Origin of the sequence: Pseudomonas sp. R32 (assembly GCF_009866705.1) — a bacterium.
Taxonomy (GTDB): domain Bacteria; phylum Pseudomonadota; class Gammaproteobacteria; order Pseudomonadales; family Pseudomonadaceae; genus Aquipseudomonas; species Aquipseudomonas donghuensis.
The window spans coordinates 631,138-860,425 of the sequence record NZ_CP019396.1 but is presented as its reverse complement, the minus strand read 5'-3'; the positions used below and the strand labels follow the sequence as shown (position 1 = coordinate 860,425).

At 62.9% G+C, this 229,288-nt stretch carries 200 protein-coding genes, 4 tRNA genes, 3 rRNA genes and 3 pseudogenes (2 of these 210 running past the window's edge); 106 read left to right on the top strand and 104 right to left on the bottom strand.

What is annotated here, in order from left to right:
• Positions 1-46 carry the start of a CPXCG motif-containing cysteine-rich protein gene (locus PspR32_RS03820; protein ID WP_010225771.1) on the bottom strand. The gene continues 137 nt to the left of window position 1, outside the view, so 46 of the gene's 183 nt are visible here — the first part of the coding sequence; it begins with the start codon at positions 44-46; its stop codon lies off the left edge, out of view.
• Positions 47-170: 124 nt separating this feature from the next.
• On the opposite strand from PspR32_RS03820, the gene PspR32_RS03815 reads away from it, so the two are divergent.
• Positions 171-1,334, top strand: coding sequence for a 1-acyl-sn-glycerol-3-phosphate acyltransferase (locus PspR32_RS03815; RefSeq protein ID WP_026001466.1), 1,164 nt, complete (start codon positions 171-173; stop codon positions 1,332-1,334).
• Between the two features lie 96 nt (positions 1,335-1,430).
• Here PspR32_RS03815 and PspR32_RS03810 read toward each other — a convergent pair whose 3' ends face one another.
• Positions 1,431-1,691 (bottom strand): hypothetical protein, encoded by a 261-nt coding sequence (locus PspR32_RS03810; RefSeq protein WP_036993845.1) that lies wholly within the window; start codon positions 1,689-1,691, stop codon positions 1,431-1,433.
• Between the two features lie 170 nt (positions 1,692-1,861).
• Here PspR32_RS03810 and PspR32_RS03805 point away from each other — a divergent pair, with 170 nt between their 5' ends.
• Complete coding sequence (locus tag PspR32_RS03805; protein WP_010225766.1) at positions 1,862-2,068, top strand: hypothetical protein; 207 nt, start codon at positions 1,862-1,864, stop codon at positions 2,066-2,068.
• Between the two features lie 63 nt (positions 2,069-2,131).
• Here PspR32_RS03805 and PspR32_RS03800 read toward each other — a convergent pair whose 3' ends face one another.
• Positions 2,132-2,716, bottom strand: coding sequence for a YajG family lipoprotein (locus PspR32_RS03800; RefSeq protein ID WP_010225764.1), 585 nt, complete (start codon positions 2,714-2,716; stop codon positions 2,132-2,134).
• Between the two features lie 173 nt (positions 2,717-2,889).
• On the opposite strand from PspR32_RS03800, the gene PspR32_RS03795 reads away from it, so the two are divergent.
• Positions 2,890-3,123, top strand: coding sequence for a hypothetical protein (locus PspR32_RS03795; RefSeq protein ID WP_010225763.1), 234 nt, complete (start codon positions 2,890-2,892; stop codon positions 3,121-3,123).
• A gap of 605 nt (positions 3,124-3,728) precedes the next feature.
• Positions 3,729-5,234, top strand: a complete 1,506-nt coding sequence (gene mqo, locus PspR32_RS03790) for a malate dehydrogenase (quinone) (protein WP_010225762.1) — start codon at positions 3,729-3,731, stop codon at positions 5,232-5,234.
• Between the two features lie 272 nt (positions 5,235-5,506).
• Here mqo and PspR32_RS03785 read toward each other — a convergent pair whose 3' ends face one another.
• The 4 genes from PspR32_RS03785 to PspR32_RS03770 all read right to left on the bottom strand — a co-directional run bounded on the left by PspR32_RS03785 (position 5,507) and on the right by PspR32_RS03770 (position 8,149).
• A complete protein-coding gene (locus PspR32_RS03785; protein ID WP_159388107.1) occupies positions 5,507-6,532 on the bottom strand; it encodes an IS110 family transposase in 1,026 nt (341 codons plus the stop codon).
• Between the two features lie 110 nt (positions 6,533-6,642).
• On the bottom strand, positions 6,643-6,933 hold the full coding sequence (locus PspR32_RS03780; protein WP_010225761.1) for a PA4642 family protein: 291 nt from the start codon (positions 6,931-6,933) through the stop codon (positions 6,643-6,645).
• Positions 6,934-7,003: 70 nt separating this feature from the next.
• A complete protein-coding gene (locus PspR32_RS03775) occupies positions 7,004-7,471 on the bottom strand; it encodes a hypothetical protein (protein WP_010225760.1) in 468 nt (155 codons plus the stop codon).
• Between the two features lie 120 nt (positions 7,472-7,591).
• Positions 7,592-8,149: a hypoxanthine-guanine phosphoribosyltransferase gene (locus tag PspR32_RS03770; protein WP_010225758.1), complete on the bottom strand. Its 558-nt coding sequence runs from the start codon at positions 8,147-8,149 to the stop codon at positions 7,592-7,594.
• 164 nt (positions 8,150-8,313) lie between these two features.
• On the opposite strand from PspR32_RS03770, the gene upp reads away from it, so the two are divergent.
• A complete protein-coding gene (upp, locus tag PspR32_RS03765) occupies positions 8,314-8,952 on the top strand; it encodes a uracil phosphoribosyltransferase (RefSeq protein WP_010225757.1) in 639 nt (212 codons plus the stop codon).
• A gap of 2 nt (positions 8,953-8,954) precedes the next feature.
• Positions 8,955-10,229, top strand: a complete 1,275-nt coding sequence (locus PspR32_RS03760) for a uracil-xanthine permease family protein (protein ID WP_010225756.1) — start codon at positions 8,955-8,957, stop codon at positions 10,227-10,229.
• Positions 10,230-10,338: 109 nt separating this feature from the next.
• On the opposite strand, the gene hemH is transcribed toward PspR32_RS03760, so the two are convergent.
• Complete coding sequence (hemH, locus tag PspR32_RS03755; protein ID WP_010225754.1) at positions 10,339-11,352, bottom strand: ferrochelatase; 1,014 nt, start codon at positions 11,350-11,352, stop codon at positions 10,339-10,341.
• Positions 11,353-11,365: 13 nt separating this feature from the next.
• On the bottom strand, positions 11,366-12,271 hold the full coding sequence (locus PspR32_RS03750) for a TIGR01777 family oxidoreductase (protein WP_036993835.1): 906 nt from the start codon (positions 12,269-12,271) through the stop codon (positions 11,366-11,368).
• A gap of 186 nt (positions 12,272-12,457) precedes the next feature.
• On the opposite strand from PspR32_RS03750, the gene PspR32_RS03745 reads away from it, so the two are divergent.
• From PspR32_RS03745 to PspR32_RS03725, 5 genes are all read left to right on the top strand, one after another.
• Entirely contained in the window at positions 12,458-13,444 is a 987-nt protein-coding gene (locus PspR32_RS03745) for an NAD(P)/FAD-dependent oxidoreductase (RefSeq protein WP_010225750.1), read from the top strand.
• 149 nt (positions 13,445-13,593) lie between these two features.
• Complete coding sequence (locus tag PspR32_RS03740) at positions 13,594-14,562, top strand: YbgA family protein (RefSeq protein ID WP_159388106.1); 969 nt, start codon at positions 13,594-13,596, stop codon at positions 14,560-14,562.
• A complete protein-coding gene (locus PspR32_RS03735) occupies positions 14,552-15,475 on the top strand; it encodes a MerR family transcriptional regulator (protein WP_159388105.1) in 924 nt (307 codons plus the stop codon). The genes PspR32_RS03740 and PspR32_RS03735 overlap by 11 nt, the downstream gene beginning before the upstream one ends.
• Positions 15,466-16,908: a deoxyribodipyrimidine photo-lyase gene (phrB, locus tag PspR32_RS03730; protein ID WP_159388104.1), complete on the top strand. Its 1,443-nt coding sequence runs from the start codon at positions 15,466-15,468 to the stop codon at positions 16,906-16,908. Before PspR32_RS03735 ends, phrB begins: the two co-directional genes overlap by 10 nt.
• Positions 16,905-17,627 carry an SDR family NAD(P)-dependent oxidoreductase gene (locus tag PspR32_RS03725; protein ID WP_232531797.1) on the top strand — a complete coding sequence of 241 codons (723 nt, stop codon included), beginning with the start codon at positions 16,905-16,907 and terminating at the stop codon, positions 17,625-17,627. Before phrB ends, PspR32_RS03725 begins: the two co-directional genes overlap by 4 nt.
• 24 nt (positions 17,628-17,651) lie before the next feature.
• On the opposite strand, the gene PspR32_RS03720 is transcribed toward PspR32_RS03725, so the two are convergent.
• The 6 genes from PspR32_RS03720 to hemA all read right to left on the bottom strand — a co-directional run bounded on the left by PspR32_RS03720 (position 17,652) and on the right by hemA (position 23,016).
• The gene (locus PspR32_RS03720; RefSeq protein WP_036993825.1) at positions 17,652-18,170 is read right to left on the bottom strand and encodes an acyloxyacyl hydrolase; all 519 of its coding nucleotides are present in this window, start codon (positions 18,168-18,170) and stop codon (positions 17,652-17,654) included.
• Between the two features lie 116 nt (positions 18,171-18,286).
• A complete protein-coding gene (murI, locus tag PspR32_RS03715; RefSeq protein ID WP_036993824.1) occupies positions 18,287-19,087 on the bottom strand; it encodes a glutamate racemase in 801 nt (266 codons plus the stop codon).
• On the bottom strand, positions 19,080-19,835 hold the full coding sequence (locus PspR32_RS03710) for a molybdopterin-synthase adenylyltransferase MoeB (RefSeq protein ID WP_010225739.1): 756 nt from the start codon (positions 19,833-19,835) through the stop codon (positions 19,080-19,082). The genes murI and PspR32_RS03710 overlap by 8 nt, the downstream gene beginning before the upstream one ends.
• Entirely contained in the window at positions 19,829-20,659 is an 831-nt protein-coding gene (prmC, locus tag PspR32_RS03705) for a peptide chain release factor N(5)-glutamine methyltransferase (RefSeq protein WP_010225738.1), read from the bottom strand. Before prmC ends, PspR32_RS03710 begins: the two co-directional genes overlap by 7 nt.
• Positions 20,660-21,742 (bottom strand): peptide chain release factor 1, encoded by a 1,083-nt coding sequence (prfA, locus tag PspR32_RS03700; protein WP_010225737.1) that lies wholly within the window; start codon positions 21,740-21,742, stop codon positions 20,660-20,662.
• Entirely contained in the window at positions 21,739-23,016 is a 1,278-nt protein-coding gene (gene hemA / locus PspR32_RS03695) for a glutamyl-tRNA reductase (protein WP_036993821.1), read from the bottom strand. Before hemA ends, prfA begins: the two co-directional genes overlap by 4 nt.
• A gap of 176 nt (positions 23,017-23,192) precedes the next feature.
• Here hemA and PspR32_RS03690 point away from each other — a divergent pair, with 176 nt between their 5' ends.
• The 9 genes from PspR32_RS03690 (at position 23,193) to ppk2 (ending at position 30,970) form a co-directional block, all read left to right on the top strand.
• Positions 23,193-24,917, top strand: coding sequence for a tetratricopeptide repeat protein (locus tag PspR32_RS03690; protein WP_100781933.1), 1,725 nt, complete (start codon positions 23,193-23,195; stop codon positions 24,915-24,917).
• Positions 24,918-24,921: 4 nt separating this feature from the next.
• The gene (lolB, locus tag PspR32_RS03685) at positions 24,922-25,539 is read left to right on the top strand and encodes a lipoprotein insertase outer membrane protein LolB (RefSeq protein ID WP_010225732.1); all 618 of its coding nucleotides are present in this window, start codon (positions 24,922-24,924) and stop codon (positions 25,537-25,539) included.
• Positions 25,540-25,542: 3 nt separating this feature from the next.
• Positions 25,543-26,394, top strand: a complete 852-nt coding sequence (ispE, locus tag PspR32_RS03680) for a 4-(cytidine 5'-diphospho)-2-C-methyl-D-erythritol kinase (protein WP_159388103.1) — start codon at positions 25,543-25,545, stop codon at positions 26,392-26,394.
• A gap of 34 nt (positions 26,395-26,428) precedes the next feature.
• Positions 26,429-26,503: transfer RNA gene (locus PspR32_RS03675), tRNA-Gln, on the top strand.
• A gap of 48 nt (positions 26,504-26,551) precedes the next feature.
• Positions 26,552-27,493 (top strand): ribose-phosphate pyrophosphokinase, encoded by a 942-nt coding sequence (locus PspR32_RS03670; protein ID WP_010225730.1) that lies wholly within the window; start codon positions 26,552-26,554, stop codon positions 27,491-27,493.
• A 138-nt stretch (positions 27,494-27,631) separates the two neighbouring features.
• Positions 27,632-28,228: a 50S ribosomal protein L25/general stress protein Ctc gene (locus tag PspR32_RS03665; protein WP_010225729.1), complete on the top strand. Its 597-nt coding sequence runs from the start codon at positions 27,632-27,634 to the stop codon at positions 28,226-28,228.
• Positions 28,229-28,305: 77 nt separating this feature from the next.
• Positions 28,306-28,890, top strand: a complete 585-nt coding sequence (gene pth / locus PspR32_RS03660) for an aminoacyl-tRNA hydrolase (protein WP_010225728.1) — start codon at positions 28,306-28,308, stop codon at positions 28,888-28,890.
• Between the two features lie 21 nt (positions 28,891-28,911).
• Positions 28,912-30,012 carry a redox-regulated ATPase YchF gene (ychF, locus tag PspR32_RS03655; protein ID WP_010225727.1) on the top strand — a complete coding sequence of 367 codons (1,101 nt, stop codon included), beginning with the start codon at positions 28,912-28,914 and terminating at the stop codon, positions 30,010-30,012.
• 148 nt (positions 30,013-30,160) lie between these two features.
• On the top strand, positions 30,161-30,970 hold the full coding sequence (ppk2, locus tag PspR32_RS03650; protein ID WP_010225726.1) for a polyphosphate kinase 2: 810 nt from the start codon (positions 30,161-30,163) through the stop codon (positions 30,968-30,970).
• Between the two features lie 34 nt (positions 30,971-31,004).
• On the opposite strand, the gene PspR32_RS03645 is transcribed toward ppk2, so the two are convergent.
• The gene (locus PspR32_RS03645) at positions 31,005-32,174 is read right to left on the bottom strand and encodes an MFS transporter (RefSeq protein ID WP_036993818.1); all 1,170 of its coding nucleotides are present in this window, start codon (positions 32,172-32,174) and stop codon (positions 31,005-31,007) included.
• 372 nt (positions 32,175-32,546) lie between these two features.
• Here PspR32_RS03645 and PspR32_RS03640 point away from each other — a divergent pair, with 372 nt between their 5' ends.
• Complete coding sequence (locus PspR32_RS03640; RefSeq protein ID WP_036993816.1) at positions 32,547-33,104, top strand: hypothetical protein; 558 nt, start codon at positions 32,547-32,549, stop codon at positions 33,102-33,104.
• A 6-nt stretch (positions 33,105-33,110) separates the two neighbouring features.
• Here PspR32_RS03640 and PspR32_RS03635 read toward each other — a convergent pair whose 3' ends face one another.
• A complete protein-coding gene (locus tag PspR32_RS03635; RefSeq protein ID WP_036993814.1) occupies positions 33,111-34,325 on the bottom strand; it encodes an MFS transporter in 1,215 nt (404 codons plus the stop codon).
• A gap of 190 nt (positions 34,326-34,515) precedes the next feature.
• Between PspR32_RS03635 and PspR32_RS03630 the strand changes: the two genes are divergently transcribed.
• Positions 34,516-35,298 carry a FecR family protein gene (locus PspR32_RS03630; RefSeq protein WP_159388102.1) on the top strand — a complete coding sequence of 261 codons (783 nt, stop codon included), beginning with the start codon at positions 34,516-34,518 and terminating at the stop codon, positions 35,296-35,298.
• A gap of 85 nt (positions 35,299-35,383) precedes the next feature.
• Positions 35,384-35,460, top strand: a tRNA-Met gene (locus PspR32_RS03625).
• Positions 35,461-35,526: 66 nt separating this feature from the next.
• Here PspR32_RS03625 and PspR32_RS03620 read toward each other — a convergent pair.
• A complete protein-coding gene (locus PspR32_RS03620; RefSeq protein WP_159388101.1) occupies positions 35,527-36,141 on the bottom strand; it encodes a LysE family translocator in 615 nt (204 codons plus the stop codon).
• Between the two features lie 123 nt (positions 36,142-36,264).
• On the opposite strand from PspR32_RS03620, the gene PspR32_RS03615 reads away from it, so the two are divergent.
• Positions 36,265-37,143 (top strand): LysR substrate-binding domain-containing protein, encoded by an 879-nt coding sequence (locus PspR32_RS03615; protein WP_100781931.1) that lies wholly within the window; start codon positions 36,265-36,267, stop codon positions 37,141-37,143.
• Here PspR32_RS03615 and PspR32_RS03610 read toward each other — a convergent pair.
• Positions 37,131-37,742 (bottom strand): YcbK family protein, encoded by a 612-nt coding sequence (locus tag PspR32_RS03610; RefSeq protein ID WP_159388100.1) that lies wholly within the window; start codon positions 37,740-37,742, stop codon positions 37,131-37,133. The genes PspR32_RS03615 and PspR32_RS03610 overlap by 13 nt on opposite strands.
• 87 nt (positions 37,743-37,829) lie before the next feature.
• On the opposite strand from PspR32_RS03610, the gene PspR32_RS03605 reads away from it, so the two are divergent.
• Positions 37,830-38,969, top strand: coding sequence for a hypothetical protein (locus PspR32_RS03605; protein ID WP_159388099.1), 1,140 nt, complete (start codon positions 37,830-37,832; stop codon positions 38,967-38,969).
• Positions 38,970-39,067: 98 nt separating this feature from the next.
• Here PspR32_RS03605 and can read toward each other — a convergent pair whose 3' ends face one another.
• Complete coding sequence (gene can / locus PspR32_RS03600) at positions 39,068-39,706, bottom strand: carbonate dehydratase (RefSeq protein ID WP_010225713.1); 639 nt, start codon at positions 39,704-39,706, stop codon at positions 39,068-39,070.
• Positions 39,707-39,826: 120 nt separating this feature from the next.
• Between can and PspR32_RS03595 the strand changes: the two genes are divergently transcribed.
• Positions 39,827-40,150, top strand: coding sequence for a hypothetical protein (locus tag PspR32_RS03595; protein WP_010225712.1), 324 nt, complete (start codon positions 39,827-39,829; stop codon positions 40,148-40,150).
• Positions 40,151-40,154: 4 nt separating this feature from the next.
• Here PspR32_RS03595 and rimI read toward each other — a convergent pair whose 3' ends face one another.
• Positions 40,155-40,607 carry a ribosomal protein S18-alanine N-acetyltransferase gene (gene rimI, locus PspR32_RS03590; protein WP_036993809.1) on the bottom strand — a complete coding sequence of 151 codons (453 nt, stop codon included), beginning with the start codon at positions 40,605-40,607 and terminating at the stop codon, positions 40,155-40,157.
• The gene (locus PspR32_RS03585) at positions 40,600-41,397 is read right to left on the bottom strand and encodes an energy transducer TonB (RefSeq protein WP_100781928.1); all 798 of its coding nucleotides are present in this window, start codon (positions 41,395-41,397) and stop codon (positions 40,600-40,602) included. The genes rimI and PspR32_RS03585 overlap by 8 nt, the downstream gene beginning before the upstream one ends.
• Positions 41,398-41,576: 179 nt before the next feature.
• On the opposite strand from PspR32_RS03585, the gene mksB reads away from it, so the two are divergent.
• Genes mksB through mksF form a run of 3 tightly spaced genes read left to right on the top strand, consistent with a single transcriptional unit; the run spans position 41,577 to position 46,373 of the window.
• Positions 41,577-42,854, top strand: a complete 1,278-nt coding sequence (gene mksB, locus PspR32_RS03580) for an Mks condensin complex protein MksB (RefSeq protein ID WP_036993806.1) — start codon at positions 41,577-41,579, stop codon at positions 42,852-42,854.
• Positions 42,844-43,545: an Mks condensin complex protein MksE gene (gene mksE / locus PspR32_RS03575; protein WP_010225708.1), complete on the top strand. Its 702-nt coding sequence runs from the start codon at positions 42,844-42,846 to the stop codon at positions 43,543-43,545. The genes mksB and mksE overlap by 11 nt, the downstream gene beginning before the upstream one ends.
• Positions 43,542-46,373, top strand: a complete 2,832-nt coding sequence (gene mksF / locus PspR32_RS03570) for an Mks condensin complex protein MksF (RefSeq protein ID WP_159388098.1) — start codon at positions 43,542-43,544, stop codon at positions 46,371-46,373. The genes mksE and mksF overlap by 4 nt, the downstream gene beginning before the upstream one ends.
• Positions 46,374-46,481: 108 nt before the next feature.
• Here mksF and PspR32_RS03565 read toward each other — a convergent pair whose 3' ends face one another.
• The 5 genes from PspR32_RS03565 to rplU all read right to left on the bottom strand — a co-directional run bounded on the left by PspR32_RS03565 (position 46,482) and on the right by rplU (position 50,158).
• Positions 46,482-46,925: a CreA family protein gene (locus tag PspR32_RS03565; protein WP_162471134.1), complete on the bottom strand. Its 444-nt coding sequence runs from the start codon at positions 46,923-46,925 to the stop codon at positions 46,482-46,484.
• A 22-nt stretch (positions 46,926-46,947) separates the two neighbouring features.
• Positions 46,948-48,066, bottom strand: coding sequence for a glutamate 5-kinase (proB, locus tag PspR32_RS03560; protein WP_010225702.1), 1,119 nt, complete (start codon positions 48,064-48,066; stop codon positions 46,948-46,950).
• A 75-nt stretch (positions 48,067-48,141) separates the two neighbouring features.
• Positions 48,142-49,365: an Obg family GTPase CgtA gene (gene cgtA / locus PspR32_RS03555; protein WP_010225700.1), complete on the bottom strand. Its 1,224-nt coding sequence runs from the start codon at positions 49,363-49,365 to the stop codon at positions 48,142-48,144.
• 192 nt (positions 49,366-49,557) lie between these two features.
• Complete coding sequence (rpmA, locus tag PspR32_RS03550) at positions 49,558-49,815, bottom strand: 50S ribosomal protein L27 (protein ID WP_010225698.1); 258 nt, start codon at positions 49,813-49,815, stop codon at positions 49,558-49,560.
• A gap of 31 nt (positions 49,816-49,846) precedes the next feature.
• Positions 49,847-50,158: a 50S ribosomal protein L21 gene (gene rplU, locus PspR32_RS03545; RefSeq protein ID WP_010225695.1), complete on the bottom strand. Its 312-nt coding sequence runs from the start codon at positions 50,156-50,158 to the stop codon at positions 49,847-49,849.
• A 252-nt stretch (positions 50,159-50,410) separates the two neighbouring features.
• On the opposite strand from rplU, the gene PspR32_RS03540 reads away from it, so the two are divergent.
• From PspR32_RS03540 to PspR32_RS03530, 3 genes are all read left to right on the top strand, one after another.
• The gene (locus PspR32_RS03540; RefSeq protein WP_010225693.1) at positions 50,411-51,379 is read left to right on the top strand and encodes a polyprenyl synthetase family protein; all 969 of its coding nucleotides are present in this window, start codon (positions 50,411-50,413) and stop codon (positions 51,377-51,379) included.
• A 136-nt stretch (positions 51,380-51,515) separates the two neighbouring features.
• The gene (locus PspR32_RS03535) at positions 51,516-51,857 is read left to right on the top strand and encodes a zinc ribbon domain-containing protein YjdM (RefSeq protein WP_010226371.1); all 342 of its coding nucleotides are present in this window, start codon (positions 51,516-51,518) and stop codon (positions 51,855-51,857) included.
• Between the two features lie 124 nt (positions 51,858-51,981).
• Positions 51,982-52,230 carry a PA4570 family protein gene (locus PspR32_RS03530; protein ID WP_010226372.1) on the top strand — a complete coding sequence of 83 codons (249 nt, stop codon included), beginning with the start codon at positions 51,982-51,984 and terminating at the stop codon, positions 52,228-52,230.
• Positions 52,231-52,346: 116 nt separating this feature from the next.
• On the opposite strand, the gene PspR32_RS03525 is transcribed toward PspR32_RS03530, so the two are convergent.
• The 5 genes from PspR32_RS03525 to PspR32_RS03505 all read right to left on the bottom strand — a co-directional run bounded on the left by PspR32_RS03525 (position 52,347) and on the right by PspR32_RS03505 (position 57,033).
• Positions 52,347-52,964, bottom strand: a complete 618-nt coding sequence (locus tag PspR32_RS03525) for an FKBP-type peptidyl-prolyl cis-trans isomerase (protein WP_010226378.1) — start codon at positions 52,962-52,964, stop codon at positions 52,347-52,349.
• A gap of 86 nt (positions 52,965-53,050) precedes the next feature.
• Complete coding sequence (locus tag PspR32_RS03520; protein WP_010226380.1) at positions 53,051-53,356, bottom strand: DUF6482 family protein; 306 nt, start codon at positions 53,354-53,356, stop codon at positions 53,051-53,053.
• A 134-nt stretch (positions 53,357-53,490) separates the two neighbouring features.
• A complete protein-coding gene (locus tag PspR32_RS03515) occupies positions 53,491-53,979 on the bottom strand; it encodes a TIGR00645 family protein (protein ID WP_010226381.1) in 489 nt (162 codons plus the stop codon).
• Positions 53,980-54,079: 100 nt separating this feature from the next.
• On the bottom strand, positions 54,080-54,421 hold the full coding sequence (locus PspR32_RS03510; protein ID WP_010226382.1) for a PA4575 family protein: 342 nt from the start codon (positions 54,419-54,421) through the stop codon (positions 54,080-54,082).
• 173 nt (positions 54,422-54,594) lie between these two features.
• The gene (locus tag PspR32_RS03505) at positions 54,595-57,033 is read right to left on the bottom strand and encodes a Lon protease family protein (protein ID WP_036993802.1); all 2,439 of its coding nucleotides are present in this window, start codon (positions 57,031-57,033) and stop codon (positions 54,595-54,597) included.
• 277 nt (positions 57,034-57,310) lie between these two features.
• Here PspR32_RS03505 and PspR32_RS03500 point away from each other — a divergent pair, with 277 nt between their 5' ends.
• From PspR32_RS03500 to PspR32_RS03485, 4 genes are all read left to right on the top strand, one after another.
• Positions 57,311-57,799: a DUF3015 domain-containing protein gene (locus PspR32_RS03500; protein WP_010226385.1), complete on the top strand. Its 489-nt coding sequence runs from the start codon at positions 57,311-57,313 to the stop codon at positions 57,797-57,799.
• 77 nt (positions 57,800-57,876) lie between these two features.
• The gene (locus tag PspR32_RS03495; protein WP_159388097.1) at positions 57,877-59,730 is read left to right on the top strand and encodes a DUF7840 domain-containing protein; all 1,854 of its coding nucleotides are present in this window, start codon (positions 57,877-57,879) and stop codon (positions 59,728-59,730) included.
• A 184-nt stretch (positions 59,731-59,914) separates the two neighbouring features.
• Positions 59,915-60,271: a hypothetical protein gene (locus tag PspR32_RS03490; protein ID WP_010226388.1), complete on the top strand. Its 357-nt coding sequence runs from the start codon at positions 59,915-59,917 to the stop codon at positions 60,269-60,271.
• Between the two features lie 66 nt (positions 60,272-60,337).
• The gene (locus PspR32_RS03485) at positions 60,338-60,835 is read left to right on the top strand and encodes a GreA/GreB family elongation factor (protein ID WP_159388096.1); all 498 of its coding nucleotides are present in this window, start codon (positions 60,338-60,340) and stop codon (positions 60,833-60,835) included.
• Here the strand turns inward: PspR32_RS03485 and gdhA are convergent.
• Both gdhA and ettA read right to left on the bottom strand, forming a co-directional pair.
• The gene (gdhA, locus tag PspR32_RS03480; RefSeq protein WP_010226392.1) at positions 60,832-62,169 is read right to left on the bottom strand and encodes an NADP-specific glutamate dehydrogenase; all 1,338 of its coding nucleotides are present in this window, start codon (positions 62,167-62,169) and stop codon (positions 60,832-60,834) included. The genes PspR32_RS03485 and gdhA overlap by 4 nt on opposite strands.
• 244 nt (positions 62,170-62,413) lie before the next feature.
• On the bottom strand, positions 62,414-64,078 hold the full coding sequence (gene ettA, locus PspR32_RS03475; RefSeq protein WP_100781926.1) for an energy-dependent translational throttle protein EttA: 1,665 nt from the start codon (positions 64,076-64,078) through the stop codon (positions 62,414-62,416).
• A 1,110-nt stretch (positions 64,079-65,188) separates the two neighbouring features.
• On the opposite strand from ettA, the pseudogene PspR32_RS03470 reads away from it, so the two are divergent.
• Positions 65,189-68,176: pseudogene (locus PspR32_RS03470) on the top strand (sensor domain-containing protein); the annotation flags it as partial.
• A 203-nt stretch (positions 68,177-68,379) separates the two neighbouring features.
• Positions 68,380-69,633 carry a serine hydroxymethyltransferase gene (gene glyA, locus PspR32_RS03465; protein ID WP_010226395.1) on the top strand — a complete coding sequence of 418 codons (1,254 nt, stop codon included), beginning with the start codon at positions 68,380-68,382 and terminating at the stop codon, positions 69,631-69,633.
• 121 nt (positions 69,634-69,754) lie between these two features.
• On the opposite strand, the gene yjiA is transcribed toward glyA, so the two are convergent.
• From yjiA to PspR32_RS03450, 3 genes are all read right to left on the bottom strand, one after another.
• A complete protein-coding gene (gene yjiA / locus PspR32_RS03460) occupies positions 69,755-70,723 on the bottom strand; it encodes a GTPase (protein WP_159388094.1) in 969 nt (322 codons plus the stop codon).
• 90 nt (positions 70,724-70,813) lie between these two features.
• A complete protein-coding gene (locus PspR32_RS03455) occupies positions 70,814-71,011 on the bottom strand; it encodes a YbdD/YjiX family protein (protein ID WP_010226397.1) in 198 nt (65 codons plus the stop codon).
• Positions 71,012-71,029: 18 nt separating this feature from the next.
• Positions 71,030-73,096: a carbon starvation CstA family protein gene (locus PspR32_RS03450; RefSeq protein ID WP_010226399.1), complete on the bottom strand. Its 2,067-nt coding sequence runs from the start codon at positions 73,094-73,096 to the stop codon at positions 71,030-71,032.
• Between the two features lie 183 nt (positions 73,097-73,279).
• On the opposite strand from PspR32_RS03450, the gene PspR32_RS03445 reads away from it, so the two are divergent.
• Both PspR32_RS03445 and PspR32_RS03440 read left to right on the top strand, forming a co-directional pair.
• Positions 73,280-73,645, top strand: coding sequence for a PilZ domain-containing protein (locus PspR32_RS03445; protein WP_010226401.1), 366 nt, complete (start codon positions 73,280-73,282; stop codon positions 73,643-73,645).
• A 262-nt stretch (positions 73,646-73,907) separates the two neighbouring features.
• On the top strand, positions 73,908-75,428 hold the full coding sequence (locus PspR32_RS03440) for a nucleobase:cation symporter-2 family protein (RefSeq protein ID WP_010226403.1): 1,521 nt from the start codon (positions 73,908-73,910) through the stop codon (positions 75,426-75,428).
• 60 nt (positions 75,429-75,488) lie between these two features.
• Here the strand turns inward: PspR32_RS03440 and PspR32_RS03435 are convergent, their stop codons facing one another.
• The 10 genes from PspR32_RS03435 to radA form a co-directional block, all read right to left on the bottom strand.
• Complete coding sequence (locus PspR32_RS03435; protein ID WP_159388093.1) at positions 75,489-76,655, bottom strand: Fic family protein; 1,167 nt, start codon at positions 76,653-76,655, stop codon at positions 75,489-75,491.
• A 162-nt stretch (positions 76,656-76,817) separates the two neighbouring features.
• Positions 76,818-78,164, bottom strand: coding sequence for a TolC family outer membrane protein (locus PspR32_RS03430; protein ID WP_159388092.1), 1,347 nt, complete (start codon positions 78,162-78,164; stop codon positions 76,818-76,820).
• A 5-nt stretch (positions 78,165-78,169) separates the two neighbouring features.
• Complete coding sequence (locus PspR32_RS03425; protein ID WP_159388091.1) at positions 78,170-79,504, bottom strand: HlyD family type I secretion periplasmic adaptor subunit; 1,335 nt, start codon at positions 79,502-79,504, stop codon at positions 78,170-78,172.
• Positions 79,505-79,506: 2 nt separating this feature from the next.
• Positions 79,507-81,276 carry a type I secretion system permease/ATPase gene (locus PspR32_RS03420; protein ID WP_036993788.1) on the bottom strand — a complete coding sequence of 590 codons (1,770 nt, stop codon included), beginning with the start codon at positions 81,274-81,276 and terminating at the stop codon, positions 79,507-79,509.
• A 160-nt stretch (positions 81,277-81,436) separates the two neighbouring features.
• On the bottom strand, positions 81,437-82,054 hold the full coding sequence (locus PspR32_RS03415; RefSeq protein WP_010226413.1) for a heme acquisition protein HasA: 618 nt from the start codon (positions 82,052-82,054) through the stop codon (positions 81,437-81,439).
• 81 nt (positions 82,055-82,135) lie between these two features.
• Entirely contained in the window at positions 82,136-84,829 is a 2,694-nt protein-coding gene (locus PspR32_RS03410; RefSeq protein ID WP_159389351.1) for a TonB-dependent receptor, read from the bottom strand.
• Between the two features lie 178 nt (positions 84,830-85,007).
• On the bottom strand, positions 85,008-85,469 hold the full coding sequence (locus PspR32_RS03405; RefSeq protein WP_159388090.1) for a hypothetical protein: 462 nt from the start codon (positions 85,467-85,469) through the stop codon (positions 85,008-85,010).
• Between the two features lie 76 nt (positions 85,470-85,545).
• Positions 85,546-86,544, bottom strand: a complete 999-nt coding sequence (locus tag PspR32_RS03400) for a FecR family protein (protein ID WP_010226416.1) — start codon at positions 86,542-86,544, stop codon at positions 85,546-85,548.
• Positions 86,545-86,612: 68 nt separating this feature from the next.
• Positions 86,613-87,116, bottom strand: a complete 504-nt coding sequence (locus tag PspR32_RS03395) for an RNA polymerase sigma factor (protein WP_010226417.1) — start codon at positions 87,114-87,116, stop codon at positions 86,613-86,615.
• A gap of 104 nt (positions 87,117-87,220) precedes the next feature.
• Positions 87,221-88,588, bottom strand: coding sequence for a DNA repair protein RadA (gene radA / locus PspR32_RS03390; RefSeq protein WP_010226418.1), 1,368 nt, complete (start codon positions 88,586-88,588; stop codon positions 87,221-87,223).
• A gap of 174 nt (positions 88,589-88,762) precedes the next feature.
• On the opposite strand from radA, the gene mscL reads away from it, so the two are divergent.
• Positions 88,763-89,176 carry a large-conductance mechanosensitive channel protein MscL gene (gene mscL, locus PspR32_RS03385; RefSeq protein ID WP_010226419.1) on the top strand — a complete coding sequence of 138 codons (414 nt, stop codon included), beginning with the start codon at positions 88,763-88,765 and terminating at the stop codon, positions 89,174-89,176.
• Positions 89,177-89,224: 48 nt separating this feature from the next.
• Here the strand turns inward: mscL and PspR32_RS03380 are convergent, their stop codons facing one another.
• Positions 89,225-90,001: a ferredoxin--NADP reductase gene (locus tag PspR32_RS03380; protein WP_010226420.1), complete on the bottom strand. Its 777-nt coding sequence runs from the start codon at positions 89,999-90,001 to the stop codon at positions 89,225-89,227.
• A gap of 278 nt (positions 90,002-90,279) precedes the next feature.
• Between PspR32_RS03380 and PspR32_RS03375 the strand changes: the two genes are divergently transcribed.
• Complete coding sequence (locus PspR32_RS03375) at positions 90,280-90,984, top strand: autoinducer binding domain-containing protein (protein ID WP_159388089.1); 705 nt, start codon at positions 90,280-90,282, stop codon at positions 90,982-90,984.
• Between the two features lie 92 nt (positions 90,985-91,076).
• Positions 91,077-92,201 carry a methyltransferase gene (locus tag PspR32_RS03370; protein WP_036993779.1) on the top strand — a complete coding sequence of 375 codons (1,125 nt, stop codon included), beginning with the start codon at positions 91,077-91,079 and terminating at the stop codon, positions 92,199-92,201.
• A 176-nt stretch (positions 92,202-92,377) separates the two neighbouring features.
• Here PspR32_RS03370 and PspR32_RS03365 read toward each other — a convergent pair whose 3' ends face one another.
• From PspR32_RS03365 to PspR32_RS03355, 3 genes are read right to left on the bottom strand one after another with little or no spacing between them, the layout of a single operon-like run.
• Positions 92,378-92,533 carry a DUF2474 domain-containing protein gene (locus PspR32_RS03365; RefSeq protein ID WP_010226425.1) on the bottom strand — a complete coding sequence of 52 codons (156 nt, stop codon included), beginning with the start codon at positions 92,531-92,533 and terminating at the stop codon, positions 92,378-92,380.
• A 12-nt stretch (positions 92,534-92,545) separates the two neighbouring features.
• Positions 92,546-93,553: a cytochrome d ubiquinol oxidase subunit II gene (cydB, locus tag PspR32_RS03360; protein WP_010226427.1), complete on the bottom strand. Its 1,008-nt coding sequence runs from the start codon at positions 93,551-93,553 to the stop codon at positions 92,546-92,548.
• 3 nt (positions 93,554-93,556) lie between these two features.
• A complete protein-coding gene (locus tag PspR32_RS03355; RefSeq protein WP_036993776.1) occupies positions 93,557-94,996 on the bottom strand; it encodes a cytochrome ubiquinol oxidase subunit I in 1,440 nt (479 codons plus the stop codon).
• A 361-nt stretch (positions 94,997-95,357) separates the two neighbouring features.
• Between PspR32_RS03355 and PspR32_RS03350 the strand changes: the two genes are divergently transcribed.
• On the top strand, positions 95,358-96,584 hold the full coding sequence (locus PspR32_RS03350) for an MFS transporter (protein ID WP_010226430.1): 1,227 nt from the start codon (positions 95,358-95,360) through the stop codon (positions 96,582-96,584).
• Positions 96,585-96,678: 94 nt separating this feature from the next.
• Here the strand turns inward: PspR32_RS03350 and PspR32_RS03345 are convergent, their stop codons facing one another.
• Together PspR32_RS03345 and PspR32_RS03340 are read right to left on the bottom strand one after the other, a co-directional pair.
• Positions 96,679-97,227 (bottom strand): DJ-1 family glyoxalase III, encoded by a 549-nt coding sequence (locus tag PspR32_RS03345; RefSeq protein WP_010226432.1) that lies wholly within the window; start codon positions 97,225-97,227, stop codon positions 96,679-96,681.
• Between the two features lie 39 nt (positions 97,228-97,266).
• Complete coding sequence (locus tag PspR32_RS03340) at positions 97,267-97,746, bottom strand: GNAT family N-acetyltransferase (protein ID WP_159388088.1); 480 nt, start codon at positions 97,744-97,746, stop codon at positions 97,267-97,269.
• A gap of 206 nt (positions 97,747-97,952) precedes the next feature.
• Here PspR32_RS03340 and PspR32_RS03335 point away from each other — a divergent pair, with 206 nt between their 5' ends.
• Both PspR32_RS03335 and trmA read left to right on the top strand, forming a co-directional pair.
• Positions 97,953-99,248: an NCS2 family permease gene (locus tag PspR32_RS03335; RefSeq protein ID WP_010226435.1), complete on the top strand. Its 1,296-nt coding sequence runs from the start codon at positions 97,953-97,955 to the stop codon at positions 99,246-99,248.
• A complete protein-coding gene (trmA, locus tag PspR32_RS03330; protein ID WP_036993770.1) occupies positions 99,245-100,330 on the top strand; it encodes a tRNA (uridine(54)-C5)-methyltransferase TrmA in 1,086 nt (361 codons plus the stop codon). Before PspR32_RS03335 ends, trmA begins: the two co-directional genes overlap by 4 nt.
• Before the next feature lie 68 nt (positions 100,331-100,398).
• Here the strand turns inward: trmA and PspR32_RS03325 are convergent, their stop codons facing one another.
• Complete coding sequence (locus tag PspR32_RS03325; RefSeq protein WP_159388087.1) at positions 100,399-101,571, bottom strand: alkaline phosphatase family protein; 1,173 nt, start codon at positions 101,569-101,571, stop codon at positions 100,399-100,401.
• 171 nt (positions 101,572-101,742) lie between these two features.
• Here PspR32_RS03325 and PspR32_RS03320 point away from each other — a divergent pair, with 171 nt between their 5' ends.
• Positions 101,743-102,603 (top strand): shikimate dehydrogenase, encoded by an 861-nt coding sequence (locus PspR32_RS03320; protein WP_159388086.1) that lies wholly within the window; start codon positions 101,743-101,745, stop codon positions 102,601-102,603.
• Positions 102,604-102,703: 100 nt separating this feature from the next.
• Here the strand turns inward: PspR32_RS03320 and PspR32_RS03315 are convergent, their stop codons facing one another.
• A complete protein-coding gene (locus PspR32_RS03315) occupies positions 102,704-103,372 on the bottom strand; it encodes a TetR/AcrR family transcriptional regulator (protein ID WP_010220550.1) in 669 nt (222 codons plus the stop codon).
• Between the two features lie 77 nt (positions 103,373-103,449).
• Positions 103,450-105,360 carry a 3-dehydroshikimate dehydratase QuiC gene (quiC, locus tag PspR32_RS03310; RefSeq protein WP_010220551.1) on the bottom strand — a complete coding sequence of 637 codons (1,911 nt, stop codon included), beginning with the start codon at positions 105,358-105,360 and terminating at the stop codon, positions 103,450-103,452.
• Positions 105,361-105,662: 302 nt separating this feature from the next.
• Here quiC and PspR32_RS03305 point away from each other — a divergent pair, with 302 nt between their 5' ends.
• A complete protein-coding gene (locus PspR32_RS03305) occupies positions 105,663-107,003 on the top strand; it encodes an MFS transporter (protein WP_026001163.1) in 1,341 nt (446 codons plus the stop codon).
• Here PspR32_RS03305 and PspR32_RS03300 read toward each other — a convergent pair.
• From PspR32_RS03300 to PspR32_RS03290, 3 genes are all read right to left on the bottom strand, one after another.
• Entirely contained in the window at positions 107,000-107,878 is an 879-nt protein-coding gene (locus PspR32_RS03300; RefSeq protein WP_010220553.1) for a DMT family transporter, read from the bottom strand. The two genes, PspR32_RS03305 and PspR32_RS03300, sit on opposite strands and share 4 nt — an antisense overlap.
• 18 nt (positions 107,879-107,896) lie before the next feature.
• Positions 107,897-108,703: a sugar phosphate isomerase/epimerase family protein gene (locus tag PspR32_RS03295; protein WP_159388085.1), complete on the bottom strand. Its 807-nt coding sequence runs from the start codon at positions 108,701-108,703 to the stop codon at positions 107,897-107,899.
• 151 nt (positions 108,704-108,854) lie between these two features.
• Entirely contained in the window at positions 108,855-109,631 is a 777-nt protein-coding gene (locus tag PspR32_RS03290) for an IclR family transcriptional regulator (protein ID WP_010220555.1), read from the bottom strand.
• 172 nt (positions 109,632-109,803) lie between these two features.
• Here PspR32_RS03290 and PspR32_RS03285 point away from each other — a divergent pair, with 172 nt between their 5' ends.
• On the top strand, positions 109,804-111,516 hold the full coding sequence (locus PspR32_RS03285) for an FAD-dependent oxidoreductase (RefSeq protein WP_159388084.1): 1,713 nt from the start codon (positions 109,804-109,806) through the stop codon (positions 111,514-111,516).
• Between the two features lie 38 nt (positions 111,517-111,554).
• Here PspR32_RS03285 and pcaG read toward each other — a convergent pair whose 3' ends face one another.
• Together pcaG and pcaH are read right to left on the bottom strand one after the other, a co-directional pair.
• Positions 111,555-112,160, bottom strand: coding sequence for a protocatechuate 3,4-dioxygenase subunit alpha (gene pcaG, locus PspR32_RS03280; RefSeq protein ID WP_010226894.1), 606 nt, complete (start codon positions 112,158-112,160; stop codon positions 111,555-111,557).
• 13 nt (positions 112,161-112,173) lie between these two features.
• A complete protein-coding gene (gene pcaH / locus PspR32_RS03275) occupies positions 112,174-112,893 on the bottom strand; it encodes a protocatechuate 3,4-dioxygenase subunit beta (RefSeq protein WP_036993763.1) in 720 nt (239 codons plus the stop codon).
• Between the two features lie 201 nt (positions 112,894-113,094).
• On the opposite strand from pcaH, the gene ypfJ reads away from it, so the two are divergent.
• The 3 genes and pseudogenes from ypfJ to PspR32_RS26580 all read left to right on the top strand — a co-directional run bounded on the left by ypfJ (position 113,095) and on the right by PspR32_RS26580 (position 116,108).
• Complete coding sequence (gene ypfJ / locus PspR32_RS03270; protein WP_036993761.1) at positions 113,095-113,979, top strand: KPN_02809 family neutral zinc metallopeptidase; 885 nt, start codon at positions 113,095-113,097, stop codon at positions 113,977-113,979.
• 209 nt (positions 113,980-114,188) lie between these two features.
• A pseudogene (locus tag PspR32_RS26585) lies at positions 114,189-115,253 on the top strand (methyl-accepting chemotaxis protein); the annotation flags it as partial.
• Complete coding sequence (locus PspR32_RS26580) at positions 115,245-116,108, top strand: methyl-accepting chemotaxis protein (protein WP_374045265.1); 864 nt, start codon at positions 115,245-115,247, stop codon at positions 116,106-116,108. The pseudogene PspR32_RS26585 and the gene PspR32_RS26580, both read left to right, overlap by 9 nt.
• Before the next feature lie 113 nt (positions 116,109-116,221).
• Here PspR32_RS26580 and ggt read toward each other — a convergent pair whose 3' ends face one another.
• The 3 genes from ggt to PspR32_RS03250 all read right to left on the bottom strand — a co-directional run bounded on the left by ggt (position 116,222) and on the right by PspR32_RS03250 (position 119,561).
• Complete coding sequence (gene ggt, locus PspR32_RS03260) at positions 116,222-117,889, bottom strand: gamma-glutamyltransferase (protein ID WP_036993759.1); 1,668 nt, start codon at positions 117,887-117,889, stop codon at positions 116,222-116,224.
• Between the two features lie 117 nt (positions 117,890-118,006).
• Positions 118,007-118,903, bottom strand: coding sequence for a LysR family transcriptional regulator (locus PspR32_RS03255; protein ID WP_036993756.1), 897 nt, complete (start codon positions 118,901-118,903; stop codon positions 118,007-118,009).
• 67 nt (positions 118,904-118,970) lie between these two features.
• Complete coding sequence (locus PspR32_RS03250) at positions 118,971-119,561, bottom strand: NAD(P)H-dependent oxidoreductase (protein WP_010226902.1); 591 nt, start codon at positions 119,559-119,561, stop codon at positions 118,971-118,973.
• A gap of 190 nt (positions 119,562-119,751) precedes the next feature.
• On the opposite strand from PspR32_RS03250, the gene PspR32_RS03245 reads away from it, so the two are divergent.
• The gene (locus PspR32_RS03245; RefSeq protein WP_010226903.1) at positions 119,752-120,066 is read left to right on the top strand and encodes a putative quinol monooxygenase; all 315 of its coding nucleotides are present in this window, start codon (positions 119,752-119,754) and stop codon (positions 120,064-120,066) included.
• Here PspR32_RS03245 and PspR32_RS03240 read toward each other — a convergent pair.
• On the bottom strand, positions 120,056-120,820 hold the full coding sequence (locus PspR32_RS03240) for a sulfite exporter TauE/SafE family protein (RefSeq protein ID WP_010226904.1): 765 nt from the start codon (positions 120,818-120,820) through the stop codon (positions 120,056-120,058). The two genes, PspR32_RS03245 and PspR32_RS03240, sit on opposite strands and share 11 nt — an antisense overlap.
• A gap of 77 nt (positions 120,821-120,897) precedes the next feature.
• On the opposite strand from PspR32_RS03240, the gene PspR32_RS03235 reads away from it, so the two are divergent.
• From PspR32_RS03235 to PspR32_RS03205, 7 genes are read left to right on the top strand one after another with little or no spacing between them, the layout of a single operon-like run.
• Positions 120,898-121,830, top strand: coding sequence for a LysR substrate-binding domain-containing protein (locus PspR32_RS03235; RefSeq protein WP_159388083.1), 933 nt, complete (start codon positions 120,898-120,900; stop codon positions 121,828-121,830).
• 46 nt (positions 121,831-121,876) lie between these two features.
• Positions 121,877-122,482, top strand: a complete 606-nt coding sequence (locus tag PspR32_RS03230; protein ID WP_010226907.1) for a CDP-alcohol phosphatidyltransferase family protein — start codon at positions 121,877-121,879, stop codon at positions 122,480-122,482.
• 30 nt (positions 122,483-122,512) lie between these two features.
• Positions 122,513-124,267: a bifunctional alpha/beta hydrolase/class I SAM-dependent methyltransferase gene (locus PspR32_RS03225; RefSeq protein ID WP_010226909.1), complete on the top strand. Its 1,755-nt coding sequence runs from the start codon at positions 122,513-122,515 to the stop codon at positions 124,265-124,267.
• Positions 124,267-125,586: a phosphatase PAP2/dual specificity phosphatase family protein gene (locus PspR32_RS03220; protein ID WP_159388082.1), complete on the top strand. Its 1,320-nt coding sequence runs from the start codon at positions 124,267-124,269 to the stop codon at positions 125,584-125,586. Before PspR32_RS03225 ends, PspR32_RS03220 begins: the two co-directional genes overlap by 1 nt.
• Positions 125,583-126,041: a hypothetical protein gene (locus PspR32_RS03215; protein WP_159388081.1), complete on the top strand. Its 459-nt coding sequence runs from the start codon at positions 125,583-125,585 to the stop codon at positions 126,039-126,041. Before PspR32_RS03220 ends, PspR32_RS03215 begins: the two co-directional genes overlap by 4 nt.
• A gap of 11 nt (positions 126,042-126,052) precedes the next feature.
• Positions 126,053-126,676: a lysophospholipid acyltransferase family protein gene (locus PspR32_RS03210; RefSeq protein WP_159388080.1), complete on the top strand. Its 624-nt coding sequence runs from the start codon at positions 126,053-126,055 to the stop codon at positions 126,674-126,676.
• A 1-nt stretch (position 126,677) separates the two neighbouring features.
• Entirely contained in the window at positions 126,678-127,610 is a 933-nt protein-coding gene (locus PspR32_RS03205) for a phosphatidate cytidylyltransferase (protein WP_130263001.1), read from the top strand.
• A gap of 3 nt (positions 127,611-127,613) precedes the next feature.
• Here PspR32_RS03205 and PspR32_RS03200 read toward each other — a convergent pair whose 3' ends face one another.
• Complete coding sequence (locus PspR32_RS03200; RefSeq protein ID WP_010226919.1) at positions 127,614-128,372, bottom strand: sulfite exporter TauE/SafE family protein; 759 nt, start codon at positions 128,370-128,372, stop codon at positions 127,614-127,616.
• A gap of 101 nt (positions 128,373-128,473) precedes the next feature.
• Here PspR32_RS03200 and PspR32_RS03195 point away from each other — a divergent pair, with 101 nt between their 5' ends.
• Both PspR32_RS03195 and PspR32_RS03190 read left to right on the top strand, forming a co-directional pair.
• On the top strand, positions 128,474-129,382 hold the full coding sequence (locus PspR32_RS03195) for a LysR family transcriptional regulator (protein ID WP_159388079.1): 909 nt from the start codon (positions 128,474-128,476) through the stop codon (positions 129,380-129,382).
• A 105-nt stretch (positions 129,383-129,487) separates the two neighbouring features.
• Positions 129,488-129,832: a cupin domain-containing protein gene (locus PspR32_RS03190; protein ID WP_159388078.1), complete on the top strand. Its 345-nt coding sequence runs from the start codon at positions 129,488-129,490 to the stop codon at positions 129,830-129,832.
• A gap of 102 nt (positions 129,833-129,934) precedes the next feature.
• On the opposite strand, the gene mmsB is transcribed toward PspR32_RS03190, so the two are convergent.
• Positions 129,935-130,822: a 3-hydroxyisobutyrate dehydrogenase gene (gene mmsB / locus PspR32_RS03185; RefSeq protein ID WP_010226922.1), complete on the bottom strand. Its 888-nt coding sequence runs from the start codon at positions 130,820-130,822 to the stop codon at positions 129,935-129,937.
• A gap of 10 nt (positions 130,823-130,832) precedes the next feature.
• Positions 130,833-132,359: a CoA-acylating methylmalonate-semialdehyde dehydrogenase gene (locus PspR32_RS03180; protein WP_036993732.1), complete on the bottom strand. Its 1,527-nt coding sequence runs from the start codon at positions 132,357-132,359 to the stop codon at positions 130,833-130,835.
• Between the two features lie 136 nt (positions 132,360-132,495).
• On the opposite strand from PspR32_RS03180, the gene PspR32_RS03175 reads away from it, so the two are divergent.
• Complete coding sequence (locus PspR32_RS03175; protein ID WP_010226925.1) at positions 132,496-133,443, top strand: LysR family transcriptional regulator; 948 nt, start codon at positions 132,496-132,498, stop codon at positions 133,441-133,443.
• Position 133,444: 1 nt separating this feature from the next.
• On the opposite strand, the gene PspR32_RS03170 is transcribed toward PspR32_RS03175, so the two are convergent.
• The 13 genes from PspR32_RS03170 to PspR32_RS03110 form a co-directional block, all read right to left on the bottom strand.
• The gene (locus PspR32_RS03170) at positions 133,445-133,936 is read right to left on the bottom strand and encodes an OmpA family protein (protein ID WP_026001547.1); all 492 of its coding nucleotides are present in this window, start codon (positions 133,934-133,936) and stop codon (positions 133,445-133,447) included.
• Between the two features lie 12 nt (positions 133,937-133,948).
• The gene (locus PspR32_RS03165; protein WP_159388077.1) at positions 133,949-135,220 is read right to left on the bottom strand and encodes a diguanylate cyclase domain-containing protein; all 1,272 of its coding nucleotides are present in this window, start codon (positions 135,218-135,220) and stop codon (positions 133,949-133,951) included.
• Positions 135,217-135,792 carry a YfiR family protein gene (locus PspR32_RS03160; RefSeq protein ID WP_010226930.1) on the bottom strand — a complete coding sequence of 192 codons (576 nt, stop codon included), beginning with the start codon at positions 135,790-135,792 and terminating at the stop codon, positions 135,217-135,219. Before PspR32_RS03160 ends, PspR32_RS03165 begins: the two co-directional genes overlap by 4 nt.
• A gap of 113 nt (positions 135,793-135,905) precedes the next feature.
• Positions 135,906-137,987: an exodeoxyribonuclease V subunit alpha gene (gene recD, locus PspR32_RS03155; protein WP_159388076.1), complete on the bottom strand. Its 2,082-nt coding sequence runs from the start codon at positions 137,985-137,987 to the stop codon at positions 135,906-135,908.
• Entirely contained in the window at positions 137,984-141,673 is a 3,690-nt protein-coding gene (gene recB / locus PspR32_RS03150; RefSeq protein WP_100781909.1) for an exodeoxyribonuclease V subunit beta, read from the bottom strand. Before recB ends, recD begins: the two co-directional genes overlap by 4 nt.
• Complete coding sequence (recC, locus tag PspR32_RS03145) at positions 141,670-145,149, bottom strand: exodeoxyribonuclease V subunit gamma (protein WP_159388075.1); 3,480 nt, start codon at positions 145,147-145,149, stop codon at positions 141,670-141,672. Before recC ends, recB begins: the two co-directional genes overlap by 4 nt.
• A 127-nt stretch (positions 145,150-145,276) precedes the next feature.
• Positions 145,277-145,392: ribosomal RNA gene (gene rrf / locus PspR32_RS03140) — 5S ribosomal RNA — on the bottom strand.
• 137 nt (positions 145,393-145,529) lie between these two features.
• A 23S ribosomal RNA gene (locus PspR32_RS03135) occupies positions 145,530-148,420 on the bottom strand.
• Positions 148,421-148,642: 222 nt separating this feature from the next.
• Positions 148,643-148,718 (bottom strand) — tRNA-Ala (locus PspR32_RS03130).
• A 10-nt stretch (positions 148,719-148,728) separates the two neighbouring features.
• Positions 148,729-148,805, bottom strand: a tRNA-Ile gene (locus PspR32_RS03125).
• An 85-nt stretch (positions 148,806-148,890) separates the two neighbouring features.
• Positions 148,891-150,427: ribosomal RNA gene (locus PspR32_RS03120) — 16S ribosomal RNA — on the bottom strand.
• Together the 16S, 23S and 5S rRNA genes with 2 tRNA genes alongside form the textbook arrangement of a ribosomal RNA operon.
• 602 nt (positions 150,428-151,029) lie before the next feature.
• Positions 151,030-152,523, bottom strand: coding sequence for a CoA-acylating methylmalonate-semialdehyde dehydrogenase (locus PspR32_RS03115; RefSeq protein ID WP_036995578.1), 1,494 nt, complete (start codon positions 152,521-152,523; stop codon positions 151,030-151,032).
• Between the two features lie 74 nt (positions 152,524-152,597).
• Positions 152,598-153,944: an aspartate aminotransferase family protein gene (locus PspR32_RS03110; protein ID WP_010221755.1), complete on the bottom strand. Its 1,347-nt coding sequence runs from the start codon at positions 153,942-153,944 to the stop codon at positions 152,598-152,600.
• A 238-nt stretch (positions 153,945-154,182) separates the two neighbouring features.
• On the opposite strand from PspR32_RS03110, the gene PspR32_RS03105 reads away from it, so the two are divergent.
• The 7 genes from PspR32_RS03105 to PspR32_RS03075 all read left to right on the top strand — a co-directional run bounded on the left by PspR32_RS03105 (position 154,183) and on the right by PspR32_RS03075 (position 161,122).
• Positions 154,183-155,202 (top strand): AbrB family transcriptional regulator, encoded by a 1,020-nt coding sequence (locus tag PspR32_RS03105; protein ID WP_159388074.1) that lies wholly within the window; start codon positions 154,183-154,185, stop codon positions 155,200-155,202.
• 48 nt (positions 155,203-155,250) lie between these two features.
• Entirely contained in the window at positions 155,251-156,165 is a 915-nt protein-coding gene (locus PspR32_RS03100; RefSeq protein WP_010221753.1) for a LysR family transcriptional regulator, read from the top strand.
• Between the two features lie 62 nt (positions 156,166-156,227).
• Entirely contained in the window at positions 156,228-156,890 is a 663-nt protein-coding gene (locus PspR32_RS03095; protein ID WP_010221752.1) for a TetR/AcrR family transcriptional regulator, read from the top strand.
• 9 nt (positions 156,891-156,899) lie between these two features.
• Complete coding sequence (locus PspR32_RS03090) at positions 156,900-157,484, top strand: IMPACT family protein (RefSeq protein ID WP_010221751.1); 585 nt, start codon at positions 156,900-156,902, stop codon at positions 157,482-157,484.
• Between the two features lie 338 nt (positions 157,485-157,822).
• A complete protein-coding gene (locus PspR32_RS03085) occupies positions 157,823-158,509 on the top strand; it encodes an SDR family oxidoreductase (RefSeq protein ID WP_010221750.1) in 687 nt (228 codons plus the stop codon).
• 115 nt (positions 158,510-158,624) lie between these two features.
• On the top strand, positions 158,625-159,980 hold the full coding sequence (locus PspR32_RS03080; RefSeq protein ID WP_036995576.1) for an 8-oxoguanine deaminase: 1,356 nt from the start codon (positions 158,625-158,627) through the stop codon (positions 159,978-159,980).
• A gap of 188 nt (positions 159,981-160,168) precedes the next feature.
• The gene (locus PspR32_RS03075) at positions 160,169-161,122 is read left to right on the top strand and encodes an adenosine deaminase (RefSeq protein ID WP_010221748.1); all 954 of its coding nucleotides are present in this window, start codon (positions 160,169-160,171) and stop codon (positions 161,120-161,122) included.
• Positions 161,123-161,224: 102 nt separating this feature from the next.
• Here PspR32_RS03075 and PspR32_RS03070 read toward each other — a convergent pair whose 3' ends face one another.
• The 3 genes from PspR32_RS03070 to PspR32_RS03060 all read right to left on the bottom strand — a co-directional run bounded on the left by PspR32_RS03070 (position 161,225) and on the right by PspR32_RS03060 (position 164,887).
• Positions 161,225-162,601: an MFS transporter gene (locus PspR32_RS03070; protein ID WP_010221747.1), complete on the bottom strand. Its 1,377-nt coding sequence runs from the start codon at positions 162,599-162,601 to the stop codon at positions 161,225-161,227.
• A 122-nt stretch (positions 162,602-162,723) separates the two neighbouring features.
• The gene (locus PspR32_RS03065) at positions 162,724-163,440 is read right to left on the bottom strand and encodes an ArsR/SmtB family transcription factor (protein ID WP_010221746.1); all 717 of its coding nucleotides are present in this window, start codon (positions 163,438-163,440) and stop codon (positions 162,724-162,726) included.
• A 538-nt stretch (positions 163,441-163,978) separates the two neighbouring features.
• Positions 163,979-164,887 (bottom strand): LysR family transcriptional regulator, encoded by a 909-nt coding sequence (locus PspR32_RS03060; protein ID WP_010221745.1) that lies wholly within the window; start codon positions 164,885-164,887, stop codon positions 163,979-163,981.
• A gap of 116 nt (positions 164,888-165,003) precedes the next feature.
• On the opposite strand from PspR32_RS03060, the gene PspR32_RS03055 reads away from it, so the two are divergent.
• Positions 165,004-166,017: a zinc-binding alcohol dehydrogenase family protein gene (locus tag PspR32_RS03055; protein ID WP_100783461.1), complete on the top strand. Its 1,014-nt coding sequence runs from the start codon at positions 165,004-165,006 to the stop codon at positions 166,015-166,017.
• Between the two features lie 125 nt (positions 166,018-166,142).
• A complete protein-coding gene (locus PspR32_RS26145; RefSeq protein ID WP_010221743.1) occupies positions 166,143-166,307 on the top strand; it encodes a hypothetical protein in 165 nt (54 codons plus the stop codon).
• Here PspR32_RS26145 and PspR32_RS03050 read toward each other — a convergent pair.
• Together PspR32_RS03050 and PspR32_RS03045 are read right to left on the bottom strand one after the other, a co-directional pair.
• Positions 166,291-167,472, bottom strand: coding sequence for a multidrug effflux MFS transporter (locus PspR32_RS03050; RefSeq protein WP_159388073.1), 1,182 nt, complete (start codon positions 167,470-167,472; stop codon positions 166,291-166,293). The genes PspR32_RS26145 and PspR32_RS03050 overlap by 17 nt on opposite strands.
• Positions 167,473-167,586: 114 nt before the next feature.
• Complete coding sequence (locus PspR32_RS03045) at positions 167,587-167,784, bottom strand: heavy-metal-associated domain-containing protein (protein WP_010221741.1); 198 nt, start codon at positions 167,782-167,784, stop codon at positions 167,587-167,589.
• Between the two features lie 147 nt (positions 167,785-167,931).
• Here PspR32_RS03045 and PspR32_RS03040 point away from each other — a divergent pair, with 147 nt between their 5' ends.
• From PspR32_RS03040 to cueR, 3 genes are read left to right on the top strand one after another with little or no spacing between them, the layout of a single operon-like run.
• Positions 167,932-168,318, top strand: a complete 387-nt coding sequence (locus PspR32_RS03040; protein WP_010221740.1) for a hypothetical protein — start codon at positions 167,932-167,934, stop codon at positions 168,316-168,318.
• Between the two features lie 54 nt (positions 168,319-168,372).
• The gene (locus PspR32_RS03035; protein WP_010221739.1) at positions 168,373-170,775 is read left to right on the top strand and encodes a heavy metal translocating P-type ATPase; all 2,403 of its coding nucleotides are present in this window, start codon (positions 168,373-168,375) and stop codon (positions 170,773-170,775) included.
• The gene (gene cueR, locus PspR32_RS03030) at positions 170,772-171,176 is read left to right on the top strand and encodes a Cu(I)-responsive transcriptional regulator (protein ID WP_010221738.1); all 405 of its coding nucleotides are present in this window, start codon (positions 170,772-170,774) and stop codon (positions 171,174-171,176) included. Before PspR32_RS03035 ends, cueR begins: the two co-directional genes overlap by 4 nt.
• A 6-nt stretch (positions 171,177-171,182) precedes the next feature.
• On the opposite strand, the gene PspR32_RS03025 is transcribed toward cueR, so the two are convergent.
• Positions 171,183-172,076: a PA4780 family RIO1-like protein kinase gene (locus PspR32_RS03025; RefSeq protein WP_036995573.1), complete on the bottom strand. Its 894-nt coding sequence runs from the start codon at positions 172,074-172,076 to the stop codon at positions 171,183-171,185.
• 280 nt (positions 172,077-172,356) lie between these two features.
• On the opposite strand from PspR32_RS03025, the pseudogene PspR32_RS26575 reads away from it, so the two are divergent.
• Both PspR32_RS26575 and PspR32_RS26570 read left to right on the top strand, forming a co-directional pair.
• A pseudogene (locus PspR32_RS26575) lies at positions 172,357-173,445 on the top strand (cache domain-containing protein); the annotation flags it as partial.
• A gap of 90 nt (positions 173,446-173,535) precedes the next feature.
• The gene (locus tag PspR32_RS26570) at positions 173,536-174,303 is read left to right on the top strand and encodes a methyl-accepting chemotaxis protein (RefSeq protein WP_374045264.1); all 768 of its coding nucleotides are present in this window, start codon (positions 173,536-173,538) and stop codon (positions 174,301-174,303) included.
• Between the two features lie 114 nt (positions 174,304-174,417).
• On the opposite strand, the gene PspR32_RS03015 is transcribed toward PspR32_RS26570, so the two are convergent.
• Positions 174,418-175,695 (bottom strand): acetyl-CoA C-acetyltransferase, encoded by a 1,278-nt coding sequence (locus tag PspR32_RS03015; RefSeq protein WP_010221734.1) that lies wholly within the window; start codon positions 175,693-175,695, stop codon positions 174,418-174,420.
• Positions 175,696-175,812: 117 nt separating this feature from the next.
• On the opposite strand from PspR32_RS03015, the gene PspR32_RS03010 reads away from it, so the two are divergent.
• The 7 genes from PspR32_RS03010 (at position 175,813) to PspR32_RS02980 (ending at position 182,189) form a co-directional block, all read left to right on the top strand.
• Complete coding sequence (locus PspR32_RS03010; protein WP_100783460.1) at positions 175,813-177,165, top strand: 3-oxoacyl-ACP reductase; 1,353 nt, start codon at positions 175,813-175,815, stop codon at positions 177,163-177,165.
• Between the two features lies 1 nt (position 177,166).
• Positions 177,167-178,021: a MaoC family dehydratase gene (locus PspR32_RS03005; protein WP_159388072.1), complete on the top strand. Its 855-nt coding sequence runs from the start codon at positions 177,167-177,169 to the stop codon at positions 178,019-178,021.
• A 61-nt stretch (positions 178,022-178,082) separates the two neighbouring features.
• The gene (locus tag PspR32_RS03000) at positions 178,083-178,388 is read left to right on the top strand and encodes a MazG-like family protein (RefSeq protein WP_010221731.1); all 306 of its coding nucleotides are present in this window, start codon (positions 178,083-178,085) and stop codon (positions 178,386-178,388) included.
• Positions 178,385-179,134, top strand: coding sequence for a methyltransferase (locus tag PspR32_RS02995; protein ID WP_010221729.1), 750 nt, complete (start codon positions 178,385-178,387; stop codon positions 179,132-179,134). The genes PspR32_RS03000 and PspR32_RS02995 overlap by 4 nt, the downstream gene beginning before the upstream one ends.
• 23 nt (positions 179,135-179,157) lie before the next feature.
• On the top strand, positions 179,158-179,784 hold the full coding sequence (locus PspR32_RS02990) for a DUF4136 domain-containing protein (protein ID WP_036995569.1): 627 nt from the start codon (positions 179,158-179,160) through the stop codon (positions 179,782-179,784).
• A gap of 19 nt (positions 179,785-179,803) precedes the next feature.
• Positions 179,804-180,364 (top strand): DUF4136 domain-containing protein, encoded by a 561-nt coding sequence (locus PspR32_RS02985; RefSeq protein WP_026001226.1) that lies wholly within the window; start codon positions 179,804-179,806, stop codon positions 180,362-180,364.
• A 100-nt stretch (positions 180,365-180,464) separates the two neighbouring features.
• Positions 180,465-182,189 (top strand): pilus assembly protein TadG-related protein, encoded by a 1,725-nt coding sequence (locus tag PspR32_RS02980; RefSeq protein ID WP_145959306.1) that lies wholly within the window; start codon positions 180,465-180,467, stop codon positions 182,187-182,189.
• Here PspR32_RS02980 and PspR32_RS02975 read toward each other — a convergent pair.
• Positions 182,174-184,873 (bottom strand): PAS domain-containing sensor histidine kinase, encoded by a 2,700-nt coding sequence (locus PspR32_RS02975; protein ID WP_159388071.1) that lies wholly within the window; start codon positions 184,871-184,873, stop codon positions 182,174-182,176. The genes PspR32_RS02980 and PspR32_RS02975 overlap by 16 nt on opposite strands.
• Entirely contained in the window at positions 184,870-185,313 is a 444-nt protein-coding gene (locus PspR32_RS02970) for a TadE/TadG family type IV pilus assembly protein (protein WP_010221722.1), read from the bottom strand. The genes PspR32_RS02975 and PspR32_RS02970 overlap by 4 nt, the downstream gene beginning before the upstream one ends.
• Before the next feature lie 75 nt (positions 185,314-185,388).
• On the opposite strand from PspR32_RS02970, the gene PspR32_RS02965 reads away from it, so the two are divergent.
• Positions 185,389-185,859 carry an A24 family peptidase gene (locus PspR32_RS02965; protein ID WP_010221721.1) on the top strand — a complete coding sequence of 157 codons (471 nt, stop codon included), beginning with the start codon at positions 185,389-185,391 and terminating at the stop codon, positions 185,857-185,859.
• A 134-nt stretch (positions 185,860-185,993) separates the two neighbouring features.
• Positions 185,994-186,776 carry a response regulator gene (locus PspR32_RS02960; protein WP_010221720.1) on the top strand — a complete coding sequence of 261 codons (783 nt, stop codon included), beginning with the start codon at positions 185,994-185,996 and terminating at the stop codon, positions 186,774-186,776.
• An 87-nt stretch (positions 186,777-186,863) separates the two neighbouring features.
• On the opposite strand, the gene PspR32_RS02955 is transcribed toward PspR32_RS02960, so the two are convergent.
• From PspR32_RS02955 to cpaB, 6 genes are read right to left on the bottom strand one after another with little or no spacing between them, the layout of a single operon-like run.
• Positions 186,864-187,751, bottom strand: coding sequence for a type II secretion system F family protein (locus PspR32_RS02955; protein WP_159388070.1), 888 nt, complete (start codon positions 187,749-187,751; stop codon positions 186,864-186,866).
• A gap of 1 nt (position 187,752) precedes the next feature.
• A complete protein-coding gene (locus PspR32_RS02950; RefSeq protein ID WP_010221717.1) occupies positions 187,753-188,634 on the bottom strand; it encodes a type II secretion system F family protein in 882 nt (293 codons plus the stop codon).
• Positions 188,631-189,899 (bottom strand): CpaF family protein, encoded by a 1,269-nt coding sequence (locus PspR32_RS02945; protein ID WP_159388069.1) that lies wholly within the window; start codon positions 189,897-189,899, stop codon positions 188,631-188,633. Before PspR32_RS02945 ends, PspR32_RS02950 begins: the two co-directional genes overlap by 4 nt.
• Positions 189,896-191,086 (bottom strand): hypothetical protein, encoded by a 1,191-nt coding sequence (locus tag PspR32_RS02940; RefSeq protein WP_010221715.1) that lies wholly within the window; start codon positions 191,084-191,086, stop codon positions 189,896-189,898. Before PspR32_RS02940 ends, PspR32_RS02945 begins: the two co-directional genes overlap by 4 nt.
• A complete protein-coding gene (locus PspR32_RS02935) occupies positions 191,079-191,216 on the bottom strand; it encodes a hypothetical protein (protein WP_158467527.1) in 138 nt (45 codons plus the stop codon). Before PspR32_RS02935 ends, PspR32_RS02940 begins: the two co-directional genes overlap by 8 nt.
• Positions 191,217-191,236: 20 nt before the next feature.
• A complete protein-coding gene (gene cpaB, locus PspR32_RS02930) occupies positions 191,237-192,166 on the bottom strand; it encodes a Flp pilus assembly protein CpaB (RefSeq protein WP_159388068.1) in 930 nt (309 codons plus the stop codon).
• A 316-nt stretch (positions 192,167-192,482) separates the two neighbouring features.
• Between cpaB and PspR32_RS02925 the strand changes: the two genes are divergently transcribed.
• Positions 192,483-192,689 carry a Flp family type IVb pilin gene (locus PspR32_RS02925; protein WP_010221713.1) on the top strand — a complete coding sequence of 69 codons (207 nt, stop codon included), beginning with the start codon at positions 192,483-192,485 and terminating at the stop codon, positions 192,687-192,689.
• Between the two features lie 62 nt (positions 192,690-192,751).
• Complete coding sequence (locus PspR32_RS02920; RefSeq protein WP_010221712.1) at positions 192,752-193,159, top strand: response regulator; 408 nt, start codon at positions 192,752-192,754, stop codon at positions 193,157-193,159.
• Between the two features lie 80 nt (positions 193,160-193,239).
• Here the strand turns inward: PspR32_RS02920 and PspR32_RS02915 are convergent, their stop codons facing one another.
• Positions 193,240-194,907, bottom strand: coding sequence for a ShlB/FhaC/HecB family hemolysin secretion/activation protein (locus PspR32_RS02915; protein WP_010221711.1), 1,668 nt, complete (start codon positions 194,905-194,907; stop codon positions 193,240-193,242).
• A 98-nt stretch (positions 194,908-195,005) separates the two neighbouring features.
• Positions 195,006-197,360, bottom strand: coding sequence for a peptidoglycan glycosyltransferase PbpC (gene pbpC, locus PspR32_RS02910; protein ID WP_010221710.1), 2,355 nt, complete (start codon positions 197,358-197,360; stop codon positions 195,006-195,008).
• 104 nt (positions 197,361-197,464) lie between these two features.
• Here pbpC and PspR32_RS02905 point away from each other — a divergent pair, with 104 nt between their 5' ends.
• Positions 197,465-197,758 carry a hypothetical protein gene (locus PspR32_RS02905; protein WP_010221709.1) on the top strand — a complete coding sequence of 98 codons (294 nt, stop codon included), beginning with the start codon at positions 197,465-197,467 and terminating at the stop codon, positions 197,756-197,758.
• Between the two features lie 50 nt (positions 197,759-197,808).
• On the opposite strand, the gene PspR32_RS02900 is transcribed toward PspR32_RS02905, so the two are convergent.
• Complete coding sequence (locus tag PspR32_RS02900; protein WP_159388067.1) at positions 197,809-202,764, bottom strand: alpha-2-macroglobulin family protein; 4,956 nt, start codon at positions 202,762-202,764, stop codon at positions 197,809-197,811.
• 146 nt (positions 202,765-202,910) lie between these two features.
• Between PspR32_RS02900 and PspR32_RS02895 the strand changes: the two genes are divergently transcribed.
• Positions 202,911-204,251 (top strand): MATE family efflux transporter, encoded by a 1,341-nt coding sequence (locus PspR32_RS02895; protein ID WP_159388066.1) that lies wholly within the window; start codon positions 202,911-202,913, stop codon positions 204,249-204,251.
• A gap of 136 nt (positions 204,252-204,387) precedes the next feature.
• On the opposite strand, the gene speA is transcribed toward PspR32_RS02895, so the two are convergent.
• The 4 genes from speA to PspR32_RS02875 all read right to left on the bottom strand — a co-directional run bounded on the left by speA (position 204,388) and on the right by PspR32_RS02875 (position 208,635).
• Complete coding sequence (speA, locus tag PspR32_RS02890; RefSeq protein ID WP_100782922.1) at positions 204,388-206,301, bottom strand: arginine decarboxylase; 1,914 nt, start codon at positions 206,299-206,301, stop codon at positions 204,388-204,390.
• Positions 206,302-206,454: 153 nt separating this feature from the next.
• Positions 206,455-206,826, bottom strand: a complete 372-nt coding sequence (locus tag PspR32_RS02885) for a translation initiation factor Sui1 (protein WP_010221702.1) — start codon at positions 206,824-206,826, stop codon at positions 206,455-206,457.
• Positions 206,827-207,020: 194 nt separating this feature from the next.
• A complete protein-coding gene (locus PspR32_RS02880) occupies positions 207,021-207,557 on the bottom strand; it encodes an NUDIX hydrolase (protein WP_010221700.1) in 537 nt (178 codons plus the stop codon).
• Positions 207,558-207,561: 4 nt separating this feature from the next.
• Positions 207,562-208,635: a DUF2333 family protein gene (locus tag PspR32_RS02875; protein ID WP_010221699.1), complete on the bottom strand. Its 1,074-nt coding sequence runs from the start codon at positions 208,633-208,635 to the stop codon at positions 207,562-207,564.
• A gap of 281 nt (positions 208,636-208,916) precedes the next feature.
• On the opposite strand from PspR32_RS02875, the gene PspR32_RS02870 reads away from it, so the two are divergent.
• The 6 genes from PspR32_RS02870 to accC all read left to right on the top strand — a co-directional run bounded on the left by PspR32_RS02870 (position 208,917) and on the right by accC (position 217,111).
• Complete coding sequence (locus tag PspR32_RS02870) at positions 208,917-210,533, top strand: response regulator (RefSeq protein ID WP_010221698.1); 1,617 nt, start codon at positions 208,917-208,919, stop codon at positions 210,531-210,533.
• Positions 210,534-210,640: 107 nt separating this feature from the next.
• Positions 210,641-212,602 carry a methyl-accepting chemotaxis protein gene (locus PspR32_RS02865; RefSeq protein ID WP_159388065.1) on the top strand — a complete coding sequence of 654 codons (1,962 nt, stop codon included), beginning with the start codon at positions 210,641-210,643 and terminating at the stop codon, positions 212,600-212,602.
• Positions 212,603-212,766: 164 nt separating this feature from the next.
• Positions 212,767-214,557, top strand: a complete 1,791-nt coding sequence (locus PspR32_RS02860; protein ID WP_159388064.1) for a protein-disulfide reductase DsbD — start codon at positions 212,767-212,769, stop codon at positions 214,555-214,557.
• A 171-nt stretch (positions 214,558-214,728) separates the two neighbouring features.
• On the top strand, positions 214,729-215,181 hold the full coding sequence (gene aroQ / locus PspR32_RS02855) for a type II 3-dehydroquinate dehydratase (RefSeq protein ID WP_010221695.1): 453 nt from the start codon (positions 214,729-214,731) through the stop codon (positions 215,179-215,181).
• 98 nt (positions 215,182-215,279) lie between these two features.
• Complete coding sequence (gene accB / locus PspR32_RS02850; RefSeq protein WP_036995559.1) at positions 215,280-215,738, top strand: acetyl-CoA carboxylase biotin carboxyl carrier protein; 459 nt, start codon at positions 215,280-215,282, stop codon at positions 215,736-215,738.
• A 17-nt stretch (positions 215,739-215,755) separates the two neighbouring features.
• Positions 215,756-217,111, top strand: coding sequence for an acetyl-CoA carboxylase biotin carboxylase subunit (gene accC, locus PspR32_RS02845; protein WP_010221693.1), 1,356 nt, complete (start codon positions 215,756-215,758; stop codon positions 217,109-217,111).
• Positions 217,112-217,246: 135 nt separating this feature from the next.
• Here the strand turns inward: accC and PspR32_RS02840 are convergent, their stop codons facing one another.
• Positions 217,247-219,121, bottom strand: coding sequence for a sigma-54-dependent Fis family transcriptional regulator (locus PspR32_RS02840; protein ID WP_159388063.1), 1,875 nt, complete (start codon positions 219,119-219,121; stop codon positions 217,247-217,249).
• A gap of 256 nt (positions 219,122-219,377) precedes the next feature.
• On the opposite strand from PspR32_RS02840, the gene PspR32_RS02835 reads away from it, so the two are divergent.
• From PspR32_RS02835 to purH, 10 genes are all read left to right on the top strand, one after another.
• The gene (locus tag PspR32_RS02835) at positions 219,378-220,436 is read left to right on the top strand and encodes an ATP-NAD kinase family protein (RefSeq protein ID WP_159388062.1); all 1,059 of its coding nucleotides are present in this window, start codon (positions 219,378-219,380) and stop codon (positions 220,434-220,436) included.
• A gap of 22 nt (positions 220,437-220,458) precedes the next feature.
• The gene (locus tag PspR32_RS02830) at positions 220,459-221,436 is read left to right on the top strand and encodes a thiamine pyrophosphate-dependent dehydrogenase E1 component subunit alpha (RefSeq protein ID WP_159388061.1); all 978 of its coding nucleotides are present in this window, start codon (positions 220,459-220,461) and stop codon (positions 221,434-221,436) included.
• Positions 221,437-221,471: 35 nt separating this feature from the next.
• Positions 221,472-222,491 (top strand): alpha-ketoacid dehydrogenase subunit beta, encoded by a 1,020-nt coding sequence (locus PspR32_RS02825; RefSeq protein ID WP_010221688.1) that lies wholly within the window; start codon positions 221,472-221,474, stop codon positions 222,489-222,491.
• The gene (locus PspR32_RS02820) at positions 222,488-223,594 is read left to right on the top strand and encodes an acetoin dehydrogenase dihydrolipoyllysine-residue acetyltransferase subunit (RefSeq protein WP_010221687.1); all 1,107 of its coding nucleotides are present in this window, start codon (positions 222,488-222,490) and stop codon (positions 223,592-223,594) included. The genes PspR32_RS02825 and PspR32_RS02820 overlap by 4 nt, the downstream gene beginning before the upstream one ends.
• Positions 223,595-223,684: 90 nt before the next feature.
• On the top strand, positions 223,685-224,749 hold the full coding sequence (locus PspR32_RS02815; RefSeq protein ID WP_232531862.1) for a 2,3-butanediol dehydrogenase: 1,065 nt from the start codon (positions 223,685-223,687) through the stop codon (positions 224,747-224,749).
• Between the two features lie 98 nt (positions 224,750-224,847).
• Entirely contained in the window at positions 224,848-225,726 is an 879-nt protein-coding gene (prmA, locus tag PspR32_RS02810) for a 50S ribosomal protein L11 methyltransferase (protein ID WP_010221685.1), read from the top strand.
• 40 nt (positions 225,727-225,766) lie between these two features.
• Positions 225,767-227,032: a DUF3426 domain-containing protein gene (locus PspR32_RS02805; RefSeq protein WP_036995553.1), complete on the top strand. Its 1,266-nt coding sequence runs from the start codon at positions 225,767-225,769 to the stop codon at positions 227,030-227,032.
• Positions 227,033-227,245: 213 nt separating this feature from the next.
• Complete coding sequence (dusB, locus tag PspR32_RS02800) at positions 227,246-228,259, top strand: tRNA dihydrouridine synthase DusB (protein ID WP_010221683.1); 1,014 nt, start codon at positions 227,246-227,248, stop codon at positions 228,257-228,259.
• Positions 228,256-228,576, top strand: a complete 321-nt coding sequence (fis, locus tag PspR32_RS02795) for a DNA-binding transcriptional regulator Fis (RefSeq protein ID WP_003186237.1) — start codon at positions 228,256-228,258, stop codon at positions 228,574-228,576. The genes dusB and fis overlap by 4 nt, the downstream gene beginning before the upstream one ends.
• A gap of 82 nt (positions 228,577-228,658) precedes the next feature.
• Positions 228,659-229,288, top strand: the beginning of a protein-coding gene (gene purH, locus PspR32_RS02790) for a bifunctional phosphoribosylaminoimidazolecarboxamide formyltransferase/IMP cyclohydrolase (protein WP_010221682.1). It continues 978 nt past the right edge of the window; the window shows 630 of its 1,608 coding nt (coding positions 1-630); it begins with the start codon at positions 228,659-228,661; its stop codon lies beyond the right edge, outside the window.

The window sequence follows — 229,288 nt, the reverse complement described above, 5'->3', positions numbered from 1 at the left end:
CTTCTTCACCACAATAAGGACAATCGTAGATCGCTGTCTCCAGCATCGCGGCCTCCCGAGTGACTTGTGCGTATAATTGCCGGTCTATTTACAGGCCCTGAGTGTGTCTGAGCCGTTTTTCAGACCCCGGCCCTACCTATTACCCTAGCCGTTTCCAACAAGAGAGCATGATGGGCGAATTCGATGCCATCCGACCGTACGACGACGCTGAAGTCCCTGCCGTTCTGGCACGGCTGCTCAGCGACCCGGCATTCCTCGATATCCTCACCCACTTCCGCTTCCCGCGCATGGCCGGGGCCTTCGGCTGGCTGCTCAAGCCGTTGATCGCCCGACGCCTGCGCAAAGAGTTTGCCGGGGTCAGCTGCGTCTCGACGCTGCAGGACAAGGTCGAATACTACGTCGACCACACCATCGAGCGGGCAACCGACGGCGTGACCTATACCGGTGTAGAGCAGCTCAAGGCCGGTACCGCCTACCTGTTCCTGGCCAACCATCGCGATATCGTCATGGATCCGGCGTTCGTCAACTATGCCGTCTACCACGCCGGCCTGCCGACCCCGCGCATTGCCATTGGCGACAACCTGCTGCAAAAGCCGTTCGTCAGCGACATGATGCGCCTGAACAAGAGCTTTATCGTGCACCGCTCGATCACCGGCCGCCGGGAAAAGCTTGCCGCTTACCAGTTGCTGTCGGCCTACATCAACCATTCGATCCGCAATGACTGCCAGTCGATCTGGATCGCCCAGGCCGAAGGCCGGGCCAAGGATGGTGATGACCGGACCGATTCGGCGATCCTGAAAATGTTCCACATGAGCCGCAAGGACGAGCCGTTCGGCGCAGTGATCCAGTCGCTGAACCTGAGCCCGGTGTCGATCAGTTACGAGTACGACCCGTGCGATCAGGCCAAGGCCCGCGAGCTGTACATCCGCGCCACCACCGGCACCTACAGCAAGGCGCCAGGTGAAGATGACGTCAGCATTGCCCAGGGCATCACCGGCTACAAAGGCCGCGTACACATCAACTTTGCCCCGCCGGTGAGCGAGTTCGTCGAGGACACCAAGCAACTGGCAGCCGAGATCGACCGGCAGATTCTGGCCGGTTACCGGTTGTTCCCGGTGCATTATCTGGCGTATGCGCAGTGGACCGATGCCGACCCGACGCTGGCAGTACCGGTGGCGGCCAAGGTGTTTCCGGCCGATGAACTGGCCCGTGCCCAGGCCGAATGGCAGCGCCGCCTGGACGCTTGCCCGGCCGAGCATCGGCCGTTCCTGGTGCAGCAGTATGCGACGCCGGTACGCAATCAGTACCGGGTCAAGGCGGGGTTGGCGCTTTAGGTCGCACCGCGTCGCCTGCATCGCTGGCAAGCCAGCTCCCACAGGAACACTCTGTGGGAGCCGGCTTGCCAGCGATGGGCTGCGAAGCAGCCCCGATCACACCCAGGTACTGAACCAGGACAGCAACAAGGCCAGCGCCAGGAAGGCGAAACCGAGGATGTAGTAAAAACGGTTGATGCGCAGGCTCATGCCATCGACCACCGCCTCATCGGCGGCCATGCCCGCCAGGGTTTGCGCCGCGCGACGCCGGGCGCTGTGCAGCAGCAGGCCGCCCGGGCAGGTCAGCAGCAGGGCCAGCAGATTGATCAGCTTGGCCGGATGGGCGGCAAACAGCCCCCAGATCACTTGCAACGACATCGCAAAACCTCAAAAAGAAGTACATCGATACTTTCGACACGGCGGGCATTCTACCCAAGCGCCGCGCCCGTGCCTGCCCTTTGCGACCAACGACGATTAATTCGCAGCGTCACACGCTCGTCATCTGGACACGCCACTCTATCGGCCGTCGCCACCCACCGGAGCTTGTCATGCTGCACGCCGAAAACCAGGACCGTCTCTACCTGATCGCCCAGAGCGACGAGCAGCAGGCGCTGATCGACGGCCTGGCGTTCAACGTCCAGGACCGCCAATGGCTGGTGTACTGCGCCCTGGGCGGACATGCCCATGATGATCTGCCCGAAGTCGACGGCCCTACCGGTATCAGCGTACTGGATTTCTACGTCGAAGCCGCCTGAGCGTCCAGAAACGCAAAAGCCCGATGCCTACCCTGCAGGCATCGGGCTTTTTACTGTCTGGGCTTACTCGCCGAGGATCTGGCCGACGGCCTGGTCCTTGAACAGACGGGTCAGGGCGTCGCTCAGCACATCACCCACCAGCTTGGTGTTGGTTTCCTGGTTCGGCGCCATGCCGAAACGCTGGTCGAGCGAGGCGCCGTAACGGCCGCTGTAGCGACGGTTGGCGTTGGCCACATCAGCCTTGAAAGTCGCACCGATGGTGGCTTCGGTCACGTACATGCCTTCTTTTGGCGACTGGTACTTGAGCTCGGTCAGGGTCACGGTCAGTTGCGGCGCGTTGTAGGCATTCGGCGTCGGCGTGAAGCCCAGCAGCCGCACAGCCGCTTCGGCCTGGGCCTGCAGTTTTGGCAGGATATCGTTGCTGGTCACCGTGATGGCACTGGTTTCCGGGTACAGGCCGCCACGGGTGCCCAGGGTTTGCGAGGCACGGCCATCGACCACCTTGACCACCACCGGCTGGCCATGACCGACCGGCGCCAGCTGAGCGGTGAGTTTCGGTTGCGGGCTGAGTTGTTGCGGGCTGTGGGCACAACCGGCCAGGGTCAGACTGGTCACCGCGATCAAACCGAACAACAAACGTTGCAACATGCTCATCTCTCCAGAATAGGCAGCAAAGGCCGCCAGTATAACCAGCACAAGGCAGCCCAGCTATCGGCGTGCCATTAGTGAGTAAGACAGGCCGCAGCGGCCACGGTTCGCTGTCACAATCGTTTCATCACTGCCCGGTTATCCTTGTCTCAAATCTTCACAGGGATACCGCCATGCCCTCGCTCCTGGCCCTGCTGTTCAAACGCAATCCACAACGCTGCTTTGCCCGCCTCGACGCCCAGGGCCATTGCCAGGCCTTCAAGCAGTGCGCGCAGGCCCCCGCGACCAGCGGCTGGGTGGAAATCAACGAAATTCGCCTGGCCTGGCTCAACCGTCCACTGCCCGCCAACGCCCGTGTTTCAAAGCGTGTCAGCGGAAACTGGCTGCAACGCACCCTCGCCGCCTGAGTTTTGCCTCAATAAAAGTCGCTAATAAAGAGTTTTTCTGCCCGCGACATCGCTATAATCTCCCCCCGATTATAAGGACGTCTCCTGATCGGGCCTCGCAGTACCGCCAATGCACAGCATTGCGCATCCCCCGCACCGCCCACAGAGAGCCTTCCACACAGGTCTTGCACCAGCCAGTGTGCCTGCGTCATTCGGCCCTCTGCCCTGCCTGAACCTGCCGGGTCTGCCATCGCGCAGTCCATTTTGAGGTTCACGTCTCCAAAAGAGCGTGAAAAAACGGGTTTTCACAACTTCACGAGAGTGTGGCGAGCAATGAACAGTCTGGCATGTGCAAAAGCACCTAAAGTGTCCCGAACAGCCCTGAACAGCTGGCAACAGCGCTCATTTGCAATGGGTGCCTGAAACCGGTCCATAACGCACGACGGATACCTTGACCATAAGTCGAATTGCCGCACCGGCTGTAAAATGCGTTCATAGGCAACGCAAAGCCCGGTTGGTGGTGTCCGCTGAAGTTGCAAGAACTGCGAAGAATCGGACATGGCGATCCTGGCAAGCCAGGGATCCTATGCTGTCAATTTGGTGCTGAAGATTTTGGAGACGCGTTAATGGCGCAGAACGAAGCAGTCGATGTAGTACTGGTAGGGGCAGGCATCATGAGTGCCACCCTGGCCGTACTGCTCAAGGAACTCGACCCGGCGATCAAGCTGGAAGTCGTCGAGTTGATGGATTCGGGTGCCGCGGAAAGTTCCAACCCGTGGAACAACGCCGGGACCGGCCATGCCGGGCTGTGTGAACTGAACTACACGCCACAGGCCGCCGACGGCAGCATCGATATCAAGAAAGCGGTGCATATCAACACCCAGTTCGAGGTTTCCCGGCAGTTCTGGGCTTACCTGAGCAAAAAAGGCGCGTTCAGCTCGCCACGGGCGTTCATCAACCCCGTGCCGCACCTGAGCTACGTCGAAGGCGAAAAGGGCATCAGCTTCCTCAAGAAGCGTTTCGAGCTGCTCAAGCAGCACCATGCCTTCGCCGAGATGGAATACACCGAAGACAAGGCGGTGATGAACGAGTGGATGCCGCTGATGATGCCGGGTCGCCCCGCCGACCAGCAGATCGCCGCCACCCGCGTCATGAAAGGCACCGACGTCAACTTCGGCGCGCTGACCAACAAGCTGCTCAAGCACCTGGCCAACGCGCCCCAGGCGCAGGTCAAGTACTGCAAGAAGGTCACCGGCCTGCGCCGTAACGGCAGCGGCTGGACCGTCAGCATCAAGGACGTCAACAGCGGCAGCAGCCGTGAAGTCGACGCCCGCTTCGTGTTCCTCGGCGCCGGTGGCGCGGCCCTGCCGCTGCTGCAACTGTCGGGTATCGAGGAGAGCAAGGGCTTTGGCGGTTTCCCGGTCAGCGGCCAGTGGCTGCGTTGCGACAACCCTGAAGTGGTCAAGCACCACCAGGCCAAGGTCTACAGCCAAGCCGCGGTCGGTTCGCCACCCATGTCGGTACCGCACCTGGATACCCGCGTAGTTGACGGCAAGACCTCGCTGCTGTTCGGCCCGTATGCCGGCTTCACCACCAAGTTCCTCAAGCACGGCTCGTTCCTCGACCTGCCGCTGTCGGTACGCATGGGCAACATTGGCCCGATGCTGGCCGTGGCCCGCGACAACATGGACCTGACCAAGTACCTGGTCAGCGAAGTGATGCAGTCGATGGAGCAGCGCCTGGAGTCCCTGCGCCGCTTCTACCCCGAAGCCAAAGCCGAGGACTGGCGCCTGGAAGTGGCTGGCCAACGCGTGCAGATCATCAAGAAAGACCCGAAAAAAGGCGGCATCCTGCAGTTCGGTACCGAACTGGTTGCGGCCAAGGACGGCTCCCTGGCCGCCCTGCTCGGTGCTTCGCCAGGTGCTTCGGTGACCGTGTCGATCATGCTGGAACTGATCGAGCGCTGCTTCCCCGAGCAAGCCAAAGGCGCCTGGGCTGCCAAGCTCAAGGAAATTTTCCCGGCCCGGGAAAAGGTCCTGGCCACCGACGCTGCCCTGTACCACAAGATCAGTGCGTACAACGACGAGGCCCTGGGCCTGGTCGAGAACAGCCCGGCGCAGAGCTACGCGTAACTTGCCGGCATAAAAATCTATGGTCACCCCATTTTTTGCAATACTGATTAACGGATGAAATGGTTGGCTTGCTTAAATCTATCCGGCGTCAAATTGGGGCAAGCCCCGCGCCACGATGAGAGTCGCGCCTGACGATCCTTAAAAACCGCTCGGCTTCGAGAGCCGATTTTTATGCCAGGATCTTCGCCAGGCCGGTAGGCCGTTCAGTTCATCTATTGCTCAGCTATCGCAAAACCTGAAAGGTGAGTCGTGGTACAGCAACAACCGCAGGGTCAGGCGCTCAAGGCGCCTGGCCCTGTTTCGTATTGGGTGTGGTGAGCAGAAATCGCCCAAGCTATGCGGGCGAGCTTGTTGGCCAGCGCGCAGGCGACTACGTTTGAGTGCCGCCGCGTCAGAAGTGCTCGCACCCAGTCCGCCAACGGCCCTTTCTGCCGCTCCAGGTGCTGCATGTAGACTCTGGCGCATTGCACCAACAGCCGTCGCAGATTCTTGTCGCCACGCTTGCTGATACCTAGCAAATTAGCTTTGCCGCCTGTGCTGTATTGCCTGGGCACCAAGCCTAGAGATGCCGCAAAATCTCGACTGCAGCCGTATTGCTGGCCGTCGCCCATTTCCACAGCCAGCAGGCTGGCGGTGATCGGCCCGACACAGGGCATGCTCAGCAAACGACGCCCTAGATCATCGTCGGCCAGCTGGCCTGCCAGCTCTTTATCCAGCTCCTTAATTTGCTCGTCCAGATACACAAAATGGCCGTGCAGACGTTGCAGTAGCACCGTCAGCCGAACAGGCAGCTCGTGCTCCGCCAGTACAGCAGACAGACGCTTCATGACCGCCAGCCCCTGCGGCAAGCTAATGCCGAACTCAAGCAAGAACCCATGCATCTGGTTGACGGCCTTGGTGCGGTCGCGGATTAGTGACTCGCGTAGGCGATGCAACACAGAAAGGGTCTGCTGGGCTTCGGTCTTGGGCGAAACGAAACGCATCGAGGGGCGTGAAGCGGCTTCGCAGATTGCTTGCGCATCGACGAAATCGTTTTTATTGCCTTTGACAAAGGGCTTAACGAATTGAGGCGAGATCAGCCTGACCTGATGCCCTAAGGCAGCCAGCTCGCGAGCGACGAAGTGTGCACCGGCACACGCTTCCATAACCACGGTGCACGCTGGCAAATTGGCAAAAAACCGCATCATTTGCTGTCGTGAGAGTTTCTTGCGAAACAGCTCTCGGCCGGACTTATCCTGGCCGTGCAAATGGAAGGTGTGTTTGCCTAGGTCGATACCGACCAGTGCCAAATCGCTCATGGTGATGGCCTCCGGAAATAAAACACCCTGCGAAAGCGTAGCCCTCGCAGGGTGTCGGGGTGACCATCTCATTAAACGCCCTTCGGGGCGTTTTTTTATGGGCGCTGTTTTCAGCTGCGGGCCTTGTCGATGATCTCGATGTAGTCGGCGGCGTTACGCTGATCCTTGATGATCTCGACAAAAGTCTGGCCGTGCTCGTCCTTGCCGTCCAGGTCAAAGCCAGCCTCGACGAAGAAGCCGACATAGCGCTCGAAGTCATCGATGCGCAGGCCGCGGTAGCCCTTGATCAGCTTGTGCAGCGACGGCGAAGTGACGTTATCAGCCGGCTCGTACTGGAGGAACGACTTGACGTAGTCGTCGCTGATCTCATCACCAATCACTTGCTTCTTGTCTTTACGCATTGCCGACTCCAACTGAACCATCACGGACATTTTCACGGGTCGGCAGTTTACCCCCGGGCAGCGCCGGCACTCAACGCGCGCGTACGCTACCGGTGTGCAGATCGGCCCAGATGTGACCATTGGGGTAGCTGAGGAACTGCACATAGACCGTATCGTTGCGCAGCAGATCGAGCATGACCCGGTACTGGGCCAGCGGGTAGTTCAGCGTCAGAGTCTTGCTCTTGTCATCGAACACCGGCTTTTTCAGGCTTTTGCTTTCGGCATCGAAGCTGATCAACACCTGGCTGATGGTCGCGCCCTTGCTCAGCGGCTTGCCTTTGAGGCGCAGGATCAACGGTGAGGTCACCGGGATAGGCTGCTGGTTGGACTGGCGCTGGTTGCCGACCACTACGGAGTAGCTGGTGACCTGCAGCAGCTGCTGTGACTCAGCAGCTTCCTTGCGCAACCCAAGATCATCGGGCGGCAGGAACTGGCTATGCAGGGGCGCTGCGGCCAGCGGCATGCTCAGCAGGAACAACAGGGGGAAGATCGCACGCATGTCAGGCTCCTTGGGGGCAGCCTGGCACTCTAGCATGGGCCGATGATCGCGGGGCAAGCCGCTCTCACAGGTTATGTGAGAGCGGCGCTGCGGCGCCTCGGCTTGCCCCGCGATTGGAAGTCAGAGTCCTTTAACCGCGTAGATACCGTTGGCGTTACGCCAGTAACCTTTGTAGTCCATACCATAACCGAACACGTAGCGGTCGACGCAGCTCAAGCCGCAGAAGTCGGCCTTGAGGTCGGCGCTGGCCTTGCGATCATGGTCCTTGTCGATCAGTACGGCAGTATGCACGGCACGGGCACCGGCGTGCTTGCAGAAGTCGATAATAGCGCTAAGGGTATGACCTTCATCAAGGATGTCGTCGATGATCAGCACATCACGATCAATGAACGAAACTTCCGGCTTGGCCTTCCAGAACAGGTCGCCGCCGCTGGTCTGGTTGCGGTAGCGGGTGGCGTGCAAGTAGGACGATTCCAGCGGGAACTGCAGATGAGTCAGCAGCTTGCCGGCGAAGATCAGGCCGCCGTTCATCACGCAGAACACTACCGGGTTGCTATCGGCCAGCACTTCGGTGATCTGCGCGCCCACGCGGGCGATGGCTGCCTCGACTTCGGCTTCGGTGTGCAGGCAGTCAGCCTCGCGCATGACTTGACGGATGTGCTCGAGATCGGCGGACATGGCGCTCTCCAAGGGGCGGCAATTGAGAAAAGCGGGCAAAGGTACGCATCCCGTCGCATCAGATCAAGCATTTCTGGACTAACGTCCAGTAAGTCTGAGGACATGCATGGCTGAATAGATTAATCTAGCGCGGTTTTTTTGCCCGCCCCCCGGAGCCTTTCCCTATGCCTACCCGTGAGATCCGTCACCCGCTGATCCGCCACAAGCTCGGCCTGATGCGTCGCGCCGACATCAGCACCAAGAATTTTCGCGAGCTCGCCCAGGAAGTCGGTACGCTCCTGACCTACGAAGCCACCAAAGACCTGCCCCTGGAAAGCTATGAAATCGATGGCTGGTGCGGCAAGGTCCAGGTCGAGAAAATCGCTGGCAAGAAAATCACTGTAGTACCGATCCTGCGTGCCGGCATCGGCATGCTCGATGGCGTGCTCAGCCTGATTCCGGGCGCCAAGGTCAGCGCCGTTGGCGTGGCCCGCAACGAGGAAACCCTCGAAGCGCACACCTACCTGGAAAAACTCGCCCCGGAAATCAACGAACGCCTGGCCCTGATTATCGACCCGATGCTGGCCACCGGCGGCTCGATGGTCGCCACCATCGACCTGCTGAAGAAAGCCGGGTGCAAGGACATCCGCGCCATGGTCCTGGTCGCCGCGCCCGAAGGCATCGCCGTGGTGGAAAAAGCCCACCCGGACGTGCAGATCTACACCGCCTCGATCGACCAGCGCCTGAACGAACACGGTTACATCATCCCTGGCCTGGGCGATGCCGGTGACAAGATTTTCGGCACCAAGCAGAAGGACGCCTGAACATGCAGGATGAGTTCAACGACCCGCTCTGGCGCCAGGTCGTCTCTGGCGCGCAGATGCTCTTCGTCGCCTTCGGCGCGCTGGTACTGATGCCGCTGATTACCGGCCTTGACCCCAACGTCGCGCTGTTCACGGCGGGTCTGGGAACTCTGCTGTTTCAGGTGGTTACCGGTCGCCAGGTGCCGGTGTTCCTGGCTTCGAGCTTCGCGTTCATTACCCCGATCATCCTTGCCAAGGGCCAGTTCGGCCTGGCCGAGACCATGGGCGGGGTAATGGCGGCAGGTTTCGTCTACACCTTCCTCGGCCTTGCGGTAAAAATCAAAGGCACCGGCTTTATCGACCGCTTGCTGCCGCCGGTAGTGATTGGCCCGGTGATCATCTCCATCGGCCTGGCAATGGCGCCGATTGCCGCCAACATGGCCATGGGCAAGGCCGGTGACGGCACCGAGCTGCTGCCCTACAGCACCGCGATGATGATCTCCATGCCGGCACTGCTGACCACCCTGATCGTTGCCGTGTTCGGCAAAGGCATCTTCCGCCTGGTGCCGATCATCGCCGGCGTGCTGGTGGGCTTTGGCCTGTCGTTCTACTTTGGCGTGGTCGACACCGCCAAGATCGCCGCCGCGCCATGGCTGGCGCTGCCGCACTTCACCGCACCTGCGTTCAACTGGCAGGCGATCCTGTTCATCGTACCGGTGGCCCTGGCGCCGGCGATCGAGCACATCGGCGGCGTGATTGCCGTTGGCAGCGTGACCGGCCGCGATTACCTGAAAAAGCCCGGCTTGCACCGCACCCTGCTCGGGGACGGCATCGCCACCACCACTGCCGGCCTGTTCGGCGGGCCACCCAACACCACCTATGCCGAAGTGACCGGCGCGGTGATGCTGACCAAGAACTACAACCCGAAGATCATGACCTGGGCGGCAATCTTTGCCATCACCCTGGCCTTCATCGGCAAGTTCGGCGCGCTGCTGCAGAGCATTCCGGTACCGGTAATGGGCGGCATTCTCTGCCTGCTGTTCGGCTCGATCGCGGCGGTAGGCATGAACACCATGATCCGCCACAAGATCGACCTCAGCGAGGCGCGCAACCTGGTGATCGTTTCGGTGACCCTGGTGTTCGGAATCGGTGGCGTGCTGATCGGTAGCGGCACCGGCCCCGATGACTGGGGCCTGAAGGGCATCGCCCTGTGCGCGGTGGTGGCTATTGCCCTGAACCTGCTGCTGCCGGGTAACGACAGCTGGAAGAACAAGGCGCTGGACGATCAGTTGCCTTGATCTGAATGCCAGTCAGGGCCGCTGCGCGGCCCATCGCCGGCAACGCCGGCTCCCACAATGGCAATGCATGCCATTTGTGTGGGAGCTGGCTTTGCCAGCGATGAGGCCCTCAAGCCTCTTCGCACATCCCCTTCAAGGCCTGTACCCACTGCGGGTGATCATTCAGGCACGGCACCAGCACCAGCTCTTCGCCGCCCGCCTCGACAAACTGCTCGCGCCCACGATCACCGATCTCCTCCAGCGTCTCGATGCAGTCGGCGACAAACGCCGGACACATCACCAGCAGCTTTTTCACCCCAGACTTGCCCAGCTCGTCCAGCCGCGTTTCGGTATAGGGCTCGATCCACTTCGCCCGCCCCAGCCGCGACTGAAACGACACCGACCACTTGCCGTCGGCGATACCCATCTTCTGCGCAAAGGCCTGGGCGGTGCGCAGGCACTGGCCGCGGTAACAGACCGCAAGCATCTCGGGCGAAGCATCGCGACAGCAATCAGCGTCCTGGAAACAATGGTTGCCGGTCGGATCGAGTTTTTTCAGGTGCCGCTCGGGCAGCCCATGAAAACTCAACAACAGGTGATCGTAATCCTGCTGCAGATAAGGCTGTGCACTGGCCACCAGGGCATCGATGTACTCGGGCTTGTCGTAGAACGGCTGCAGAATCGCCATCTCGATCGGCAGCTTCTGCTCGGCAATTACCTGTTTAGCCTGCTCGACAACCGTGGTCACGGTGCTGTCGGCAAATTGTGGATAAAGCGGTGCGAGGGTGACGTTCTTCACCCCCTGGGCTGCCAGGCGCGCCAGCACCGTCGGCAGCGAAGGCTCGCCGTAGCGCATGGCGATTTCCACCGGGCCGTGTGTCCATTGCTCGCGCATGGCTGCCTGCAGGCGGCGGGTCAGCACCACCAGTGGCGAACCCTCGTCCCACCAGATCGAGGCATAGGCATGGGCCGACTGCTCCGGGCGCTTGATCAGGATCAGCGACACCAGCAGGCGCCGCACCGGCCACGGCAGGTCGATGACATAAGGGTCCATCAGAAACTGATTGAGGTACCGGCGCACGTCGGCGACAGAAGTGGAGGCCGGTGAACCCAGGTTGACCAGCAGCAAAGCGTGATCGGTCATGCAACGTCCTATTTCAGAGGCGGCTGGACAGTTCGTCCAGGGCCGATTGCAGATCATTGAAGCGGAAGGTAAAACCGGCCGCCAGCAAACGTACCGGCCGCGCCCGTTGCCCACCCAGCAGCAGGGTCGACAGCTCGCCAAGCCCGGCCTTGAGCACCAGCGCCGGCAACGGCATCAACGCCGGGCGGTGCAAGGCCCGGCCCAGACGCTTGGCGAACTCGCGGTTGCGCACCGGCTCCGGGGCGCAGGCATTATAAGGACCGCTGGCATCCTTGTGCTGCAAGAGAAAATCAATCAGGGCGATCTGGTCATGTATATGAATCCACGGCATCCACTGCCGACCATCGCCGATAGGCCCGCCCAGCCCCAGTTTGAACGGCAGGCGCAGGCGCGACAAAAAGCCGCCCTCGCTCGATAGCACCAGACCGGTACGCACCAGTACCACCCGAATACCCAAGGCCTGGGCTGTCATTGCGGTTTCTTCCCAAGCGATGCACAACTGGCTGGCGAAATCCTCCTTGACCGGCTGTGAAGCCTCGGTCAATTCACGCTCGCCGCCATCGCCGTACCAACCGACCGCCGATCCGGAAATCAGCACCTGCGGACGTTGCTGGCGCGCCTCAAGCCAGGCTATCAACTGTTCAGTCAGGGTGATTCTGCTTGCCCACAATAGCGCGCGGCGCCCGGAGCTCCAGGGGCGGTCGGCGATCGGCGCACCGGCCAGATTGATCACCGCATCCAGGGTGTCGTCATTGCTCAGGTCTTCAAGCCGGGCAATGCCGCGCACACTGGCACCACACAGCCTGCCCACCTGTTCAGGGCGGCGACTCCAGACCGTCAACCGATGCCCCTGGGCCAGCCAGTGCTGACACAGCTGTTGGCCGATCAACCCGGTACCGCCGGTCAGCAATATATGCATGGCTGTGTCCTCACATGGCGCGCCAGTGGTCTATTTTTAACAACAAGGCACTTTTTTGACCGATCGCTCTCGGATAAACATAGGCCAACCTGTGGTAACGAGCGGAATCATCTTATACATGATCCATGCATTGTACAGGTTAGCCGGGCAGCATAGTCTGCAACCCTAAGGTTCGAAGAGGCCATCATGACTGTACCTATTGCCATCATCGGGGCCGGTATTGCCGGCCTGTCCGCGGCCCAGGCGTTGCAAAAGGCCGGGCAGACCGTTCATTTGTTCGACAAAGGCCACGGTAGCGGCGGACGCATGGCCAGCAAGCGTAGCGATGCTGGCGCCCTTGATCTCGGCGCCCAGTACTTCACCGCCCGCGACCGGCGCTTTGTCGACCAGCTCCAGCAATGGGTGGCCGCTGGCTGGGCGGCCGAATGGAAGCCGCAGCTCTACCACTATCAGGACGGCGTGCTCAGCCCCTCGCCCGACGAACAGACGCGCTGGGTCGGCGTGCCGCGCATGAGTGCAATCACCCGCGGCCTGCTCAAGGACGTCACGGTGAATTTCAGCTGCCGCATCGCCGAGGTCTATCGCGGCCAGAAATACTGGCATTTGCAGGACACAGACGGCTGCAGCCACGGCCCCTTCAGCCGGGTCGTGGTCGCTGTACCGGCGCCCCAGGCCACCCAGTTGCTCAGTGCTGCCCCCAAGCTCGCCGCCACCGCTGCGGGCGTACAAATGGACCCGACCTGGGCCATCGCCCTGGCCTTCGACACCCCGCTCGACACCCCGATGCAGGGGTGTTTCGTCCAGGACAGCGCCCTCGACTGGCTGGCACGCAACCGCAGCAAACCCGGGCGCGACGAACATATGGATACCTGGGTGCTGCATGCCACCTCCAGTTGGAGCAAGCAACACATCGACCTGCCCAAGGAGGCCGTGATCGAGCAACTGTGGGGCAGCTTTGCCGAACTGGTCGGCTGCGTGGTCCCTGCCCCGAATTTCTCCCTCGCCCATCGCTGGCTGTATGCACGCCCCTCCAGCAACCATGAGTGGGGCGCATTGGCCGACGCCGACCTGGGCCTGTATGCCTGTGGCGACTGGTGCCTGTCCGGCCGCGTCGAAGGGGCCTGGCTCAGTGGCCAGGAAGCGGCTCGGCGCTTGCTGGAACACCTGGAGTAAATCAGCGGAGCTACCCTCGTTCAGCCCCGCCGCCGTTCAAGACCCTGCTGAAAAGCTGTACAAGAAAATTGACTTGCATAGGTTTATCTCTATGATGAGATTTACCTGTACAAGATTTTATTTCTGTACAACTAATACAGGATCTGTTCATGGACGCGTGCGACCTGCCGTGCAAACCTAGAATTGCCGTCAGCGCCTGCCTGGTCGGCCAGGAGGTTCGCTTCAACGGCGGCCACAAGGCATCACGACTGTGCAACGAGGTCCTGAGCAAACATTTCGATTTTGTTCCGATATGCCCGGAAGTGGCCATTGGCCTGGGCGTGCCTCGCCCGGCCATCCGCCTGGTGGGCGACCCCGCCGACCCGCAGGCGGTGTGCAGCCGCGATCCAGGGCTGGACCTGTCCGGCCCGTTGCGCGCCTATGGTCAGCAAATGGCCAATGACCTCAATGACATTTGCGGCTACATCTTCATGCACAAATCACCGTCCTGCGGGTTGCAGCGGGTCAAGGTGTATCAGGCCAATGGCTACCCCGCAGTAGAAGGTGGCCGCGGGCTGTTCGCCGCCGCGTTCTGTCAACAGCGCCCCGACCTGCCGGTGGAAGAAGACGGCAGGCTGTGTGATCCAGTGCTGCGGGAGAACTTCATCACCCGGGTCTACGCCTATGCCGACTGGCAGCAATTGCTCGCCGCAGGGGTCAGCCGCGGGGCCCTGATTGCGTTCCACGCCCGCTACAAGTACCAGTTGATGGCCCACAATCCGCAGCAGTACAAAACCCTGGGCAAGCTGTTGGGCAGCATGACCCGTGACAACGATCCAACAGCACTCGCTGCGCGCTACTTCAGCCAGCTGATGCAGGCCCTGAGCCGCTGCGCCAGCCGTGGTACCCACAGCAATGTGCTGCTGCACCTGAGCGGTTACCTGCGCAACGCCCTGAGCGGCAACGACAGACAGGAAATCCAGCAGCTGATCGCCCAGTACCACGCCGGCGAAGTACCGCTGGTAGTGCCGCTGACGCTGCTCAAGCATCACCTGCGCAATCACCCCGACCCGTACCTGCTGCAGCAGGTCTACCTGCAGCCACACCCGCAAAGCCTGAGCCTGCGTAATGCCATCTGAAGCGCTGCTGCCGATCCGTGAAGTAACGCGCCTGACCGGCGTCAACCCGGTCACCCTGCGCGCCTGGGAGCGGCGCTACGGGTTGATCGTGCCGCAACGCACTGGCAAGGGGCATCGCCTTTACAGTCAGGATGACGTCCAGTGCATCCGGCAGATCCTCACCTGGCTCAATTGTGGCGTTGCAGTGAGCCAGGTCAGATCCTTGCTGGAGGCTGCGCCCAGTGCAGCGCAAGCGCCGCCCGGCAGCGACTGGCAAACCTTGCGTGAGCAACTGACGGAGGCCATCGGCGCACTCGCCGAGCGCCGTCTTGAGCAACATCTGAACCAGGCCATGGCCCTGTACCCGCCAGCAACGCTGTGCCAACAGCTGTTGATGCCGCTGCTTGCCGACCTAGAACTGCGCTGGCAAAGCCAGTTCGCCGCACACCTTGAGCAAGTGTTCTTTCACTCCTGGCTGCGCAGCAAACTGGGCGCGCGGGTGTACCACAACAATCATCAGCTGGGCGGCGCCCCGCTGTTGCTGGTCAACGCCTCTGACCTGGCCTTCGACCCGCGGCTATGGCTGAGCGCCTGGCTGGCGAGCAATGCCGGCTACCCGGTGCAGGTCTTCGATTGGCAACTGCCGGGCAATGAGCTGCCCCTGGCCATTGCCCGCCTGCAACCCTGGGCGCTGCTGCTGAGCGTCGACAAAACGCTCGACCTGGCGCGCCTGCAGCGAAACCTGGCCAACATTGAAATTCCGAAACTCCTGTGTGGCCGCGCAGTCAGCATTCATAACCAAGCGCTGAAAACCTGGAGCGACGAGACGCTGTTTGCCCTCGACTCGCCCCAGGCGGCGCTTAACTGCCTGCAGCAACTCAGCGGACGCGCCCAGAACACCACCGACAACGGCCAAGGATTCCCATGCAACTGATCTGGCTGCGCAGCGACCTGCGCGTACTCGACAACACCGCACTGGCAGCGGCCTGCGAACGGGGCCCGAGCCTGGCAGTGTGGCTGCTGAGCCCCGGGCAGTGGCAAGCCCATGACGATGCCGCGTGCAAGGTCGACTTCTGGCTGCGCAACCTGCAAGGCCTGAGCACAGCATTGGCGCAGTTGAACATTCCGTTACTGATCCGTCGCGCCGATACCTGGCAGCAGGTACCCGAGGCCCTGCTGCAACTGTGTCAGGAACATCGGGTACAGGCCGTGCATTTCAACGACGAATATGGCGTCAACGAAAGCACCCGCGACCAGGCTGTGCGCTGCACCCTGGAACAGCAAGGCATTGCCGCTCACGCCTACCTCGACCAATTGCTGTTCAAGCCCGGTAGCATCCTGACCCGCAGCGGTGGCTACTTCCAGGTCTTCAGTCAGTTCCGCAAAGTCTGTTACGAGCGTTTGCACCTAGGGCTGCCGCACCAGGTCAAAGCGCCCAAGGCGCAAGCACCGACGGGTGTGGCAAGCGACCCGGTGCCGGCTGAAGCTGCCGGCTTCCCTCTCCCCGCACAGCCTTTACGCGAACTTTGGCCTGCGGGTGAAGAAGAAGCCCGGCGCCGCCTGCGACGCTTCACCGACGAATGTGCCGAGGACTATCAGAAGCAGCGCGATTTTCCCGCCGTCGCCGGTACCAGCCAACTGTCGGCTTACCTGGCGGCCGGGGTGATTTCGCCACGCCAATGTCTGCACGCGGCGTTGAGCAACAACTTCGGCGAGTTCGACAGCGGTAACCAGGGCCTGCTGACCTGGATCAACGAGCTGCTCTGGCGCGAGTTCTACAAGCACATTCTGGTGGGCTACCCGCGCGTATCCAAACACCGCGCCTTTCGCGCGGAAACCGAAGCCCTGCCCTGGCGTCACGCGCCGGATGAGCTCAAGGCCTGGCAGCAGGGGCAAACCGGGATCCCGATCATCGACGCCGCCATGCGCCAATTGCTCGCCACTGGCTGGATGCACAACCGCCTGCGCATGGTTGTCGCCATGTTCCTGACCAAGAACCTGCTGATCGACTGGCGCGAAGGCGAACGCTTTTTCATGCGTCACTTGATCGACGGTGACCTGGCCGCCAATAATGGTGGTTGGCAGTGGAGTGCCTCGACCGGCACCGACGCAGCGCCCTATTTTCGCATCTTCAATCCCCTGAGCCAGTCTCTGCGTTTCGACCGCGCCGGCCACTTCATTCGACAGTGGCTCCCTGAACTGGCTAGCCTGGATGAAAAAAATATCCACAATCCCGTGCCTGCTGACGATCTTTTTGCTACTAATCTTTATCCACAACCTATTGTGGACCTCGGTAGCAGTCGCCAACGTGCGTTGAATGCATTCAAGAATTTACCCACGCGGCAGGAAGAGAGGGCAATAACGTGATCGAACCCATCGCGCGCAAGGTGTGGGTCACCGGTGCAGGCTCCGGCCTGGGTCTGGCGTTGGTGCAACAACTGCTTGCACAGGGCTGGAAAGTCGCCGCCAGCGGGCGGGCATCAACCGAACTACAGGGGCTGTCGCAACTGAACCCGCAGCAGTTGTTACTGCTCGATGGCAACTTGACCGATGCCGCCCAGGCGGCGCAGGCCAGCCAGCGACTCCAGGCGCAGTGGGGTGCCCTTGATTGCCTGCTGGTCAATGCCGGAACCTGCGATTATCTCGACGCGAGTATCCCGCCGACGGCAATTTTCGAAGCGATCGCCAGCAGCAACCTGAGCGCTTCGGTCCACTGCCTGCACAATGCGCTGCCACTGCTGGAGAACGGCCAGTCGCCGCAGATCATGGCAGTGCTCAGTCGCTATTCAGCGCTGCAGCTCTACGAACCAAGTCAGCCGGCAACACCGGACAACAGCCTGGCAGAAGTGTTTCGCAGCGAGTGCCAGCACTTGGCAAGCAAAGGTATCGACCTGACCCTGGTCGCGCCCCAGACCCTGAAAGTGCCGCTGGTGGCGACGCAGGTCATGCCGCAAGAGTGGACTGCAGAAAGTGCCGCCGATGTGTTGCTCCAGCGGCTACCTGAGCGGGCCCCGGAGTTGCTGCTCGAAGCCCTGAATCTCAACAGCCTCTGGCCATTGCCCGAACAACCTTCAAGCCCTGTGTAAAACCCAGGGCTGTCGTTGCAGAGGTCAGAGCGGCATACGATAGTGTAGCGAGTAACTTTCCACACCGTCGTTGGGCATCTTCAGCCCGGCATTGGAATAGTGGATCGCGCGTACACCTACTTCATGTCCGCCGGCAAAACGCAGGCCGAAGCCGATACGGTCTTCGAACTGGAAGGAGGAGCCGAGTTCATTACTCTCAAGTTCGGTACTGGAAAACGCTGCCACACCGATGCCGGCTTCGATGTAGGGTTTAACCGACTCACCGGCGAACTCGTAAACGAACACGGGTGAGAACGACAGGCTGTGGTTGCTGGCGGTTTCATCGCCATCCCAATAGGTGTAGGCACCATCCCAATAACCGGTAATGCGCCCTACGCTAGTTTGCCACCAACTGGCATCCCAGTTCGATTGCAGGCCCAGCCGATAGGTCATGGTCGAATCGCCGGTCTGCCCGACCGACAACGATACGTCCGCTGCTTGAGTGGTAAAAGATTGCCCCAGGGTAACGGCTGCAAGCGCAGCCAAACAAAGCAGTTTCTTCATGAGAAACATCCTTTTTCCTAATGCTGTTGTTGGTTTCTCTGTCTCACCAGACAATAAAATAAAAATCGGCGGCGTTGCGTTAGCTCAGTCAATGTTGAGTGCTTTTCACACTCTTTTTACATCGTGAAGCTTCGCACACTGTCAGATTTATTCCACAACATTGGAAGGATCTTTCGCAAATGTTCGGGGCTGGCACTGGTCCAGAATTGCGCGTCCTGTGCCGGTCCCGCGGCTAGCAAGTGACGCTCGCCAAGCAGGCGCTGCAATTGGCGGGCAACCGCAGCGCCGGTATCGATAATTGCCACCGAGGCCGGGACCATTTCCGCCAGCAGAGGCTTGAGGAAGGGGTAATGGGTGCAGCCCAGGATCAGCGTGTCGCAGCCAGCGTCGAGCAAGGGATTTACATAGCCTTGCAGCAGTTCGCGCACCACCGGGCTGTTCAGGTCGCCAGCTTCGATGCACTCCACCAGGCCTGGGCAAGGCTGGGTAACAACCTGCACATCGTTGGCAAAACGATCGAGCAAGGCGACGAACTTGGCGCTTTGCAGGGTGCCGGTGGTGGCCAGCACACCGACCACGCCACTACGGGTAGCGGCAGCCGCAGGCTTTACCGCTGGCTCCATCCCCACCAGTGGCCACTGCGGATACTGTTCGCGCAAATCAGCCACCGCGGCCACCGTCGCCGTGTTACAGGCCAGGACCATGGCCTTGGCACCCTGCTCACGGAAGAACTCAGCGACGATGCGACAGCGCTGGCGAATGAATGCCGGCGACTTCTCACCATAGGGGATGTGCCCGCAATCGCCGACATACAGCAGCGACTCATTGGGCAACAGGCGCTGGATCTCGGCCAGTACCGACAGGCCGCCAACACCGGAATCGAAGACGCCGACCGGCGCCGCCGCGCCGTCAGCCATGATCCTTGCCACAGACGCTGCAGCCCGGGTCGCGCTTGACCCGCAGCTCACGGAAACGGCTGCCCAGGGCATCGATCAGCAACAAGCGCCCTACCAGCGGTTCGCCAAACCCGGCCAGCAGCTTCAGTGCCTCAAGCGCTTGCAGGCTGCCGACCAGACCGACCAACGGGCCGAGTACACCGGCTTCACTGCAGGTCAGCTCGGCTTCGCTGCCATGGCCGTACAGGCAGTGGTAGCACGGGCTTTCAGGGCGGCGTGGGTCGAACACCGACAACTGCCCTTCCAGGCGAATCGCCGCGCCGCTGACCAACGGCTTGCCCAGGGCCACGCAGGCGGCATTGACCGCTTCGCGGGTGGCAAAGTTGTCCGAGCAATCCAGTACCAGGTCCACCGCCTTGACCGCCTCGGCCAAGGAGTCTTCGTCCAGGGCGTGGCGATGGGCGAGCAACGTGATTTCCGGGTTGATCGCCGCGAGGCGTAGCAGTGCCGAATCGACTTTGCTCATGCCCACCGATGCGCTGTCGTGCATGACCTGGCGCTGCAGGTTGGTGACGTCCACCGTGTCGAAATCGGCCAGGTGCAGTTCGCCAACACCGGCAGCCGCCAGGTACAAGGCGACCGGCGAACCCAGGCCGCCCAGGCCGACAACCAGCGCCCGGCTGTTTTTCAGGCGCAGCTGACCGTCGATATCCACCTGCGCCAGGAGGATCTGCCGGCTGTAGCGCAACAGCTCCTGATCGGTCAGCACGACAGCCGGCCCAGGGTGATGCGCTCGTGGCCATTAAGGTCAAGGCGGCTTTCGATCTGTTCGAAATCATGCCGGGCCAGCAGCTCGCGCACGGCGGCGGCCTGATCGTAACCGTGCTCGAGCAGCAGCCAGCCGCCGGGCAGCAGGTGCGCCGGCGCCTGACTGACGATGCTGCGCAGATCGTCCAGGCCATCGTCGCCGGAGACCAGCGCGCTGCTTGGCTCAAAGCGCACGTCACCGGCCACCAGGTGCGGGTCGGCAGCGGCAATGTACGGCGGGTTGCTGATGATCAGGTCATAGCGCTCGCCGCCCAGGGCATCGAACCAGTGGCTGCTGCGCACCGTCACGTTGTTCAGTTGCAGGCGCTGGCGGTTACGCTCGGCCAGGGCCACGGCTTCCAGCACCCGGTCAACCGCAGTGACCTGCCACTGCGGGCGCTCACTGGCCAGGGCCAGGGCAATCGCGCCGGTACCGGTGCCCAGGTCGAGCAGCTTGACCGCACTTGCCGGCAGCAACTGCAGAGCGGTTTCGACCAGCAGCTCGGTTTCCGGCCGTGGGATCAGGGTGTGCGGCGCCACCTCCAGGTCGAGGTTCCAGAACCCCTGCTGACCGAGGATATAGGCGACCGGTTCACCGGCGCGCCGACGCTGCAGGTAATCGGCAAAGGTCAGCGCCGCTTCGCTGCTGACAATCCGCTCCGGCCAGGTGTGCAGGTAGCTGCGCGACTTGCCGATGGCCGCAGCCAACAGCAGTTCGATATCCAGACGCGCCGTCGGCGAATCCGGCAGCTCCGCGCCGCGGAGCAAGCTGGCAATAATCGTCATTTACTCACCCAGTGCAGCCAGTTGGTCAGCCTGATACTCGGCCAGCAATGGCTCGATGACCGCATCCACCCCACCGGCCAGCACATCATCCAGGGAATACAGGGTCAGGTTGATGCGGTGATCGGTTACCCGCCCCTGTGGATAGTTGTAGGTACGAATCCGTTCGGAGCGGTCGCCGGAGCCAACCAGCAGCTTGCGCTCGCTGGCCATGGCATTCTGCGCCGCGCTGGTCTGGATGTCGTTGAGCTTGGCCGACAGCCAGGACATCGCCCGGGCGCGGTTCTTGTGCTGGGAACGTTCTTCCTGGCACTCGACGACGATGCCGGTGGGCAAGTGGGTGATGCGGATCGCCGAGTCGGTCTTGTTGATGTGCTGACCACCGGCACCGGAGGCGCGGTAGGTATCGACGCGCAGGTCCGCCGGGTTGATCTCGATCGCCACCTGCTCGTCCGGCTCGGGCAGCACCGCCACGGTGCAGGCCGAGGTGTGGATACGGCCCTGGGATTCGGTTTCCGGTACGCGCTGGACGCGGTGGGCACCGGACTCGAACTTCAGCTTGCCATAGACGCTGTCGCCTTCGACCCGGGCGATGATCTCCTTGTAACCGCCATGCTCGCCTTCGTTCTCCGAGAGAATTTCCAGGCGCCAGCCGCGCTTTTCAGCGTAGCGCGAGTACATGCGGAACAGGTCGCCGGAGAAGATCGCCGCTTCGTCACCGCCGGTACCGGCGCGGATTTCCAGGAACACATTGCGCCCGTCGTTGGGGTCCTTGGGCAACAGCATGCGCTGCAGCTGGTTTTCCAGGACAGCCAGTTGCTCCTTGGCCTCGCGAACTTCTTCCACCGCCATTTCGCGCAGGTCCGGATCGCTGTCCTTGAGCAGCGCCTGGGCACCGGCCAGGTCATCCTGAACCTTGCGCCACTGGGCGTAGGCAACGGCGACCGGCTCGACTTCGGCGTATTCACGGGAATAGGCGCGAAAGCGAGTCTGGTCGGAAATGACCTCGGCATCGCCCAGCAGGGCGGTCAGTTCCTCGAAGCGGTCCTGGAGCGTGTCCAGTTTATTCAGCAGCGACGCTTTCATTGCGGGGTTTTATCCGTCGAACCCTCGGAGAGGGCAAAGAGTTCCTGGGCCATGGCCAGCGCATCGAGGCGGCCTTCGGCAGAGAGCTTTTTCAGCTGCACGCTGGGCGCATGCAGCAGTTTGTTGGTCAGGCCACGGGCCAGTTGCACCAGCACGTCATCGGCGCTGGCGCCATTGGCCAGCAGGCGCTGGGCCTTTTGCAGCTCCTCGTCGCGCAGGCGTTCGCTCTGCTGACGGTAAGCCTTGAGTACATCCACCGCAGCCAGCTCGCGCAGGCGCAGCATGAAATCTTCGGCGCCCACCGAAACCAGCTCTTCGGCGGCCTGGGCAGCACCCTGGCGGCTCTTGAGGTTTTCGGCGACCACCTCGTGCAGGTCATCGACGGTGTACAGGTACACATCGTCCAGCTCGCCAACCTGCGGTTCGATATCCCGCGGCACGGCGATGTCGACCATGAAGATCGGCTTGTGCCGGCGCTGCTTCAGGGCGCTTTCCACCGCACCCTTGCCGAGGATCGGCAATTGGCTGGCGGTGGAACTGATGACGATATCGCTGTTGACCAGCTCCTGGGGAATGTCGGCCAGCAATACCGCATGGGCGCCGAACTGTTCGGCCAGGGTGCTGGCGCGCTCCAGGGTCCGGTTGGCGACGACAATGCGCCGTACGCCCTGCTCGTGCAGGTGACGGGCCACCAGGGTAATGGTTTCACCGGCGCCGATCAGCAGTGCCTGGCTACGGCCCAGGTCGCTGAAGATCTGCTTGGCCAGGCTGACGGCGGCGAAGGCCACCGACACCGGGTTTTCGCCGATGGCGGTATCGGTACGCACCTGCTTGGCGGCGCTGAAGGTGGCCTGGAACAGGCGCCCGAGCAGCGGGCCGATGGTGCCGGCTTCGCGGGCCACGGCATAGGCCGACTTCATCTGCCCGAGGATCTGCGGCTCGCCCAGCACCAGCGAATCGAGCCCGGAGGCTACCCGCATCATGTGCCGCACAGCATCGTGATCTTCATGGATGTAGGCGCTGGCGCGCAGTTCATCCAGGCTCAGCTGATGATATTCGGCCAGCCAGCGCAGAATACTCTCTGCGCCCAGGTGGTCCTGCTCTATATAAAGCTCGCTGCGGTTGCAGGTCGAAAGGATCGCGGCTTCGCGGCTGGCGGTCAGTCGGCAGAGCTGCTGCAAGGCGTCCACCAGCTGCTCAGGGGTAAACGCCACGCGCTCGCGTACGTCTACCGAGGCAGTCTTATGGTTGATACCGAGGGCAAGAAAGGCCATGCAAGGTCGCTGATTGTGACGAGAAGCCGATAATTGTCCTACTTCGCAAGGCGCAGAACAACCACTGCTCGCTATTGTCTCTATAGTCTACCTCTACCGAGACCTTCGCTTATGGGTTTGCCCCGGCGCTTGTGTCATGATGATCCGACCGCTGGTAAGCCGCCCAAATCCCGATTATGAATAGATCCTACGCGTTGCTCCTTGCCCTTGCCTTGCTCCAGGGCTGCCAGACCCTGGCTCCGCATTCACCGGATGCCAAGTCGCCTGCAGAGGCTGCCCCGGTGCAACCGGCCAAGCCCACCGTCTACGGGTCGTTCAGCCAGGACACCGTCTACAGCCTGCTGGCCGCCGAACTTGCCGGCCAGCGCGACCGCTTCGACATCGCCCTGGACAACTACGTCAGCCAGGCGATCAAGACCCAGGACCCAGGCATCTCCGAGCGCGCCTACCGCATCGCCGAATACCTGGGTGCCGACCAGGCTGCCCTGGACACCGCACTGATCTGGGCAAAGAACGCCCCGGACAGCCTCGACGCCCAGCGTGCCGCCGCCATCCAGCTGGCCCGCGGCGGTCGCTATGACGAGTCCATGGCCCACATGGAAAAAGTCCTTCAGGGCCAGGGCGACACCCACTTCGACTTCCTCGCCCTGTCGGCCCTGGAAACCGACCAGGACACCCGCGAGGGCCTGCAAAAGAGTTTCGACCGCCTGCTGGTGAAATACCCCGACAACAGTCAGTTGGTGTTCGGCAAGGCGTTGCTGCTGCAACAGGACGGCAAGGCCCAGGCCGCCCTCGACCTGCTCGAAGCGCACCCGCCCGAAGACGGCGAGATCGCTCCGGTATTGTTGCGTGCCCGCCTGCTGCAGGGCTTGGACCGCGGCAAAGAGGCCCTGCCGCTGCTGCAAAAAACCATTCGCCAGTACCCGGACGACAAACGCTTGCGCCTGACCTATGCGCGCCTGCTGGTCGAACAGGACCGCCTGGCCGATGCCAAGGCCGAGTTCGTCAGCCTGGTCCAGCAGTATCCGGATGACGACGAGCTGCGCTACTCGCTGGCCCTGATCAGCCTGGAAACCAAGGACTGGGACGAAGGCGCCGGCTACCTCGAAGAGCTGATCGCCCGCGACAGCCATGTCGATGCCGCACACCTGAACCTGGGCCGCATCCATGAAGAACGCAACGACCCCGAAAGCGCGCTGAACGAATACGCCCTGGTCGGCCCCGGCACCGACTACCTGCCGGCACAATTGCGCCAGGCCGATATCCTCATCGCCAACGGCCGTAGCGCCGAAGCTTCGCGGCGCCTGGCCGCAGCCCGGGAAAGCCAGCCCGATTACGCCATCCAGCTGTACCTGATCGAAGCCGAAGCCTTGGGCAACAACGACAAGGACGCCCAGGCCGAGCAGGTTCTGCAGCAGGCGATCAAGCAGTACCCGGACGACCTCAACCTGCTCTACACCCGGGCCATGCTGGCGGAAAAACGAAACGACCTGACCCAGATGGAAAAGGATCTGCGCAACATCATCAGCCGCGAGCCGGAAAATGCCATGGCCCTCAACGCCCTTGGCTACACCCTGGCTGACCGCACCAGCCGTTACGCCGAAGCCAAGGCGCTGATCGACAAGGCACACCAGATCACCCCGGAGGATCCGGCGGTGCTCGACAGCCTCGGCTGGGTCAACTACCGCATGGGCAACCTTGACGAAGCCGAGCGCCTGCTGCGCCAGGCCCTTGAGCGGTTCCCCGATCACGAAGTGGCCGCCCACCTGGGTGAAGTACTCTGGGCCAACGGCAAGCGCCGCGAAGCCCGCCAGGTCTGGGCCAAGGGCTTTGAAGCCCAGCCCGACAGCCCCATCCTGCGCAAGACCGTCCTGCGCCTGACCGGATCCGAGACTCTATAAGCCTATGTTTTTGCGCCACTGCATCACCTTCACCCTGATCGCCCTGCTTGCCGGCTGTGCCGGCTTCGGCTCCCGTGAGGCCCTGCGGGGCGAGGGCAGCCCACAGCTGTGGCGCGAGCACAAGCAACAGCTGAGCACCCTCGATGGCTGGCAGATCAACGGCAAGGTCGGCATCCGCGCGCCGAAAGACTCCGGCAGCGGCACGCTGTTCTGGCTGCAGCGCCAGGATTACTACGATATCCGCCTGTCCGGCCCGCTGGGCCGCGGCGCCGCGCGCCTGACCGGGCGCCCCGGTGGCGTCACCCTGGAAGTCGCCAACCAGGGCCGCTTCGAGGCAAATAGCCCCGAAGCCCTGCTCGAAGAGCAACTGGGCTGGGAGCTGCCGGTCTCGCACCTGGTCTGGTGGATTCGTGGCCTGCCCGCCCCCGACAGCAAGAGCCAGCTGACCCTCGACGGCGACAGTCGCCTGGCCAGCCTCAAGCAGGACGGCTGGGACGTGCAGTACCTGAGCTACGCCGAACAAAACGGCTACTGGCTGCCCGAACGCATCAAGCTGCACGGACAGAACCTCGACGTGACCCTGGTGGTCAAGGACTGGCAACCACGGCAACTGGGCCACTGATCTATGAACACTGCAACCCTGACCCTGCCGGCACCGGCCAAGCTCAACCTGATGCTGCACATTCTTGGCCGCCGCCCCGACGGTTACCATGAGCTGGAAACCCTGTTCCAGTTTCTCGACCATGCCGACGAGCTTTCCTTCGCCCTGCGCGAAGACGGTGAAGTGCGCCTGCACAGCGAGATCGACAATGTCCCCCACGACAGCAACCTGATCGTCAAGGCCGCGCGCAAGCTCAAGGCCTTGAGCGGTTGCAGCCAGGGCGTGGATATCTGGCTGAAGAAAATCCTGCCGATGGGCGGCGGCATTGGTGGCGGCAGCTCCGATGCCGCCACCACCCTGCTCGGCCTCAATCATTTATGGCAACTGGGCTTGAGCGAAGACCAACTGGCCGAGCTGGGCCTGACCCTGGGCGCCGACGTGCCGGTTTTCGTCCGCGGCCATGCGGCATTCGCTGAGGGTGTGGGTGAGAAGCTGACCCCGGTCGACCCCGAAGAGCCCTGGTACGTCGTGCTGGTCCCGCAAGTATTTGTTAGCACAGCAGAAATTTTTTCAGATCCGCTGTTGACACGTGATTCCTTGCCCCTTAAGATGCGCCCCGTTCCCAAGGGAAACAGTCGAAATGACTGCCAACCGGTGGTAGAGCAGCGTTACCCAGAGGTACGCAATTCATTGAATTTGTTAAACGAATTCACTGACGCTCGGCTTACCGGAACTGGAAGTTGTGTGTTTGGGGCCTTCCCAAACAAAGCTGAAGCTGATAAAGTTTTGGCCCTTCTTGCAGAGACCCAAACAGGGTTTGTAGCTAAGGGAAGCAACGTTTCGATGTTGCATCGCACGCTGCAGAGCCTGCTCTAGGAATCGAGCACCAGGTGCTCGCAGCAACAGATACAGGGGCGTCGCCAAGCGGTAAGGCAGCAGGTTTTGATCCTGCCATGCGTTGGTTCGAATCCAGCCGCCCCTGCCATTTTCCTTATACTCATCCAGGTATACCCTCAGCCTTCAGGTACTGCGCGTGTCCAAGATGATGGTCTTTACGGGGAACGCCAACCCCGATCTGGCTCGGCGTGTCGTACGTCAGCTGCATATCCCACTGGGTGATGTTTCTGTCGGAAAATTTTCCGACGGCGAAATCAGCACTGAGATTAATGAAAATGTTCGCGGTAAGGACGTTTTCATCATTCAGCCGACTTGCGCGCCAACCAACGATAACCTGATGGAACTGGTAGTGATGGCCGATGCCTTCCGCCGCTCCTCAGCTTCCCGAATCACTGCCGTGATTCCTTACTTCGGATATGCCCGCCAGGATCGCCGTCCGCGTTCGGCGCGTGTAGCTATCAGCGCCAAAGTCGTCGCTGACATGCTCACCGTCGTAGGTATCGACCGTGTTCTCACCGTCGACCTGCACGCTGACCAGATTCAGGGTTTCTTCGATATTCCGGTAGATAACATCTACGGCTCCCCCGTTCTGGTGGATGACATCGAAGACCAGCGTTTCGAGAACCTCATGATCGTGTCCCCGGACATCGGCGGCGTCGTGCGTGCACGTGCTGTTGCCAAGTCCCTGGGCGTTGATCTGGGCATCATCGACAAACGCCGTGAAAAGGCTAATCACTCCGAAGTGATGCATATCATCGGCGACGTCGAAGGACGTACCTGTATTCTCGTCGACGACATGGTCGACACCGCCGGCACCCTGTGCCACGCGGCCAAGGCCCTGAAAGAACACGGCGCTGCCAAGGTTTACGCCTACTGCACGCACCCTGTCCTGTCGGGTCGGGCGATCGAGAATATCGAGAACTCCGTGCTGGACGCACTGGTGGTGACCAACACCATCCCGCTGTCCGCTGCAGCACAAGCCTGTGACCGTATCCGTCAACTGGATATCGCACCGGTTGTTGCCGAGGCGGTTCGCCGCATCAGCAATGAAGAATCGATCAGCGCGATGTTCCGCTGAGGGTTTTACCCTCGCGAACTCACGTTGACGTAAAGCGCCCCGCCCCAACACTGGTTGTTGGGGCGGGGCTTTTTTGCCCATCCCGCTTTGGCGCTGGTCGCAAACGCCACTCGGGAATGGCTATTTTGGAGATACAACATGACTGATTTCATTCTGAACGCCCAAGCGCGTACTGACCTGGGGAAAGGTGCGAGCCGCCGCCTGCGTCATTCCGCCAACATCCCTGCCGTTGTCTACGGTGGTGGCCAAGCTGCTGAATCCGTGACCATCCTGACCAAGGAAATCACCAAGCTGTTCGACAACGAAGCTGCCTTCAGCCACGTTATCGAACTGAACATCGACGGCAAGAAACAAAACGTCGTTGTTAAAGCCATGCAGCGTCACCCTGCCAAGCAGTTCATCATGCACGCTGACTTCGTCCGCGTTGTTGCTGGCCAGAAACTGACCGCCAAAGTACCTGTGCACTTCATCAACGAAGAAGCTCCGGTCAAGAAAGGTGGCGAGATCTCCCACACCGCCAACGAGATCGAAGTTTCCTGCGAAGCCAAAGACCTGCCTGAGTTCATCGAAGTCGACCTGGCCAACGCCGAAGTCGGCGCGATCATCCACCTGTCGGACCTCAAAGCTCCGAAAGGCGTTGAGTTCGTCGCTCTGGCTCACGGTAACGACCTGGCTATCGCCAACGTTCACGCTCCGCGTGTTGCGCCTGAAGCTGCAGAAGGCGCTGCCGAGTAATCTACTCAGCACGCCGGCGTTGACCGGGTTACAGCGCCCAGCGCTGTAACCCACAACTCCAAGGAAGAGCCCCTGACGTGACCGCCATCCAACTGATCGTCGGCCTGGGAAACCCCGGCCCCGAATACGAACAGACCCGGCATAACGCAGGGGCTCTTTTCGTAGAACGCATTGCCAGCGCCCAGCGCGTCAACCTGACTGCTGATCGCAAGTATTTCGGCCTGACGGCAAAATTCAGCCATCAGGGCAACGACGTTCGTCTTCTGATTCCGACCACCTACATGAACCGCAGCGGCCAGGCCGTTGCTGCACTGGCGAATTTTTTCCGCATCCCGCCAGATGCCATCCTGGTGGCCCACGACGAACTCGACCTGCCTCCCGGCGTCGCCAAGCTCAAGAAGGGCGGCGGCCACGGCGGGCACAACGGGCTGCGCGACATCATCGCCCAGCTCGGCAACCAGAATGACTTTCACCGTCTGCGGCTTGGCATCGGCCACCCGGGTGACAGCAGCAAGGTCTCCAGTTTCGTCCTCGGCAAGGCGCCACGCGCCGAGCAGGAGAAACTGGACGCCAGTATCGATTTTGCCCTCGGCGTGCTGCCGGACATCCTCGCCGGCGACTGGACGCGTGCGATGAGAGAGCTGCACAGCCAAAAGGCCTGACTCCACGAAGAGGGATTCACCATGGGTTTCAATTGCGGCATCGTCGGCCTGCCCAACGTCGGCAAGTCCACCCTGTTCAACGCCCTGACCAAATCCGGCATCGCCGCTGAGAACTTCCCGTTCTGCACCATCGAGCCGAACAGTGGCATCGTGCCGATGCCTGATGCGCGCCTGGACGCCCTGGCGGCCATCGTCAAGCCGAACCGCGTGCTGCCGACCACCATGGAATTCGTCGACATCGCCGGCCTGGTGGCTGGCGCCTCGAAAGGTGAAGGCCTGGGCAACAAGTTCCTGGCCAACATCCGCGAAACCGACGCCATCGCCCACGTGGTGCGCTGCTTCGAAGACGAGAACGTGATTCACGTCTCCAACAGCGTCGACCCCAAGCGCGACATCGAGATCATCGACCTGGAACTGATCTTCGCCGACCTCGACAGCTGCGAGAAGCAACTGCAGAAGGTTGCGCGCAACGCCAAGGGCGGTGACAAGGACGCCCTGGCGCAGAAAGCCATCCTCGAAAAACTCATCCCGCACTTCACCGAAGGCAAGCCTGCGCGCAGCCTGATGAAGGCCATGGGCGCTGACGAGAAGGCGCTGATCCGCGGCTTCCACCTGCTGACCAGCAAACCTGTGATGTACATCGCCAACGTTGCCGAAGACGGCTTCGACAACAACCCGCACCTGGACGTGGTCAAGGCCATCGCCGAAGAAGAAGGCGCGCTCGTGGTGCCGGTGTGCAACAAGATCGAAGCCGAGATTGCCGAGCTCGACGACGGCGAAGAGAAGGACATGTTCCTCGAAGCCCTGGGCCTCGAAGAGCCAGGCCTGAACCGCGTGATCCGCGCCGGTTACTCGCTGCTCAACCTGCAGACCTACTTCACCGCCGGTGTGCAGGAAGTACGCGCCTGGACCGTACGCGTCGGCGCCACCGCTCCACAAGCGGCCGGCGTGATCCACACCGACTTCGAGAAAGGCTTCATCCGTGCCGAAGTGGTCGGCTACGACGACTTCATCCAGTACAAGGGTGAAGGCGGCGCGAAGGAAGCCGGTAAATGGCGCCTGGAAGGCAAGGACTACATCGTCAAAGACGGTGATGTGATGCACTTCCGCTTCAACGTCTGATCCGCTCCCTGATGAGCCCGAAACCCCTTGAGGCTATGCTTCAAGGGGTTTTTCTTTGCCTGCGTTGCGCACAAATGCTGGCCAAAACCCAGGTCTATACTCAAAGCCGCACTCAAACGGCTTTCGTCCACAGACCAGGTATCGGCGCATGGCTAAAAAGAAGGAAAAACAAAGCAACAGCGAACGCCTCCCCCGTAAAGAGTACGAGCAAGCACTCAAGGCCCTGCACGTCGAGCTGGTCAAATTGCAGCAATGGGTGGTAGCCAAGGGCCTGAAAGTCTGCATCGTCTTCGAAGGTCGCGACGGTGCCGGCAAGGGCGGAACGATCAAGGCCATCACCGAACGCGTCAGCCCGAGGGTGTTTCGCGTAGTGGCGCTGCCAGCACCGACCGAACGGGAAAAAAGCCAGATGTACGCCCAGCGCTACATCCAGCACATGCCCTCGGCCGGCGAAGTGGTGATCTTCGACCGCAGTTGGTACAACCGCGCCGGTGTTGAGCGGGTGATGGGGTTCTGTACCGAAGAGCAGTCCCGCAAGTTTCTTTCGGTGGTGCCATCGTTCGAAAAGATGCTGGTCGAGTCCGGCATCGTTCTCATCAAGTACTGGCTGGAAGTCAGCCCCCAGGAGCAGGAACGGCGCCTGAAAGAGCGCATCACCGACGGTCGCAAGATCTGGAAACTGACCCCGATGGACCTCAAGTCCTTCACCCGCTGGGACGACTACACCCGCGCGCGCAATGAGATGTTCGCCGCCTCGGATACCTCATGGGCCCCCTGGTACGTGGCCCCTTCAGAGGACAAACGACGGGTGCGCCTGAATATCATCAGCCACTTGCTCAAGCAGGTGCCCTACGAGGACATCACCCACAAGCAGAAGATCGAACTGCCCAAGCGCGGCAAGATCGGGCGCGACAAAAGCACCAGCTACACATCGCGCATGGTTCCCGAGCGCTTCTGAAAGACACCTGGCGCGCGACACCGCTGCAAGTGTGCTACAGAGTGCCCTGATCGGCGCGCTGGGCCCTGAAGGCCCGCCGCCGGGCACTGCGGGCGAACACCACGAACAGCGCCGCCATGGCCGTCAGGGCCATTGGCAGGCCATGGGGCGCAACGTCCATGGCCGCGCCGCTGATCAGCGGCCCGAGCAGGCTGCCGACGCCCCAGAGCAAGCCGACGCTGGCATTGGCGGTGACCAGGTCCTGGCCCTTGAACTGCTGGCCGATCAGCACCAGCGCCAGGGTATAGACCCCGCCCGCCACCGCACCGAGCAGCACCAGTGCTGGCCATAGCAACCATTGCATGCCGATCAGCCACGGCAGCGCCAGGCCGATCAACATCGCCACCACGCCGCACACCAGGTGTACCGTCGTGCGCTCGCAGCGGTCGGCCAGCCAGCCGATCGGCAGCTGGAAGAGCATGTCGCCGGTAAGGATCACCGTCACCATCAACGCCGCCACCCCCACCGCATAGGCATGGTTGGTGGCGTACACCGGCAGCAGCGAAAGAATCACTGCATCGAAGAACGAGAAGAACAGCACGCCCATGCACAAGGCCGGCGCCACGCGGAAAAAGCCCGCCAGGGAAAAGCTCTTGCCGCCCTCCTCGCCATGCTCGACATGATCATTGGGCACCGTCAGCACGATACACAGCAGCGCCAGGCCGTAGCAGGCGGTCACCACTGTCGTCACCCAGGTGCTCTGTGCCCCGAGCAGCGCCAGCATTGCCGGGCCGAGCATCTGGAAACCGGTGAACGCCGTGGCGTACAGGGCCATGATCTTGCCGCGGTTGTGCTCCGGACTCAGCTCGTTGACCCACGACTCGCCGAGGATGATCGCGATGCCCATGCCGATCCCCAGCCCCAGCCGCAACAGCCCGAGCAAGTAGATCGAAGAGAAGCCCCACTCAAGCAAACCGATGCTCAGGGTGCACAGGCCGAAGCACAACAGGTAGATGGTGCGCCGGGTCAGGTGCCGGCAACAGGCATCGACCATGAACGCCGACAGCATCATCCCCGCGGCCGGAATCGCCGAGACGATACCGATCTGCAAAGTACTGGCGCCGGCGTCGAGCAAACGCAGGGACACCAGCGGCAAGCTCGCCCCGAGACTGAAACCGACCACCGACACCGCAAACAACAAGCCCAGCAACAAACGCATATTCATCACAACTCCAGACTCACCGGCGCAGGCACGACATCGCACCTGCGCAGGCGCATACATGACCGTAAAAGGATTCGGTTAGCGGCGAGCTCAGCCACGGCAGAACGCCGGGCACACAGCCGCAGGGTCAGGAGGTGTGAAGGTGCGGCGAGAAGGTAAACGCGAACAACACGCTGCGCCGACGCTTGAGCACCGTGTCACACGGCCAGTCGCACACGACGGCCTGGATAACAGCCGGCTGGATGGCGCAAGGACGGGAAAAGCGGTTCATGGGTCGACTACAGGAAAAAGGCAGGCCGGCACTCTAGGGGAAGCCCGGGCCAGACGTCAATCTCGCTGTGCTACTCTCGCGCCATCATGGAAGAGGATCAGCGCATGTCCGAACATCATCAGTTCATTTTCCCCCGCTATCGCCACCTGCCCGCGCCCGATTGGAAAAGCCTGGAGCAACAGCTGCTGACCCTGGGCTGGCTCGAGCCCGCTGCGGCCGATGCCCTGGATGAAACCGGCGACAGTGACGACAGCCTCTGGTGCAGCCCGTTGTACCGACCGAGTGCCGAGTTGTTCCGAAGGCTCAGGGTCGAAGCGGACCCCGCGCAGGTCGTGCGCCTGTTCGAGTTCGAACCCGGCCAGCCGTTTGTCTGCGCGGGCGAGAACTTCAGCCTGCCAGGGCAATACCTGCAGGCACAGGTGGCCGAAGAGACCTTCATGCAGTTCATGGGCGACGCTATCGAGGCGCCGCACACCACCTGGTGCAGCCCCGTCGACAAAACGACGTACTACCTGATGGATCTGGATTGGGACTTCAGCTTCGGCGTTGGCGAGCAGGTCCTGCGCAGCGACCGCCTCAACCGCGCCGAAACCGAACGCCTGGCGGCACTGATCGGCGAACTGGCCGGGCAGCCGATGAGCTGCGCCCACCGGCATCGCTAGGCAGCTTCAACGCTTGCCGGTGGACGGCAGGAGGATTGCCAGCAGGCCGAACAGCGGCAGGTACGAGCACAGGCTGTAGACGTATTCGATGCCCTTGAGGTCGGCCAGATAGCCCAGCGCCGCTGCGCCGATGCCGCCAAAGCCGAACATCAGGCCGAAGAAGATGCCAGCGATCATCCCCACGTTACCCGGCACCAGTTCCTGGGCATATACAACAATGGCCGAAAACGCCGAGGCGAGGATAAAGCCGATGATCACGCTGAGCACGCTGGTCCAGAACAGGTCGACGTAAGGCAGCAACAGGGTGAATGGCGCGACACCCAGGATCGAGAACCAGATCACCGCCTTGCGCCCGATGCGGTCACCGATCGGCCCGCCAAAAAAGGTTCCGGCCGCTACTGCGCCGAGAAACAGGAACAGGTGTAGCTGCGAGCTGGCCACCGAGAGGTCGAACTTCTCGATCAGGTAGAACGTGAAGTAGCTGGTGAAGCTGGACATGTAAAAGTACTTGGAGAACACCAGCAACCCCAGCACCACCAGGGCGCCGATCACCCGCTGGCGGGAAAGGCTATGGGTCGCGCGCTGGCCTTGCTTGGCCTTGAACAGGTTCAGGTGTGCCCTGTACCAGCGGCTCAGGCCATAGGTGACCAGCACGGCGCAGACAGCGAACAGGCCGAACCACACCACATTGCCCTGACCGAAGGGGATGATGATCGCCGCCGCCAGCAACGGGCCGAAGGCGGAGCCTGCATTGCCACCAACCTGAAAGCTTGACTGCGCCAGGCCAAAACGCCCACCCGAGGCCAGCCGGGCAATACGCGAGGTTTCCGGGTGGAAGGTCGACGAACCAATGCCCACCAGCGCCGCCGCCAGGAGGATCATCGGGAAGCTGGCGACATACGCGAGCATGACGATACCCACCAGGGTGCACAGGGTGCCCAGCGGCAGCAGGTTCGGCATCGGCTTGCGATCGGTATAGAAACCCACCCAGGGCTGCAGCAACGAGGCGGTGATCTGGAAGGTCAGGGTGATCATCCCGACCTGGGCGAAGCTCAAGCCATAGTTGGCCTTAAGCAGGGGGTAGATCGACGGCAGCACCGACTGGATCAGGTCGTTGATCAAATGCGCCAGGGCACAGGCGGCGATGATGCGCATCACCAGCGGGCTGCTCTGGGCAGTGGCGGTACTGGCGGGTGACGACGAGGCAGTGCTCACAGCCATGACAAAAGCTTCCATCCGGTGGGCGGGATCCAATTATCCAGAATTCGTTAGCAAGCGCACTATTCTTTTCGACCAACGTACTTTTGACGTTCTTGTTAATGATTATCAATAACGATATAGTCAGTGCGCTTTCACCACCCCCACTGCCCGCCTATCCGAGGCCTGCATACGCCATGCCCGCTGACCTGCCATGACCCCATCGCCAAACCAACTGGAACTGCCGGCGCGCCGCCTGCACAAGATCGAACGCCGCGTGGCGCCACGCTCCTGGGGCGTTTGGGCAGTGGCGGCCAGCCTCTTGCTGATCAGCGCCCTGGTGATGCTGCAACTGCCATTGCTGCAGCGCCTGAACAGCGATGTCGCCACCGCCGTTGGCGAACGCCGGCAGATCCAGCTGGCCGATGGCTCGCGGCTGACCCTCGACAGCGCCAGCGCCGTAGATGTCGACCTGCGTGGGCCTGTGCGTACGCTGCGCCTGGTGCAAGGGCAGGTGTTCATTGAAGTGACCCACGATGGCCGGCCTTTTGTCGTCAACATCGATCAGGCGCAGGTGCAGGTGCTGGGTACGCGCTTCTCCGTCAGCCGCGGCCGCGATCATGACGAAGTGGTGCTGCTCAAAGGCAAGGTCGAGGTCAGCAGCGGCGGCGACAAACGCATGCTCGCCCCCGGTGAGCGCGTGACCCTGAACGGCAGCCGCCTGGGCCAGGTCGAGAAGGTCAATGCCGAACGCCGGCTGGCCTGGCGCGAGGGCCAACTGCGGGTACGCGACGTGCCGTTGCGCCAGGTGCTGGAACAGCTTGCCGAATACCAGGGCGGCCGCCTGTTGTACATCGACGAACAGCTCGGTCAGCGCCCGGTCAGCGGCAGCTTCAACCTCGACCAGGCCAGCAGTGCAATCAATGCTCTGGCCCGCAATCAGAACCTGAGCGTAAGCAGCCTGGCCGGGCAATGGATCATCGTGCCGAGCCCATAAATGGCTAAGCAGTTGATCGCGCGTTAATTTTTTTGAAAAAGAGTGTTGACACAAATCTGTTTCAGGCGAATAATGCGCGCCACTTGGCTACATAGCTCAGTTGGTTAGAGCATAGCATTCATAATGCTGGGGTCCGGGGTTCAAGTCCCTGTGTAGCCACCAAGTACTAAAAAGGGCTTACCGCAAGGTAAGCCCTTTTTTCTTGCCTGCGATTTTTACCCCGCCCGCTTAACGTACATTGGCAAACACCACTGCCACCCCCAGGCCGATCAAGGCCACGCCAATCACCCGATCGACCAGGCGCTGGCGCTCAAGCATGGCCCGGCGCAATACCGCGCTCGAGAAGAATACCGCCACCAGGCTGAACCACAGCCAATGGGCGAACGACATGAACGCGCCATAGCCGAAGTTGATCGCCAGCGAGCTGCCCGGTTGCACCACCTGGGTGTAGGCGCTGACCACAAAGAGCATGGTCTTGGGGTTCAGGGCATTGGTCAGAAAGCCCGAGCGCAAAGCCACCAGCACCCCGAGCTGACTGGCGCTGGCACCGTCCAGGGAAATCCGTGTGGTGTTGGTCAGCGACTTGTAGCCAAGATAAATCAGGTACCCCGCCCCCAGCACCTTCATGGCCAGAAACAGCGCCGGACTCTGGCTGATGATCACCGCAATGCCCAACACGGTGTACAGCACATGCACCTGCACCCCCAGGGCAATGCCCAGGGCCGCAGCCAGGCCCGCACGCCGGCCGAAGGCGTAACTGCTGCGGGTCACCATGGCAAAGTCGGCGCCCGGGCTGATCACCGCTAACACGGTGAACAGGGCAACGGCGATGATTTCATTCACGTAAAGCTCCTCGATCTGCTAGGCCAATGCACAGATACGTCTGCGCGCGGCCATTATCGAAAGCTTCTGGCAAGGCAAAAAGCGATTTATAGTGAGTGAAATCCGCTAGTTTTTCTCACAGATATGAAGCTGCCCGCGCTTTCTGCCTTTCGCTATTTCGACGTCGCCGCACAAACCCAGAGCTTCGTGCGCGCTGCCGAGCTGCTCAATGTCACCCACGGCGCCGTGAGCCGGCAGGTACGCCTGCTGGAAGAGTCGCTGGGGGTGCAACTGTTCGAGCGGCGCAACCGGGCGATCTTTCTCACCGCCGCCGGGCGCGCCCTGCACGGCACCACCCTGTCGGTGTTCGAACAGCTGGAGGGCGCGGTGTACCGCCTGCAGCAACAGGCGCGGGAGAACGTGCTGGTGCTGTCGTGCGAGCCGACCATCGCCATGCGCTGGCTGATCCCCCGGTTACCGGCCTTTCATGCCGCCCACCCGGATATCCACCTGCACCTGGTGGCGGCCGGCGGGCCAATCGACTTCGCCCGCAGCGGTGTCGACCTGGCCCTGCGCCGCGATGATTTTCGCTGGGATGCCAACCTGCATGCACTGAAGATCTGCGACGAATGGGTCGGGCCGGTGTGCAGTGCCGGCCATGCCCTGCCCGAACCAGGCCTGGCCGGCCAACGCCTGCTGCACAGTGCTTCGCGGCCCAATGCCTGGGCTACCTGGCTACACCGAAGCGGCGAATCGGCCAAGGGCAGCAGCCGCGCCGATTACGAGCACTTTTACCTGTGCATCCAGGCGGCGGCGGCCGGGCTGGGCGTAGCCATGGCTTCGCGCTTGATGGTCCAGGACGAAATCGACAGCGGCCAACTGCAGGCGCCACGCGGCTTCATCCAGGATCAATCAGCCTACTACCTGCTCAGCCCCCAGGCGATTCTTGACGATGGCAAAAGCCGCTGCTTCGCCGAATGGGTGATCGAGCAATCACACGCTTGCCTGGCTCACCTGGCCTGAGCCTTGCCGGCCATCGCCGGGGCACAGAAGGAGGAACCGCTGCTGAAGTCGCTCCCCCAGGTGCGGTAGCCTGCCGTGTCGATGTGAATGCGCCCCGATGGGTATCGCCCCAGGCCCATGTTCCAGCCCTTGCCGTGGGCCTGCCAGAAGCGGCACAACGGCGCCGGATCGGCCCAGCCCGGCAACAGCAAGTCGACCGCAAAGGCGCGGGTATGGGCGCTGGCCACGGCGCCGCCAGCGCAGCGGTTGAGCGCTGGGTTGCGGTAGGCCGACACCACTTCATAGCGTTTGAGCACGCCCTGATCGCTCAGGGTCTTGAGCAATTGCAAGGTCGAACGCACCGCCGGCCACTGCACCGCTGGCGCCACCGCAAACGGCTCGGCCTTGCACAGACGCCAGTCACTGGCCGAGCGCAGCAGTTGGTGGATTGGCACCACCCCATACAGGCGCGCATCCACCAGCATCTGGCGAAAGGGCCGGGTCTGATGATCGCCCGCCCACTGGGCAAACAGATGCAGGTCACGCTCCTCGGCCTGCGCAGTGCCCAGCACTGTCAGCAAAAGTCCTGCACCAATACCAGCCTTACGCCACGGATTCATCAGCTTGCCCCCCTTCCCAACCCCCGGGAAATTCCTCCAGTATGGTAAGCCTCCCGACTGCAGGGAGAAACTGACAAGGAGTTAATCATGCACAAGACTGCTCCATTGACCTTTGCCCTGGCCGCCCTGACCTTGAGCAGCGCCGCCCTGGCTGACACCCGCATCGACCTGGGCAGCCAGGAACGCGTGACCCGGCTGTTTGCCTACCCCAACAACTGCAATGTCATCTGCTTTCGTGACTGGAGCCTGGAACGAACAGTAGAGCACTACCTGACCCAGAGCGTGCAGCGCGACGGTTACGCCACCGCGACCGTGAAGGTCAATCGCGACAACGACAAACTGCATGCTGACATCCAGGGTGTGCCAAGCGACTACAGCAAACCCCTGCAAGCGCTGCTCACTACCGGCGATCTGGCCTATCAAGGCGCCAACCAGCTCAACCGCGAAGGCAAATGGGCCTACAGCTGGAACCTGTTCCTGCCACTCGGCATGGCCCTGGAAAATCGCCGCAGCATTCAGCTCTTGCACTTCCCGCCGGACTACTCGCTGACCCAGGCCCAGGATTACCTGCGCTCCAACACTACCGACCGCTGGGCCACGCTGCTGACCTTCAACGGCATCCCCGCGGAACAAACCCCTGCCTACCAGACCATCGTCGACATCGCCCCGATCGCGGCGCCAGCCAGCGCCGGCAAAGACCTTGAAGGCGTGTATGGCTACTTCAAGGACTATCAGGTGCAGATGGTCAAGGAGGTGACCCGAACCGGCAATGGCGCATCCTTGCCAATGGTTGCCTTCGGTTCGCCGGTGCGCAGCTGGATCGAGCAGCAGTATGGGCCCAAGCTCTACGTTCTGGGCCTGGCGACCATCAGCCCGACGCCCGGGCAAAAGGTGTCGGTGCTGGGTGCCAACCACCCGAGCGCGATCTGGTATGCGGCGGATAAAACCAACTATGACGGCGACCAGGACAAAGCCGATCAGGCCGGGCTGAAGATGATGGGCCAGGACTTGAGCGCCGCCTGCTGGCAGTCGGGCATGGGCCGCAACCCGGCGGCGGATGCCAAGGCCACCCTGGGTGCCTGTACGCAGAAGTGGCAGGTGACAGCGAAGAAGCAGACGTGCGAGCTGTATTTCCGCACGATTCGCAACATGCCCCCAGAGCAGGCCAGTGCCAAGTGCAATACCGGGGAGGTGACGCGCACGTTGCGTGATTTGCAGAAAGCTTGAGGGGTATCCATCGCGGGGCAAGCCCGCTCCCACATGGACCGGTTCATACAGATCCTGTGGGAGCTGGCTTGCCAGCGATTGGCCGCCCCGCGATAGGCTCAGTCCTGCGGACGCAACCGGTACTGCGGCGGCAGCTGGTCCAGGCCACTGATAGTCGCGTTCAAGCTCTTCCAGCGCCCATCCTTGATGCCATAGATGCAGCCATGCACCGACAGGCTCTGCCCGCGGTGCCAGGCATTCTGAACGATAGTGGTATGGCCGACATTGGCCACCTGCTGGATCACGTTCAGCTCGCACAGGCGGTCCACCCGCTCTTCCTCGGTCGGCAGCTTGGCCAGCTCCACGCGGTTTTCGTAGTACAGGTCGCGAATCGAACGCAGCCAGCCATCAATCAGGCCCAGCTGACGATCCTGCATGGATGCCCGCACCCCGCCGCAACCGTAATGGCCGGTGACCAGGATGTGCTTGACCTTGAGCACGTCCACCGCGTACTGGATCACCGACAGGCAGTTCAGGTCAGTGTGCAGCACCACGTTGGCAACGTTGCGGTGAACGAACAGGTCGCCCGGCAGCATGCCGACGATCTCGTTGGCCGGTACCCGGGCATCCGAACACCCGATCCAGAGGAACTCCGGTGTCTGCTGACGCGCCAGCTTGGCGAAGAAATCCGGATCTTCCTGCTTGATCGCATCGGCCCAGCGCGCGTTGTTATCAATCAGTTCTTGTAGATCGTGCATGTTCAAGCCTCATGGTTGATGCCCATCCTGTGACAGGCGCCGGCCTGTTCAGGTCACGCCTTTGAATCTTCCGGCAAACGGCAGGTCAACCGTTTAGGCCCCTCTGCAGGAGGATCGACCATGAGCCAGAAACACCGCCCGCTTCACGCCCCGCAGCCCGCCCCGAGCGATGAAGACGAAGACCCCATGGGCTCGGTTGAAGAATTGCACTTTGACGAGGATACCCCCAACGTTGATGTCGGTTTCGACCCAACCGACGATGACCTCGAGCCGGAAACCCTGATCCCCGAAGACGGCGCCCGCTCCGCCAACGAGCCGGGAGCAAATCACCCTGCGGACTGGGACCTGAGCGTAGTCGACCAAGGTGACATCGGCGGCGGCAAAGGCCTGGATGAAGCAGAGCTGGCACGCCGCGACCCGCTGGACGGCAAGCCGGAGCGCTGACCCCTTACTCGAACAGGGTGCAGGCCATGACCAGGGCGTCTTCGCGACCGCCAGCAACCGGGTAGTAATCACGCCGGCGGCCGATTTCATTGAAGCCGTAGCGCTCGTACAGGCGATAGGCCGACTGGTTGCTGGCACGCACTTCGAGGAAACACTCACGACCGTTGAGCGCATAGGCGCGCCTCATCAGCTCCTCCAGCAGGCGCAGGCCCAGGCCGCGACCCTGGCTTTCCGGCTTGACGGTGATATTGAGCAGGTGCGCCTCGTCGATGATCACGTTGATCACGCCATGGCCGACCTGCTGCTCGCCTTCGAACATCAGCCAGATTTCATAGGACTTGAGACCGTCGAGGAAGATCCCGCGGGTCCAGGGGTGGCTGAAGGCGGCGTATTCGATCTTCAGTACGGCATCCAGATCCGCCTCGGTCATCCGGCGGAAGCTGATCGTGTCACTCATCACTTGGTTTCCAGCGCGCCATCAGCCGGCGCATGGCTTGCCAGACGTGCGCCTTGCGCTGCGGCTCGTCCATCAACAGTTCGAGCCCCGGCAAGGCCCAGGCAGCGCCCAGCCCTTCAACCGGCAACTCGCGGTAATAAGCATCGGCGTCGGCCTCGCCGGCAAAACGCACGGCAGGCAGGCCGATCAGCCACAGGCAGACGCACGGCGCTTCTTCAAGCCGGGCCTGGATAAAGCCCTGGACGAAATCGGTCGCCGCCTGCGGCCCCTGATCGAGGTTGCCGCGCACCAGCAACGGCCAGCGCACCGGCTCGCCGATGATCTGCGGGCTGTCCGGCAGGCCGGCGGCGCGCAGCATGTCCTTGAGCAACAGGTAGGAAGGGTCGCGGCTCTGGAATGGCTCGCCGGTGGCAAGCTCCACCAGCAGCAGGCAATTGCCGGCGCGCAGCAGTTGCAGGGCAAAGCGTGGAGGCGGCACCGGGGCCGGCCTGGCCGGCACTGGCGCCTTCTCGGCCTCTTCCACTGCTTTGGCCGCCACTTTCGGCATGCTGCCCGGGCGCGGGATCTCGATCTTCGGTCGCTCAACGGTGCGTGCTACCGGCGCGCTCGCTGCTACGGCAGCGGCAACAGGCGCCTGCTCCTGCGGCTCGAACGCCGGTTCCTCCAGCGCCGCCACCGGCAACAACAGCTCCGGGCGCGACGGTGCAGCGAACGGCAGTTCGGCACGCGGCAGCCAGTGCACCACTTGCATGGCGTTGAGGTAAGCGCGGCGGCGGGACTCGATTAACAAGAAGGATCGGCCATCTGTGGATAAGTCAGGGGCGATATTCTAACGTTGTTCGCCGTTTGGCGCCGCTGTTGATCGGCAGAAAACCGCTCGACAGCAGGATCAAGCGATCAGGGGGTGAATCGACAGGCGTCTGATGCAGTACAATCGGCGCTTTTATTTGGCAACGAGTCGACCCGCCAATGATCGAACCCAAGCGCGTCCTGCGCGCCCTAGCCGAACACTGGGCCCTGCTCGAGCCGTTGTGCGAGCGCTTCGACGGGGGCACCCTGAGCCTGGCCGAACTGCGCCAGCAACTGGCCACCCAGCAGTTGGAGAGTACCCCCCAGGACATCACCAGCCTGCTCGACGTGTGGATCCGCCTGGATATCCTGGTGCCGGTGGCCAAAAGCCCGAACCGTTTCGAGCTCAACGCCCAGATCCATGACTTTCTTGCCTACCTGCGCCGTGAGCACCGCCTGGGCCTGTGCCTGGAGATCGAAGCCTACCTGCGCCACCTCGAGCGCCTGGCCGGGCATATCCAGGACGCCTTCGAGATTCGCGACGGCAACGACCTGGCGCGCCAGCTGCGCCTGCTCGACATGCGCGTGCGCGACGTCCTGAAGAAGCTCGACAACGACGAACAGGCGCTGGTCGCCGTGGCCGAACGGGCCAAGACCAGCGACCGGCAGATCCCCCTGCGCCAGCGTTACGCCGAAGTCCTGGCGACCTGGGACGAATATGTTGAACCGATGATCCAGCTGGTCAACGCCGACGGCGCCTTCGAGCAAGGCGTGCGCAAGGTCGAGACCGTGCTGCTGCGCTTGCTCGGCGAGCAGGCGCGCCTCGGCCATCTGGTCGACGACGACATGCTCCTGCGTACCCATGCGCGCATCCTCGAGATGCAGACCAGCGCCCAGTTGACCCTGCGCCATGCCCGCGAACTGCTGCTGCCGCTGCGTGAAGAAGCCCGCCGCCACAACGCCGTGACCCGTGGCGCCGCCCTGGCCCTGTCGGTGATCCGCCGCAAGGGCCTCGATGCCGTGCCGCAGGCGGCCATGCCGCTGTTCACCCGCCCGCAGAGCACCTTCCTCGGCAGCGCCAGCCAGGTCGAAGCCTATGTCTATGCCCTGGCCCGTTTCGAGCCCAAGCCTGCGCAGTTCCCCAAGGCCCACAAAAGCCACAAGGGCGACGCACCGCGCGCACCGCGCACGGTCAAGGAAATGCTCGAACGCTGCGAGGACGCCCTGCCGCTGCCGGACCTGATGGTCTGGCTGCTCGACCAGGAGCCCGAAGGCGCCACCGACGAGCTGCTGTACTGGTTCTCGCGCCTGTCGCGGGAAAAACGCTTTGCCCGCGAGCGCCTCGAGCGCCGTGAATACACCACCCGCGAACACCTGGTCAGCCTGCGTTCCTTCGCTCTGACATCGAGCCGCGAACCATCGCCTGAGCCAACTGCGAGCCCTGCCCATGCATCTTGATCTTTCCGAACTGTCCCAGCTCGCACCGATCTTCCGCGAGCTGTTCAAGGGCTTCCACATCAGCCGCCGCGACCCGGAGCTGTACGCCCAACTGTCGAACTTCCAGGACCAGTACCGTGGCCTGTTCAAGGCCCTGGGCTTTGAACTGGTGTGCGACACCCGTGGCTTCTACTACTTCGTCCCGGACCTGGCCGCCGCCCAGGTCAACAAGACCGCCCAGCGCCTGTCGCTGTTCACCTTCATCCTGGTCGAACACCTGGCCGACCAGGGCCGCGACCCGATGTCGGTGCTCGACGGCGGCAGCCTTGGCCGCGACGAGCTGCCTTCGCTGCTGGAAAAGTACCGCGACCTGTTCATCCAGGCCGAAGTGCAGACCCCGGACGAGCTGGAAGAAAAGATCATGCGCCGCATGACCCAGCTCGGCTTTGCCCACGAAGAGAACGGCATCTACCGCTTCCTGCCGCCGATGCACCGCTTCCTCGACGTCTGCCTGTCGGTCCAGCAGGACCGCGACCTGGCCGCCAGCCTGCACAGCGCCCTGCCGCTGCCAACGCCGGTGCTGGTCGAGGAAGAGAGCCCGGAAGAGCTCAACCGTACCGACGACCCGCTCGACCTCAGCCCGTTCGAAGAAAGCGAAGAAGACGCCTTGGCCCGAGCCATTGCGCAAGAGCAACAGGAGATTGACGCATGAGCCAGGAACGCTACGGCATTCGCCGCTTCGCACTGCTCAACACCGCCGGCTACAGCCTGGGTCTGTTCCCCCTGGAACACCCATTGTCGGTCTACGGTGCCAACAACCTGGGCAAGAGTGCCTCGATCAACGCCCTGCAGTTCCCGATCCTGGCGCGCATGTCCGACATGAGCTTCGGCAAGTACAGCCTGGAGCAGTCGCGGCGCTTCTACTTTGCCAGCGACACCAGCTACATCCTCTGCGAGGTCAACCTGCCCCACGGCCCGCACGTGATCGGCGTGGTCGGCCGCGGCCCGGGGGGGGGCTTCGGTCACCAGTTCTTCGCCTATGCCGGCGAGCTGGACCTGGCCCACTACCAGAAGAACGACACCTGCCTGCGCCAGAAAGAGCTGTTCAGCAACCTCGAGCGCAACGGCCTGAAAGCCTATGAGCTCAAGCCTGACGAGCTGCGCCGGTTGCTGGTCGGCGGCCACACCTCGATCCCGCTGGACCTGACCCTGATCCCGCTGCGCTCCACCAGCGAACAGAGCCTGAAAACCTTCCGCGCCCTGTTCATCAACCTGCTGCACATGCGCGAGATCACCGCAGCCAAGCTCAAGCAGCTGTTCCTCGATGCCTTCGAGCACAGCCTGCGTTCGGGCAGCGTCGACTACATCGCCGCCTGCGAAGAGGCCTTCCGCGACGTACGGCGCATGGAGCAGGACTACAACTCGCTGGTCGCCGCCGGCCCGCTGGTCGAGGCCCTGGCCAACGGCGTGGCCCAGCGCGACATCCTGCGCGGCAAGCTGCATCGCCTGTCGCCACTGCTCGACTCGCTGCTCGGCACCTGGCAGGACTACGCCAGTGCGCGCAAAGAAGAACTGGTGATCCAGGCCGAGCACTATAAAAACGAACAGGACAGCCTGCAGAACGACCAGCGTGGCGGCACCCAGGAGCTGATGCGCCTGGAGCGCGAGATCACTGGCGTGCAACGCTGGCTCGGTGAGCTGTCGGTGCTCAAGCACCGCTTCGCCCTGGTCGACGACGTCAAGGTCCTGGAACAGCAACTGCTGGCCGCCAAGGACGCCCACGACGAACTCGCCGGCGCCCTGGCGCAGTCGCGCCAGTTCAGCGCCGAAGACCTCGAAGAGCGTCTGCGCGAGCTGGAAAAACGCCTGAAGTCGGTCAAGCAGCAACTCGATCATGCCGACAACAACAGTTATGCACGCCTGCGTGAAGAGTTCTCGCAGCAGGACGTCGAGCGCCTGATGCGCCTGTTCAACGGCGCGCTGTTCAGCTTGCCGCTGGGCGAGCGCGGCATCGAGCTGGACGACAGCGATGTCTGGGTCAAATCCCTGGAAGCGGTGCTCGACGGCTTCAAGGGCGAGCGCTTCGAAGCCCCGGGCCTGTCCATCGACCTCTCGCACATCGAGCCCCCTGCCCTGCAGGCCCTGGCCGACCGCGCCGCCCTGCGTGACCAGAAGGAACGCCTGGAGAAAGAGCTCAAGCAGCTCAAGACCCAGCAGGCCGTGGCCGCCGACCGCGCCGCGAGCAAGACCCAGACCGAAGCCCTGTACCAGCAGGTACTGGATGCGCAGAAGGCCCTGGAAGACTTCCGCCGCAGCGAGACCCTGTCCGCCGAAGAAGGCGACAAGCTCGAACAGCTGGCGCAGATGGAAGCCGCCCAGGACGAGCTCAAGCGCTCCAGCGACGCCTTCACCGAACGCGTCCAGCAACTATCGGCCAAGCTGCAACTGGTCGGCCGCCAGATCGCCGACATGGAAGCCAAGCAGCGCACGCTCGACGACGCCCTGCGCCGTCGCCAGCTGCTGCCCGCCGACCTGCCGTTCGGCACGCCGTTCATGGAGCCGGTCGACGACAGCATGGACAACCTGCTGCCGCTGCTCAACGACTACCAGGACAGCTGGCAGGGCCTGCTGCGGGTCGATGGCCAGATCGAAGCGCTGTACGCCCAGGTACGCCTCAAGGGCGTGGCCAAGTTCGACAGCGAAGACGACATGGAGCGCCGTCTGCAGCTGCTGATCAACGCCTACTCGCACCGCACCGAAGAAGCCCTGACCCTGGGCAAGGCGCGCCGCGCCGCGGTTACCGACATCGCCCGGACCCTGCGCAACATCCGCAGCGACTACGACAGCCTCGAGCACCAGCTGGCGCTGTTCAACCGCGAGATCAACAAGCGCCAGGTTTCCAACCTGCAGAGCTTTCGCATCGTCCTGGCGCCGAACAAGGAAGCGCTCAAGCACATCGACCAGATCATCCACAGCGCCGGCCAGTACGAGGAAGGCGAGACCCTGTCGGTGTTCGACCTGAGCCAGAGCGCCGAGCAGGACAACAAGAACGAAGAGGCCAAGGAGTACCTGGCGCGGCTGGTGGCAGCCAACCACAACCAGCTGGGCCTGAAGGATCTGTTCGAACTGGCCTTCGAGATCACCAAGGTCGGTGGCCAGCCGGTGATCCACACCGACATCGACGGTGCGGCGTCCAACGGCACCACCATGACCATCAAGGCGCTGACCAACATGTATTTGTTGCTGCACCTGATGGACCGCGACCTGGCCGGCCGCGTACGCCTGCCGTACTACCTGGACGAGGCGGCCGACATCGACGAACGCAACCAGGCAGCGCTGCTGGAAACCAGCTTGCAGCTGGGCTTCGTACCGATTCTGGCGAGCGTGAAGCCGCAGGTTTCGGCGCATGTCGCCATCGACCTGGAAGGCGGCAGTGGGCCGAACGGGATCTACATTGACGAGGCCGACTGGAAGTACATCAGCCGCCGTGATGTGGAGAAGGCGGTGGTGCGGGAAGAAGAGGAAGAAGCTTCGGCTTGAGGCCTCTCCAGGGGCCTTTCAGGCCCCATCGCCGGCAAGGCCGGCTCCCACAGGGATCACGGTGGTCCTTGTGGGAGCTGGCTTGCCAGCGATGCATTCAACTCGGTTTTACTGAGCCCACGGCAGGATCGGAATCGCCGTTACCGCGTTCTGCGGACTGCCTTCGATCACACGATCCGAGTACACCAGATAGACCAGGGTATTGCGCTTCTTGTCGAGAAAGCGCACCACCTGCATGGTCTTGAACACCAGCGAGGTACGCTCCTTGAACACCTCGTCACCGTCCTTGAGCTGCTCCTTGAAGCGAATCGGCCCGACCTGACGGCAGGCGATCGACGCCTCGGCGCGGTCTTCAGCCAGGCCCAGGCCGCCTTTCAGACCGCCAGTCTTGGCCCGCGACAGGTAGCAGGTCACGCCCTCGACCTTCGGGTCGTCAAACGCCTCGACAACGATGCGGTCATTCGGCCCGACGATCTTGAACACCGTCGATACCTGGCCAATCTCCTCGGCCGACGCCAGTACCGGCAACGCCAGCAGCGCCGCTGCAATCATCCCTTTGAACACACGTATTTCCTCAGACCAGAATCAGGTTGTCGCGGTGCACCAGCTCCGGCTCGGCGATGTAACCCAGCAGGGCCTCGATCGCGTCGGACGGCTGGCCAATGATTTTTTGTGCTTCCAGGGCGCTGTAGTTGGCCAGTCCGCGGGCGACTTCGAGGCCATCCGGACCAACGCAGACCACCATCTCGCCACGCCGGAAGCTGCCCTGCACGGTCTTCACACCGACCGGCAACAGGCTCTTGTTGTCCTTGCGCAGGGCCTTCACTGCGCCATCGTCGAGCACCAGGGTACCGCGAGTTTGCAGGTGGCCAGCCAGCCACTGCTTGCGCGCGGCGAGCATGCCGCGCTCAGGCGACAGCAGGGTGCCCAGGCGTTCGCCCGCCTTGAGGCGGTCGAGCACGCGCTCCAGGCGGCCACCGACGATGATCGTGTGGGCACCGGAACGCGCTGCCAGGCGCGCGGCACGCAGCTTGGTCTGCATGCCGCCACGGCCCAGGGCGCCACCGGTGCCACCGGCCACGGCATCGAGGCTCGGATCGTCGGCACGGGCTTCGTAGATGAGCTGCGCATCAGGGTTGTTGCGCGGGTCGGCATCGAACATGCCGTCGCGGTCGGTGAGGATCACCAGCAGGTCGGCCTCCACCAGGTTGGCCACCAGCGCCGCCAGGGTGTCGTTGTCGCCGAAGCGGATCTCGTCGGTAACCACCGTGTCGTTCTCGTTGATCACCGGCACCACACCCAGTTCCACCAGGGTGCGCAGGGTGCTGCGGGCATTGAGGTAGCGCTTGCGGTCCGACAGGTCGTCGTGGGTCAGGAGGATCTGCGCGGTGTGCCGGCCATGCTCGGCAAAGCTCGATTCCCAGGCCTGCACCAGGCCCATCTGGCCGATCGAGGCCGCGGCCTGCAGCTCGTTCATCGCACTCGGTCGCTTGGTCCAGCCCAAACGGCTCATCCCGGCGGCAACCGCCCCGGACGACACCAACACCAACTCGACACCCGCCTCATGCAACGCCACCATCTGCTCGACCCAGACACCCATGGCCGCGCGATCCAGGCCCTTGCCATCTGCTGTCAGCAGGGCACTGCCGATTTTCACGACCCAGCGCTGCGCACCCGTCACCTTGCTCCGCATCTTCTTCCAACCTATTCAGATCTTTAGATACCAAAACGCCGCTCCTGAGAGCGGCGTTTAGTGTACTGCAACGAATCAGTCGCGCACGTAAATGATTTCCGGGCCGTCTTCGTCGTCCTCGTCCCAATCATCGTCATCGTCGTCGCCGATGTCGTGCACGCTCTTGACGCCGCTGCGGCGCAGGGCGCGGGCGTCGTCCAGGGCCTGCAGCTGAGCACGGGCTTCGTCTTCGATGCGCTGGTCAAGCTCGGCCAGCTCTTCGGCGTAGGCCGGATCGTTGGCCAGGCGGTCGGCGCGGTCTTCGAGGTAGCGCATGATGTCGCGGCTGAGCTGCTCGGTGCCCTGCTTGGAGATCGCCGAGATCACGTAGACCGGGCCTTCCCACTGCAGACGCTCGACCACTTCCTTGACCCGCTCGTCACGCTCGTCGTCCATCAGCATGTCGGTCTTGTTCAGCACCAGCCAGCGGTCACGCTCGGCCAGCGACGGGCTGAAGCGGGTCAGCTCGTTGACGATGACTTCGGCGGCATCGGCGCTGCTGCTTTCATCCAGCGGCGCGAGGTCGACAAGGTGCAGCAGCAGGCGGGTACGCGCCAGGTGCTTGAGGAAGCGGATACCCAGGCCGGCGCCGTCGGAGGCACCTTCGATCAGGCCGGGAATGTCGGCGATGACGAAGCTCTTCCAGCGGTCGACACTGACCACACCCAGGTTCGGCACCAGGGTGGTGAACGGGTAGTCGGCGACTTTCGGCTTGGCGGCCGATACCGAGCGGATGAAGGTACTCTTGCCGGCGTTCGGCAGGCCCAGCAGACCGACGTCGGCCAGTACTTTCATTTCCAGTTTCAGGTCACGCTGCTCACCCGGTTTGCCCGGAGTGGTCTGGCGTGGCGCACGGTTGGTACTGGATTTGAAACGGGTGTTGCCCAGGCCGTGCCAGCCGCCCTGGACCACCATCAGCTTCTGGCCCGGCTTGACCAGGTCGCCGATGACTTCCTGGGTGGCGGAGTCGATCACCGTGGTGCCGACCGGCACGCGCAGGATCAGGTCGTCGCCCTTCTTGCCGGTGCAGTCGGTGCTGCCGCCGTTGGAGCCGCGCTGGGCCTCGAAGTGACGGGTGTAACGGTAGTCGACCAGGGTGTTGAGGTTGTCGTCGGCAACCATGTACACCGAGCCGCCGTCGCCACCATCACCGCCGTTGGGGCCACCGTTCTCGATGAATTTCTCGCGGCGGAAGCTCATGCAACCGTTACCGCCATCACCGGCTTTGACCCGGATCGATACTTCGTCAACAAACTTCATAAAAACCGCCTCTCGTCAGCTGGACGAGCTGAGTGACACAAAGACATAAGGCTCTTGCAAAAGTGAGCGCGGCGGCCCCGTCACGATAGTAACAACCCACGCCGGCAGCCCATACAAACAGCTTTGCAAGAGACTCACCCCACAAACGAAAAAGCCCCGTCGCGAGACAGGGCTTTTCCAGCGTTCGCGCGATTACTCGGCGACAACGCTCACGTAACGACGACCGAAGGCGCCTTTTACTTCGAACTTGATCTTACCCGCAATCTTGGCGAACAGGGTGTGATCCTTGCCCATGCCAACGCCGTAGCCAGCGTGGAATTGGGTGCCGCGCTGACGCACGATGATGTTGCCAGGAATGATAGCCTGGCCGCCATACATCTTCACGCCAAGGCGTTTGGCTTCTGAGTCGCGACCGTTACGGGTACTACCACCAGCTTTTTTGTGTGCCATGGTTCAATTCTCCAGAAATGGATTCAGGCGATTAAGCCGAAATACCGGTGATCTTGATTTCGGTGAACCACTGGCGGTGGCCCATACGCTTCATGTGGTGCTTACGGCGGCGGAACTTGATGATGCGCACTTTGTCGTGACGACCTTGGGAGATCACTTCAGCAACAACTTTGGCACCAGCAACGACTGGAGCGCCGATGTTCACGTCGTCGCCATTGGCAACCAACAGAACGCGGTCGAAAGTCACGGATTCGCCAGTGGCGATTTCCAGTTTTTCGATTTTCAGGTATTCACCTTCGGCGACTTTGTACTGCTTGCCACCGGTAACAATTACTGCGTACATGGGTATTTCTCCGATAATCCTGCTCACCCAGCTCTTTATAGGAAGAGTATTGGCTGGCATGGCTGCATAGGGCTGGAACGGCCCAGTGCAATTGCGTAAGGCAGGTGCTGCCCAGGAAGTTCAGGGTGCGCGATTGTACGCAAGCCCTGCTTTGCTTGCAAGTCCCACCCCCGGCCCGCGGGCAGCGCGCCTTGACACGCCGGGACCCGCGACCTAGCATGCCGCGCAACCTTTATGGAGCACCTGTGGCCGATGCAACCCCAAGCTTTCTACCGTGCGGTAGCGGACGACTTCAGCGCCGTTGACGAGATTATCAAGAAACAGCTGACTTCGCGTGTACCGCTGGTATCGAAAATCGGCGACTACATTACCTCGGCTGGCGGCAAGCGCCTGCGTCCACTGCTAGTGCTGCTGTGCGGCAAGGCCTTGGGCCGCGAAGGCGACGACCTGCGCCTGCTGGCCGCCACCATCGAGTTCCTGCACACCGCCACCCTGCTGCACGACGACGTCGTCGACATGTCCGGCATGCGCCGTGGCCGCTCCACCGCCAACGCCCTGTGGGGCAACGCGCCAAGCGTGCTGGTCGGTGACTTCCTGTACTCGCGCTCGTTCGAGATGATGGTCGAACTGGGCTCGATGCCGGTCATGCAGATCCTCTCCAAGGCCACCCGGGTGATCGCCGAAGGCGAAGTCCTGCAGTTGTCCAAGGTGCGCGACGCCAGCACCACCGAAGAAGTCTACATGGACGTCATCCGCGGCAAGACCGCGATGCTGTTCGAGGCCTCGACCCACAGCGCCGCGGCCCTGGCCCAGGCGAGCGAGGAACAGAGCGAAGCCCTGCGCACCTTCGGTGACCACTTGGGCGTGGCCTTCCAGCTGGTCGACGACCTGCTCGACTACAAGGGCGATGCGCAGACCCTGGGCAAGAACGTCGGTGACGACCTGGCCGAAGGCAAGCCGACCCTGCCGCTGATCTACACCATGCGCGAAGGCACCGCCGAACAGGCCGCGCTGGTGCGCCAGGCGATCCAGAAGGGCGGCATCGAAGACCTCGAGAGCATCCGCGCGGCCGTCGAAGCCTCAGGCTCCCTGGACTACACCGCCAAACTGGCCCGCGACTACGTGGCCCGCGCCATCGCCTGCCTGGACGTGCTGCCAGCCAGCGAATACCGCGACGCACTGGTCGAACTCAGCGAATTCGCCGTCGCCCGCACGCACTGATTCGCCACTTCCCTAATCGCGGGGCAAGCCCGCTCCCACACGGTGGGAGCGGGCTTGCCCCGCGATTGCATTCGCCCCACGACAACAAAACCTTATACAATGTAGGTTTTGTACCTGTACGTCTTGAGGAACCTTAGTGAGCACTTTGCCACCCTGCCCCAAATGCAACTCCGAATACACCTACGAAGACGGCGCCCAGCTGGTCTGCCCCGAGTGCGCCCACGAGTGGTCGGCTGCCGGTGATGCCGAAGCAGCCAGCGATGAGGCGGTAAAAAAGGATGCAGTGGGCAACGTCCTGCAGGACGGCGACACCATCACCGTGATCAAGGACCTCAAGGTCAAGGGCACCTCGCTGGTGGTCAAGGTCGGCACCAAGGTCAAGAACATCCGCCTGTGCGATGGCGACCACGACATCGACTGCAAGATCGATGGCATCGGCCCGATGAAGCTGAAATCTGAATTCGTCCGCAAGGTCTGATTCTGGTGGGTTCGGGGCCGCCCTGCGGCCTCGACAGCCCACAACCTGGAAAAAACCGCCAATAGGCACTTGCTATTTTGATAATAAGAATTATTCTCATTGAACGCTTTCAAGGAGAATAGCCATGACTTATCTGATAGACGCCTGGCTTGACCGCCCCCATCCATACTTGCGCATCCTGCACCGGGAAACCGGCGAGGTCTGTGCCGTGCTTGAAGAAGAAGCACTGGACGAACTGCGCGACCAGGGTGACCTGGATCTCAATGGTTTGAATTCGAGTGAGCCGGGTGTGCTCAAGGAACTGGTGAGGAACCTGTTCCTGTTCTGCTATGCGCGGGCGTTGCGCCCGGGTGGCGGGACCGATTGGAACTGAAACCGCATCGCCGGCAAGGCCGGCTCCCACAATGGACCGGTGTGAAGCGAATCCTGTGGGAGCTGGCTTGCCAGCGATGAGGGCCGAAAGGCCCTCTGACGTTCTGAAAGAACGTCTTACAGAACGTCCAGCAGCTCGACGTCGAACACCAGCACGCTGTGCGGCGGGATGCTGCCAACGCCCTGAGCGCCGTAAGCCAGCTCGCTCGGCACGTACAGGCGCCATTTGCTGCCGGCATTCATCAGTTGCAGGGCTTCGGTCCAGCCGGCAATCACGCCGCTGACCGGGAATTCTGCTGGCTGGCCGCGCTCGTAGGAGCTGTCGAACACGGTGCCGTCGATCAGGGTGCCGTGGTAGTGGGTACGCACGCTGTCGTCGCGGCTTGGCTTGGCGCCTTCACCTGCGGTCAGTACTTCGAACTGCAGGCCCGAAGCCAGGGTGGTGATGCCGTCACGCTTGGCGTTTTCAGCCAGGAAGGCCTTGCCTTCGCCAGCGGCAGCTTCGGCCTTGGCAGCAGCTTCGGCTTGCATGATTTCGCGGATGACCTTGAAGCTGGCCGACAGGTCGGCTTCGCTGACGCGGCTGTCCTGGCCGTTGAAGGCGTCGGTCAGGCCGGCCAGGATGGCGTCCAGGCTTACGCCTGGTGGCGGGTTGTCACGCAGTTGGCCACCCAGCTGACGGCCGATGCCGTAGCTGACGCGAGTTTCGTCGGTAGACAGGTTGAGTTCGGACATTTGCTTGCTCCGCTGCAGGGCGCATGACAGCCGCGCCCTTTATGAAAAGGGCGAGCAGCCTAGCACACTGCGCTGGCGCAGATCAGCTACCAGGCCGAACGTCGTGGCATCGGTATTTTCAGGTCGCCATCGCCGGCATCGCCACCGCCGCACATCTCATCATCCATCGACCAGTGCACCAGGTGCACTGGCACCGCTGGCAAACCGCTGAGCAGGCGTTGCGCATCGACTACCGAATGCACTTTCAGGCGCTGCCCATGGGTGTCCGAGAGCGGATGGGCGTGGCCCTTTACCCGTGCCTCGATAATGAAATCACCGCCCTCGATGGCGATCAGGTTGAGCTCTTCGACATGACCGGCTCTGGCCTCGGTGTTCAGTTGGTGAAGGTTCATTGCGATACCTCGTTACCGGAACTTCGAGTGACCGTTCATTTTCTGTACAGCCGCGCACAAAGCACAAGGCGAAACCGCAACCGCCCGTCCGTTTTGCAACGCACGGGCGGTTGTTGACTGGGCAAAACGCCTGATCAGTGCTTGGTGACCTTGTCCAGGTAACCCATGGCAAAGGCCGAGACCACGAAGGTCATGTGGATGATCACGTACCACATCAGGTACTGGGGCTCGATGTTGCGCGCGTCCATGAACACCCGCAGCAGGTGGATCGAGGAAATCGCCACGATCGAGGCGGCGACCTTCATCTTCAGCGAAGACGAGTCCATCTTGCCCAGCCAGCTGAGTTTTTCCTTGTCCTCGTCGATGTCCAGTTGCGAGACGAAGTTCTCGTAACCGGAAATCATCACCATCACCAGCAAACCACCGACCAGGGCCATGTCGATCAGCGACAGCAGCACCAGGATCAGGTCGGCTTCGGCCAGGGCGAAAACGTTGGGCAGGACGTGGAAGATCTCTTGGAAGAACTTCAGTGCCAGCGCCAACAGGCCCAACGACAGACCAAAATAGATCGGCGCGAGCAGCCAGCGCGAGGCATACATCGCATTTTCGATAATACGTTCCATTGAAAACTCGTCAGGTTGGCAAAAAAGCGAGCGCGAGTATAACAGCCACCCATGACAGAAAAAGCCCGTGGCACGCTGCCACAGGCGTGGCGCCTGCGACTCAGGTTTCCGGATGGAACTGGAAGTCGCCGACGTGATGGACGCGCTCGCCGTTGATCCGGCGCAGCTGGGCTTGCAGGTGCACACACCAGATCTGCGGATCATCGGCCAGCTGATAACCGTGCAAGGTCAGGCTGTCGACAATGGCATTGAGCACCGACTCGGCCACGAACGGCCCGTGAAACGGCCCTTGGGCCTTGATCGCAGAGGGCTGCTCGCCAGCCATGCCGGCGGCAAACAGCAAGGTCCACATGCCATTGTCACCGGCCAGTGGGCGGATACTGCATTCAATGCGGGTCACCAGGCCCAGGCATTGACGGGTGAGGCTGAGGCTGCGCGGCATGGCGAAGGTCCTCGGTAAACCCTTGTTCAGCCCTCAGGTGAAGGCTGTCTCGTTCCTGTACCTACGACTGTCCCTGATCTGAAGAATAGAAGAATTCCACCCAGGCGTGGAAAAACCGGCGCCGAATGGTCACACCCCATTTAGCGCCGTTTTTTTGACTCGTACCACTCAGTTCAAGAAGCTTTTACCTGCGCCAGGGCCTGCTCGGCATGTTCCTTCTCTGCCTCCTTGAGGTCCTCTTCACTGATCATCTCGGCGATGACCCGCAGGCGCTCCACCACCCGGGCGTTGACGCTGCCTTCAGGGAACTGGCCCTCTTCATCCGGTTCACCGGCAGGCTCACCGACCAGCAGGCTCAGGGCCTCGTCGGCCTGGCTTACCGCATAGACGTGGAACATACCGGCGCGCACCGCCTGCAGCACCCGCTCATCGAGCATCAGCGTGGCAACGTTGGCACGCGGGATGATCGCGCCCTGTTCACCGGTCAGGCCACGTGCTTCGCACAGGCGGAAGAAGCCTTCGATTTTCTCGTTGACCCCACCCACCGCTTGCACTTCACCGAACTGGTTGATCGAACCGGTAATGGCGAAGCACTGCTTGAGCGGCGTCTTCGACAACGCCGAGATCAGCGTGCAGGCCTCGCCCAGGGAGGCGCTGTCACCGTCGACGTAACCATAGGACTGCTCAAGGGCGATACTCGCCGAGATCGCCAGGGGGAATTCCTGGGCATAACGGCTGCCCAGGTAGCCGGTAAGGATCATCACCCCCTTGGAGTGGATCGGCTGACCAAGGTTGACCTCGCGCTCGATGTCGACGATGCCGCTGCCACCCGGGTAGACCGTGGCGGAAATCCGCGCCGGGATACCGAATGCCGAATCGCCGACTTCGAGTACGGTCAGGCCGTTGCACTTGCCCACCGCGGCACCGTCGGTGTCGATCAGGATGATGCCGGCCAGCATGTCGTCGAGAATCCGCGCCGACACGCGGCCAGTGCGGGTGGCCTTGGCCTTGAGGGCACGTTCGATGTGCCCGGCGTCGGTCATTTCGTCGTTGGCCAGGTGGCGGATGAAGTCCGCCTCGCTGACCAGTTGGAACAGGTCGCCGATGCGCGCCGACAAACGCCCCTGGTGCTCGGCCAGGCGCGCGCTGTAGGTGGCCAGGCGCGCCACCGCATCAGCGCTCAGCGGCGCCATGCCCTCTTCGCTGGTGCGGGTCTTGAGCAACTGGGCGAACTGCTCCAGGCTCTCGTCGACCATGGGGATGTCTTCGTCGAAATCGACCAGTACCCGGAACATTTCCTGGAAGTCCGGATCGTGATCCTGCAGGGCGTAGTACAGCTGCCGCGCGCCGATGATCACCACTTTGATATTCAGCGGGATCATCTGCGGATTGAGGGTCACGGTAGCCAGGCGGCCGTACTCGCCCAAGGGCGATTCCATCTTCAGCTTGCGCGACTGCAGGGCGCGCTTGAGCGCGTCCCAGACAAACGGCTCGCCGAGCATCTTCTCGGCCTCAAGAATCAGGAAACCGCCGTTGGCCCGGTGCAAGGCCCCGGGGCGCAGTTGCCGGTACGTGGTGTACAGCGCCCCCTGGTCGGTGCTGTATTCGATACGGCCAAACAGGTTGTCGTAGGTCGGGTGCGGCTCGAACACCACCGGCGCGCCGCCGCTGGCGTGATGGCCGACCACCAGGCTTGGCGAGTACTGCTCTTCGAGCAGCTTGCGCGCCTGGGCATCGGTCTTGCTGTCATCGACCAATTGCTCGACCACGGTGCGCAGCAGGTACACCTGCATGGCCTGCAGATAAGCGCAAACGGCGGCGTTTTCTGCGTACTTTTCAGACAGCGGCGCCAGCAATGGCTGCAAGGCCAGGGTGATGGTTTCTTCGTTGAGGTGGCGTAGCTGGTTGCTCGACTCGCGCTTCCATTGCGGCAGGCTCGCCAGCTCTTCGTTGAGGCGCTCCTCCAGGGCGGCGATGTCGTCGTGGAAACGCTCACGCTCGGCTTCCGGCAACTGGGCGAATTCGGCTTCGTCCAGCGCCTTGCCGTCGGCCATCGGGGTGAAGGCGACGTTGCTGCTGTCGCGGTACAGGGCTACGTCCTTTTCCAGTGAGGCGCGCTCGATCACATCCAGGGCGCGGTCGTAGCGCTGGTTGAAGGCGCGATCGATGGCGCTCTTCTTCTGCTGGTAGGACGGGTGCTCGAAGACCGCCGGGAAAGTCGCCAGCAGGTTGTCGATCAGGCCACCGATGTCGCTGATGAACGCCCCGGCGCTGCCTGGCGGCAACTCCAGGGCGCGCGGCTCGCGTGGCTCGTCGAAGTTGTTGACATAAACCCAGTCCGAGGGCGTATGCAGGCGTTTGCCTTCCGCCTTCAGGTAGCGTTTGACGAACGAGAAACGGCCAGTGCCGGGCTCGCCCATGACAAATACGTTGTAACCAGGGCGCGGCATGGCGACGCCGAACTGCAAGGCTTCGACCGCACGCTCCTGGCCAAGCACACCGCGAAAAGGCTCCAGATCATTGGTGGTGGAAAAAGCGAACTGTTCAGCGGAAAACGGCCGGGTCAGGGCTTCGGGCGCAAGACGCAGGCTCGCAGCGACAGGATCGGGCATCGGGCTTCCTTACTTCGGCGGGGCAGATGTCAGCATTCTGGCGCCGTGCGCGTACGCCTTGCAAGGCTCATCGCTGCGAATTGTCGCAGGGGCGAAAAGCCGATCTACGTCAACATTTTCAGGCAATCTTTCGCAATAAATCACGCAACCCTTAGATCGTGCCTAAACTCCAAACTGCGCGGCTGGGTAAATAACCGACCCGCCCTGGCAACTGGTCCTACAGATATGCCAGACAACCCTGACCTTTGGTATGTACTTCTAGAAAGAGAACAATGCTATGAAACGGATTCTTCTGGGTACTCTGTTCACTGCGGTTTCCCTCAATGCCATGGCCCAGGCGCCTGGCGGACCGGACTGCGGCTGGGGCAACATGCTGTTCGAGGGCCAACGCGGGACACCGGCCCACTTCCTGGCCTCCACCACCAACGGCACGTCCGGCAACGCCACTTTCGGCATGACCTCGGGCACCAACGGCTGCTCGACCAACTCTGCGCTGACCTATGGCGGTAAATCATGGTTCGCCATGAACGGTATGATGAACGAACTCTCCGAGGACATGGCCAAGGGTCAAGGTGAAGCACTGACCACCTATGCCGTGGTGCTGGGCGTTGCCCCGGAAGATCGCGCGCACTTCGCCGCGGTTACCCATCAACACTTCCAGGACATCTTCAAGACCGCCGATGTCACGGCTGAAGACGTGCACAGCAACACCCTCGCGGTGCTGAAAAGCGACCCGCGCCTGGCCAAATACGCCACCCAGGCTTAAGCTCGGCCCACCCGCCCCGTCACCGGGGCGGGTTGTTGTCCGCCTCTATCGGCATCATTCAGACTTAGTTGCCCGACATGCTCAAACGCCTTGCCTACCTGGCGCTCTGTGCCTGCGCCCCGCTGCATGCTGCCCCTACATTCGATGACGCACGCCTGAAGCAACTGGCGGCCGAGCGCTACTGGATCGCCCTCGGTCACTACGAGACGGCCAAGCTTGGCGGTTGGCGCAGCTACGTCGACGACCAGCGCTTCTTTCTCGCCGCAGACGGCGCCCATCACCCGGACCAGGAGCTGCGCGCCACCGTCCAGGCGCTGTATGCCCCGGCGAGCCTCGGCAACAAACACGCCCAGTGCGTGTTCCCGGCGCGTACCCGCTGGTTGCGCGAGCAGTTGCAACTCAGCGACCTGCCAACCCCGGACTGCCAGGAATACACTCAGTGGTTCAAGGACGTCTCACCGCACAGCGCGGTGATGATCTTTCCGGCCGCCTACCTGAACAGCCCGTCGTCGATGTTCGGCCACACCCTGTTGCGGATCGACCAGGCCGACGTGCAGAGCAACGCAACCGCCCTGCTCAGCTATGCGATCAACTTCGGCGCCTATATCGAGGGCAGCGACAACAGCATCCTCTATGCCTGGAAGGGCCTGATGGGCGGCTACCCGGGCCTGTTCGCCCTGGTGCCCTACCAGGAAAAGCTCTCCGAGTACCGCAGCCTGGAAAACCGCGACCTGTGGGAATACCGGCTGAACCTGACCCCGGAAGAAACCGGGCGCATGGTCGAGCATGTCTGGGAACTCAAGCAGATCCAGTTCGACTATTTCTTCTTCGACGAAAACTGCTCCTATCGCTTGCTCGAACTGCTGCAAGTGGCACGCCCGAGCCTGGACCTGACCTCGCAGTTCCCGTTGACCGCGATTCCCACCGACACGGTCAAGGCCGTCAAGCAGTCCGGCCTGGTCGAACGCATCGACTACCGGCCGTCACGCGAACGTGAGCTGCTGGAGCGGGCCAAACCGCTGGATGCCGGCGAGCAACAGCAGGTGCTGGCGGTCAGTGCCGACACCGCCCAACTGCAAAGCCCCGAATTCACCGCCCTGCCGCGCGAGCGCCAGGCCCTGGTACAGGACGCCGCCTATCGCCTGGAGCGTTACCGGGCCAACGGCCAGGAGCGCGACCCGGCACGCAGCAAACGCAGCTTCGAGCTGCTGCGGGCGATTAACCGCAACCCGCCGCCGGAGCTTGAAATCGAACGCCCGGGACTGCCTGAAGACGGCCATCAGTCGCGCACCTGGCAGTTGGGCCTGGGTAGCCGCGATGATCGCGCCTATGCCGAGTATGGCCTGCGCATGGCCTATCACGACCTCAACGACAACGCCTACGGCTTTCCCCTCGGCGCGCAGATCGAGATCCTTCAGCTCAAGCTGCGCCAGTACGAAGGCAACGACTGGCAGGTGCAACGCCTGGACCTGGCCACCATCCGCTCGCTGACCCCGCGCAATGCCTTGCTGCAACCCTGGTCGTGGCAGGTTGCCGGGGGGCTGGAGCGGGTGCTGGGCAAGCATGGCGATGAGGTACTGGTCAGCCACGTCAACGGCGGCGCCGGCGGTACCTGGCAGCTGGCCGATGACCTGCTTGGTTTTGCCCTGGGCACGGTGCGGGTCGAGCACAACAATGACTTTGCCGGTTTCATCGCCCCGGCAGCGGGGTTCAACACCGGGCTGCTGTGGCGCAATCCGCTGGGCAACCTGAGTGTCGAGGCCAAGGCCGACTACTTCACCAACGGCGAGGTGCGGCGTAGCCTGAGCTTGAACCAGCAGTGGGAATTGTCCCGCGATCTGGGCCTGCGGCTCAGTGCCAGCCGCGACTTCAGCAAGTTGGCGTCGGCGCAGAACGAGGTGATGCTGGAATTGAAGTGGTACCAGTATTAGCAAGGCTGCGCCTTGCATCGCTGGCAAAGCCAGCACCCACAGGTCAGGTGTACACGGTCCAGTGTGGGAGCCGGCCTTGCCGGCGATGGGCTGCGCAGCAGCGCCAATGCCCTGATCACATCCTTTTGACACGCCAGCGACAATTCCCCACCTAGACTTTCCCTGGCAAGCGGAGAGTTTGAACATGCGGCGGTATTGGCTGGTCATGGTGGTAATGGGCGTGCTCACAGGTTGCCAGACAACCCACGAGCAACTGATCAATCAGGGTTATCCACCGGCCTACGCCGATGGTTTCCAGGACGGTTGCAGCAGCGGTCGCCAGGCCGCCGGGGTGATGGCCGGGGATTTTCGCAAGGACGTGCCGCGCTACCTGCACAACCGTCAGTACGAGTCCGGCTGGGACGATGGCTTTCGCCAGTGCCACGCCATGCAGGAGAACCAGGACCTGCAGGAATACCGCGCCCGACACTGGGATGACCGCGATGAGCAGTGGCAGGAAGAAAAGGATCGGGATGCCGCGCGCGCCTATCGACGCAAGTAGGTCGCAATCGGACATCCGATGCAACCACCGGGCTGTCAGCATGGTCTCCCATGAAAGGAGGCCCTCATGAGCCGAGCATTCGTCAACGAAGACCAGGCCGCCGCCCAGGCCAGCCAGCCGGTGGAACGCCGGATCAGCGAGCAGCCCAACCATGTTACCGCCTGCGGCCTGACCCTGCTGCAACAACGGCTCGCCGAGCTGAACAGATTGCGCAGCGAACTCCTGAGCCAGGGCGATCAGGCTGACCAGCAGCGCCTGGCCGAAATCGAACGCGACCTGCGCTACTTCAGCGCCCGGGTGCAAAGCGCCCAGGTCGTCGCCCCCGCCACTTCCCATGAAAAGGTGCAGATCGGCAGCCGGGTACTGTTTGTCGATGAGCAGGGCCAGCAGCATCAGGTGCAACTGGTCGGTGAAGACCAGGCCTATGCCGCCAGCGGCCTGATCAACTGGGGTTCACCTCTGGGCCGGGCGTTGCTGGGAGCCGCGCCCGGTGATGAGGTGCTGTGGCGACGACCGGCAGGGGATCTGCGAATCGAGATCGTCGCCATCGAGCCGGAAGCTTAAACCACGCCCTGGGCCAGCATGGCATCGGCAACCTTGACGAAGCCGGCGATGTTGGCGCCCTTCACGTAGTTGATCCGGCCGTTCTCTTCGCCGTAGTGCACGCAGGCATGGTGGATCGATTGCATGATGTTGTGCAGCTTGCTGTCCACTTCACCGGCGGTCCACAACAGGCGCATGGCGTTCTGCGACATCTCCAGGCCACTGACGGCCACGCCACCGGCGTTGGAGGCCTTGCCCGGAGCGAAGAGGATGCCGGCTTCGATGAAGATATCCACAGCCTCGAGGGTGGTCGGCATGTTGGCGCCCTCGGCCACGCAGATGCAGCCGTTGCGCAGCAGGGTGCGGGCGTCTTCGGCGTCCAGTTCGTTCTGGGTCGCGCATGGCAGGGCGATGTCGCAGGCCAGGGTCCAGGGGCGCTGGCCCTTGCGGAACTCCAGGCCAAAACGTTCGGCCAACTCGCTGATCCGGCCACGCTTGACGTTTTTCAGCTCCATCAGCGCATCCCACTGCTCATCGCTCATGCCGGCTTCGCAGTACAGCGTGCCTTCGGAGTCGGACAACGAGATCACCTTGCCGCCCAGGTCCATGACCTTGCGCGCAGCATACTGGGCAACGTTGCCGGAGCCGGAAATGGCCACCCGGCGACCGTCGATGCGCAGGTCCTGGCGCTTGAGCATCTCTTCGGCGAAGTACACGCAGCCGTATCCGGTGGCTTCCGGGCGAATCAGGCTGCCGCCATAGGTCATGCCCTTGCCGGTCAGCACCGAGGTGAACTGGTTGGCCAGGCGCTTGTACTGGCCGAACAGGAAACCGATCTCGCGGGCGCCGACGCCGATATCACCGGCCGGCACGTCGAGGTCGGCGCCAATGTGGCGGTACAGCTCGCTCATGAACGCCTGGCAGAAGCGCATGACCTCGGCATCGCTCTTGCCCTTCGGATCGAAGTCCGAGCCGCCCTTGCCGCCGCCCATGGGCAGCGAGGTCAGGGAGTTCTTGAACACCTGCTCGAAAGCCAGGAACTTCAGCACGCCGAGGTTCACCGAGGGGTGGAAACGCAGGCCGCCCTTGTACGGGCCGATGGCACTGCTCATCTGGATGCGGTAGCCGCGGTTGACCTGGACCTTGCCCTGGTCATCGACCCACGACACGCGGAACAGGACCGCCCGCTCCGGCTCGACCATACGCTCGAGGATACCGGCCTGCAGGTAATGAGGATTGGCTTCGAGGAACGGCCAGAGGCTGCGCAGCACCTCTTCGACGGCCTGATGGAACTCAGGCTGGGCCGGGTCGCGTTGCTTGAGGCGAGCGAGGAAATCTTCGACAGATTCGATCATGTAGACATTCACCAGATGGAGTGGGCTTATTGGTTTTTTCCCCGACTGTACCAAGAAGCCACCGCACCGCAACAGGGCGAAATGTCGTTTTTATGAAATTAAATGGTGCATTTGTATAAGTGTATACACTTCATCTTTCAGCGCTAAATCTGTGGGAGCTGGCTTGCCAGCGATGAATTCGACACAAATCCAGGCAAAAAAAAACGGGACCCGAAGGCCCCGTTCCAGTGCACAGCCCTGAGGGTTATGCCAGTTTTTTGTGCCGTACCCGGTGCGGCTGAGCAGCGGCTTCGCCCAGGCGCTTCTTGCGATCGGCTTCGTACTCGGTGTAGTTGCCTTCGAAGAACACCGCCTGCGAATCGTCTTCGTAAGCGAGGATGTGGGTGGCCACACGGTCCAGGAACCAGCGATCGTGAGAGATCACGATGGCGGCGCCCGGGAAGTCCAGCAGGGCTTCCTCCAGCGAACGCAGGGTTTCGACGTCGAGGTCGTTGGACGGTTCGTCGAGCAGCAGGACGTTGGCGCCCTCTTTCAGGGTCAGGGCCAGGTGCAGACGACCGCGCTCACCACCGGAGAGGTCCTTGACGAACTTCTGCTGATCGCCGCCCTTGAAGTTGAAACGGCCCACGTAGGTGCGCGACGGAATCTCGTAGGTGCCGATGCGCAGTTGGTCGGAGCCGTCGGAGATCTGCTGGAACACGGTCTTGTTGCCGTCGAGGTCTTCGCGGCTCTGGTCAACGCAAGCCAGTTGCACGGTTTCACCGATCTCGATGCTGCCCGAGTCCGGCTGTTCCTTGCCCATCAGCATGCGGAACAGGGTCGATTTACCGGCACCGTTGCCACCGATCACGCCGACGATGGCGCCTTTTGGCATGGAGAACGACAGGTTGTCGATCAGCACGCGATCGCCATAGCCCTTGGTGACGTTCTTGAACTCGATGACCTTGTCACCCAGGCGTGGACCGGCCGGGATGTAGATCTCGTTGGTCTCGCTGCGCTTCTGGAACTCCTGCGACTGCATTTCTTCGAAGCGTTGCAGACGGGCCTTGGATTTGGACTGACGGGCCTTGGCGCCTTTGCGCACCCACTCCAGTTCTTCCTTCATGGCCTTTTCGTGGGCCGACTGCTGCTTGGATTCCTGGGCCAGACGATCGGACTTGGCTTCCAGCCAGCCCGAATAGTTGCCTTCGTACGGAATACCGGCGCCGCGGTCGAGTTCGAGGATCCAGCCGGCGACGTTGTCGAGGAAGTAACGGTCGTGGGTAATGGCAACCACGGTACCCGGGAAGTCGTGGAGGAAATGCTCCAGCCAGGCGACGGAATCGGCATCCAGGTGGTTGGTCGGTTCGTCGAGCAGGAGCATGTCAGGGGCCGACAGCAGCAGACGGCACAGGGCCACACGGCGCTTCTCACCACCGGACAGGTGCTCGACCTTGGCTTCCCAGGCCGGCAGGCGCAGGGCGTCGGCGGCCACTTCCAGCTGACGCTCGAGGTTGTGGCCATCGCTGGCCTGGAGGATGGCTTCAAGCTTGGCCTGTTCGGCAGCCAGCTTGTCGAAGTCGGCATCCGGCTCGGCGTAGGCGGCGTAGACTTCGTCCAGGCGGGCCTGGGCATCCTTGATCACACTGACCGCTTCCTCGACCACTTCACGCACGGTCTTGGACGGGTCCAGCTGGGGCTCCTGCGGCAGGTAGCCGATGTTCAGTTCGGGCATCGGACGGGCTTCGCCGTCGAACTCGGTGTCTACACCCGCCATGATTTTCAGCAGGGTGGATTTACCCGAGCCGTTGAGGCCGAGCACGCCGATCTTGGCGCCGGGGAAAAACGACAGGGAGATGTTCTTCAGGATTTCCCGCTTCGGCGGGACAACCTTGCCCAGCCGATGCATGGTATAGACGTATTGAGCCATGGATAAACCTAGCGTCAGAGACGAAAAAATAAGGACGATACAGATGAAGGAAGCCGTAGCCCCCAGGAAAGGGCCAAAGCTACCGTAATGCGCCGGGTTGGGCAAACCGCCGACGAACAGGGCTGGCACTTTGCCACGTTTGCGGGCATGCTAGCCGCCCTTCGGGCGTCCGGCTTATAGTGCGCAACCGGAGCCGTCGCCAGGAACGCGGCACTTGCCAACCAGCAGCTCTAAACCTGCCATCCAGCCATACCGCAGGATCAACGTTTGACCAATCTCTCTCAGCCGTCATCCCTGCGCAAGCCGGCCACTGCGTCAGGCTCGCCGCTGCGCGGTTCATTGAAAGGCGCGCTGGCCCTGTTGGTGCTGTTGCTGCTCGGCCTGCTGCTGTGGCAGTTGATTGCCCAGTTCCGTCATACCCAGGCTGACCAGTATCAGCAAAGCTTGAACGACAGTGCCGAGCTCGCCGATCACATGAGCCTGAACATGGCGCTCAAGGCCCAGGTGGCGCTCAATCAGTTCCAGCAATACCGCGTGTCGCCTGGCCCGGAACACCTGCCAAAAGTCATCGCCCAGTTGCGCCAGCAACAGCCGAACCTGCTCAGTGTCGCCTGGATCGGCGCCGACGGCAGTCTACAGGCCGACAGCCTGAACGCCAGCCCCGATTACCAGGTGCTGGACGAGCTGCTGCGGCTGAACCAGGGGCGCGACTACTATTACAGCAACAGCGCCGATAACCAGCAGGTCTACCTGTTGCTGCGCCAGCCGGGCGAAGCGCCCGGCGGCTACTGGTTCCTGCGCCTGGCGCCGAGCTACTACAGCGACCTGACCACCCACCTGGACCGGCCCAACCACCCCTTGTGGTTGCTGGAAAACAGCCGTACCGGCGACATCATCAACCGCCATCAACCGACTCCCGGCAGCGATGAGCCGCTGCAAAGCGTGATGCTGGCGTTTCTCGACAACAGCACCTGGCAGCTGCGCGGCCTGTTCGATGCAGGCCTTGCCCGCCAGCAACTGTTGCCGGCACTGATCGGCAAATGCGTACTGGGGCTGTTCTGCGCACTGATACCGCTGCTGGCCTTGATCAACATGCGCCGCCGGCATCGCCTGCTGCAGGAAAGCCGTCGGCGCTACCACGACATTTTCGAAGGTACCGGGGTCGCCCTGTGCGTGCTCGACCTCTCCGGCCTGCCCGGTCAGCTCGAGCGTTATCGCCTGCGCAGCCGCCCGGCCCTGGAACAGCGCCTGGCGTTCGACCAGCCTTTGCGCCGGGTGCTGCTGCAAGAACTGAAAGTCACCGAAGTCAATCAGGTGGCCCTGCAACTGCTCGGCGTCAATTGCTGTGACAGTGCCTGGCAGCGCCTGGTCGAAGGTTCGCAGACCGACAGCGACGGTATCGGCGTCCAGCTGCTCGGGGCGATCCTCGACAACCAGCAACAGCTGGAGCTGGAGGTACGCCTGCCGACGGCGGATGGCGAAGACCTGCACCTGTGGCTGATGGTGCGCTTCCCGCAGCAGCGCCGTGATTATCAGGCGGTGATCCTCAGCATCAGCGATATCACCAGCCGCAAGCAGGTCGAGCTGTCGTTGCTCGAACGCGAAAGCTTCTGGTCGGACGTGGTGCGCACCGTGCCTGACCAGCTGTACGTGCAGGATGTGCAAAGCCAGCTGATGATCTTCAGCAACCGCAACCTCGGCCAGACCCTGGGCTACAGCCGCGCGGAGCTGGCGAAGATGGGCGATCATTTTTGGGAGTTGCTGCTGCACCCGGACGATGCCCAGCTGTACCGGCAATTGCGCCAGCAACAACGCCACTCGGGTTATGTCGAGCAACTGCATTGCCAGCTGCGTTTGCGCCACCACGACCAGTGCTGGCGCCGCTTCGACATTCGCGAACAGGCCCTGACCCGCAACAGCGCAGGTTGCGTGACGCGGATCATCGGCGTCGGCAAGGACGTTACCGAGCAGATCGAGGCCAGCGAATCCCTGCGCGACAGCGAACAACGCTACCGCATGCTCGCTGAAAGCATCAGCGACGTGATCTTCTCCACCGACAGCCAACTGCAGCTGAACTACGTCAGCCCGTCGATCCAGGCGGTCCTGGGCTTTGAAGTGGAGTGGATCATCGAAAACGGCTGGCATTCGACCATCGCCAACCCGGCCCAGCTCACCGGCATCTACAGCCTGGTCGAGCGGGTCAACAAGGCCCTCGGCGATCCCGAACAGCTGGAGCAGTTGCGCACCCAATTGCCTACCCAGCTGTTTCTGTTCGACTGCCTGCGCGCCGATGGCCGCAAGATCCCGATCGAGCTGCGCCTGGTGCTAGTCTGGGATGACCAGGAGCGCTTCGAAGGCATCCTTGGCGTCGGCCGCGACATCAGCCAGCAACGCCGCGCCGAGAAAGACCTGCGCATGGCCGCCACGGTATTCGAGCACTCGACCTCGGCGATCCTCATCACCGACCCGGCCGGTTACATCGTCCAGGCCAACGAAGCCTTCAGCCGCGTCAGTGGCTACGCCGTGGCCGATGTACTGGACCAGTTGCCGAGCCTGCTGACCGTCGATGAGCATCAGGATGCCCACCTGCGCTACGTGCTCAAGCAGCTGCACCAGCGCGGCACCTGGGAAGGCGAAGTGTGGCTCAAGCGCCGCAACGGTGAACACTACCCGGCCTGGGTCGGCATCACCGCGGTGCTCGACGATGAAGGCGACCTGGCCAGCTACGTGTGCTTCTTTACCGACATCAGCGAGCGCAAGGCCAGTGAACAGCGCATCCACCGCCTGGCCTACTACGATGCCCTGACCCACCTGCCCAACCGCACCCTGTTCCAGGACCGCCTGCATACGGCCCTGCAGCAAGCCGATCGGCACAAGGCCTGGGTGGTGCTGATGTTCCTCGACCTCGACCGCTTCAAGCCGATCAACGACTCCCTCGGCCATGCCGCGGGCGATCGCATGCTCAAGGACATGGCCGAGCGCCTGCTCGACTGCGTCGATGACGACGACACCGTGGCGCGCATGGGTGGCGATGAATTCACCTTGCTGCTGCAACCGCGCGCCACCCGGGAAATGGCCTTGAACCGCGCCATTCACGTGGCCGAACAGATTCTCGGCAGCCTGGTGCGACCGTTCGTGCTGGAGAACCGCGAGTTCTTCGTCACCGCCAGTATCGGCATCGCCCTCAGCCCGCAGGATGGCAGCGAGCTCAGCCAGCTGATGAAGAACGCCGACACCGCCATGTACCACGCCAAGGAGCGCGGCAAGAACAATTTCCAGTTCTACCAGGCCGACATGAACGCCAGTGCCCTGGAGCGCCTGGAGCTGGAAAGCGACCTGCGCCACGCCCTGGAGCAGAACGAGTTCATCCTTTATTACCAACCGCAGTTCAGCGGCGACGGCAAGCGCCTGACCGGCGCCGAGGCGCTGCTGCGCTGGCGCCATCCGCGACGCGGGCTGGTGCCGCCAGGGGACTTCATCCCGGTGATCGAGGAGCTCGGCCTGGTGGTCGATGTCGGCGATTGGGTGCTCAAGGAGGCCAGCCGCCAGCTCAAGGCCTGGCACCAGGCCAAGGTGCGGGTGCCGAAGGTCTCGGTGAACATCTCGGCGCGCCAGTTCTCCGACGGCCAGTTGGGCGAGCGCATCGCCACCATCCTCAAGGAAACCGGCCTGCCGCCGGCGTGCCTGGAGCTGGAACTGACCGAAAGTATCCTGATGCGCGAGGTCAACGAGGCCATGGTGATCCTCGACAGCCTGAAGAACCTCGGCCTGAGCATCGCGGTCGACGACTTCGGCACCGGCTATTCGTCGCTCAACTACCTCAAGCAGTTCCCCATCGACGTGCTGAAGATCGACCGCACCTTCGTTGACGGCCTGCCCGAGGGTGAACAGGATGCGCAGATTGCCCGGGCGATCATCGCCATGGCCCACAGCCTGAACCTGGCGGTGATCGCCGAGGGCGTGGAAACCCACGAGCAGTTGGAGTTCCTCCGTGAGCACGGCTGTGACGAGGTGCAGGGTTACCTGTTCGGGCGGCCGATGCCGGCGCATCAGTTCGAGGCGCAATTCAGCAACGAAACCTTGTTCATGTTCGAGTAGGCAGGAAGCTGCAAGCCTTAAGCTACAAGCGGCAAGTTAGAAGCGTTACGCGTTCGGCCTTTGACTTGCCGCTTGAAGCTTGCAGCTTGCAGCTTGTCGCTCATGAGCCCCATTTGTCTGCGACATGATGCCCTTTCATATGCCAGACAAAAGCTGATGAGGTAGAATGCCCGCCTATTTCAGCACGATCCTTGAGGACCGCCATGTTCAGCCGTGATTTGACCATTGCCAAGTACGACGCCGATCTCTTTGCCGCCATGGAGCAAGAAGCTCAGCGCCAGGAAGAACATATCGAGCTGATCGCCTCGGAAAACTACACAAGCCCCGCTGTCATGGAAGCCCAAGGCTCGGTGCTGACCAACAAGTACGCCGAAGGCTATCCGGGCAAGCGCTACTACGGCGGTTGCGAATACGTCGACGTGGTCGAGCAGCTGGCCATCGACCGTGCCAAGGAACTGTTCGGCGCCGATTACGCCAACGTCCAGCCGCACGCCGGTTCGCAAGCCAACAGCGCCGTCTACCTGGCCCTGCTGTCGGCCGGTGACACCATCCTGGGCATGAGCCTGGCCCACGGTGGTCACCTGACCCACGGCGCCAACGTCAGCTCCTCGGGCAAACTGTACAACGCCATCCAGTACGGCATCGACGCCAACGGCCTGATCGACTACGACGAAGTCGAGCGCCTGGCGCTCGAGCACAAGCCGAAGATGATCGTTGCCGGCTTCTCGGCCTACTCGCAGATCCTCGACTTCCCACGCTTCCGCGAAATCGCCGACAAGGTCGGTGCCTACCTGTTCGTCGACATGGCCCACGTTGCCGGCCTGGTCGCTGCAGGCGTGTACCCGAACCCGGTGCCATTCGCCGACGTGGTCACCACCACTACCCACAAGACCCTGCGCGGTCCACGTGGTGGCCTGATCCTCGCCCGCGCCAACGCCGAGATCGAGAAGAAGCTGAACTCCGCGGTATTCCCGGGCGCCCAGGGCGGCCCACTGGAGCACGTGATCGCCGCCAAGGCCATCTGCTTCAAGGAAGCACTGCAGCCTGAGTTCAAGGCCTACCAGCAACAAGTGGTGAAAAACGCCCAGGCCATGGCCGGCGTGTTCATCGAGCGCGGTTTCGACGTGGTTTCCGGCGGTACCCAGAACCACCTGTTCCTGCTGTCGCTGATCAAGCAGGAAATCTCCGGTAAAGACGCCGACGCCGCCCTGGGTCGCGCCTTCATCACCGTCAACAAGAACTCGGTTCCAAACGACCCACGTTCGCCGTTCGTCACCTCCGGCCTGCGCTTCGGCACCCCGGCCGTGACCACTCGTGGCTTCAAAGAGGCCGAGTGTAAAGAACTGGCTGGCTGGATCTGCGACATCCTCGCCGACCTGAACAACGAAGCGGTGATCGACGCCGTTCGCGAGAAGGTCAAGGCCATCTGCGCCAAGCTGCCGGTATACGGCAAGTAAGCACAGCGTCATGATGTGAAAAAGCCCGGCTCAAGAGCCGGGCTTTTTTGTACCTGTAGGAGCGGGCTTGCCCCGCGATGCAATAGTGATCGCACCATCGCATCGCGGGGCAAGCCCGCTCCTACAGAGTCAAAGCCTCAAACCCTTCGCGAATCTTCGCCTCCGGCAAATCGTCGGCAATGAACACCATCACACTCTCGCGCACTTCCCCCTCTGCCCACTCAGTATCCCAGTCAAAGCCATAAAGCTTGAGCACGCCCTGGAACACCAGGCGCCGCTCCTCTGCGGCAATGTTCAGCACGCCCTTGTAGCGCAGCAGCTGCTTGCCGTGCTCCTCCAGCAACTGGTTCATGAAGTCGCTGAGGCGATCAATGTCCAGCGGCGTATCGGTGCGCAGCACCAGGCTGGAGATCCGATCCGGCGTCGCCGTCTGCACGACCGGGCGCAGGCTCAAACCGCCACCCAGGTCGGCATTGAGGTTGAAGCCGCGCACATCGAGCAATTCGGCCAGGTCGATCTTGCCATGCTCCACCACCCGAATCGGCGCACGACGGTTGATCCGCCCCAGGCGCTCGCTCAGGGCCTGGAAGCTGGCGCCATCGACCAGGTCGGTCTTGCTCACCAGCAGGCGGTCGGCAAAGCCGATCTGCGCCTGGGCAATGGTCTGGGTCAGGTGCAACTCAGCGTGCGCCGCATCCACCAGGGTGATGATGCCGTCGAGGATGTAGCGCTCGCGCAGTTCTTCGTCGATGAAGAAGGTTTGCGCCACCGGCGCCGGGTCGGCCAGGCCCGTGCACTCGATTACCAGGCGGTCAAAGGCGATCTCGCCGCTGTCCAGGCGCTCGAGCAGCAGGTACAGCGCTTTGGTCAGGTCGGTGTGGATGCTGCAGCACACGCAACCGTTGGCCAGGGTCATGACCTGCACCGGTTCATCGCCCAGCAACTGCGAATCGATGCCGGCATCGCTGAATTCGTTTTCGATGACGGCGATCTTCAGGCCATGCTCGGCCTTGAGCAGGTGACGCAGCAAGGTGGTCTTGCCGGCGCCGAGAAAGCCACTGAGTACGGTGACGGGAATGGGAGATAACAAACCGAATACTCCTGAACGCTGAAAATGACTGTGGGAGCCCGGCGCGAACCAGGCTCCCACAGCTTTGTCACTTGCCTTGCATGCCGCTTTTCAACAGCACTTGGGCCCACCCTTGCCGCCGTAACGAGCCTCCTGGCGTTCGCGGAAGAACTCCTCGTAGGTCATCACCGGCTTGTCCGGGTGCTTGGTCTGCATATGCTCGACGTAGTTGTCGTAGTCGGGCATGCCGACCATCAGGCGGGCTGCCTGCCCCAGGTACTTACCCAGTCGACCGAGATCGTTGAACATCACTGCATTCCTCTTCGGTTACGCATCCGGCAGGGCCTGGAACGGGGACTCTTTGTCAGTCCGCTCTTTTTTGCCCAGGGCAGCGATGCCGACCTTGAGGGCGAAGAACAGAATGCTGAAGACCACGAACAGGAACAGGCCGGTCAGGGCCGCGTTGGTGTAGGCGTTGAAAATCACGTGCTGCATCTGGCCGATGTCCTTGGCCGGGGCCAGCACCTGCCCGGCGTCGAGCGCCGCGCTGTACTTGTTGGCCAGGGCCAGGAAGCCGACTGCCGGGTTCGGGTCGAACAGCTTGATGAAGCCGGCAGTGGTGGTGCAGATCAGCAGCCATACCGCAGGCACCAGGGTGACCCACATGTAGCGTTGGCGCTTCATCTTGATCAGCACCACGGTGCCGAGCATCAGGGCGATGCCGGCGAGCATCTGGTTGGAGATGCCGAACAGCGGCCACAAGGTGTTGATGCCGCCCAGCGGATCGATCACGCCCTGGTACAGCAGGTAGCCCCACAGCGCCACGCAACCGGCGGTGGCGAGCAGGTTGGCGCCCCACGATTCGGTGCGTTTGAGTGCAGGTACGAAGCTGCCCAGCAGGTCCTGAAGCATGAAGCGCCCGGCACGGGTACCGGCGTCCACAGCGGTGAGGATGAACAGCGCCTCGAACAGGATCGCGAAGTGGTACCAGAAGGCCATGGTGTTTTCACCCGGCAGCACCTGGTGGAGGATCTGCGCGATCCCCACCGCCAGGGTCGGCGCACCGCCGGCACGAGCCAGGATGGTGTGCTCGCCGATGTCCTTGGCCACCGCTTCGAGGGCGTCCGGGGAAATGGCAAAGCCCCAGCTGCTGACGGTCTGCGCCACCGACACGACGTCGGCGCCAACCACTGCGGCCGGGCTGTTCATGGCGAAGTACACGCCTGGCTCGATCACCGAGGCGGCAACCATGGCCATGATCGCCACGAACGACTCCATGAGCATGCCACCGTAGCCGATGTAACGGGCGTTGACTTCGTTATCCAGCAGTTTCGGCGTGGTCCCCGAAGAGATCAGCGCGTGGAAGCCCGATACCGCGCCGCAGGCGATGGTGATGAACAGGAACGGGAACAGGGTGCCTTTCCAGACCGGGCCGGTACCGTCGGTGAACTGGGTCAGCGCCGGCATTTTCAGCTCGGGAGCGATGATCAGGATACCGATGGCCAGGCCGACGATGGTGCCGATCTTGAGAAAGGTCGACAGGTAGTCACGCGGTGCCAGCACCAGCCACACCGGCAGTACCGCGGCAACGAAACCGTAGCCCACCAGCATCCAGGTGATCTGCACGCCGGTGAAGGTGAACGCCGGGCCCCAGACCGGGTCGGCGGCAACCTGGCCCCCCAGCCAGATCGACAGCAACAGCAGCACCACGCCAATCAGCGAAATCTCACCGATATGGCCCGGGCGGATGTAGCGCATGTAGATGCCCATGAACATCGCGATCGGGATGGTCGCCATCACCGTGAACATGCCCCATGGGCTCTCGGCCAGGGCCTTGACCACGATCAGCGCCAGCACCGCAAGGATGATGATCATGATCAGGAAGCAGCCGAACAGGGCAATGGTGCCCGGAATCCGGCCCATCTCTTCACGGACCATGTCGCCCAGCGAGCGGCCGTTGCGGCGGGTGGAGAGGAACAGGATCATGAAGTCCTGTACCGCACCGGCCAGCACCACCCCGGCAATCAGCCAGAGCGTGCCCGGCAGGTACCCCATCTGCGCCGCCAGCACCGGACCGACCAAGGGACCGGCACCGGCAATCGCGGCGAAGTGGTGACCGAAAAGAATGTGTTTGTTGGTCGGCACGTAGTCCAGACCGTCGTTGTTAAGCACCGCCGGAGTGGCCCGACGTGGGTCCAGCTGCATCACCTTGGTGGCGATGAACAGGCTGTAGTAGCGATAGGCGACCAGGTAGATGGCCACCGAAGCGACGACAATCCACAAGGCGTTGATGGCCTCGCCACGACGCAGGGCGACCACACCCAGCGCACAGGCTCCTATGACTGCCAGCGCCAACCACGGAATGTGGCGTAGCAGGCTATTATTGTTGTTCATGGTTTGCTTCCAGCTAGTGGATAAAAGACAGCCTTTCGAGTCTAGCGATACTGGCAGGAAAGGCCAGCCCCCACGTTGGTCTAGAGCCCTCCAGCGTGGGTTGGACAAACCTCGTTATGCGCCCTTGCGCGGGCCTTGGCAAGTGCTGAGCTATAGTCAGGAAGAACCCCGGAGTGCCTGAACATGAGCGACCCCCAAGAACGTCGACGTTTCCAGCGAGTAGCCTTCGATAGCCCCACCGAACTGCGTCAGGGCGATCGGTACTGGCCGGTCGAACTGATTGACCTGTCCCTCAAGGGCTTGCTGATCAAGTGCCCAGAACCTTGGGACCCCGACCTGACCCAGGACTTCGAGGCCCTTGTCCACCTAGGGGAGCAAGTAACGCTATGGATGCAGGTGGAACTGCGCCATGAGGAAGGCAATCGACTGGGTTTTGTTTGCCTGCGTACTGATATCGATTCATCGTGCCATTTGCGGCGTTTGGTCGAACTCAACCTGGCCGACAACCCCGAAATGATGCGTGAACTGCGGGAATTGATCGAAGATTAGAATCTGTTAGCACCCTAACCACCAGCCTACCCCTTGCTTTTCTGTCCATCTGGACAGCTTTTTCAGCCTCCCTGTCATTTCTCACGCAGCCTTGCGAGGGCTGCGCGCAGCTGTTGGAACGATCTCTGCATCCAGCCCTGAAGCCAAACCATAGGTAGGACTGTTCCTACGCAAATCTAAAAATTGTATACAATTGTTCTGGCATTCATGTGTAGGACTTGTCTACAGTAGCGCCACAACAATAAAACTGAGAACTTGCCCCATGAATACGTCCTCCCCTAGCACGTCTTCAGCCCAGCGTCCCGAAGACGAGAACCTGGGCCTTGGCGCCAACCTGGCTTATGGCCTGCAGCATGTTCTGACCATGTACGGCGGTATCGTCGCCGTGCCTCTGATCCTCGGCCAGGCAGCCGGCCTGGGCCCCGCCGATATCGGCCTGCTGATCGCCGCGTCGCTGTTTGCCGGTGGCCTGGCAACCCTGCTGCAAACTCTCGGCCTGCCGTGGTTCGGTTGCCAGTTGCCGCTGGTGCAAGGGGTGTCGTTCGCCGGTGTGGCGACCATGGGCGCGATCCTCAGCAGTGAAGGCGGTGGCGGCTTGCCCGGGGTATTGGGCGCGGTCATGGCGGCGTCGCTGATCGGTTTTCTGATTACCCCGGTGTTCTCGCGGATCACCAAGTACTTCCCGCCGCTGGTCACCGGTATCGTCATCACCACCATCGGCCTGACCCTGATGCCGGTGGCCGCACGCTGGGTGATGGGAGGCAACAGCAAGGCGCCGGATTTCGGCAGCATGGCCAACATCGGCCTGGCTGGCCTGACCTTTGTCATCGTCCTGGTCCTGAGCAAGCTGGGTAGCGCGACCATCTCGCGGCTGTCGATCCTGCTGGCGATGGTCATCGGCACCCTGATCGCCTGGTCGCTGGGCATGGCTGACTTCAGCAAAGTTCTCGACGGCCCGCTGGTGGCGTTGCCGACGCCGTTCCACTTCGGCATGCCGACCTTCCACATCGCCGCCATCCTGTCGATGTGCATCGTGATCATGGTGACCCTGGTGGAAACCTCGGCGGACATCCTCGCCGTCGGTGAAATCATCGACACCAAGGTCGATTCCAAACGCCTGGGCAATGGCCTGCGCGCCGACATGGCCTCGAGCATCCTGGCGCCGATCTTCGGCTCCTTCACCCAGAGCGCCTTCGCCCAGAACGTCGGCCTGGTAGCCGTGACCGGGGTCAAGAGCCGCTACGTGGTGGCCACTGGCGGGGTGATCCTGGTGGTGCTCGGCCTGCTGCCGATCATGGGCCGGGTGATTGCCGCGGTGCCGACCTCGGTACTGGGTGGCGCCGGCATCGTGCTGTTCGGCACCGTTGCCGCCAGCGGCATCCGCACTTTGTCCAAGGTCAGCTACAAGAACAACGTCAACCTGATCATCGTTGCCGCCTCCCTGGGCTTCGGCATGATCCCGATTGCCGCGCCGAACTTCTACGCGCAGTTCCCCAACTGGTTCGAGACCATCTTCCACTCCGGCATCAGCTCGGCTGCGATCATGGCGATCGTGCTCAACCTGGTGTTCAACCACTTCACCGCCGGCAACTCCGACCAGCAGTCGGTATTCGCCGCCGCCTACGAACGCACCCTCCACTACTCGGACATTTCCGCCCTGCGCGATGGTGACTACTTCGAAGACGGCAAGCTGTTCAACGCCGAAGGCAAGGAGGTACCGGTGATGAGCGAGGGCGAGCATGGAGAGCCGCCGGCGCGACGAGAGGCGATTTCGGAGCACTGATTGGGTTGCGCTTGATTCAACAGGGCCGGTGCTTATGCACCGGCCTTTTCTATTGCGCCGTTATTGATGCGCCGATGACAGCTGCTGGGTAATGAATCCCTCGGCGGTCAGCGCACGGATAACCCCACGCAAAAGGTAGCTGTGGGAAAAGCCCAAGGTGTATTGGCGGGCATTGGGCTTGATCGGGACCAGCATGCCGCGCTCAACCAGTTTCTTGATCTGATACGTACGTTGAGGGCCATTCAGTCCCGGCATCGCGGCTGCCAGGTCACTCGATCTGGCAATTGCGCTGTCACTATCGAGCAGCAACCGGAGCACTCCGTACTCAAGCTCGGTAAGCAACGCCCGCTCACGGGCATGGGCCAGTGCTGGAGACAGGATGGCCTGTTTCAAATAACGGTAATCCAATAATCGATCAAGCTTCCTGAGTTCGTCCAGAATGCCCCGCAGAACATACTCGCACCACCGCTCCTGCCCTTCGGCCGTACCGGCATCCGCTTGGGCAAGCATTTCGTAATAGCGTTCGCGGTCATTGCAAAACACCGCGGTCGGGTTGAGCAAACGCCCACCTGCAGCGACGTTGAATCCATATTTGATCAACATCACATAGGTCAATAACCGCACCACGCGGCCATTGCCATTGCTGAACGGGTGAATCCAACCGAATCGATGATGAGCGATGGCAACCTTCATCAGATCGTACTTTTGGGGGTCCCTGAGATTGATGAAAGCAACCAGCTCTTCCATGTAACCTTGGACCTGCACCGGATCGGGCGGGAGATGGCTCGACTGGGCGATACGCACCTGTCCAGCGCGGAAACTGCCAGGGGTTCGATCCCCTTCCCTGTCGAGGTCGTCGACGGTAATGGCATGCAACTCTCGCAGCAGATGCAAACCGACGTCATCCGCCTCATTGAAATGGTCCTCGACAAAAGTCATGGCTTTTTCGATATTGGATATTTCGCGAAGCTGGTCCGATGCGGAGTCAGTCCCCTCCACTTTGCTTTCGACATAGTCCGCAAGTGTCGTGTGGTTACCTTCGATACGTGCCGAACCCAAGCTCTCTAGAAGGTGGAAAATGCTCTTGAGCTGGAAGAACAGACTGGAAGGTGTGGTGCCAGCAAGCCGATAGCGACGTAAGTGCTCAAGCTCCGTCAAGACATCCACCAATGGCGAGTCGAAGGAAGGGTTAAGCAGTGCCAGTTCGTGGTGCTTGAAAGTCGGCATGTCGAATTATCTCAAGAGCACTTCTTCAGTAAGTCAAAAAATAGCACATGAAAGCCCTGTAAATACTGGGTTTTATAAGAAAGCGCTTAAGCAATTATGTCAAAACACGGCGAGTAGCCAAGTCAAACGCTTGGTTACTGCAAGTCAAATGGCAAGCTGAACTCAGCCTGCAGCCAAATCCCCCGGGCCGCTGGCAAAGTAGCCATTCAGTTGCTGCAAATCCTGCGGTTCCAGCACCCCAGCCAGATAACGCAGCTGCAACCAGGCGCGCAGGTAATCGTAGCGCGCCTGCGCCAGGTCGCGGCGGGCGCTGTACAACTGCTGTTCGGCATCGAGCACGTCGAGGTTGACCCGCTCGCCACCGGCCACGCTTTTGCGCGTGGCCGTGATCAAGCCGCTGGCTGACTTGACCGCCAACTCATAGGCGCGGATCTTCGCCGTGCTGCTGGCACAGAGGTTGAACTGCTTGCGCAACTGATTGAGCGTGTCGGCAATCTGCCCATCCAGGCTGAAGCGCGCACTGTCGCGCTCGGCAGCCGCCTGGCGGGTGGCCGCCGATACGCCGCCGCCGGCGAACAACGGCAGGCTGACCTGGATGCCGATGCTGTCGGTGTCATAGCGCTGGTCGTAGCTGCTTTCGGAGCTGGAGCTGGATTTGCCGGTGCTGGCATAGGCACTCAGGGTCGGCAGGTGGCCGGCGCGCTGACGCTCGACGGCGTAGTCGGCGGCAACCAGGGCGTGACGCTGGGACGCCAGTTCGGCGTTGTGGGCCACGGCAAGATCCCGCCAGCTTTCGAAGCGCAGTGGCTGCAAGGGTTGAACGCGGAAATCACCATTCAACGGCGCCAGGTCGGCAACCTCCAGCGGCTCGCCGATGATCGCCTGCAGCGTACGCAGTGCAGCATCGAGGTTGTCGCTGGCTTCGATTTCCTGGGCCTGGGCCAGCTCATAGCGCGCCTGGGTTTCCAGCAGGTCGGTACGGGTACCCTCGCCGCCCTTGAGCAAGCGCCGATTCAGTTGCAATTGCTCGGCATAGGCACGGCGCTGGGCCTGGGCCAGGGCGATCTGCTCGTTGGCGAACAGCGCCTCACTGTAGGCGGCGAACACCCGCACCGCCAGCTCCTGGCTGCGGCTGCGAAAACGCTCGTCCGCCAGCAACGCCTTGGCCACGCCCTGGCGGTATTCGGCCCAGGCACCATAGTCGAACAGCGGCTGTTGCACGGTCAGCGTCGAGGTGTAGCTGCGGTAGTCACGCTGGCTGGTGACGTTGCCGCGGGCGTTGGTCTGGGTCACTTCGGAATCGTTGCGGGCATTGTTGTAGCGGTAGGACAGGTTCGGCAGCAGCGCCGCCCGGCCGATGGCGCGGCTCTCAAGGCCGGCATCGCGCTCGGCGATGGCGGCATGGAAGGTCGGGTCGTTGCGCAGGGCCAGGGCATAGGCATCGCCCAGGTCCACTGCAGCGGCCGACAGGCTGGTGCCCAACAACAGCAGGCATGACCACACACGCATCGACATCATTCCTCCGCCAGGGCGACATGCACCCGGTCGGTCAACGGCTTGAACAGGTAATTGAGCAGCGAGCGCTCGCCGGTACGCACGAAGGCTTGCACCGGCATGCCGGGGCGGATGTCCTGGCCGGCCAGTTGCTGCAAGCCGGCGTCACTGACCTTGGCGCGTACCTGGTAGTAGGGCTGCTGGGTTTTCTCATCGACCAGGCGGTCGGCCGAGACCAGGGTCAGCTCACCCTCGACCCGTGGCGTTTTGCTCTGGTTGAAGGCGACGAACATGATCTCCACCGGCAACCCCGGGTGCAGGCGGTCGACCAACTCCACCGGCGCACGGGCATCGATCAGCAACGGCGCATCGCTGGGGACGATCTCCATCAGTTGCTGACCGCGGGCGATCACTCCGCCATTGGTGAACACGCTCAGGCCCACCACCGTGCCGCTGGCCGGGGCGCGCAGCTGGGTGTTGGCCAGTTCGAAGGCGGCGCTGCGCAGGCGGTTGCCGAGGTCTTCGGCGCTGGACTGCATCTCGCTCAACTGCTGGCCGACTTCGCGCTGGTACTCCTGTTGCCGCTGGGCCATGCGCAGTTTCAGCTCCAGAACCTGGCGGCGGGTGCGGCCGATATTGCCCAGGTCCTCCGAAATCGCGCCGTTGATCTGCGCGTACAAGCGCTCGCTGTCGAGCAGGCGGTTGCGTGCAATGTAACCGTCACGGGCCAGATCACGCAGCCCCTGCAGTTGTTCATCAAGCGCAGCACGTTGTTCCTGCTTGTGGCTCATCGAGCCCTGCACACCGGCCAGCATGGCCTCGGCGCCGGCGATGTTCTCGCGCAGGCCGGCCAGCTCCATGTCCAGCGACTGGCGCCGGCTGTTACGCAACTGGCGCTGCAGTTCCAGGGCGGTGGCCACCCAGGGCTCGGCCGCCAGGGCCTGCAGCTCGGTCGGGAAGGTGATCGATGCCAGCCCGTCACGCTCGGCTTGCAGGCGCGCTTCACTGGCCCGGGCGTTAACGTACTGAACCCTTAACGAATCATGCTGGGCCTGAGCCTGGGTGGCGTCCATCTGCACCAGCACCTGCCCGGCACTGACACGGTCGCCGTCGCGCACCAGCAGACGTTCGATGGTGCCGCCCGTGGGATGCTGCACAGCCTGGCGACTGCCGGCGACCACCACGTTGCCCGAAACCGGCACGCCCTTGTCCAGCGGTGCCAAGGCGGCCCAGAGGATGAAACCGCCAAAACCACCGATCACCAGCCAGCGGCCCAAACGGCTGTGGCGGCGGGCATCGAGGGTCAGCAGGTTGTCGGGAATGGCATGCGCGTGAAGCGACTGAGGGACGGTCATGATCAGGATCTCGGGGTGCCGTAGCTCATGCTGACGCTGGCCGCGCTGCGTAGCGCCGGGGTGGGGGTGGGAATGCCGGCCGGCTTATGGCTGCGCTGCAGGTCCTGCAGCACCCGTGCGCTCGGACCGAAGGCCTGCATCTGGCCGTTCTGTAGCACCAGCAACTTATCCACAGCCGCCAGCAGGCTGGACTTGTGGGTAATCAGGATCAGCGTGCGCTGCTGCGCCTTGATCTGCTTGATAGCCTCAAGCAAAGCGCGCTCGCCAACATCATCCAGGTTGGAATTGGGTTCATCGAGCACGATCAGCGCCGGCAGGCCGTACAACGCCCGGGCCAGGCCGATGCGCTGGCGCTGGCCACCGGACAGCCCCGCCCCGCCTTCACCCAACTGGGTGTCATAAGCATTGGGCAGTTTCAGGATCAGCTCGTGCACACCGGCCCGTTGTGCGGCGGCCACCACCTGTTGCGAGTCGACCGCACCCAAGCGGGCGATGTTCTCGGCAATGCTCCCGGCGAACAGCTGCACGTCTTGCGGCAAGTAACCGATGTGGGTGCCGAGCAGGCCCTTGTCCCAGTGCTGCAGCTCGGCGCCATCCAGGCGCACCTTGCCGGCAGCCGGCAAGGCAGCGCCAACCAGCAAACGCGCCAGCGTCGACTTTCCCGAGCCGGACGCGCCAATAATCCCCAGGCTGTCGCCGGCCGCCAGCTCGAAACCGAGATTGACCAGGCACGGCTTGCGCGTGCCCGGCTGCATCGCACTGAGCTGCTCCACCAGCAAGCACCCGCTCGGTGCCGGCAACGGCATGCCGGCCGCGCGCGGCGGTTGCTCGCTGAGCAAACTGTACAACCGCTCATAGGCCTGGCGTGCCGACCCCCACTGGCGCCACACGGCAATCAGCTGGTCGATCGGCGCCAGCACCCGGGCCATGAGAATGGAGCCGGCGATCATCATCCCCGGGGTAATCAGTTGCTCGATCGCCAGCCATGCGCCCAGGCCCAGTACCAGCGATTGCAGGGCCAGGCGCAGGCCCTTGGACACTGCGGTGATCGCTGCCGTGCGTTCGCTGCCGAGGTTCTGGCGCAGGAGAAAACCGTGGTGCAACCTGGCCCAGCGCTGACGCACCGCCGCCAGCATGCCCATCGCCTCCATGACTTCGGCATTACGCAGGTTGGCGCCAGCCTGCTGTCCGGCCTGCTGCGACAGCTGCCCGGCTTCGGCGAATGGCGCCTGGGTCAGGCGCTCGTTGATCCAGGCGAGGATCGTCAACAACACGGCGCCAACCAGCGCCATCAACCCCAGCCAGGGGCTGAACAGGAACATCACCAGCAGGTACACCGGGAACCATGGCGCATCGAAAAAGGCGAACAGCGCCTGGCCGGTGGCGAACTGGCGCAAGGTGGTCAGGTCGCTGAGCACCTGGGTCGCCGCACCCTTGTGGCCGGCCAGGCTGGCCTGATAGGCGGCCTCGAACACGCGCGGGTTGAGGCGCATGTCCATCTGCGTGCCGAGACGGATCACCACCAGGCTGCGCACCCATTCCAGCAGGCCCATGAAGGCGAACAGGCCCAGCACCATCAGGCTGAGCATCAGCAGGGTCATCTCATTGCCCGAAGACAGCACCCGGTCGTAGACCTGCAGCATGTACAGCGCTGGTGCCAGCATCAGCAGGTTGATCACCGCAGTGAACAGGCCGATGTTGGCAAAGCCGGCGCGGCAGGCCTTGAGCGCCTGCAATACTTCGTTCGCAGGGCGGGAGCGGGTTGCTTTCATGAAGGACCTCAACAGGGCGAGCCCGCGGGCGGTTGACCTCGCCGGCGCAGGCTCGCAGAATTCGCACCACCGCCGCCTGGGCCCGGCAAAGACGCAGGCGGCGGGGTAAGCCAGCAGCGAATGGAGGAGTGATCTTCCATTCGCTTTTTTTTGCCTGGGGTCAGGCGGCCAGGGCAAAGTCCTCGGCCAGGGCTTGAACGCCCACCACATCAGCCGAAGCGACATTCAGCGGGCCACCGGCCAGGGCAGCGCTGATGGCGTCGAAGGTGTCGTCGGTGGATACGCCGTAACCGGCCAGCAGGTTGTCCAGCACGCCTTCCAGGGCCGAGGTGTTGCCCTGCATCAGGCCGTAGATCACGCTCTGCACTTCGTTGCCGGCGCGACCGGCGCCCAGCGCCGCCTCCAGGTCCAGGCCATTGAACGTGACCACTTCTTCGGCCAGGGTGAAGTTGCTGCCATTGCCGCCACCGAGCTTGTAACCCAGCGAAACGCTGTCCACTTCGCCCCACAGGTAGTGGTTCATGTTGCTGCTGGCCGGTTGGCCCGGGTTGAACACATAGTGCAGGCCGTTGGTGGTATCGCTGCTGGCTACGAAGGCGTAGTCGGAACCATTGGCACCGTGGGTCGCATACTGCTCGCCGTTGAAGCCGCCTTTGTTGAAACCGCCGGTGTTGCTGTAGCCATGACCTGCGGTGGCGAAACCGGCCGCCCAGGTGGCCAGGTAATCGTCAACGGTGTAGGAGGCGTACGCTGCATCGTAAGAAACGGAAAGGCTCATGTCTCATCCTCTAAATAGTTGAGGGTTGTGGTTCGAAGGCGTGCTCCATGCCTTCGGTGTTGCCCGGTATGGGCAATTCGGTCAGAACTTGTACTCGAGCATCCCGGTCAGGGTCCGGCCACGGGCCAGGGACAGGTTGTTGCTGTCGCCCATGGCCACGAAGTACGCCTGGTCGGTGAGGTTTTCCAGGCTCAGGGCCAGGTTCAGCTGCGGCGTCATCCAGTAGCTGCCGTACAGGTCGTAGACCTTGTACTGCGGCCACAGGGCCTGATCGAGGTAGGAGTAGTTGTGGGTGTCCAGGTTGGTGCCGTTGCCTTTGCTGTAACGCAGGCGGGCACCGACATCGAGCTGGTTGTCGAGAAAACGCAAACCGACGGTGAGCGAACCGCGATCAGCCGGCATGTAGGTGGCGTTACCCATGATGTCGCCGCAGCGGCTGTAGTTGTTGAGCTCTGCATTGTCGAACGCCTCGCTCACCGGCACCCGCCGCATGATGATGCGATTGCCGACCTTGAGCGGGCGCAGCACCGTGCCCACGCGTTTGAGATCCTTGGCTCCCCCCAGGTAGAACTGCGGCGAGCAGAACTCGTTGCTGCCGATCATGTGGGTATAGCTGAGCTTGCTGTAGAACCGCCCGGCGTCGTAATCCACGGCGTATTCCACGCCACGGAACTGGGTCTGCTGCTGGTTGTTCTGGTACGCCATGCGTCCGGTCGAGGTGCCTGCTGCGGTCAGGCCCGGCACATCGACGTTGATATCGAGGAACGAGAAGTTGTCGATCCGGGTGTCGAAGTAAGCGACCTTCATGCCCAGCCGATCGCCTTCACGGAACAACGACTCCTTGAAGATGTTCACCCCCAGCTCCCAGTCGTGGGAGCGTTCGGCTTGCAGGAACGGGTTGGGGTAGACCATCTCGGCGCCACCGCCGCCGTGGGGACGGCCGGACATGAACACTTCGGTGACCGAGGGTGGCCGCCAGCCACGGCCCCAACGGGTGTACAGCTGCAGCCAGTCGACACCCGGCTTGACGGCAATGCCGAAGGTCGGCGAGAAGCGCCCTTCTTCCTGTGCCTCGTCAAACAGCAGGTGCGTCGCCGGCTTGCCCAGGTCGGCCTCAAACGGTCCGTCCGGGTACATCCACACGGTCATGCCGGTTTCACCCGTGAGCCGGTAGCGGTCATAGCGCAGGCCGGCATCCAGGGTCAGCCAGTTGCCGTGTTCGTACTGCATTTGCCCGAACAGGCTGGCCATGACGCGCTTGCCGCCCGGCGTCGACCCCTGAACGTAGGGGTAGGCTTCTTCGTTGCTGGCCGGCACGCGATCGGTGCGCGGCTTGAATTTGTCCTGGAACAGCTCGGTGCCGTAGTCGAACGTCAGCTGGTCGCTCGCCCCAAAGTAGAAGCGCGAGGTGTTCTGCAACTGCAGGCCCCAGGTATCGGTCTGGAAGCGATCGCTGTAGGCCGCATAGTAGTTTCCGCTTTGCGGGCTGGCATTGTTGCCGGCATTCCAGCGATCCTGGCGGGTGCTGACGAAATAGAGCTTGGCCCTAAAATCGATCAGGTCGCTGTCGGGGCTGAAGCTGTAGTCGAGGGCGACGTTCTTGGCATTGATGTCGTTGCTGCCGGAGCGCTGGTAGAAGTACTGGTCCTCGGTGTCGTTGAGCCAGGTCCAGGCATCCTTGCTGTCGGTGTCGGTCTCCATGTAGCTCAACTGCACGCGCTGATCCTGGGGCAGGTTCAGGCCCAGTTTGATCATCTGCGAACGGGTGACGCTGCCCATGTCTTCGACTTCACCCTTGAGCCAGTCGTCCCAGGCGGCGGGAAACTGGTTCTTCAGGCGAATCTCGGTGCCGAGGTTGTCTTCATTGTTGCTGCCCGCCCGGTAGTTGCCGAAATGGCGCTCACTGACGCCGAGCAAGACATCGCCGACGTCATTGCCGAACGCGAACAGCGCACTGCCATTGAAGTACGTGCCGTTACCCAGTTCACCGATACCGTGACCGGCGCGCAGGCGGCCGCCGTATTCCTTGCCGGCACCGAGAAACTCGCTGGCCTGCACGGTGTTGAAACTGGCAATACCACCGATGACCCCGGCGCCGCCCATGCCTGAGCGCGAACCTTTTTCGATCTCGACACTGCTGATGAACTCCGGGTCGACGAACATCACCCCGTTGCGCTGCTGGTGACCGTTGACGTTGAAGTTCTGGCGCATGCCGTCGATGTTCATGTTGACCCGGCCGTAGTCCTGCACGCCGCGGATATTCACCGACAGGCCCGGGTCGCGCTGGTTGACGGCGGTGTAGACGCCGGCGGTTTCTTCGAGCATGTCGGCGGCATGGCGTGGCGGGCGCTTGTCGATCTGCTCGCGGGTGATGACGCTGACCGAACGGGGAGTCTGATAAACCCAATCGGCATCGCTGTTCGAGTCGACATGCGTGGCGCCCAGCTCCAGCGCCTGGCCGTCGTCGCTCACCCGCTCCAGGCCGACCCGGTCGGAACCGCTGAAGCGATAGCGCACGGGCGAGCCGCGCAACAACAGGCCAAGCCCTTCCTGTGCCGAATGCTCGCCGCGCAAGCCTTCACTGCGCAGGCCTGCCAGCTTGCGGCTGTCGAAGAACACCTGCACCCCGGCCTGTTCGGCGAAGGCCAGCACAGCACTGTCCAGGGCCTGGGCGGGAATGTCGAAGTGGATCAGCGCGGTGCGCTGGCTGGGTGTCGCGAGCTCGGCCGCCTGGACGCTGCCAATCCCCATCGGCAAGGTCCAGGCGCCCAGCATCAGGCTGCTGGCAAGGGCTACCCGACCGAGCGGCCGGGTGCGTCGTTGGTGTGGATTGCTCACGTCTGTTGCTCGCTGTGTTGGCGTTTTCTAGTAATGAAAATCAATCTCAACAAACAGACGTGCAACGTGGGGAAAGTCAGTAAAGAAATTTCAAAAGAAATTTAACCCGTGAACATCAGACGCCGCAGGTGAGCGCCGATTGCCCTTGTTTACGGTCCTTGCCGCTGTTTTCGATGATCGATGCCGTCACCGCAACCTCATCGCCGCTGGCCGACATGTCGCCGTCTTCGGCCACCCGGTAGCCCAGTTTGCGAAACAGCGTACGTACCTGATCGGGCGGCGCATCAAAATAGATCCCGTGCCATTCATAGCCGATGAATACCGCCGTGACCTTGATGCCATGGAAGGGCAGGTCGACCGGGTAGCTCACCTCCTCTTCCTGCGCCTCGGCAGGCAGGGCCTGACGCTTGGCAATCGCCTTGTCGAAGTAAGGCTCAAGCGGTGCACCGAACTCGCAGGTGGCGGGGTCGAACTGCACCAGGTTGTCGTCGGCCGCCAGCACCTGAGTGCTGCACAATCCGAGCAGCAAGGCGCCGGAGAGGGATGAAGCAATACACGCGAGAAAACCACTGGCCATATCCCTGCCTTCAGATCATCGTGAAAACGCCAGTTTCGTGGAAAAAACCGCTGCCGACAATCGCCCGCCAAGGCACTCAATAGATCAGGGTCAGCCCCGGCAGATCCAGCCGACTGACCTTGAGTTCATCGGTCAGCAGGCCCAGCGCGGCGTCCAGGTTATCCAGACGAAACATGCCGCTGACTTCACGCCGTGCCAGGGCCTGATCGGTGATCAGCAGGTGCCCGCTACGATAGCGATTGAGTTGCGCGGCCACCTCAGCCAGCGGTTCGCGCTCGAACACCAGCACGCCGCGCTGCCAAGCGGTGGCCCGACGCACGTCCTGCTCAGGCCACAGGCGAATACCGTGGGTCGTGTCGTAGCGCAGGCTCTGACCTTCCTTGAGCAACTGCTCGCCGCTGCCCGTTTGCGCGGCGTCCTGCAAGGTAACCGCAACACTGTGCTCGAGCATGCCGACCCAGGTGCCGCCATCAGGCTCGGGGCCCACCACGAAACGCGTGCCCAGGGCACGGCTGCTGCCCCCTGCCCGCTCGACCACGAAAGGCCGTTGTTCGGTGCCGGAGACCGGCGCAACAGTAAACACCGCTTCACCGGCCAACAGGCGCACACGACGTTCGCTGTCGCTGTAGGCCAGCTCGATGCCACTGTGACTGTCCAGGTCGACCTGGCTGCCATCGGGCAAACTCACCCGGCGCACTTCACCTTTGGCCGTTGCGTAGTCGGCGTGCAATGCCAAGGAAACGCTGGGCAACTGATCCACAGCGACAACCGCCAGCACCCATGCAGCCGTAGCGCTCAATGCCCAGCGCAAGCGTGAACGGCGTCGGCGCCCGGCCAGTGGACGGGCCACGGCAAGCGACGCCCTTGGCGCACCCTGGTCAAGCGAGCCAAGACGGCCAAGGTCGGCCCAGGTCGCCTGGGCAAACGCCAGCGCCTGGGCATGGCGCGGATCACTGGCCAACCAGCGCGCCAGCGCCTGCTCCTGCTCGGTTCTCAACGGGCCGGCGCTGAGCAGCACCGCCCACTCGGCGGCCTGCTCGCGAATGGCTTGCTCTGGCGAGTTCTGGCTGGTCACACGGTTCTCTCGAGTTCTGGTTATGTGAGTGCTGACGTCTGAAGGCGCATTTCCCAGTAAACCGTTCGTCATCCTGGTTCCTGCAGACACTGCATCACATAGGCCAAGGCCTTGGCCAGATGCTTCTGCACCGAGCTGTCGGAAATGTCCAGCGCGCGCGCCACCTCGGCGTGAGTCATGCCTTCCAGGCGGTTAAGGCGGAACACGTCCTGGGTACGCGGCGGCAAGTCGGCCAGCGCCCTGCGCAGGCGGCGCATGTGCTGTTCAGTGGCGGCATGTTCATCCAGGCCCGGGCGGTCTTCGACGATGGTTTCCAGTGCCTCGTGAGGCACCGAATCGGTCTTGCGCCGTTGCTGCTGACGAACATGATCGATCATCAGATTGTGCGCAGTGCGATAGAGATAGGCCGGGGTGTTGTCGATCCGTTCATGGCCCTGTTGCTCGGCCAGGCGCAGAAAGCTCTCCTGCACCAGGTCGGCAGCCAGTTGCGGATCACGCACCTTGCGCGTCAACACCCCCTGCAAGGTTTTCGCGTGCTTGAGGAACAGCCGCTTCAAGTCGGACTCCGCCACGCGAACTCCCTGTGGATGGCCGGAAGAAGGCGGTATGCTACTCGTTAGTGAGAATCACTTGCAACTTCACCCCGACACGCCTTGCACGCGCCGGGGTGCGCAGGTCACTCGAACAGCGCGTCCAGTGCCTGCTCAAGCCGGGTCACGGCAATCACCTGCAATCCGGGCGGCGCTTCCTTCGGTGCGTTGCCCTTGGGCACGATGGCACGCTTGAAGCCATGCTTGGCCGCTTCCTTCAGACGCTCCTGGCCACTGGGTACCGGGCGTACTTCGCCGGACAGGCCGACCTCGCCAAACACCAGCAGGCCGTTGTCCAGCGGGCGGTTGCGCAGGCTGGACATGATCGCCGCCATCAGCGCCAGGTCGGAGGCTGTCTCCAGCACCTTGACCCCGCCGACCACGTTGAGGAATACGTCCTGATCGTGGGTAGGGATGCCGCCATGGCGATGCAGCACCGCCAGAAGCATCGCCAGGCGGTTCTGGTCCAGGCCTAGGGTAACCCGCCGCGGGTTGGACAGGTGGCTGTCATCGACCAGCGCCTGTACCTCCACCAGCATCGGCCGGGTGCCTTCCCAAGTGGCCATGACCACACTGCCCGGCACTTCTTCCTGGGCACGCGTGAGAAAGATCGCCGACGGGTTGGAAACTTCCTTCAAGCCACGGTCGGTCATGCCGAATACACCCAGCTCGTTGACCGCGCCAAAACGGTTCTTCACCGCGCGTAACAGGCGCAGGCGGCCGTCGGACTCGCCCTCGAAATACAGCACGGTATCGACCATGTGCTCGAGCACGCGCGGCCCGGCCAGCGCGCCTTCCTTGGTCACGTGACCGACCAGGAAGATCGCCGTGCCGCTCTGCTTGGCATAGCGCACCAGCAACGCCGCACTCTCGCGCACCTGGGAAACGCCGCCGGGAGCCGACTGCAACTGTTCGGTGAAGATGGTCTGGATCGAGTCGATGACCATCACCTTGGGCTTCTCGACCCGCGCCGTGGCGATAATGGTTTCGATGCAGGTTTCGGTCATCACCCGCAGTTTGTCCTGGGGCAGGCCCAGGCGCCGGGCACGCATCGCCACCTGTTGTTGCGACTCTTCGCCGGTGACATACAGCGCCGACATGCGTGTGGCGATGGCGCACAGGGTCTGCAGGAGGATGGTCGACTTGCCGATCCCCGGGTCGCCGCCGATCAGCACCACCGAGCCATCGACCAGGCCGCCGCCGAGCACCCGGTCCAGTTCGGCGCTGGCGGTGGTGAAGCGCGGGATTTCTTCGACGCTGACTTCGGCCAGGGTCTTGATCTGCGCCTGTTGCCCGGCCCAGCCGGTGCGCCCGCTTGGGGCCGCGGCGGCGCCGCTTTCCAGCACGGTCTCGACCAGGGTGTTCCAGGCGCCGCATTCAGCGCATTGCCCGGCCCATTTCGGGAAGGTGGCGCCGCACTCGGTGCAGCCGTACATGCGCTTGGCCTTGGCCATGGGACGGTCCTCTGGAAAAAGGCACCATCATAGCCGACCTCGACAGCCTGGGCGGGCACAGAAAACCACAAAACTATTCGGTATAACCGCAGTCTGTTGCAGCAGCGCGGAGCATGAAGCGCATAGCTGATTTACACTGCGTTTACCAATCTCATCTGTTACAAGGAATAAACCATGGGCGTGCTCAGTGAATTCAAGGCCTTCGCGGTCAAAGGGAATGTCGTCGATATGGCCGTCGGTATCATTATCGGTGCCGCCTTTGGCAAAATCGTTTCATCTTTCGTAGGTGATGTGATCATGCCACCGATCGGTCTGCTGATCGGCGGCGTCGATTTCAGTGACCTGGCGGTAACCCTCAAAGCCGCCGAAGGCGACATACCGGCCGTGGTAATGGCCTATGGCAAATTCATTCAGACCATCCTCGACTTCATCATCGTCGCCTTCGCGATCTTCATGGGCATCAAGGTCATCAACCGCCTGAAACGCGAAGAAGCCGCCGCACCCACCCTGCCGCCGGTACCCAGCAAAGAAGAAGAGCTGCTCACCGAGATCCGCGACCTGCTCAAGGCGCAGAATCGGCAACCCTGAGTGCAGGGATAAAAAAACGGCGCCTGCGGGCGCCGTTTTGCTTGCGGCTTACCAGTAGGTCTCGACGGCTACCTGGCCGGGGCGGCGGCTGAGGCTGAGGTTCATGTCGCGTTGTTTGAGCACTTTGCGGGTGTCATCGACCATCTGCGGGTTGCCGCAGAGCATCACCCGCGAATGTTCCGGGGTCAGCGCCAGGCCTGCTGCGCGTTCCAGATCGCCATTCTCGATCAGGGTGGTGATGCGCAGGTTCAGGGCGCCGGGATGCTGTTCACGGGTAACGATCGGGATGAACTGCAGCTTGCCGGCAAATTCCGCCAGGTAGTCGCGTTGCTCAAGGCCCGCGATCAGCTCCAGGTACGCCAGCTCCCGGGCTTCGCGCACCGAGTAGACCAGCTTGATCGATTCGAAGCGCTCCCACACCTCGAAGTCCTGGAGGATCGACAGGAACGGCGCAATACCGGTGCCGGTTGCCAGCAGCCACAGGTCGCGGCCGTCGACAAAGCGGTCGAGGGTCAGGTAACCAAAGGCCTGGCGATCGATCAGCAGGCTGTCGCCTTCGCCCAGTCGGCTCAGTTCACTGGTGAACTCACCGCCCGGCACCACGATGGAAAAGAAATCCAAGTGCTCGTCGAATGGCGAGGACACCATCGAATAAGCGCGCCAGACCACGCTGCCGTCAGCCTTGGTCACCCCTAGGCGGGCGAACTGGCCGGCACGAAAACGAAAGCCCTGGTCGCGGCTGGTACGCAGGCTGAACAGGCTGGGGGTCAGTGGCTGGACGTCGAGCAGCGTCTGGCGGGTGAACTTTTCAGCACTGGCAGTCATGACTCGCTCCAAAGAAAAGATGGCCCAGTGTCGCGCAAACGCTGCGGGATAAACACCGTTGGTTTGTAGTGGCATCGACCAGTGGCGTGGTCAGTACCAGTGATAGCCCATTGATTTCAAACTGATATCAAACAACTACGCCACTGTGTGCTAAAGAACATCCCTGTAGAAATGTTCACATTTCTATAGCCAAAAAACCCAACAAAATCGTGGGACATTTCCTACACTACTTTCCACCTTTATTCAGTTGTTGGATCCATCAACGAGAGACTGGCCCCATGCCGCACTGGAAAGAACAGCAGCTAGAGCAGTTGCTGGGTGAAACCGACGAACAACGGATGTTTGAGCTCGCGGTTTCCCTGGCCCAGCAATTGGGCATGGAGTACCTGGCCTTCGGCATGCGCGTGCAGATCGCGACTCTGGCGCCTCAACTAAGAACCTTCAACAATTATCCCGACGCCTGGAACGAACACTACCAACGCTGCAACTACCTGGACATCGACCCAATCGTCGCCCACGGCCATCGTTCGCTAATGCCGATCCTGTGGTGCGATGACCTGTTCCGAGAGACGCCTCAATTCTGGGAAGACGCCCAATCCCACGGTCTGCGCCATGGCTGGAGCCAGTCGGCACACGATATGCGTCACAACGAAAGCATGCTCAGCGTCGCCCGCAGCCAACAAGCAATCAGCCTCGAAGAGCTCTACGACAAGGCCGGCCAGACGATCTGGCTGTGCAACCTGCTGCATACGCTGATGATTGACCGGCAGCCGGGGCACCAAACACCGGCCTGCAATTTATCCACGCGGGAGACCGAAGTACTGAAATGGTCTGCCGCCGGCAAGACCGCCGCCGATATCGCCTGCATCCTTTCGCTGTCGCAGAGCACGGTGAACTTTCACATCCGCAGCATCATCAGCAAAACCAACGCGAGCAACAAAGCCGGCGCGATCGCCATTGCGGCGATGCGTGGCCTGATCTGAGCCAACAGCCCCGTCCCCCTGCAAAGCACGGTAGAATCACGGCCCTGTAGAGCGCGCCACGCGCGCACATCAATGCCCCAGAGCCTTACACCATGCCCCTGCTGACCAGCCCTTTCGCCGAACTCGACCTGCTTCGCCAGCCCGAGCAAGCCAACGACCCCCTGCAAGCCTTCGATGCTGCCGACGAGTATTTGCTGGAGCACCTGGCCGAACAGTCACCGACGGCGAGTACCCGGGTGCTGGTGCTCAATGACAGCTTCGGTGCCCTGGCCACCAGCCTGGCCCCCCATGTAGCGGTGCTCAGCAGCGGTGATTCGCACCTGGCGCATCTGGCCCTGGAAAAGAACCTGGTGCGTAACGGCCTGGCCTTCGATGCAGTACCGTTCGTGGCGGCCAGCAAGCCGTGGCAGGGGCCGTTCGACCGGGTACTGGTACGTGTGCCCAAGACCCTGGCGTTGCTCGAGGAGCAACTGATCCGCTTGCAGGGCCAACTGACGCCCGGCGCGCAAGTGGTTGCCGGCGCCATGATCAAACACCTGCCCCGCGCGGCGGGTGATCTGCTGGAGAAGTATATCGGCCCGGTGCAGGCATCGCTGGCGAAGAAAAAGGCCCGGCTGCTGATTGCCACCTTCGAGCCAAAGCCGGCGTTCACCTCTCCTTACCCGACCCGCTATCAACTCGACGCGCCACACCTTGAGCTGCTCAACCACGCCAACGTGTTCTGCCGCGAAGGCCTGGATATCGGTACCCGGGCGTTCCTGCCGCACCTACCCAAAGACCTCGGCGATGCACGGGTCGCGGACCTGGGCTGCGGCAACGGCGTGCTGGCGATCGCCAGCGCCCTGGCCAACCCGCAGGCGCAGTACACCCTGGTCGATGAATCGTACATGGCGGTGCAATCGGCACTGGAGAACTGGCAGGTGGCGCTGGGCCAGCGTGAAGTCACTGTACGCGCTGACGACGGCCTGGCCGGGCAGCCCGCACAGTCGCTGGATGTGGTGCTGTGCAATCCGCCGTTCCACCAGCAGCAGGTGGTCGGCGACTTCCTCGCCTGGCGGATGTTCCAGCAGGCTCGTGAGGCATTGGTGGTCGGCGGCGCACTGTACATCGTCGGCAACCGTCACCTGGGGTATCACAGCAAGCTGGCGCGCTTGTTCCGCGGGGTCGAGCAGGTGGCGGCGACGCCGAAGTTCGTGGTGCTCAAGGCGCGTAAATAAACCAGCACCGCGTCACCTGCATCGCTGGCAAGCCAGCTCCCACCATAGACCGGTGTCCACTGGCCCTCTGGGAGCTGGCTTGCCAGCGATGAGGCCCTAGCCCTAAAAAAAACCCTCCGCAGCTGACGCTGCGAAGGGCTGTAAATCCGCCGCAAGGCGGGATGGGAAATATCGTTTCAGTGCGTGCTCAGTCCGGCCGCACTCATGAACAGGCGCATCAGCCAGGCCACCAGGGCCAGGCTCAGCACACTGCCCACCCAGATCAGCGCCAACCAGCCCAGGCGCTGCCAGAGCGGTTTCTTCTCTTCGTCAATCGTGCCTTTGCCAGTCATTGCCATGCTCCCCTAGTGGTAACCATCTTCGTGGGTCACCTTGCCGCGGAACACGTAGTAGCTCCAGAAGGTGTAACCGAGGATGAACGGGATGATGAACAAGGTCCCGACCAGCATGAAGCCCTGGCTCTGCGGTGGCGCAGCAGCATCCCAGATCGAGATCGACGGCGGGATGATGTTCGGCCACAGGCTGATGCCCAGGCCGCTATAACCAAGGAAGATCAGCACCAGGGTCAGCAGGAACGGGGTGTAGTGAGCATTACGCGCCACCGCCCGGAGCAAACCGTAGAGGGTCACCAGCACCAGGATTGGCACCGGCAGGAACCAGAACAGGTTCGGCAGGCTGAACCAGCGCTCGGCAATGTCCGGATGGGCCAGCGGCGTCCAGATGCTGACGATACCGGTCACCGCCAGCAGCACCAGGGCCAGCGGGCGCGCCAGGTCATGCATCTGCAGCTGCAGTTTGCCTTCGGTCTTCATGATCAGCCAGGTGCAGCCGAGCAAGGCGTAGGCGACGATCAGGCCCAGGCCGCAGAACAGGCTGAACGGGGTCAACCAGTCGAGGCTGCCGCCAGCGTAGTTGCGATCGACCACCTCGAAGCCTTCGATGAAGGCGCCCAGCGCCACGCCCTGGAAGAAGGTCGCCGCCAGCGAGCCGCCGATGAACGCCTTGTCCCACAGGTGGCGCTTGGCCGCAGTGGCCTTGAAGCGGAACTCGAAGGCCACGCCGCGAAAGATCAGCCCGACCAGCATCAGCATCAACGGCAGGTACAACGCCGAGAGCACCACTGCGTAGGCCAGCGGGAAGGCGCCGAACAGCGCCGCACCACCGAGCACCAGCCAGGTTTCGTTACCGTCCCAGACCGGCGCCACGGTGTTCATCATCACATCGCGGTCCTGCTCGCCCTTGACGAAGGGAAAGAGAATGCCGATGCCCAGGTCGAAGCCGTCCATGACCACGTACATCATGATGCCGAAGATGATGATGATGGCCCAGATAAGCGGAAGATCAATGCCCATGATTCAGTTCCCCTTGTTCAGGCTGGCGGGCTCGCCATTGTCATGGTCGTCATCGGCGGCGGACAGCGGCCGGGCGGGGGTGCGTTGCTGGCCAGGGCCACCGGGATTGGTCTCGTCGCCTTCACCGGTTTTCGGCCCTTTGCGCACCAGGCGCATCATGTAGCCCAGGCCAGTGCCGAACAGCGCGAAGTAGACCACCACGAACATCACCAGGGTCAGGCCGAGCTGGCCGTAGCTGTGGTTCGAAGCGCCATCGGCGGTACGCATCAGGCCGTAGACCACCCAGGGCTGGCGACCGATCTCGGTGGTGAACCAGCCGGCGAGGATCGCGATCAGGCCGGACGGCCCCATCCACAGGGTCAGGTACAGGAACGGCCGCGAGCTGTAGAGCTTGTCGCTTTTGCGCAGCCACAAGCTCCAGAGGCCGACGAAGATCATCAGCATACCGAGGCCGACCATGACCCGGAACGACCAGAACACGATGGTCGAGTTAGGCCGGTCTTCTTTCGGGAACTCCTTCATCGCCGGCACTTGCTTGTCCAGGCTGTGGGTCAGAATCAGGCTGCCCAGCGCCGGGATTTCCAGCTTGAAGCGGGTGGTCTCGGCCTGCATGTCGGGGATGCCGAAGAGGATCAACGGGGTCGGTTCGCCCGGCACGTTTTCCCAGTGGCCTTCGATCGCAGCAATCTTCACCGGCTGGTGCTTGAGGGTGTTGAGGCCGTGGAAGTCGCCGATCACTGCCTGTACCGGGGCCACGATCAGGGCCATCCACATGGCCATCGACAGCATCTTGCGGATCGCCGGGTTATCGCGGCCGCGCAACAGGTGCCAGGCTGCCGAAGCGCCGACGAAGAACGCCGTAGCCACAAAGGCGGCCGTCGCCATGTGCGCCAGGCGGTAGGGGAACGACGGGTTGAAGATCACTGCGAACCAGTCCACCGGAACGACCACGCCGTTGACGATTTCGTAGCCCTGCGGGGTCTGCATCCAGCTGTTGGAAGCAAGGATCCAGAAGGTCGAGATCAAGGTGCCGATGGCCACCATGACCGTGGCGAAGAAGTGCAGGCCACGGCCGACACGGTTCCAGCCAAAGAGCATGACGCCAAGGAAACCGGCCTCGAGGAAGAAGGCCGTGAGTACTTCATACGTGAGCAGCGGGCCGGTGACGGAGCCGGCGAAGTCGGAGAACTTGCTCCAGTTGGTGCCGAACTGGTAAGCCATGACCAGGCCGGAGACCACCCCCATGCCGAAGTTGACGGCAAAGATTTTCGACCAGAAATGGTAAAGGTCACGGTAGACGCTGTTGTTGGTTTTCAGCCACAACCCTTCGAGAACAGCCAGGTAGCTCGCCAGGCCAATGGTGATGGCCGGGAACAGGATGTGAAAGGACACGGTAAACGCGAACTGAATTCGGGCGAGATCTAGAGCCTCTAATCCGAACATAGTGCTTCCTCTGTCAGGTAATCCGGCGTCAGGCGATGGCCTTGGCGCCAACTGCCCCCACGGTAGTTGAGTGCGGCAAGTTGGAATTGTTCTGTAAACATCACATCGCAGGGAATTCGGCCGTCTGGCCCTACCGTTGCAAATGAAACAATTGATCCAGATCAACGGTTGCCTGAAAGGATAGTCCTGAACGGCCTGCGCGCTTGTGTGGTTGATTGCCGCGTGACCGGTTGTCTCACCCCCTTTACCGCGCCCTAAAACAGTGCGCTAACCGCACGCAGGCCGAACTCCTCGCAACCTACTGTTACAAAGTGATGATAATCTGCACCGCCGATCCCTTCGCCGAGGCTCTGTTTCGCCGATGTCAGACCCTGTTCTGCTACTGCGTCATCACCGTCCCTTCCTGGCCTTCTGGCTGGCCCGGGTGTTTACCGCCAGTGGTTTCCAGATGCTCACCGTGGCGATCGGCTGGCACCTTTACCAGTTGACCGGCAATGTCCTCGACCTGGGCCTGGTGGGACTGGTGGAGTTCGCCCCGCGGGTGCTGTTCATGCTGCACACCGGGCACGTTGCCGACCGTTATGACCGGCGCCGGGTCGCGGCCTTGTGCCAGAGCGCCCAGGCCATGATCGCCCTGGTGCTGGTGGTTGCCAGCAGCACCAACAGTGTCAGCCGCGAACTGATCTTCCTGTTGGCGTTTTTGCTCGGCAGCGCACGCTCGTTCGAAATGCCGGCAACTCAGGCGCTGCTGCCGAACGTGGTGCCTTCCGAGCTGTTCCCGCGTGCAGTGGCCGCTTCTGCCTCGGCGATGCAGGCAGCAACGATCGTGGCGCCGGCGGTAGGCGGCTTTCTGTATGCCTTCGGCAGCGTCTGGGTGTATGGGCCGACGGTGGCGCTGTACCTGATCGCCTGTGTACTGACCCTGGGCCTGGTCTCCCGTCAGCAACCGGGCAACCAGGGCCGCGCCAGCCTCGAATCGTTGATGGCCGGGATTCGCTTTATCCGCAGCCGCCCGGACATTCTCGGCGCCATCTCCCTGGACCTGTTCGCCGTGCTGCTGGGCGGCGCCACCGCACTGCTGCCGGTGTTTGCCAAGGACATCCTGCTCACCGGCCCATGGGGCCTGGGCCTGCTGCGCTCGGCGCCGGCGGTGGGCGCCTTGCTGATGTCGCTATGGCTGGCGCGCTTCCCGGTGGAGCGCAAGGTCGGGCGGGTGATGTTCACTGCCGTCGGCGTGTTTGGCGTGGCGACCATCGCCTTTGGGCTGTCCACTTCGTTCTGGTTTTCCCTGGCCGTGCTGGCGGTGCTGGGTGCCGCCGACATGATCAGCATGGTGATTCGCGGCGCCTTCGTGCAACTGGAGACCCCGGACGAGATGCGGGGCCGGGTGAGTGCGGTGAACGGGCTGTTCATCGGTGCGTCGAACCAGCTCGGTGAGTTCGAGTCGGGGGTGACGGCGCACTGGTTCGGCACGGTGCCGGCGGTGGTGCTGGGCGGGGTCGGGACGCTGCTGGTGACCGGGGTGTGGATCAAGCTGTTCCCGACCTTGGCTGGGCGCGATCATATGCAGAACAGGCCCGAGGATTGACCTCAGGGGCCTCATCGCTGGCAAGCCAGCTCCCACAAGTCCGGTGCATGCAAAACCTGTGGGAGCTGGCTTGCCAGCGATAGGGCCAGCACTGTCACACCCGCAACAGGCCTGCCACCCGCTTGCGCAGCGCCCGCCCCGCCACCTGTTCAACCAGCACCAAGGCAAACTCCAGCGCCGCCGCCGAGCCCTGCGCGGTGATGCAATTACCATCCACCACCACCGGCTGATCGACAAAACTGCACCCGGACAAGCCCTGGCTGACACCTGGATCACAGGTCATGCGCCGCTGACGCAACACGCCATAGGCCTGCAGCGCCAAGGGCCCTTCGCCGATCGCGGCAAAAAACTTCCCGGCCTTGGCCTGATCCTTCACCTGCTGCGCCAGCGGCTGGTGGGCAGTCATGTGCTGTGCGCCTTTTTCGCCCCCGGGCAAGACCATCAGGTCAAACGGCTGGGCCAGCAGGTCGACCAGCATGCCGTCGGCGGTCAAACGCGTGCCACGGGCACAGGTGAGCATCCGCCGGCCTTCAATGCTGGCCACCACTACTTCCAGTTCGGCGCGGCGCAGCACGTCGATCAGGGTCACGCTTTGCAAGTCATCCACGCCTTCGGCGACGACGATCAGGGCTCTGTGGGTCATCAACTGCTCTCCGCCGGGGTATCTAACAAGCGTAGTCGCTCACAGCGCCAGGGTCAGTTGACACTCATACCCCTTGCGCGCGCGGTAGCCATCACCACTGTCGACCCAGCCGGTGGCCCGGTACAAGGCCAGGGCGGCGTGGTTGCCCGGGTCCACCGATAGCTGCAGGCAGCGCACCGCGGGCCACAGGTCGCGCACCAGGCCCGGCAATGCCTGCATGCAGAATCGCCCCAGACCACGCCCCTGCAGGCGTCGATCCACCTGCAAGGCATTGACCGTCGCGGCATCGACCCTGGCCCAGGGCGCCAGGAACGCCCCGCGCTGGAGCAACAGGAAGGCACGCGGCACGGCCTCCACCAGCAGCGCCACGCCGCGCAGGTCAGGGCTGTCGGTACGGTGCAGGATGTACAGCGCGCCGGCCATATCACCGGCATAGCGCTGTTGCTCGGGCTGCACCTGGATGTCGATCAGCCGATCGCGCTGGGCCGGGGTGAGGTCGCGGTAGTCGATCAGTTGCACAGCGTGGTCTCGTGAGGGGGGGGAACGGCGCAGAACCTGCAGATATCTGCAGTGTATCGCGACATTAATTACCGCTGCCCGAGCATGCTGGTATGATGCGCGGCTTTTTTCCGACCCAGGGAAAAACCACAGTCTCCCGGTACAGTCTGTGCTTTGCTAACTGGGTCGATACATTCACGGCGCCGGGAGCGCCACGGGGAGCAGGCATGCTGGAAAGGCTGTTTCAACTAAAAGCACACGACACCAATGTCCGCACCGAGATTCTCGCGGGCGTGACCACCTTCCTGGCCATGGCCTACATTCTGTTCGTCAACCCGAGCATCCTCGGCGAGACCGGCATGGACAAGGGCGCGCTGTTCGTCGCGACCTGCCTGGCCGCGGCCATCGGCTCGACCACCATGGGCCTGATCGCCAACTACCCGATCGCCCTGGCACCGGGCATGGGCCTGAACGCCTTCTTCACCTACACCGTGGTCCTGCACATGGGCCACACCTGGCAGGTGGCCCTGGGCGCGGTGTTCATCTCGGCCGTGTGTTTCTTCCTGCTGTCGATCTTTCGCATCCGTGAATGGATCGTCAACAGCATCCCGTTGCCGCTGCGTTCGGCGATTGCCGCCGGTATCGGCCTGTTCCTGGCGCTGATCGCCCTGCACAACGCCGGCATCGTCGTCGATAACCAGGCGACCCTGGTGGGCCTGGGCGATCTGAAGAAGCCAGCGCCGATCCTCGCCACCCTGGGCTTCTTCCTGATCGTTGCGCTGGAGGCCATGAAAGTCCGTGGCGCGGTGCTGATCGGTATCCTGGCGGTAACCGTGGCCTCGATCGGCCTGGGCTTCACCCCGTTCAACGGCGTGGTGTCGATGCCGCCGTCGCTGGCGCCGACCTTCCTGGAACTGGACATCAAGGGCGCACTGGACGTCGGCCTGATCAGCGTGATCTTCGCCTTCCTGTTCGTCGACCTGTTCGACAACTCCGGTACCCTGATCGGCGTCGCCAAGCGCGCCGGCCTGATGCGCAAGGACGGCCACATGCCGAAAATGGGCCGTGCGCTGATCGCCGACAGTACCGCCGCCATGGCCGGCTCCCTGCTGGGCACCTCGACCACCACCAGCTACATCGAATCCGCTGCCGGCGTGAGTGCCGGTGGCCGTACCGGCCTGACCGCCATCGTCGTGGCCATTCTGTTCCTGCTGGCGTTGTTCTTCGCACCGCTGGCCGGTAGCGTGCCGGCCTTCGCCACCGCCCCTGCGCTGTTGTTCGTCGCCGTGTTGATGGCTTCGGGCCTGGCTGAAATAAACTGGGACGACATTACCGAAGCCGCGCCGGTGGTGGTTACCGCCCTGGCCATGCCGCTGACCTACTCGATCGCCAACGGCATTGCCTTCGGTTTCATTGCCTGGACCGCGATCAAGCTGCTCTCTGGCCGTGCCCGTGACCTCAACGCGGCGCTGGTGATCCTCTCGATCCTGTTCGTCATCAAGCTGGGCTGGTTCAACGCATGAGTGCTGTCTTCGATCCTTCGACCTACACCCAACAGCTCGACGCCAAGGTCGCGCGCCTGCGCGAGCTGCTGGCGCCGTTCGCGGCTCCCGAACCTGCGGTGTTCGACTCGCCGCGCGAGCACTATCGCCTGCGCGCCGAGTTTCGCCTGTGGCGCGAAAACGAGCAGCGCTTCTACGCAATGTTCGCCCCGGGCGAGAAGTACACGCCGATCCTGATCGAAGACTTCCCGATTGCCAGCCAGCAGATCAACGACCTGATGCCACGGCTCAAGGCCGCCTGGCAGGCCAGTTCGGCGCTGAGCTTCAAGCTGTTCCAGGTGGAGTTCCTCACCACCCTGGCAGGCGATGCAATGATCACCCTGTGCTACCACCGCCCGCTGGACGAGCACTGGGAAGCCGCCGCGCAACAACTGGCCAGCGACCTGGGCGTGAGCATCATCGGTCGCTCCAAGGGCAAGCGCGTAGTGATCGGTCGCGATTACGCCGTCGAAGAGTTGCAGATTGCCGGGCGCACCTTCCGCTACCGCCAGCCTGAAGGCGCCTTCACCCAGCCCAACGGCGCGGTCAACCAGAAGATGCTCAACTGGGCGTATGAGGCCCTGGGCGAGCGCGAGGACGACCTGCTTGAGCTGTACTGCGGCAACGGCAACTTCACCCTGCCGCTGGCCACCCGGGTACGCAAGGTACTGGCCACCGAGATCAGCAAGACCTCGGTGAATGCCGCCCTGCACAACCTCGACGACAACGCTGTGGATAACGTGCGCCTGGTGCGTTTGTCGGCTGAAGAGCTGACCGAAGCACTGAACGAGGTCCGGCCATTCCGCCGCCTGGAAGGCATCGACCTCAAGAGCTACCAGTTCGCCAGCGTGTTCGTCGACCCGCCGCGCGCCGGCATGGACCCGGACACCTGCGAGCTGACCCGACGCTTCGACAACATCCTGTACATCTCCTGCAACCCGGAAACCCTGGCGGCGAATATCGCCCAGTTGCACGACACCCATCGCATCGAGCGTTGCGCGTTGTTCGACCAGTTTCCGTATACCCACCACATGGAGAGTGGGGTGTTGCTGGTTCGGCGTTGAAGCTATCGCGGGTCAAGCCCGCTCCCACAGGTTTTGTGGGAGCGGGCTTGACCCGCGATCAGGGCCCTTCAACCAAGCCCCGAACACATCAACAACGGCACCACCTGATCCTCATCGGTCAACGCCCCATGGTGCCCCCGCCACTGGCTGGCGTGCTTCTCCACCTCGCTGCGAATGATCCCGCCGGCCCCGCTCGGGATCACGATCAAATCGCCAATCCGCGCTTCCGCCTGGCTGAGCAACACATCGCCGAACAGCCCCTTGGCAATTGCCTGGGCCTTGCTCAATACCCGGTATTGATCCCCGAGACGATTCTGCCAACGTTCGTGCACACGATCCTGCTGGTGCTTGTGGGTATACAGATAACGCGCACGAATATCCCCGGCCATCGCCCGCACGCCTTCCTGGAGCACGGGGTCCAAGTCAAAATCATGCACCTGTTCGCTGTCCAGCGCTTGCATGCCGTGATCGGCAATCACCATCATCCGGGCCTGTTCGGGCAAGCGTCGGGCGATGGCCTGGGCCAACTGATCGGCAATCGCCAGTTGCTTGAGCCAACCCTCGGAGCCTGGGCCGAACAAGTGCCCGGCAAAGTCCAGGTCGCCGAAATAGGCAAAACAGAACGCCGGCCCCGGCACCGCCAGGGCGGCGTTGATCAATTGCGGATAAGCGTCATAGGCCGGTGCCGGGAGGATCGTGCCGGCCTTGTAGATCGCCCGGCTGAAGTCGGAGTTGGCATAGCGCCCGAGCATCACCGTGCTGATGGCGACGCCCTGCGCGGCGGCCTGGCTCCAGGCATCGGCGGGCACGATAAAGGCCTCCGGCGGCGGCGCGACGTTGGCCTGCGCCTCGACCTGCAAGGGCGATGTGGTCCAGGTCAGCGGCGACAGTTCGGTCTGTTCATCCAGGGCAAACCCGCAGCCAACGATGCCGTGGGCGCCGCTGCCCAGCCCTGAGGTCACCGAGGCCAGGCTGGTCGCAGTGGTGGCCGGAAACCCGACCTTGAAGTGGCTGTCCGGCTGCATCAATGAGGCAAGAAACGGTGCATGCCGGGCATGCGCCTGCAGCAGGTTCCAGCCCAGGCCATCGATCAGTAGCAGGCAGGTGCTGCGCGAATGATCGAGGCGAAAGGCATTGCGAAAACCATGGCCACCCAAGGCGGCGAAGATCGACTGGGTCAGGTTGGCCAGGCCTGGCCAGGTCTCACCCAGCGACTGCAGCTCGTTGATCGGCGTTGCCATGTCTCCCTCCGTGGTCAGGTGCAAAGCAACATGTGTAGCACAGGCTGTGCGATCAGCGCACAGAAAACACATCTGCGGGCCTACGGCCAATTGACCAAATTAACCATTCGGTACATTTTCTAACTGACGCGCTCCCTCTTCATTACCAAGAACAACAACGGAGTTTTCAGCATGGCTTTGGCCTCCTCTTCCGGCATCCTCGCCGGCCTTATCGGCGCCGGCATCCAGACCTCGCGCACCCCGGCGCTGCACGAGCACGAAGGCGCCGCGCAAGGCCTGCACTACCTGTACCGGCTGATCGACCTGGATCAGCTCAAGCTCGACAGCAGCGCCCTCGAAGAGCTACTGACTGCGGCCCAGTACATGGGCTTCACCGGCCTTAACATCACCTTCCCGTGCAAGCAGGCGATCTTGCCACTGCTCAATGAACTGTCGCCGCAAGCCCGGGGCATCGGCGCGGTGAACACCGTAGTGTTCAAGGATGGCAAACGCATCGGCCACAACACCGATTGCCTGGGTTTTGCCGAAGGTTTTCGTCGCGGCCTGGCCGATGCGCCGCGCCGCCAGGTAGTGCAGATGGGCGCAGGTGGCGCCGGGGCTGCGGTGGCCCATGCGCTGTTGGAAGAAGGCGTCGAGCAGCTAACGGTGTTCGATGTCGAACTGGCCCGCGCCCAGGCCCTTATGGATAACGTGAACCAGCACTTTGCAGGCAGCCGCGCCAGGGTCGGCCATGATCTGCAGAGCGCCATGGCCAGCGCCGACGGCCTGGTCAACACCACGCCCATGGGCATGGCCAAGCTGCCGGGCATGCCGGTGCCCAAGGCGCTGTTGCGGGCTGAACTATGGGTGGCGGAGATCGTTTATTTCCCGCTGGAAACCGAGCTGCTGCGCGAAGCCCGGGCCCTGGGTTGCCGCACCTTGAGCGGGGCGAACATGGCGGTGTTCCAGGCGGTGAAAGCGTTTGAACTGTTCAGCGGGGTGAAGCCGGATGCGGCGCGGATGATCGAGCACTTCAACAGCCTGGGTGACTGAAAAGCATCGCCGGCAACGCCGGCTCCCACAATGGATCTGCATGCGCCGCAACTGTGGGAGCTGGCTTGCCAGCGATGGGCCGCAAAGCGGCCCCGGATCCTCAGGCCTGCAAGAACCTCTGCACCGCCTCGCAAATCATTTGCCGATGCCGGTCCTTGACCGCCTTGTCCTCGAAATCCACCTGGAAGATCTCGCCAAAGGTATGCCGGTTCGACACCCGGTAGAAACAGAACGAGCTGATCAACAGGTGCACATCCAGTGCCTCCAGCCCCTGGCGGAAGACGCCCTCGGCAGCCCCGCGCTTGAGCACTTCATCCAGCGCTGTCAGCACCGTCTTGTTCATCGAGCGAATGGTCGACGAGCGCTTGACGTACTCGCCGTGGTGCATGTTCTCGTTGCAGACGATGCGCACGAAGTCGACGTTGCGATCATGGTGATCGAAGGTGAACTCCACCAGCCGGCGGATGCCCAGGCGTGGCTCGAGCTCGGCCAGGTGCAGGTTGCTTTCAGTGCTGCGGATATCGCCGTAGAGCTTCTCCAGTACCTCGACGTACAACTGCTCCTTGCTGTTGAAGTAGTAGTAGATCATGCGCTTGGAGGTTTGCGTGCGCTCGGCGATCGCATCGACCCGGGCGCCAGCCAGCCCCTGCTGGACGAACTCGCTGATTGCCGCCTGGAGAATGTTCTCGCGGGTCTTTTCCGGGTTGTTCTTGCGGCCCTTGCGCGGCGCTTGTTCAGGGGCTGCGCAGAGTGCTGGGGTAGTCGTCATACGGGACTCATGGCCATCGGTTAACCCGGCAATTATGAGCCCCGGGTGCTGAGTAAGGAAGCCTCGCCGCCTGTGCTCTACAACTTGGCCTGCGCCGGCGCGCCGGCACGGGCCTTGGCCATGGCGGCCAGGCGCACGGCGACGTTGGCCGCACCATAGCCACTGTAGCCGTTACGCCGCTGCAGCACTTCGAAGAAGAAGCGTTCCTCGAACGGCTCGGTATACACATGAAACAGTTCACCACCCTGGGCATCGCGGTCGTACAGCACGTTGTAGTAGGCCAGCTCGCTGAGAAACTCGTCGTCGAAATCAAAGCGCGCGGCAAGGTCGTCGTAATAGTTGAGCGGGATGTCGAGCAAGGCCACGCCGGACTCCTTGGCCTGTTTGACCGCAGCAAAAATATCGGCGCAATCAAAAGCGATGTGGTGCACGCCCGAGCCCCGGTAATGCGACAGGGCATGGGCAATCGCTGTGTTGCGGTTTTCCGAAATGTTCAGCGGCAGGCGGATCGAGCTGCAGCGGCTGCGCAAGGCGCGGCTCTTGACCAGGCCATAAGGGTCCGGCAGCACGACTTCGTCATCGGCGCTGAAATCCAGCACGCTCTTGTAGAACAGTGCCCAGCTGTCCAGGCCGTCGGCCGGCAAGGCCAGGGCCATATGGTCGATGCGGGTCAGGCCCAGGCTGTTGCCCGGTTGTACCTGCACACTGAAATCGGTGTCATAGATGGTCCGGCCCTGGGCGTCCTGGTCAACCAGGTAGATCAGGCTGCCGTCCGGTGCGCGCACCGCGGCCAGCTCGCGCTCGTTGGGGCCGACCAGGCCACGGTAAGGCTGGCCATGGTAGGCCACGGCACGGGCCAGGGCCTGGGCGCTGTCCTTGACCCGGATCGCCGTGGCGCACAGCGACGGACCATGGCTTTCAAAGAAGTTGTGGGCGAACGAATAGGGTTCGGCATTGAGGATCAGGTTGATGTCGCCCTGGCGCAGCAGGCTGACATTCTTCGAGCGGTGCACGCCGGCGCGGGTAAAGCCCAGACGCTCCAGCCAGATACCCAGCTTGGCCCCCAGGGCATCGTCGACGGCAAACTCAAGGAACTCGATACCGTCATAGGCACTGGCAGGCGGTGGGGCGAACAGCAGGTCCTCGCTGGCGGGCGCTACGCGCTCTTGCTCAAGACGCTGACGGGTTTTTTCTTCCAGATACAACAGCGAGCGCAGGCCATCGGCGGCATTGGCCCGTGGCGGCGCGGCGCGGAATCCATCGTTGAAGATTTCCAGCGACAACGGGCCACTGTAACCACTGGCCAGGATCGGTGCCAGAAAGCCTGCCAGGTCGAACTCGCCCTGCCCCGGGAAGCAGCGAAAATGCCGGCTCCACTCCAGCACGTCCATGGCCAGGATCGGGGCATCGGCCATCTGCACGAAGAAGATCTTGTCCCCCGGCACTTGGGCGATGGCCCTTGGGTCGCCCTTGAGCGACAGGGTGTGGAAACTGTCGAGGATCATCCCAAGGCTGGCATGGTCAGCGGTTTTGACGATGTCCCAGACCTGCTCCCAAGTGTTCACATGGCGGCCCCAGGCCAGGGCTTCGTAGCCGATGCGCAAACCACGGGCACCGGCCCGTTCGGCCAGCAGGCGCAGGTCGTCCACCAGCACCTGGCGCTCTGCAAGGGAGTCGGCAGCGACGTTGCTGCACACCAGCACCAGATCGGTGCCCAGCTCCTGCATCAAATCGAATTTGCGCTCGGCCCGCTCCAGGTTGCGCGCCAGGCGATCGCGGCGGCAGCCCTCGAAGTCGCGAAACGGCTGAAACAAGGTAATTGCCAGGCCCAGGTCGGCGCAGCGCTGGCGAATTTCACGCGGGCTGCCGGCGTAGTACAGCAGGTCATTTTCAAAGATCTCGACCCCATCGAAGCCCGCGGCGGCGATGGCTTCGAGCTTTTCTGGCAAAGTACCGCTCAAGGATACGGTGGCGATCGAACGCTGCATTATTCTGGCTCCGATGGGCAGGCAAAAACCGGGTAGAGGAATTATTGGCGTTGAGCAATTTTTGCTCAATAAAAAAGGTACGAACTAGTTAGTTTTGTGTTCGATTATCGCCCAAAATAGCGTTCGATGAATTGACCCTTTTTTGACCACAGGCGCACCATTTCGACACGGGGCAAGTGACCCACGAGCCAAAAGCTCCCCGCCACCTGCCAACTACTCGACTGCCGAACACCTCGGCGACCGTTGCGTTGCGTTCCACCCCAAGGCTTGACCCATAAACATAAAAATACGGGTAACCCGCGATGATCCACTCTCAACCCACCCGCATGGCCCAGCCTCTGGGCAGTACTCCGCACGCAGGCATCGGCGACAAGCTGCGTGGCGCCATGGCCGTCGGCAAGACCCGTTGGGTCATGCTCGCCCTGGTGTTCTTCGCCACCACCTTGAACTACATCGATCGCGCCGCTCTCGGCGTGATGCAGCCGATCCTGGCCAAGGAAATGAGCTGGACGGCGATGGATTACGCCAACATCAACTTCTGGTTCCAGGTCGGTTACGCCATCGGCTTCGTGCTCCAGGGCCGCTTGATCGACCGGGTCGGCGTCAAGCGCGTGTTCTTCTGCGCCGTGCTGCTCTGGAGCCTGGCCACCGGTGCCCACGGCCTGGCGACCTCGGCAGTGGGCTTTATGGTCTGCCGGTTCATCCTTGGCCTTACCGAAGCGGCCAACTACCCGGCCTGCGTCAAGACCACCCGCCTGTGGTTCCCGGCCGGTGAACGGGCGGTGGCCACCGGCATCTTCAACGCCGGCACCAACGTCGGCGCCATGTTCACGCCGATGCTGCTGCCGTTGATCCTCACCGTCTGGGGCTGGCAAGCAGCGTTCATGGGCATGGGCGCGCTGGGCCTGGTGTGGGTGGTGTTCTGGGGCCTGAAGTACTTCAACCCCGAAGACCACCCTAGCGTCAGCAAGGAAGAACTGGCCTATGTGCAAGGCGAAGCAGAACCGGATCAGGCTCGCGTGCCGTTCTCACGCATCCTGCGCATGCGCGGTACCTGGGCCTTCGCCCTGGCTTACTCGGTGACCGCGCCAGTGTTCTGGTTCTACCTGTACTGGCTGCCGCCGTTCCTCAATCAGCAATACAGCCTGGGCATCAGCGTGACGCAGATGGGTATCCCGCTGATCGTCATCTACCTGAGTGCGGATTTCGGCAGTGTCGGCGGCGGCATTCTCTCCTCGTTCCTGATCGGCCGCGGCATGGCCCCGGTCAAGGCGCGACTGCTGTCGATGCTGTTGTTTGCCACCACCATCATCGGCGTGATCTTCGCCGCCGGCGCCAACAACCTGTGGGTCGCGGTACTGGCGATTTCCCTGGCGATCGCCGCGCACCAGGCCTGGACCGCCAACATCTGGAGCCTGGTAATGGACTACACACCCAAGCACATGATGAGCACGGTGTTCGGTTTCGGCGGCATGTGCGCGGCGATCGGCGGCATGTTCATGACCCAGTTGGTCGGCTACATCCTCACCACCACCAACAACAACTACACCCTGCTGTTCACCATGATCCCGGCCATGTACTTCATCGCCCTGACCTGGATGTACTTCATGGCCCCACGCAAGGTGCCAAAAGTCGAGGCCTAACGGCGCCTCTGCAACCAGGCGGCGCCCAGGCCGCTCAGGCAGATCAAGGCAATCCCCACCAGCCCGGCCATGTCCGGGCTGTGTCCGAACAGCACCAGGCCGAGAATCCCGGCGAACACGATCTGGCAGTAGCTGAACGGCGCCAGCATGGCCGGTGGCGCATGGCGAAAGGCCTGGGTCAGGAACAGGTGCGCAGTCATCCCACAAGTGCCCAGGGCTACGGCCATCAGGCCGTGGATCAGGCTCGGGGTCTGCCAGAACATCGGCACCACGGCGCTCATTACCAGGGTGTTGAGCAGGCCAGTGAAGAAGTTGCTGGTGGTCGGGCTATCGGTGCCGCTGAGTTTGCGCGTCAGCAACTGGTAGAAGCAGAAGCACAGCGCCGAGCCGAACGGCAGCAATACCGCCGGGGTGAACAACGCCCCACCCGGATGAATGATCACCGTCACCCCGACGAAACTCACCAGCACCGCCACCCACTGCCCACGCGTGACCTTCTCGCCCAGCAGTGGCAGCGACAGCGCCGTGACCAGCAACGGCGCGAGGAAGTTGACCGCCGTCGCCTCGGCCAGCGGTATGTACTGCAAGGCCGTGGTAAACAACAGGCTGGTGCCCAGCAGGCACAAGGCCCGCAAGGTCTGCAGCCCCGGCCGCCGGGTACGCAGCACGCGCAGGCCCGACTGCGGCAGGAAGATCACCATCATCAGCAGGGTGTGCACCAGGTAGCGCGCCCACACCACCCAGAGAATCGGGTAGAACCCCGCCAGGTACTTCGACAAGGCGTCGTGGCTGGCGAACAGAAAAGTCGCCAGCACCACCAAGGCAATGCCCTTGAGCGGTTGGCTGACAGCGTCGAGCGCAGTGGGACGGGGCATCGATAAAAGCTCGCAGGTTCAGAGTTGACGGAGCAACTGATGGGTCTTGTCCAGGGCCATCTGCGCCCGCTGCAAGGCACTCAGGCCCTGGTCGCGAACGGGAATTTCCAGGCTCAGGGCGATATTTTGCGGCAGGCTACGCAGCAGGCCGGGCAAATCGCAATTGCCGTTACCGGGAAAACGCCGCTCGTTGCGCGCCTGGCGCAGGATTTCAGCCATGTCGTCCGGGCGCGGGCCGGCCACGTCGCACAACTGCGCATAGCGTAGCCGCGAGGCCGAGACCTGGCGCAGTTCTTCCAGCGAGGACGCCGAGCGGTCGAAGTGAAAGGCGTCGACCAACACCCCGCCATTGTCGCGCCCGGCCTGTTCGACGATACGCCAGGCCTGGGTGAGGTTCTTGGCGTCGGTCCAGGGCATGAACTCCAGGTGTGGGTGCAGGCCGTATTGCCCGGCCAGGTCGCAGAGGGCGGCGAAGTTGTCGGTCTGGCGCTGTTCGTCGGGGTCGTTGCCGGCGACCAGCAGCTCGCTGGCGCCAAACTCGGCGCCCACCGCCAGCAAGGTCTCGAAGTCGGCCACGCGGGTGTCGGGTTTGAGCCGCAGTATCTCCACATCCAGCACCTTGATGCCGGTGTCGCGCAGGCGCGCGGCAGTCTGGCGACGCAGGCCAGCGTCGGCCACCAGCGGGAAGTGGTGCTCCTCGGCCGTGGCCGGCTCCAGACGCAGGCCGACATGGCTGTAGCCGGCACGGGCGGCGACCTCGACCATGTCCACAGGCGACAGCTCGAGTACCGTCAGGGCGGCGAGGGACATCACGCGTTGCGTCATTGTTGTTGTCTCGGCGGGTTGAACTTGGAAATATTTAGAACCCAGTTCCAATTTCAATGCAAGCAAAAAAACGACACCCATCGCTGGCAAGCCAGCTCCCACAGGTTCGGTGTATGCAGTACCTGTGGAAGCTGGCTTGCCAGCGATGCTTTTAAACGAACAACTCGGACGCAGGGCTCGCCGCCGACAACTCCGCCACCGCCGCCAATAACACCGGCGCCAGTTCGTGCATGCGCGCCTCGCTCATCCGCGCGCTAGGCCCGGCAACGCTGAGCACTCCTAGCGCGTGACCGTCGAGCGGGTGACGCACTACTGCCGCCAATGCCGAAGTACCCACTGCCGAACTTTCCACCACCCAGGCATAACCATGCTCGCGGGCGATGCGCAGGCGCTCCAGCAACTCGGCATTGGATTTCGGCGCATTGGGGCCGAAATCCGCCGGGTCGGCAATCCCCTGGCGTTCCACCAGCAACAAGGCCTGGGCATCACTCAGGCTGGACAGCCAGGCATGCCCGGAGGCGGTGTAGAACAACGGCGCATCACGGCCCATGTCGGGGTCGTAACGCAAGCCGGAACGGGCGCCCTGGGCCTTGGCGATCCAGGTCTGGCGCTCACCGTCGATCACCCCCAGGCGCACCAGTTCACCGGTCTGCTGCGCCAGCTGATCGAGGATCGGCTGGACGATATCGGCACCGCTGCTGGCCAGGTAGCGAAAGCCCATCGCCACCAGGCGAGTGCTCAGGTGGTAACGGCTGCTCTCGACGTTCTGGCGCACATAACCCAGGCGCATCAGCTCGGCGAGCATGCGATGGGTGGCGCTCTTGGGGATGTCCAGCTCTTCGGCCAGGGTCTGCAGGGGCAGCCCGCGCGGGGCGCTGGTAAGGCGTTCGAGAAGGTTGAACGCGCGTTCGATCTGACTGCCGGCCATGGTCATGGTCCCTGAAATTTGTGCCGATTCTAAAGAGCCCCGGCGAAAGCGCAAATCACTGTCCGATCTTCGCCCACTTTGTCGTGGCACGCCTTGGCTGGGCAATCTCTCGAACCGTAGAATATGGAATCAAGTTCCAAAATATAACAAAACTTGTTGGAGGATACTGCCCATGCCCGTCGACACCCCGCTGGTCGAATGCGATGTACTGGTCATCGGCTCCGGCGCCGCCGGACTGGCCGCTGCGGTGACCGCCGCCTGGCATGGTGAAAAAGTCATCGTGGTCGAAAAAGACCCGGTGTTCGGCGGCGCCACGGCCTGGTCCGGCGGCTGGATGTGGGTGCCGTGCAATCCGCTGGCGCAGCGCGCCGGGATCATCGAGGAGCGCTCGCAGCCACGTACTTACCTGGAACATGAACTGGGCGAACGTTTCGACGGGCAGATGATCGATGCGTTTCTCGAGGCGGCACCCAACATGGTGTCGTTCTTCGAGCGCCATACCGCCCTGCAATTTGCCGACGGCAATGGCATTGCCGACATTCACGGCAATACCCCTGGCGCCGGCACCGGCGGGCGTTCGGTAATTGCTGCACCCTACGATGGCCGCCAGTTGGGCAAAAAGTTGCTCACGCGCCTGCGCAAAACCATGCGCGAAACCTCGTTCATGGGCATGCCGATCATGGCCGGCAACGACCTCGGTGCCTTCCTTATCCTGACCCGTTCCTGGCGCTCGTTGCTGCATGTGAGCAAGCGCTTCAGTCGCCACCTGCTCGACCTGGCAACCCACGGCCGGGCCCTGCAACTGGTCAACGGCGTAGCCCTGGTCGCGCGGCTGGCCAAGTCGGCTGAAGACCTCGGCGTGTTGCTCTGGGAATCGGCAGCGGCTCGCCAGTTGATCCGCGAGCATGGCCGGGTCAGCGGTGCGCTGATTGAAACCGCACGCGGGCCGATCCGAATCAATGCGCGCAAGGCCGTGGTGCTGGCCGCCGGCGGCTTTGCCAATGACGTCGAACGGCGCAAGGCGCTGTTCCCGCGTACACCTACCGGCCACGAGCACCTGGCCCTGCCGCCGCTGGGCGTCAACGGTGACGGCCTGCGCCTGGGCGAAAGCGTTGGCGGCCAGGTTGCCGATGACCTGCACAGCCCGGTGGCCTGGGCGCCGGTGTCGCGGGTGCCGCACACGGACGGCAGCATTGGGCATTTCCCGCACATCATCGATCGGGCCAAGCCCGGCATCATCGGCGTGCTCGCCAACGGCAAGCGCTTCGTCAACGAAGCCGACGGTTACTACGACTACGTCAGCGCCATGGTCGCCCAGGCGCCGGGGGACAAGGTCGAGTCGTGGCTGATCTGCAGCCATGCCTTCCAGCGTCGTTATGGCCTGGGCATCTCGCGGCCGTTTCCTTTACCGGTGCAGCCGTTGATCAAATCCGGCTACCTGAAAACTGGCGACAGCATCGAAGCCCTGGCGCGGGCCTGCGGGATTGACGCTCAGGGCCTGGTCGCGACCGTCGCCGAGTACAACCGGCATGCCCGCAACGGCGAAGACCCGCAATTCGGCCGCGGCTCGACGCCCTACAACCGCAAACAGGGCGATGCCCTGCACGGGCCTAATCCGTGCGTGGCGCCGATCGAACAGGGGCCGTTCTATGCGGTAAAGGTCGAACCAGGCTGCTTCGGCACCTTTGCCGGGCTCAAAACCAACGCCCATGCGCAAGTGCTGGACGAGCACCAGCAGGCCATTGCCGGACTGTATGCGGTGGGCACCGACATGGCCAGCATCATGGCCGGACATTATCCGGCGGGCGGAATCAATCTGGGGCCGGCGGCGACCTTTGGTTACATCGCCGGGCGGCATATTGCCGGGGTGACAACGTACGAATGAGGGAGCTCTTGGGGCTGCAAGGCAGCCCCAAGAAAGCATCAGAAATCGAAGAACACCGTCTCGCCTTCACCCTGAATGCGGATATCAAAGCGGTAAGCCAGCTTGCCGTCCACTTCACAGCGGCTCGCCACCAGGGTCTCGCGCCGTTGTGGCTGCTCGATCAGGTTGAGCACCGGGCACTGGGCATTGGCTTGGGCCTCGTCATCGAAGTACAGGCGGGTCTGCAGGTGGATATTGATGCCGCGGGCAAACAGGCTGACGTTGATGTGCGGCGCCATTGGCACGCCTGCGGCGTTTTTCGCCACGCCCGGTTTGATGGTGTGCAAGGTCCACTCACCGGCATCGAATGTCGTGGCGGTACGGCCAAAACTGTTGAACGGTTTTTCCAGGTCGAAGTCGCCCTGGTAGTCGCCATTGTGGTCGGCGTGCCAGAACTCCAGGAACGAGTCGCGCACCAGGTGACCGTTGCCGTCATAGACATTGCCGAACACCAGGATGTGCTCGCCCGGGGCATCAGCACGCGCCATGCGGTTCCAGATCTCCTGGTCACGAGTCGGGTTGCCGGCAGCCTCCAGGGCCAGGCCGATATGTACGTAGGGGCCGGCGGTCTGCGAAGGGGTTTCCGGCAGCAGTTCGATAGGCATTGGTAGCGCCTCCTCAGCAGTTTTCGAAGTGGGTCTTGCGCTGCCCGCGCAACACGATGTCGAAGCGATAGGCCAGGCAATCCATGGGGTTGGCATTGCTCATGTCCAGGCGTGCGATCAGGCTCTGCACCGCGTCAGGGTTGGCAATCGACTTGACGATCGGGCACATCGGAATCAACGGGTCGCCTTCGAAATACAGCTGGGTAATCAAGCGCGTGGCAATCGACGGGCCGCTGATCGACACATGGATATGCGCCGGGCGCCAGTCGTTGGGGCCATTGCGCCAGGGGTACGGGCCCGGCTTGATGGTGCGGAAGCTGTAGTAGCCTTCGCGGTCGGTCAGGGCACGGCCGACGCCACCGAAGTTGGGGTCCAGCGGCGCCAGGTAGCGGTCGTTCTTGTGCCGGTAGCGGCCACCGGCGTTGGCTTGCCAGATCTCCACCAGGGTATGCGCAATCGGCTTGCCGTACTGGTCGCAGACGCGGCCGGCGAGGACGATGCGCTCACCGATCGGCAGGCCGCCGTTGTTGAAGTTGAGCAGCAGGTCATGGTCGTGCGGGCCGAACTTCAGGTGCGAGAAATCCGGGCCGGTGCTTTCGCTGATCGACTGCGGGATGCTCACCAGGGCCTGGCGCGGCGAACGGGCGACGGACGTCTTGTAGTCCGGGGTGAAGGCTTTCGGGTGCCAGTTACGGTCACGGATAGCGAAGCGACTGTTGTCTTGCGCAGACATGCCGTTCTCCTGTGTTTGGAATTATTGGAGGGCCTGGGCGTGGCAGGCGAGCTTGCAGTTTCCGGTATGCGGGGCCCGGCGAATACTGAAAAGAACAGCGCCATACATAACCAAATGGTTATGTGCAAATCAGGAATCTGACAGAGCCCCGTGCGGTGATCTAATCTTTGTGCTCATGTTTCCAAGCTCCGGAGAGCACTCATGCAATGGCGAAAAGGCAGGCGTAGCGACAATGTGGTCGATGCCCGTGGCGAGGGCGGTGGCGGCATGCGCTTCGGCGGTGGCAAAGGCCTGAGCCTGGGGGCGATCCTGTTGATTGTCGGGATTGGCTGGATCACCGGCCAGGACCCACTGCAGATCCTCGGCCAACTGGCCGGGCAGATGGACCAGCAGCAGACCGCGCCGGCCACCAACGGCACGGGCAAGGCGCCACCGGCCAATGACGAGCAGGCCGAATTCGTACGCTCCGTGCTCGGCGACACCGAAGACACCTGGAAGGCCATCTTCGCCCAGGCCGGCCGCCAGTACCAAGACCCCAACCTGATCCTGTTCAGCGGCCAGATCAACTCGGCCTGCGGCTTCGCCTCTTCGGCGGTCGGACCGTTCTATTGCCCGGCGGACCAGAAGGTCTACCTGGACATGAGCTTCTTCCGCGAAATGGACCAGCGCTTCTCGGCCGCCGGCGATTTTGCCCAGGCCTACGTGATTGCCCACGAAGTCGGCCATCACGTACAAACCCTGCTCGGCGTCTCGGCCAAGGTCCAGGCCGCACGCCAGCGCGGCGAACGCATGGAGGGCGACAACGGCTTGCTGGTGCGTCAGGAACTGCAGGCCGACTGCCTGGCCGGGGTCTGGGCCTACCAAGCGCAAAAACGCCTGAACTGGCTGGAACCGGGCGATGTCGAAGAAGCCTTGAATGCCGCCAACGCCATCGGCGATGACCGTCTGCAGCAGCAGGGCCAAGGCCGGGTGGTACCGGACTCGTTCACCCACGGTACCTCGCAACAGCGCCAGCGCTGGTTCAAGACCGGCTTCGCCAAGGGCGATATCAACCAGTGCGACACCTTCAGCGCACGCACGCTCTGACCCGTCTCACCACGGTTTCGCGGCCACCTGAAACCTCAGAGTGGCCGCGGAAACGCCCTGTTACCTACCGCTGATCATTTTTGCTGAAAAAGCGTTTCAGCTCCGGCGCAAGCCGCCGATAAACCCTGCTCAGAACATCGGCTGGCCATCAATAACAACAACCTTCCACCGATTCGGATCAAGAAGCACAACGTTCCTGGAGGGATTGCATGAATAGCTGGTTTGCCAACATCAGCGTCAACCTGAAACTCGGCCTGGGCTTTGGCCTGGTGCTGTTGCTTACCGGCCTGCTGGCCCTCACCGGCTGGAACAGCCTGGGCAGTCTGATCGATCGCAGTAACTGGATGAGTGATATCACCCAGCTCAACAGCGACCTGACCAACCTGCGCATCACCCGCCTGCAGTACATGCTGACCAACGGCGACGATGCGGCGGCCGGCAACGTCCAGGTCAAGCTCAATGCCTTCAGCGAACAGCAGCAAAAACTGCTGAAGAACTTCAAGAGCCCCGAGAACATCAAGCTGCTCCAGGACCTGGGCCAGACCATCAGCGCATATCAGGTATCGATCAACAAGATGCGCGCCGGTTACAAGACCAGCCTGGCCGCACGCGATTCGATGAACCAGGCCGCGGCCCGCGCCATCGAGCTGATCGAAACGATCAACCGCGACGTGCTGGCGCTGCCCGAGGGTGACGCCAGCCGCCTGGAGCAGTTTCGCACCATCACCCAGGCCAAGGAGCAACTGCTGCTGGTACGCCTGGCCGTGCGCAGCTACATCGCTGACATCAGCAGCGAAACCGAGCAACTGGCCTTGCGTCAGCTCGACACCGCCCTGGCCGAAATTGCCAGCCTGAACCGCCAGCTGCCAGGCGAAGCCGCGCGCATCAAGCAGTTCGAAACCGCCGTCATGGCCTACCGTGACGCCGTGCGCCAGTTCCGCGATGCCACTGCCGATATCGCCGTAGCGCGTCAGGAAATGACCGTTCAAGGTGCCGACATCGTCAAGACCAGCGACGCCCTGTACCAGATCCAGCTTGACCGTCGCGACAGCGAAAGCACCCAGGCCCGCTCCCTGCAACTGACTGCCACCTTGCTGGCGCTGCTGGTTGGCGTACTGGCGGCGGTGATCATCACCCGCCAGATCACCCGCCCGCTGCGCGAAACCCTGGCCGTGGTCGAGAAGATCGCCGCCGGCGACCTGACCCACAACCTGCGCGTCACCCGCCGCGACGAACTGGGTGTGTTGCAACAAGGCATCCAGCGCATGGGCTCGACCCTGCGTGACCTGATCACCGGCATCCGCGACGGCGTCACGCAGATCGCCAGCGCCGCCGAAGAGCTGTCGGCCGTTACCGAAGAAACCAGCGCCGGGGTCAACAGCCAGAAAGTTGAAACCGACCAGGTAGCGACCGCCATGCATGAAATGGCCGCCACCGTACAGGAAGTGGCACGCAACGCCGAGCACGCCTCAGAAGCCGCCACTGAAGCCGATAGCCAGGCCCGTGCCGGTGATCAGGTTGTCGCCGAAGCGATCGGCCAGATCGAACGCCTGGCCGAAGAAGTGCACCGTTCTACCGAAGCCATGGGCCTGCTGCAGCAGGAAAGCCAGAAGATCGGCAGCGTCATGGACGTGATCAAGTCGGTGGCCGAGCAAACCAACCTGTTGGCACTCAACGCCGCCATCGAAGCGGCCCGTGCCGGTGAAGCCGGGCGTGGTTTTGCCGTGGTCGCCGACGAAGTCCGTGGCCTGGCCCAGCGCACGCAGAAGTCCACCGAAGAAATCGAAGAGCTGGTGGCCGGCCTGCAGAGCGGTACCCAGCAGGTCGCCAATGTGATGCTTGGCAGCCGCAACCTGACCGACAGCAGCGTCGAGCTGACCCGCAAGGCCGGTGCCTCGCTGGAAAGCATCACCCGCACGGTGTCGAACATTCAGTCGATGAACCAGCAGATTGCGGCAGCGGCGGAGCAGCAGAGCGCGGTGGCCGAGGAGATCAGCCGCAGCATTCTGAACGTACGTGACGTGTCCGAGCAGACGGCGGCGGCCAGCGATGAGACCGCAGCGTCGAGTGTTGAACTGGCGCGCCTGGGCAACCAGTTGCAGACCATGGTCAGCCACTTCCGCGTCTGACCCGCTGAAGCTGGGGCTGCTTTGCAGCCCATCGCCGGCAAGGCCGGCTCCCGCAATGGATCTGTTTACACCGACCCCTGTGGGAGCTGGCTTGCCAGCGATAGCTTCACCCCTTATTTAACGATCTGCCCCACTCCCCGCCCACGCGGATCGGAAGCAGTTTCCAGCGCCGTGCCATTAACGCGGATGGCCTGGATATCGCCCATCTCCCAACCCTGATCTTCCAGGGTGTAGCCCATCTTCTTCAGCGCTTGCGCGACCTCGCCGTTAAGCGGTGCAAAGGCATCGAAATAGATCGTGTCCTTGGGCAGCAACTGGTGATGCACGCGCTGCGCGGCCACGGCTTTTTCCAGCGGCAGGTTGTAGTCATAGAGGTTGTTCAGCACCTGGAAGATCGAGGTAAAGATCCGCGAACCACCCGGGGTACCCAGCACCAGGGTGACATTGCCATCGCGGGTCACCAGGCTCGGGCTCATCGACGAGAGCATGCGCTTGCCCGGCTCGATCGCGTTGGCATCGCCACCGACCACACCAAAGGCGTTGGCCACGCCCGGCTTGGAGCTGAAGTCGTCCATTTCGTCGTTGAGCAAAAAGCCTGCGCCCTTGACTACCACACCGCTGCCGTAGTCCCAGTTCAGGGTGTAGGTGTTGCTGACCGCATTACCGTCCTTGTCGACGATGGAGAAGTGCGTGGTCTGGTGTGGTTCAAGGCCCGGGCGGACTTTCTCGGTGTCCGAGATGGCCGTCGGGTTGACCTCCTGGGCGCGCTTGGCGAGGTAGTCCTTGGCAATCAGCTGCTCCACCGGCACCTTGGAAAACGCCGGATCGCCAAGGTAGTCGGCGCGGTCGGCGAACACGCGTTTTTCGATTTCGGCCAGCAGGTGGATGTAGCGCGCCGAGTTCAGCTCGACGCCCTTGAAGTCCGCGGCGCGCGCTTCCTTGATACCCAGCAACTGGGCCAACGCGATGCCGCCGGAGCTTGGCAGCGGCGCGGTATAGACGGTGTTGCCGCGCCAGTCGATCTTCATCGGCTCGCGCCATACGGCTTTGTAGGCCTTGAGGTCGTCCTTGCTGATCAGGCCCTTGTCGGCCTGCATCTGCGCGACCAGCAGGTCAGCGGTCTTGCCTTGGTAGAACTCGCTGACGCCCTTGTCGGCGATGCGCTCCAGGGTTTGCGCCAGCTCCGGCTGCTTGAAGGTCTCGCCGACTTTCATGCTGCCGAAATAGTCGTTGAAGTTGGTGCTGTCCTTGAACAGGCCCAGGGCATCTTCGCGGTATTGGTACTGTTTGGACGCAACCTTGAAGCCGCTCTTGGCGTACCCCACCGCCGGGGTCAGTAGCTCGGCCCACGGCAGCTTGCCGAATTTCTGATGCGCCTCCCAGAGCCCCATCACCGTGCCCGGCACGCCGGCCGCGCGGGCACCGACAAGGCTGAGGTTCTCGATGATCTCGCCCTTGTCGTCCAGGTACATGTTACGGCTGGCGGCCTTCGGCGCGGTTTCTCGGTAGTCGAGGAAGTAGGCCTTGCCGTCGACATAGAGGGTCATGAAACCGCCGCCGCCGATGTTGCCTGCCTCAGGGTAGGTGACCGCCAGGGTAAAGGCGGTGGCCACGGCCGCGTCCACCGCGTTACCGCCTTTTTTCAGGATATCGGCGGCGACCTGTGCACCATATTGATCAGGTGCAGCCACCGCACCACCCTCCAGGGTCACCGCGTAAGCCGCGTTACTGGCGAAGATCGCGGCGCCCAGGGCCAGGGATCGGAACATCACAACGCGCATGAGAGCTTCCTTAGTGTTGTTTTCGTTGAACAGCCATTAAGGCTGATGTCCGACGAGTTATCAAACACCGTGGGGGATTTCGCCGCGCATAGACAGAAGCTGTCGCGTATGGAGTGATCAGCAGGCGTAGACCGCCAGCTTGTTCTGAATGAAGTCGAGGAAGCACTGAATGCGCAACACCAGTTGGGTATTGCGGTAGTACACCGCATTGATCGGCTGGCGATAGCCGCTGTTGTGCTCGGCCAGGATCACCTGCAGGCGCCCGCTGCGGATGTCTTCATGGGTCATGAAGTGCGACAGGCAGACGATGCCTTCACCGGCCAGGGCCAGCTCACGCAGGGTTTCACCGCTGGAGGCCGACAGGCCCGGACGGATCAGCAGGCGGTCGCCCTCGGCATGGCGCAACGGCCAGTGGTTGAGGGTTTCGGTCTGGGTGAAACCGAGCAGTACATGCCCTTGCAGGTCTTCGACCCGTTCAGGGGTGCCGTGGCGGGCCAGGTACTCGGGGCTGGCCAGCACGTTCAACGGGCTGCAACCGAGCGCGCGGGCATGCAGGCTGGAGTCGGCCAGTTCGCCGATGCGGATGGCAACGTCGGTGCTCTGCTCGATCAGGTCGATGATCAGGTCGCTGGTGTTGAGTTCCAGCTGGATCTGCGGGTACAGCGCGCGGAACTCGCCGACCCAGGGGACGATGGCGTGCAACATGAACGGCAAGGCCGCATTGATGCGCAGGCGCCCGGACGGCGTCTGGTGGTGCACCGACAGATGCTCTTCGAGCTCGTCCATCTGCTGCAGGATCGACTTGGCCCGCTCGAAGAAAAACCGCCCTTCTTCGGTCAGGTCCATGCGCCGGGTGGTGCGGTTGATCAGGGTGGTGCCAAGCTTGGCTTCCAGGCGCGACAGGGTCCGGCTGATCGCCGATGGCGTTTGCCCGCCCTGCTCGGCAGCCGCGGTAATCGAGCCGCACTCGATTACCGAGACGAACACCTGCAATTCATCGGACTTGGCTTTCACGGCTGTACCCCGGGGTTGGCAACAGCCGTGATAGATAGCCGCTTGGCGCGGCCAGCGCAAGGCTTCATCAGGCTTGAGCCTGGAAAACCTCGGCCAGGTGCTGCTCGTAGGCGGCCACGGCGGCTTCGACGTTGGGGCGCTTCATCACGTCCACGGCAAGATACGTCGGCAGGCCGCTCATGCCGAGGAACTGGTTGGCCTTGTGGAACGGGAAGTACACCGCGTCCACGCCCTTGCCTTCGAAGAAGTCGCTGGGGTCATCAAAGGCTTGCTGCGGCGCGTTCCAGGTCAGCGACAGCATGTACTGCTTGCCCTGGATCAGGCCACCGCTGCCGTACTTTTGCGAGGCATCGGAACGGGTGCGACCATCGTTAGCGTAGAGGCTGCCGTGGCCGGCGGTGAAGACCTCGTCCAGGTACTGCTTGACGGTCCACGGCGCGCCCATCCACCAGCCAGGCATCTGATAGATGATGACGTCGGCCCAGAGGAACTTCTGCACCTCTTCGGCGTTGTCGTAGCCGCCGTCGATGTAGGTGGTCTTCACATCGAACCCGGCGCGATCAAGGAATACCAGCGCGGCTTCGTGCAGGGTTTCGTTCAAGCGGCCATCGGAGTGGGCGAACTTTTTACCACCGTTGAGCAACAGGACTTTTTTCATAGGTGCCTCATCTGTGTTCGATCAGGGGCAAGCAAGCCTGTGACCGAGTGAATTTGATGGCGGCAGAATAGAGATCGGCCTCGCGGGGAAACAGCCGCGCCGGGGCAAAATACATTTGATCAAAAAGCACGAATCCAACGCTTATTGTTGCCTTAGAATCGTTTAGCACCTTCCTTTCAGAGGCTTCTTCATGAGCGAGCAGTACGGTTTCATTCTCAAAGCCAAGACCCGTCCGGAAATGTCCGAAGCGTTCGAAGCGCTGTTTCGCGCCTACGTCGAGCCAAGTCGCCAAGAGCCAGGCTGCATCGAGTACCACATGCTGCGCGACAAGCAAGACCCCAGCCTGTTCGTGTTCTACGAGATCTGGGCCAGCAAGGCGGCGCTGGATGTGCATTCGGCCCTGCCGCACATGCAGGCGTTTTTCGACAAGCGCATGGATTATCTGGAGCGCGACTTCGACATCCAGTTGATCGACATGCTCAGCCCCTCTTCGGCTAGCCGTTAAGCAACAGGTGCGCGCCGAGCAGGGCAAGGCCGATAAAGAAGCAGCGCTTGAACAGCTCGGCGCTGATGCGCTGACGCAGCCACTGGCCACCGAGCATGCCCAGTAGCGCCGGCGCCAGCACCAGCAATGACGCGCCCAGGGCCTGCGCGCCGAGCGCATCCTGGCCCGCCAGGCCGATCGCCAGGGCCAGGGTCGAGACGCTGAACGACAGGCCCAGGGCCTGGACCATTTCGTCGCGGCTCAGGCCCAGGCTCTGCAGGTAAGGCACCGCAGGAATCACAAACACCCCGGTGGCAGCGGTGATCACCCCGGTGCTCAGCCCGCAGAGCGGCCCAAGCCAGGGTTCATGTGCAGCCGCCAGGCGCACTGCTCGGCCGAACAGGCCGTACAACGCATACGCCAGTAACGCCCCACCCAAGGCACGCGCCGCCCATTCGCCACTGTTGATGCCCAGCCAGGCGCTGCCCAGCAAGGTGCCGACAAAAATCATCGCCAGCATCGGCCACAGCCTTTTCAGCAGGGCCCGCAAGTGTCCACCAAAGGCCAGTTGCCAGAGGTTGGTCAGGGTCGAGGGCACGATCAGCAAGGCCGCTGCCTGCGCCGGGGACATAGCCATACCGAGCAGGCCCATGGCTATGGTCGGCAGGCCCAGGCCAATCACGCCCTTGACCGCGCCGGCCAGCACGAAGGTCGCCAGGACCAGCAGCGTCAGCGCTGGACCGATATCCTGATAGAAGCCGAACAAGGTAGTCATGGCGCTATCCTGCACCTGGCCTGCGAAGCTGAAAATCTGCCATATACTCAGCCAGACTATTGCTCAGGTAGAGGCTGATGCATTTCGATCTGATTGACCTGCGACTGTTCCAGCACACCCTGGAGTGCGGCAACATCACCGCCGGCGCCCAGCGCAGCCACCTGTCGCTGCCGGCCGCCAGCGCGCGCATCCGCGCCATGGAAAGCTCACTGGGCACGCCGCTGCTCGAGCGCAACCGCCGAGGCGTGCAGGCCACGCCTGCCGGGCAGGCGCTGCTGCAGCATGCTCGGCTGATCGGCCAGCAGGTCGAGCGCCTGCAGTTCGACCTCGGGCAGTACGCCCAGGGCCTGCAGGGCCAGGTCCGGCTGTTGTGCAACACCGCGGCGCTGACCGAATACCTGCCGGAATTGCTCGCAGGCTTTCTCCAACAGCACCCGGCCATCGATCTCGATATCCACGAACTGCCCAGCCTGCGCATCGTCCAGGCGATCACCCAAGGCATGGCGGAAATCGGCATCATCTCCAGCGCGGTGGCCAGCGAGCACCTGCAGACCCTGCCGTTTCGCGACGACCCGCTGATGTTGATCATGCCGCCCGGGCATCCGCTGGCCAGCCACGCCAGCCTGCGCTTTGCCGACACCCTCGGCCACGGCTATGTCGGCCTGCAAGCCGACAGTGCCCTCGCCCTGCACCTTGAAGAGCAAGCCCTGCACCTGGGCCGGCGCCTGCAGGTACGGGTGCGCGCCGACGGCTTTGACGGGGTGATCCGCATGGTCGCCCATGGCGCCGGCCTGGGCATCGTGCCGATGGCCGCCGTGCAGCGTTGGCAGGGGCTGCTGCCCTTGCGCAGCCTGGCGCTGAACGAGCCGTGGGCCAACCGCCAGTTGCGCCTGTGCAGCCGGGATTTTGCCAGCCTGCCCGGGCATGCACGGGCCCTGCTCGACTGCCTGAGTGCCGGCGCTATTGCTCCGGCAGGGGCAATCCACCGACAATCGCCCCCGCGGACCTAGTTGCTGCTGCACTGATCGCCAACCGAGTCGTAAAGGGAGTTTCACCGTGCCGTCGATCTACCAGCTCAAACCCCGCTTTCAGGCGCTGTTGCGCCCGACGGTCGAGCGCCTGTACCAACGAGGTGTCACCGCTAACCAGGTGACCCTGAGCGCCGCCGTGGTTTCCGTCTTGCTTGGCCTGTTGCTGGCCTGGCTCCCGCAGGTCACCTGGCTGTTCGCCCTGGTGCCGGTGTGGATGCTGCTGCGCATGGCCCTCAATGCCATCGACGGCATGCTCGCCCGTGAATTCGGCCAGCAATCCAAGCTCGGCGCCTACTACAACGAACTCTGCGACCTGATCGCCGACAGCGCCCTGTACCTGCCCTTCGCGCTGCTGCCGGGCGTCTCGGCGGCGCTGCTGGTGATCGTCGTGCTGGCGGCGCTGATCAGTGAATACGCCGGGGTCATGGGCCCGCTGGTCGGTGCCGAGCGCCGCTACGACGGGCCCATGGGCAAGAGCGACCGTGCCTTTGCCTTCGGCGTGCTGGGCGCCGGCGTTGCCAGCGGGCTGTTGCCGGCCAGCTGGATCAACGGCGTGCTGCTGGTGATCTTGCTGCTCTCGCTCTATACCCTCTACAACCGGGTCAGCCGCGGTCTGGCGCAAACCCGCTGAAGCTCTTTGTGCCAGATAAGGATATTTGCCATGCGCAACGCGCAATCGCTGCATTTCACTACCCACGACGGCGTCGAACTGCATTACCGCCACTGGCCCGCCGACGTCGCTGACGACCAGCCGCGCCGCGCCGTGGTGATGTTCCACCGCGGCCACGAACACGGCGGGCGCATGGCGCATCTGGCCGATGAACTGCAACTGCCCGACCACGACATCTTCGCCTGGGACGCCCGTGGCCACGGCCAGTCGCCCGGGGCCCGGGGCGACAGCCCGAGCTTCGCTTGCAGCGTGCGCGACGTGCAGACCTTCATCGAACATATCGCCCGCGAGCACGGCATCGCCGAAGAGGACATGGCAGTGCTGGCGCAAAGCGTCGGAGCCGTACTGATCGCCACCTGGGCCCACGACTACGCGCCCAAGGTGCGTTGCCTGGTACTGGCCTCGCCGGCCTTCAAGGTCAAGCTGTACGTGCCGTTTGCCCGCCCGGGGCTGAAGCTGATGCGCGCCTGGCGCGGCAACTTCTTCGTCAACAGCTACGTCAAGCCGCGCCTGCTCAGCCACGACCCCGAGCGCATCGCTTCGTATGAAAGCGACCCACTGATCAGCCGGCCGATCTCAGTGACCATGCTGCTTGGCCTGTATGAAGCCGCCGACCGCGTGGTGGCCGATGCCCAGGCGATCCAGGTGCCGACCCAGGTGCTGATTTCCGGCGCAGACTTCGTGGTCAAGCGCAAACCCCAGGAGCAGTTCTTCGAGCGCCTGGGTAGCGTGCATAAAGAGAAACACATCCTCCCCGGGTTCTTCCACGACACCCTTGGCGAGCGGGACCGCAGCCATGCCCTGGCGCGGATCCGGCGCTTTATCGAGCACTGCTTCAGCCAGGCGCCGCAGCGCCCTTCGCTGCTCGATGCCGACCGACTGGGCGCCAGCTGCGCCGAGGCCGAAAGCCTGGCCGCGCCGCTGCCGCGCAACTCGCCAGCGGACCTCTACTGGCGCGCCACCCGCGCCGGCTTGCGCCTTGGCAAAGGCTTGTCGGACGGGGTCAAGCTTGGCTTCGACACCGGCTTCGACTCCGGCAGCACCCTGGACTACATCTACCGCAACCAGCCCACCGGCAAGGGCGCGATCGGACGCATGATCGACCAGAACTACCTCAACGCCATCGGTTGGCGCGGCATCCGCCAGCGCAAGCTGCATGTCGAGGAACTGCTGCGCCTGGCCATCGAGCGCCTGCGCGAACAGGGCAAGCCGGTGGATATCGTCGATATCGCCGCCGGCCATGGCCGCTACATCCTTGAAGCGTTGCAGGGCCTTGAGCGCAAACCGGAGTCGATCCTGCTGCGCGACTACAGCGAGCTCAATGTCCAGCAGGGCAGCGCGCTGATCGCCGAAAAAGGCCTGGCCGAGATTGCCCGCTTCGTCCAGGGCGATGCCTTCGATGCCCAGAGCCTGGCCAGCCTCGACCCGCGCCCGACCCTGGCGGTGGTTTCCGGCCTGTATGAACTGTTCGCCAGTAACCAGATGGTTGGCGACTCCCTTGGCGGCCTGGCCCAGGCGGTGGAGCCCGGCGGTTACCTGGTGTACACCGGCCAACCCTGGCACCCGCAGCTGGAGATGATCGCCCGCGCCCTGACCAGCCACCGCGCAGGCCAGGCCTGGGTGATGCGCCGGCGCAGCCAGGTGGAGATGGATCAACTGGTGGAGGCGGCAGGCTTTCGCAAGGTCTGCCAGCGGATCGATGAGTGGGGCATCTTCAGCGTCAGCCTGGCCCAGCGGGTCGCTTGATGAGCACTGTGCGCGAGCCCGGATTGATCAAGCGCGGGGTGCTCTGGCTATTGTTGCTCGGCCCGCTGTTCTTTCTCAGCTATGGCCTGACCAACACCTACACCGCCGGGCGCAACGACGTCGGCAGCCTGGTGTTCGCCTGGGAAGGCGACATCCCGCTGTGGCCCTGGACCATCATCCCGTACTGGTCGATCGACCTGCTCTACGGCCTGTCGTTCCTGTTGCCGCTGAGCCGCCGGGAGATGGACCGCCACGCCCTGCGCCTGCTCAGCGCGCAGCTCATCTGCATCCTCGGTTTTCTGCTCTGGCCACTGCGTTTTACCGTCGAACGGCCTGCGCTGGATGGCCTGTTCGGCTGGTTGTTCGATGTGCTGATGGGCTTCGACAAACCGTTCAACCAGGCGCCGTCGCTGCACATCGCCTTGCTGGTGATCATCTGGGCGATGTTTGCCCGGCATATCCACGCAAGGCTGCCGCGCTTGCTGGTGCATGGCTGGATGGCACTGATCGGCGTATCGGTGCTGACCACCTGGCAACATCACTTTATCGACCTGCCCAGCGGCGCGCTGGTGGGCGTGCTGTGCGTCTGGCTGTGGCCGGTCGAGGGCAGGCCGGTGCTGCGCCATCTGCAACTTGCCCGCGACCCGCAGCGCTGGCGCCTGGCGCTGCGCTATGGGGCCGGAGCGGCATTGCTGGTGGGGCTGGCGCTGTACCTCGGCGGTGCTGCCCTGTGGTTGATGTGGCCGGCGGTTGCGTTGCTGGTGGTGGCGCTCAACTATGCGCAACTGGGCGCCGAGGGCTTTCAGAAAGGTGCCGATGGCCGGCTCTCGTATGCCGCGCGCTGGTTGCTGGCGCCCTACCTGATTGGCGCCTGGCTCAACTCACGCGGGTGGACGCGGCGTCATCCCCAAGCGGATGAAGTGTGCGATGGCGTGTACCTCGGGCGAATTCCGGGCAAGGGGCAGGCCGCACACTTCGCCGCCATTGTCGATCTGTGCGCCGAACTGCCGGCCTCGCTCGCCCCGGGCCAGGCCTACTGCGCCCTGCCCAGCCTCGACTTGATCGTGCCCACGGCCGAGCGCTGCCGGGAAGCGGCAACGGCCATCGAACAGCTGCGCACCCAGGGCCCGGTACTGGTTTGCTGCGCCCTCGGTTACTCACGCAGCGCCAGCGCCGTGGCTGCCTGGCTGGTGCTCAGCGGGCGCTGCGCCGATGCCGGGCAAGCGCAGCAACGCATTAGCCAGGCACGCCCCGGGGTGGTCCTGCATCCGCAGCACCTGCAGGTGATTGAACGCCTGCAAACGGAGCCTTGCCTGTGAGCGGCGAAACCCAACTGGCCCTGGTCGCCAGCCTACTCAAGCGCGGTCGGCAGGTTGAGCGCCTGGCCGACGGGATCAGCCTGCTGGCGGTACTTTTTGGCCTGGCGGCGCTGCTGATCGACGCGCCCGCCCCTTGGTTCAGCGCTGTGCTGTGCAGCCTGTTGCTGTTGGCCGGCTTGGTGCAGAAGTTCTTCGCCCTGCGCGTAGCGCTGGATGCCGATCTGTTTGCGCACCTGGCCGCCCGCAGCGATCAGCTCACGCAGCACACCCAGGTACTGGACCAGTCGCTGTTCAGCCTGGGGCTCAAGGCCAACCCGCTCGATCAGCGCGACTGGCAGGCACGCAGCCTGGCGGCCATGGGCCTGCTGCGCAAACAACTGCTGTGCTTTGCCGTACAAGCCGTGCTGGCGTTGGCCAGCATCCTGCTTTTGCCCTTGCTTCACGTTGCCGGATAAGGACCTTGCCCATGCTTGCTGCCCTCACCGCCTTTGCCATCACCTCGGTCGCCCGCCTGATCACTGGCGCCCGCGCTTTGTGGCTGGGTTGCACGCCGCAACCGGTGCAACGGCTGTACTACGCCAACCACAGCAGCCACGGCGACTTCGTGCTGATCTGGGCCTCGCTGCCCCAGCCGCTGCGCCAGCACACGCGGCCGGTAGCCGGTGCCGATTACTGGCAAAAGCCGGGCATCCGCCAGTTCCTGATCAAGCGGGTGTTCAATGGCGTGCTGATCGAGCGCCAGCACAGCGATGCCATAAGCAACCCCTTGCAGCCGATCCAGGAGGCGCTGGCCCAGGACGACTCGCTGATTTTCTTCCCCGAAGGTACGCGCAACCTCAGCGACGAGCCGTTGCTGGCGTTCAAGAGCGGACTGTTCCACCTGGCCAGCGCCCACCCGCAGGTCGAGGTGATCCCGGTGTGGATCGCCAACCTCAACCGGGTCATGCCCAAGGGTCGCGCCCTGCCGCTGCCCTTGCTGTGCACCCTGAGCTTTGGCGAGCCGCTGCACCTGCAAGCGGACGAAAGCAAGCACGCGTTTCTCGACCGGGCCCGCCAGGCCCTGTTAGCCCTGGCCCCGAAGGAATCCTGAGATGGACAACAACACCCTTTCGCTGTTCGCCGGCATCGGCGGCCTGCTGTTGCTCGCCAGCCTGATCGGCCGCCTTCTCAAATGGCGCGCGGGCCCGGCGCCCCACGCTGTCATCGACAACCTCAATGCACGGATCAACGCCTGGTGGGTGATGGTCCTGGTCATCGGCCTGGCCTTCCTGTTCGGCAAGCTGGGGGTGATCCTGCTGTTCTACTGCGTGTCGTTCTACGCCCTGCGTGAGTTCCTGACGCTGACGCCGACCCGGCGCAGCGACTACCCGGCACTGGTCGCTGCCTTCTACGTCGCCCTGCCGGTGCAGTACCTGTTGATTGCCATGGACTGGTACGGGCTGTTCAGCATTTTCATCCCGGTCTATCTGTTCCTGCTGCTGCCGATCCTGGCCAGCTTCGGCGGCGATACCACGCGCTTTTTGGAGCGCGCCTCGAAGGTGCAGTGGGGCTTGATGATCGCGGTCTACTGCCTGTCCTCGGTACCGGCCTTGATGACCCTGGATATCCCCGGATACGAAGGCCGCAACCTGCTGCTGATCGCCTGGCTGATCCTCGTGGTGCAGATCTCCGATGTGCTGCAGTACGTCTGCGGCAAGCTGTTCGGCAAGCACAAGGTGGCGCCCAAGCTGTCACCGTCAAAGACCGTCGAAGGCCTGGTCGGTGGTGTGGCGCTGGCCACCCTGATCGGTGCCACCTTGTGCTGGATCACCCCGTTCAGCTTCTGGCAGGCGGCACTGATGGCCCTGACCGTCAACCTCATGGGCTTTGCCGGCGGCCTGGTGATGTCGGCCATCAAGCGCGACCGCGGCGTGAAGGACTGGGGCCATATGATCGAAGGCCACGGCGGCATGCTCGACCGCATGGACTCGGTGTGCTTCGCCGCACCGGTGTTCTTCCACTTCGTGCGCTACTGGTGGGTGTGACCGTTACAGCAACAGGTCGTAGGACAGCTTGCCGATCAGGATCAGCAGCAACACCAGAAACAGCGCGCGAACAAACGGCACGCCCTTGCGCACCGCCAGCCAGGTACCGGTCAGCGCGCCGAGGATGTTGAAGGCGGCCATCGGAATGGCGATCAGGTAGAGCACGTTGCCGGTGGGGATGAAGAACATCAGCGCGGCGACGTTGGTGGCGATGTTCACCAGCTTTGCCGACGCCGACGCATGGAGGAAGTCGAACGCGAAGCAGCGAATGAACAGGAAGATCAGAAAGCTGCCGGTGCCCGGCCCGAACAGGCCATCATAAAAACCGATGGCACCGCCGATGACGATCGCCAGCAGTTTCTCGCGGGTGCCGATGCGCATCGGCTTGTGCAGGGCGCCGAAGTCCTTTTTCCAGAAGGTGTAGATCGCCATCAGTACGATCAGCACCAGCACCGCCGGGCGCATCAGCGATTGCGGCACCAGCGACACCGTCGCCGCGCCGACGAAGGCCATGGCAAAGGCCGCACAGGCCGCCGGGATCACCAGGCTCCAGTCGATCACCACCTTGCGCACGAACGAGCGTGCGGCAAACGCCGTACCGCATGCCGAAGCAACCTTGTTGGTGCCCAGCAGGGCCGCCGGTGGCGAGGCTGGCAGGACGTTGAACAGCGCCGGGATCTGGATCAGCCCGCCACCGCCCACCGCGGCATCGATCAGGCCGGCGGCAAAGGCAAACACGCAAAGAATGACGAGATCGACCATGGATTCAGGCTCTGACGATGATGGATGGACGCGCCAAGGTTAACCAACGTACGGCTTTTGTGTTGCAATGCCATATTGCGAAAACTGCAACGAGGTAGTGCATGGCCCTGAATATGCTGGCAGAGCTGGAAGCCTTGGCGATGGTTGCCCGCAAGCGCAGTTTCGTCGCTGCGGCGCGTGCCCTGGGGCGCTCGCCCAGTGCGGTGACCCGTGCCGTGCAAGCCCTGGAGCAAAGCGCCGGGGCCAAGCTGTTGAATCGCTCGGCCAACGCCGTGAGCCTGACCGAGGCTGGGGAGCGCCTGTTGCCCTACGCCGAGAAAATGCTCGATCTGCAACGCGAGGCCGACGAAGAGCTGGCCGGGCTCAGCGGCCTGGCGTCCGGATGGGTGCGGTTTTCCGCCCCGGAATCGCTGGCCCAGGTATTGCCCGGATTGATTGCGCAGTATGGTGAGCGCTATCCACAGGTGAACGTCGATGTGATCTTCAGCGACGAGCCGATCGACCCGGGTAAAAGCAAACTGGACTTCTCGATTCGCGGCGCCTTCGCCCGGGACAGCGAACTGATCGGTTATCCGCTGTGGCGTTATTCTCGCTCACTGTATGCCAGCCCCGCTTACCTGCAACGGCATGGCGCACCCGAATCGATCGAGGCGCTGGAAACACACGCATTGATCCTGCATACCGCGCCACGGATTCTCAAGGAGTGGCAGTTTCGCAGCGCCGATCAGGCCGTCAGCCTGCGGGTGCATCCAAGGTTTCGCTTCAGCTCAGGAGTGGCCGTACTCCAGGCCGCCCTGGCCGGTGTCGGCATCGCCCGCCTGGCTGACTGGCTGGCCGAACCCGAGGTACAGGCCGGGCGCCTGCAGCGGGTGTGCCCCGAGTACCGGCTGACCGCCAGCAACGGCGACAGCCCGCAAATGCACGCGGTGTACCCGGCCGGCACGCTAGCGCAGCGGGTCAAGGCGCTACTGGAGGTGATCCGCAGCTTTGGCGACAACCTCGACCGATAAGCACAGGTTTGCGCTCCCAGACACCCAAAGGTCGAGACCAGACATCTGCCGAGAGCCAATCGCCCCTATGGTGACAGACCTTTGAGCAACCCTCTGGAGCCTGGAATGTCCGATTTCATCACCGTGCTGCGCGAGACCTGCCCTACCCCCGTGCTGGATGCGACCAAGTGGCAACGCATCGGCGGCGACCCGCACACCGTCAACCTCAACGCCTATGTGTCGGCCGATGGCAGCAAGATCATGGGCACCTGGATCTGCACGCCGGGCAAGTTCCAGGTCAATTACGAGAAGTGGGAGTACTGTCACTTTCTGGATGGCTATTGCGTGATCACCCCGGAAGGTGAACAACCGGTGCATCTGCGGGCCGGTGACGTGTTCGTCATCGAACCTGGGATGAAAGGCACCTGGGAGGTGGTGGAGACGGTGCGCAAGTATTTCGTTTTTGCCTGACAGCAGGGGCTGCCTTGGCAGCCCATCGCTGGCAAGGCCAGCTCCCACAGAATTAGGTGTGCGCAGTACCTGTGGGGGCCAGCCTTGCTGGCGATGCTCTTTTTACTCGGGCTTGCGATAACCTTCGACAATCGCCGAGAAATCCTTGCCACCCTCGCCACGCAGACTCATGGCCTGGTACAGCTGTTGGGCCACCGCGCCAAGAATCACCGGCTGGTGCGCCTGGCGTGCCGCCTCGGTGGCCAGCCCCAGGTCCTTGAGCATCAGCTCGGCACCGAAGCCACCGGTATAGCCACGCGATGCCGGGGCCGTTTCGATGATGCCTGGCCACGGGTTGTAGGTGTCCGAGCTCCAGCAACGGCCGGTTGAGCTGTTGATGATCCCGGCCAGTACCTTGGTGTCGATCCCCAGCGCGTTACCCAGGGCCATGGCCTCGGACACGCCGATCATGGAGATGCCCAGCAGCAGGTTGTTGCAGATCTTGGCGATTTGCCCGGTGCCGACATCGCCGCAGTGGACGATGTTGCGGCCCATCTGCGCCAGCACCGGCTGCAGGGTGGCGAACAGTGCGTCGCTGGCGCCAACCATGAAGGTCAGGGTGCCGGCTGCGGCGCCGCCAGTCCCACCGGACACCGGTGCGTCGGCCAGGTCGACGCCCTGCTTGGCCGCAGCAGCCGCTACATCGCGGGCCGTCTGCGGGTCGATGGTGCTGCAGTCGACCACCGGGGTACCGGCCTTGACACCGGCCAGCACACCGTCTTCGTTGAGGTACACACCGCGCACGTGGGCAGCAGCTGGCAGCATGGTGATCACCAGCTCGCTCTGCTGCGCGGCGTCACGCGGCGAGCTGCTGATCTGTCCGCCGAGCTCGGCAAGTTCAGCCAGCACGGTCTTGTTCAGGTCGAACAGGTTCAGCTGATGCCCGGCCTTGATCAGGTTACGGGCCATGGGCGCGCCCATGTTGCCCAGGCCGATGAATGCGATACGCATGATGAACTCCTTAGCGCAGGCTGATGGTAGTGTTCACGCCATCGTTGACGCTGTCATCATCGAACCAGCGGCTGGTGACGGTCTTGGTCTGAGTGTAGAACTGCACCACCTGTTTGCCGTACGGGCCCAGATCGCCGAGCTTGGAGCCGCGCGAGCCGGTGAAGCTGAAGAACGGTACCGGCACCGGAATCGGGATGTTGATGCCGACCTGGCCGACGTCGATCTCGGTCTGGAACTTGCGCGCCGCCGCGCCGCTCTGGGTGAACAGGCCGGTGCCGTTGCCGAAGGGGTTGCGGTTGACCAGGGCGATGGCTTCGTCGAGGGTGTCGACTTCCAGCACCACCAGTACCGGGCCGAAAATTTCCTGGGTGTAGATCTGCATGTCGGTGGTCACCCCGGAGAACAGGGTCGGGCCGACGAAGTTGCCTTGCTCGTAGCCCGGCACGCTGACCTCGCGGCCATCGAGCTCAAGCGTGGCGCCTTCCTTGATGCCGTTTTCGATCAGGCCCAGCACCCGCTCCTTGGCGCGCTTGGAAATCAGCGGGCCGACATCGGTGCCCGGCTCGCTACCGGCGTTGACCTTGAGCTTGGAGGCCAGCTCCTTGAGCTCCGGCAGCCACTCGCGGGCCTTGCCCACCAGCACCGCCACCGAGGTGGCCATGCAGCGCTGACCGGCCGCCCCGAAACCGGCACCGACCAGGGCGTTGAGGGTTTGCGTGCGGTTGGCGTCCGGCAGCACCACCGCGTGGTTCTTGGCCCCCATCATCGACTGCACACGCTTGCCGTGCTGGCTCGCCAGGTTGTAGACGTGGGTGCCGACTTCGGTGGAACCCACGAACGAGATGGCCTTGATATCGCTGTGGGTGCACAGGGCATCGACCACCTGCTTGCCACCATGGACGACGTTGAGCACGCCGGCCGGCACACCGGCTTCGATTGCCAGCTCCACCAGCATCATGGTCGACAGCGGGTCCTGCTCGGACGGTTTGAGCACGAAGGTGTTGCCGCAGACGATGGCCATCGGGAACATCCACAGCGGGATCATCGCCGGGAAGTTGAACGGGGTGATACCGGCGCAAACGCCGATCGGCTGGCGCAGGGTATAGGTATCGACGCCACCGGCGACGTTCTCGGCGAATTCGCCCATCTGCAGGCTGCCGATGCTGCTGGCATGCTCGACCACTTCCAGGCCGCGGAAAATATCGCCTTCAGCGTCGGCGATGGTCTTGCCCTGTTCGGCGCTGAGGACCACGGCGATGCGCTTGGAGTGTTCACGGATCAGCGCCTGCAGCTTGAGCATGATGCGCATGCGCGCGCCGATCGGGGTGTCGCGCCAGGTCTTGAACGCACGCTGGCCGGCGGCAATCGCGGCGTCGACTTCTTCGGCGGTGGCAAAGGGTACACGGGCCAGCACTTGTTGGGTGGCCGGGTTGACCACATCACGCCATTCGCTGGTTTTCGATTCGACCCATTGGCCATCGATCAGCAGCTTGACCTGCTCGACCTTGGTCTGGCCGGAAGTAAGGGATGCGTTCATGTGCGTTCTCCTGAAATTGTTGTTAGGGAGAGATCGACGCCGCCGGGTCAGCCACAGCGGGCGCTTGGGTCCAGGGCTTTTTTGGAGTATAGATGTGCAAACATCTAATAAGAACGCACATAAAAGCCGGACCAACATGCAAAAAAACATCACTTCCCTGGGGTCGTTGAACTGGGATGACCTGAAGTTCTTTCTCGAAGTGGCGCGCACCCGCAAGGCCAGCAGCGCGGCCAAACGCCTGGGTGTCGACTACACCACCGTGTCGCGGCGGATCAGTTCGCTGGAGGTGGCACTGGGCACCCTGCTATTCGAAAAATCACGGACCAACGGCTTTGTCCTTACCGCCGAGGGCCAGCGCCTGCTCAGCTATGCCGAGTCGATCGAGAGCACCCTGCACATGGCCTGCGAACAGGTGTCGGGCTCCGGCGTGGCGCTGTCGGGGCATGTGCGCATGGGCTGCACCGAGGGCTTCGGCAGCTTCTTTGTCACCCCGCAACTGAGCCATTTCGTCGACGCCTACCCGGCGATCTCGGTGGACATCCTGCCGCTGCCGCACTTCATCAGCCTGTCCAAGCGCGAGGCCGACATCGTCATCGCCCTGGAGCGCCCGGAACATGGGCCGTACGTATGCTGCAAGCTGTGCGACTACCGCCTGCGCCTGTACGCGACCCAGGAATACCTGGACAGCCACGAGCCGATCACCCGCAGCAGCGACCTGGCCCGGCATCAGTTCATCAGCTATGTCGACGACCTGGCCTTCAGCTCCGAGCTTCTGTACCTGGCCAACCTGATCCCGGCCGCCAGCGCCAACCTGCGCAGCACCAGCGTGATCGCCCAGTACGTCGCGGCCCAGCAGGGGCGCGGCCTGGCGATCCTGCCGTGTTTTCTGGCCGCGCAGGATCCGCGCCTGGTGGCGATTCTGCCGGAGGAGGTGGCGATTACCCGGCAGTTCTGGATGTACTGCCGCGAAGACTTGAGGAAACTGAAGCGGATTACCCTGCTATGGGATTACATCCGCAATGTCACCGAGCGCAACACCCCGCTGCTGATGGGCGAGTCGCGCACGATGAGCTTTGCCGACTGATTCAGTCGGAGGCGACCACGATCGACACCCGGCGGTTTTCCAGGCGTCCGGCGCGGGTGTCGTTGCTGGCCACTGGCTCGCTGCTGCCCAGGCCACGGGTTTCGACGTTCTCGGCACGCATGCCAATCGCAATCAGCACCTTGGCCACGCTCTGTGCCCGGCGCGTGGACAACTGCTCGTTGTAAGCGGCGCGGCCCGAAGCATCGGTGTGGCCATCGACGCGCACGCTCTGGATGTTCACCGACAGCAGCGACTTGCCAATGCGCTCGACAATGCTCCGGCTCTGGGCGTTGAGGGTGTCGACATCGCTGCCGAACAGCACTTTGCTCGACAGGCCGAACTCCCAGCCTTCATCGGTGAGCTGGAAGCCCTCTTGCTTGAGCAAGGCAATCTGTTCGGCAGTGAGGCCCTTGGGCGGCACGCTCTGGCAACCGCCCAGGGCGAACAGCGCCAGGACCAGGCAGATAACGTGAAAACGTAGACGTTGGCTCAGGTGAATCACGGTTCAGCTCCTGTTTTTTACGTGATGGGCAGAGCGCTCCGTCTCTGCCATTTGCCCCTGCCCGCGCAGGTTGCGCTTGGCCTGATACATCGCCGCATCGGCGGCATTGAGCAGATCTGACGGGCTGCGGCCGTCATCGGGGAAATAGGCGATGCCGATACTCAGCGAGGTAATGATGCTCCGCCCTTCGCTCAGGCGGATCGGCAACTTCATGCTGGCGGCAATCTTCTCGGCAATGCGCAAGGCATCTTCGCGCGCGTGCAGCGGCGCCAGCAGCACCGCGAACTCGTCCCCACCCAGACGGGCAACCAAGTCATTCTCGCGCAGTTGCGCGCGCACCCGCATGGCTACGCTGATCAGCACTTCATCGCCCGCGGCATGGCCAAAACTGTCGTTCACCTCCTTGAAGTTGTCACTGTCGAGAAACAACAGGGCCAGATGCTCCTGGTGCTTGTCGGCATTGCGCAGGGTGCGGCTCAGGCGGCCCTCGAAAAACGCCCGGTTCGGCAGACCGGTAAGGCTGTCATGGCTGGCCTGGTGGGCAAGGCTTTCATTTTCGCTTTGCAGGTGGCTTTGCCAGGACTCCAGCTCGTCAAGCAGGGCGTTGAAGTCATTGCCCAGTTCGTTGAGCTCGGCAATCTGCGCCGCTGGCACGCGGCGGTCGAAGCTACGTTCGCGGCGCGCGGCATGAGCGACATTGGCCAGACTGCGCAGAGGCCCGACAATATCGCCAAACATCCGCCGCGACAGATAGAGGGCGCTAAAAGCACTGAGTGCCGTGCACAGGAGGATGCCGGCCAGGCCACTGAGCAGGAAGCGCACCAGGCTACCGCCCTGGCCCACCAGTTCAATGTGCCCGACCTGCTGGCCCTGGTGCAGCACCGGCAAGACGATCGGTTCTTCCAGCAGGCTGCGGGCAATCACTTGCTCGGTCTGCGCCAGCAAGCCGCTCTCACTGCGCTGCCAGCGGGCCAACAGTACACCGTCATCATCGAAAACCTTGGCATCGGCCACCTCTTCAGTGGTGGCGATCAGTGCCAGCGCCTCGTTGGCCGCACCGGCATCGTTGAACACCACCGCCGCTTCCACGGTGTAGTTGATCGAACGGGCAATCAGGTGCAGGTTGTGATTGGCGTACACGCGCAAGGCCAATACGCCGAGCACGGTCAGGGAAACGCCGGCCAGGCCGACCGCCAGCAGCGCGACGCTCAGGTGGCGGCGTCCGAGGACGGCACGCAGGGTCGGGCGCTCGCGCCCCTTGCCAAAGCCAATCATGGTTGCGCCGCCCGTCGCCGCGATAGCTGCAGCACACTGGGGTGAATGCGCACGCCGCTGCGCGCCACCGAGTCGAGGTTGACGTCAAAGGCCACCTGGCGGTCGCTGACCCGCAGGCAGAACAGGCTGCCGACCGTGCACGGGTCGTCGGCTTCGCTCATGCTCAGGACCGGATGGCCGCTCACTGCAGTGAACAGCCGGGCGCGTTCGTCCTGGCTGAGCTTGCCGATATAAATCGCATCGCATTCATTGGCAATACGCGGGTCGTCGGCCAGCAAGCGGCGCACCTGTACCGGGCGGCCGGTGGCCTGGGTAGTGCCCTTGACCAGGTCGTCGGCGTATTCGGTCGGGCCGATCAGGCACAAGCGCAGTTGCACCGGTTCAACCGGCCAGCGTGCATAGCTGAGGATACCCAGCACCACCTGGGTGACGGCCTTGGCCCGCTGCTCGGCCAAGTTCGAAGTGGATCCAGCCTCGGCACCGGCCTGCGACGCGAACAGCAACAACAATGCGGTCAGCAGCGAACGCGTCAGGCTCCTCACGCGTCCCGATGTCGGGGCGGCCAGATTCATGAAGGAAATCTCTTAAGACCATGCAGGATGATGCCGCAACGATAGCACAGAGGCCGATTTTCCAGCGAGGCAGCAGCCCGCCGATGATCCGGTAAAAGGCCGAATCGCCGTGGTTATACCTGCTCCAGCATCAGCCCGGAGATCCGTTTGACCTTGCGCCGCACCGCGTCCTCGAACACGCCCTGGCGCGGCTCGATCAAACTGAAGCAGGTCTTGGCCCGGGTGATACCGGTGTAGATCAACTCCTTGGTCAACACCGGGTTCAGGGCGTCCGGCAGCACCAGCGCAGTATGGGTGAACTCCGAGCCCTGGGACTTGTGCACGGTCATGGCGAATACCGTTTCGACTTCGTTGAGGCGGCTGGGCAGTACGAAACGCACACCGCCGTGCCCGTCGTTGCGGGCGAAAGCCACGCGCAGCACGTGCTGCCCGTCATGCTGCTCGTCCGGCAGGCGCAGGGCGATGCCGATATCGCCATTCATCAGGCCCAGACCGTAGTCGTTGCGGGTCATCAGCACCGGACGGCCTTCATACCAGGGCTGTTCACTGTCGATCAGCCCGGCGGCGCCGAGTACCCGGCCAACCCGCTGGTTCAGGCCCTCGACACCCCAGGGCCCCTTGCGCACGGCGCAGAGCAACTGGAAGGTCTCGAAGCCTTGCAGCACCTGCATGGCCCAGGTCTCCCAACGCGGATCCTCCACCGGCGTGCCGAGTGGCGGGCGCTGCTGGCGGAGGGTCTGCAGGTAGCTGCGATAGCCCTGGGGCCCGGCGTTGCCGCGGCCCAGGCCTTCGAGCAGCAGGCGATCGAAGTTGCGATCCTGCTCGCCGCGCAGGCTCAGGGCAAACACATCGTCCTGCTTCTGGTTGAGCAGGGCCCGTGCCTGTTCGGCATCCTGGCGGTTGACCAGGCGCGCCAGCTGGCCGATGCCACTGCCTTCGCCGAAGCGCCGCGAGTAGCGCAACATCACCACTTGCTGCGCCAGGGGATACTGCCCGGCGCTGCCAGGCAGCAGCTCGCTGGCGGCCAGGGCTTCGCCACTGACCTGCTCCAGCCAGGCCTGCGTCTCGGGGCTATAGCGCCCGGCTTCGGCATCGCGGCACAGGTCACCCAATACCGCACCGGCCTCCACCGAGGCCAGCTGGTCCTTGTCGCCCAACAGCACCAGGCGTGCGTGAGGTGGCAAGGCGCCAAGCAGGTTGGCCATCATCTCCAGGTCAATCATCGAGGCTTCGTCGACCACCAGCACATCCAGCGGCAGCGGGTTACCGGCATGGTGACGGAAATGCCGCGAGCCCGGGCGACTGCCGAGCAGGCGGTGGACGGTGGAGACGTCGGTGGGAATGTTCTCACGAACCTCGGCGGCCACCGCCAGGCGCTCGACCTGCTGGCCGATGGATTCGGTCAGGCGCGCGGCGGCCTTGCCGGTCGGCGCTGCCAGGCGGATGCGCAGCGGGCGGCCGGCCTCGACGGCGGGCGCTTGCAGCAAAGCCAGCAAACGCACCACCGTGGTGGTTTTGCCGGTGCCCGGCCCGCCGGTGATAATGCTGAAAGCGCTGCGCGTAGCCAGGGCGCAAGCGAGCTTTTGCCAATCCACCTGGCCAGTGGGCGCACCGCCGTCGAACAGTTGCGCCAACCGCGCGCAAAGGTCCACCGGGGTTGGCTCGACCTGCTGCAGGCGCTCGCGCAAGGCGTTGTCGATCCGCCGCTCGTAGGCCCAATAACGGCGCAGGTACAGGCGCTGGCCGTTGAGCACCAGCGGGCGCGCGCTGTCTTCATCGCTGCCGCCATGGGCCACCAGGCGACTGCGGCTCAGTTGCTGCAGCCAGGTGTCGAGCGCCAGGCGCTCAAGCAGTTGCGATGGCAACAGCAACGGCCCGGCCAGGGCATCGCCTTCGGGCGGCAGCGACAGGGCGAAATCCGGCTCGGCCAGGGTTTCGCCCAGGTCCAGGCACACATGGCCATGGCCCAGTTGATGGCTGGCCAGGGCCGCCGCCAGCAACACCAGGGGTTCGCCGCACGGGTCGCGCTCGCCGAGAAAACTCACAAAGGCACGATCCAGCGCACGCAGCCAGCCCCGTTCGACCCAGCGATCAAGCAAGGCAAGCAGGTCGGCGCTCTTGCCCAACGGCTCCAGCGCCGCCAGGTGGCGGGCATCCAGCGGCGTCGGCAACAGGTCGTCGAGGCTACGGCTCATGGTGCGTCTCCGAGAAACAGGTCGTGTTGTTGCGGGGTGCTGACACCGCGGAACAGGGCGTCGAGCTGCTCGATCAGCTCACGCGGTGGCTTGGCGAAATACAAGCCGCGGGATGCCGAATCGACACCGCGCAGGAAGATGAACAGCGCGCCGCCGACATGCCGGTCGTAGTCATAACCGGGTAGCCGTGCGCGCAACTGGCGGTGCAGGGCAAGCAGGTAGAGCACGTACTGCAGGTCGTAGCGGTGGCTGAGGATTGCCCCTTCCATGGCCAGTTCGCTGTAGGCCTGGTCATCAGGGCCGAGCCAGTTGGATTTGTAGTCCGCCACGTAGTAGCGGCCGTCATGTTCGAAGGCCAGGTCGATAAAGCCCTTGAACATGCCATTGAGCAGCGCCGGTTGCGCGGCCAGGCGTGCGACGCCCTGATGGGTGTATTCGCACACCAGTTGATCGAGCCTGCCGACATCGACCTTGTGGCTGGCAAACCAAAACTCCATTTCAATCTGGTACTGGTCCAACTGGCTCAAGGACAACGGCGAACTGTCGGGCGCCAGGGCCATGGGTTGCTCGAGCAATTGCTGCAACCATTGGCTGAGGGTCGGGATCCAGCCGGTCCAGTCGCGGCGGTTGCAGCGCTGGCCAACGGTGCGGGTCAATTGCTCGGGGGCAGCGCTGACCTGGGCGAAACCTTCATGACCGGCCCATTCGAGCAGGCCGTGGAGGAAGGTGCCGGGGTTCGGCCCACGGGGGAAGCGATGAATATCACCGCTGCCGGGCATGACTTCACGCAACTGCTGCAAATCGGGCCGCTCGTCATCAAGCAGTTGTTGCGCCTGGGAGCTGTCGGCCGCCAGGGTCATGGCCTCTTCGCCGATACGCAAGGCGCTGTAGGAAGCGATCCACCAGTTTTCCGCAGCCCGGCGTTTGGGCTGGCGTGCGGGCAGCAGTTCGGTCTGGTTGCGTGGGGCGCTGTAGGCCTGTTCATCGGGCACTGGCAAAGCGATGCTGGCGATGGATGGGCAACCGGATTGCAAAGCCTGCAGCCAATCGCCCAACTGGGTCGAGGCTGGCAAGGCGCTGCCGCCGCCCAACAGGTAACCCAGGGCCGAACGGTGCAAGGTCGAGGTCTTGCCGGTACCACGCTTAAGGTCGGCGACACCAAGCCAGCAGGCATGCTGGGCGCGGGTCAGGGCCACGTACAGCAGGCGCAAGTCCTCGGCCAGGCGCTCATCGTCGGCCAGGGCGATCTGGTCGGCATCCGGGGTCAGGGTCAGGTGTGCCTGGCCTTCGCTGTCGTGCCAGGCCAGTGGCAAGCGCGAGCCATCCACCGGCTTGCTGGTGCAGATGAAGGGCAGGAACACCAAGGGATACTCCAGGCCCTTGGACTTGTGGATGGTCACCACCTTGACCAGTTGCTCATCGCTTTCCAGGCGCAGGATCTGCTCCTCGCCGGCCTGCCCGGAACTGGCCAGGTGTTCGCCCAGATGACGAATCAACGCCTGCTCACCATCGAGCTCGGTAGCCGCCTGTTGCAGCAGCTCGGCCAGGTGCAGCAGGTTGGTCAGCACCCGCTCGCCATCGCTGCGGGCGATCAACACCTGCGGCAGGTCGAAGTCGTGCAGCAGGCGCCGCAGCATCGGCAACACCCCCTGGCTGCGCCAGATCAGCCGGTACTGGCGGAACTGCATGACCCAGCGCTCCCAGACCCGCTCATCCTGGTTCAATTGTGCCAGGGCGCTAAGCGGCAAGTTGAGGGTGATGCTCGCCAGCGCGGCCTTGAGCAGGCGCTCGGCGTCCGGCTCGGCGCAGGCCTTGAGCCAGGCCAGCAGGTCATGGGCCTCCTGGGCGGCGAACACCGAGTCTTTGTCCGACAGGTACACGCTGCGTACATCGCGAGCCGCGAGCTCGGCTCGGATCAACTGCGCCTCGCGGCCATCGCGTACCAGAATGGCGATGTCCGACGGCAGGCAGCCGCGCAGTGGCTGATCAGCCTGAACGAAACCACTGCGCCCCTGCTGCCCGCCATTGAGCAGGGCGACGATCTGACTGGCGCAGCTGGCGGCCAGTTGCTGGCGATAAACGGCGCCGGACACCGGCTCTTCACTACTCAGTTGCCAGAGATTCAGTGCGGGTACCGGCGAGCCATCGACCTGCAACTGCTCGCTACGGCCCTTGGCCTTGACCTCGAGAAACGGCACCGGGTTGTCGCTGCCGTCGCGAAATAGGAAGGCGCCACGCCCCTGCTCGCGCACTTCGGCCTGCATGAACACATGGTTGACCGCCGTGACCATGGCCTGGCTTGAGCGGTAGTTGGTATCGAGGCTGTGCAGGCGCCCGGCCGTGGCCCGTCGTGCCCCCAGGTAGGTGAAGATGTCGGCGCCGCGGAAGGCATAGATCGCCTGCTTGGGGTCGCCGATCAGGAACAGGCCGGTGTCGCGAACGTTCTCTTCAATCCGGTAGATGCGCTGGAAGATCCGGTACTGCACCGGGTCGGTGTCCTGGAATTCATCGATCAGTGCCACCGGGAACTGCTCGCGGATCAGCCCGGCCAGGCGCTCGCCAGCATCGCCATGCAGCGCATGGTCGAGGCGCAGGAGCATGTCGTCGAAACCCATCTCGGCGCGGCGGCGTTTCTCCTGTTCGAAGCGTGCGCCAACCCAGGCGGCGGCATGTTCGAGCAGACAGGCATCGGGAGTGGGCAGCCCCTGGAGCTGATCACGCAAACCTTCCATTGCCTGCAATGCCGGGTGACTTGGCGCTTCGCCCTTCCAGGCTTCAGCCATGCCGGCGCGGGTAAAGCGACTGAAGCCGGTACCCAGGTCCAGCTCCAACGCCTGATCGTCCTCGGCCCAGGCCTTGAGCTTTTCACACCAGGGCTCGAAGTAGCGCGCCTGCATCTTGCGCCCGTCGACCTGCTTGGCGGCCAGGCCCTCACGACAGATCTGCAGTAACTCGCCGGACCATTGCGCCCAGGGCGCCTTGAGTGTGCGCAGCAATTCAGCGCGTTGCTCCAGCACCGCGTCGATCAGCGCCTGCGGCTCTTCTTCATTGCTGTCGATGTGCTGGCGCCCGAACAGCGCGCGCACCCGGGGCAGCAAGGTTTCAGGGCTGACCCAATGGCTGCGTACCCAGGCCAGCGCATCGCCCTGCATGCTGTAGCAGAAGCGTCGCCAGTAATCACGCATGACCTGGCCCAGCAGGTCGCTATGGTCGGTTTCCAGGGTCTGGGTAAACAGGCTGCCGCTGTCGAAAGCATGCTCGCGCAGCATGCGCTGGCACCAACTGTGGATGGTCGATACCGCAGCTTCGTCCATCCACTGCGCGGCCACGTCCAGGCGGTTGGCACAGGCGGCCCGCAGCGACGGCTGATAGTCATCGCGCAGTTGCTGGAGCAAGGGATCGGCTTCGCTCAATTCACCACGGAAGTAGCGCGCGGCTTCTGCCAGGCGGGTGCGGATACGCTCCCGCAGTTCCTTGGTAGCGGCGTCGGTGAAGGTCACCACCAGGATCTGGGGTGGCAACAGTTCGCGGCCAAAGCCCTGCTCGCCGCCATGACCAAGCACCAGGCGCAGGTACAGCGCCGAGATGGTGAAGGTCTTGCCGGTCCCGGCGCTGGCTTCGATCAGCTGACTGCCGTGCAGGGGAAAGGTCAGGGCCAGGGGGGCTGGGGCAACAGCAAGGCTCATCGAGCGCTCTCCTCTTTGCCCAGCGTCTGCCAGGGCGCTTCGAACATCGGGCGGTACAGGGCTTCGCACCAGCCTTCGAACTCTTCACTGGCACTGAGTGCCGCGAAATCGCTGAACTGCCGGGCCAGCGCGGTGCTTTCGCTGCGCTCGCCAAAGGTATTCTGGCCATCGCCGTCGTAAGCCTTGGTCGCCGCGGCCAGGGCCTTGTCTGGATCGCTCTGGGCCAGCCAGGCAAAGGCGGTCTTGACGGCTACCGGCAGGGGCGCATTCATACCGGCCTGGCGGGCCAGCAACAGATCACCCAGCAGCTCGGCGGCGCGGGCCTGCTCCAGGGGCGCGAGCAATAGGGTGATGTCGGTGGCGACCACCGCGCTATGCAGCTTCAGGCCAACCGCACAGGCCGCCAGGTGTATGACCCAGGTCGGCGTCAGACGGTGCCATTTGAGGGTGCGGCCATTGCTGATGCCGTTGGGCAAGGTCGTGATGCTCAGCAGCGAATCATCTTCACGCTGATAGACCCGGCCCAACCAACCTTCGAGCTTGAGCTGGCGGTACTCGAAACGGATTGGCAGGGCGTTGTCCACAGGCATCGGCCATTGCTGCAGCAACTGTTGATAACGCTGCAGCACGCCGGGCAACGGCTCGATCAGTTCGGCCTGCAGGCAATCTCCGAAGCCTGCCAGCGGCAACAACCCGTAGCCCTGCAAACGCCGGGCCTGGGTGGTCAGTGCCCGCTCGCTGTCTTGCGGGTCGGCCAGGGCTGCGGCCAGCAGGCTTTCGCTCAGGCTGTAGCGCTGCAGGGCATCGAGCACAAACGGCTCTTCATCGGCCAACGGCGCTTCCACCGACTCGAAGAACACTTTCAAGCGTTGGCTGAAAAAGTGCCGAAGCGGATGGCGGAGAAAATCCTGCAGCAAGGTCAGGGTCAGCGGTTCATCGCTGCTGTACGGCGGCAGCTCATCCTCTGGCTTGAGCTGTTGTTCGTCAGGCAGATGCAGCGTGCGCCACTCGCGGGCATAACTGAACAGGCCGCTGCCTTTGTGGAAGTAGCGCGCACTGAAGGGCTGCAATGGATGCTCCACGGTCAGGGCATGCAGCAACTGCTCACCGGCATTGAGCTTGCCGCCAGCGGCAGCGCCGGCCAGACGCCAACCGCCAGCCAGGTGGTCGCGCAACTGGCCGATCAGCACCGAGGCCGGGCGTTCGCTGTTGTCGCGGATGCTGCGCCCGACCCAGCTGACGTACAGCTGGTCACGGGCCGAAAGCAGCGCTTCGAGCAACAGGTAACGGTCGTCCTCACGCCGCGAACGATCACCCGGACGGTAGTCACTGCCCATCAGGTCGAAGTCCAGCGGCGGTTGCGCACGAGGATAGTCGCCATCGTTCATGCCCAACAGGCAGACCACCTTGAACGGGATTGCGCGCATCGGCATCAGGGTGCAGAAGTTCACTGAACCGGCAAGAAAGCGCTGGGACAAGCGGCCCTGGTCGAGCCCGGCCAACCAGGCTTCACGCACCACGGTGAGCGGCAGCAAGTCTTGCAGGCCGACTGATTCACAGGTCTGCAACCAGGTTTCACGCAAGGTCTGCAGTTGCACCAGCAGATAGTCGTCATGCTCGGTTTCTGCGAAGAAGAACACTTGCAGCAAGGCATGCAGGCGCTCACCCCACTCGGCCGCCGTTGCCGCTTGAGACAGTTGTTCGTGGGCGATTTCCAGAGCGTCGAGCAAGGCCACCAGCGGGCCGATCAAGGCAGCATCCAGGCCGCCGATTTCATCGAATGGCTCGATACCATCACACCCTTCACCGACACCGACGGCGTACCCCAGCAGCATGCGTCGCAAGCCGAATCGCCAACTGTTCTGTTCGAGGTTTGCCGGCAAGCCGAGGCCGGCGCGTTGCTCGGCGTTCAGCCCCCAGCGGATACCGGCGCCTTCGATCCAGCGGTGCAGGGTTGGCAGGTCGCTTTCCTTGATGGCAAAGCGCGCACGCAAGGCGGGCACATCCAGCAGGTCGAGGATCTCGCTGACCGCGAAACGGCTGTCGGGCAACTTCAGCAGGTGTTCCAGGGCAATCAGCAGCGGGTCGCGGCCACGCTGGCCCTGGTCGGTCAGGGTGAAGGGGATGAAGCGTGGGTCGTTGCGGTCCAGCTGGCCGAACACGGCGCGGATGTGCGGCGCATAGGTATTGATGTCCGGGAGCATGACGATGATGTCACGGGGGCGCAGCGTCGGGTCGGCACTGAAACGGGCGAGCAACTGGTCGTGGAGGATTTCCACTTCACGCTGCGGGCTGTGGCCGACATGGAAACGTACCGAGCGATCTTTGCCTGGGTCGACGTCTGGCCAACGCTCGCGGGTTTCAGCCAGCGGACGCAATTCAAGAATGTCGTCCTGCAACTGGTTGAGCAGGCTCTTGGGCTCGTTGTCGCTGAACAGGTCGATGCGCCCGTCGCTGAAGGCTGCGCGATAACTGCCAGGGTCGTCATAGCTGTCGAGCAGGTTGATGTAGTCGCGGCCCTGCTTGCCCCAGGCGGCCAACAAGGGATGAGCGTGCTGGTGCAGGGTTTCGGCGTCGATCAGGCTGGGCATGCCCTGCTTGCGCTGCTGGCGCTTGTATTGATGACGTAGCAGGTCCTTGTCGGCAACGATGTCGGCCCAGTGATGACGGCAGGGGTTGTGCACGCAGAGCAGCACCTGGCTGAAACGAGCCAGGCCGGCCAGCGCTTCCAGCGCCTGGGCGGGCAGCGAGGAAATGCCGAAAACGATAACCCGTGACGGTAAGCCAGGCGGTGCCTGCTCCAGGCTGTTGATGCGCTCGATGAAGCGTTGATGGACACCGGCGCGGCTCTGGGCCATGCCCTCTTCTCCGACATCCAGCAGCAAGGCGCGCCACAATTCGGCCTGCCAGCAGTTGGCGGGCGGCAGTGGTTTTGATTCGCCACGGGCGGTATTGAGCACATGGCGACCGGCTGCCCAGTCCTTGAGCCAGTCGGCACGATACACCTGATATTGGTCGAACAGGTCGGCCAGGCGTTCGGCCAACTGGTAGCGCTTGCGCAGGTCGTTGTCGTCGGTGAGAAAGCGCTGCAAGGGCTCGAAGTGCGGTTTGTCGATGACCTCCGGCAGCAGGCGCATCAAACGCCAGGTCAGCGGCGCCTTGTCGAGCAGCGATACCTCGGGGATTTCTTCGCGGCCCAGCACCTTGCGGTACAGCTGCCACATGAAACTGCCGGGCAGCTGCACCTCGACTGCGGCGGCGATACCGCAGCCGCCTTGATCGTCGTCTTGAGGGTCTTCGGCCAAGGCCAGCTTCAGCCACTGGGCGATGCCGTTGCTTTGCACCAGGGCGATTTCGTTTTCCAACGGTGCCAGCGGGTAACGCCGCATCCAGCTCACCACCAGGCTGCGCAGTTCATCCAGGCGGTTGCCGTGAACCACCATGAAACCTGGTATGAGTGGGTTTGCGTGCGGCATTGGGCATCCTTGAGGCTGTGCGGGCAGGGGGAAACCTTATCATGCTCGGGGAGCCTGACTGTGTTGTGCAACAGCCAGAAAGACAAAACCCCTACCTGCGTACGCAGATAGGGGTTTCGGAATTTAATCTTGACGATGACCTACTCTCACATGGGGAAACCCCACACTACCATCGGCGATGCATCGTTTCACTGCTGAGTTCGGGATGGGATCAGGTGGTTCCAATGCTCTATGGTCGTCAAGAAATTCTGTTGCCAGAAGGTCTTGTTTAAGACACTCCAGCGAATCGGGTATGTGATGTTTTGTGAGTTACAAATTCTCGGCTTTGCAGTCTTCACAACACCGCAATCTGGCTTTCGCTCAAATTGCTTGGGTGTTATATGGTCAAGCCTCACGGGCAATTAGTATTGGTTAGCTCAACGCCTCACAGCGCTTACACACCCAACCTATCAACGTCGTAGTCTTCGACGGCCCTTCAGGGAGCTCAAGGCTCCAGTGAGATCTCATCTTGAGGCAAGTTTCCCGCTTAGATGCTTTCAGCGGTTATCTCTTCCGAACATAGCTACCCGGCAATGCCACTGGCGTGACAACCGGAACACCAGAGGTTCGTCCACTCCGGTCCTCTCGTACTAGGAGCAGCCCCTCTCAAATCTCAAACGTCCACGGCAGATAGGGACCGAACTGTCTCACGACGTTCTAAACCCAGCTCGCGTACCACTTTAAATGGCGAACAGCCATACCCTTGGGACCGGCTTCAGCCCCAGGATGTGATGAGCCGACATCGAGGTGCCAAACACCGCCGTCGATATGAACTCTTGGGCGGTATCAGCCTGTTATCCCCGGAGTACCTTTTATCCGTTGAGCGATGGCCCTTCCATACAGAACCACCGGATCACTAAGACCTACTTTCGTACCTGCTCGACGTGTCTGTCTCGCAGTCAAGCGCGCTTTTGCCTTTATACTCTACGACCGATTTCCGACCGGTCTGAGCGCACCTTCGTACTCCTCCGTTACTCTTTAGGAGGAGACCGCCCCAGTCAAACTACCCACCATACACTGTCCTCGATCCGGATAACGGACCTGAGTTAGAACCTCAAAGTTGCCAGGGTGGTATTTCAAGGATGGCTCCACGCGAACTGGCGTCCACGCTTCAAAGCCTCCCACCTATCCTACACAAGCAAATTCAAAGTCCAGTGCAAAGCTATAGTAAAGGTTCACGGGGTCTTTCCGTCTAGCCGCGGATACACTGCATCTTCACAGCGATTTCAATTTCACTGAGTCTCGGGTGGAGACAGCGCCGCCATCGTTACGCCATTCGTGCAGGTCGGAACTTACCCGACAAGGAATTTCGCTACCTTAGGACCGTTATAGTTACGGCCGCCGTTTACCGGGGCTTCGATCAAGAGCTTCGCGTTAGCTAACCCCATCAATTAACCTTCCGGCACCGGGCAGGCGTCACACCCTATACGTCCACTTTCGTGTTTGCAGAGTGCTGTGTTTTTAATAAACAGTCGCAGCGGCCTGGTATCTTCGACCGGCATGGGCTTACGGAGCAAGTCCTTCACCCTCACCGGCGCACCTTCTCCCGAAGTTACGGTGCCATTTTGCCTAGTTCCTTCACCCGAGTTCTCTCAAGCGCCTTGGTATTCTCTACCCAACCACCTGTGTCGGTTTGGGGTACGGTTCCTAGTTATCTGAAGCTTAGAAGCTTTTCTTGGAAGCATGGCATCAACCACTTCGTCGCCTAATGGCAACTCGTCATCAGCTCTCGGCCTTAAGATCCCGGATTTACCTAAGATCTCAGCCTACCACCTTAAACTTGGACAACCAACGCCAAGCTGGCCTAGCCTTCTCCGTCCCTCCATCGCAATAACTAGAAGTACAGGAATATTAACCTGTTTTCCATCGACTACGCTTTTCAGCCTCGCCTTAGGGACCGACTAACCCTGCGTCGATTAACGTTGCGCAGGAAACCTTGGTCTTTCGGCGTGGGAGTTTTTCACTCCCATTGTCGTTACTCATGTCAGCATTCGCACTTCTGATACCTCCAGCAAGCTTCTCAACTCACCTTCACAGGCTTACAGAACGCTCCTCTACCGCATCACCTAAGTGATACCCGTAGCTTCGGTGTATGGTTTGAGCCCCGTTACATCTTCCGCGCAGGCCGACTCGACTAGTGAGCTATTACGCTTTCTTTAAAGGGTGGCTGCTTCTAAGCCAACCTCCTAGCTGTCTAAGCCTTCCCACATCGTTTCCCACTTAACCATAACTTTGGGACCTTAGCTGACGGTCTGGGTTGTTTCCCTTTTCACGACGGACGTTAGCACCCGCCGTGTGTCTCCCATGCTCGGCACTTGTAGGTATTCGGAGTTTGCATCGGTTTGGTAAGTCGGGATGACCCCCTAGCCGAAACAGTGCTCTACCCCCTACAGTGATACATGAGGCGCTACCTAAATAGCTTTCGAGGAGAACCAGCTATCTCCGAGCTTGATTAGCCTTTCACTCCGATCCACAGGTCATCCGCTAACTTTTCAACGGTAGTCGGTTCGGTCCTCCAGTCAGTGTTACCTAACCTTCAACCTGCCCATGGATAGATCGCCCGGTTTCGGGTCTATACCCAGCGACTAAACGCCCTATTAAGACTCGCTTTCGCTACGCCTCCCCTATTCGGTTAAGCTCGCCACTGAATATAAGTCGCTGACCCATTATACAAAAGGTACGCAGTCACCTAACAAAGTAGGCTCCCACTGCTTGTACGCATACGGTTTCAGGTTCTATTTCACTCCCCTCTCCGGGGTTCTTTTCGCCTTTCCCTCACGGTACTGGTTCACTATCGGTCAGTCAGTAGTATTTAGCCTTGGAGGATGGTCCCCCCATATTCAGACAAAGTTTCTCGTGCTCCGTCCTACTCGATTTCATGACTAAGAGATTTTCGCGTACAGGGCTATCACCCACTATGGCCGCACTTTCCAGAGCGTTCCGCTAATCTCAAAGCCACTTAAGGGCTAGTCCCCGTTCGCTCGCCACTACTAAGGGAATCTCGGTTGATTTCTTTTCCTCAGGGTACTTAGATGTTTCAGTTCCCCTGGTTCGCCTCTTGCACCTATGTATTCAGTACAAGATACTCAGCTTATGCTGAGTGGGTTCCCCCATTCAGAGATCTCCGGATCAAAGTCTGTTTGCCGACTCCCCGAAGCTTATCGCAGGCTACCACGTCTTTCATCGCCTCTGACTGCCAAGGCATCCACCGTATGCGCTTCTTCACTTGACCATATAACCCCAAGCAATCTGGTTATACTGTGAAGACAACATTCGCCGAAAATTTGTAATGTCTCACAAATTTTACCTTAGCCTGAACACACACCAGTGAAAGTGCTGTTCAGTCTATCTTTCTATCACATACCCAAATTTTTAAAGAACGATTCTGAAAAAGTTCAGAAATCAATATTCGATGCGAATATTCATTTCTAAGCTTTGACACGGTAGCAAGGGGTGGTGGAGCCAAGCGGGATCGAACCGCTGACCTCCTGCGTGCAAGGCAGGCGCTCTCCCAGCTGAGCTATGGCCCCAACAAGAAACTGGTGGGTCTGGGCAGATTCGAACTGCCGACCTCACCCTTATCAGGGGTGCGCTCTAACCAACTGAGCTACAGACCCAGTTAAGAGCTGTTACCGATATCGTCTTCTTCAATGAATCAAGCAATTCGTGTGGGAGCTTATAAGACAGCTGATGTCTGTCGATTAAGGAGGTGATCCAGCCGCAGGTTCCCCTACGGCTACCTTGTTACGACTTCACCCCAGTCATGAATCACACCGTGGTAACCGTCCTCCCGAAGGTTAGACTAGCTACTTCTGGTGCAACCCACTCCCATGGTGTGACGGGCGGTGTGTACAAGGCCCGGGAACGTATTCACCGCGACATTCTGATTCGCGATTACTAGCGATTCCGACTTCACGCAGTCGAGTTGCAGACTGCGATCCGGACTACGATCGGTTTTGTGAGATTAGCTCCACCTCGCGGCTTGGCAACCCTCTGTACCGACCATTGTAGCACGTGTGTAGCCCAGGCCGTAAGGGCCATGATGACTTGACGTCATCCCCACCTTCCTCCGGTTTGTCACCGGCAGTCTCCTTAGAGTGCCCACCATAACGTGCTGGTAACTAAGGACAAGGGTTGCGCTCGTTACGGGACTTAACCCAACATCTCACGACACGAGCTGACGACAGCCATGCAGCACCTGTGTCAGAGTTCCCGAAGGCACCAATCCATCTCTGGAAAGTTCTCTGCATGTCAAGGCCTGGTAAGGTTCTTCGCGTTGCTTCGAATTAAACCACATGCTCCACCGCTTGTGCGGGCCCCCGTCAATTCATTTGAGTTTTAACCTTGCGGCCGTACTCCCCAGGCGGTCAACTTAATGCGTTAGCTGCGCCACTAAAATCTCAAGGATTCCAACGGCTAGTTGACATCGTTTACGGCGTGGACTACCAGGGTATCTAATCCTGTTTGCTCCCCACGCTTTCGCACCTCAGTGTCAGTATGAGCCCAGGTGGTCGCCTTCGCCACTGGTGTTCCTTCCTATATCTACGCATTTCACCGCTACACAGGAAATTCCACCACCCTCTGCCCTACTCTAGCTCGCCAGTTTTGGATGCAGTTCCCAGGTTGAGCCCGGGGATTTCACATCCAACTTAACGAACCACCTACGCGCGCTTTACGCCCAGTAATTCCGATTAACGCTTGCACCCTCTGTATTACCGCGGCTGCTGGCACAGAGTTAGCCGGTGCTTATTCTGTCGGTAACGTCAAAATACTCACGTATTAGGTAAGTACCCTTCCTCCCAACTTAAAGTGCTTTACAATCCGAAGACCTTCTTCACACACGCGGCATGGCTGGATCAGGCTTTCGCCCATTGTCCAATATTCCCCACTGCTGCCTCCCGTAGGAGTCTGGACCGTGTCTCAGTTCCAGTGTGACTGATCATCCTCTCAGACCAGTTACGGATCGTCGCCTTGGTGAGCCATTACCTCACCAACTAGCTAATCCGACCTAGGCTCATCTGATAGCGCAAGGCCCGAAGGTCCCCTGCTTTCTCCCGTAGGACGTATGCGGTATTAGCGTTCCTTTCGAAACGTTGTCCCCCACTACCAGGCAGATTCCTAGGTATTACTCACCCGTCCGCCGCTGAATCGAAGAGCAAGCTCTTCTCATCCGCTCGACTTGCATGTGTTAGGCCTGCCGCCAGCGTTCAATCTGAGCCATGATCAAACTCTTCAGTTCAATACTGCTTGGGTTTTGAGAAAACCCTAAACTTGGCTCAGCAATCTCAAATGACTTACTTTCAAATCTTTCGATTTTCGTGTAGCCACTTGTGATGCTGATAATCTTTTTGACTATCAGTCTGAGCTCACAAGCACCCACACGAATTGCTTGATTCAGTTGTTAAAGAGCGGTTGGTTAAGAGCTTTTCGTCTCAACCGAGGCGCGCATTCTACGCTCTCCTCAGAGCCTGTCAAGCGTTTATTTTGAAGTTTTTCAGAATTTCTCTTTCAACTTCAACCACTTGACTCGCTGCGATCTCTCGTCAGCGGGAGGCGAATTCTACAGCGTTTCAAACCGCTGTCAACTGCCTTTTTCACCGCTGCCGATCTTTCGATCGAAGCCCCTCCAGGCAACCCTGAAACTGCTAACTCGTTGAAACTCAAGGAGTTTTCAGTTCCGACTGCGCCGGAAGTGGGGCGAATTATAGACAGATCCACAGGGGCGTCAAGGACTTATTTCAACTTTGTTTCAGCGGCGGCGTTTTAGCTATAAGCCACAAGCTTCAAGCTGCAAGTAGAAGCGCTAGCACCGCGCTCAACTTGCAGCTTGCAGCTAACGCCTTAGAGGCTCGGGAAGGCAAACTGCGAAGCTTCATGGCTGGCACGTTGTGGCCAGCGCTGGGTAATGGCTTTGCGGCGCGTGTAGAAACGCACGCCATCCGGGCCATAAGCATGCAGGTCGCCGAACAGCGAACGCTTCCAGCCACCGAAGCTGTGGTAAGCCACCGGTACCGGCAGCGGGACGTTGACGCCGACCATACCCACTTCGATTTCGTCGCAGAACAGGCGCGCCGCTTCACCGTCACGGGTAAAGATGCAGGTGCCGTTACCGTACTCGTGTTCGTTGATCAGGCGCATCGCCTCTTCCAGGCTGTCCACACGCACGACGCAGAGTACCGGCCCGAAGATCTCTTCTTTATAGATGCTCATCTCGGGGGTTACGCGATCGAACAGAGTGCCGCCGACAAAGTAGCCGTCTTCGTTACCGGCAACCCGGTAGCCCCGGCCGTCGACCACCAACTGCGCACCAGCAGCCACACCTTGGTCGATGTAGCCAACCACCTTGTCACGGGCCGCCGCGGTAACCAGCGGGCCCATGTCCAGGCCGCAGGAAGTGCCGGCACCAATCTTCAGCGCCTTGATCTGCGGCTCAAGCTTGGCGATCAGTGCATCAGCCACCTGGTCGCCGACGCATACGGCCACGGAGATTGCCATGCAACGCTCACCGCAAGAACCGTACGCTGCGCCCATCAGCGCGCTGACGGCATTGTCCAGGTCGGCATCAGGCATCAGCACCGCGTGGTTTTTCGCCCCGCCCAGGGCCTGGACGCGTTTGCCGCGCTTGGTGCCTTCGGCATAGATGTATTCGGCAATCGGCGTTGAACCGACGAAACTCAGGGCCTTGACCTCTGGCGCCTCGATCAGCGCATCAACCGCTTCCTTGTCACCATGCACCACGTTGAGCACGCCTTTCGGCAGGCCGGCTTCGTGCAGCAGCTGGGCTATCAGCAGAGTCGAGCTCGGGTCACGCTCCGACGGTTTGAGGATGAAGCAGTTACCGCAGGCAATCGCCAGTGGGTACATCCACAGCGGCACCATGGCCGGGAAGTTGAACGGGGTGATACCGGCCACCACGCCCAGCGGCTGGAAATCGGACCAGGCATCGATGTTCGGGCCGACGTTGCGGCTGTACTCGCCCTTGAGCACTTCCGGGGCGGCGCAGGCGAACTCGACGTTCTCGATGCCGCGCTTGAGTTCACCGGCGGCGTCCTCCAGGGTCTTGCCGTGCTCTTCGCTGATCAGTTGGGAGATACGCGCCTCGTTCTGCTCCAGCAATTGCTTGAAGCGGAACATCACCTGGGCGCGCTTGGCCGGCGGCGTATTGCGCCAGGCCGGGAACGCGGCCTTGGCCGAATCGATGGCTTGCTGCACGGTTTGCTTGCTGGCCAGGGCGACCTTGTGGATAGCCTGGCCAGTGGACGGGTTGAAGACATCGGCGGTGCGCGCGTCGGCAGCAACCAGTTCGCCATTGATCAGGTGTTGAACAGTGCTCATGCAGAACTCCAGAAAGGGGGTATGCCTGGGCGCGAGATCACTCGCGCCCGCTTCTTATATAGAGAGAGGAACGATCAATCGACCTGGTTGATGGCCTCACCCACCGCATCGAACAGACGATCCAGTTCCTGTGCCTGGCTGTTGAAGGTTGGGCCGAACTGCAGGGTGTCGCCGCCGAAGCGCACATAGAAGCCGGCTTTCCACAGCTTCATGGCAATCTCGTACGGACGCACGATGGCATCGCCGTCACGGGCGGCAATCTGGATCGCCCCGGCCAGGCCGTAGTTACGAATGTCGATGATGTTCTTCGCGCCCTTGACCCCGTGCAGCACCTTCTCGAAGTGCGGCGACAGTTCGGCGGCAGCCTGTACCAGGTTTTCCTTCTCCAGCAGGTCCAGCGCGGCGATACCGGCGGCGCAGGCCACCGGGTGCGCCGAGTAGGTGTAGCCGTGGGGGAATTCCACCGCGTATTCCGGGGTTGGCTGGTTCATGAAGGTCTGGTAGATCTCGCTGCTGGCGATCACCGCGCCCATCGGGATGGCGCCGTTGGTGACCTGCTTGGCGATACACATCAAATCCGGGGTAACGCCGAAGGCATCGGCACCGAACATCGAACCCATGCGGCCGAAGCCGGTAATCACTTCGTCGAAGATCAGCAGGATGTTGTGCTGGTCGCAGATTTCCCGCAGGCGTTTCAGATAACCCTTGGGTGGCGGCAGCACGCCGGCGGAACCGGCCAGCGGTTCGACGATCAGCGCGGCGATGTTCGAGGCATCGTGCAGCTCGATCAGTTTGAGCATTTCATCGGCCAGGGCAATACCGCCCTCTTCCGGCATGCCCTTGGTGAAGGCATTGCCCGGCAGCAGGGTGTGCGGAAGGTGATCGACGTCGAGCAACTGGCCGAACAGCTTGCGGTTACCGTTGACGCCACCCAGGCTGGTGCCGGCGATGTTCACCCCGTGATAGCCACGGGCACGGCCGATCAGCTTGGTCTTGGTGGCCTGGCCTTTCAGGCGCCAGTAGGCACGGACCATCTTCACCGCGGTGTCGGCGCACTCGGAACCGGAGTTGGTATAGAAGACGTGATTAAGGTTGCCCGGGGTCAGGTCGGTGATCTTCTCGGCCAGCTGGAACGACAGCGGGTGACCGAACTGGAAGGCCGGCGAGTAATCGAGCACGCCCAACTGGCGCGAGACCGCCTCCTGGATCTGCTTGCGGGTGTGACCGGCGCCACAGGTCCACAGGCCGGACAGCGCGTCATAGATCTTGCGACCCTTGTCGTCGGTCAGGTAGCTGCCTTCGGCGGCGACGATCAGCCGTGGATCGCGCTGAAAATTGCGGTTGGCGGTGTAGGGCATCCAGTGGGCGTCCAGCTTGAGCTGGCTGGCCAGACCGACAGGAGCGTTTTCAGGCAGATTCATCGGACAAGTCCTCGCAAGGCAATTGGGCAGCGACAAGTGTTGTTGCAGCTAAATTGGCATGAGCATAAAGTTTGGAAAACCTGGCTTTTCTAATCTTCAGATCAACTTTAGTTAAACATTCATTCAAAACTTGCAGCCGCAAGGATGTTACAAAGTGTTTCCATGCATCCCGGCAAGGCGCATGATGCCGGCGGCCCCCTTCAGGAGACTTGGCGCAGGACGCGCAAGCACGCCCACCATGAAAACCATCCTGTGTTTAATGATCTGCGCCCTGGTTGGCGCCGCCGTACAGTTTGCTGGTGTGCCTCACGGGCTGCTACTGGGCACCATCGTCGCCAGTGCCACGCTGGTCAGCCGGCTGCGCTTTACTCCCAACCTGCGCTTTGGCCTGGAATATGTGCAACTGGTCATGGGTATCGCCACCGGGCTGATGTTCCAGGCCTGGGATAGCGCCACAGTGGCCAGCATCCTGCCGAGCCTGGGTTTTCTGCTGTTGTGCCTGAGTGCGCAGATCAGCGTTGCCGGCCTGTGGCTGTTCAAGGGCTGCGGCTGGAGCCTCAAGGATTCGCTGCTGGCGGTTTACCCCGGCGCCCTGGCTGCGGTGTTCGACTTGCTGGAGTCGGAACGGGCTTCCAGCAAGGTGATCGTCGTGCACCTGATGCGCCTGGTGTCGATCACCCTGCTGGTAAGCCTGTGCATTCGCGCAGGTAGCGATGCACCTGCAGTCGCGAGCGCCTCGCTCACCCCGAGCCTGTTGCTGACCCTGGCATCGCTGCTTGCCCTGTGCATCCTGCTGGGGCGCCTGCTGCTCAAGCTTGGTGTTCCCGCGCCCTTCATGCTCACGGCGATCATCGCCACGGCGGCCTATGTAAAGCTTGGCTTGCTGCAGGCTTTTCACATGCCCGGCTGGAGCGTGGACTTCGCCGCGCTGATCCTCGGTGTGCTGATCGGCGCCAGGTTCAGGGAAATCCGCCTCAAGGAGCTCACCCGTCACGGCAGCGCCGGGCTGATGTCCGTGGGCTTGATGCTGCTGGTCGCCGCAGCCTTTGCCGGAGTGGCCGCCAAGGTCCTGGGCAGCGACCCCTTCACCCTGTGGCTGGCCTACATGCCCGGCGCCATCGAAACCATCGCCATCGTCGCCTTCAGCGGCGGGCTGAATGTGGTGTTCGTGCTGTCTCATCACCTGGTGCGAATGCTGCTGTTGCACTTCGCCCCGGCCCTGATCGTTCAGGCCCGTCGCTGGCGCGAGAATGTCTGATCAGCGTATGTTGTGTGCCTTTCATGTCCCTGAACGCAGAGGCATCGCGTGAAACGTCCACAACCCCTGGCCCAGGTCAGCGATTTCGATATCCGCCTGTTGAAGATCTACCGCAGCGTGGTGGAGTGCGGCGGCTTTTCGGCTGCCGAGAACGTGCTGGGCATCGGCCGTTCGGCCATCAGCCAGCAGATGAGCGACCTTGAGCAGCGCTTGGGCCTGCGCCTGTGCCAGCGCGGGCGCGCCGGTTTCTCGCTGACCGAAGAAGGCCGCGAGGTGTATCACTCGGCGCTGCAGTTGCTCAGCGCCCTGGAGAGCTTTCGCACCGAGGTCAACGGCCTGCACCAGCATTTGCGCGGCGAACTGAACATCGGCCTGACCGACAACCTGGTGACCCTGCCGCACATGCGCATTACCCATGCCCTGGCCCAGCTCAAGGATCGCGGCCCGGACGTGCGCATCCAGATTCGCATGATCGCCCCCAGCCAGGTCGAACAGGGCGTGCTCGATGGCAGCCTGCATGTTGGCGTGGTGCCGCAGACCAGCCCGCTGTCGGGCCTTGAGTACCAGCCGCTGTACAGCGAACGCTCGCTGCTCTACTGCGCGGTCGGCCATCCGCTGTTCTATGCCGACGATCGGCAACTGGACGACGAGCGTCTCAACAGCCAGGACGCCATCGCCCCGACCTTCCGCCTGCCCGCCGATATCCAGGCCCATTACCAGGCGCTGAACTGCACCGCCAGCGCCTCCGACCGCGAAGGCATGGCCTTCCTGATTCTGACCGGGCGCTACATCGGCTACTTGCCGGACCACTACGCGACGTTCTGGGTGCAGCAAGGCCGCTTGCGCGCGCTCAAGCCCGCCGAGCGCTTCTACGACCTGAGCCTGTGCTGGGTAACGCGCAAAGGCCGGCGCCCGCACCTGGTACTGGAAAGCTTCCTTGAAAGCCTGGCGGCTACTCGCTGAGAACTAATGCTGGTAGGTTAGCCAGTCATAAGAGATACCCATTGCCTTGTCTGGAATCGTTCATGACCTTTGAAGTCCCTGCGCATCGCCTCCAAGTCTCGGGCAAGCCCGCCGGCCGCATTCGCCAGAAGAACGAGCAGGCCATCATCCAGGCCGCCGAGGACGAATTCGCCCGCCACGGCTTCAAGGGCACCAGCATGAACACCATCGCCCTCAAGGCCGGGTTGCCCAAGGCCAACCTGCACTACTACTTCACCAACAAGCTTGGCCTGTATGTGGCGGTGTTGAGCAACATCATCGAGCTGTGGGACAGCACCTTCAACGCCTTGACCGTCGACGATGATCCGGCCCAGGCATTGAGCAGCTACATCCGCACCAAAATGGAATTCTCCCGGCGCAACCCGCAGGCATCACGGATCTTCGCCATGGAGATCATCAGCGGCGGGCAGTGCCTGAGCGATTATTTCAGCGAAGACTACCGCGCCTGGTTCAAGGGCCGTGCCGCGGTGTTCCAGGCCTGGATCGACGCCGGCAAGATGGACCCGGTCGACCCGGTGCACCTGATTTTCCTGCTGTGGGGCAGCACCCAGCACTATGCCGACTTCGCCACCCAGATCTGCCAGGTCACCGGCCGCAGCCGCCTGACCAAGCAGGACATGGAAGACGCCAGCAACAATCTTATCCACATCATTCTCAAAGGCTGTGGCCTGACACCTCGCGACTGAACCTGCCTTATGCCTTTTACCCTGCTCGACACCTGCGAGTTTCGCGAAGAGATTCGCAAGAGCCGTTTCATCACCCTGGCTGCGCCGATCAGCAGCCCGGCCGACGCCATGAGCTTCATCGAAACCCATAGCGACCTCGCTGCCACCCACAATTGCTGGGCCTGGAAACTCGGCGGACAATACCGCAGCAGCGACGACGGCGAACCCGGCGGCACCGCTGGGCGGCCGATCCTGGCTGCAATCGAGGCCCAGGACTGCGACCAGGTGGTGGTGCTGGTGATCCGCTGGTACGGCGGCATCCAACTGGGCACCGGCGGCCTGGCTCGTGCCTACGGCGGTGGCGCCAATAAATGCCTGCAGCAAGCAGAAAAACGCTTGCTGGTCAGCCGCAGCGAACTGACCTGCAGCTGCAGTTTCAGCGAACTGGCGCTGCTCAAGCTGCGCGTGGCCGAGGCCGATGGCCTGGTACTGGACGAACAGTTCACCGCCAATGGCGTCGACCTGCGCCTGGCCCTTGGCGAAGAACAGATCGAAGTGCTGCAGCGTCAGCTGGCCGACCTCAGCCGTGGCCGAATCCTGCTGGAACGCGCCTGAACATTTGCCCACATTCACTGTGGGCCCGGCTGTGGATAAGCTCTGAGCATTCGGCTGTGAGCCTTTAACCACGGGGCCTGCAGAAGAACGATCATATTTTGATCAAGATCTGATGACAGTGCTTCAACTGTCGAAAAATCAGCGAGTTATCCCCAGTTATTGCCAGGGCACAGCGGCCCTGACAGGCTTGTGTCCAGCGTTCACGCTTGCACACAAATACTGTGGAGCAAACTGTGGATAAGCCGTGCACCCCTGCGCCAACGGCTTGCTGGGCCACGGCTTGGCTAGACTGGTTATTCTTTGATCAACGATTGATGCCCCCTTGAAAGGAGTTCCCTATGTCCACGAACAAGACCGCCCTGATCATCGGCGCCTCGCGCGGCCTGGGCCTTGGCCTGGTGCAGCGCCTGGTGGAAGATGGCTGGAATGTGGTTGCCACTGTCCGCGACCTGGCCAAGGCCGAAGCCCTGAGCACCCTGCCCCGGGTGCAGGTGCAAACCCTTGAGATGAACAACGCCCGCCAGCTCGATGCACTGCAGGAACGTCTCGCTGCACACACCTTCGACCTGCTGTTCGTCAACGCCGGGGTCAAGGGCCCGGAGGAGCAGAACCCGGAACAGGCCAGGCTCGCTGACGTCGGCGAATTGTTCATGACCAACAGCGTGGCGCCGATTCGCGTGGCCCAGCGTTTCGCCCCGCAACTGCGCAAAGACACCGGGGTGATCGCCTTCATGAGTTCGGTGCTGGGCAGCGTGAGCATTCCCGATGCGCCGGAACTGTGCCTGTACAAGGCCAGTAAGGCCGCACTGAACTCGATGATCAACAGCTTCGTGGTGCAACTCGGCGAACCGCAACTGACCGTGCTGGCCATGCACCCGGGCTGGGTAAAGACCGACATGGGCGGTGAAGGCGCCGACATCGATGTGCCAACCAGCACCCGCGGCATGGTCGATCAGGTTCACGCCCACAGTGGCAAAGGCGGCCTGCAATTCATCAATTACAAGGGCGAAAGCCTGATCTGGTGAAACCCCGCGCGGTGGGTGTAGACTCGACACCTCGCCCACCGCGGCGGACCTGGATCAGCAGACAGGGCAACACTGAGCTGGCTAACCTGAACCCACTTTCAGAGGAGCCGGCACCATGCCTGCGACCCGCATCTGGTTGAAAAACCCCCTCGCCATCTTCACAGCCAACAGCCTCGACGCCCGTGGCGGCCTGGTGATTGAAGACGGCCGTATCCAGCAAGTACTTGGCCTGGGGCAAAGCCCGGGCAGCCCCTGTGGACAAGTCTTCGATGCCCGTGAACACGTGGTGTTGCCAGGACTTATCAACACCCACCACCACTTCTACCAGACCCTGACCCGCGCCTGGGCGCCGGTGGTCAACCAGCCGCTGTTCCCCTGGCTGAAAACCCTCTACCCGGTCTGGGCCCGGCTGACCCCGGCCAAGCTTGAACTGGCGACCCGCGTGGCCCTGGCCGAGCTGTTGCTGTCGGGCTGCACCACCGCCGCCGACCACCATTACCTGTTCCCCGATGGCCTGGAAAACGCCATCGACGTGCAAGTCGAAGCGGTACGCAAACTGGGCATGCGCGCCATGCTCACCCGCGGCTCCATGAGCCTGGGCGAAGCCGACGGCGGCCTGCCGCCGCAACAGACGGTGCAACAGGGCGAAGTGATCCTGGCGGACAGCCAGCGACTTATCCACAGCTACCATGAGCGTGGTGACGGTGCGCAGGTCCAGATCGCCCTGGCGCCCTGCTCGCCGTTCTCGGTCACGCCGCAAATCATGCGCGCCAGCGCCGATCTGGCCAAAGCGCTGGACGTGCGCCTGCACACTCACCTGGCCGAAACCCTCGACGAAGAGGACTTCTGCCTGCAGCGCTTCGGCCTGCGCACGGTCGATTACCTCGACAGTGTCGGCTGGCTCGGCCCGCGCACCTGGCTGGCTCATGGCATCCATTTCAATCCGGACGAGATCGCCCGCCTGGGCGCCGCCGGCACCGGCATCTGCCATTGCCCAAGCTCGAACATGCGCCTGGCCTCGGGCATCTGCCCAACCCTGGAACTGACCCGGGCCGGGGCGCCGGTGGGCCTGGGCGTGGACGGTTCGGCCTCCAACGACGCCTCCAACATGATCCTCGAAGCGCGCCAGGCCCTGTACCTGCAACGGCTGCGCTACGGCGCCGAAGCGATTACGCCGGAACTGGTTTTGGGTTGGGCCACCCGCGGCTCGGCGCAGTTGCTCGGGCGTACCGACATCGGCGAGCTGGCGGTGGGCAAACAGGCCGACCTGGCCCTGTTCAAACTCGACGAGCTGCGCTTCTCCGGCAGCCACGACCCGCTCTCGGCCCTACTGCTGTGCGGCGCCGACCGCGCCGACCGGGTCATGGTCGGCGGCCAGTGGCGGGTTGTCGATGGCCAGATCGAGGGGCTGGATGTCCAGGCGCTGATCGCCGATCACCGTCAGGCCGCCGCACAATTGATCGCGGGCTGATAGCGCAAAGGCGAGCAATGCCAACATGATGACGGTGGCGAAGCGCACGAAGAGGGTCATGCCCTCGATCGCGTTGGTTTCGCCATCGTTGAAGGTTACCCGCAGGAACCGCCTGGTCAGCTTTCTCCGCGTAGACAGCGCAACCTCTGTAGAATGGCGGCAACCGCACCTGATGAGATTCCACCACTATGTACGACTGGCTTAACGCTCTGCCCAAGGCAGAATTGCACCTGCACCTGGAAGGATCGCTGGAGCCCGAGTTGCTGTTCGCCCTGGCCGAGCGCAACAAGATTGCCCTGCCCTGGAACGATGTCGAAGCCCTGCGCAGCGCCTATGCGTTCAACAACCTGCAAGAGTTTCTCGACCTCTACTACCAGGGCGCCGATGTGCTGCGTACCGAGCAGGACTTCTACGACCTGACCTGGGCTTACCTGCAGCGTTGCAAGGCGCAGAACGTGATTCACACCGAGCCGTTCTTCGACCCGCAGACCCATACCGATCGCGGCATCCCTTTCGAGGTTGTGGTCAATGGCATCAGAGCGGCACTCAAGGATGGCCAGCAGCAACTGGGCATCAGCAGCGGCCTGATCCTCAGTTTCCTGCGCCACCTCAGTGAAGAGCAAGCCCACAAGACCCTCGATCAGGCCATGCCGTTTCGTGATGCCTTCATTGCCGTCGGCCTCGACAGCTCGGAGATGGGCCACCCGCCGAGCAAGTTCCAGCGGGTGTTCGACCGGGCCCGTAGCGAAGGCTTCCTGACCGTTGCCCACGCTGGCGAAGAAGGCCCGCCCGAATACATCTGGGAGGCCATCGACCTGCTGAAGATTCAGCGTATCGACCATGGCGTACGCGCCATCGAAGACGAGCGCCTGATGCAGCGGATCATCGACGAGCAGATCCCGCTGACCGTCTGCCCGCTGTCCAACACCAAGCTGTGCGTGTTCGAGCACATGAGCCAGCACAACATCCTCGACATGCTCGAGCGTGGCGTGAAGGTCACGGTCAACTCCGATGACCCGGCGTACTTCGGGGGTTACGTCACCGAGAACTTCCAGGCCCTGCATGAGCACCTGGGCATGACCCAAGACCAGGCGCGGCGCCTGGCGCAGAACAGCCTGGATGCGCGGTTGGTCAAACCCTGACATTGGAGCTGGACCTGTAGGAGCGGGCTTGACCCGCGATGAGGCCAGTGCAGCCTGCACATCGGGTAGCGCTCGATCGCGGGGCAAGCCCGCTCCTACAGGTTAATCCTGAATCTCGCTCAGCTCCTCCAGGGTCTTACCGCGGGTCTCGACCCCGAACACCCCAACCACCAGCGCCGCCACGGCAAAGCACAGTGCCCCCAGGGCAAACACCCCGCCCTGCCCGGCCAACGGAAACAGCAAGCCGGTGACCATCGGCCCGAGCAGCGAACCGATACGCCCGACCGCCGAGGCAAACCCCGAACCGGTAGCCCGCGCCGAAGTGGGATAGAGCTCGGGAGTGTAGGTGTAGAGCACTGCCCACATCCCGAACAGAAAAAACTGCATCAGCAGCCCCGTGCCGATCAACAGCTCCACCTGCCCGCCAAACACCGCACTTTGCCCGTACAGGTAGGCCATGACACCACCACCCAGCAAGGTCATCACGCAGGTCGGCTTGCGCCCCCACACCTCCACCAGCCAGGCCGCGACGAGAAACCCGGGAATCCCGCCCAGGGAAATCAGCACGGTGTAGTACACCGACTGAGTAACAGCGAAACCTGACTGCTGCAGCAACGCGCTGAGCCACGAGGTCAGACCGTAGAAGCCCAGCAAGGCAAAGAACCAGACACTCCAGATCATCAGGGTGCGGCGACGGTACTGCGTCGACCAGAGCTCAACGAACGCCGAGAAAAAGCCCGGTGTCTGCGGCGCCGTTCGTGCCAATGGCACCGGTACGGGTAATTGCTGCAGCCCCAGCGAATTCATCACCTTTGCCTCGATGCCACGTAGCACCGTATCAGCCTCCAGCAGACGACCGGATTGCTCGAGCCAGCGCGGCGATTCGGGCAGAAAAAAGCGAATGGCCAAAACGAACACCGCAGGCACCGCGAGCACCAGGAAGATGTCGCGCCAGCCAATCAGCGGCAGCAGAAAATACGACAGCACGCCGGCGGCCACGAAACCCAGGGGCCAGAAACCATCCATCAGGGCAATGTAGCGGCCGCGGCGCTTGGCCGGAATCAGCTCCGAAAGCATCGACTGGGCAATCGGAAACTCCATGCCCATGCCGATCCCCAGCAGTACTCGATACAACGTCAGGGTTTCGACCGACTGCGCGGTCGAGCACAGGTAACTGGCCAGTCCCCAGAGCACGATGCTCCACTGGAACACCGGCTTGCGCCCGAAGCGGTCACCGAGCATTCCGGACAGCGATGCGCCCAGCACCATGCCGAAGAAGCTCGAACTGGCCAGTAACCCGGCCTGGGCAGTGCTCAAGCCGAACTCGGCTTTGATCGAGCCGAGCAGGAAGGTCATCATCGCCAGGTCCATGGAGTCGAAGAAGAACGCCAGGGCGATGATGATGAAAATCAGACGGTGGTAACCACTGATCGGCAAGCGTTCCAGACGCTGCGCCGCACTGTAGTCCTGAGCTGCCATGCAAGAATCCCCCGCAGTTGTGCCAACCCCGAGTGTCACGGCATCTGCCTTCGGGCGAGTTGTCAGCAGCGACCTCGCCAAATGCCGCAACGACGCCTGCCAAGCAGGCGCCTCTCCTCGGTTCAGCCGGCAGTCTTCAGCACTGGAACCTGGGCTATGCGGTTGATGTGTGCCAAACCCGTCGCGCTGATCTGCAACATGCGCGATGTTTCACTCTCACGTATCCAGCCGGACTGCAGAAACAGCTTGAGCAGGCTGCTGCCCAGCGCGCCTCCCAGATGTGGGCGGTGATCGCTCCATTCGCTGCAGCACCGGCAACTGCTGAAGCTTCGACGTTGATGCTGGGCCAGGGCCTCGATGAAAATCCCGTAAGCGGCGAACTGTGCGCGGCCGTGCGGGGTGACGTCGATGTGCTGCTCGCTGCCCTCCAGCCAGCCGGCATCGAACAGGCGCTGATAGAGATCGGCCGCCAGCTCGCCGCCCAGGTGATCGCCACACAGCCGTGCCCGGCGCATGGACAACGGAATGCCACCCACCTCCTGCTCGCGACTGTCTTCGGGTGTTTTGACCTGGACACTGGCCAGCGCCTCGACAGCCGCCCCAACTTCCGGCGCGGCTAACCTGAAATAACGTTTGCGCCCCCGCGGTTCCAGCTTCAGCAAGCCACTGGCCGACAACCTGGCCAGGTGAGCGCAGGCCGAAGAAGGCGTCAGCCCTGCCATGCTGGCGAGCTCATCGGAAGGTCGCGCCATGCCATCGATCAAGGCCCAGAGCATCGCACTGCGTTTCGGGTCTGCCAACAAGCTGGCGATCTGGCTGATACTCGTTACTGGTTTCATATCTCAACTCCCTGCGAGATCATGTCTGATATCGATTGATTAACCATGTCGGCAGCATTTACTGCGAGGTGTCCGATGCCAGAAAGGCAGGAAGTGGAAGTTATCAAGTCATCGTGTTCCTCCTGCAACACGAACATACAAAAGTTATTCAGGCTACTTGCGGTCAAGCACCTCACCGGCAGTCAGCCCGGGCCAGGGCCAGGCGATGTCTGAGTGAGAGGTAATACTTGCCGACCTGGACATGGAAGTATCTCTCGCTGGAAATGACTGCTGGATCCATTATAAGCCGCGTTGCGCCAACGTAATCCGGTCGATTTCCAAGGTATTGGCAACCTCAGCAATGGCCACCAGGCACAAGACTGAAGATACGTTTGGACATGAACACCCCAACCCCCATGTTACATATCTTGCTAGCAATTGACGGATTATTATCAAGTTCAGATCGCCCGATAAAACCTACAACAAATTATGCTGAAACTCACAAGAATTGCATGCCAGTCATGTAGGAGTGTCACGTAATAGCAACTTCTTGGGCAGTTTAACCCAGCAGTTTCTCGAGCATTATCTGACAACGCGCTCGAAGCATATTTCGCAATAACTGCACGGGTTTGCCCAACTGCGCCCGGTGGGTGCACATCAGGTTCAGGGGCGCCGCTTCACCACGCAGTTGTGGCATTAGCAACTTGAGGCGTCCGGCCTGCACATCGTTGGCCACATCCAGCCAGGACTTGTAAGCAATACCGACACCGGCCAGTGCCCAGCGCCGGACCACATCGGCATCATCACAAAAACGATCACCGTTGACGCTCACACCGACCTCACTGGCGCCCTCGCCAAAGCGCCAATGGTCATGCACACGGCTGCCCAACTGATACAGCAGGCAATTGTGCTCGGCCAGTTGCGCCACTTCGGCCGGCTCACCGTGGCGGGCCAGGTAGGCAGGTGATGCACACAGCACCCGGCGGTTATCCGGGCACAACGGCAACGCCACCAGACTGGAGTCTTCCGGGGCGCCATAGCGCAGGGCGATGTCCGCCGCCTGGCGAAACAGGTCGGCGTTGCGATCGCCCAGCAGCAAGCGCACGTTAAGCTGCGGGTGTTCATCCTGCAGCTCGTCGAGCCACGGCAAGAGTACGTTACGACCAAAATCCGAGGGCGCCGACAACAGCAGGGTACCGCTGACCTGATCCTGCCCATGGGCCAGGACTCGCTGCCCCTCCTCCAGGCTCGCCAGGGCGGAACGGGCATGCTGCAAGTACCCCTCACCCTCGGCGGTCAGGCGCAGATTGCGGGTCGAGCGCGCCAGCAAGCGCACGCCCAACTGCTGCTCCAGACGTTTGAGCGAAGCACTGGCCACTGCCGGTGACAGGTCAAGCAAGCGTGCGGCCGCAGACAGGCTGCCCAGCTCGGCGGCACGAACGAACAACTGCAGATCATCGATACGCATCCGAGACACTCGCCATTATCAAAAAAATATTGAAAGATTCTGTAGTTTTATCGGCTTTTAACGACAAGTGAAAGCGCCAATCATGGGGTCACGCCCTATCTGCCAAGGACCACCCCATGAAAGCCATTGCCTACTATCACTCCCTGCCCATCACCGACCCGGCAGCCCTGCAGGACATCGAACTGCCAGCCCCCGAGCCAGGCCCACGCGACCTGCTGGTGGCGGTGCGGGCGATCTCGGTGAACCCGGTCGATACCAAGGTTCGCCAGAACGTGTCGCCAGAAGGCGGCGCCGCCAAGGTGCTGGGCTGGGACGTGGCCGGGGTGGTCAAGGCGGTGGGGCGCGAGGTCAGCCTGTTCCAGCCGGGCGACAAGGTTTACTACGCCGGCTCCATCGCCCGTGCTGGCGGCAACAGTGAACTGCACGTGGTGGATGAACGAATCGTCGGGCACATGCCGAAAACCCTGGGCTTTGCCGAGGCTGCGGCGCTGCCTTTGACGGCTATCACGGCCTGGGAGCTGTTGTTCGAACGTCTGCAAATCGCCGAAGCCCAGCAGGACCAGGGCCAGAGCCTGCTGATCGTCGGCGCCGCCGGCGGTGTCGGCTCGATCCTCACCCAACTGGCGAGCACGCTGACCGGTCTCACCGTGATCGGCAGCGCCTCGCGCCCACAAACCCAGGACTGGGTGCGCAAGCTGGGCGCCGATCAGGTGGTCGATCACAGCCAGCCGCTGGCTGCCGCGCTCAAGGCTCAGGGCATCGAGCAGGTCACCCATGTCGCCAGCCTGACCCAGACTGACCAGCACCTCGATCAACTGGTCGAAGCCCTGGCGCCACAAGGCAAACTGGCACTGATCGATGACCCCAAGCAGTTGGACGTCACCAAGCTCAAGCGCAAGAGCCTGTCGCTGCACTGGGAGTTCATGTACACCCGCTCGCTGTTCGAAACCGCCGACATGATCGAGCAGCACAACCTGCTCGAGCGGGTTGCCGAACTGATCGATAACGGCACCCTCAAGACCACCCTCGGCGAGCACTTCGGCACCATCAATGCCGCCAACCTGCGCCGCGCCCATGCCCTGCTGGAAAGCGGCGCAGCCAAGGGCAAGATCGTTCTCGAAGGTTTCTGAAACCCCGCGCCCGCCGCGTTTTCGCGGCGCACGCGACCGTCAGTCCGACAACTGACCCAGGTCATTCCGCTCCCCGTGGCCAGCGCTACAATGCATCAGCCAACGCCAACCTCAGGTATGCAGATATGAATATCCAGGTCAGTGCATCAGCAAAAAAGCCCGGCTGCCCATGGCAGGTTCAGCTCGACCAGCATGTGGTGAGCTTTCGCAGCGAGGCCGAGGCCCGCGCCTTCGTCAACACCCTGCAAGCCCGGCTCCAGGCCCCGCACCCGCTCAAACGCAGCGGCTGAGAGTCAAGCGCCGGGTCAGCATCGCCACGCTCACCACCGCCAGGCCGCACAAGCTGATGACGATGGCCATCGGCACCGCCGTGCCATCGTGCAGCACCCCCACCAGCGCCGCGGCACCGGCGGCCACGCTGAACTGCAGGCAACCCAGCAGTGCTGAAGCGCTGCCGGCCCGGGCGCCCTGCCCGCTCATGGCACAGGCCGAGGCGTTGGGGATGATGCAGCCCAGGCTGGCAATACAGATGAACAGCGGAATCAACAACGGCCACAACGCCGTCGGGTGCAATGCACTGATCCCCAGCAGGGTCAGCCCCGCCGCCAGGTAAACCCATACCGCACGCGCCAGCAGGAAGGCCGGGCCACGCTTGGCCAGCAGCCGCGCGTTGACCTGCGCCACCAGGATGAACCCTGCGGCGTTACTGCCGAACAGCCAGCCATAGTGCTCGGCCGGCACGCCATAGAGTTTGATGAAGACGAACGGCGAACCGGCGATGTAGGCAAACATCCCGGCAATGGCGATGCCACCGGTCAAGGCGTGGCCGAGGAAGATGCGCTCCTTGAACAGCCTCCCGTACTGGCGCATGGCACCGGACAACGGCTGGCGCGGCTGGTTGGCCGGCAGGCTTTCCGGCAGGCCGAGCGCCACGGCCAGGGTGCACAGGGCACTGAACAGGGTCAGGGCGATAAAGATCGACTGCCAACCGTACAGGTTGACCATCAGGCCACCGAGCATCGGTGCCAGGATCGGCGCCAGGCCCATGACCAGCATCAGTTGCGAAAAGACTTTGGCCGACCCCACCGCATCGCACTTGTCGCTGACAATCGCTCGCGACAGCACCATCCCGGCGCAACCACCAAGGGCCTGGACGAAGCGCGCCACGATCAACGTGTCGAGGCTCGGGGCAAAGGCACAGGCCAGCGACGCCACGGTAAATAGCGTCACCCCGACCAGCAGCGGAATGCGCCGGCCAAAGCGGTCGGCCACTGGTCCATAGGCCAGCTGGCCAATCGACAGGCCGAGAAAGTACGCCGCGAGGGTGGTCTGGATATGCTTCTCGTCGGTGCCGAAGGCCAGCGCCATGGCCGGGAAACCGGGCAGGTAGAAGTCGATCGCCAGGGGCCCGAACGCACTCAAGGCGCCGAGAATCAGGATGGTTCGCAGGTTCATCGGAAATCCGTAGCAGGCTAAGCAAGTCCGCTAGTCTAACCGCCCTGCCGGGGTTTCGCTGACAGAGTTACGCCTGCGCGATGAATCTTTTATCCACCGCGCGGGCGTCAGAGGTCAGACGGCTTCGGCCGTGTAGCCCTCTTCGCGAATCGCCGAGAGAATTTCCTCGGCCGGCAACTCGCTCTGCACTTTTACCTGCTTCTGACCCAGATCGACCTCAACCCTGGCGTCTGCATCCTGGGCCTGAACCGCGCGAGTGACAGCCTTGACGCAATGGCCGCAGGTCATTCCTTGAACAGTGAATACTTGCATTGCAACAGCCTCCTGTGGGGTTTGAGCGCAGTCTCAAGCTTGCCACCGGGGCAAGGTCAAGTACGAGGATTGCCTGCCGGGCTGGAAATCGGCGCGCCGCTCCGCCAAGCTGCAAGCCTTAGAATCGATTTGCAGGAGTTTGAATTCATGCGCAGGGCAGCTTTGGGCCTTTTCGGCCTGATGGGAGCATTGAGCCTGATCCCCCCGGCCAGTGCCGAGGGCAATGCCGACTACAGCATTCTGACCATTTCCCGCGAGCGCCTGGAAGTGGCGACCTCGTGCGAGATCGGCGTGTACCTCGATGACCAGCTTTCGGCGCGGCTGTTTCAGGAGCAGTCGACCTCGTTCAACCTGCCGCCGGGCCAGGTCGCGGTGCGCCTGCGCCTGCTGCCGGCACAGGCCCCCGGGTGCCAGAACGGCCTGGAGAACCAGCGCAACCAAAAGCTGACCCTGAGGGCCGGTGAGATCAATAAATACCGCATTGCCGTGGATCAGAATGGCCTCAAGCTGATCAGGGCCGGCCTGGGCTATTGACCTTCCCCGCATGGCAAGGTTGATGCTTGAGGCCTGTCCAAGGAGGAGTGCCCCATGTCCGCATCTACCACGTTCGACCTGCCGATTGCCGGCATGACCTGCGCCAGCTGTGCTGGCCGGGTCGAGCGCGCCCTGCGCAAGGTCGTCGGCGCCGAACAGGTCAGTGTCAACCTGGCCACCGAACAGGCCCGGGTCCAGGCCCCGGCTGATAGCCTGCCAGCGCTGGTCGAAGCTGTTGAGCAAGCCGGCTACAGCGTCCCATCCCAGACCCTCGAACTGCAGATCGGCGGCATGACTTGCGCCTCCTGTGCCGGCCGTGTCGAACGTGCCCTGGCCAAGGTTCCGGGCGTGCAGCAGGTGACCGTCAACCTGGCCAACGAACGCGCGCACTTGCAGCTGTTTGGCCAGATCGACAGCAGCGTGCTGATCGATGCCGTCAGCCAGGCCGGTTACACCGCCAGCTTGCCGCAGAGCGCCAAGGTCAACCAGGCCGAGGCCGAACAGCGACTGCGCAAAGAGCGTTGGTCGGTGGCCCTGGCGGTGTTGCTGGCCTTGCCGCTGGTGCTGCCGATGCTACTGCAACCCTTTGGCATCCACTGGATGCTGCCGGCCTGGGTGCAGTTCGTCCTGGCCACGCCGGTGCAGTTCATTCTCGGTGCGCGTTTTTATGTCGCCGCGTGGAAAGCCGTGCGCGCCGGCGCCGGCAACATGGACCTGCTGGTCGCAATCGGCACCAGCGCCGGCTACGGCCTGAGTATCTACCAATGGGTCACGACCAGGGACGGCATTGTTCCGCACTTGTACTTCGAGGCCTCGGCCGTGGTGATTGCCCTGATCCTGCTCGGCAAGTACCTGGAAAGCCGCGCCAAACGGCAAACCGCCAGCGCCATCCGCGCGCTGGAAGCCTTGCGCCCGGAACGCGCGCTGTTGCTGGTCGACGGCCAGGAGCGCGATGTCGCCATCAGCGAACTGCGCCTGCATGACCTGGTGCTGGTCAAGCCTGGCGAACGCTTCCCGGTCGACGGTGAAGTGATCGAAGGCCTGAGCCACGCCGACGAAGCACTGATCAGCGGCGAAAGCCTGCCGGTACCGAAACAGCCGGGCGACAAGGTCACCGGCGGCGCGATCAACGGTGAAGGCCGCCTGCTGGTCCGCACCCTGGCTCTGGGCACAGAAACCGTGCTGGCGCGTATCATCCGTCTGGTCGAAGACGCCCAGGCTGCCAAGGCGCCGATCCAGAAACTGGTAGACCGGGTCAGCCAGGTGTTCGTACCGGCCGTACTGGTCCTGGCGCTGATCACCCTGGTTGGTTGGCTGCTCGATGGCGCACCGATGGAGTACGCACTGATCAACGCCGTTGCCGTGCTGGTGATCGCCTGCCCATGCGCCTTGGGCCTGGCCACACCGACGGCGATCATGGCCGGCACCGGTGTCGCCGCCCGCCACGGCATCCTGATCAAGGATGCCGAAGCCCTGGAACGTGCCTATGCGGTCAACCGCGTGGTATTCGACAAAACCGGCACCCTCACTTCCGGCAGCCCGCGCATCGTCCACAGCCGGGCACTGGTGGGCGAGCAGGCGCACCTGCTGCAACTGGCCGGCGCCCTGCAGCGCGGCAGCGAACATCCGCTGGCCAAGGCGGTGCTGGATGCCTGTGAAGAACAAGGCCTGCCTGTGGCCGCTATCAGCAACAGCCAGTCGCTGACCGGCCGCGGTATCGCCGGCAGCCTCGATGGCCGCGAACTGGCCCTGGGCAACCGTCGCCTGCTGGATGAAAGCGGCCTGCAACCCGGCGAGCTGGCCGCCAGCGCCCAGGCTTGGGAAGCCGAAGGCCGCACCCTGTCGTGGTTGATCGAACGCAGCCCGCAGGCGCGGGTGCTGGGCCTGTTCGCATTTGGTGACAGCCTCAAACCTGGCGCCGGGCAAGCGGTCCGGCAACTGGCCGGACAAGGCATCAGCAGCCACCTGCTGACCGGCGACAACCGCGGCAGCGCCAAGGTGGTGGGTGAAGCCCTAGGCATCACCGACGTGTACGCCGAGGTACTGCCCGCCGACAAGGCCGCCACCGTTGCCGCGCTCAAGCAGTCCGGCGTAGTGGCGATGGTCGGCGACGGGATCAACGATGCCCCGGCACTGGCCGCTGCGGACATCGGCATCGCCATGGGCGGCGGCACCGACGTGGCCATGCAGGCAGCCGGAATCACCCTGATGCGCGGCGATCCGCGCCTGGTGCCGGCAGCCCTGGAGATCAGCCGCAAGACCTACGCCAAGATTCGCCAGAACCTGTTCTGGGCGTTTATCTACAACCTGATCGGCATTCCCCTGGCCGCCTTCGGCATGCTCAACCCGGTGCTGGCCGGCGCCGCCATGGCCCTGTCGAGTGTCAGCGTGGTCAGCAACGCGCTATTGCTGAAAACCTGGAAACCGGCCACCCCGCCTGAGGACGATGCCCAATGAATATCGGCCAAGCCGCCCGCCGCTCGGGCCTGAGCGCGAAGATGATCCGCTACTATGAGTCGATCGGCCTGCTCAAGCCGGCCTTGCGCAGCGACAGCGGCTATCGCCTGTACCAGCAGGAAGACCTGCACCAGCTGGCATTCATCAAGCGCTCGCGGGACCTGGGGTTTTCACTGGAAGAAGTCGCCCGCCTGCTGACCTTGTGGCAGGACCGTCAGCGCGCCAGCGCCGACGTCAAGGCCTTGGCCAGCCAGCATATCGATGACCTCAACCGGCGCATCGAGGAGCTGGTGAGCTTGCGTGACACCTTGAGCGAGCTGGTTGCCCACTGCCAGGGCGACGACCGCCCGGACTGCCCGATCCTCAAGGACCTGGCAGCCGGCGGCAGTTGCTGTCACTGACGGCGTTTACTGGAGCCAGGGCGGCGCCGGTTCTTCGTCCTTGACCATGCCCCGTTCGGCGTCGGCCTTGGCCGCACGTCGACGGGCTTCATCGATGCGTGCCGCGTCGATCTCGCGCATCACCCCATCAACGTCGGCGCTGTGCTCATCATCGGCGAATACCCCGGTCAGCGGGCTTTCCGGGAGCAAGTTGCCGGCCTGGTACAGCGCCCACATCTCGCGGGCGTAACGCGTCTGCTTGAGCTCCGGGGCAAAGCGCCCGAAGTAGGCGGCCATGTTGCCGACATCGCGCTCGAGCATGCTGAACGCATGGTTGTTGCCCGCGGCATCGACCGCTTGCGGCAGGTCGATGATCACCGGGCCGTCGGGCCCGAGCAGTACGTTGAACTCCGAGAGGTCGCCATGGACCAGGCCGGTGCAGAGCATCAGCACGATCTGGCGGATCACGAAGGTGTGGTACTCCCGCGCCTGCTCAGGCTCCAGGTGCACGTCGTTCAGGCGTGGCGCGGCATCACCGTACTCGTCGGCCACCAGTTCCATGAGCAGCACACCATCGAGAAAATCATAAGGCTTGGGCACCCGCACACCGGCATTGGCCAGGCGGAACAACGCCGCCACTTCGGCGTTCTGCCAGGCGTCTTCGGCCTCCTTGCGGCCGAACTTGGAGCCCTTGGCCATGGCCCGGGCCTGACGGCTGTTGCGCACCTTGCGGCCTTCCTGGTACTCGGCAGCCTGGCGGAAACTGCGCTTGTTGGCTTCTTTGTAGACCTTGGCGCACCGTAGCTCCCGACCGCAGCGGACCACATACACCGCAGCCTCCTTGCCACTCATCAGTGGTCGTAGTACTTCGTCGACCAGTCCATCTTCAACCAGCGGTTCAATGCGTTTTGGAGTCTTCATCGGTTTCTGTCGGGGGTCCTGTCTGGCCAAACACGTGATTGTTATAGGTCACAGGTCCTGGAACCTGCTTGTCGCTGAAGCAAGACCGCACTGCGTTGTAACGGCAATCCGCCTGACTTGCCATTCTTTTTCTGCCCGATGGCGACCAATCGGTCACAAAAATCGCCAATCATCAATAAATACGGGGGATTCTTCCCGAGTAACACTTTATTTCCAGAGTCCACGGCCGATGTAGTCTGCAGCAGCCTCGTACGTTTACAAGAAAAATTCTGGAGCGCGGATGAACATAAAACAAAAACTGACCTGGGCTTTTGCCGTGATCGCCGGCTTGCCAGTGATCCTGGTCGCTACCCTGGTGGTCCTCAACCTGCGCAGTGAAGCCCGCGAAGGCTTCGTCGACGGCAGCAGCCGCGAGATCCGCCAGGTGGCCAACGCCATGCAACTGTTCTTCGAAGGCATCAGCCAGAACGTCGACTACCTGGCTGCCCAGCCACTGGTCAGCGCCACCGGCAACGAGCTGAAAAAGTACATGAGCGCAGATGCCGCACAGATCGCCTTGGGTGAACCTGACAAGAAACTCCACGATTTCTTCGCCAGCCTCGCCGCCAGCCATCCCGCCTACTCATATTTGTCCTACGGACTGAGCGACGGCGGTTACGCCATGTGGCCGGGCGACGCGAAAATGGCCAACTACGACCCACGCCAGCGCCCCTGGTACCAGGCGGCCATGGCCTCCCCGGGCAAAACCCTGCGCACCGACGCCTACTACTGGGCCGGTGACGATGCGGTGCTGGTCAGCACCGTGCGGGCAGTGCCCAACCAGCTCGGCAACCCCGGCGGCGTGGTCAGTATCGACGTCTCGCTCAAGCAGCTGACCGAGATCGTCAAGCAGATCAAGCTTGGCGAAAGCGGCTACCTGATGCTGCTCGAAGACAATGGCAACGTGCTGGTCGACCCGCGCGCTCCGGCGCACAACTTCAAGCCGCTGGGCAGTCTCGGTGCCGGGTATGCAGAACTGGCCAAGGCCGGCAAGGGCCTGGTCGAAGTCGAGCTCGATGGCGAGCGCTACATGGCCAACGTCTGGCCCTCGGAGCAACTGGGCTGGAACTTCATCGGCCTGATCCGCCACGACGAAGTGATGCACACCGCGACCCAGCTGACCTGGCTGGTGGCCGCCATCGCCATCGTGCTGGCGGCGGTGTTTGCCCTGGTCGGGGCCACTTTCGCCAAGCTCATCGTGCGCCCGATCCACAGCGTCACCAGCGGCCTGGAAGGTATCGCCCAAGGTGAAGGCGACCTGACCCGCAGCCTGGACGTGCGCGGTCGCGACGAAACCGCGCAACTGGCCAACTGGTTCAACCAGTTCCTGGCCGCGATCCGCAACCTGATCCAGAGCATCGGCCAGGCGGCGAACAAGATCCTCGCCACCTCCAGCAGCTCGACCCAGGTGTCCCACGACATGGCCGAAGCCGCCGGGCGCCAGCGTGAAGCGGTGGACATGGTGTCAACCGCCTTCCACGAAATGGTTGCCACCGCCAACGAAGTCGCACGCTCCTGCAGCCAAGCCGCCGATTCGGCCGACAGTGGCCAGCAACAGGCCCGCGAAGGCCAACAGCAGATCGATGCGGCGGTGCAGAGCGTCGATCGCCTGAGCCAGGAGATCGAGCAATCAGCGCAGTCGATGCAGCAACTCGAACGCGACAGCAACGCCATTCAATCGATCCTCGGCACCATCCGCTCGATTGCCGAGCAGACCAACCTGCTGGCCCTCAACGCCGCCATCGAGGCCGCCCGCGCCGGTGAGCAAGGCCGTGGCTTTGCCGTGGTTGCTGACGAGGTGCGGGCGCTGGCCAAGCGCACCGCCGACTCCACCGCCGAGATCGACAACCTGCTCGGCAACCTGGCCAAGCGCACCAGTGAAGTGGCCCAGCAGATGCACGCCAGCCTCGAAGTATCGCAGCAGTCAGTCAGCCGCATTAGCCTGGCGCGCAGCAGCTTCGGGCAGATCCGCGAGTCGGTGGACATCATCCGCGACATGAACACCCAGATCGCCACTGCCGCTGAAGAACAGCACCAGGTGGCCGAAGACATCAACCGCCATATCAGCCAGATCCACGGCGATGCGCAGTTGGTGGCGGAGCTGGCCAACTCGGCGCGCCAGGACTCGCAGAGCCTGGCCGGTTTGTCCAACGAACTGGATGCGCTGGTACGGCGCTTTCGTACCTGACGACTACAGGCGCAGTTCGCCCGGGGTGACGCCGAACAGGCCCTTGAACGCGCCGATGTAGGCCGAGGTGGAACGCCAGTCGCCCGGCCCCGGTGGTGAGTCAGCCGGCACGGGTCAACGCTCGATGATCGCCGTCACGCCCTGACCGCCAGCAGCGCAGATCGAGATCAGGCCACGGCCCTTGCCGGCACTGGCCAGCAACTTGGCCATGTTCGCCAGAATGCGCCCGCCGGTGGCCGCGAAGGGATGCCCGGCGGCCAACGAGCTGCCCTTGACGTTGAGCTTGCTGCGGTCGATCGAACCCAGTGGCGCATCCAGGCCCAGGCGGCTCGTGCAGTACTCGGGGTCTTCCCAGGCCTTGAGGGTGCACAGCACTTGTGCGGCGAAGGCCTCATGGATTTCGTAGTAGTCAAAATCCTGCAGGGTCAGGCCATTGCGCGCCAACAAGCGCGGCACCGCGTAAGCCGGGGCCATCAACAGCCCTTCCTGGCCTTTGACGAAATCCACCGCAGCGGTTTCACCATCGACCAGGTAGGCCAGCACCGGTAAACCGCGTTCGCGAGCCCAGTCTTCACTGCCCAGCAGCACCACCGAGGCGCCATCGGTCAATGGCGTGGAGTTGCCGGCGGTCAGGGTGCCCTGGCCGCTGCGGTCGAATACCGGCTTGAGGCTGGCGAGTTTTTCCAGGGTCAGGTCGGGGCGCAGGTTGTTGTCGCGGGTCAGGCCCAGGAAGGGCGTGAGCAGGTCGTCATGCCAACCCTCGACAAAGGCGCCAGCCATGTTCTGGTGACTGCGCAGGGCCAGCGCGTCCTGTTCCTGGCGGTCGATCTGCCAGGTCTTGGCCATCTGCTCGCAATGCTCGCCCATCGACAAGCCGGTGCGCGGCTCGCCGTTGCGCGGCAGCTCGGGTTTAAGGTGGCCGGGACGCAGCTTGAGGAAGGCCTTGAGCTTGTCGGCGGTGCTCTTGCCACGGTTGGCCTGCAGCAAGATGCGCCGCAAGCCTTCGCTCACCGCGATCGGTGCATCCGACGTGGTATCAACGCCACCGGCAATGCCGCAGTCGATTTGCCCCAGGGCGATCTTGTTGGCCACCAGCAGGGCGGTTTCCAGGCCCGTGCCGCAGGCCTGCTGCAGGTCGTAGGCCGGCGTTTGCGCTGACAGCCGCGAGCTGAGCACGCTTTCGCGGGCCAGGCTCATGTCGCGCGAATGCTTGAGTACCGCCCCCGCCGCCACTTCCCCAAGGCACAGGCCATGCAGGCTGTAGCGTTCGATCAGGCCTTCAAGCGCGGCGGTGAGCATCGCCTGGTTGCTGGCGGTGGCATAAGGGCCGTTGGAACGGGCGAAAGGAATTCGATTGCCGCCTATGATTGCGACCCGGCGCAGTGAGCGCATGCGTGCTGTCCTCTTTTTCCCCAATGGTCCGCTACAGCGTAGGTGTTTTTTGCACATTCGAACGACCAATGGCCAATCATGGTCCACACTTTGAAGCTATTTCAGGGAGAACCGCACATGAGCGACCGCTATATCGACTTCGCCAACTCCAAACTCGGCCACCGCCTGGTAGGAGCTGTCGGCCTGCCCAGCCCGGCCCGCCTGGAGCGCTGGGAAGCCGGCCGCCTGCGGCCGATCGAAGGCGCCCTGTTGCTTGGCGGCGGGCCGTTGGCAAAGACTGTCGAAGCCTTCGCCAAGCGCCTGACCGACGAGTTGTACAGCTTTGCCAGCCCCGAACTCGAAGCCAGCGAGTGGGTGGCCGGGCTGGGGCCCAAGCTCAAGGCAGTGGTGTTCGATGCCAGCGAGCTGGGCGATATCGACCAGCTCAAGCAATTGCGCGAATTCTTCCAGCCGTTGCTGCGCAGCCTGGCGCCCAGCGCCCATGTCGTCATACTCGGCCGCACCCCGGAACAGCTCGACGAGCCGCTGGCGCGCGTTGCCCAGCGCGCCCTCGAAGGTTTCAGCCGCTCGCTGGCCAAGGAGCTGCGCGCGGGCGGCACCCTGCAACTGCTGTATGTCAACCCAGCGGCCGAAGACCAGCTCGAAGGTGCGTTGCGTTTCTTCCTTTCACCGAAAAGCGCGTTTATCTCCGGCCAGGTATTGCGCCTGGAAGCCTGTGGCGCCGTGGTGCAGGACTGGAGCCGGCCACTGGCCGGGCGCAAGGCACTGGTCACTGGCGCTGCCCGTGGCATTGGTGCGGCGATTGCCGAAACCCTGGCCCGCGATGGCGCCGAGGTGATCCTGCTCGACGTGCCGCCCGCCAAGGCCGACCTCGAAGCCCTCGCCGCACGTTTGGGCGGGCGCAGCCTGGCCCTGGACATCTGCGCGGCGGATGCCCCGGCGCAGTTGCTCGAAGCCTTGCCGGACGGTATCGACATCGTCGTGCACAACGCGGGCATCACCCGCGACAAGACCCTGGCCAACATGACCCCGGAATTCTGGGACTCGGTGCTGGCGGTCAACCTCAAGGCCCCGCAACTGCTGACCCAGGCGTTGTTCGACAGCGGCGCCCTGCACGACAACGCGCGCATCGTGCTACTGGCCTCGATCAGCGGCATCGCCGGCAACCGTGGCCAAGCCAACTATGCTGCCAGCAAAGCCGGGCTGATCGGCCTGGCCCAGGCCTGGGCAGCGAAGCTGGCCGCGCGCGGCGCCAGCATCAACGCCGTGGCCCCCGGTTTTATCGAAACCCGCATGACCGCGGCCATCCCCTTCGCCCTGCGCGAGGCCGGGCGGCGCATGAGCTCGCTGGGCCAGGGCGGCTTGCCCCAGGATGTCGCCGAAGCGGTGGCCTGGCTGGCGCAACCGGGCAGTGGCGCAGTCAATGGCCAGGTGTTGCGGGTTTGCGGCCAAGCCGTGATGGGGGCCTGAAATGACCCGTAAATGGATTGAGCTGAGCAGCACCGCGGCGCTCTCCGGGCTATACCTGCGCGCTGCACGCAAACGCAAGATCAGCGGCGACAGCCTGCCGGCCAGCGGCTTGCGCTGCCACCTTGGCGTCGACCCGCAACAACTGGAGGCCTACCGCAAACTCTGTCACTTCAGCGACGACGGGCGCCTGCCGCCTACCTTTCCCCACGTCATGGCCTTCGCCTTGCAGATGCAGTTGCTGACCGCCGCGGACTTCCCCTTCCCGCTGCTGGGGCTGGTGCACCTGCACAACAGCATTCGTGTGCTGCGACCGCTGGGCGGTATCAGTCGCCTGCGTTTCAGCGTATCGGTGGATAACCTGCAGCCGCACGAAAAAGGCGCCACCTTCGAGCTGATCACCGAAGCCGAAGACGGCCTCGGCCTGCTCTGGTCGCAAACCAGCCGCATGCTCTGCCGTGGCCTGAAGCTGGGCGGCGAGCCGGCAGTTGCCGATGCGCCCGAAGCCCTGGCCCTGAGCGAACTGACCCGCTGGTACGCCGACAGCGATATCGGCCGGCGTTACGCCAAGGTCTGCGGCGACTACAACCCGATTCACCTGAGCGCCGCCAGCGCCAGGCTGTTCGGTTTTCCCACCGCCATCGCCCACGGCATGTGGAGCAAGGCCATGGCCCTGGCAGCCTTGCGCGGCCACTTGCCGGTCAGCGGCTATGAACTCGAAGTGGGTTTTCTCAAGCCGGTGCGCCTGCCCAGCGAAGTGATCCTCAACACCAGCCCGGCGGCGGCCGAAGGCCAGTTGCAACTCGACGGCCATGGCGAGCTGGTGCACATGCGCGGGGCCTGGCGGTCATTGCGCTGACAGCGCCCTCTTGCGTTGCAACGGCGCCCGCCTGAAGCTATGCCGCTTGAGGAGAGCGCCGATGAACCTGCAAGAACTGACCCAACGCCTGCACCGTATTCGCGACAACAACGACTGGCGCGGCTTTCACAGCCCGAAAAACCTGGCCATGGCTGCCAGTGTCGAGATGGCCGAACTGGTGGAAATCTTCCAGTGGCTGACTGAAGACCAGTCGCGCCAATTGCCGCCCGAGCAGCTGGCACACGCCGGCCAGGAAGTCGGCGACATCGTCCTTTACCTGTTGCTGCTGTGCAGCGAACTGGGCCTGGACATGGAACAGGTGGTCAACAGCAAGCTGGCCGACAGCGAAAGGCGTTTTGCCAAATGAACGACCGTCATTTCGATGAACTGGCTACCCGTTTTGCCGAGAAAATCTACGGCGGCGCCAAGGGCGCGATACGCCTGGCGGTGCTTCAGGCCGACCTCGCCGAAGCCCTGCCCGAGCGCCCCCTGCGCGTCCTGGATATCGGTGCCGGCCTGGGACATATGGCCCTGTGGCTGGCCCAGCGCGGGCATCAGGTCACCCTGGCCGAACCCGCCGCGCCGATGCTCGACGGCGCCCGCGAGCGCTTTGCCGACGCCGGCCAGCAGGCCACCTTCATCCAGGCGCCCTGGCAGGACCTGCTCGGCCAGCTGACCGAACCCTATGACCTGGTGCTATGCCATGCGGTGCTGGAATGGCTGGCCGAACCCGAGACCATCCTGCCGGTGCTGCATCAGTTGACCCGCGCTGACGGCATGCTGTCATTGGCGTTCTACAACCGCGACGCACTGGTGTACCGCAACCTGCTCAAGGGTCATTTTCGTAAGTTGCGCAGCAATGAACTGGCCGGCGAGAAGCAGAGCCTGACCCCGCAAAAACCACTTGATCCGCGTACGCTCAAGGCGCAACTTGAAGACTTGTGGCAGGTCGAAAGTGAAAGTGGTGTGCGGGTTTTCCACGACTACATGCCCCGCGATTTCCAGGCCAAGGCCGAACTGTCCGAGCTGCTGGAAATGGAACTGGCGCATCGTCGTCATCCGGCCTTCGCCGGGTTGGGCCGCTACCTGCACTGGATCTGTCGACCGCGCTGAACCGCGCCCGCCGGGAGGGTGACATGCCGTACCGTTTGACCCTGGCCCTGCTGGGCCTGGCCCTGGCCGCCTGCCAGGGCAGCAACCCTTATGTCGCCAGCTCCCGCCCGCTGCCACCGGCCCCAGCACAGGCAGCCACGACCTTCGATGCCAGCGCCTACCCCGCAGCTCCCCGCGACTACGCCCGCTACCGCAGTTGGGCCTGGCGCAATGGCCAGCTGCCGGCTGGCAGCACCTATGCCGATCCCGCCCAGCTGGCCGATGCCGTCAGCAATGCCCTCGACCAGCGCGGCCTGCGTCCGGCCCGCAATGGCCAGGAAGGCGACCTGCTGGTCAGCGCCGACCTGCGCCTGGAACGGCGCCTGCGTCAGGTTCGCGAAGATTATTCCGCCTATGACCGCTATCCCTATGGCGGCTATGGCAGTTACGGGCGCTATCACAATGGTTACGGGGTCTACACCAGCGTGCCGCTGGTGCGTACCTACGAAGTCGAGGTAATGGTGGTGCGCGTTGACCTGTATGACGCGCGCGACGGCCAGCCGGTGTGGAGCGCCAGCGCCGAAACCGCCAGCCAGGACTCCCAGGGCAAGCGCGCCGATGCCCTGCGAGAGTCAGTGCAAAAGGCGCTGGCCAGCTATCCTCCCAGTTAAAGGCAATCGGAGAACCACCATGTTGCGCCGTCTCGCTTTACTTTCGTTAATGCTGTTGCTCGGTGCCTGCCAAAGTGGCAACGTCACCCAGGACTTCGATGCCAGCCGCGATTTTGCCGCCTACCGTAGCTGGGTCTGGCAGGAGCCGGGGTTGCAATATCGCCCGGATGATCCGCGGATCAAGAGCGACCTCACCGAACAGCGCATCCGCCAGGCGGTGGCCGGCCAGCTTGACCAGCGCGGCCTGCGCCCGGCCCAGGGCAATAGCCGTGGCGACCTCAAGGTCCAGGCCTACCTGATCGTCGAGAACCGCCAGCAACAGATCACCACCCACTATGGCGGCGGTTGGGGGGGCTACTGGGGTGGCTACTGGGGCGGGCCGATGTACAACGAAACCCGCAGTGTCGACTACAAGGTGGCAACCATCCAGGTGGACATGTTCGACGCCCGCGACGGCAAGCTGGTGTGGCGCGGCAGTGCCGAGCAGATCATGAACAACTACCCGCCAAGCCCGGAAGAACGCAATACGGCGATCCACAACACCGTCGCCAAACTGATGGGCAACTACCCGCCCCGCTGAGTCTCACGGGTCAGTCGCCATAAAGGCGACTGGCCATTATCTTGGCTACACTCCCTTGCACTGCTGCCCCGCGCGGCCATCGGCCGGCAAAGGAGTGCTCGTGGCTTCTCGCTTTCCAGCACGACAACGTGGCGCTATCGGTTTGATCGCAGCCCTGACCCTGGGCATGGCCCTATTGTTCGTGCTCATGGTGGTCGACACCGGCAGGTTGTTTCTGGAACAGCGCAAACTGCAGCGGGTTGCCGACATGGCGGCGCTGGAGGCTGTCAATGGCAAGGGCACGTGCCTGGCCACTGGCCCGAGCGCGCAGGCCCTGGCGACCCAGGCGGCGACCCGCAATGACCATGCCCCAGGGCCCGATCGCAGCCTGCAGGTGGAGTGCGGCAGCCTGCAGACCGGCGCCGCCAGCTTGCGGGTTTTCACTGCCGATGCAAGCAAGGCCGATGCCGTCCGGGTGACGGCCGGCATTACCCTGCAGACCAGTATTGCCGCCGGTATCCGCTCGCTGGTGGCCTCCGCCACCTTTGACCCCAGCACCCGCCTCAGCGCCCAGGCAACCGCGGCCCAGCCCGGTCCGCCGCTGGCCCGCCTGAACATCCGCAGCACCTTGTTGAACATCGACTCATCACGCTCGGCGCAGCTCAACGCACTGATGGGCACGTTGCTTGGCAGCCAGGTCAACTTGAGCCTGGCCCAATGGCAGGGCTTGTTGCAGGCTGACGTCAACCTGCTCAACTACCTCGATGCCCTGGCGATCAAGGCCCAGGTCAGCGCGGGCAACTACACCGAACTGCTGGGCAAGACCGTTAATGTCGGTGAGGCGCTGGCGGTCATGGCCACGGTGGCTGCACAGAACAACCCGCTGGTGGATGTCAGCGGCCTGACCCAGCTCAGTGTCCAGGCCCAGAATGCCGGGGGGATCGTCCTCGGCGATTTACTGGACATCCACAATGGCGGCTCAAGTGCCGGGCTGGACGCCAAACTGCAAGCCCTGCAACTGGTCCAGGGCATGGTGCAACTGGCCAACAGCGCCCATGGTGCCGAAGTCAGCCTGCCGGTCAACCTGCTGGGCCTGGCCAATATCTCGACTAGGGTCAAGATCATCGAACCGCCGCAATTTTCCGCCCTGGGCAATCCGGCCAAAGCCACGGCAAACCCCAAAGACCCCGAGCAGATCTATGTCCGCACCGCCCAGACACGCATCCTGATCAAGGTCGACCTGGGCCCGCTGCTCGGCGGGATCAACCTGGGGATCATCCAGGTGCTACCCGACCCCAGCCTCGACCTGGGCCTGGAGGTTGCCAGTGCCAGCAGCCATGTCACCGGCTACAACTGCGCCTCGGCCGCCAGCAAAAGCCTGACCGTGCACAACGAAGCCGCGGCGGTAAAAGTGCTAATCGGCACGATCGACAGCAACAACTTTTTCTCAGCGGTCAAGCCGGTCGATGCCGCCCCACTGGTGCTACTGAGGGTGCTGGGCATCAATATCGGGCTGGGCACAAACTCACCGGTCTTCAGCCAGAGCGAAACCTTCACCTACCTCAAACCACCTGAGCTTGAACAGGACTCGGCCAACCACCTGCTCAGCTCGACAAACATCGTGGCCAGTGTCCGCAATACCCTGCAGAGCGTGGAGCTGACCCCGAAGGTCGCGCTGGTCAGCCTGTTGCTCAATACGGTTTCAGGCTTGATCGGCGGTTTGCTGGGGGCGCTGCTCGATCCAATCATCAACAACCTGCTGATGCTGCTGGGCATCGACCTGAATCAGGTGGTGATTGGTGCCAACCTCAGCTGCCACAGTGGTCGCGCTCAACTGATGATCTGAGCCCGTGGCAGCTCGATGCAGAACCGCGCGCCCAGCTCACCGTTCTCGACACTCAGGCAGCCGCCCATGGTGTCAATGATGCCGTAGCTCACCGACAGCCCGAGGCCAGTGCCGACCCCCACCGGCTTGGTGGTGAAGAACGGCTCGAAAATGCGTTCGAGTAAACGCGGTTCGATGCCGCCGCCGTTATCCTCGACCCATAGCCGCACCTGCCGCGCATCGCACTCAAGCCCCAGGGCAATCCACGGCTGCAGGTCGCGTTGCTGCTCCCGCCGGGCCAGCAGGGCATCGCGGGCGTTGACCAGCAGGTTGATCAGCACCTGCTCCAACTGATCCTGATGACCACTGACCTGCACGTCCTGCTCAGCGGGCTGCACGCGCAGCTCCACACCCTTGCCGCGCAAGCCGTCAGCCAGCAGCGACAAGGCCCCCTCCACCGCCTGCCAGGGCGCGAACAGTTGCTGCTCGACCTCCGAACGCCGACCGAACACGCGCATGTGATCGACCACCTTCGAGGCACGCAGCACCTGGGCATCGATACGCTTGAGCTTGTCTTGCAGGTAGTCGACCTGGACATCACCGTTTTCCAGACGCTTGAGCGCGTTGACCACGGCCATGCGCATGACGTTGAGCGGCTGGTTGATCTCATGGGCAAGGCCGGTGGCCATTTCACCGAGGGTGGCCATTTTCGCGCTTTGCAGCAGTTGCTGTTGGCTGCGCCTGACTTGCGTGTTGTCGCGGCCCACCGCCTGGACTTCCTGCAGTTGGCCGTGCTCGTCGAACAAGCCGCGGTCAGACCACACCCACCAGGCATGCTCACGCCCGGGCAATTGCAGGCAGATTTCAGCACTGCTGACCGGCTGCTCCGGGGTCAACCCCGCCAGGCGCTCGACAAAGGCCTGGCGCTGCGCTGCGGACATCCACTGGCCGAGGTTCAAGCCGGCCAGTTGCGCGGCTGAACACTCCAGGTAATCGGCCAGCGGCTGGTTGCCGAACACCAGGTTAAGGTCCGGCCGGTAGCGGCAGATCATCGCTGGCGAATCCTCGACCAGCACCCGATAACGCTCCTCGCTCTGGCGCACTTTTTCCGCAGCCTCGGTCGCCTCGCTGACGTCCAGCCAGATGCCCACCACCTCCACCGGCAGGCCCAGGTCATCGCGCAGCAGGCGCGCTTCATCGAGTACCCAGTGATAGCCCCCATGATGATCACGCAGGCGATAGCGGCTGCGGCTCTGGCCTTGGCGCAGCAGCGTACGGGTACGTTCCAGCCACAGCGGCTGGTCCTCGGGGTGCAGCCACTGCGCCGGTTGCAGGGGCTCGCCGGCCAGGGGCTGCCAGCCGAGCATCGGCGCCAGGCTGGCACTGCAGAATTCGGTCAGCAACGCGCCTTCGGCGTAGCGCTGGATATAAATCACCGCCGGTGAACTGGCGATCAGGTTTTCCAGGCGCGCCTGGGCTGCGCTGGCCTGCGCCTGCTGGGCCTTGATATCGCTGATGTCGAGCATGAAGCCTTGTACCCGGCGGTTGCTGCCACTGCCGTGCACCTGGCCGCACAAGCGATACCAGCGCGGCTGCGCCTGGGTATCGTGGTCCAGCAGGCGCAGGCTCAACTGCAAAGCGCAGCCCTCGCGCTGCAGGTCGCCAAAGGCCAGTTGCGTCGCTTCCCGGTCTGCAGGATGCACGCGGCTGAGCCATTGATTGACCGTCAGCGCCGCAGGCACGCCCAGGCTCTCGGCCAGCGCCGGGTCCAGGTGCAGCTGGGGATCGGCCAGGTGCCATTGCCACCAGCCGGCCCCCAGTTGCAGTTGCAGGCTGTCCAGGCGTTCGCTCTGCACTTGCAACTGATGGGCAGCCAGGCGACCGAGCAGCGGTTCGACAAAGGCCGCAGCAACCAGCAGGGCATCCTGGGCCTGCAGCACTTCTTGCGGCTCGACGCAGACCAGCCAGGCCTGATTGACCTGGCCTTGCGCAAAAGCCAACAGGTAGGTGGACAGCCCCGGCAACAAGGCCTGCAACGCAGGCTCGGTGGTGCTGCTGATCATGCTGGCGGGCAGCTGGCGATCCAGCACCGGCGCCATCTGTTCATCTCGCGGCCAGTGCCGTGCATCGCCGCTGCAGGCATAGGTCTGCCAGCCCTGATCGGTTTGCACCAGCACGCTCGCCCCCAGGGCCCGCCAGTGCCGCACCAGCCAGTTGAGCTGTTCTTCAGCCACCGCTTGCAGGCGTTCGATGCTGCAGGCACGCAGTGCGCAAGCCAGATGCGCCGTCAGGTGCTGCTGGCGCTCGGCAGCCAGCGCTTGCTGACGATGCTGCAGCAGGTCGCCGATATCGAACAGTTGCAGCAGCCAGCCGCCACGCTGGGCCAGCAACCAGCCACGGGTGTGCAGGGTGTGACCACCGGCCGCCTTGAAGTCCAGTTCCAGCGACTGGCCTTGCCAGTCGATCGGCTCACCTTCAAGCACCAGCAAGCTGTAGGGCTGCACATAGTCGTGCAGGCGCGCGCTGGGCTGGGGCGGCAGCGCCAGCACCGAACGCAGCGGGCCGGCCAGGCGCAATACCCTGGCCGATGCATCCAGCCACAGTTGCAGGCCTACCGCTGGTACCTCGGGCGCTTGCGGCAATGGCTCCTCGGCCGGCGCCGCGCGCCCACGCCAGCGCTCGAACAAGCCCTGGCCGCCACTCACAGTTGCAGGCTCGCTTCGGCCTTGAGGCTGGCGGGCAAGCGCGGGACTTCACCGATACCCGGCAGGTCCAGCACCGGCAACACCGAGGTCAGCTTGGCTTTGGCGTAGTCGATTTTCACTGTCAGCAGCTTGCCGGGGGTGAGCGTGACACTGGCATCGCTGTTGACCTGGAAGTCCAACGACGTCGGCATCCATGCCAGCTGTTCACCGAGCACACGTTTGGCCAGAGCATTGATGTCAGCGCTGTAGGTTGCACTGGCGGGGTCCAGCGCCACGCAGCGGCGCACCGCTTCGCTGCTGGCCTGGTTGAACGATTGCAGCATCAGCATGGGCAGTCCGTAGCTGAGCACCCCGTAGAAGACCGCGAAGAAGATCACGAATACCGCGACAAACTCGAGGGCTGCCGCGCCTTTTTGCCGCTTGCACAGGCTTGCTTGCATGATCGCGTCTACCCTGACAGAGACACCTGAAAGACAGCATAGAATCATTCACCACAAAGGGATGACCTTTCGCCAATGCAAAGCATTGTTCTGCTGCTGTGGCTTGCCTTGTGCTCTGAACAAGATCTGCGCGAACGCCAGATCGCCAATACCCTGACCCTCGGCGCCGCCGCCTGCGCCCTGGCCTATCTGTTCGTGACCGGGCACACCTGGATTGGCGCCGACGCCAGCGAAGGTGGCTGGGCGCTGGCCATCGTCATGCTCCTGACCCTCCCCGGCTACATGCTCGGCCGCCTGGGCGCCGGCGACGTGAAATTGCTCGGTGCCCTGGCCCTGGCCACCGATCGCATGCACCTGCTGGGTACGTTTATCGGTGCCGGTGTAGCCGTCGTTGCCTGGCTGCTGGGCCGTCGCTGGCTGTGGTCCCTGTTAAGTCAGAAGGTTAAGAACCGCCTGAAGCAACTGAACGAAGAGTCGTCAAAAAAACAGCCTTTCGCGCCGTTCCTGCTGGTCGGCTTTTTACTGGCTGCGGTCTGGATCCATTAGTCGAATGCTACGTGCAAATGGATGTACCCACCTTGTACATAGCCCAAAAGTGCGACTACTTTCTAATGTGTGCCGGATGGATCCAGGCTCAGCCTGGTCGAGGGAACACAAAGGCGAACAGCAGGGAGTTGCTTGTGAACAAATCAGTCAGTGAATTAAAGGTGCTGGTGGTGGACGACCTGCCACTGATCGTCGAAGAGTTGTGCGAATTTCTCCAGAGCAGTGGCTACCATTGCGTGCCCTGCCACTCCAGTACCCAGGCTATCGAACAGTTCAGTGTCGATCAGGAGATCGCGCTGGTGCTGTGTGATCTGCACATGCCCGACTACGATGGCCTGGAACTGATGCGTGCGCTCAAGGCCATTGCCGGGCCGCAGCGGCTGTTCGAAGCGATCATGCTCACCGGCCGCGCCAACAAGCAGGACGTGATCAAGGCGCTGCGCGAAGGCTTTGCCGATTACTACCAGAAGCCGGTCGACCTCAGCGAACTGCTCGAAGGCGTGCAACGCCAGGAGGCTGCCGTGCTGGAACGACGCAGAAGCTACCAGCACCTGGGTGACCTGAACCAGAAGCTGCAGTTTTTGGCCGACTCGATCGACGACCTCTACCAGGACCTGGACAAGGCCCGCGGGCTCGGCGCCCACCGCCGCGCCACCGACGTCGACCCCGAAGTGGAACCCGACAACCTGCCGACCCTGTTCAACAAGCTGTCACCGCGCCAGCTGGATGTGGCGCGGCTGGTCAGCAAGGGCAAGACCAACTACCAGATCGCCTGCGAACTGGGCATCACCGAAAACACCGTCAAGCTCTACGTGTCCCAGGTGCTGCGCTTGACCCACATGCACAACCGCACCCAACTGGCGCTGGCGCTGTCTCCCAGCTCCTCGCCCCTTCATCAACGTGTCACGGCGCACTGAGTGCCGCGCCGGTGTCAGGTGCAGGCGGCTCACCAGGTTGACCTGCGCCTGGAGATTGTCGTCGCTGCCTTCGTGCCTTGTTCCCGCTCATGAACCCAATGCCCTGCCCAGGGCGCTAAGGCCGGGGCCGGCCAATACGATCAGCAAGGCCGGAAACAGAAACACCATCATCACCATCGACATCTTCCCGGACATCTTCGAAATCCGTTCCTGCATGCGTGTCAGCCGACGGTCATCGAGCAGTTGCTTGAGCGCCAACAGCGACTTCATTGCGCCACCGCCCTGGCTCAGCAATTGCTGGAGAATCACGCAGGTGTCGCTGAACTCGTCGACGCTGAGCAACTGCGCGGTTTTCTCAAGCTCCGCAGCCAAGGCCATACCGGAGTCGACCCGCAGCAGAATCGCCCGCAACTCCTCACTCAACACTGGCAACAGTTGTCGCGACTCCTGACTCAGCACACGCAAGGTTTGCTCCACCGCCAGGCCCGACTCGAAGAGAATCCTCAGCAAGGGTATGAAGGTCGAAACTTCGCCGGCGATCTGTTGCTGGCGACGCACAGCGGCCCACGCCAGCAGGCGTTTGGGCAACAGATAGCCCGCACCCATGGCGCAAAACGGCACTACCAGCCACGGTACCTGGGTATCGCGGTACAGGGTCTCCTGCAGCGCTATGCCCAACCCCAGGGCCAGGAACGGCACGCCAACCTGGCAAGCGGCAAACAGCGCCCGTTGCCGACTCCGCCGCCAGCCCATGCGGTCAAGCAGCAGACGGGTCTCGCTATCCAGATTCAGCGAACGCTGGCCCAGCCGGCTGCTGCCGATCTGTTGCAGCCAGTTGCCCAAGCGGTTCTCACTGCCAAGCTGGCCCTGCAGACGCCGAGCAACCAGGCGCTGACGACGACGCTGGTGCAGCAACTGGCCTGCCAGCAAGACAAATGCGGCGAAGAACATCAGGGCACAGAGCAACCAGGCCATTTCAGATACTCCGTAACATGCGCCACAACACCAGGCAGCCCAGCACTTGCAGGATAAAGGCGCCGAGCAGCAGGAACTGACCGTTGCCGTCCTGCCACATAGCCAGCAAATAGTTGGGGTTGCTGATCAGGAAATAGCCGGCCATCCCCACCGGCAACAGGCCCAGGACAGTCGCGGTCATGCGGGTTTCACCGGTCATGGCGCGCAGTTGACGGCTACCCTGCTCACGCTCGCGAATCAGCTTGATCAGGTTCTCCAGCAGCTCGCTGGCGTTGCCGCCGTAGCGATGATTGATACGCAAGCCCAACGCGAACAGGCGCAGCTCATCCTGCTCATACAGTTCGGCCAGGTCGCTCATGGCATCGTCCAGGCTGACGCCCATCTGCACATTGCGCCGCACCCGCTGTAGAGCGCCATGCAAAGGGTCACGCGACGCATCGATGGCGCCCAGCACGGCATCGTTCAAGGTTCGCCCGGCCTTGAGGCTGCGCACACTGTGATCGAGCAACACCGGCAACTGTTCGATCATCCGCTGCAGCCGTCGGCGATAGCGCCAGCCCAGGAACAACCAGATCAGCAACGGTGCAAGCAGCACCAGCCCGACGCCTGCTGCCCACCCCAGGATCCGGCCACACAGCAGCGCTGTCAGCAGGCCGATCACCAGCCATATCAGCAACCGGTCATTGCGCCGCTCGATACCGGCGCGCTGCAACAGGCGGTCCAGCCAGTCACGGCTACTGGGCGTCAGCGCCGAGGTCACCTGAACCTGGCCAAGACGCTGCAGGATCCGCTCCTCACCCGACTTGCGCATGCCGCTGTAGAACAAGCGCACCGATACCCCCAGCAAGGCCAGGCAGATCAAGCCAAGTACCGCAGCAATCACGGCTGCAGTTCCGAATAGTCGCGGCGCAGCTTGTCGCCGGCAGGGTTCGGTGCCTCCCGCAAGAAACCCTCGCCGTTGTGCCGATCGAGACGGAACAGGGTATTGGTGACGTACACATCATCGCGCACCCCGACTACCTCCAACACCTCGCTGACACAGCGGCGGCCATCGGCCAGGCGGGTCAATTGAATGACCACATCCAGTGCCGCACAGATCATCTGCCGCAGGGTTTTCTCGGCCACCTGGCGGCCGGTCAGGCCGACCAGGGTTTCCAGACGCAGCAAGGCGTCCTGGGCGGTGTTGGCATGTACGGTACTCATTGAGCCGTCGTGACCGGTGTTCATCGCGGTGAGCACATCGAGCACTTCGACGCCACGGATCTCGCCGAGCAGAATGCGGTCGGGGCGCATCCTCAAGGCGTTGCGGATCAACTCGCTGGCCTTGATCTCGCCATGCCCCTCAGCATTCGGCGGGCGGGTTTCCAGGCGCACCACGTGAGGGTGATCGAGCTGCAGCTCGGCCACGTCCTCGATGGTCACCAGGCGCTCTTGGGGCGTGATCAACTGGCTGAGGATATTCAGCATGGTGGTCTTGCCGGTGCCGGTGCCGCCACTGACCAGAATGTTGCAGCGCCGCGCCACCGCCAGCTGGATGAAGTCGAGAATGCCCTGGTCGATGGTCCGGGTGGCCAGCAGGTCGGCGCTCTTGAGCATGTCCTTGCGAAACTTGCGGATCGACAGGCACGGACCGTCCAGCGCCACCGGCGGAATGATCGCGTTGACCCGGCTGCCGTCGGGCATGCGCGCATCGACCATGGGTGACGATTCATCCAGGCGCCTGCCCAAGGGCGCGAGAATCCGTTGCATGACCCGCTCGACATGGTGGGCATCGATAAAGCGCAGATCCGTCTGCTGCAGCAGGCCAGCCCGCTCGATGAACACCCGGTGCGGGCCGTTGACCAGGATTTCGGTGACGCTGGCATCGCGCAACAGCACTTCAAGCGGACCGAAGCCGGTCAGTTCGTCGACGATTTCCTCGGCCAGGCGTTCCATCTCGTAGCGCGACAGGGCCAGGTGCAGTCGGGCGATATAGTCGCCGACCTGCTCCACCACGAATTGCGCCAGGGCCGGGCGCGAGCCTTCGAGCAGGTTGCGCCCGCTGTCCTCGATGGCATCGATGATGTAACGATGCAAGGCGCGCTTGAGCCCTTGCGGGTCGGCCCCCAGGTTGTGCCGCGGGCCGCCGAACAGTTCGTCACCGCTCATTTATGCCCCCATAACCGATTGAGCCAGTTGGCGCTGACCGCAGGGTTGCTCTCGGAGCGGCGCGCCAGCCGTTCACCGAGCGCTTTCAAATGTTGGGTGAGCTGCTCGCGCGGTGCCAGTTCGAACAAGGTCAGGCCCTGGTTCTTGGCATTCAGGCGCACCTCTGGGCTGTAGGGCAAAACCCGCAGAACCGGCAAGCCATAGCGCTTGCCCAGGGCTTCGGAGTCCGGTGCGACGCCACGCAGGTAGCGGTCGACCAGCAGGCTGGCATGTTCGAGCTTCATGCCCTTCTCGCGCCATTGGGTCAGCACCTCCAGGTTGCGCCGGCAATCGAGGACATTCTGGTCGGTGTACCAGATCAGCTTGTCACAATGGCTGACGAAGGTGCGCAGGGCTTCGCTGTCAACCTGCCCGGTCAGGTTCACGACGATGTGCTGGAAATGCTGGCGCAAGGCGCTGAGCAGCATGTACAGCTCCGCCGCGCTGGTGCGTTCCAGCGGTTCGTCGGTCTCGGCGTAGGCCAGCAGGCGCAGGCCCGAACTTTCACGCGTGAAGGCGCTGTCGATCAGGGTATTGTCGAGCCGGCGCAGGTGGCGCAGGGCATCGCCGAAATGAAACGAGGCTTCCAGGCCGAGCAACGCCAGGCTGTCACCACGAGGCACGCCAAGGTCCAGCAGCAACGTTTGCTGGCCGCTGGTTTGCACCACCCGCGCCATATGGGTGGTCAGCAAGGCGCCATCAGCGGTGCACTGGGCGCCATAGAGTACCGTCAGCCCCCCAAGGCTGGGGTTGCTGGCTACTGGCGGCAGGCGTTTGCTCAAGCGCCGCACCAACCCTGCGACTTCACTGGAGCGCGAGCCATAGGCGACAAAGTCCCGCGCCCCGGCACGCATGGCATTGAGCACCAACTGGTTGTCCATGCCATCGCCCAGGGCAACGATTGCCAGCATCGGCTTGGCTTCCAGCACCCCCTCAATCAGTGCGCACTGATTGACCACCTGCTCACGATCCAGCCCCACGAACACCAAACCGGCAAAGGTGACATCGACCAGCGCCAGCAGCTCGTCAAGGCTGCCGCTGCCGGCGCCCACCACCTGCCCCAGTGGCGCCAGCGCACCTTGCAGCCACTGCAAGTCGCCATCGTTGCGGGTGATGGCGAGGAAGGTCTGGCTCAGGCTTTCACTCATGGGGATAACCCGCTGCGACGTTCGAAGTCGCCGTTATCGAGGGCGCTGCCAGCGCCATTGGCACCTGCGGCGCAGTGCACGGCAAGGCACAGAGCATCTGCTTGGTTACCCGCTCGGAACGACTGCTCATTGAAGGGCATCCTTGCTTGGTCAGGGGGTGGGCTGTCCGGCTTGATTTCCGCGGATGATCTCTATGCCGCGCGACGGTGCGACGCTGGCCAGCGGCTGGGCAGCGGGTACCAGGGCAAGCTGACTGAAGCGATAGAGTTTGCGATTGGCGCTATCGACTTCCTTGCTGCTGGCTTTGGGGTCCGCCCAATAGCGGGCCAGGCGCTTCTCTTCGGCGCTGCGTACGGCCAGGCGCAAACTGCCGGCCTGGGCGGCAAGCAGCAAGCGGCTGGCCAGTGCCTCGGGAACGGCAAGCACTACCGTGCGCGCAGCATTGGGCGGTTGCTGCGGCTGGCTCTTTTCATTCACTGGCGGCTGCGCGGGCTTGCCGTCATTGGTCAGGCCCAACTGTTCGCCGACACTGAGCAGACGCAATGCCGGCAGTACCACCTGAGCCGACGCTTGCGGGTTGCGGGTCTCTTCGCGCAGATACAGCAAGACATCGACATAGTCGCCCGGACTCAACTGCCCGGCGACGCCCACCACCTCATCCACAGCTACCGCCAGCGCGCGCTCATGGGGGTGGATCATCCGTGCCAGCGGGCCACCGGCTTCGAAGCTGCCCTGCTCCAGCCAGGTTCCAGCACTCAACGCGCGCCAACTGCTGCGCCCGAGCACTTGCTCAAGGGTCTGGAAACTGCCGGGCGGAGCCACCTGCAAGCGTTCTACTACCAGGTCGTCTGCCGTCAGCGGCACATACGCGGCAACGTCACGACGCAACACCACCACCGGCTTGCGCAGTTGGTCAGCGGCGTCTTTTGCCACTTGCTCAACGGGCGTCGGTACAGGTGCAGCGACAGGTGCGGCAAGCGGTTCACTGGGTGGGCGGCTCAGGACCAGGCCCCAGTAACCGGCCAGCAACGCACCGAGCAGAAAGAAGCCTGCGAGGATGATGGTAATGCGACTGCTCATGCCGATCCTCCTTCCCCTCAGCGTTCTTTCGGCCCTTTATGTGAAATGGCCCACAGCACTGCAGTCGGAAACAACTATTTCGCTATTTGACGGTAGCGCAGCTAAGACAAAATGCCATTACCCGTCAGATTTTTTTCCGTCGCAAAACCGGCAGCACCATAAAACAACAGCTTATTGGCGCCGGCATTGGGTTATAACTTTAGTATTAATACCTTCTTACATTTGCCGAAGTATGACCCGTTGACAATGCTGTGATGGCAAAGGGGAATCATCCAATACCCCTGCCACCTGCGCCAGCGGCGCAAGGAGAAATGCCATGCGTCTTTCCCGTGTCCTCAAAAGCTGCAAAGAATTCTTCTACCGCAAAGAGGGTGCCTCGGGCATCGAGTATGCGATTGCCGCGGCGATGGTGGCGGTGGTGCTGACAGCGTTCATCACCCCTATTTCCGGTAGTGTGTCTTCGGTCATGACCAAGGTTCAGGGGGCGATGACCAAGGCTCAAGCCACGACGCCTTCAGAGTAGGCCAGCATCACTGCTGTACCGTTTGGGTCTCTTGTTCAATCACGCTGCCATAGGACTACCTCATGCCGACCTCTTCCCCCCGTCAACAATTGCTCCTGGTGGATGACGAAGAGGACGCCTTGCTGGAGCTTGCCGAATTGCTGGAGGGTGAGGGGTTTTGCTGTCACACGGCTACCTCGGTCAAACTCGCCCTGCAACAGCTCACCCGCCACCCGGACGTGGCCCTGGTCATCACCGACCTGCGCATGCCCGAGGAAAGCGGCATTTCACTGATCAGGCGTCTGCGCGAGCACACCGCGCGTCAACACCTGCCGGTGATCGTCACCTCCGGGCATGCCGACATGGACGACGTCAGCGACTTGCTGCGCCTGCAGGTGCTGGACCTGTTCCGTAAGCCGATCTACCACAACCGCCTGCTGGAAACCCTGGACAACCTGTTCCCCAAGCCGCGGATGCAACTGGTGCAGTGAACCTTTCAGGTCTGCTGCGCAGCCCATCGCTGGCAACGCCAGCTCCCACGATAGACCTGCGTATACCTGGCGATGCACGTTCATAACTGCACACTGAAACTCAAGCTGACCCGCGGCTCGCGGTCAAAGCTGTCGAGGGCGACATCCGACAGCGGTTTGGCCAGCTCCAGCGCAAGGTTGTAGAAACGCCCGTCACCGATGCGCAGCCCCAATGCTGCTGAAGACAGGTGCGCATCACGCAGGTCCACTTCATTGAACCAGGTGCGCGCGGTATCCAGCACGGCATAAGGTTGCAGCAGTTTCAGCCAGCGGCCATCGCCGTTGAAGCTGTAGTTGACCTCATAAGCCAGGCCCCAGCCCTTGTCGCCCAGAGCCTGATCGGCGGGATAGCCGCGAGCGAAGCTTTGCCCGCCGAATACCACCCGCTCACTGTCAGGCAGGCTGTCGCCACTCCAGTACAAGGCCGCCGACACCACGCCCTGCCAGTTGCCGAACAGGCGGTCGCTCTGCAACCCGGACAGGCGCAGGCGCAAGAAATCCAGGTCGAAATCGCTGTTGGTTTTCGCCCCCAGATAATCAAGGCCCTGGTAGGCGCCACCACTGACGATCCGCAGTTGGTCTGCATTGGCCTTGCGCCACTCGCCCTCAAAGCCCAGGGCGCGCACATCGGTGCGGTTGCTCAGGCGCATGGGCGCGCCGACTGCGCGGTACAGCACATCGTCGTTGACCATGTAGAAGCGCGCGGCAACGTTGAGCGACTCGCCGGGCGCGGCGAGCAGTACCTGGCTCAAGCCGGCCGAGAAGCGGTCATTCTCGCGATGGGCCTTGAGTTGGGTGCCATCGCCGAGCAACACCTGGGCACTGGGGTTGCTGTCGTAACGCGACGCCGACAAGTGCAGCTGGCTGCCCTGGTCGTCCAGGTACTGGGCGTAATCCAGGCGAAAATAGCTTTCGTGATCTTCCCCGCGTGGCGCCAGGGTGGTGACACTGAACTGTTCGGCGAGCGCTGTCTGTGCGTTGCTGCTCACGGTGAGTAGCGCCTGGGGGTCATCGCGGGTGCCATCGGTGATGACCAGGGTTGCGCTGAACGGCCGGCGCGTGGCCTCGATGATCAGGCGGCTGGCACCATTGCTGGCATCGGCTGGCGACAACCGCGCCTGCACGCTGAAACCCGGCAGGCGACTCATCAGGGCGACATAGCGCTCGAAGGTCGTACGGGTCAGCGGGCGTTCGGCCTTGAGCCAACCCACCAGTTGCTCCACATAGGCTGCCGCCGGGCCAACCTTGCCATGCAGCTCAAGATCGTCGATGTAGCCTTCGACCAGCACCACCCGTACCCGGCCATCGGCGAAGTCCTGCTCGGGCAGATAAGCATGGGACAGCAGGTAGCCGTCCTGCTGGTAGCGCTGGGTCAGGCGCTGGGTGGCGTCGATCAGTTCGCCCAGACTGACCTCGCGGTTGACCAGGCCTTGATAGTTGTCGCGCAGGTCACTCAACGGATAGATGCTGCCGCCCTCGAAGCGCACCTTGCGCAGGAATATCCGGGTATCACGCAGTAATGGCTGGGCCAGGGTGACCGCAATGGGCACCTGCACACCCGGGTTGCTCGGCCGATAGGCATCGGCCGGCAGGTTGGGGGCGGGCAGGTTTCGTTCGATTTCGTGGCTGTCGAGAAAGCGCGGCAGGGGTTCGCTGCTGGCCACGCTCGCCCAGGACAATCCAACAATTGCGACAGCCAACGGACGCATCGGACACTCCATGATCCCGATCAGTACGCAGCCGCCAGGGCAGCGGCCTCGTCACCCCAAGCGTAGGTGCTGGCCCCGGCATCGTCTAATGCGCGTTGTCACTCGTTGACCTGGAACTCGACCCGGGCGGTTTCGCCACTTTCATCCAGGGCGCTCAACTCGAAGCGCCCGGCCTGGTCGAAGCTCGCCGTAAGGTTTTCCTGGCCGCTGGTTTCGCCCAGCGGCGCACCGTTGAGAAACCACCAGTGCCGACCGTTACCGCCAAGGGCCGAGACCTTGAAACGCAACGGCTCGCTGCTGGTGGCCGGACGGCGTAACTGATCGCCCTGACGCACACCGACGATCGACAACGGCGGCGCGCTGGGCGGCACCTGCGGCGGGCAACCCGGATCGACCTTGGGCAAGCGCGCCTCGCGGCGTTCCACCCGTGGCAGCCAGGGTTCCAGTGGCGACGGCCATAGGGCGATGTCCCGCGCCTGGGCGCCGGGGCACGTGGCATCGACGCGCAAGCCCTGGGTGTTGACCCAGACGGTCTCGCGCAGGCCGACGCTCAACGGTTGGTCCTGGGCCAGCAAGGTCGGCGGCGTGGTGCCGTCCAGGGTCCAGGCGAAGCGCTGGCGACGGCAGTTCGGGTCCTGGCGGGCCATGGGTTGCCCCAGCGGCCAGCAGATTGCCGCAACCCCGACATTGGCCGGCACCGCCGTCACGGGAGTGGCGATACCGCGCTGGCTGTCGCGGTTGCTCAGCACGTCATGCACCTGCAGCATCAACGGCGCCGCCGAGGCCAGGCCGAACTGCCCCGGCACTGGCGTACCATCCGGGCGGCCGATCCAGATGCCGATCAGGTAGCGCGGCCCCACGCCAATCGACCAGGCATCACGAAAGCCATAGCTGGTACCGGTCTTCCAGGCCAACTGCGGACGCTGCACCAGTTCGGCGTGAGGGTCGCGATCCGGGCGCGCCTGGCCGCTGAGAATACGCCGGATGATCCAGGCACTGCCCGGCGACAGCAGGCGCCGCTCAAGCAACGGCTCATCCGGCTGCAAGCGGATCGGCGCGCTCAAGCCATCTCGGGCAAACGCCGCATAACCACCCACCAGGTCCTCCAGGCGGCTACCGGCGCCGCCGAGAATCAGCGACAGGTTCGGCTCGGCCAACGGCGGCAGGATCAGCGGCACGCCACCACTGCGCATCTGCGCGGCGAAGCGCTTCGGCCCGTAGGCTTCAAGCAGTTGCACCGCCGGCAGGTTCAATGACAATGCCAGGGCGGAACTGGCCGCCACCGGCCCGCTGAAACCCATGGAGAAGTTGCCCGGGCGATAATCGCCGTAGCGCCGCGGCACATCCTGCAGCAAGGATTCGGAATGGATCAGGCCATCGTCCATGGCCATGCCGTAAAGAAACGGCTTGAGGGTCGAGCCGGGTGAGCGCAGGGCGCTGATCATGTCGACGTGGCCAAAACGGCGCTCGTCATTGAGATCAATCGAACCCAGGTAAGCGCGTACCGCCATGTTCTGCGCCTCGACCACCAGGATCGCCGCCGAGGTACGCTCCGGCAGCCGCGCACGCCAGCCCAGCAACAGGTCTTCCAGGCGCCGTTGCAAGGAGGCATCGAGGGTGGTGCGAATCAACGGCGGGCTGAGCGGACGATTGAGTCGGCGCGCCAGCAGCGGCGCCAGCGCCGGCTCCTGACGCGGTGCCAGCAACAGTGGCTCTTCTGCTGCCTCGGCAACCCGCTGCTGCGGCCATACCTGGTACTCGGCCAGGCGTTGCAGGACCTTGTCGCGCGCCGCCTGGGCACGCTCGGGGTGGCGATCCGGGCGCAGACGGCTTGGTGCCTGGGGCAGCACCGCGAGCAGCGCCGCCTCCGACGGCGTCAGGTGCATCGGCGACTTGCCAAGGTACGCCCAACTGGCGGCGGCGACGCCCTGCAAGGTGCCGCCGAACGGCGCGCGGTTGAGGTAGATTTCAAGGATCTGCGCCTTCGACAGGTGCCACTCCAGCTGTGCCGTGCGCCACAACTGACGCAGCTTGCCGGGCAGCGTGCGCGAATGTGGGTCGAGCAGACGCGCCACTTGCATCGACAGCGTACTGCCGCCAGACAACACCCGGCCACCGCGCAGGTTCTGCCAGGCCGCCCGCGCCAGCGCCAGCGGATTGACCCCGGGGTGATGGTAGAACCAGCGGTCTTCGTAAGTCAGCAATGCCTCCAGGTAATAGGGAGAAATCTGTTCGGCGCTGACCGGGTAGCGCCATACACCCTCGGCATCGGCGAAGCGCCACAGCGGCGTGCCGTCTTCGGCCAGCACTACCCGGGCCAGATCATCCGCCGGCATCGGCAACGGCCAGAGGCGGTCGGCGAGCCCTAGCAAGGCAACAAGCAGCAACGGGATACCGAGCAGCAAGCCCAGCGGTTTTCTGATGGCGCCGCGCAGGCGCGTTAAGATGTGCATCAAGTCCTCCTGGCGTAACAGCTACGCAGGGAACCGACCCGGCCAAGGCACGGCCAAAGGCTTGGCAACGGCGCATTCGCCGAATTGATCATCAGGAAGCAACTATGCATGTAGAAGGTTTTTTCGAGTGGCTCGGCCAGGCACTGGGGGCAGTGATCCGTTTTATCGTCGACGGCCTGAGCGGGTTGTTCAACTTGCTGGCCAACGCCGGTAGCAATTTCATCGAGGGCCTGTCACGCACCCTGGGCATGGACACTTCGCTGGTCAGCATCCTCGCCCTGATCATCGGCCTGATGCTGCTGTACTCGGCGATCCGCGCGTTCATGCGCGCTTCGATCATACTCGGCATCATCTGGCTGGTGCTGGGTTTGTGGGTGCTGAGCTGGATCATTCACTGAGCAATTAGAGCATGTGGGAGCGGATTCATCCGCTCCCACAAAGCCCTCTGTCAGCGGCCTTTGACTACCAGTTCGGCAGGCGTCTCGCCCACCGCGTTGTAGTTCGGCCGGTACATCGACTCGACCTGCGGCGGCGGTACCTTGTAGGTCCCCGGGGTCACCGCGCGGGCCAGGTACAGCAGGTGGGTGGTGGAGTAGTAGTCGATGTTCAGCGCCGCTACGTAGCGGTCATCGCGAAACTCCTGATGCACCACGTTGGCGTTCTGCATCGACTCTCGCCATTCCTTCACTGCACTGCTGGCGTTCTCCAGACTGGCCGCACTTTGCGCCAGGTTCTGGTTTTCCAGCTCCAGGCCCGCCGGCAGCAGGTCGACCACCAGGGCGTCCGGCACCTGGGTGTTGGCCGTCACGGCCAGGTGCACCAGCACCAGGTCACCGCTCTTGAGCGCCTTGATGTCCAGTGCCTGGCCATTCATGCCGAGGAACTCGCGGCGAATGGTCATGCCGCTGCCTCGGGCAACCGGGGCCTGACGCGGATAACCAGACAGGGTCAGTTGCTGGAACAGGGTCTCGCTGCCTTCGTTCTGGATGGTCAGCGGCGAAGCCAGCAGTGGGCCCTCGAGTTTCATCCCCGATTGCTCGGGATTGAACTCGCGCACTTCACCGGCGCTGTCCAGGCGCGCCGACCATTTGCTTTCCGGCTTGCCCAGCAGACCACGACCGGCAAGGAACAGCGCGTTGCGCTCCTGAGTCGACAGCCAGCGGTTACCCGCCATCTGATCGGAGAGCTCGAACAGCCGTGCATCGACCTTGTCGCTGGCCAGGTTGTTCTCGGTGAGCAGCGACAGGATCAGCGCCTGGTCACGCACGGAGCTGCCGTAGTCGCCCAGCCAGGTGTTTTCGTTGCGGGTGACGGCAAGGCCGGCCTGCAGCGCCTGTTGCCCACGCGGCTTGTCGCCCATCTTGTCCAGGGCGATGGCCAGTTGTACCAACGGCAGGCCCGAGCGCGAATCGCTGCGCCGCTCGAACAGGCTGCGCAGGGCGCCCAGCGGCGCCTGCTGGGTACGCGCCAGCACCAGGGCGGCGTAGGCCTGCACGGCGAAGCGGCTGTGCTCGGAGTTCTGGCTGTAGTTGACCTCGATCAGGTTGCGCTCCTGCAGGTAACGCAGCAGACGCTCGCTGGCCTTTTTCAGGGCCTCGGGCGGTACCGCATAACCTTGCTCGCGGGCGCGCAGGAGGAAGTCGGTGACGTAGGCGGTCAACCAGAACTCTTCCTGGTCATCGGCGCTCCACAGGCCGAAGCTGCCGTTGTAGCGCTGCATGCCCAACAGGTGCTCGATGCCCATCTCGATCTTGCGCTTGCGCACGTCCGCCGCTTCACCCTTGATACCGAGGCGCTTGAGGGTCGCGGCATCAGCGTACAGCGATGGGTACAAGCCACTGGTGGTCTGCTCCAGGCAACCATACGGATAGGCTTCGAGGGCGCGGATCTGTTCGGCCAGGTTCAGCGGTGGGCGGCTCGACAGGGCCAATGAGGCTTCAAGGCCGGCGGGTTCGAACAGTGCAAGGTCTGCGTCGGGCAAGGTCCAGGGTTGGTCTTTGAGGGCGACGCGATAGTGCTGCAGCATCGCCGGGTAGGCCGGGCGAATGCCCAGGGTCCAGTCGCGGCTGAAGGCCGTGGCTGACTCGCCCGGCAGTTGCAGGCCCTGCACGTCGACCTTGACCTTGCCCTGGCCCAGGCCACCGCTGGCCTGCACCGGCACCAGCAGGGTGACGCGCTTGCCTTCGGTGAGGTTCAGGGTCTGTTCGGCGGCGCCGAGCAGGTTCAACTGGCCTTCGGTGCTCAGGCGCACGGTCAGGTTCTGCGCCTTGCCCGACAGGTTGGACAAGTCCAGGGCCAGGGTGGTGCGGTCGCCACCGGCGAGGAAGCGCGGTGCCGAGAGCTCGGCGATCAACGGTGCGGCAACCACGGTCTTGCCTTCGGCCATGCCGTAGCGCTCGCCGGTCCAGGCCTGGGCCATCAACCGCAGTTCACCGTTGAAGTCGGGGATATCGACCGTGGCTTCACCTTCGCCCTTGTCATTGAGGGTGACCGGGGCGCTTTGCTTGGCGACGATGGTCACCGTGGTGTTCGGGCGCTTGCCGCCCTTGGCCATGGCGGCGTCACCACCGAAGGCCAGGCTGGCCAGACGGCCCTGCCCGGCTTCGATCAGTTGGCCATAGATGTCCAGCTGGTCGGCGCCATAGGCCTTGCGCCCGAACATACCGGTGAACGGGTCGGGGGTAGCGAATTCGGTGATGTTAAGGATACCCACGTCCACTGCCGCCAGCAGTACATGCACCTGTTTGGGCACGCTGCCGTCGGCATTGCGCGCCTGTACCTTGACGGTCAGCGGCTGCTTGGGACGCATCTTCTCCGGCGCGCTGAGGGTGACGGCCAGCTTACGTTCGTGACGATCCAGCGGCAGGTGCAGCACACCTACGGCGCGCTTCGGCGTGGCGTTGACCTTGCGCTCACCCGGGCGGATCACCAGGGCGCTGACATACAGGTCATGGCGCGCCCACTTCGGATCGAGCTTGACGGCGAAGCTCTTGCCTTCGGCCGGCACGTCGATTTCTTCCCACCACAGCGGGCCTTCGCTGGACTCGACCATCAGGTAACCGGTGCCTGCGGCAGGCGGCGTGACGGTGATGTTGGCGGTGGCGCCATCGGCGTAGGACGGCTTGTCGAGGGCCAGCTTGACCTGATCGGGACGCACGGCGCCGCCGTCGGCGTTGTCCTGGGCGCGGTAGCCGGCCCAGAAGCGTTCGCTCGACACCAGACCGGTCTGCGGGTCTTCGACCTCGACGCGGTACGGGCCCCAGTCAACCAGGAAGTTGACCCGCGCGGTCGAGCCGGCTTTGACATTGACCGTCTCTTCGTTCTGGGTCAGGTACTTCTCGTTGTAGTTGTAGCTCCAGCCATCGCTCTGCGAGTAGTTCCAGTAGTAGTCGCGACGCTCACGGATCAGGCGAACCTTGAGGTTGTTGACGGCCAGCTTGTTGCCTGCGTCATCGGCCACCAGCACTTCGAATTCCACCGGGCCTTCGCCGTCGGTCTCTTCACCGTCGAACAGGCCGCGCAGGCCAGGCAGGCGCCCGGCCGGCCAGATGGGTTGCTCAAGACGGCGGGTAATCGGCCGGCCACCGGACTCCTGCAGGCTCGCCTGCACGGTCAATTGCAGCGGCGAACGGGCTTCGGACCATTTGCTTTCGATGTTCAGCGTGGTTTTGCCTGCGGCATCGAGGGTAACCTCGTCCAGCTCCAGGTCCTGGCTCAGTTCCTCCTCGGTGATCGAACCGAACTTGTAGCCAGGCAGCGCCGGTACCGCTTCACGCAACGGGCGCACATAAGCCTGGCCGCTCAGGCGGTTGCCCGAGGCCGGGGCGCCATACAGGTAGCGACCATTGACCTTGATCTGCGCGGTCTGCTCCGGGCTCAACGGCTTGTCGCTGCCCTTGAGCTCCAGGGCCAGGCGCTCGGGCAAGAAGTCTTCGACGAGGAACTCGAACACCTGCTTCTTGCCGCCACCGAGGTCGAACAACAACTGCCAGCGCCCGGTCGGCGCTTCATCGGCCAGTTGCAGTTGGTACTGATAGAAGCCATTGGCATCGGCTTCCCAGACGAACTTGCGGCTGATCTGCTCATCCGGGCGGCGGACTTCCACGGTCACCGGTTGCGGCTTGAGCGGGCGGCCATCCTGGTCACGCAGCAGGCCGTTGAGCAGCACGGTTTCACCCGGGCGATAGAGGTCACGCGGGCCGAACACGAAGAACTGCAGCGGGTTGGCCTGAGGGCCGGTGATGTCGAACTCGGCCAGGTCCAGGGCAGCGCTGTTCAGGCGCAGCATGGTGGTGTGCACGCCTTGGTGGGCCAGCAGGGTTTCAGCCTTGGGCGGCATTGGCAACTGGGCGTGGCCGTCACTATCGGTTTTGGCCTGGGCCAGCACGCGGCCTTCGCCGTCGAGCAGTTCCAGCTCGACGCCGCTCAGCGCCTTGCCGCCTTCCAGGCCCTGGGTGAAGACATCCATGCGGTTCTGGTAGCGATGCGCCGAGACGCCGATGTCACTCAGGGTGAACAGCGTCGCCGGTTGCGAATAGTCATAGGTGCCGGACGCGCGCATCACCGCCAGATACACGCCGGGCTCTTGCAGCGGCTTGATCCCGGCAATCGGCAGCAGTACGGTCTCGCGGGTGTTCTTCGCCGGGTTGAGGTCGAAGCGGCCGCTGTAGACCAGCTCGGCCATGTCCAGGGTTTCCTTGGACTGGTAGTAGTACAGGCTGCTGTTGCGGCCCCAGGCGGCGAGGAACGGCGAGAGTTTGTCAGGCTTGATGCGGAAGAACTCGACATCGACCTTGTTGACGTTCAGGGCGATCACCGGCAAGCCTTCGGCCAGGCGGGTCGGCAGCAGCGAGCCACGGCTGGCGAAGCCGATGGTCGACTGCATGTCGCGGGTTTCCAGGCGGCTGATCGACTCGGCGGGCAGGCGCTTGCCGTTGACCGCGAGCAGGCCGGCGTCGATGGTCAGCACCAGCTTGCGCTGCGGCTCCAGGTGGCGCAGGCGCAGCTCCATCTTGTTGGCGGAGAGTTCCCAGGCGCCGTCGACCTTGCCTTTGACGGTATCGACCAGGTGCACCTTGTCGGCGAAGTTCTGCTGGTCATCCAGCGGCACCGAGAAGGTCAGGGCCAGGGCGCTGGCGCCATCGACCTGCACCTCCGAGACATCCACCACGCTCAGTTCGCGGCCGGCATAGCGCTTGGCCAGGGTCGCGGCATCGTCCTTGACCGGAGCGGGTTTTGCCGCTTCCACTTGCGCCGCCGGGGCGGCCGGAGCCGGGGCTGCGGGTTGGTCCTGGGTCTGCGCAGGCGGTTCGACGGGGGCCGGCGCCGGTTTATCCGGGGCAGACGAATCGCAGGCACTGAGCAAGGCCAGCGCGCAGGCCAGCAACAATCCTTTGTTGAGCATGGGAGTAGTAACTCTCGGGCAGCGGAATCTTAGGCGTGCACTATATATCAACCGCGCCGCAACGGTGATACGGCGAACGGATGTGAGACGGCCTTCGCACGATTTACTAGCGCAGCGGCTACAATGCCGGCTTGCCAGGAGCCTCCATGTCCCGTTTGCTGACCGACTGGCGCGACCGCCCGACCCATATCAAGGTCTGGGCGCTGGCCGCGCCGATGATCCTTTCGAATATTTCCGTACCATTGGTGGCCCTGGTCGACAGCGCCGTGATCGGCCACCTGCCCCATGCCCATCAATTGGGTGCGGTGGCGGTGGGCGCCAGCCTGTACACCTTCCTGGCCTGGGTCATGGGCTTTCTGCGCATGGGCTCGACCGGATTCGCCGCCCAGGCGGCGGGCCGTGCCGACGGTGCGGCGTTGCGCCAGGTGTTGCTGCAGGGCCTGTTGCTGGCGCTGTTGTTTGCCCTGCTGCTGGGCGTGCTGGCCCTGCCGTTCAGCCACTTGGCCCTGCAACTGATGCAGCCCACGGCGGCGCTGGAGCAATCGACCCACGACTTCTTCCAGACCCGCCTGCTGGGCCTGCCGGCGGCGCTGGCCAGCTTCGCCCTGGTCGGCTGGTTCCTCGGCACCCAGAACGCCAGGGCGCCGCTGGCCATCCTGCTGACCACCAACCTGTTCAACATCGCCCTCAACCTGTGGTTCGTGCTCGGCCTGGAGTGGGGCGTGATCGGTTCGGCCCGCGCCTCGGTGATTGCCGAGTGGAGCGCCGCCCTGCTCGGCCTGGCCCTGACCCGCCCGGCCCTGCGCGCCTACCCCGGGAAAATCGCCTGGGCGTTGCTGGCGCGCTGGCAAAGCTGGCGGCCGCTGCTCAGCGTCAACCGCGACATCTTCATCCGCAGCCTGGCGCTGCAGGCGGTGTTCTTCCTGATCACCGTACAAGGTGCACGCCTGGGTGAAGCGACGGTGGCGGCCAACGCCCTGCTGCTCAATGGCCTGTTGCTCACCGCCTATGCCCTCGATGGCCTGGCCCATGCGGTCGAGGCGCTGTGCGGGCACGCCATCGGTGCCGGCGATCGCCAGGCATTAAGGCGCTCGCTCACCGTTGCCTGCGGCTGGTCGTTGCTGGCCAGTTCCGGCTTTGCCGTATCGTTTCTGTTGGGCGGGCATCTGTTCATCAACATGCAGACCGACATCGCCAACGTACGCGAAACCGCCTACCAGTACCTGCCGTACCTGGCACTGCTGCCGTTGATTGCGGTGTGGAGCTATCTGCTTGATGGTTTGTTCATCGGCGCCACGCGGGCGCGGGAGATGCGCAACGGCATGCTGCTCAGCGTACTCATCGCCCTGCCGGTCGCCTATGTCGCCCGCGACCTGGGCAACCACGGCTTGTGGTTGGGGTTTCTGCTGTTCATGGCCTTGCGCGGGGTGACGCTGGGGGTGATGGGCTGGCGGTTGCAGCGGCGGGATGGGTGGTTTGTGCGGTAGTTTCTGGGTCTGCTGCGCAGCCCATCGCTGGCAAGGCCAGCTCCCACAAGAGTGCGGCACTGCACCTGTGGGAGCCGGACTTGCCGGCGATGGGGTCGACGCGCAGCCAGCGACTGCACGCGACCCGCACCACTGATCAGCTCGACAGGTAAGACGAGCGGGTCAGCCCCAGACGCAACGCGTCGAGGAACTGGGTCTTCTCACGGGCAGTGATCTTGGCGCTGGCGCACTTGTCGCGGTAGTGGGTCATCAACTCCTCCGGCGACAGGTGCACGTAACGCAGCATGTCTTCGATGGTGTCGTGGGTCTCGATACCGGCGTGGTACACGCTGCCGTTCGGGTTCTGGTAAATGTTCACCGAGTCGGTGTCACCGAACAGGTTGTGCATGTCACCAAGGATTTCCTGGTAGGCACCGACCAGGAAGATACCCAACAGGTAGTCCTCTCCCTCGTTGATCCCGTGCACCGGCAGGCTGGTCTCGATGCTCTGCTCGTCGACGTACTGGTTGATCTTGCCATCCGAGTCGCAGGTCAGGTCCTGCAGCACGGCGCGGCGCAGCGGCTCTTCGTCCAGGCGATGCAGCGGCAGGATCGGCAGGACCTGGCCGATCGCCCAGGTGTCCGGCAGGCTCTGGAATACCGAGAAGTTGCAGATGTACTTGTCGGCCAGCTTGTCGTTGAGCTCGTCCAGCACCTGGCGATGCGAGCGCTGACGGGCCTTGAGCGAGTTGTGCAGGCGCCGGCAAACGGCAAAGTAGCACTGCTCGGCCAGGGCCTTCTCGGCCAGGGTGATCTTGCCGTCGGCGTACTGGGCAGCCACGTCGCTCATGTAGTGGGTGGCGCGCCAGTAGGTCTCGGTGACCATCTCGATATCGGTCGGGCCGAGCAGGTCGACCAGCCACTGTACGGTCTCGGGCAGGTTTTCCTTGTTCTCGATCCGCGGCACTTCGTCGTTGTGTTTCTCGACATCGGTCACCTGCACCACCAGCATGGCGTGGTGCGCGGTCAGCGAGCGGCCGCTTTCCGAGAAGATGTGCGGATGCGGCAGGCCCTGGGCATCGCAGAACTCCTTGAGCATGCCGACCACGACACCGGCGTAGTCATCCATGTCGTAGTTGATCGAGCTGGCGTTGCGCGAGTGGGTGCCGTCGTAGTCCACGCCCAGGCCGCCGCCGACGTCGATGTGATCGACCGGCAGGTTCAGTGCGCGCAGCTCGCCGTAATAACGGATGGCTTCCTTGAAACCATGCTGGTAGTCGGCCAGGTTGGCGATCTGCGAGCCCATGTGGAAATGCAGCAGGCGGATGCCCTGGTCCAGGCCGGCATCGCGAAAGCGCTGCACTACCGAGATCAGTTGCGCGGCCGAGAGGCCGAACTTGGACTTCTCGCCACCGGTATCGGCCCACTTGCTCGAGGCCAGCGACGACAGGCGCACGCGCAGGCCGATCTGCGGCTTGACCTTGAGCTCGGCGGCTTCCTCGATCACCAGGGCCACTTCCGACTCTTTTTCGATGACGATGAAGACGTTGTGGCCAAGTTTCTGCCCCATCAGCGCCAGGCGGATGAACTCGCGGTCCTTGTAACCGTTGCAGACGATGGTGCCGCCTTTCGGCGCCAGCGCCAGCACCGCCAGCAGCTCGGGCTTGGAGCCGGCTTCCAGGCCAATGGACACGTTCTGGGTGGCGATGATGTTCTCGACCACCGCTTCCTGCTGGTTGACCTTGATCGGGTACAGCGCGGTGTACTGGCTCTGGTATTCCAGGCGCGCGATGTTGGCGTCAAAAGCGCCAGTCAGCTGGCGCACGCGGTCCTGGAGGATGTCCGGGAAACGGACCAGCAGCGGCAGCGAAAGGCCACTCTTGCGCAGCTCGTCAACCTGCTCGAACAGGTCGATCGGCGCACTGCCTGGCCCGTTCGGGCGGACTTCGACGCGCCCGGCCTCGTTGATTGCGAAGTAACCGGCCCCCCAATGGCGAATGCCGTAAACACTGCGGCTGTCCGCAACTGTCCATTGGCTGCCATCGTCTTTGCGTGTGCGTCGTACGGACATTGAAGTCCCCTATATAGAAAGTCGAAAAACACCGGCCTGCATGGGGCGGGCGCAGTGTAAAACCTGAAAGTGACGATTATCCGTGTTCAGGGATAGACCCTTCCTACGGGAACGAGTTTAGAAAGCGAACTGCAAAAAATCGCGATGCAGTCTTCAGCCGCCGGACTTTTTCGCTTTGAAGCCCTGTTTGATCAGCTCGGCCAACAACAGCTCGACATGATCGCCCTGGATTTCGATGACCCCGTCTTTCAACGCGCCGCCGGTTCCGCAGCGGCGCTTGAGCGTGCTGGCCAGATCCTTGAGCTGTTCCAGGGGCAGCGGCACGCCGCTGATGGTCGTCACCGTCTTGCCGCCACGGCCCTTGCTTTCGCGGCGCACGCGAGCAATGCCATCGCCTTCGGGGATGAGCGTCTGTTTGCAGATGCAGGCATCTATGGGTTTGCTGCAGTCCGGGCAATGCCGGCCTGCATCAGTGGAGAACACCAGGCCACCCAGGGCGGCGAATGATGCGGCTTTCTTGGCCACTTTTGATCCTCTACGGTGAGGATAAAAACTGGTCGACGCCCCTGGCGGGGTACCGACCGCGAAGCCCCACTCTGGCAGGGGCAGCGCAACTGCCGCATGAAGCGTGCGGCAGCCTTAAAAGGCCGCGCAGTGTAACGATAAATGTCGCGAATGCTAAGTACAAAACTGCGCCATTTTGCATGTGAATCGCGACGTCAGGCTTGACGGTCGATATAGCGTTGCAAAGCAGCCAGCGAATCGGGGCAATATGGCTGCTGCCGACTGTCGGCCAGGGCCTGTTCGACGGGGATGAAACGCGCTTCGCTGACCTCTTCCGGCTGCAGGCGCAAAGGCCCGTCCCAGACCGCCGAAAACACCGCGCACCAGAGCCGGTTGCCAGGCTGGTCAAAGAAAAAGCATTCGTGGGCCGTGAGCTCGACCCCGGCCACCCCGAGCTCTTCTTCAAGCTCGCGGGCCGCCGACTCGGCAAAGCTTTCGTCGGCCTGGACCATGCCACCGGCGGCGACATCCCAGTAACCCGGGTAGATCGCCTTGCTCTCGGTGCGCCGGTGCACGCACAGCTCACCAACGGAGTTGAACAGCAGGATGTAGGTACCGCGCCCGATCAGGCCGCGTTCACGTAGCTCGGCGCGGGGCAAGGCGCCGAGCAACCGGTCGTTTTCGTCGACCCAGGCGATCCGTTCGCGGTCGGAGGCGGCGCGGTGCGCCGCCTCCTGCTTGGAGATCGACACCGGTTCAGCCCTGGGTCAGCAGTTGACGCAGGTCGATCACCGCAGCGTTGGCCCGCGAGATGTAGTTGGCCATCACCAGCGAATGGTTGGCCCACATGCCAAAACCGCTGCCGTTGAGCACCATCGGGCTCCACAGCGGTTCCTGCGAGGCTTCCAGCTCACGGATGATCTGCCGCACGCTGACCGTGGCATTCTTCTTCGCCAGCACGTCGGCGAAGTCGACCTCGATGGCGCGCAGCAGGTGCGACAGCGCCCAGGCCTGGCCGCGGGCTTCGTAGAACACGTTGTCGATCTGCAGCCATGGGGTTTCGACCACTTCCTCGTCAACCTGCGGCACCTGGCCCGGCACCACCGATTCAGTCTTCAGGGTGCTGTTGAGCTTGACCCGGCCAACGCTCGCCGACAGCCGCTGCGACAGCGAGCCCAGGCGGGTGGCGACGTCGCCCAGCCAGTTGTTGAGGTTGTCGGCACGGGTGTAGAACAGCGCGCCCTGCTGGTCCGGCGAGGCCAGGCGGTTCTGGTAGCGGGTCAGGGAGTTGATGCCTTCCTGGAACTCGGATTCGCTCGACGGCAGGATCCAGCTCTTGTTGTCGAAGTTGAAGCGCGGCTCGGCCTTGGCCAGGTCCGCATCTTCGGTGGACTGCGACTGCGAGCGGGCAAAGTCCTTGCGCAGGGCACGGCTCAGGTCACGTACCTGGACCAGCACGCCGTATTCCCAGCTGGGCATGTTGTCCATCCACAGGCCTGGCGGGAAGCGGTCGTTGGAAATGTAGCCGCCGGGCTTGTTGAGCAAGGTGCCGGCCACGGTCTTGAGCGTCTCGATGGTGGTGTAGCCGACGACCATCTGCTTGCCGGTTTTTTCGGCGGCCGCCTGGGCGTTCTGCTGTACCGGGAACAAGTCGGGTTCGGCGCTCCAGTACCAGCCCAGGCCCACGCACACCAGCAGGTACAGGCCGATCAGCGAGCCCAGGGCGCGGCTGAACAGCAACCCGCCGAAATAGCTGCGGGTGGCGGCGGTGCGCGGCTCGACCCGCTCACGCGCCTCGGCTTTGCCTGTACGGTTTTTCCAGTCCAGCATGGCGTTGTCCTTTCAGTCACGTCGGTTCAAGGGGTTCGACCGCAACCCCCGGGCTTCGTGCCAGCGCGATGGCGTTTTGTGCCGCGCGCCACCTGCCGGGGTCGGCAAGTATCGCTGCACTATAAATCAAGCACGGCGGTTCGCATAAGCGACTATTGGGTCAGCAAATGAATAAACGGACTTGTACAGTTTATTGATACAAGGCACTCGATTGCCGGGAAAGTGGTGCTAGCATAGAGCCATCACTCGACCTCAGCCTCACCCTTATAAGTAGTCAGGACATGACCGAGCCAGAAGACCCCAATCGTGAGCGCCTCAAGCAACACTTTGCCCAGCGGGTCATTCATCAGGCCCGGCAAATCCTCGAAATCTGGCAGCGCCTGCAGCGCAGCGAGTGGTCCACTGGCGACCTGGGTGAGCTGTGCGAGGCCAACCTGCGCCTGCAACGCTATGCCGAACGCTTCGAGCAGCCCGAGCACAGCCAGTTGGCCGAAGCCATCGGCCATACCCTGGAGGCGGTCGAGGCCAACAGTGCGCGCCTGAGCAGCCAACTGATCAGCGAACTCAACCGGCTGATGCAGCGTCTGTCGCGCACCGGCCTGCGCCAGGGTGACCAGCTTGAGCAAGTGCCGCTGCCCCCCTTGCGCAAGCCGGTGTACATCATGCTCCAGGACCACGACCGCGCTGAGCGCCTGGCCCAACAGCTGGAATTCTTCGGCTTGGGTGTACAGGCCTTGTACAGCGCAGCCGCATTCCAGGCGACCATGAGCGAACGGCTGCCTTCGGCGATCGTCATGGACGTCGACTTCACCGGCCCCGGTGTCGGTCTGCAACTGGCGGCCCAGGCCCAGCAAGGCCTGGAACAGCGGTTACCGTTGCTGTTTTTCAGCCTGCACGAGACCGACACCCCGACGCGCCTGGCCGCCGTACGCGCCGGCGGTCAGGAATTTCTCACCGGCACCCTGGAAGCCTCGAGCCTGCTGGAGAAAGTCGAGCTGCTGACCAGCGTCACCCAGTACGAACCCTTCAAGGTGCTGATCATCGACGACTCGCGGGCCCAGGCCCTGCACACCGAGCGCCTGCTCAACAGCGCCGGGATCGTCACCCGCACCTTGATCGACCCGATCCAGACCATGGCCGAGCTTGCCGACTTCCAGCCCGACCTGATCATCCTCGACATGTACATGCCGGCCTGCACCGGCACGGAACTGGCCAAGGTGATCCGCCACAACGACCGTTATGTCAGTGTGCCGATCATCTACCTGTCGGCCGAAGACGATCTGGATAAGCAGCTCGACGCCATGAGCGAGGGTGGTGATGATTTTTTAACCAAACCGATCCGCTCGCGACACCTGATCACCACCGTGCGCAACCGCGCCGCCCGCGCGCGCAACCTCAAGGCACGGATGGTGCGCGACAGCCTGACCGGGCTGTACAACCACACCCACATCCTGCAACTGCTGGAAGACTGCAGCTTCCGCGCACGCCGCGAAGAACAGCCGCTGAGCTTCGCCATGCTCGATATCGATCACTTCAAGAAGGTCAACGACAGCCATGGCCACCCCATGGGTGACCGGGTGATCAAGAGCCTGGCGCTGTTCCTCAAGCAGCGCCTGCGCAAGACCGACTTCATCGGCCGTTACGGCGGAGAAGAGTTCGCCATCGTCATGCCCAACACCGACCTGGGTGCCGCTCACAAAGTGCTCGATGAGATTCGCCGGCGCTTCGCCGAGATCCATTACCCCGCCCAACCTCGCGACCTGTCCTGCACCTTCAGCGCCGGCGTTGTACAGTTGAGCGAAGGTCTGGATGCCCTGAGCATGGCCACCGCCGCCGATGAGGCGCTGTACCGCGCCAAAGGCGCCGGACGCAACTGCGTACAACGGGTGGAAGCATAAAGGCAAAGTGCCAGTTTTTTTCGCAAAACCGCCCGTCTCGTCATAACCCGGTCATAAAAACGCAATAACTTCAGGCGCTTACCATTCGGCCGTTGGTAGACCCGGACATGCGCCTGAAGCTGCTTACCAATTTCAATACCCTGTTGCTGGTTACCGTGTGCATCGCCCTGGGCGCGACCCTGTGGTGGTCGCAGCGCGCCCTGGAGCGCCCCTACTTATTAATGGAGCGCTACCTGTCGCTGTCGCAGCAATTCCAGAACCAGGCCGCACGCAACATCCAGGACTACCTGAGCAGCGGCGACGCCCTGCGCCATGCCACGGCGGTGCAAGCCACCGCCGCCCTGCAGGCCGAACTCGAACAATTGCCAGCCGCGCTTGCAGCCCGGCTGCGCCCGAGCCTGGACAACCTGCAGCGCTTCACCGCCAACGAACTGCTCGGTGCCGGCAAGCTGGCCGGCGATCCCCAGGCCCTGCTGCTCCAGGCCGAACGCGAGCTGGGCGCCAGCCTCGAACAACTGGCCAACTATGCCCAGAGCAGTACCCGTAGCGATGCCGGGCGTTATGCACCGGCGCTGTTCAACGCCTCCCTGCACCTGTCACGGCTGTCCCTGGCCCGCGACAAGCTGGTCAGCAGCGGCCGGAGCGAACTGGCAGATGAAGTCGAGCGCGAACTGCAGCAGATCGCCGCTCAGGCCCAGGTACTTGAGCAGTTGCCGCTGCTGGGCGTAACCGCCGCCCGCGAATCCAGCGCCGATGACTTTGCCGCGCTGATGGGCCTGGAAACCCAGGCCAGCACCGAGGCCGAAGACCATGGCGTGGCGCTCAAGCGCGAGCTCAACAGCCTGATCAAGCGCTACCCGGGCGAACTGCAGCGTACCCGCGAACAGATCCAGCAGCGCAGCGCCCTGGCGAACAGTACCTTCGAGCGCATCGCCGCCGTTCAGCAGGCCATCGCCGAGCTCGAACCCGGCGTGCGCAGCCAACATGCCGCCATCCAGGGCGAAGTGCGGGTGATCCAGGGCCTGATGATCGGCCTGATCCTGCTCATCGCCCTGCTCATCGACACCCTGCAGCGGCGCCTGGCACGGGTGCTGACCAACCTGGCGCCGGCGCTGTCGCTCTGGGCCGAGGGTGACTTCGGCCAGGCCATTGCCCTGGGGCGGAGCAACCGCGAGATGCATGACATCCAGGACTCGCTCAATCGCCTGCGCGCCTACTTGGTGGAGCTGGTCGGCACCATTCGCCATAACGCTGAACAAGTCGCCGGCAGCAGCCACGCCCTGGCCGGCATGAGCAGCGCCCTGCACGATGGCGCCGAACGCCAGGCCGGCGATACCGCGCAAATCCGTGATGCCCTGGGGGAACTGGAAGCAACCATCCTGCAGGTGGCCGGCGATGCCAGCCAGGCCGCCGACGCCAGTCATGACGCCGGGCGCGCCGTGGAGCAGGGCCAGGCGGTGATCGGCCAAAGCCTGACCGGGCTGCGAGCACTGGTCGATGAGGTGCAGGGCAACGCACAGATGATCGAACAACTGGCGCAAGAGTCGGCAACCATCGGCAGCGTGCTGACGGTCATCCGCTCGATTGCCGAGCAGACCAACCTGCTGGCCCTCAATGCGGCGATCGAAGCGGCGCGGGCCGGGGAAATGGGCCGTGGTTTTGCCGTGGTCGCCGAAGAGGTGCGCTCACTGGCGCAGCGCACCACCGGTGCCACTGGCGAGATCCAGACCTTGATCGGCCGCTTGCAACAGGCGGCACGCGACTCGGTGCAAGGCATGCGCGCCCAGCTCGAACATGCCCAAATCACCGCCGATCAGGCCCAGGCGGCAGATGGCGCGCTGGATGAAATTGTCGCGGCGATCCAGACCATCTCCGCCACCGCGGTACGGATTGCCGATGTCACGGCCCAGCAAAGTGGCGCGGTGAGCGAGATTCGCGATCACAGCGAACGGATTCATGGCCTCGGGGAGGACAACCTGCAGCGTATTGGCGAGGGCCGTGAGCAGGGTGAGCAATTGCTCCGGCTTGGGGGGGAGTTGAACACGGCGGTGCGGGCGTTTCGGCTCTGATCCAAGACGGTGGCGCCACCATCGCCGGCAAAGCCGGCTCCCACAGTAGATCTGCATCCACCGGCCCTGTGGGAGCTGGCCTTGCCAGCGATGCAGGCGCCGCGTAACTGCACGTAACGGCGCAGTCCGCTATCATGCAGGCACTTTTGTACTGCGAGACCGCCATGCGCCGCCTGCTTTGCCTCCTGTTTCTGCTCCTGGCCTTGCCCGCCGCCGGTGCCGGCCTGCTCGACAATCGCCCCAGCGCCACCCTGGGCGCGGCGTCGCTGAACAACAGCGCCGATTTCCTGCCGGTGCACGAAGCCTTCAAGCTGAGCCTGGTGCAGGATGAAGGGCAAAGCCTGAAGCTGCGCTTCGTCGCCGCCGATGGCTACTACCTGTACCGCCACCGCTTCCAGTTCCGCAGCGAACCTGCCGACATCGCCCTGGGCACGGCACAGATCCCGCCCGGTGAAGCCAAGCACGACGAATTCTTCGGCGACGTCGAGGTCTACCACGGCATCCTCGACATCGAAATCCCCCGCCCGGCCAACGAACAGCGCCCCTTCACCCTGCTGGTCGGCTACCAGGGCTGTGCCGACAAGGGTCTGTGCTACCCGCCGGAAACCGCGCGCCTGAATGTCGATGGCACTGCGAGCAGCGCTTTGCCAGGCGCTGCGGCCGTCGGCAAAGCCGGGTGGGACTGGCAAAGCCTGCTGCTGTTCTTTCTCGCCGGCGTCGGCCTGACCTTCACGCCCTGTGTGCTGCCGATGCTACCGATCCTCTCCGGGGTGGTATTGCGCGGCCAGGCCAGCGGTTGGCGCGGGTTTGCCTTGTCGCTGGCCTACGTGCTGCCGATGGCCGCCTGCTTCGCCCTGCTGGGGGCGCTGATGGGCCTGTTCGGCGCCGGCCTTAACCTGCAGGCGCGCCTGCAGTCGGTCTGGGTGCTGGTGCCGTTTGCGCTGTTCTTCGTGCTGTTCGCCCTGGCCATGTTCGGCCTGTTCGAGCTGAAACTGCCCCATGCCATCAGCAGCCGCCTGGAGCGCCTGGTGGGCCAGACCAAGGGCGGTTCGCTGATCGGCGCGGCGATCCTCGGAGTGTTCTCCAGCCTGCTGGTGTCGCCGTGCGTGTCAGCGCCACTGGCCGGCGCGCTGCTGTACATCAGCGCCAGCGGTGATGCCCTGGGCGGTGCGCTGAAACTGTTCGCCCTGGGCTTGGGCATGGGCGCGCCACTGCTAGTGATCGCGACCGGCGGCGCAGCCTGGCTGCCAAAGAGCGGGCCGTGGCTGGTGACGGTGAAAAACGCAATCGGCGTGCTGTTGCTGGGCCTGGCCATCGGCCTGCTCAGCCGCGTGCTGCCGGGCCAGGTCACGCTGTTGCTGGTCGGCCTGCTGGCCGCTGGCACCGCGGTGTTCCTCGGCGCCCTGGAGTTCACCCTGAAAACCACCCGCCAGCGCCTGGCGCAGTTGTTCGGCCTGGCCCTGCTGTTCTATGCCCTGGCCTGCTGGTACGGCGCCTTGAGCGGCCAGACCGACCCGCTGCGCCCGTTGCCTCAGGCAGGCATTGCCAGCACCGGCGCAAGCGTCCAGGCCAGCAGCGCCAGCGACTGGCAGACCCTCACCACCCCGGCGGCGCTGGACAGCGCCCTGGCCGCCGCCAAGGCTGCCGGCCAGCCGGTGCTGTTGGACTGGTACGCCGACTGGTGCATCAGTTGCAAGGTGATCGAGCATGAAGTGCTCAATGCCCCGGCGGTGCAAGCGCAGCTCAAGGAGTACAAGCTGCTGCGCTTCGATATCAGCGAAAGCAACGCCGAACAGCGCGCCCTGCTCGACCGCTACCAGCTGTTCGGCCCGCCCGCGCTGCTGTTCTTTGCCGCGAACGGCAGCGAAATGAGTGCTGATCGTGTGGTTGGCGAGATAAACGCCGGCGAATTTGCCGAGCATCTGACGCGCATTCGCGCCAATCTGGGTCTATAACTTCCTCTGGCCGCTAAAAAGCCAAAATCAATGACCGAAATTAATAAAGTAGTCACATATTTAGCGTGAATATCGGTCATCGTGCTGGCTATTGCCGGTAACTGGACAGTGCCCGCCGGTTTACGGCATAGTCGCCGCGCAAAGTTTCCTAACGATAAAAAGGAACCACAGATGGCAACGCTACTGGTGCTGCACGGCCCCAACCTGAACCTGCTCGGCACCCGCGAACCGGGCGTCTATGGCGCCGTGACCCTGGCCCAGATCAACCAGGATCTGGAGCAGCGCGCCCGCGCCGCCGGCCATCACCTGCAGTACCTGCAAAGCAATGCCGAGTACGAATTGATCGACCGCATCCATGCTGCGCGCGGTGAAGGCGTGGACTTCATCCTGATCAATCCGGCGGCTTTCACACATACAAGTGTCGCATTACGTGACGCGTTGCTGGCGGTGAGCATCCCATTCATCGAAGTGCATCTGTCCAACGTGCACAAACGCGAACCTTTTCGCCATCACTCCTACTTCTCTGATGTCGCCGTAGGGGTGATTTGCGGCCTGGGTGCCACGGGTTATCGCCTGGCCCTGGAGTCTGCCCTGGAACACCTGGCTGCTAACGCAAAGCCCTGATGACGAGACCCTGGCCTACGGGCCGGGGCTCACAAGAAACGTTTGCTAACACGTTTTTATATTTACGCCCCTGACCGAACCTTGGGAGTTGATGATTAATGGATATCCGTAAAGTCAAGAAACTGATCGAACTGCTGGAAGAGTCTGGCATCGACGAGCTGGAGATCAAGGAAGGCGAGGAATCCGTACGGATCAGCCGCCACAGCAAGACTCCAGCCCAGCAGTACTACGCTCCGGCTCCAGTCGCCGCTCCTGTTGCCGCACCAGCAGCCGCACCTGCCGCCGCCGCGCCAGCCGCCGAAGCCGCCGCACCGAAACTGAACGGCTCCGTTGCCCGTTCGCCAATGGTCGGTACCTTCTACCGCAAAGCCTCGCCTACCTCGCCAGCCTTCGTTGAAGTCGGCCAGACCGTGAAGAAAGGCGACACCCTGTGCATCGTCGAAGCCATGAAGATGATGAACCACATCGAAGCTGAAACCAGCGGTGTGATCGAGTCCATCCTGGTAGAAGACGGTCAGCCGGTTGAGTTCGACCAGCCGCTGTTCACCATCGTTTGAACCGCGGAGAGCCAACGATGTCTGCGAAGCTGGAAAAAGTCCTGATCGCCAACCGCGGGGAAATTGCCCTGCGGATCCTGCGTGCCTGCAAAGAGCTGGGCATCAAGACCGTCGCCGTACACTCCACGGCTGACCGCGAACTGATGCACCTGGGCCTGGCAGACGAGTCGGTCTGCATCGGTCCTGCTTCGGCCAGCCAGTCCTACCTGCACATCCCGGCCATCATCGCCGCGGCCGAAGTGACCGGCGCTACCGCCATTCACCCGGGCTACGGTTTCCTCGCGGAAAACGCCGATTTCGCCGAGCAGGTCGAGAACTCCGGTTTTGCCTTCATCGGCCCGAACGCCGACACCATTCGCCTGATGGGCGACAAGGTTTCGGCCAAGGACGCGATGATCAAGGCTGGTGTTCCAACCGTGCCGGGTTCCGACGGCCCGCTGCCGGAAGACGAAGAAGAAGCCCTGCGCATCGGCCGTGAAGTCGGCTACCCGGTGATCATCAAGGCCGCCGGTGGCGGTGGTGGTCGCGGCATGCGCGTGGTGCACAAGGAAGAGGACCTGATCTCCTCGGCCAAGCTGACCCGTAGCGAAGCGGGCGCCGCCTTCGGCAACCCGATGGTCTACCTCGAGAAGTTCCTGACCAACCCACGTCACGTGGAAGTCCAGGTCCTGTCCGACGGCCAGGGTAACGCCGTGCACCTGGGTGACCGCGACTGCTCGCTGCAGCGCCGCCACCAGAAGGTCCTCGAAGAAGCGCCAGCACCGGGCATCGACGAGAAAGCCCGCCAGGAAGTCTTCGCCCGCTGCGTCAAGGCGTGCGTCGACATCGGCTACCGTGGCGCCGGCACCTTCGAGTTCCTCTACGAGAACGGTCGTTTCTACTTCATCGAAATGAACACCCGTGTTCAGGTGGAGCACCCGGTTTCGGAAATGGTCACCGGTATCGACATCGTCAAGGAGATGCTCAGCATCGCCGCTGGCAACAAGCTGTCGTTCACCCAGGATGACGTGGTGATTCGTGGTCACTCCCTGGAGTGCCGGATCAACGCCGAAGACCCGAAGAAGTTCATCCCGAGCCCAGGCACGGTCAAGCATTTCCACGCCCCGGGCGGCAACGGCGTTCGCGTCGACTCGCACCTGTACAGCGGTTACGCGGTTCCACCGAACTACGACTCGCTGATCGGCAAGCTGATCACCTACGGCAAGGACCGCGACGAAGCCATGGCGCGCATGCGCAATGCCCTGGACGAGATCGTCGTCGACGGCATCAAGACCAACATCCCGCTGCACCGCGACCTGGTGCGTGATGAAGGTTTCTGCAAAGGCGGCGTCAACATTCACTACCTGGAACACAAACTGGCTAACCAGGAGTGATTCGGCAGTGATGTGAAAAAGACCCCGGTCCTGTGACCGGGGTCTTTTTTTGGGGCTGCTGTGGGAGCGGGCTTGACCCGCGATGGCGGTTTTCAGGCAAATCGCATCGCGGGTCAAGCCCGCTCCCACAGAGAATCAGCTTTTGGTCATCCGCGGCATCTCGATCCGGTGCTCATGCACCCGCCGATACAACGTCGCCCGCGAAATCCCTAAGGCCTTGGCGGTTTCCCCCGGCTTCCAGCGGTGACGAATCAGCGCATCGAGCAACTGCTGACGCGCCGGGCTGACACTGGCCTGAACCTGCGCCTGGACCTGCCCGCCACGAATCTCCAGCGGCAAATCATCGAGCTGCAAGGTGCTGCCGGAACAGATCGCACAGGCATAACGCAGGACCTGGCGCAGCTGACGCAAATTGCCCGGCCAGGGGTAATTGAGCAGCGCCTCCAGCGCACCGTCGCTCAAGCCGACATCAACGCCACAGCCCTTGGCTTCTTCGCCCAGCAACTGGTTGATCAGCGCCAGCCGGTCACTGCGCTCACGCAATGGCGGCAGTTCGAAACGGGCATTGGCCAGACGAAAGTACAGGTCTTCGCGAAAACGGCCGGCCGCGACCATTGCCGTCAGGTCGCGGTGCGTGGCGCAGATCACCTGGATATCCACCCGCTGGCGCGCCGAAGCGCCCAACGGCGCCACCTCGCCTTCGGCCAGCACACGCAGCAAGCGGGTCTGCAGGTTCAATGGCATATCGCCAATCTCATCGAGAAACAGCGTACCGCCATCAGCCTGTTGCAGCAGGCCCTGCATGCCCTTGCTGGAGGCGCCGGTAAAGGCTCCGGCGACATAGCCGAACAGCTCGCTCTCGATCAGGTTCTCGGGGATGGCGGCGCAGTTCAGCGCCACGAACGGCTTGCGGCTGCGCTGGCTCATGGCATGCAACTGACGGGCAAACACCTCCTTGCCCGAACCGGTTTCGCCCAACACCAGCACGGCCAGGTTGCAGTCCTTGACCCGGGTCGCAAGGCGCAGGCTGTGCTCGATCCGCTCATCAACCGGCTGGCGGGCAATGGCCGCGCTCCGCCGCCCTGGCTTGCGCCGCGGCGAGCTGATGCGCACATGCAGTTCGCCGCTTTCACCGCGCCAGCGCAGGCGCTGGGCCGATTCATCGGTGGCGGCGCGCAGGGCATCGAGGTCGAACAGCTCGCCGATATGTTCCGGCAGCTGCCCGTAACGTTCCAGCAGCACCTTGCGCGCCAGGCTGTTGAGCGCCTGCAATCGGCCATCGGCATCCCAGGCCAGCAGGTAATCCGGCTGGCTGTCGACATAACCCGGCGTGCTGTGGGCACGCAGCACCCAGTGCGGTTCGGCACTGTGCATGAAAAACGCGTTCTCGATCTCCCGCGCGCTCTGCACCACCATCTGCCGGATCAGGTGCTGGCTGCGCCGATCATCCGGTGATTGCAGCGCCGAGACATCGACCACGCCGAGCAGCTCGCCCCGGGGGTCGAACACCGGCGCCGCCGAGCAGGTCAGGCCGATGAAGGCGGCACGAAAATGATCGCGCTTGTGCACCGTCGCCGGTGCCTTGCTGGTCAGCACCGCCGCCACTCCGCAAGTGCCCTCCTCGCCCTCCGACCAGCAGGTGCCCAGGTACAGCCCGGCCTTGCGACAGTCGTTGCGTATGGTCGGCTCGACCCGGTAATCGATGGTCCGCCCCTGGGCATCGGTCAGCAGCACGCAATAGTCGGCATCGCGCACCCGTCCGTGCAGGCGCGCCACCGCATCGCCAGCAATGCGCAGGAACAGCTCGGAACGCTCGCGGCATTCGTCGAGCAGGCTTTGCGAGAGGATGCGCGGCCCCTGCTGGGACGCAGGGTCGAGCCGGTGCTGCTCCATCGAGCGACGCCAGGAGTCGAGGATCAGCGGCGGCACCGGCACCTGAGGCAGGCGTTCGGCGTTCTTCAGCACGCGGCTGACACAGTCGACGTGGGCTTTGGAGTTCGCGGCAAGCATGGGGCCTCCGGTTCTCGTGTTCTTGTCGTTATGGGCCTCATTAAGCGCCGAATGCCAAGGGTGAACAAGCACTCTGTGGATTCCCGGCCGGCTGAGACGCTGCGTCTCAGCGTCTCGCCCATAGCCAGCAGCGCTGACACCGAGCGTCTTGCCCCTGCCCGGGCCAACACCGCACAAACCGCTCTAGAGTGGACATCCGCATAACTTGGCACCGGCCTTGCTCCTGCCCCTGGCAAACAAGAACCAGAGGTGTGCCATGCGCCAACCCGCCCTGACCGTGGGGATCATCGCCAATCCGGCCAGCGGCCGCGACTTGCGCCGACTGACTGCCAATGCCGGGCTCTACTCCAGCACCGACAAGGCCTCGGCGGTGCAGCGCCTGCTCGCCGCGTTTGCCGCCACCGGTATCGAACAGGTGCTGCTGCCGCCTGACATGACCGGCATCGCCGCCGCCGTGCTCAGGGCCAGCCTCGGCCCGCATGCCGAGCAACAGCGCTGGCCGCAACTGACCATCCTCGACATGCCGCTGCGCCAAACCGTTGAAGACACCCGCCACGCCGCGCGCCTGATGGCCGCCCAGGGTGTGGCCCTGATCGCCGTGCTCGGCGGCGACGGCACGCACAAGGCGGTCGCCGCCGAAGTCGGCGACATCCCGCTGCTGACCCTGTCCACCGGCACCAACAACGCCTTCCCGGAACTGCGCGAAGCCACCAGCGCCGGCCTGGCGGGCGGTCTGTTCGCCAGCGGCCGCGTCCCGGCGCCAATTGGCCTGCGCCACAACAAGCGCCTAGTGGTGCGAGTGCCGGAACAACAGCTCTGCGAATGGGCCCTGGTGGATGTCGCGGTGTCGCCGCAACGCTTCATCGGCGCCCGCGCCATCAGCCGCGGCGAGGACCTCGCGGAAGTCTTCACCACCTTGGCCGAACCTCACGCCATTGGCCTCTCGGCACTGTGCGGGCTGTGGTGCCCGGTGTCGCGTACAGCACCCGAAGGCGCCTGGATTCGCCTGCATCCACAGGCTGAGCAAGCCTTGCTGGCACCGCTCGCCCCCGGCCTGTTGCAAGGCTGCGGGGTGACCGCCTCAGGGCTATTGATACCTGGCGTTGCCTACTCCCTGAGCCTGTCCAGCGGCACCTTGGCGCTGGACGGCGAGCGCGAAATCGAGTTCAGCGAACGCGACCAGCCAAGCATCTGCCTCGACGCTTTCGGCCCCTTGAGCATCGACGTCGAGGCGGTGCTGGCCTATGCCGCGCACCATCGCCTGCTGGCGGTCGGCCGCGAACACCCGCAACACCCTGCGAACCAACCGTGTTGAGACAACCCCGGAGAACAACAAGATGTCCACTCACCTGTCTACCGAGCAATTGCTGCATGCCTATGAAGTCATGCGCACCATTCGCGCCTTCGAAGAGCGCCTGCACGTGGAGTTCGCCACCGGCGAGATCCCCGGTTTCGTTCACCTGTATGCCGGCGAAGAGGCCTCGGCCGCTGGCGTCATGGCCCACCTGCGCGACAGCGACTGCATCGCCTCCAACCACCGCGGCCACGGCCACTGCATCGCCAAGGGCGTCGACGTGTACGGGATGATGGCCGAGATCTACGGCAAGAAGACCGGTGTGTGTGGCGGCAAGGGCGGTTCGATGCACATCGCCGACCTGGAGAAAGGCATGCTCGGCGCCAACGGCATCGTCGGTGCCGGTGCGCCATTGGTGGCCGGGGCGGCGCTGGCAGCGAAAATCAAGGGCACCGATGACGTCGCCGTGGTGTTCTTCGGCGACGGTGGCTCCAACGAGGGCGCGGTGTTCGAGGCGATGAACCTGGCCTCGATCATGAACCTGCCGTGCATCTTCGTTGCCGAGAACAACGGTTATGCCGAGGCCACCGCGTCGAACTGGTCGGTGGCCTGCGATCACATCGCCGACCGCGCCGCTGGCTTCGGCATGCCCGGGGTGACCATCGACGGCTACGACTTCTTCGCCGTGCACGAAGGGGCAGGCGCGGCCATCGAACGTGCGCGCTCGGGTCAGGGCCCGTCGCTGATCGAGGTCAAGCTGACCCGCTACTACGGCCACTTCGAAGGTGACGCGCAAACCTACCGCGCACCGGATGAAGTGAAGAACCTGCGCGAAACCCGCGACTGCCTGATGCAGTTCCGCCAGCGCAGCACCCGCGCCGGCCTGCTCAGCGCCGAACAACTGGACCAGATCGATGCTCGGGTCGAGGACCTGATCGAAGACTCGGTGCGCCGGGCCAAGTCCGACCCGAAACCCGACCCTGCCGCCCTGCTCAGCGATGTGTACGTGTCATACCCCTGAGCCTGCCTGACAACAAGAACAAGTGGAGAAGTATCATGGCGAGAAAAATCAGCTACCAGCAAGCCATCAACGAAGCCCTGGCCCAGGAAATGCGCCGCGACAGCAGCGTTTTCATCATCGGTGAAGACGTCGCCGGCGGCGCCGGGGCGCCTGGTGAAGAGGACGCCTGGGGCGGCGTACTCGGCGTGACCAAAGGCCTGTACAAGCAGTTTCCCGGCCGCGTGCTCGACGCGCCGTTGTCCGAGATCGGTTATGTCGGCGCGGCGGTCGGCGCCGCCACCCAGGGCCTGCGCCCGGTGTGCGAACTGATGTTCGTCGACTTCGCCGGCTGCTGCCTGGACCAGATCCTCAACCAGGCGGCGAAATTCCGCTACATGTTCGGCGGCAAGGCGGTCACCCCGCTGGTGATGCGCACCATGGTCGGTGCCGGCCTGCGCGCCGCCGCACAGCATTCGCAGATGCTCACCTCGCTGTGGACACACATTCCCGGCCTGAAAGTGGTCTGCCCGTCCTCGCCATACGACGCCAAGGGCCTGCTGATCCAGGCGATTCGCGACAACGACCCGGTGATTTTCTGCGAGCACAAGCTGCTCTACAGCATGCAGGGCGAGGTGCCGGAAGAGCTCTACACCGTGCCGTTCGGCGAAGCCAATTACCTGCGCGACGGCGACGACATCACCCTGGTGACCTACGGGCGCATGGTTCACCTGGCCATGGAGGCTGCCGCCAACCTGGCGCGCCAGGGCATCGACTGCGAGGTCCTCGACCTGCGCACCACCAGCCCGCTGGATGAAGACAGCATCCTTGAGAGCGTGGAAAAAACCGGGCGCCTGGTGGTAATCGACGAAGCCAACCCGCGTTGCTCGATGGCTACCGACATCAGCGCCCTGGTGGCGCAAAAAGCCTTCGCCGCCCTCAAGGGGCCGATCGAAATGGTCACCGCCCCGCACACCCCGGTGCCGTTCTCCGACGCCCTGGAAGACCTGTACATCCCCACCGCGGCGAAGATCGAAGCCGCGGTGCACAAGGTGATTGGCGCGAGGAGTGCCGCATGAGCCAGATCCATACCCTGACCATGCCCAAGTGGGGCCTGTCGATGACCGAAGGGCGCATCGACACTTGGCTCAAGCGGGAAGGCGAGCAGATCAACAAGGGCGACGAGGTGCTGGATGTCGAGACCGACAAGATCTCCAGCAGCGTCGAGGCGCCGTTCAGCGGCGTGCTGCGCCGCCTGATCGCCCAGCCGGATGAAACCTTGCCGGTGGGCGCCCTGTTGGCGGTGGTGGTCGAAGGCGAAGCGGACGAAGCCGAGATCGACGCGGTGGTGCAGCGCTTCCAGGCCGAATTCGTCCCCGGCGGCGACGGTGAACAGGACAGCGGCCCGGCGCCGCAGAAAATCGACCTGGGCGGGCGCACCCTGCGCTACTTCGACCTCGGCGAGGGCGGCACGCCACTGCTGCTGGTGCACGGCTTTGGCGGCGACCTGAACAACTGGCTGTTCAACCATCAGGCCCTGGCCGCCGAGCGCCGGGTCATCGCCCTCGACCTGCCCGGGCATGGCGAGTCGGGCAAAACCCTGCAACGGGGCGACCTCGATGAACTGAGCCAGACAGTGATCGCCTTGCTCGACCACCTGGATATCCAGCACGCGCACCTGGCCGGGCATTCCATGGGCGGGGCGGTGTCGCTCAACCTGGCACGCCTGGCGCCGCAACGGGTGCGCACCTTGACCCTGATCGCCAGCGCCGGCCTCGGTCGCGAAATCAATGGCGACTACCTGCAAGGTTTCGTCGACGCCAGCAACCGCAACGCACTCAAGCCGCAACTGACGCAGCTGTTTTCCGACCCTGGCCTGGTGACCCGGCAGATGCTCGAAGACATGCTCAAGTTCAAGCGCCTGGAGGGTGTCGACTCGGCGTTGCGCCAACTTGCCGCGGCCCTGGCTGACGGCGGTGTGCAGCGCCACGACCTGCGCGCGGTGGTTGCCCAGCAGCCCAGCCTGGTGATCTGGGGCGCTGCCGACGCAATCATCCCCGCCAGCCATGCCGAGGGCCTGCCGGCCGAGGTCGAGATCCTGCCGGGCCAGGGCCATATGGTGCAGATGGAGGCCGCCGAGCGAATCAACCAGCGGCTGGCGGCCTTCCTCGCCAGCCATTGAACCAACCCGCGCCGCCGTCACCACGGCGGCGCTTTCGTGTACGCCAGGGAGATAACAACAATGAATGATCTTTCCAAACCCGCCGCCAGCATGCGCGCAGCGGTCTGGCACGGCCGCCAGGACATTCGCGTCGAAGATGTGCCCTTGCCCGCCGACCCGCCGCCGGGCTGGGTGCAGATCAAGGTCGACTGGTGCGGCATTTGCGGCTCCGACCTGCACGAGTATGTCGCCGGCCCCGTGTTCATTCCGGTGGAGGCGCCGCATCCGCTGACCGGCATTCAGGGCCAGTGCATTCTTGGCCATGAGTTTTGCGGCGAAATCCTCAAGCTCGGTGACGGCGTGCAGGGCTATGGCATAGGTGACCCGGTGGCTGCCGATGCCTGCCAGCACTGCGGTACCTGCTACTACTGCACCCATGGCCTGTACAACATCTGCGAACGCCTGGCCTTTACCGGCCTGATGAACAACGGCGCCTTCGCCGAGCGGGTCAACGTACCGGCCAACCTGCTGTATCGCTTGCCCGAAGGCTTCCCGCGCGAAGCCGGGGCGCTGATCGAGCCACTGGCGGTCGGTATGCATGCGGTGAAGAAGGCCGGCAACCTGCTCGGCCAGAACGTCGTGGTGGTCGGTGCCGGGACCATCGGCCTGTGCACCATCATGTGCGCCAAGGCAGCCGGAGCCGCCCAGGTAATAGCCTTGGAAATGTCCACTGCGCGCAAGGCCAAGGCCCTGGAGGTCGGCGCCACGGCAGTGCTCGACCCCAAGCAATGCGACGTGCTGGCAGAGATTCGCGCCCTGACTGCGGGCCTCGGTGCCGATGTCAGCTTTGAATGCATCGGCAACAAACACACCGCCAAGCTGGCCATCGATATCATCCGCAAGGCCGGCAAATGCGTGCTGGTGGGCATTTTCGAGGAGCCCAGCGCGTTCAACTTCTTCGAACTGGTGTCCACCGAAAAGCAGGTGCTCGGCGCCCTGGCCTACAACGGCGAGTTTGCCGACGTCATCGCCTTCATTGCCGATGGGCGGCTGGATATCAGCCCGCTGGTCACCGGCCGTATCGGCCTTGAGGCGATTGTCGGCCAGGGCTTCGAGGAACTGGTGAACAACAAGGAGGAGAATGTGAAGATCATCGTCTCGCCGGCCAGGCTCTAGGGACTACAGGGATCCCACAAACCCTTCGCACTCAAGTAAACTGGCGGGCTTCTCGCAGCCTCGGGCTGCCCCTGTAGATTTTTCCAAAGGTGCCCGCCATGCCTTGGCTGCAAGTACGTCTGGCCATCAGCCCGGAACAAGCCGAAACCTATGAAGATGCCCTGCTCGAAGTAGGCGCCGTTTCGGTCACCTTCATGGATGCCGAAGATCAGCCGATCTTCGAACCGGACCTCAACACCACCCCGCTGTGGTCGCACACTCACCTGCTGGCATTGTTCGAAGCCGATACCGACGCCAACGCGGTGTTCGCCCACCTGCAGTTGCTGACCGGCGCCGAACTGCCCGAGCACCAGGCTGAAGTCATCGAAGACCAGGACTGGGAACGCAGCTGGATGGACAACTTCCAGCCGATGCGTTTCGGCCAGCGCCTGTGGATCGTGCCAAGCTGGCATGCGGCGCCCGAGCCCGAGGCGGTCAACCTGCTGCTCGATCCGGGCCTGGCCTTCGGCACCGGCACCCACCCGACCACCGCCCTGTGCCTGGAATGGCTCGACGGCCAGGACCTGAAAGACACCCAGGTGCTCGACTTCGGTTGCGGCTCGGGCATCCTCGCCATCGCCGCGCTGCTGCTCGGCGCCCGCGAAGCGGTCGGTACCGACATCGACGTGCAGGCCCTGGAAGCCTCGCGCGACAACGCCGGGCGCAACGGCATCGCCGACGAGAAATTCGCCCTGTACCTGCCCGAGCACATGCCGGCCATGCAGGCCGACGTGCTGGTCGCCAACATCCTCGCCGGCCCGCTGGTCTCGCTGGCCCCGCAACTGTCGGCGCTGGTGCGTCCGGGCGGCTTGCTGGCGCTGTCGGGGATCCTCGCCGAACAGGGCGATGAAGTCGCCGCGGCCTACGCCAAGGACTTCGACCTCGACCCGATCGCCGTACGCGATGGCTGGGTACGCATCAGTGGTCGCCGCCGCTAAGTGCGCCTAGAATAACCTTCTGCATAACCCGGACCGCCGCATGACCGACAGTTTCGTCACCCAGTGCCCGCATTGCCAGACCAGCTTTCGCGTCAGCCACAATCAGTTGAGCGTGGCCCGCGGTGTGGTGCGTTGCGGCGCCTGCCTGCAAGTGTTCAACGCCGCACGGCAACTGCTGGAGCAAAGCGCGGCGCAGAACCCACCTGCACAACCGGCGCCTGTCGAACCTGTAGTGGAGCCTGCGCAAGCACCCAGCCAGCATGAGTGGAGCGCCGCCGAGCTGGACCTGGACCAGCTCGACCTCGATCAGGAACTGGCGCGCCTGGAACAGCGTGAAATCCAGCCAACGACCGAGTTCAAGGCCGCCGTACCGCGCCAGGACAACCTCAGCGCGCACCGCGACAGCCCCGAGCAGGACGACCAGCATTGGCCCGACAGCCTGTTCAGCAGCCCGGCTTCAGAGCGCGAGCAACTGAGCGCCGAGCTCGACGAGCCGCAGCCGCCACTGATCGAGCAGGAAGCCCTGGACCTCGCCCCGGCACCCGGTGAGCGCACCGAACCATCGTTGTCGCTGGATGTGCTCGACGACGACCTCGATGCGCCGGCTGCGCCCGCGTCTGCGCTGCATGCCGATGATGACGAACTGCCCGGCGAGCGCCTGTCGGCCCGTGAGCCTGACGACGACCTGGACCGCCCCGAGCCCGGACTGGACGAGCGCCGCGAGCCGGGCCTGGGCCCCGCCAGCGGCCGCCCTGCCCGCAAGGAGCCACTGCTCGACCTGGTCGACGACCCGATCCAGCTCGGCTGGCAGAAGCCCAAGGTCAACTGGGGCAAGCGCCTGCTGTGGCTCTTGCTGATCCTGTTGGCCGCCGCGGCGCTGGCTGGCCAGTACATCTGGTACCAGTTCGACGAACTGGCCCGCCAGGACCGCTACCGCCCCTGGTTTCAGACGATCTGCCCGACCGTCGGTTGCCAGGTTCCGTCGCGGGTCGACATCGCCCGGATCAAGAGCAGCAACCTGGTGGTGCGCAGCCACCCGGACTTCCATGGAGCCTTGATCGTCGATGCAATCATCTACAACCGTGCGCCGTTCTCCCAGCCGTTCCCGCTGCTGGAGCTGCGTTTTGCCGACCTGAACGGCCAGTTGATCGCCAGCCGCCGCTTCAAGCCCACCGAGTACCTCAGCGGTGAGCTGGCCGGCAAGGGCGAAATGCCCAGCCAGACACCGATCCACATTGCCCTGGACATCCTCGATCCGGGCCCCAAAGCGGTCAATTACAGCCTGTCATTCCGGTCCCCGGAATAACAGGCGAGCGGCAAGCTGCAAGCTTCAAGCTACAAGAAAAAGCAGCCCCATACGCTGATCCGTTTTTGCTTGCGGCTTGAAGCTTGCAGCTTGAGGCTTAAAGCCAACTGTTCAGATTTTATCCAAATCCATCTTTATCCGGTCACCGAGAGCGGGTATCATGCCAACCCTTTTTCGAACTCTAATGATCCGGCCCCACAACAGGGAACTCCTATGTCGGCGGTACGCATCGGCCCATACACACTGCAGAACGCCCTGATCCTCGCGCCGATGGCCGGGGTCACGGACCAGCCATTTCGTCAGCTGTGCCGACGAATGGGTGCAGGCCTGGTGGTGTCGGAGATGGTCAGCAGTGACATGAGCCTGTGGAACAGCCGCAAGTCGCGTCTGCGCATGATTCACGAAGGTGATCCCGAGCCGCGCTCGGTGCAGATCGCCGGCGGTGACGCGCAGATGCTCGCAGCTGCGGCCCGGGCCAATGTCGAGGCCGGCGCCCAGATCATTGACATCAATATGGGCTGCCCGGCAAAAAAAGTCTGCAACAAGGCCGCAGGCTCTGCTTTATTGAAAGATGAAGCCCTGGTCAGCGAAATCCTCCACGCGGTGGTTGCCGCCGTGGACGTGCCGGTCACGCTGAAGATCCGCACCGGCTGGGACAGGGCCAACAAGAACGGCCTGACTGTGGCGAGGATCGCCGAGCAGGCTGGCATCCAGGCACTGGCGGTACATGGACGCACACGCGCCGACCTCTACACCGGCGAAGCCGAGTACGACACCATCGCGGCAATCAAGCAGGCGGTGTCGATCCCGGTTTTTGCCAATGGCGATATCACTTCGCCAGAAAAGGCCCGAGCGGTGCTGGCTGCCACCGGTGCCGACGGTCTGCTGATTGGCCGGGCTGCCCAGGGGCGGCCATGGATCTTTCGCGAGATCGAGCATTACCTGCGCACCGGCGAAACACTGCCGGCGCCGCAGTTGGACGAAGTGGAACGAATTCTGCTGGAGCACCTGACCGCGTTGCACGCCTTTTACGGCGATGTGATGGGCGTACGTATCGCCCGCAAGCACGTCGGTTGGTACCTGGCAACGCTACCGGGCGCCAGGGAGTTTCGCGCCCAGTTCAACCGTTTGGAAGACACGCAAGCGCAGTGCGCCAACGTTCGCAGCTTCTTCAGCGAACGTGAACAGAGCCTTGAGACAGAGGACGGACAAGGGGTGGCCGCATGACGATGATGACCGAGACTTTAGTGAGTGGAACAACGCCCGTGAGCGACAACGTCAACCTGAAACAGCACCTGAATACACCGAGCGAAGAGGGCCAGACCCTTCGCGGCAGTGTGGAAAAGGCGCTGCACAACTATTTCGCCCATCTTGAGGGCGCGGCCGTCACGGACGTGTACAACCTGGTGCTCTCGGAAGTCGAAGCGCCGTTGCTCGAAAGCGTAATGAACTACGTCAAGGGCAACCAGACCAAGGCCAGCGAGCTGCTCGGGCTCAACCGCGGCACCTTGCGCAAGAAACTCAAGCAGTACGATTTGTTGTAAGCAAGCATCCAAACCAGAAAAGGCGGCTCCCATTCGATGAGGTCGCCTTTTTTGCTGACTCCACCGCGTTATGGAATCTGAAATGACCGACCAGACTACCCGCCTGCCGATCCGCCGCGCCTTGATCAGCGTCTCCGACAAGACCGGGATCCTTGAATTCGCCCGTGAGCTGCAACAGCTCGGCGTCGAGATCCTGTCCACCGGCGGCACCTTCAAGTTGCTCCAGGACAATGGCGTTGCCGCGGTGGAAGTTGCCGATTACACCGGCTTCGCCGAAATGATGGACGGCCGGGTCAAGACCCTGCACCCGAAAATCCACGGCGGCATCCTCGGCCGTCGTGGTACCGACGACGCCATCATGGCCGAACACGGGATCAAGCCGATCGACCTGGTCGCGGTCAACCTCTACCCGTTCGAAGCCACCATCTCCAAACCTGGCTGTGACCTGCCGACTGCCATCGAGAACATCGACATCGGCGGTCCGACCATGGTTCGCTCGGCGGCCAAGAACCACAAAGACGTCGCCATCGTGGTCAACGCCAGCGACTACGGCCAGGTGCTGGAAAGCCTCAAGGCCGGCGGCCTGACCTACGCCCAGCGTTTCGACCTGATGCTCAAGGCATTCGAGCATACCGCCGCCTACGACGGCATGATCGCCAACTACATGGGCACCGTGAACCAGGCCAGTGAAACCCTGAGCACCGAAGGCCGC

Excerpts from the sequence above, each read along its gene's own strand:
- PspR32_RS03815 (WP_026001466.1), top strand. The coding sequence starts at position 171 with ATGGGCGAATTCGATGCCATCCGACCGTACGACGACGCTGAAGTCCCT.
- PspR32_RS03810 (WP_036993845.1), bottom strand. The coding sequence starts at position 1,691 with ATGTCGTTGCAAGTGATCTGGGGGCTGTTTGCCGCCCATCCGGCCAAG.
- PspR32_RS03805 (WP_010225766.1), top strand. The coding sequence starts at position 1,862 with ATGCTGCACGCCGAAAACCAGGACCGTCTCTACCTGATCGCCCAGAGC.
- PspR32_RS03800 (WP_010225764.1), bottom strand. The coding sequence starts at position 2,716 with ATGTTGCAACGTTTGTTGTTCGGTTTGATCGCGGTGACCAGTCTGACC.
- PspR32_RS03795 (WP_010225763.1), top strand. The coding sequence starts at position 2,890 with ATGCCCTCGCTCCTGGCCCTGCTGTTCAAACGCAATCCACAACGCTGC.
- mqo (WP_010225762.1), top strand. The coding sequence starts at position 3,729 with ATGGCGCAGAACGAAGCAGTCGATGTAGTACTGGTAGGGGCAGGCATC.
- PspR32_RS03785 (WP_159388107.1), bottom strand. The coding sequence starts at position 6,532 with ATGAGCGATTTGGCACTGGTCGGTATCGACCTAGGCAAACACACCTTC.
- PspR32_RS03780 (WP_010225761.1), bottom strand. The coding sequence starts at position 6,933 with ATGCGTAAAGACAAGAAGCAAGTGATTGGTGATGAGATCAGCGACGAC.
- PspR32_RS03775 (WP_010225760.1), bottom strand. The coding sequence starts at position 7,471 with ATGCGTGCGATCTTCCCCCTGTTGTTCCTGCTGAGCATGCCGCTGGCC.
- PspR32_RS03770 (WP_010225758.1), bottom strand. The coding sequence starts at position 8,149 with ATGTCCGCCGATCTCGAGCACATCCGTCAAGTCATGCGCGAGGCTGAC.
- upp (WP_010225757.1), top strand. The coding sequence starts at position 8,314 with ATGCCTACCCGTGAGATCCGTCACCCGCTGATCCGCCACAAGCTCGGC.
- PspR32_RS03760 (WP_010225756.1), top strand. The coding sequence starts at position 8,955 with ATGCAGGATGAGTTCAACGACCCGCTCTGGCGCCAGGTCGTCTCTGGC.
- hemH (WP_010225754.1), bottom strand. The coding sequence starts at position 11,352 with ATGACCGATCACGCTTTGCTGCTGGTCAACCTGGGTTCACCGGCCTCC.
- PspR32_RS03750 (WP_036993835.1), bottom strand. The coding sequence starts at position 12,271 with ATGCATATATTGCTGACCGGCGGTACCGGGTTGATCGGCCAACAGCTG.
- PspR32_RS03745 (WP_010225750.1), top strand. The coding sequence starts at position 12,458 with ATGACTGTACCTATTGCCATCATCGGGGCCGGTATTGCCGGCCTGTCC.
- PspR32_RS03740 (WP_159388106.1), top strand. The coding sequence starts at position 13,594 with ATGGACGCGTGCGACCTGCCGTGCAAACCTAGAATTGCCGTCAGCGCC.
- PspR32_RS03735 (WP_159388105.1), top strand. The coding sequence starts at position 14,552 with ATGCCATCTGAAGCGCTGCTGCCGATCCGTGAAGTAACGCGCCTGACC.
- phrB (WP_159388104.1), top strand. The coding sequence starts at position 15,466 with ATGCAACTGATCTGGCTGCGCAGCGACCTGCGCGTACTCGACAACACC.
- PspR32_RS03720 (WP_036993825.1), bottom strand. The coding sequence starts at position 18,170 with ATGAAGAAACTGCTTTGTTTGGCTGCGCTTGCAGCCGTTACCCTGGGG.
- murI (WP_036993824.1), bottom strand. The coding sequence starts at position 19,087 with ATGGCTGACGGCGCGGCGGCGCCGGTCGGCGTCTTCGATTCCGGTGTT.
- prmC (WP_010225738.1), bottom strand. The coding sequence starts at position 20,659 with ATGACGATTATTGCCAGCTTGCTCCGCGGCGCGGAGCTGCCGGATTCG.
- prfA (WP_010225737.1), bottom strand. The coding sequence starts at position 21,742 with ATGAAAGCGTCGCTGCTGAATAAACTGGACACGCTCCAGGACCGCTTC.
- hemA (WP_036993821.1), bottom strand. The coding sequence starts at position 23,016 with ATGGCCTTTCTTGCCCTCGGTATCAACCATAAGACTGCCTCGGTAGAC.
- PspR32_RS03690 (WP_100781933.1), top strand. The coding sequence starts at position 23,193 with ATGAATAGATCCTACGCGTTGCTCCTTGCCCTTGCCTTGCTCCAGGGC.
- lolB (WP_010225732.1), top strand. The coding sequence starts at position 24,922 with ATGTTTTTGCGCCACTGCATCACCTTCACCCTGATCGCCCTGCTTGCC.
- ispE (WP_159388103.1), top strand. The coding sequence starts at position 25,543 with ATGAACACTGCAACCCTGACCCTGCCGGCACCGGCCAAGCTCAACCTG.
- PspR32_RS03665 (WP_010225729.1), top strand. The coding sequence starts at position 27,632 with ATGACTGATTTCATTCTGAACGCCCAAGCGCGTACTGACCTGGGGAAA.
- ychF (WP_010225727.1), top strand. The coding sequence starts at position 28,912 with ATGGGTTTCAATTGCGGCATCGTCGGCCTGCCCAACGTCGGCAAGTCC.
- ppk2 (WP_010225726.1), top strand. The coding sequence starts at position 30,161 with ATGGCTAAAAAGAAGGAAAAACAAAGCAACAGCGAACGCCTCCCCCGT.
- PspR32_RS03645 (WP_036993818.1), bottom strand. The coding sequence starts at position 32,174 with ATGAATATGCGTTTGTTGCTGGGCTTGTTGTTTGCGGTGTCGGTGGTC.
- PspR32_RS03640 (WP_036993816.1), top strand. The coding sequence starts at position 32,547 with ATGTCCGAACATCATCAGTTCATTTTCCCCCGCTATCGCCACCTGCCC.
- PspR32_RS03635 (WP_036993814.1), bottom strand. The coding sequence starts at position 34,325 with ATGGCTGTGAGCACTGCCTCGTCGTCACCCGCCAGTACCGCCACTGCC.
- PspR32_RS03630 (WP_159388102.1), top strand. The coding sequence starts at position 34,516 with ATGACCCCATCGCCAAACCAACTGGAACTGCCGGCGCGCCGCCTGCAC.
- PspR32_RS03615 (WP_100781931.1), top strand. The coding sequence starts at position 36,265 with ATGAAGCTGCCCGCGCTTTCTGCCTTTCGCTATTTCGACGTCGCCGCA.
- PspR32_RS03610 (WP_159388100.1), bottom strand. The coding sequence starts at position 37,742 with ATGAATCCGTGGCGTAAGGCTGGTATTGGTGCAGGACTTTTGCTGACA.
- PspR32_RS03605 (WP_159388099.1), top strand. The coding sequence starts at position 37,830 with ATGCACAAGACTGCTCCATTGACCTTTGCCCTGGCCGCCCTGACCTTG.
- can (WP_010225713.1), bottom strand. The coding sequence starts at position 39,706 with ATGCACGATCTACAAGAACTGATTGATAACAACGCGCGCTGGGCCGAT.
- PspR32_RS03595 (WP_010225712.1), top strand. The coding sequence starts at position 39,827 with ATGAGCCAGAAACACCGCCCGCTTCACGCCCCGCAGCCCGCCCCGAGC.
- rimI (WP_036993809.1), bottom strand. The coding sequence starts at position 40,607 with ATGAGTGACACGATCAGCTTCCGCCGGATGACCGAGGCGGATCTGGAT.
- mksB (WP_036993806.1), top strand. The coding sequence starts at position 41,577 with ATGATCGAACCCAAGCGCGTCCTGCGCGCCCTAGCCGAACACTGGGCC.
- mksE (WP_010225708.1), top strand. The coding sequence starts at position 42,844 with ATGCATCTTGATCTTTCCGAACTGTCCCAGCTCGCACCGATCTTCCGC.
- mksF (WP_159388098.1), top strand. The coding sequence starts at position 43,542 with ATGAGCCAGGAACGCTACGGCATTCGCCGCTTCGCACTGCTCAACACC.
- PspR32_RS03565 (WP_162471134.1), bottom strand. The coding sequence starts at position 46,925 with ATGATTGCAGCGGCGCTGCTGGCGTTGCCGGTACTGGCGTCGGCCGAG.
- proB (WP_010225702.1), bottom strand. The coding sequence starts at position 48,066 with ATGCGGAGCAAGGTGACGGGTGCGCAGCGCTGGGTCGTGAAAATCGGC.
- cgtA (WP_010225700.1), bottom strand. The coding sequence starts at position 49,365 with ATGAAGTTTGTTGACGAAGTATCGATCCGGGTCAAAGCCGGTGATGGC.
- rpmA (WP_010225698.1), bottom strand. The coding sequence starts at position 49,815 with ATGGCACACAAAAAAGCTGGTGGTAGTACCCGTAACGGTCGCGACTCA.
- rplU (WP_010225695.1), bottom strand. The coding sequence starts at position 50,158 with ATGTACGCAGTAATTGTTACCGGTGGCAAGCAGTACAAAGTCGCCGAA.
- PspR32_RS03540 (WP_010225693.1), top strand. The coding sequence starts at position 50,411 with ATGCAACCCCAAGCTTTCTACCGTGCGGTAGCGGACGACTTCAGCGCC.
- PspR32_RS03530 (WP_010226372.1), top strand. The coding sequence starts at position 51,982 with ATGACTTATCTGATAGACGCCTGGCTTGACCGCCCCCATCCATACTTG.
- PspR32_RS03525 (WP_010226378.1), bottom strand. The coding sequence starts at position 52,964 with ATGTCCGAACTCAACCTGTCTACCGACGAAACTCGCGTCAGCTACGGC.
- PspR32_RS03520 (WP_010226380.1), bottom strand. The coding sequence starts at position 53,356 with ATGAACCTTCACCAACTGAACACCGAGGCCAGAGCCGGTCATGTCGAA.
- PspR32_RS03515 (WP_010226381.1), bottom strand. The coding sequence starts at position 53,979 with ATGGAACGTATTATCGAAAATGCGATGTATGCCTCGCGCTGGCTGCTC.
- PspR32_RS03510 (WP_010226382.1), bottom strand. The coding sequence starts at position 54,421 with ATGCCGCGCAGCCTCAGCCTCACCCGTCAATGCCTGGGCCTGGTGACC.
- PspR32_RS03505 (WP_036993802.1), bottom strand. The coding sequence starts at position 57,033 with ATGCCCGATCCTGTCGCTGCGAGCCTGCGTCTTGCGCCCGAAGCCCTG.
- PspR32_RS03500 (WP_010226385.1), top strand. The coding sequence starts at position 57,311 with ATGAAACGGATTCTTCTGGGTACTCTGTTCACTGCGGTTTCCCTCAAT.
- PspR32_RS03495 (WP_159388097.1), top strand. The coding sequence starts at position 57,877 with ATGCTCAAACGCCTTGCCTACCTGGCGCTCTGTGCCTGCGCCCCGCTG.
- PspR32_RS03490 (WP_010226388.1), top strand. The coding sequence starts at position 59,915 with ATGCGGCGGTATTGGCTGGTCATGGTGGTAATGGGCGTGCTCACAGGT.
- PspR32_RS03485 (WP_159388096.1), top strand. The coding sequence starts at position 60,338 with ATGAGCCGAGCATTCGTCAACGAAGACCAGGCCGCCGCCCAGGCCAGC.
- gdhA (WP_010226392.1), bottom strand. The coding sequence starts at position 62,169 with ATGATCGAATCTGTCGAAGATTTCCTCGCTCGCCTCAAGCAACGCGAC.
- ettA (WP_100781926.1), bottom strand. The coding sequence starts at position 64,078 with ATGGCTCAATACGTCTATACCATGCATCGGCTGGGCAAGGTTGTCCCG.
- glyA (WP_010226395.1), top strand. The coding sequence starts at position 68,380 with ATGTTCAGCCGTGATTTGACCATTGCCAAGTACGACGCCGATCTCTTT.
- PspR32_RS03455 (WP_010226397.1), bottom strand. The coding sequence starts at position 71,011 with ATGTTCAACGATCTCGGTCGACTGGGTAAGTACCTGGGGCAGGCAGCC.
- PspR32_RS03450 (WP_010226399.1), bottom strand. The coding sequence starts at position 73,096 with ATGAACAACAATAATAGCCTGCTACGCCACATTCCGTGGTTGGCGCTG.
- PspR32_RS03445 (WP_010226401.1), top strand. The coding sequence starts at position 73,280 with ATGAGCGACCCCCAAGAACGTCGACGTTTCCAGCGAGTAGCCTTCGAT.
- PspR32_RS03440 (WP_010226403.1), top strand. The coding sequence starts at position 73,908 with ATGAATACGTCCTCCCCTAGCACGTCTTCAGCCCAGCGTCCCGAAGAC.
- PspR32_RS03435 (WP_159388093.1), bottom strand. The coding sequence starts at position 76,655 with ATGCCGACTTTCAAGCACCACGAACTGGCACTGCTTAACCCTTCCTTC.
- PspR32_RS03430 (WP_159388092.1), bottom strand. The coding sequence starts at position 78,164 with ATGCGTGTGTGGTCATGCCTGCTGTTGTTGGGCACCAGCCTGTCGGCC.
- PspR32_RS03425 (WP_159388091.1), bottom strand. The coding sequence starts at position 79,504 with ATGACCGTCCCTCAGTCGCTTCACGCGCATGCCATTCCCGACAACCTG.
- PspR32_RS03420 (WP_036993788.1), bottom strand. The coding sequence starts at position 81,276 with ATGAAAGCAACCCGCTCCCGCCCTGCGAACGAAGTATTGCAGGCGCTC.
- PspR32_RS03415 (WP_010226413.1), bottom strand. The coding sequence starts at position 82,054 with ATGAGCCTTTCCGTTTCTTACGATGCAGCGTACGCCTCCTACACCGTT.
- PspR32_RS03410 (WP_159389351.1), bottom strand. The coding sequence starts at position 84,829 with ATGCTGGGCGCCTGGACCTTGCCGATGGGGATTGGCAGCGTCCAGGCG.
- PspR32_RS03405 (WP_159388090.1), bottom strand. The coding sequence starts at position 85,469 with ATGGCCAGTGGTTTTCTCGCGTGTATTGCTTCATCCCTCTCCGGCGCC.
- radA (WP_010226418.1), bottom strand. The coding sequence starts at position 88,588 with ATGGCCAAGGCCAAGCGCATGTACGGCTGCACCGAGTGCGGCGCCACC.
- mscL (WP_010226419.1), top strand. The coding sequence starts at position 88,763 with ATGGGCGTGCTCAGTGAATTCAAGGCCTTCGCGGTCAAAGGGAATGTC.
- PspR32_RS03380 (WP_010226420.1), bottom strand. The coding sequence starts at position 90,001 with ATGACTGCCAGTGCTGAAAAGTTCACCCGCCAGACGCTGCTCGACGTC.
- PspR32_RS03375 (WP_159388089.1), top strand. The coding sequence starts at position 90,280 with ATGCCGCACTGGAAAGAACAGCAGCTAGAGCAGTTGCTGGGTGAAACC.
- PspR32_RS03370 (WP_036993779.1), top strand. The coding sequence starts at position 91,077 with ATGCCCCTGCTGACCAGCCCTTTCGCCGAACTCGACCTGCTTCGCCAG.
- PspR32_RS03365 (WP_010226425.1), bottom strand. The coding sequence starts at position 92,533 with ATGACTGGCAAAGGCACGATTGACGAAGAGAAGAAACCGCTCTGGCAG.
- cydB (WP_010226427.1), bottom strand. The coding sequence starts at position 93,553 with ATGGGCATTGATCTTCCGCTTATCTGGGCCATCATCATCATCTTCGGC.
- PspR32_RS03355 (WP_036993776.1), bottom strand. The coding sequence starts at position 94,996 with ATGTTCGGATTAGAGGCTCTAGATCTCGCCCGAATTCAGTTCGCGTTT.
- PspR32_RS03350 (WP_010226430.1), top strand. The coding sequence starts at position 95,358 with ATGTCAGACCCTGTTCTGCTACTGCGTCATCACCGTCCCTTCCTGGCC.
- PspR32_RS03345 (WP_010226432.1), bottom strand. The coding sequence starts at position 97,227 with ATGACCCACAGAGCCCTGATCGTCGTCGCCGAAGGCGTGGATGACTTG.
- PspR32_RS03335 (WP_010226435.1), top strand. The coding sequence starts at position 97,953 with ATGCTGGAAAGGCTGTTTCAACTAAAAGCACACGACACCAATGTCCGC.
- trmA (WP_036993770.1), top strand. The coding sequence starts at position 99,245 with ATGAGTGCTGTCTTCGATCCTTCGACCTACACCCAACAGCTCGACGCC.
- PspR32_RS03325 (WP_159388087.1), bottom strand. The coding sequence starts at position 101,571 with ATGGCAACGCCGATCAACGAGCTGCAGTCGCTGGGTGAGACCTGGCCA.
- PspR32_RS03320 (WP_159388086.1), top strand. The coding sequence starts at position 101,743 with ATGGCTTTGGCCTCCTCTTCCGGCATCCTCGCCGGCCTTATCGGCGCC.
- PspR32_RS03315 (WP_010220550.1), bottom strand. The coding sequence starts at position 103,372 with ATGACGACTACCCCAGCACTCTGCGCAGCCCCTGAACAAGCGCCGCGC.
- quiC (WP_010220551.1), bottom strand. The coding sequence starts at position 105,360 with ATGCAGCGTTCGATCGCCACCGTATCCTTGAGCGGTACTTTGCCAGAA.
- PspR32_RS03305 (WP_026001163.1), top strand. The coding sequence starts at position 105,663 with ATGATCCACTCTCAACCCACCCGCATGGCCCAGCCTCTGGGCAGTACT.
- PspR32_RS03300 (WP_010220553.1), bottom strand. The coding sequence starts at position 107,878 with ATGCCCCGTCCCACTGCGCTCGACGCTGTCAGCCAACCGCTCAAGGGC.
- PspR32_RS03295 (WP_159388085.1), bottom strand. The coding sequence starts at position 108,703 with ATGACGCAACGCGTGATGTCCCTCGCCGCCCTGACGGTACTCGAGCTG.
- PspR32_RS03290 (WP_010220555.1), bottom strand. The coding sequence starts at position 109,631 with ATGGCCGGCAGTCAGATCGAACGCGCGTTCAACCTTCTCGAACGCCTT.
- PspR32_RS03285 (WP_159388084.1), top strand. The coding sequence starts at position 109,804 with ATGCCCGTCGACACCCCGCTGGTCGAATGCGATGTACTGGTCATCGGC.
- pcaG (WP_010226894.1), bottom strand. The coding sequence starts at position 112,160 with ATGCCTATCGAACTGCTGCCGGAAACCCCTTCGCAGACCGCCGGCCCC.
- pcaH (WP_036993763.1), bottom strand. The coding sequence starts at position 112,893 with ATGTCTGCGCAAGACAACAGTCGCTTCGCTATCCGTGACCGTAACTGG.
- ypfJ (WP_036993761.1), top strand. The coding sequence starts at position 113,095 with ATGCAATGGCGAAAAGGCAGGCGTAGCGACAATGTGGTCGATGCCCGT.
- PspR32_RS26580 (WP_374045265.1), top strand. The coding sequence starts at position 115,245 with ATGGGCTCGACCCTGCGTGACCTGATCACCGGCATCCGCGACGGCGTC.
- ggt (WP_036993759.1), bottom strand. The coding sequence starts at position 117,889 with ATGCGCGTTGTGATGTTCCGATCCCTGGCCCTGGGCGCCGCGATCTTC.
- PspR32_RS03250 (WP_010226902.1), bottom strand. The coding sequence starts at position 119,561 with ATGAAAAAAGTCCTGTTGCTCAACGGTGGTAAAAAGTTCGCCCACTCC.
- PspR32_RS03245 (WP_010226903.1), top strand. The coding sequence starts at position 119,752 with ATGAGCGAGCAGTACGGTTTCATTCTCAAAGCCAAGACCCGTCCGGAA.
- PspR32_RS03240 (WP_010226904.1), bottom strand. The coding sequence starts at position 120,820 with ATGACTACCTTGTTCGGCTTCTATCAGGATATCGGTCCAGCGCTGACG.
- PspR32_RS03235 (WP_159388083.1), top strand. The coding sequence starts at position 120,898 with ATGCATTTCGATCTGATTGACCTGCGACTGTTCCAGCACACCCTGGAG.
- PspR32_RS03225 (WP_010226909.1), top strand. The coding sequence starts at position 122,513 with ATGCGCAACGCGCAATCGCTGCATTTCACTACCCACGACGGCGTCGAA.
- PspR32_RS03220 (WP_159388082.1), top strand. The coding sequence starts at position 124,267 with ATGAGCACTGTGCGCGAGCCCGGATTGATCAAGCGCGGGGTGCTCTGG.
- PspR32_RS03210 (WP_159388080.1), top strand. The coding sequence starts at position 126,053 with ATGCTTGCTGCCCTCACCGCCTTTGCCATCACCTCGGTCGCCCGCCTG.
- PspR32_RS03205 (WP_130263001.1), top strand. The coding sequence starts at position 126,678 with ATGGACAACAACACCCTTTCGCTGTTCGCCGGCATCGGCGGCCTGCTG.
- PspR32_RS03200 (WP_010226919.1), bottom strand. The coding sequence starts at position 128,372 with ATGGTCGATCTCGTCATTCTTTGCGTGTTTGCCTTTGCCGCCGGCCTG.
- PspR32_RS03195 (WP_159388079.1), top strand. The coding sequence starts at position 128,474 with ATGGCCCTGAATATGCTGGCAGAGCTGGAAGCCTTGGCGATGGTTGCC.
- PspR32_RS03190 (WP_159388078.1), top strand. The coding sequence starts at position 129,488 with ATGTCCGATTTCATCACCGTGCTGCGCGAGACCTGCCCTACCCCCGTG.
- mmsB (WP_010226922.1), bottom strand. The coding sequence starts at position 130,822 with ATGCGTATCGCATTCATCGGCCTGGGCAACATGGGCGCGCCCATGGCC.
- PspR32_RS03180 (WP_036993732.1), bottom strand. The coding sequence starts at position 132,359 with ATGAACGCATCCCTTACTTCCGGCCAGACCAAGGTCGAGCAGGTCAAG.
- PspR32_RS03175 (WP_010226925.1), top strand. The coding sequence starts at position 132,496 with ATGCAAAAAAACATCACTTCCCTGGGGTCGTTGAACTGGGATGACCTG.
- PspR32_RS03165 (WP_159388077.1), bottom strand. The coding sequence starts at position 135,220 with ATGATTGGCTTTGGCAAGGGGCGCGAGCGCCCGACCCTGCGTGCCGTC.
- PspR32_RS03160 (WP_010226930.1), bottom strand. The coding sequence starts at position 135,792 with ATGAATCTGGCCGCCCCGACATCGGGACGCGTGAGGAGCCTGACGCGT.
- recD (WP_159388076.1), bottom strand. The coding sequence starts at position 137,987 with ATGAGCCGTAGCCTCGACGACCTGTTGCCGACGCCGCTGGATGCCCGC.
- recB (WP_100781909.1), bottom strand. The coding sequence starts at position 141,673 with ATGAGCCTTGCTGTTGCCCCAGCCCCCCTGGCCCTGACCTTTCCCCTG.
- recC (WP_159388075.1), bottom strand. The coding sequence starts at position 145,149 with ATGCCGCACGCAAACCCACTCATACCAGGTTTCATGGTGGTTCACGGC.
- PspR32_RS03115 (WP_036995578.1), bottom strand. The coding sequence starts at position 152,523 with ATGAGCACTGTTCAACACCTGATCAATGGCGAACTGGTTGCTGCCGAC.
- PspR32_RS03110 (WP_010221755.1), bottom strand. The coding sequence starts at position 153,944 with ATGAATCTGCCTGAAAACGCTCCTGTCGGTCTGGCCAGCCAGCTCAAG.
- PspR32_RS03105 (WP_159388074.1), top strand. The coding sequence starts at position 154,183 with ATGAAAACCATCCTGTGTTTAATGATCTGCGCCCTGGTTGGCGCCGCC.
- PspR32_RS03095 (WP_010221752.1), top strand. The coding sequence starts at position 156,228 with ATGACCTTTGAAGTCCCTGCGCATCGCCTCCAAGTCTCGGGCAAGCCC.
- PspR32_RS03090 (WP_010221751.1), top strand. The coding sequence starts at position 156,900 with ATGCCTTTTACCCTGCTCGACACCTGCGAGTTTCGCGAAGAGATTCGC.
- PspR32_RS03085 (WP_010221750.1), top strand. The coding sequence starts at position 157,823 with ATGTCCACGAACAAGACCGCCCTGATCATCGGCGCCTCGCGCGGCCTG.
- PspR32_RS03080 (WP_036995576.1), top strand. The coding sequence starts at position 158,625 with ATGCCTGCGACCCGCATCTGGTTGAAAAACCCCCTCGCCATCTTCACA.
- PspR32_RS03075 (WP_010221748.1), top strand. The coding sequence starts at position 160,169 with ATGTACGACTGGCTTAACGCTCTGCCCAAGGCAGAATTGCACCTGCAC.
- PspR32_RS03070 (WP_010221747.1), bottom strand. The coding sequence starts at position 162,601 with ATGGCAGCTCAGGACTACAGTGCGGCGCAGCGTCTGGAACGCTTGCCG.
- PspR32_RS03065 (WP_010221746.1), bottom strand. The coding sequence starts at position 163,440 with ATGAAACCAGTAACGAGTATCAGCCAGATCGCCAGCTTGTTGGCAGAC.
- PspR32_RS03060 (WP_010221745.1), bottom strand. The coding sequence starts at position 164,887 with ATGCGTATCGATGATCTGCAGTTGTTCGTTCGTGCCGCCGAGCTGGGC.
- PspR32_RS03055 (WP_100783461.1), top strand. The coding sequence starts at position 165,004 with ATGAAAGCCATTGCCTACTATCACTCCCTGCCCATCACCGACCCGGCA.
- PspR32_RS26145 (WP_010221743.1), top strand. The coding sequence starts at position 166,143 with ATGAATATCCAGGTCAGTGCATCAGCAAAAAAGCCCGGCTGCCCATGG.
- PspR32_RS03050 (WP_159388073.1), bottom strand. The coding sequence starts at position 167,472 with ATGAACCTGCGAACCATCCTGATTCTCGGCGCCTTGAGTGCGTTCGGG.
- PspR32_RS03045 (WP_010221741.1), bottom strand. The coding sequence starts at position 167,784 with ATGCAAGTATTCACTGTTCAAGGAATGACCTGCGGCCATTGCGTCAAG.
- PspR32_RS03040 (WP_010221740.1), top strand. The coding sequence starts at position 167,932 with ATGCGCAGGGCAGCTTTGGGCCTTTTCGGCCTGATGGGAGCATTGAGC.
- PspR32_RS03035 (WP_010221739.1), top strand. The coding sequence starts at position 168,373 with ATGTCCGCATCTACCACGTTCGACCTGCCGATTGCCGGCATGACCTGC.
- cueR (WP_010221738.1), top strand. The coding sequence starts at position 170,772 with ATGAATATCGGCCAAGCCGCCCGCCGCTCGGGCCTGAGCGCGAAGATG.
- PspR32_RS03025 (WP_036995573.1), bottom strand. The coding sequence starts at position 172,076 with ATGAAGACTCCAAAACGCATTGAACCGCTGGTTGAAGATGGACTGGTC.
- PspR32_RS26570 (WP_374045264.1), top strand. The coding sequence starts at position 173,536 with ATGGCCGAAGCCGCCGGGCGCCAGCGTGAAGCGGTGGACATGGTGTCA.
- PspR32_RS03015 (WP_010221734.1), bottom strand. The coding sequence starts at position 175,695 with ATGCGCTCACTGCGCCGGGTCGCAATCATAGGCGGCAATCGAATTCCT.
- PspR32_RS03010 (WP_100783460.1), top strand. The coding sequence starts at position 175,813 with ATGAGCGACCGCTATATCGACTTCGCCAACTCCAAACTCGGCCACCGC.
- PspR32_RS03005 (WP_159388072.1), top strand. The coding sequence starts at position 177,167 with ATGACCCGTAAATGGATTGAGCTGAGCAGCACCGCGGCGCTCTCCGGG.
- PspR32_RS03000 (WP_010221731.1), top strand. The coding sequence starts at position 178,083 with ATGAACCTGCAAGAACTGACCCAACGCCTGCACCGTATTCGCGACAAC.
- PspR32_RS02995 (WP_010221729.1), top strand. The coding sequence starts at position 178,385 with ATGAACGACCGTCATTTCGATGAACTGGCTACCCGTTTTGCCGAGAAA.
- PspR32_RS02990 (WP_036995569.1), top strand. The coding sequence starts at position 179,158 with ATGCCGTACCGTTTGACCCTGGCCCTGCTGGGCCTGGCCCTGGCCGCC.
- PspR32_RS02985 (WP_026001226.1), top strand. The coding sequence starts at position 179,804 with ATGTTGCGCCGTCTCGCTTTACTTTCGTTAATGCTGTTGCTCGGTGCC.
- PspR32_RS02970 (WP_010221722.1), bottom strand. The coding sequence starts at position 185,313 with ATGCAAGCAAGCCTGTGCAAGCGGCAAAAAGGCGCGGCAGCCCTCGAG.
- PspR32_RS02965 (WP_010221721.1), top strand. The coding sequence starts at position 185,389 with ATGCAAAGCATTGTTCTGCTGCTGTGGCTTGCCTTGTGCTCTGAACAA.
- PspR32_RS02955 (WP_159388070.1), bottom strand. The coding sequence starts at position 187,751 with ATGGCCTGGTTGCTCTGTGCCCTGATGTTCTTCGCCGCATTTGTCTTG.
- PspR32_RS02945 (WP_159388069.1), bottom strand. The coding sequence starts at position 189,899 with ATGAGCGGTGACGAACTGTTCGGCGGCCCGCGGCACAACCTGGGGGCC.
- PspR32_RS02940 (WP_010221715.1), bottom strand. The coding sequence starts at position 191,086 with ATGAGTGAAAGCCTGAGCCAGACCTTCCTCGCCATCACCCGCAACGAT.
- PspR32_RS02935 (WP_158467527.1), bottom strand. The coding sequence starts at position 191,216 with ATGAGCAGTCGTTCCGAGCGGGTAACCAAGCAGATGCTCTGTGCCTTG.
- cpaB (WP_159388068.1), bottom strand. The coding sequence starts at position 192,166 with ATGAGCAGTCGCATTACCATCATCCTCGCAGGCTTCTTTCTGCTCGGT.
- PspR32_RS02925 (WP_010221713.1), top strand. The coding sequence starts at position 192,483 with ATGCGTCTTTCCCGTGTCCTCAAAAGCTGCAAAGAATTCTTCTACCGC.
- PspR32_RS02920 (WP_010221712.1), top strand. The coding sequence starts at position 192,752 with ATGCCGACCTCTTCCCCCCGTCAACAATTGCTCCTGGTGGATGACGAA.
- PspR32_RS02915 (WP_010221711.1), bottom strand. The coding sequence starts at position 194,907 with ATGCGTCCGTTGGCTGTCGCAATTGTTGGATTGTCCTGGGCGAGCGTG.
- pbpC (WP_010221710.1), bottom strand. The coding sequence starts at position 197,360 with ATGCACATCTTAACGCGCCTGCGCGGCGCCATCAGAAAACCGCTGGGC.
- PspR32_RS02905 (WP_010221709.1), top strand. The coding sequence starts at position 197,465 with ATGCATGTAGAAGGTTTTTTCGAGTGGCTCGGCCAGGCACTGGGGGCA.
- PspR32_RS02900 (WP_159388067.1), bottom strand. The coding sequence starts at position 202,764 with ATGCTCAACAAAGGATTGTTGCTGGCCTGCGCGCTGGCCTTGCTCAGT.
- PspR32_RS02895 (WP_159388066.1), top strand. The coding sequence starts at position 202,911 with ATGTCCCGTTTGCTGACCGACTGGCGCGACCGCCCGACCCATATCAAG.
- speA (WP_100782922.1), bottom strand. The coding sequence starts at position 206,301 with ATGTCCGTACGACGCACACGCAAAGACGATGGCAGCCAATGGACAGTT.
- PspR32_RS02875 (WP_010221699.1), bottom strand. The coding sequence starts at position 208,635 with ATGCTGGACTGGAAAAACCGTACAGGCAAAGCCGAGGCGCGTGAGCGG.
- PspR32_RS02870 (WP_010221698.1), top strand. The coding sequence starts at position 208,917 with ATGACCGAGCCAGAAGACCCCAATCGTGAGCGCCTCAAGCAACACTTT.
- PspR32_RS02865 (WP_159388065.1), top strand. The coding sequence starts at position 210,641 with ATGCGCCTGAAGCTGCTTACCAATTTCAATACCCTGTTGCTGGTTACC.
- PspR32_RS02860 (WP_159388064.1), top strand. The coding sequence starts at position 212,767 with ATGCGCCGCCTGCTTTGCCTCCTGTTTCTGCTCCTGGCCTTGCCCGCC.
- aroQ (WP_010221695.1), top strand. The coding sequence starts at position 214,729 with ATGGCAACGCTACTGGTGCTGCACGGCCCCAACCTGAACCTGCTCGGC.
- accB (WP_036995559.1), top strand. The coding sequence starts at position 215,280 with ATGGATATCCGTAAAGTCAAGAAACTGATCGAACTGCTGGAAGAGTCT.
- accC (WP_010221693.1), top strand. The coding sequence starts at position 215,756 with ATGTCTGCGAAGCTGGAAAAAGTCCTGATCGCCAACCGCGGGGAAATT.
- PspR32_RS02840 (WP_159388063.1), bottom strand. The coding sequence starts at position 219,121 with ATGCTTGCCGCGAACTCCAAAGCCCACGTCGACTGTGTCAGCCGCGTG.
- PspR32_RS02835 (WP_159388062.1), top strand. The coding sequence starts at position 219,378 with ATGCGCCAACCCGCCCTGACCGTGGGGATCATCGCCAATCCGGCCAGC.
- PspR32_RS02830 (WP_159388061.1), top strand. The coding sequence starts at position 220,459 with ATGTCCACTCACCTGTCTACCGAGCAATTGCTGCATGCCTATGAAGTC.
- PspR32_RS02825 (WP_010221688.1), top strand. The coding sequence starts at position 221,472 with ATGGCGAGAAAAATCAGCTACCAGCAAGCCATCAACGAAGCCCTGGCC.
- PspR32_RS02820 (WP_010221687.1), top strand. The coding sequence starts at position 222,488 with ATGAGCCAGATCCATACCCTGACCATGCCCAAGTGGGGCCTGTCGATG.
- PspR32_RS02815 (WP_232531862.1), top strand. The coding sequence starts at position 223,685 with ATGCGCGCAGCGGTCTGGCACGGCCGCCAGGACATTCGCGTCGAAGAT.
- prmA (WP_010221685.1), top strand. The coding sequence starts at position 224,848 with ATGCCTTGGCTGCAAGTACGTCTGGCCATCAGCCCGGAACAAGCCGAA.
- PspR32_RS02805 (WP_036995553.1), top strand. The coding sequence starts at position 225,767 with ATGACCGACAGTTTCGTCACCCAGTGCCCGCATTGCCAGACCAGCTTT.
- dusB (WP_010221683.1), top strand. The coding sequence starts at position 227,246 with ATGTCGGCGGTACGCATCGGCCCATACACACTGCAGAACGCCCTGATC.
- fis (WP_003186237.1), top strand. The coding sequence starts at position 228,256 with ATGACGATGATGACCGAGACTTTAGTGAGTGGAACAACGCCCGTGAGC.